This is a genomic window from Roseibium sp. SCP15, from assembly GCF_040329435.1.
Taxonomy (GTDB): Bacteria; Pseudomonadota; Alphaproteobacteria; order Rhizobiales; family Stappiaceae; genus Roseibium.
In genome coordinates, this window is record NZ_JBDZYI010000003.1 from 511,488 (window position 1) to 739,935 (window position 228,448).

The 228,448-nt window shown below is 56.3% G+C and carries 216 protein-coding genes, 1 tRNA gene, 2 other RNA genes, 1 pseudogene and 1 riboswitch (2 of these 221 only partly in view); of the genes and pseudogenes, 101 read left to right on the top strand and 119 right to left on the bottom strand.

Going from position 1 to position 228,448, the window contains the following annotated elements:
- Positions 1-676, bottom strand: partial view of a hydroxyethylthiazole kinase gene (locus tag ABLO27_RS16225; protein WP_353033976.1) — the 5' portion only. 98 nt of this gene lie to the left of the window's left edge; only the first 676 of its 774 coding nucleotides appear in the window; the start codon lies at positions 674-676; its stop codon lies off the left edge, out of view.
- A 68-nt stretch (positions 677-744) separates the two neighbouring features.
- Positions 745-855: riboswitch (TPP riboswitch) on the bottom strand.
- Between the two features lie 136 nt (positions 856-991).
- Between ABLO27_RS16225 and ABLO27_RS16230 the strand changes: the two genes are divergently transcribed.
- Both ABLO27_RS16230 and ABLO27_RS16235 read left to right on the top strand, forming a co-directional pair.
- A complete protein-coding gene (locus tag ABLO27_RS16230; protein ID WP_353033977.1) occupies positions 992-1,228 on the top strand; it encodes an Lrp/AsnC ligand binding domain-containing protein in 237 nt (78 codons plus the stop codon).
- A gap of 47 nt (positions 1,229-1,275) precedes the next feature.
- Positions 1,276-1,686: a hypothetical protein gene (locus ABLO27_RS16235; RefSeq protein ID WP_353033978.1), complete on the top strand. Its 411-nt coding sequence runs from the start codon at positions 1,276-1,278 to the stop codon at positions 1,684-1,686.
- Between the two features lie 65 nt (positions 1,687-1,751).
- Here the strand turns inward: ABLO27_RS16235 and ABLO27_RS16240 are convergent, their stop codons facing one another.
- Complete coding sequence (locus ABLO27_RS16240; RefSeq protein ID WP_353033979.1) at positions 1,752-2,753, bottom strand: DMT family transporter; 1,002 nt, start codon at positions 2,751-2,753, stop codon at positions 1,752-1,754.
- Between the two features lie 378 nt (positions 2,754-3,131).
- On the opposite strand from ABLO27_RS16240, the gene sbmA reads away from it, so the two are divergent.
- Complete coding sequence (gene sbmA, locus ABLO27_RS16245; protein ID WP_353033980.1) at positions 3,132-4,145, top strand: peptide antibiotic transporter SbmA; 1,014 nt, start codon at positions 3,132-3,134, stop codon at positions 4,143-4,145.
- 126 nt (positions 4,146-4,271) lie between these two features.
- Here the strand turns inward: sbmA and ABLO27_RS16250 are convergent, their stop codons facing one another.
- The gene (locus ABLO27_RS16250; protein WP_353033981.1) at positions 4,272-6,569 is read right to left on the bottom strand and encodes a xanthine dehydrogenase family protein molybdopterin-binding subunit; all 2,298 of its coding nucleotides are present in this window, start codon (positions 6,567-6,569) and stop codon (positions 4,272-4,274) included.
- Between the two features lie 314 nt (positions 6,570-6,883).
- On the opposite strand from ABLO27_RS16250, the gene ABLO27_RS16255 reads away from it, so the two are divergent.
- A complete protein-coding gene (locus tag ABLO27_RS16255; RefSeq protein WP_353033982.1) occupies positions 6,884-7,885 on the top strand; it encodes a DMT family transporter in 1,002 nt (333 codons plus the stop codon).
- Positions 7,886-7,936: 51 nt separating this feature from the next.
- Here the strand turns inward: ABLO27_RS16255 and ABLO27_RS16260 are convergent, their stop codons facing one another.
- Entirely contained in the window at positions 7,937-9,604 is a 1,668-nt protein-coding gene (locus ABLO27_RS16260) for a long-chain-fatty-acid--CoA ligase (RefSeq protein WP_353033983.1), read from the bottom strand.
- 305 nt (positions 9,605-9,909) lie between these two features.
- Positions 9,910-11,067, bottom strand: coding sequence for an AAA family ATPase (locus ABLO27_RS16265; RefSeq protein WP_353033984.1), 1,158 nt, complete (start codon positions 11,065-11,067; stop codon positions 9,910-9,912).
- Positions 11,068-11,087: 20 nt separating this feature from the next.
- On the opposite strand from ABLO27_RS16265, the gene ABLO27_RS16270 reads away from it, so the two are divergent.
- On the top strand, positions 11,088-11,696 hold the full coding sequence (locus tag ABLO27_RS16270; protein WP_353033985.1) for a hypothetical protein: 609 nt from the start codon (positions 11,088-11,090) through the stop codon (positions 11,694-11,696).
- 164 nt (positions 11,697-11,860) lie between these two features.
- Positions 11,861-12,406, top strand: coding sequence for a hypothetical protein (locus ABLO27_RS16275; RefSeq protein WP_353033986.1), 546 nt, complete (start codon positions 11,861-11,863; stop codon positions 12,404-12,406).
- Positions 12,407-12,469: 63 nt separating this feature from the next.
- Here the strand turns inward: ABLO27_RS16275 and ade are convergent, their stop codons facing one another.
- Positions 12,470-14,191, bottom strand: a complete 1,722-nt coding sequence (gene ade / locus ABLO27_RS16280; RefSeq protein WP_353033987.1) for an adenine deaminase — start codon at positions 14,189-14,191, stop codon at positions 12,470-12,472.
- A 356-nt stretch (positions 14,192-14,547) separates the two neighbouring features.
- On the opposite strand from ade, the gene ABLO27_RS16285 reads away from it, so the two are divergent.
- The 8 genes from ABLO27_RS16285 to ABLO27_RS16320 all read left to right on the top strand — a co-directional run bounded on the left by ABLO27_RS16285 (position 14,548) and on the right by ABLO27_RS16320 (position 24,056).
- On the top strand, positions 14,548-15,870 hold the full coding sequence (locus tag ABLO27_RS16285; RefSeq protein WP_353033988.1) for an ROK family transcriptional regulator: 1,323 nt from the start codon (positions 14,548-14,550) through the stop codon (positions 15,868-15,870).
- A gap of 25 nt (positions 15,871-15,895) precedes the next feature.
- Positions 15,896-16,912: a sugar ABC transporter substrate-binding protein gene (locus ABLO27_RS16290; RefSeq protein WP_353033989.1), complete on the top strand. Its 1,017-nt coding sequence runs from the start codon at positions 15,896-15,898 to the stop codon at positions 16,910-16,912.
- Positions 16,913-16,988: 76 nt separating this feature from the next.
- The gene (locus ABLO27_RS16295; RefSeq protein WP_353033990.1) at positions 16,989-18,071 is read left to right on the top strand and encodes an ABC transporter permease; all 1,083 of its coding nucleotides are present in this window, start codon (positions 16,989-16,991) and stop codon (positions 18,069-18,071) included.
- Positions 18,047-18,844 carry an ATP-binding cassette domain-containing protein gene (locus ABLO27_RS16300; protein ID WP_353033991.1) on the top strand — a complete coding sequence of 266 codons (798 nt, stop codon included), beginning with the start codon at positions 18,047-18,049 and terminating at the stop codon, positions 18,842-18,844. The genes ABLO27_RS16295 and ABLO27_RS16300 overlap by 25 nt, the downstream gene beginning before the upstream one ends.
- Positions 18,845-18,911: 67 nt before the next feature.
- Positions 18,912-19,859 (top strand): carbohydrate kinase family protein, encoded by a 948-nt coding sequence (locus ABLO27_RS16305; RefSeq protein ID WP_353033992.1) that lies wholly within the window; start codon positions 18,912-18,914, stop codon positions 19,857-19,859.
- 100 nt (positions 19,860-19,959) lie between these two features.
- Positions 19,960-21,435, top strand: coding sequence for a glucose-6-phosphate dehydrogenase (zwf, locus tag ABLO27_RS16310; RefSeq protein ID WP_353033993.1), 1,476 nt, complete (start codon positions 19,960-19,962; stop codon positions 21,433-21,435).
- A 133-nt stretch (positions 21,436-21,568) separates the two neighbouring features.
- Complete coding sequence (gene edd, locus ABLO27_RS16315) at positions 21,569-23,389, top strand: phosphogluconate dehydratase (protein WP_353033994.1); 1,821 nt, start codon at positions 21,569-21,571, stop codon at positions 23,387-23,389.
- A 28-nt stretch (positions 23,390-23,417) separates the two neighbouring features.
- Positions 23,418-24,056 (top strand): 2-dehydro-3-deoxy-phosphogluconate aldolase, encoded by a 639-nt coding sequence (locus tag ABLO27_RS16320; RefSeq protein WP_353033995.1) that lies wholly within the window; start codon positions 23,418-23,420, stop codon positions 24,054-24,056.
- Positions 24,057-24,156: 100 nt separating this feature from the next.
- Here the strand turns inward: ABLO27_RS16320 and ABLO27_RS16325 are convergent, their stop codons facing one another.
- The gene (locus tag ABLO27_RS16325; RefSeq protein WP_353033996.1) at positions 24,157-25,215 is read right to left on the bottom strand and encodes a malate dehydrogenase; all 1,059 of its coding nucleotides are present in this window, start codon (positions 25,213-25,215) and stop codon (positions 24,157-24,159) included.
- Positions 25,216-25,490: 275 nt separating this feature from the next.
- Positions 25,491-26,096, bottom strand: a complete 606-nt coding sequence (locus tag ABLO27_RS16330; RefSeq protein WP_353033997.1) for a PilZ domain-containing protein — start codon at positions 26,094-26,096, stop codon at positions 25,491-25,493.
- Between the two features lie 287 nt (positions 26,097-26,383).
- On the opposite strand from ABLO27_RS16330, the gene pgi reads away from it, so the two are divergent.
- From pgi to ABLO27_RS16350, 4 genes are all read left to right on the top strand, one after another.
- Positions 26,384-28,006 (top strand): glucose-6-phosphate isomerase, encoded by a 1,623-nt coding sequence (gene pgi / locus ABLO27_RS16335; RefSeq protein WP_353033998.1) that lies wholly within the window; start codon positions 26,384-26,386, stop codon positions 28,004-28,006.
- Between the two features lie 276 nt (positions 28,007-28,282).
- Positions 28,283-28,552, top strand: coding sequence for a glycine zipper domain-containing protein (locus ABLO27_RS16340; RefSeq protein ID WP_297581569.1), 270 nt, complete (start codon positions 28,283-28,285; stop codon positions 28,550-28,552).
- Positions 28,553-28,602: 50 nt separating this feature from the next.
- A complete protein-coding gene (locus ABLO27_RS16345) occupies positions 28,603-28,872 on the top strand; it encodes a lipoprotein (protein ID WP_353035052.1) in 270 nt (89 codons plus the stop codon).
- 94 nt (positions 28,873-28,966) lie between these two features.
- Positions 28,967-29,239, top strand: a complete 273-nt coding sequence (locus tag ABLO27_RS16350) for a hypothetical protein (protein ID WP_353033999.1) — start codon at positions 28,967-28,969, stop codon at positions 29,237-29,239.
- A gap of 19 nt (positions 29,240-29,258) precedes the next feature.
- Here ABLO27_RS16350 and ABLO27_RS16355 read toward each other — a convergent pair whose 3' ends face one another.
- The gene (locus ABLO27_RS16355) at positions 29,259-30,368 is read right to left on the bottom strand and encodes an ROK family transcriptional regulator (RefSeq protein ID WP_353034000.1); all 1,110 of its coding nucleotides are present in this window, start codon (positions 30,366-30,368) and stop codon (positions 29,259-29,261) included.
- 132 nt (positions 30,369-30,500) lie between these two features.
- On the opposite strand from ABLO27_RS16355, the gene ABLO27_RS16360 reads away from it, so the two are divergent.
- From ABLO27_RS16360 to ABLO27_RS16380, 5 genes are all read left to right on the top strand, one after another.
- Positions 30,501-31,490: an extracellular solute-binding protein gene (locus ABLO27_RS16360; RefSeq protein WP_353034001.1), complete on the top strand. Its 990-nt coding sequence runs from the start codon at positions 30,501-30,503 to the stop codon at positions 31,488-31,490.
- A gap of 64 nt (positions 31,491-31,554) precedes the next feature.
- The gene (locus tag ABLO27_RS16365) at positions 31,555-32,646 is read left to right on the top strand and encodes an ABC transporter ATP-binding protein (RefSeq protein WP_353034002.1); all 1,092 of its coding nucleotides are present in this window, start codon (positions 31,555-31,557) and stop codon (positions 32,644-32,646) included.
- Positions 32,643-34,337, top strand: coding sequence for an ABC transporter permease (locus ABLO27_RS16370; RefSeq protein WP_353034003.1), 1,695 nt, complete (start codon positions 32,643-32,645; stop codon positions 34,335-34,337). The genes ABLO27_RS16365 and ABLO27_RS16370 overlap by 4 nt, the downstream gene beginning before the upstream one ends.
- Before the next feature lie 28 nt (positions 34,338-34,365).
- The gene (locus tag ABLO27_RS16375; RefSeq protein ID WP_353034004.1) at positions 34,366-35,313 is read left to right on the top strand and encodes a hypothetical protein; all 948 of its coding nucleotides are present in this window, start codon (positions 34,366-34,368) and stop codon (positions 35,311-35,313) included.
- Positions 35,314-35,530: 217 nt separating this feature from the next.
- Entirely contained in the window at positions 35,531-35,968 is a 438-nt protein-coding gene (locus ABLO27_RS16380) for a hypothetical protein (RefSeq protein WP_353034005.1), read from the top strand.
- 53 nt (positions 35,969-36,021) lie between these two features.
- Here ABLO27_RS16380 and ald read toward each other — a convergent pair whose 3' ends face one another.
- The gene (ald, locus tag ABLO27_RS16385) at positions 36,022-37,161 is read right to left on the bottom strand and encodes an alanine dehydrogenase (RefSeq protein WP_353034006.1); all 1,140 of its coding nucleotides are present in this window, start codon (positions 37,159-37,161) and stop codon (positions 36,022-36,024) included.
- A 182-nt stretch (positions 37,162-37,343) separates the two neighbouring features.
- Between ald and ABLO27_RS16390 the strand changes: the two genes are divergently transcribed.
- Together ABLO27_RS16390 and ABLO27_RS16395 are read left to right on the top strand one after the other, a co-directional pair.
- Positions 37,344-37,814: an Lrp/AsnC family transcriptional regulator gene (locus ABLO27_RS16390; RefSeq protein WP_353034007.1), complete on the top strand. Its 471-nt coding sequence runs from the start codon at positions 37,344-37,346 to the stop codon at positions 37,812-37,814.
- A 160-nt stretch (positions 37,815-37,974) separates the two neighbouring features.
- The gene (locus ABLO27_RS16395) at positions 37,975-38,865 is read left to right on the top strand and encodes an SMP-30/gluconolactonase/LRE family protein (RefSeq protein WP_353034008.1); all 891 of its coding nucleotides are present in this window, start codon (positions 37,975-37,977) and stop codon (positions 38,863-38,865) included.
- Between the two features lie 21 nt (positions 38,866-38,886).
- Here ABLO27_RS16395 and ABLO27_RS16400 read toward each other — a convergent pair whose 3' ends face one another.
- Together ABLO27_RS16400 and ABLO27_RS16405 are read right to left on the bottom strand one after the other, a co-directional pair.
- Positions 38,887-39,855, bottom strand: coding sequence for a glutathione S-transferase family protein (locus ABLO27_RS16400; RefSeq protein WP_353034009.1), 969 nt, complete (start codon positions 39,853-39,855; stop codon positions 38,887-38,889).
- 53 nt (positions 39,856-39,908) lie between these two features.
- Entirely contained in the window at positions 39,909-40,328 is a 420-nt protein-coding gene (locus ABLO27_RS16405; RefSeq protein WP_353034010.1) for a DoxX family protein, read from the bottom strand.
- 106 nt (positions 40,329-40,434) lie between these two features.
- Between ABLO27_RS16405 and ABLO27_RS16410 the strand changes: the two genes are divergently transcribed.
- Entirely contained in the window at positions 40,435-41,334 is a 900-nt protein-coding gene (locus ABLO27_RS16410) for a LysR family transcriptional regulator (protein WP_353034011.1), read from the top strand.
- Positions 41,335-41,414: 80 nt separating this feature from the next.
- Here ABLO27_RS16410 and ABLO27_RS16415 read toward each other — a convergent pair whose 3' ends face one another.
- From ABLO27_RS16415 to ABLO27_RS16430, 4 genes are all read right to left on the bottom strand, one after another.
- Positions 41,415-41,930, bottom strand: a complete 516-nt coding sequence (locus tag ABLO27_RS16415) for a hypothetical protein (RefSeq protein ID WP_353034012.1) — start codon at positions 41,928-41,930, stop codon at positions 41,415-41,417.
- Between the two features lie 88 nt (positions 41,931-42,018).
- Entirely contained in the window at positions 42,019-42,606 is a 588-nt protein-coding gene (locus tag ABLO27_RS16420) for a hypothetical protein (protein WP_353034013.1), read from the bottom strand.
- 92 nt (positions 42,607-42,698) lie between these two features.
- Entirely contained in the window at positions 42,699-43,529 is an 831-nt protein-coding gene (locus tag ABLO27_RS16425; RefSeq protein WP_353034014.1) for a rhodanese-related sulfurtransferase, read from the bottom strand.
- Positions 43,530-43,672: 143 nt separating this feature from the next.
- Positions 43,673-44,437 carry an IclR family transcriptional regulator gene (locus ABLO27_RS16430; RefSeq protein WP_353034015.1) on the bottom strand — a complete coding sequence of 255 codons (765 nt, stop codon included), beginning with the start codon at positions 44,435-44,437 and terminating at the stop codon, positions 43,673-43,675.
- A 110-nt stretch (positions 44,438-44,547) separates the two neighbouring features.
- Between ABLO27_RS16430 and ABLO27_RS16435 the strand changes: the two genes are divergently transcribed.
- The 4 genes from ABLO27_RS16435 to ABLO27_RS16450 are packed head-to-tail and all read left to right on the top strand — an operon-like array spanning position 44,548 to position 47,734.
- Complete coding sequence (locus ABLO27_RS16435) at positions 44,548-45,249, top strand: SDR family NAD(P)-dependent oxidoreductase (protein ID WP_353034016.1); 702 nt, start codon at positions 44,548-44,550, stop codon at positions 45,247-45,249.
- 32 nt (positions 45,250-45,281) lie between these two features.
- A complete protein-coding gene (locus ABLO27_RS16440; RefSeq protein ID WP_353034017.1) occupies positions 45,282-45,812 on the top strand; it encodes a 2,4'-dihydroxyacetophenone dioxygenase family protein in 531 nt (176 codons plus the stop codon).
- Between the two features lie 5 nt (positions 45,813-45,817).
- Positions 45,818-46,552, top strand: a complete 735-nt coding sequence (locus tag ABLO27_RS16445; protein ID WP_353034018.1) for an SDR family NAD(P)-dependent oxidoreductase — start codon at positions 45,818-45,820, stop codon at positions 46,550-46,552.
- Positions 46,553-46,561: 9 nt separating this feature from the next.
- Positions 46,562-47,734: a pyridoxal phosphate-dependent aminotransferase gene (locus ABLO27_RS16450; RefSeq protein WP_353034019.1), complete on the top strand. Its 1,173-nt coding sequence runs from the start codon at positions 46,562-46,564 to the stop codon at positions 47,732-47,734.
- 55 nt (positions 47,735-47,789) lie between these two features.
- On the opposite strand, the gene ABLO27_RS16455 is transcribed toward ABLO27_RS16450, so the two are convergent.
- From ABLO27_RS16455 to ABLO27_RS16470, 4 genes are all read right to left on the bottom strand, one after another.
- Entirely contained in the window at positions 47,790-48,785 is a 996-nt protein-coding gene (locus ABLO27_RS16455; protein ID WP_417714809.1) for a zinc-binding alcohol dehydrogenase family protein, read from the bottom strand.
- 31 nt (positions 48,786-48,816) lie between these two features.
- Positions 48,817-49,614 carry an ATP-binding cassette domain-containing protein gene (locus ABLO27_RS16460; protein WP_353034021.1) on the bottom strand — a complete coding sequence of 266 codons (798 nt, stop codon included), beginning with the start codon at positions 49,612-49,614 and terminating at the stop codon, positions 48,817-48,819.
- A gap of 73 nt (positions 49,615-49,687) precedes the next feature.
- Positions 49,688-50,629, bottom strand: coding sequence for an ABC transporter substrate-binding protein (locus ABLO27_RS16465; RefSeq protein WP_353034022.1), 942 nt, complete (start codon positions 50,627-50,629; stop codon positions 49,688-49,690).
- Positions 50,630-50,675: 46 nt separating this feature from the next.
- The gene (locus ABLO27_RS16470) at positions 50,676-51,698 is read right to left on the bottom strand and encodes an ABC transporter permease (RefSeq protein WP_353034023.1); all 1,023 of its coding nucleotides are present in this window, start codon (positions 51,696-51,698) and stop codon (positions 50,676-50,678) included.
- A gap of 141 nt (positions 51,699-51,839) precedes the next feature.
- Here ABLO27_RS16470 and ABLO27_RS16475 point away from each other — a divergent pair, with 141 nt between their 5' ends.
- Positions 51,840-52,742, top strand: coding sequence for a GntR family transcriptional regulator (locus tag ABLO27_RS16475; protein WP_353034024.1), 903 nt, complete (start codon positions 51,840-51,842; stop codon positions 52,740-52,742).
- A 66-nt stretch (positions 52,743-52,808) separates the two neighbouring features.
- Here ABLO27_RS16475 and ABLO27_RS16480 read toward each other — a convergent pair whose 3' ends face one another.
- The 3 genes from ABLO27_RS16480 to ABLO27_RS16490 form a co-directional block, all read right to left on the bottom strand.
- Entirely contained in the window at positions 52,809-53,924 is a 1,116-nt protein-coding gene (locus ABLO27_RS16480) for a mannitol dehydrogenase family protein (RefSeq protein ID WP_353034025.1), read from the bottom strand.
- Positions 53,925-54,080: 156 nt separating this feature from the next.
- On the bottom strand, positions 54,081-54,464 hold the full coding sequence (locus tag ABLO27_RS16485) for a c-type cytochrome (RefSeq protein ID WP_353034026.1): 384 nt from the start codon (positions 54,462-54,464) through the stop codon (positions 54,081-54,083).
- 265 nt (positions 54,465-54,729) lie between these two features.
- A complete protein-coding gene (locus tag ABLO27_RS16490; RefSeq protein WP_353034027.1) occupies positions 54,730-55,950 on the bottom strand; it encodes an NnrS family protein in 1,221 nt (406 codons plus the stop codon).
- Between the two features lie 205 nt (positions 55,951-56,155).
- On the opposite strand from ABLO27_RS16490, the gene ABLO27_RS16495 reads away from it, so the two are divergent.
- Together ABLO27_RS16495 and ABLO27_RS16500 are read left to right on the top strand one after the other, a co-directional pair.
- Positions 56,156-56,830: an NnrU family protein gene (locus ABLO27_RS16495; RefSeq protein ID WP_353034028.1), complete on the top strand. Its 675-nt coding sequence runs from the start codon at positions 56,156-56,158 to the stop codon at positions 56,828-56,830.
- 151 nt (positions 56,831-56,981) lie between these two features.
- On the top strand, positions 56,982-57,662 hold the full coding sequence (locus tag ABLO27_RS16500) for a GntR family transcriptional regulator (protein WP_353034029.1): 681 nt from the start codon (positions 56,982-56,984) through the stop codon (positions 57,660-57,662).
- Between the two features lie 60 nt (positions 57,663-57,722).
- On the opposite strand, the gene ABLO27_RS16505 is transcribed toward ABLO27_RS16500, so the two are convergent.
- From ABLO27_RS16505 to ABLO27_RS16535, 7 genes are read right to left on the bottom strand one after another with little or no spacing between them, the layout of a single operon-like run.
- The gene (locus tag ABLO27_RS16505) at positions 57,723-58,598 is read right to left on the bottom strand and encodes a dioxygenase (RefSeq protein ID WP_353034030.1); all 876 of its coding nucleotides are present in this window, start codon (positions 58,596-58,598) and stop codon (positions 57,723-57,725) included.
- 18 nt (positions 58,599-58,616) lie between these two features.
- Entirely contained in the window at positions 58,617-59,924 is a 1,308-nt protein-coding gene (locus ABLO27_RS16510) for a TRAP transporter large permease (RefSeq protein ID WP_353034031.1), read from the bottom strand.
- Positions 59,921-60,481: a TRAP transporter small permease subunit gene (locus ABLO27_RS16515; protein WP_353034032.1), complete on the bottom strand. Its 561-nt coding sequence runs from the start codon at positions 60,479-60,481 to the stop codon at positions 59,921-59,923. Before ABLO27_RS16515 ends, ABLO27_RS16510 begins: the two co-directional genes overlap by 4 nt.
- Positions 60,482-60,510: 29 nt before the next feature.
- Positions 60,511-61,596, bottom strand: a complete 1,086-nt coding sequence (locus tag ABLO27_RS16520; RefSeq protein ID WP_353034033.1) for a C4-dicarboxylate TRAP transporter substrate-binding protein — start codon at positions 61,594-61,596, stop codon at positions 60,511-60,513.
- Positions 61,597-61,627: 31 nt separating this feature from the next.
- On the bottom strand, positions 61,628-62,086 hold the full coding sequence (locus ABLO27_RS16525) for an OsmC family protein (protein WP_353034034.1): 459 nt from the start codon (positions 62,084-62,086) through the stop codon (positions 61,628-61,630).
- A 6-nt stretch (positions 62,087-62,092) separates the two neighbouring features.
- Positions 62,093-62,773, bottom strand: coding sequence for a malonic semialdehyde reductase (locus tag ABLO27_RS16530; RefSeq protein ID WP_353034035.1), 681 nt, complete (start codon positions 62,771-62,773; stop codon positions 62,093-62,095).
- Complete coding sequence (locus tag ABLO27_RS16535) at positions 62,770-63,651, bottom strand: fumarylacetoacetate hydrolase family protein (protein WP_353034036.1); 882 nt, start codon at positions 63,649-63,651, stop codon at positions 62,770-62,772. The genes ABLO27_RS16530 and ABLO27_RS16535 overlap by 4 nt, the downstream gene beginning before the upstream one ends.
- 103 nt (positions 63,652-63,754) lie before the next feature.
- Between ABLO27_RS16535 and ABLO27_RS16540 the strand changes: the two genes are divergently transcribed.
- The 3 genes from ABLO27_RS16540 to ABLO27_RS16550 all read left to right on the top strand — a co-directional run bounded on the left by ABLO27_RS16540 (position 63,755) and on the right by ABLO27_RS16550 (position 67,061).
- Positions 63,755-64,141, top strand: coding sequence for a YciI family protein (locus tag ABLO27_RS16540; RefSeq protein ID WP_353034037.1), 387 nt, complete (start codon positions 63,755-63,757; stop codon positions 64,139-64,141).
- 108 nt (positions 64,142-64,249) lie between these two features.
- Complete coding sequence (locus ABLO27_RS16545) at positions 64,250-65,527, top strand: malonyl-CoA decarboxylase (protein WP_353034038.1); 1,278 nt, start codon at positions 64,250-64,252, stop codon at positions 65,525-65,527.
- A gap of 475 nt (positions 65,528-66,002) precedes the next feature.
- Positions 66,003-67,061, top strand: coding sequence for an MBL fold metallo-hydrolase (locus ABLO27_RS16550; RefSeq protein WP_353034039.1), 1,059 nt, complete (start codon positions 66,003-66,005; stop codon positions 67,059-67,061).
- An 83-nt stretch (positions 67,062-67,144) separates the two neighbouring features.
- On the opposite strand, the gene ABLO27_RS16555 is transcribed toward ABLO27_RS16550, so the two are convergent.
- The 4 genes from ABLO27_RS16555 to ubiT are packed head-to-tail and all read right to left on the bottom strand — an operon-like array spanning position 67,145 to position 69,986.
- Positions 67,145-67,531, bottom strand: coding sequence for a hypothetical protein (locus ABLO27_RS16555; protein ID WP_353034040.1), 387 nt, complete (start codon positions 67,529-67,531; stop codon positions 67,145-67,147).
- Positions 67,504-68,415 carry a ubiquinone anaerobic biosynthesis protein UbiV gene (gene ubiV, locus ABLO27_RS16560; protein ID WP_353034041.1) on the bottom strand — a complete coding sequence of 304 codons (912 nt, stop codon included), beginning with the start codon at positions 68,413-68,415 and terminating at the stop codon, positions 67,504-67,506. The genes ABLO27_RS16555 and ubiV overlap by 28 nt, the downstream gene beginning before the upstream one ends.
- Before the next feature lie 3 nt (positions 68,416-68,418).
- On the bottom strand, positions 68,419-69,405 hold the full coding sequence (ubiU, locus tag ABLO27_RS16565; RefSeq protein WP_353034042.1) for a ubiquinone anaerobic biosynthesis protein UbiU: 987 nt from the start codon (positions 69,403-69,405) through the stop codon (positions 68,419-68,421).
- A gap of 23 nt (positions 69,406-69,428) precedes the next feature.
- A complete protein-coding gene (gene ubiT, locus ABLO27_RS16570) occupies positions 69,429-69,986 on the bottom strand; it encodes a ubiquinone anaerobic biosynthesis accessory factor UbiT (RefSeq protein WP_353034043.1) in 558 nt (185 codons plus the stop codon).
- A 159-nt stretch (positions 69,987-70,145) separates the two neighbouring features.
- Here ubiT and ABLO27_RS16575 point away from each other — a divergent pair, with 159 nt between their 5' ends.
- The 3 genes from ABLO27_RS16575 (at position 70,146) to ABLO27_RS16585 (ending at position 74,081) form a co-directional block, all read left to right on the top strand.
- Positions 70,146-71,657 carry a UbiD family decarboxylase gene (locus ABLO27_RS16575; protein WP_353034044.1) on the top strand — a complete coding sequence of 504 codons (1,512 nt, stop codon included), beginning with the start codon at positions 70,146-70,148 and terminating at the stop codon, positions 71,655-71,657.
- Complete coding sequence (locus ABLO27_RS16580; RefSeq protein WP_353034045.1) at positions 71,654-72,241, top strand: UbiX family flavin prenyltransferase; 588 nt, start codon at positions 71,654-71,656, stop codon at positions 72,239-72,241. The genes ABLO27_RS16575 and ABLO27_RS16580 overlap by 4 nt, the downstream gene beginning before the upstream one ends.
- Before the next feature lie 151 nt (positions 72,242-72,392).
- A complete protein-coding gene (locus tag ABLO27_RS16585) occupies positions 72,393-74,081 on the top strand; it encodes an aspartate:alanine exchanger family transporter (RefSeq protein WP_353034046.1) in 1,689 nt (562 codons plus the stop codon).
- A 39-nt stretch (positions 74,082-74,120) separates the two neighbouring features.
- Here ABLO27_RS16585 and ABLO27_RS16590 read toward each other — a convergent pair whose 3' ends face one another.
- Positions 74,121-75,734, bottom strand: a complete 1,614-nt coding sequence (locus ABLO27_RS16590) for a hypothetical protein (RefSeq protein WP_353034047.1) — start codon at positions 75,732-75,734, stop codon at positions 74,121-74,123.
- 732 nt (positions 75,735-76,466) lie between these two features.
- Here ABLO27_RS16590 and ABLO27_RS16595 point away from each other — a divergent pair.
- The gene (locus ABLO27_RS16595) at positions 76,467-76,769 is read left to right on the top strand and encodes a hypothetical protein (protein ID WP_353034048.1); all 303 of its coding nucleotides are present in this window, start codon (positions 76,467-76,469) and stop codon (positions 76,767-76,769) included.
- A gap of 34 nt (positions 76,770-76,803) precedes the next feature.
- Here the strand turns inward: ABLO27_RS16595 and ABLO27_RS16600 are convergent, their stop codons facing one another.
- Entirely contained in the window at positions 76,804-77,628 is an 825-nt protein-coding gene (locus tag ABLO27_RS16600) for a sulfurtransferase (RefSeq protein ID WP_353034049.1), read from the bottom strand.
- A gap of 358 nt (positions 77,629-77,986) precedes the next feature.
- Between ABLO27_RS16600 and ABLO27_RS16605 the strand changes: the two genes are divergently transcribed.
- From ABLO27_RS16605 to ABLO27_RS16620, 4 genes are all read left to right on the top strand, one after another.
- Positions 77,987-79,411 (top strand): aldehyde dehydrogenase family protein, encoded by a 1,425-nt coding sequence (locus tag ABLO27_RS16605; protein WP_353034050.1) that lies wholly within the window; start codon positions 77,987-77,989, stop codon positions 79,409-79,411.
- 149 nt (positions 79,412-79,560) lie between these two features.
- On the top strand, positions 79,561-81,852 hold the full coding sequence (locus ABLO27_RS16610) for a glycoside hydrolase family 2 protein (RefSeq protein WP_353034051.1): 2,292 nt from the start codon (positions 79,561-79,563) through the stop codon (positions 81,850-81,852).
- 167 nt (positions 81,853-82,019) lie between these two features.
- Positions 82,020-83,270: an ABC transporter substrate-binding protein gene (locus ABLO27_RS16615; protein ID WP_353034052.1), complete on the top strand. Its 1,251-nt coding sequence runs from the start codon at positions 82,020-82,022 to the stop codon at positions 83,268-83,270.
- A 169-nt stretch (positions 83,271-83,439) separates the two neighbouring features.
- A complete protein-coding gene (locus tag ABLO27_RS16620; protein WP_353034053.1) occupies positions 83,440-84,465 on the top strand; it encodes a LacI family DNA-binding transcriptional regulator in 1,026 nt (341 codons plus the stop codon).
- Between the two features lie 54 nt (positions 84,466-84,519).
- Here the strand turns inward: ABLO27_RS16620 and ABLO27_RS16625 are convergent.
- A tRNA-Lys gene (locus ABLO27_RS16625) sits at positions 84,520-84,595 on the bottom strand.
- A 646-nt stretch (positions 84,596-85,241) separates the two neighbouring features.
- Here ABLO27_RS16625 and ABLO27_RS16630 point away from each other — a divergent pair.
- Together ABLO27_RS16630 and ilvN are read left to right on the top strand one after the other, a co-directional pair.
- Positions 85,242-87,017, top strand: coding sequence for an acetolactate synthase 3 large subunit (locus tag ABLO27_RS16630; protein ID WP_353034054.1), 1,776 nt, complete (start codon positions 85,242-85,244; stop codon positions 87,015-87,017).
- Between the two features lie 25 nt (positions 87,018-87,042).
- Positions 87,043-87,615, top strand: coding sequence for an acetolactate synthase small subunit (ilvN, locus tag ABLO27_RS16635; protein WP_352944708.1), 573 nt, complete (start codon positions 87,043-87,045; stop codon positions 87,613-87,615).
- A 125-nt stretch (positions 87,616-87,740) separates the two neighbouring features.
- Here ilvN and ABLO27_RS16640 read toward each other — a convergent pair whose 3' ends face one another.
- The 3 genes from ABLO27_RS16640 to ABLO27_RS16650 are packed head-to-tail and all read right to left on the bottom strand — an operon-like array spanning position 87,741 to position 89,005.
- Positions 87,741-88,172 carry an SRPBCC family protein gene (locus ABLO27_RS16640; protein WP_353034055.1) on the bottom strand — a complete coding sequence of 144 codons (432 nt, stop codon included), beginning with the start codon at positions 88,170-88,172 and terminating at the stop codon, positions 87,741-87,743.
- Entirely contained in the window at positions 88,169-88,531 is a 363-nt protein-coding gene (locus ABLO27_RS16645; protein ID WP_353034056.1) for an ArsR/SmtB family transcription factor, read from the bottom strand. The genes ABLO27_RS16640 and ABLO27_RS16645 overlap by 4 nt, the downstream gene beginning before the upstream one ends.
- A 15-nt stretch (positions 88,532-88,546) precedes the next feature.
- Positions 88,547-89,005 carry a hypothetical protein gene (locus tag ABLO27_RS16650; protein ID WP_353034057.1) on the bottom strand — a complete coding sequence of 153 codons (459 nt, stop codon included), beginning with the start codon at positions 89,003-89,005 and terminating at the stop codon, positions 88,547-88,549.
- Positions 89,006-89,225: 220 nt separating this feature from the next.
- Between ABLO27_RS16650 and ABLO27_RS16655 the strand changes: the two genes are divergently transcribed.
- Positions 89,226-90,071, top strand: a complete 846-nt coding sequence (locus ABLO27_RS16655) for an arylamine N-acetyltransferase family protein (protein WP_353034058.1) — start codon at positions 89,226-89,228, stop codon at positions 90,069-90,071.
- A gap of 75 nt (positions 90,072-90,146) precedes the next feature.
- Complete coding sequence (locus ABLO27_RS16660) at positions 90,147-90,713, top strand: hypothetical protein (protein ID WP_353034059.1); 567 nt, start codon at positions 90,147-90,149, stop codon at positions 90,711-90,713.
- Between the two features lie 55 nt (positions 90,714-90,768).
- On the opposite strand, the gene ABLO27_RS16665 is transcribed toward ABLO27_RS16660, so the two are convergent.
- Both ABLO27_RS16665 and ABLO27_RS16670 read right to left on the bottom strand, forming a co-directional pair.
- Positions 90,769-91,221, bottom strand: coding sequence for an SRPBCC family protein (locus tag ABLO27_RS16665; RefSeq protein ID WP_353035053.1), 453 nt, complete (start codon positions 91,219-91,221; stop codon positions 90,769-90,771).
- A gap of 18 nt (positions 91,222-91,239) precedes the next feature.
- Positions 91,240-91,659 (bottom strand): SRPBCC family protein, encoded by a 420-nt coding sequence (locus tag ABLO27_RS16670; RefSeq protein ID WP_353034060.1) that lies wholly within the window; start codon positions 91,657-91,659, stop codon positions 91,240-91,242.
- A 57-nt stretch (positions 91,660-91,716) separates the two neighbouring features.
- Between ABLO27_RS16670 and ABLO27_RS16675 the strand changes: the two genes are divergently transcribed.
- Together ABLO27_RS16675 and serA are read left to right on the top strand one after the other, a co-directional pair.
- Positions 91,717-92,049 (top strand): ArsR/SmtB family transcription factor, encoded by a 333-nt coding sequence (locus tag ABLO27_RS16675; protein WP_353034061.1) that lies wholly within the window; start codon positions 91,717-91,719, stop codon positions 92,047-92,049.
- A gap of 157 nt (positions 92,050-92,206) precedes the next feature.
- Complete coding sequence (gene serA, locus ABLO27_RS16680) at positions 92,207-93,451, top strand: phosphoglycerate dehydrogenase (RefSeq protein WP_353034062.1); 1,245 nt, start codon at positions 92,207-92,209, stop codon at positions 93,449-93,451.
- A gap of 59 nt (positions 93,452-93,510) precedes the next feature.
- Here serA and ABLO27_RS16685 read toward each other — a convergent pair whose 3' ends face one another.
- The 3 genes from ABLO27_RS16685 to ABLO27_RS16695 form a co-directional block, all read right to left on the bottom strand.
- Positions 93,511-94,770, bottom strand: a complete 1,260-nt coding sequence (locus ABLO27_RS16685) for a GGDEF domain-containing protein (RefSeq protein WP_353034063.1) — start codon at positions 94,768-94,770, stop codon at positions 93,511-93,513.
- 210 nt (positions 94,771-94,980) lie between these two features.
- A complete protein-coding gene (locus ABLO27_RS16690) occupies positions 94,981-95,610 on the bottom strand; it encodes a DUF1826 domain-containing protein (protein ID WP_353034064.1) in 630 nt (209 codons plus the stop codon).
- Positions 95,607-96,821: a GTP-binding protein gene (locus ABLO27_RS16695; protein WP_353034065.1), complete on the bottom strand. Its 1,215-nt coding sequence runs from the start codon at positions 96,819-96,821 to the stop codon at positions 95,607-95,609. Before ABLO27_RS16695 ends, ABLO27_RS16690 begins: the two co-directional genes overlap by 4 nt.
- A gap of 232 nt (positions 96,822-97,053) precedes the next feature.
- Here ABLO27_RS16695 and ABLO27_RS16700 point away from each other — a divergent pair, with 232 nt between their 5' ends.
- From ABLO27_RS16700 to ABLO27_RS16725, 6 genes are all read left to right on the top strand, one after another.
- Positions 97,054-97,503 carry a thiol-disulfide oxidoreductase DCC family protein gene (locus ABLO27_RS16700; protein ID WP_353034066.1) on the top strand — a complete coding sequence of 150 codons (450 nt, stop codon included), beginning with the start codon at positions 97,054-97,056 and terminating at the stop codon, positions 97,501-97,503.
- 44 nt (positions 97,504-97,547) lie between these two features.
- Positions 97,548-98,159 (top strand): DUF4166 domain-containing protein, encoded by a 612-nt coding sequence (locus ABLO27_RS16705; protein ID WP_353034067.1) that lies wholly within the window; start codon positions 97,548-97,550, stop codon positions 98,157-98,159.
- A gap of 293 nt (positions 98,160-98,452) precedes the next feature.
- Entirely contained in the window at positions 98,453-98,917 is a 465-nt protein-coding gene (locus ABLO27_RS16710) for a hypothetical protein (protein ID WP_353034068.1), read from the top strand.
- A gap of 102 nt (positions 98,918-99,019) precedes the next feature.
- Positions 99,020-99,769 (top strand): pyridoxine 5'-phosphate synthase, encoded by a 750-nt coding sequence (locus ABLO27_RS16715; RefSeq protein ID WP_353034069.1) that lies wholly within the window; start codon positions 99,020-99,022, stop codon positions 99,767-99,769.
- Positions 99,770-100,354 (top strand): HD domain-containing protein, encoded by a 585-nt coding sequence (locus ABLO27_RS16720; protein WP_353034070.1) that lies wholly within the window; start codon positions 99,770-99,772, stop codon positions 100,352-100,354.
- Positions 100,355-100,399: 45 nt separating this feature from the next.
- A complete protein-coding gene (locus ABLO27_RS16725; RefSeq protein WP_353034071.1) occupies positions 100,400-101,023 on the top strand; it encodes a LysE family translocator in 624 nt (207 codons plus the stop codon).
- A gap of 23 nt (positions 101,024-101,046) precedes the next feature.
- On the opposite strand, the gene ABLO27_RS16730 is transcribed toward ABLO27_RS16725, so the two are convergent.
- Positions 101,047-101,511: an Lrp/AsnC family transcriptional regulator gene (locus ABLO27_RS16730; protein ID WP_353034072.1), complete on the bottom strand. Its 465-nt coding sequence runs from the start codon at positions 101,509-101,511 to the stop codon at positions 101,047-101,049.
- Between the two features lie 156 nt (positions 101,512-101,667).
- Here ABLO27_RS16730 and ABLO27_RS16735 point away from each other — a divergent pair, with 156 nt between their 5' ends.
- Entirely contained in the window at positions 101,668-102,684 is a 1,017-nt protein-coding gene (locus ABLO27_RS16735) for a 1-aminocyclopropane-1-carboxylate deaminase (RefSeq protein WP_353034073.1), read from the top strand.
- 114 nt (positions 102,685-102,798) lie between these two features.
- Here the strand turns inward: ABLO27_RS16735 and ABLO27_RS16740 are convergent, their stop codons facing one another.
- The 3 genes from ABLO27_RS16740 to ABLO27_RS16750 form a co-directional block, all read right to left on the bottom strand.
- Positions 102,799-103,608 carry a siderophore-interacting protein gene (locus tag ABLO27_RS16740; RefSeq protein WP_353034074.1) on the bottom strand — a complete coding sequence of 270 codons (810 nt, stop codon included), beginning with the start codon at positions 103,606-103,608 and terminating at the stop codon, positions 102,799-102,801.
- 171 nt (positions 103,609-103,779) lie between these two features.
- The gene (locus ABLO27_RS16745; RefSeq protein WP_353034075.1) at positions 103,780-104,274 is read right to left on the bottom strand and encodes a YHS domain-containing (seleno)protein; all 495 of its coding nucleotides are present in this window, start codon (positions 104,272-104,274) and stop codon (positions 103,780-103,782) included.
- A gap of 153 nt (positions 104,275-104,427) precedes the next feature.
- On the bottom strand, positions 104,428-104,997 hold the full coding sequence (locus tag ABLO27_RS16750) for a TetR/AcrR family transcriptional regulator (protein WP_353034076.1): 570 nt from the start codon (positions 104,995-104,997) through the stop codon (positions 104,428-104,430).
- Between the two features lie 217 nt (positions 104,998-105,214).
- On the opposite strand from ABLO27_RS16750, the gene gatC reads away from it, so the two are divergent.
- From gatC to ABLO27_RS16765, 3 genes are all read left to right on the top strand, one after another.
- On the top strand, positions 105,215-105,502 hold the full coding sequence (gene gatC, locus ABLO27_RS16755; protein WP_353034077.1) for an Asp-tRNA(Asn)/Glu-tRNA(Gln) amidotransferase subunit GatC: 288 nt from the start codon (positions 105,215-105,217) through the stop codon (positions 105,500-105,502).
- 56 nt (positions 105,503-105,558) lie between these two features.
- Positions 105,559-107,043 carry an Asp-tRNA(Asn)/Glu-tRNA(Gln) amidotransferase subunit GatA gene (gatA, locus tag ABLO27_RS16760; RefSeq protein WP_353034078.1) on the top strand — a complete coding sequence of 495 codons (1,485 nt, stop codon included), beginning with the start codon at positions 105,559-105,561 and terminating at the stop codon, positions 107,041-107,043.
- A 141-nt stretch (positions 107,044-107,184) separates the two neighbouring features.
- On the top strand, positions 107,185-108,282 hold the full coding sequence (locus tag ABLO27_RS16765) for an NAD(P)/FAD-dependent oxidoreductase (RefSeq protein WP_353034079.1): 1,098 nt from the start codon (positions 107,185-107,187) through the stop codon (positions 108,280-108,282).
- 24 nt (positions 108,283-108,306) lie between these two features.
- On the opposite strand, the gene ABLO27_RS16770 is transcribed toward ABLO27_RS16765, so the two are convergent.
- The 6 genes from ABLO27_RS16770 to ABLO27_RS16795 form a co-directional block, all read right to left on the bottom strand.
- Positions 108,307-109,809: a hypothetical protein gene (locus tag ABLO27_RS16770; protein WP_353034080.1), complete on the bottom strand. Its 1,503-nt coding sequence runs from the start codon at positions 109,807-109,809 to the stop codon at positions 108,307-108,309.
- A 249-nt stretch (positions 109,810-110,058) separates the two neighbouring features.
- Positions 110,059-110,409: a ribbon-helix-helix domain-containing protein gene (locus tag ABLO27_RS16775; protein WP_353034081.1), complete on the bottom strand. Its 351-nt coding sequence runs from the start codon at positions 110,407-110,409 to the stop codon at positions 110,059-110,061.
- A 154-nt stretch (positions 110,410-110,563) separates the two neighbouring features.
- Positions 110,564-111,154, bottom strand: coding sequence for a DJ-1/PfpI family protein (locus tag ABLO27_RS16780; RefSeq protein WP_353034082.1), 591 nt, complete (start codon positions 111,152-111,154; stop codon positions 110,564-110,566).
- Positions 111,155-111,245: 91 nt separating this feature from the next.
- Positions 111,246-111,908, bottom strand: coding sequence for a DUF998 domain-containing protein (locus tag ABLO27_RS16785; protein ID WP_353034083.1), 663 nt, complete (start codon positions 111,906-111,908; stop codon positions 111,246-111,248).
- A gap of 74 nt (positions 111,909-111,982) precedes the next feature.
- Positions 111,983-112,732 carry a class II aldolase/adducin family protein gene (locus tag ABLO27_RS16790; protein WP_353034084.1) on the bottom strand — a complete coding sequence of 250 codons (750 nt, stop codon included), beginning with the start codon at positions 112,730-112,732 and terminating at the stop codon, positions 111,983-111,985.
- 14 nt (positions 112,733-112,746) lie between these two features.
- A complete protein-coding gene (locus tag ABLO27_RS16795; protein WP_353034085.1) occupies positions 112,747-113,877 on the bottom strand; it encodes a TauD/TfdA family dioxygenase in 1,131 nt (376 codons plus the stop codon).
- 167 nt (positions 113,878-114,044) lie between these two features.
- Between ABLO27_RS16795 and ABLO27_RS16800 the strand changes: the two genes are divergently transcribed.
- The 4 genes from ABLO27_RS16800 (at position 114,045) to ilvC (ending at position 117,500) form a co-directional block, all read left to right on the top strand.
- Positions 114,045-114,956 (top strand): LysR substrate-binding domain-containing protein, encoded by a 912-nt coding sequence (locus tag ABLO27_RS16800; RefSeq protein WP_353034086.1) that lies wholly within the window; start codon positions 114,045-114,047, stop codon positions 114,954-114,956.
- A 253-nt stretch (positions 114,957-115,209) separates the two neighbouring features.
- The gene (locus tag ABLO27_RS16805; RefSeq protein ID WP_353034087.1) at positions 115,210-115,473 is read left to right on the top strand and encodes a hypothetical protein; all 264 of its coding nucleotides are present in this window, start codon (positions 115,210-115,212) and stop codon (positions 115,471-115,473) included.
- 253 nt (positions 115,474-115,726) lie between these two features.
- Positions 115,727-116,377: a TetR/AcrR family transcriptional regulator gene (locus ABLO27_RS16810; RefSeq protein WP_353034088.1), complete on the top strand. Its 651-nt coding sequence runs from the start codon at positions 115,727-115,729 to the stop codon at positions 116,375-116,377.
- Between the two features lie 103 nt (positions 116,378-116,480).
- Positions 116,481-117,500, top strand: a complete 1,020-nt coding sequence (gene ilvC, locus ABLO27_RS16815) for a ketol-acid reductoisomerase (RefSeq protein ID WP_353034089.1) — start codon at positions 116,481-116,483, stop codon at positions 117,498-117,500.
- A gap of 81 nt (positions 117,501-117,581) precedes the next feature.
- Here the strand turns inward: ilvC and ABLO27_RS16820 are convergent, their stop codons facing one another.
- Positions 117,582-121,295 (bottom strand): tetratricopeptide repeat protein, encoded by a 3,714-nt coding sequence (locus tag ABLO27_RS16820; protein WP_353034090.1) that lies wholly within the window; start codon positions 121,293-121,295, stop codon positions 117,582-117,584.
- 568 nt (positions 121,296-121,863) lie between these two features.
- Between ABLO27_RS16820 and ABLO27_RS16825 the strand changes: the two genes are divergently transcribed.
- Positions 121,864-123,021, top strand: a complete 1,158-nt coding sequence (locus tag ABLO27_RS16825) for a GGDEF domain-containing protein (protein WP_353034091.1) — start codon at positions 121,864-121,866, stop codon at positions 123,019-123,021.
- A gap of 48 nt (positions 123,022-123,069) precedes the next feature.
- Here ABLO27_RS16825 and ABLO27_RS16830 read toward each other — a convergent pair whose 3' ends face one another.
- Genes ABLO27_RS16830 through ABLO27_RS16845 form a run of 4 tightly spaced genes read right to left on the bottom strand, consistent with a single transcriptional unit; the run spans position 123,070 to position 126,198 of the window.
- Positions 123,070-123,963 carry a D-alanyl-D-alanine carboxypeptidase family protein gene (locus tag ABLO27_RS16830; protein ID WP_353034092.1) on the bottom strand — a complete coding sequence of 298 codons (894 nt, stop codon included), beginning with the start codon at positions 123,961-123,963 and terminating at the stop codon, positions 123,070-123,072.
- A gap of 31 nt (positions 123,964-123,994) precedes the next feature.
- Complete coding sequence (locus ABLO27_RS16835; protein WP_353034093.1) at positions 123,995-124,756, bottom strand: ABC transporter permease; 762 nt, start codon at positions 124,754-124,756, stop codon at positions 123,995-123,997.
- Positions 124,757-125,266: a GNAT family N-acetyltransferase gene (locus tag ABLO27_RS16840; protein ID WP_353034094.1), complete on the bottom strand. Its 510-nt coding sequence runs from the start codon at positions 125,264-125,266 to the stop codon at positions 124,757-124,759. It abuts the gene before it with no gap.
- An 8-nt stretch (positions 125,267-125,274) separates the two neighbouring features.
- Positions 125,275-126,198 (bottom strand): ABC transporter ATP-binding protein, encoded by a 924-nt coding sequence (locus ABLO27_RS16845; protein ID WP_353034095.1) that lies wholly within the window; start codon positions 126,196-126,198, stop codon positions 125,275-125,277.
- A 250-nt stretch (positions 126,199-126,448) separates the two neighbouring features.
- Between ABLO27_RS16845 and ABLO27_RS16850 the strand changes: the two genes are divergently transcribed.
- The 3 genes from ABLO27_RS16850 (at position 126,449) to ABLO27_RS16860 (ending at position 129,687) form a co-directional block, all read left to right on the top strand.
- A complete protein-coding gene (locus ABLO27_RS16850; protein ID WP_353034096.1) occupies positions 126,449-127,351 on the top strand; it encodes a pirin family protein in 903 nt (300 codons plus the stop codon).
- Positions 127,352-127,484: 133 nt separating this feature from the next.
- Positions 127,485-128,636, top strand: a complete 1,152-nt coding sequence (locus ABLO27_RS16855) for a GNAT family N-acetyltransferase (protein WP_353034097.1) — start codon at positions 127,485-127,487, stop codon at positions 128,634-128,636.
- Positions 128,637-128,775: 139 nt separating this feature from the next.
- Positions 128,776-129,687, top strand: a complete 912-nt coding sequence (locus ABLO27_RS16860; RefSeq protein WP_353034098.1) for a PhzF family phenazine biosynthesis protein — start codon at positions 128,776-128,778, stop codon at positions 129,685-129,687.
- 23 nt (positions 129,688-129,710) lie between these two features.
- On the opposite strand, the gene ABLO27_RS16865 is transcribed toward ABLO27_RS16860, so the two are convergent.
- The 3 genes from ABLO27_RS16865 to ABLO27_RS16875 form a co-directional block, all read right to left on the bottom strand.
- Positions 129,711-130,616 (bottom strand): DMT family transporter, encoded by a 906-nt coding sequence (locus ABLO27_RS16865; protein ID WP_353034099.1) that lies wholly within the window; start codon positions 130,614-130,616, stop codon positions 129,711-129,713.
- Between the two features lie 153 nt (positions 130,617-130,769).
- Positions 130,770-131,672 carry a DMT family transporter gene (locus ABLO27_RS16870; protein ID WP_353034100.1) on the bottom strand — a complete coding sequence of 301 codons (903 nt, stop codon included), beginning with the start codon at positions 131,670-131,672 and terminating at the stop codon, positions 130,770-130,772.
- 125 nt (positions 131,673-131,797) lie between these two features.
- Positions 131,798-132,448 carry a glutathione S-transferase family protein gene (locus tag ABLO27_RS16875; RefSeq protein WP_353034101.1) on the bottom strand — a complete coding sequence of 217 codons (651 nt, stop codon included), beginning with the start codon at positions 132,446-132,448 and terminating at the stop codon, positions 131,798-131,800.
- Between the two features lie 156 nt (positions 132,449-132,604).
- Here ABLO27_RS16875 and ABLO27_RS16880 point away from each other — a divergent pair, with 156 nt between their 5' ends.
- From ABLO27_RS16880 to ABLO27_RS16905, 6 genes are all read left to right on the top strand, one after another.
- Positions 132,605-132,928: an ArsR/SmtB family transcription factor gene (locus ABLO27_RS16880; protein ID WP_417714810.1), complete on the top strand. Its 324-nt coding sequence runs from the start codon at positions 132,605-132,607 to the stop codon at positions 132,926-132,928.
- Complete coding sequence (locus ABLO27_RS16885; RefSeq protein WP_353034103.1) at positions 132,925-133,416, top strand: SRPBCC family protein; 492 nt, start codon at positions 132,925-132,927, stop codon at positions 133,414-133,416. The genes ABLO27_RS16880 and ABLO27_RS16885 overlap by 4 nt, the downstream gene beginning before the upstream one ends.
- 24 nt (positions 133,417-133,440) lie before the next feature.
- The gene (locus tag ABLO27_RS16890; protein WP_353034104.1) at positions 133,441-134,148 is read left to right on the top strand and encodes a DUF899 domain-containing protein; all 708 of its coding nucleotides are present in this window, start codon (positions 133,441-133,443) and stop codon (positions 134,146-134,148) included.
- Positions 134,149-134,265: 117 nt separating this feature from the next.
- A complete protein-coding gene (locus tag ABLO27_RS16895; protein WP_353034105.1) occupies positions 134,266-134,496 on the top strand; it encodes a hypothetical protein in 231 nt (76 codons plus the stop codon).
- Positions 134,497-134,644: 148 nt separating this feature from the next.
- A complete protein-coding gene (locus ABLO27_RS16900; RefSeq protein WP_353034106.1) occupies positions 134,645-136,570 on the top strand; it encodes a cellulose binding domain-containing protein in 1,926 nt (641 codons plus the stop codon).
- Between the two features lie 440 nt (positions 136,571-137,010).
- A complete protein-coding gene (locus ABLO27_RS16905) occupies positions 137,011-138,567 on the top strand; it encodes a 2-isopropylmalate synthase (protein WP_353034107.1) in 1,557 nt (518 codons plus the stop codon).
- Positions 138,568-138,637: 70 nt separating this feature from the next.
- Here the strand turns inward: ABLO27_RS16905 and ABLO27_RS16910 are convergent, their stop codons facing one another.
- Together ABLO27_RS16910 and ABLO27_RS16915 are read right to left on the bottom strand one after the other, a co-directional pair.
- A complete protein-coding gene (locus ABLO27_RS16910) occupies positions 138,638-139,114 on the bottom strand; it encodes a hypothetical protein (RefSeq protein ID WP_353034108.1) in 477 nt (158 codons plus the stop codon).
- Between the two features lie 27 nt (positions 139,115-139,141).
- Positions 139,142-139,558: a 4-oxalocrotonate tautomerase gene (locus ABLO27_RS16915; protein WP_353034109.1), complete on the bottom strand. Its 417-nt coding sequence runs from the start codon at positions 139,556-139,558 to the stop codon at positions 139,142-139,144.
- 119 nt (positions 139,559-139,677) lie between these two features.
- Between ABLO27_RS16915 and ABLO27_RS16920 the strand changes: the two genes are divergently transcribed.
- Positions 139,678-140,259, top strand: coding sequence for a TetR/AcrR family transcriptional regulator (locus ABLO27_RS16920; RefSeq protein ID WP_353034110.1), 582 nt, complete (start codon positions 139,678-139,680; stop codon positions 140,257-140,259).
- A 76-nt stretch (positions 140,260-140,335) separates the two neighbouring features.
- Here ABLO27_RS16920 and ABLO27_RS16925 read toward each other — a convergent pair whose 3' ends face one another.
- Positions 140,336-141,193, bottom strand: coding sequence for a LysR substrate-binding domain-containing protein (locus ABLO27_RS16925; protein WP_353034111.1), 858 nt, complete (start codon positions 141,191-141,193; stop codon positions 140,336-140,338).
- An 87-nt stretch (positions 141,194-141,280) separates the two neighbouring features.
- On the opposite strand from ABLO27_RS16925, the gene ABLO27_RS16930 reads away from it, so the two are divergent.
- Entirely contained in the window at positions 141,281-142,303 is a 1,023-nt protein-coding gene (locus ABLO27_RS16930) for a permease (RefSeq protein ID WP_353034112.1), read from the top strand.
- 61 nt (positions 142,304-142,364) lie between these two features.
- On the opposite strand, the gene ABLO27_RS16935 is transcribed toward ABLO27_RS16930, so the two are convergent.
- The 3 genes from ABLO27_RS16935 to miaA form a co-directional block, all read right to left on the bottom strand.
- Positions 142,365-142,952, bottom strand: coding sequence for a GNAT family N-acetyltransferase (locus ABLO27_RS16935; RefSeq protein WP_353034113.1), 588 nt, complete (start codon positions 142,950-142,952; stop codon positions 142,365-142,367).
- A 39-nt stretch (positions 142,953-142,991) separates the two neighbouring features.
- Positions 142,992-143,531, bottom strand: coding sequence for a GNAT family N-acetyltransferase (locus ABLO27_RS16940; protein ID WP_353034114.1), 540 nt, complete (start codon positions 143,529-143,531; stop codon positions 142,992-142,994).
- 223 nt (positions 143,532-143,754) lie between these two features.
- Positions 143,755-144,696, bottom strand: a complete 942-nt coding sequence (miaA, locus tag ABLO27_RS16945) for a tRNA (adenosine(37)-N6)-dimethylallyltransferase MiaA (RefSeq protein ID WP_353034115.1) — start codon at positions 144,694-144,696, stop codon at positions 143,755-143,757.
- On the opposite strand from miaA, the gene serB reads away from it, so the two are divergent.
- Positions 144,695-145,585, top strand: a complete 891-nt coding sequence (gene serB / locus ABLO27_RS16950) for a phosphoserine phosphatase SerB (protein WP_353034116.1) — start codon at positions 144,695-144,697, stop codon at positions 145,583-145,585. The two genes, miaA and serB, sit on opposite strands and share 2 nt — an antisense overlap.
- 60 nt (positions 145,586-145,645) lie before the next feature.
- Here the strand turns inward: serB and ABLO27_RS16955 are convergent, their stop codons facing one another.
- A complete protein-coding gene (locus ABLO27_RS16955) occupies positions 145,646-146,536 on the bottom strand; it encodes a permease (RefSeq protein WP_353034117.1) in 891 nt (296 codons plus the stop codon).
- Between the two features lie 152 nt (positions 146,537-146,688).
- Here ABLO27_RS16955 and ABLO27_RS16960 point away from each other — a divergent pair, with 152 nt between their 5' ends.
- Positions 146,689-147,009, top strand: coding sequence for an ArsR/SmtB family transcription factor (locus tag ABLO27_RS16960; RefSeq protein WP_353034118.1), 321 nt, complete (start codon positions 146,689-146,691; stop codon positions 147,007-147,009).
- 76 nt (positions 147,010-147,085) lie between these two features.
- Here the strand turns inward: ABLO27_RS16960 and ABLO27_RS16965 are convergent, their stop codons facing one another.
- From ABLO27_RS16965 to ABLO27_RS16990, 6 genes are all read right to left on the bottom strand, one after another.
- Positions 147,086-148,576 carry a DegQ family serine endoprotease gene (locus ABLO27_RS16965; protein ID WP_353034120.1) on the bottom strand — a complete coding sequence of 497 codons (1,491 nt, stop codon included), beginning with the start codon at positions 148,574-148,576 and terminating at the stop codon, positions 147,086-147,088.
- 143 nt (positions 148,577-148,719) lie between these two features.
- Entirely contained in the window at positions 148,720-148,905 is a 186-nt protein-coding gene (locus tag ABLO27_RS16970; RefSeq protein ID WP_353034122.1) for a DUF2065 domain-containing protein, read from the bottom strand.
- On the bottom strand, positions 148,902-149,837 hold the full coding sequence (gene hflC, locus ABLO27_RS16975) for a protease modulator HflC (protein ID WP_353034123.1): 936 nt from the start codon (positions 149,835-149,837) through the stop codon (positions 148,902-148,904). Before hflC ends, ABLO27_RS16970 begins: the two co-directional genes overlap by 4 nt.
- 2 nt (positions 149,838-149,839) lie before the next feature.
- Positions 149,840-151,030, bottom strand: coding sequence for an FtsH protease activity modulator HflK (hflK, locus tag ABLO27_RS16980; RefSeq protein ID WP_353034125.1), 1,191 nt, complete (start codon positions 151,028-151,030; stop codon positions 149,840-149,842).
- 220 nt (positions 151,031-151,250) lie between these two features.
- Positions 151,251-151,727 (bottom strand): GNAT family N-acetyltransferase, encoded by a 477-nt coding sequence (locus ABLO27_RS16985; RefSeq protein ID WP_353034126.1) that lies wholly within the window; start codon positions 151,725-151,727, stop codon positions 151,251-151,253.
- Positions 151,728-151,747: 20 nt separating this feature from the next.
- Positions 151,748-152,260: a dihydrofolate reductase gene (locus ABLO27_RS16990; RefSeq protein ID WP_353034128.1), complete on the bottom strand. Its 513-nt coding sequence runs from the start codon at positions 152,258-152,260 to the stop codon at positions 151,748-151,750.
- A 164-nt stretch (positions 152,261-152,424) separates the two neighbouring features.
- Here ABLO27_RS16990 and ABLO27_RS16995 point away from each other — a divergent pair, with 164 nt between their 5' ends.
- The 4 genes from ABLO27_RS16995 (at position 152,425) to ABLO27_RS17010 (ending at position 155,742) form a co-directional block, all read left to right on the top strand.
- Positions 152,425-152,799, top strand: coding sequence for a TfoX/Sxy family protein (locus tag ABLO27_RS16995; RefSeq protein ID WP_353034130.1), 375 nt, complete (start codon positions 152,425-152,427; stop codon positions 152,797-152,799).
- Positions 152,796-153,476, top strand: a complete 681-nt coding sequence (locus tag ABLO27_RS17000) for a DUF2461 domain-containing protein (protein ID WP_353034131.1) — start codon at positions 152,796-152,798, stop codon at positions 153,474-153,476. The genes ABLO27_RS16995 and ABLO27_RS17000 overlap by 4 nt, the downstream gene beginning before the upstream one ends.
- Positions 153,477-153,489: 13 nt before the next feature.
- On the top strand, positions 153,490-154,221 hold the full coding sequence (locus tag ABLO27_RS17005; RefSeq protein ID WP_353034133.1) for an alpha/beta fold hydrolase: 732 nt from the start codon (positions 153,490-153,492) through the stop codon (positions 154,219-154,221).
- 135 nt (positions 154,222-154,356) lie between these two features.
- Positions 154,357-155,742, top strand: a complete 1,386-nt coding sequence (locus tag ABLO27_RS17010; protein ID WP_353034135.1) for a multicopper oxidase family protein — start codon at positions 154,357-154,359, stop codon at positions 155,740-155,742.
- A 20-nt stretch (positions 155,743-155,762) separates the two neighbouring features.
- Here the strand turns inward: ABLO27_RS17010 and ABLO27_RS17015 are convergent, their stop codons facing one another.
- The 4 genes from ABLO27_RS17015 to ABLO27_RS17030 form a co-directional block, all read right to left on the bottom strand.
- Positions 155,763-156,557, bottom strand: a complete 795-nt coding sequence (locus ABLO27_RS17015; protein ID WP_353034136.1) for a thymidylate synthase — start codon at positions 156,555-156,557, stop codon at positions 155,763-155,765.
- Positions 156,558-156,694: 137 nt separating this feature from the next.
- The gene (locus tag ABLO27_RS17020) at positions 156,695-157,240 is read right to left on the bottom strand and encodes a class I SAM-dependent methyltransferase (protein WP_353034138.1); all 546 of its coding nucleotides are present in this window, start codon (positions 157,238-157,240) and stop codon (positions 156,695-156,697) included.
- Positions 157,230-157,640, bottom strand: a complete 411-nt coding sequence (locus tag ABLO27_RS17025; protein WP_353034139.1) for a hypothetical protein — start codon at positions 157,638-157,640, stop codon at positions 157,230-157,232. Before ABLO27_RS17025 ends, ABLO27_RS17020 begins: the two co-directional genes overlap by 11 nt.
- A gap of 126 nt (positions 157,641-157,766) precedes the next feature.
- Positions 157,767-158,186, bottom strand: a complete 420-nt coding sequence (locus ABLO27_RS17030; RefSeq protein WP_353035054.1) for a MarR family winged helix-turn-helix transcriptional regulator — start codon at positions 158,184-158,186, stop codon at positions 157,767-157,769.
- Between the two features lie 131 nt (positions 158,187-158,317).
- Here ABLO27_RS17030 and ssrA point away from each other — a divergent pair.
- The 4 genes from ssrA to ABLO27_RS17050 all read left to right on the top strand — a co-directional run bounded on the left by ssrA (position 158,318) and on the right by ABLO27_RS17050 (position 159,916).
- Positions 158,318-158,689: a transfer-messenger RNA gene (gene ssrA / locus ABLO27_RS17035) on the top strand.
- 177 nt (positions 158,690-158,866) lie between these two features.
- Positions 158,867-159,445, top strand: a complete 579-nt coding sequence (locus ABLO27_RS17040; RefSeq protein WP_353034141.1) for an SspB family protein — start codon at positions 158,867-158,869, stop codon at positions 159,443-159,445.
- A gap of 15 nt (positions 159,446-159,460) precedes the next feature.
- The gene (locus tag ABLO27_RS17045; RefSeq protein ID WP_353034143.1) at positions 159,461-159,670 is read left to right on the top strand and encodes a DUF4169 family protein; all 210 of its coding nucleotides are present in this window, start codon (positions 159,461-159,463) and stop codon (positions 159,668-159,670) included.
- Positions 159,671-159,676: 6 nt separating this feature from the next.
- Positions 159,677-159,916: a ribbon-helix-helix domain-containing protein gene (locus ABLO27_RS17050; RefSeq protein ID WP_353034145.1), complete on the top strand. Its 240-nt coding sequence runs from the start codon at positions 159,677-159,679 to the stop codon at positions 159,914-159,916.
- Between the two features lie 161 nt (positions 159,917-160,077).
- On the opposite strand, the gene ABLO27_RS17055 is transcribed toward ABLO27_RS17050, so the two are convergent.
- The gene (locus ABLO27_RS17055) at positions 160,078-162,747 is read right to left on the bottom strand and encodes a molybdopterin-dependent oxidoreductase (protein WP_353034147.1); all 2,670 of its coding nucleotides are present in this window, start codon (positions 162,745-162,747) and stop codon (positions 160,078-160,080) included.
- Positions 162,748-162,861: 114 nt separating this feature from the next.
- On the opposite strand from ABLO27_RS17055, the gene ABLO27_RS17060 reads away from it, so the two are divergent.
- Positions 162,862-163,566, top strand: a complete 705-nt coding sequence (locus tag ABLO27_RS17060) for a response regulator (RefSeq protein WP_353034148.1) — start codon at positions 162,862-162,864, stop codon at positions 163,564-163,566.
- Here ABLO27_RS17060 and ABLO27_RS17065 read toward each other — a convergent pair.
- Entirely contained in the window at positions 163,539-166,310 is a 2,772-nt protein-coding gene (locus tag ABLO27_RS17065; RefSeq protein WP_353034149.1) for an ATP-binding protein, read from the bottom strand. The genes ABLO27_RS17060 and ABLO27_RS17065 overlap by 28 nt on opposite strands.
- On the opposite strand from ABLO27_RS17065, the gene torT reads away from it, so the two are divergent.
- Positions 166,288-167,292 carry a TMAO reductase system periplasmic protein TorT gene (gene torT / locus ABLO27_RS17070; protein WP_353034151.1) on the top strand — a complete coding sequence of 335 codons (1,005 nt, stop codon included), beginning with the start codon at positions 166,288-166,290 and terminating at the stop codon, positions 167,290-167,292. The genes ABLO27_RS17065 and torT overlap by 23 nt on opposite strands.
- A gap of 75 nt (positions 167,293-167,367) precedes the next feature.
- Here the strand turns inward: torT and ABLO27_RS17075 are convergent, their stop codons facing one another.
- Both ABLO27_RS17075 and ABLO27_RS17080 read right to left on the bottom strand, forming a co-directional pair.
- The gene (locus ABLO27_RS17075; RefSeq protein WP_353034152.1) at positions 167,368-171,192 is read right to left on the bottom strand and encodes an AsmA-like C-terminal region-containing protein; all 3,825 of its coding nucleotides are present in this window, start codon (positions 171,190-171,192) and stop codon (positions 167,368-167,370) included.
- A 175-nt stretch (positions 171,193-171,367) separates the two neighbouring features.
- A complete protein-coding gene (locus ABLO27_RS17080; protein WP_353035056.1) occupies positions 171,368-172,771 on the bottom strand; it encodes an FAD-binding oxidoreductase in 1,404 nt (467 codons plus the stop codon).
- Between the two features lie 151 nt (positions 172,772-172,922).
- Between ABLO27_RS17080 and ABLO27_RS17085 the strand changes: the two genes are divergently transcribed.
- Entirely contained in the window at positions 172,923-173,423 is a 501-nt protein-coding gene (locus ABLO27_RS17085) for a thioesterase family protein (RefSeq protein WP_353034154.1), read from the top strand.
- Between the two features lie 121 nt (positions 173,424-173,544).
- The gene (locus tag ABLO27_RS17090; RefSeq protein ID WP_353034156.1) at positions 173,545-175,188 is read left to right on the top strand and encodes a chloride channel protein; all 1,644 of its coding nucleotides are present in this window, start codon (positions 173,545-173,547) and stop codon (positions 175,186-175,188) included.
- 11 nt (positions 175,189-175,199) lie between these two features.
- Here the strand turns inward: ABLO27_RS17090 and ABLO27_RS17095 are convergent, their stop codons facing one another.
- Together ABLO27_RS17095 and ABLO27_RS17100 are read right to left on the bottom strand one after the other, a co-directional pair.
- Positions 175,200-176,234 carry a phytanoyl-CoA dioxygenase family protein gene (locus ABLO27_RS17095; RefSeq protein WP_353034158.1) on the bottom strand — a complete coding sequence of 345 codons (1,035 nt, stop codon included), beginning with the start codon at positions 176,232-176,234 and terminating at the stop codon, positions 175,200-175,202.
- A gap of 79 nt (positions 176,235-176,313) precedes the next feature.
- The gene (locus ABLO27_RS17100) at positions 176,314-178,128 is read right to left on the bottom strand and encodes an aminopeptidase P family protein (RefSeq protein ID WP_353034159.1); all 1,815 of its coding nucleotides are present in this window, start codon (positions 178,126-178,128) and stop codon (positions 176,314-176,316) included.
- 245 nt (positions 178,129-178,373) lie between these two features.
- On the opposite strand from ABLO27_RS17100, the gene ABLO27_RS17105 reads away from it, so the two are divergent.
- On the top strand, positions 178,374-178,571 hold the full coding sequence (locus tag ABLO27_RS17105; protein ID WP_352944558.1) for a hypothetical protein: 198 nt from the start codon (positions 178,374-178,376) through the stop codon (positions 178,569-178,571).
- Between the two features lie 111 nt (positions 178,572-178,682).
- Here the strand turns inward: ABLO27_RS17105 and ABLO27_RS17110 are convergent, their stop codons facing one another.
- Entirely contained in the window at positions 178,683-179,573 is an 891-nt protein-coding gene (locus ABLO27_RS17110) for a 50S ribosomal protein L11 methyltransferase (RefSeq protein WP_353034161.1), read from the bottom strand.
- A 247-nt stretch (positions 179,574-179,820) separates the two neighbouring features.
- Here ABLO27_RS17110 and ABLO27_RS17115 point away from each other — a divergent pair, with 247 nt between their 5' ends.
- From ABLO27_RS17115 to ABLO27_RS17125, 3 genes are all read left to right on the top strand, one after another.
- Positions 179,821-180,141 carry a DMT family transporter gene (locus ABLO27_RS17115; RefSeq protein ID WP_353034162.1) on the top strand — a complete coding sequence of 107 codons (321 nt, stop codon included), beginning with the start codon at positions 179,821-179,823 and terminating at the stop codon, positions 180,139-180,141.
- 29 nt (positions 180,142-180,170) lie between these two features.
- A complete protein-coding gene (locus ABLO27_RS17120) occupies positions 180,171-180,803 on the top strand; it encodes a cysteine hydrolase (RefSeq protein WP_353034164.1) in 633 nt (210 codons plus the stop codon).
- A 110-nt stretch (positions 180,804-180,913) separates the two neighbouring features.
- Positions 180,914-181,501 (top strand): tetratricopeptide repeat protein, encoded by a 588-nt coding sequence (locus ABLO27_RS17125; RefSeq protein WP_353034166.1) that lies wholly within the window; start codon positions 180,914-180,916, stop codon positions 181,499-181,501.
- A gap of 47 nt (positions 181,502-181,548) precedes the next feature.
- Here the strand turns inward: ABLO27_RS17125 and ABLO27_RS17130 are convergent, their stop codons facing one another.
- Both ABLO27_RS17130 and ABLO27_RS17135 read right to left on the bottom strand, forming a co-directional pair.
- Positions 181,549-182,874, bottom strand: a complete 1,326-nt coding sequence (locus tag ABLO27_RS17130; RefSeq protein WP_353034168.1) for an ATP-binding protein — start codon at positions 182,872-182,874, stop codon at positions 181,549-181,551.
- Complete coding sequence (locus ABLO27_RS17135) at positions 182,867-183,595, bottom strand: response regulator (protein ID WP_353034170.1); 729 nt, start codon at positions 183,593-183,595, stop codon at positions 182,867-182,869. The genes ABLO27_RS17130 and ABLO27_RS17135 overlap by 8 nt, the downstream gene beginning before the upstream one ends.
- Positions 183,596-183,783: 188 nt before the next feature.
- Between ABLO27_RS17135 and ABLO27_RS17140 the strand changes: the two genes are divergently transcribed.
- Positions 183,784-184,284, top strand: a complete 501-nt coding sequence (locus tag ABLO27_RS17140; protein ID WP_353034171.1) for a hypothetical protein — start codon at positions 183,784-183,786, stop codon at positions 184,282-184,284.
- Positions 184,285-184,499: 215 nt separating this feature from the next.
- Here the strand turns inward: ABLO27_RS17140 and ABLO27_RS17145 are convergent, their stop codons facing one another.
- Both ABLO27_RS17145 and ABLO27_RS17150 read right to left on the bottom strand, forming a co-directional pair.
- On the bottom strand, positions 184,500-184,652 hold the full coding sequence (locus ABLO27_RS17145; protein WP_353035058.1) for a transposase: 153 nt from the start codon (positions 184,650-184,652) through the stop codon (positions 184,500-184,502).
- A 40-nt stretch (positions 184,653-184,692) separates the two neighbouring features.
- Positions 184,693-184,947 (bottom strand): annotated as a pseudogene (locus ABLO27_RS17150) (transposase); the annotation flags it as partial.
- Between the two features lie 300 nt (positions 184,948-185,247).
- Between ABLO27_RS17150 and ABLO27_RS17155 the strand changes: the two are divergent.
- Complete coding sequence (locus tag ABLO27_RS17155) at positions 185,248-185,661, top strand: SMI1/KNR4 family protein (RefSeq protein WP_353034173.1); 414 nt, start codon at positions 185,248-185,250, stop codon at positions 185,659-185,661.
- Positions 185,662-185,912: 251 nt separating this feature from the next.
- Here the strand turns inward: ABLO27_RS17155 and ABLO27_RS17160 are convergent, their stop codons facing one another.
- The 23 genes from ABLO27_RS17160 to ABLO27_RS17270 all read right to left on the bottom strand — a co-directional run bounded on the left by ABLO27_RS17160 (position 185,913) and on the right by ABLO27_RS17270 (position 217,561).
- Positions 185,913-188,348 carry an ATP-dependent helicase gene (locus tag ABLO27_RS17160; protein ID WP_353034175.1) on the bottom strand — a complete coding sequence of 812 codons (2,436 nt, stop codon included), beginning with the start codon at positions 188,346-188,348 and terminating at the stop codon, positions 185,913-185,915.
- 182 nt (positions 188,349-188,530) lie between these two features.
- Positions 188,531-190,588 (bottom strand): methyl-accepting chemotaxis protein, encoded by a 2,058-nt coding sequence (locus ABLO27_RS17165; protein ID WP_353034177.1) that lies wholly within the window; start codon positions 190,586-190,588, stop codon positions 188,531-188,533.
- A 269-nt stretch (positions 190,589-190,857) separates the two neighbouring features.
- Positions 190,858-192,453 carry an FAD-dependent monooxygenase gene (locus ABLO27_RS17170; RefSeq protein WP_353034178.1) on the bottom strand — a complete coding sequence of 532 codons (1,596 nt, stop codon included), beginning with the start codon at positions 192,451-192,453 and terminating at the stop codon, positions 190,858-190,860.
- Positions 192,454-192,572: 119 nt separating this feature from the next.
- The gene (gene ligA / locus ABLO27_RS17175) at positions 192,573-194,741 is read right to left on the bottom strand and encodes an NAD-dependent DNA ligase LigA (RefSeq protein WP_353034180.1); all 2,169 of its coding nucleotides are present in this window, start codon (positions 194,739-194,741) and stop codon (positions 192,573-192,575) included.
- A gap of 7 nt (positions 194,742-194,748) precedes the next feature.
- Positions 194,749-196,416 (bottom strand): DNA repair protein RecN, encoded by a 1,668-nt coding sequence (gene recN / locus ABLO27_RS17180; RefSeq protein ID WP_353034182.1) that lies wholly within the window; start codon positions 196,414-196,416, stop codon positions 194,749-194,751.
- A gap of 69 nt (positions 196,417-196,485) precedes the next feature.
- Positions 196,486-197,298: an outer membrane protein assembly factor BamD gene (locus ABLO27_RS17185; protein WP_353034184.1), complete on the bottom strand. Its 813-nt coding sequence runs from the start codon at positions 197,296-197,298 to the stop codon at positions 196,486-196,488.
- Positions 197,299-197,560: 262 nt separating this feature from the next.
- Complete coding sequence (lpxC, locus tag ABLO27_RS17190; protein WP_353034186.1) at positions 197,561-198,505, bottom strand: UDP-3-O-acyl-N-acetylglucosamine deacetylase; 945 nt, start codon at positions 198,503-198,505, stop codon at positions 197,561-197,563.
- 259 nt (positions 198,506-198,764) lie between these two features.
- Complete coding sequence (ftsZ, locus tag ABLO27_RS17195) at positions 198,765-200,546, bottom strand: cell division protein FtsZ (protein ID WP_353034187.1); 1,782 nt, start codon at positions 200,544-200,546, stop codon at positions 198,765-198,767.
- Positions 200,547-200,661: 115 nt separating this feature from the next.
- Positions 200,662-201,984 carry a cell division protein FtsA gene (gene ftsA / locus ABLO27_RS17200; protein ID WP_353034189.1) on the bottom strand — a complete coding sequence of 441 codons (1,323 nt, stop codon included), beginning with the start codon at positions 201,982-201,984 and terminating at the stop codon, positions 200,662-200,664.
- Positions 201,981-202,895 (bottom strand): cell division protein FtsQ/DivIB, encoded by a 915-nt coding sequence (locus tag ABLO27_RS17205; RefSeq protein ID WP_353034190.1) that lies wholly within the window; start codon positions 202,893-202,895, stop codon positions 201,981-201,983. The genes ftsA and ABLO27_RS17205 overlap by 4 nt, the downstream gene beginning before the upstream one ends.
- A complete protein-coding gene (locus tag ABLO27_RS17210) occupies positions 202,883-203,809 on the bottom strand; it encodes a D-alanine--D-alanine ligase (RefSeq protein WP_353034192.1) in 927 nt (308 codons plus the stop codon). The genes ABLO27_RS17205 and ABLO27_RS17210 overlap by 13 nt, the downstream gene beginning before the upstream one ends.
- Positions 203,810-204,781: a UDP-N-acetylmuramate dehydrogenase gene (gene murB / locus ABLO27_RS17215; protein WP_353034193.1), complete on the bottom strand. Its 972-nt coding sequence runs from the start codon at positions 204,779-204,781 to the stop codon at positions 203,810-203,812.
- A gap of 11 nt (positions 204,782-204,792) precedes the next feature.
- A complete protein-coding gene (gene murC, locus ABLO27_RS17220) occupies positions 204,793-206,193 on the bottom strand; it encodes a UDP-N-acetylmuramate--L-alanine ligase (protein WP_353034195.1) in 1,401 nt (466 codons plus the stop codon).
- Complete coding sequence (murG, locus tag ABLO27_RS17225; RefSeq protein ID WP_353034197.1) at positions 206,190-207,296, bottom strand: undecaprenyldiphospho-muramoylpentapeptide beta-N-acetylglucosaminyltransferase; 1,107 nt, start codon at positions 207,294-207,296, stop codon at positions 206,190-206,192. The genes murC and murG overlap by 4 nt, the downstream gene beginning before the upstream one ends.
- 18 nt (positions 207,297-207,314) lie before the next feature.
- Positions 207,315-208,472: an FtsW/RodA/SpoVE family cell cycle protein gene (locus ABLO27_RS17230; protein ID WP_353034198.1), complete on the bottom strand. Its 1,158-nt coding sequence runs from the start codon at positions 208,470-208,472 to the stop codon at positions 207,315-207,317.
- On the bottom strand, positions 208,473-209,873 hold the full coding sequence (gene murD / locus ABLO27_RS17235) for a UDP-N-acetylmuramoyl-L-alanine--D-glutamate ligase (protein ID WP_353034200.1): 1,401 nt from the start codon (positions 209,871-209,873) through the stop codon (positions 208,473-208,475).
- A 5-nt stretch (positions 209,874-209,878) separates the two neighbouring features.
- Positions 209,879-210,964: a phospho-N-acetylmuramoyl-pentapeptide-transferase gene (gene mraY / locus ABLO27_RS17240; RefSeq protein ID WP_353034202.1), complete on the bottom strand. Its 1,086-nt coding sequence runs from the start codon at positions 210,962-210,964 to the stop codon at positions 209,879-209,881.
- A gap of 10 nt (positions 210,965-210,974) precedes the next feature.
- Positions 210,975-212,405 (bottom strand): UDP-N-acetylmuramoylalanyl-D-glutamyl-2,6-diaminopimelate--D-alanyl-D-alanine ligase, encoded by a 1,431-nt coding sequence (locus ABLO27_RS17245; protein ID WP_353034204.1) that lies wholly within the window; start codon positions 212,403-212,405, stop codon positions 210,975-210,977.
- Complete coding sequence (locus ABLO27_RS17250) at positions 212,402-213,871, bottom strand: UDP-N-acetylmuramoyl-L-alanyl-D-glutamate--2,6-diaminopimelate ligase (RefSeq protein ID WP_353034206.1); 1,470 nt, start codon at positions 213,869-213,871, stop codon at positions 212,402-212,404. The genes ABLO27_RS17245 and ABLO27_RS17250 overlap by 4 nt, the downstream gene beginning before the upstream one ends.
- A gap of 102 nt (positions 213,872-213,973) precedes the next feature.
- Positions 213,974-215,686, bottom strand: coding sequence for a peptidoglycan D,D-transpeptidase FtsI family protein (locus ABLO27_RS17255; protein WP_353034207.1), 1,713 nt, complete (start codon positions 215,684-215,686; stop codon positions 213,974-213,976).
- A gap of 11 nt (positions 215,687-215,697) precedes the next feature.
- Positions 215,698-216,054, bottom strand: a complete 357-nt coding sequence (gene ftsL / locus ABLO27_RS17260) for a cell division protein FtsL (RefSeq protein WP_352944509.1) — start codon at positions 216,052-216,054, stop codon at positions 215,698-215,700.
- 2 nt (positions 216,055-216,056) lie between these two features.
- Positions 216,057-217,097, bottom strand: a complete 1,041-nt coding sequence (gene rsmH / locus ABLO27_RS17265) for a 16S rRNA (cytosine(1402)-N(4))-methyltransferase RsmH (protein ID WP_353034208.1) — start codon at positions 217,095-217,097, stop codon at positions 216,057-216,059.
- Positions 217,094-217,561 (bottom strand): division/cell wall cluster transcriptional repressor MraZ, encoded by a 468-nt coding sequence (locus tag ABLO27_RS17270; protein WP_353034209.1) that lies wholly within the window; start codon positions 217,559-217,561, stop codon positions 217,094-217,096. Before ABLO27_RS17270 ends, rsmH begins: the two co-directional genes overlap by 4 nt.
- Positions 217,562-218,085: 524 nt before the next feature.
- Here ABLO27_RS17270 and ABLO27_RS17275 point away from each other — a divergent pair.
- Positions 218,086-218,586: a GNAT family N-acetyltransferase gene (locus tag ABLO27_RS17275; RefSeq protein WP_353034211.1), complete on the top strand. Its 501-nt coding sequence runs from the start codon at positions 218,086-218,088 to the stop codon at positions 218,584-218,586.
- A gap of 73 nt (positions 218,587-218,659) precedes the next feature.
- Here the strand turns inward: ABLO27_RS17275 and ABLO27_RS17280 are convergent, their stop codons facing one another.
- On the bottom strand, positions 218,660-221,653 hold the full coding sequence (locus ABLO27_RS17280) for a hypothetical protein (protein ID WP_353034212.1): 2,994 nt from the start codon (positions 221,651-221,653) through the stop codon (positions 218,660-218,662).
- A 225-nt stretch (positions 221,654-221,878) separates the two neighbouring features.
- Entirely contained in the window at positions 221,879-222,874 is a 996-nt protein-coding gene (locus ABLO27_RS17285) for an AraC family transcriptional regulator (protein WP_353034213.1), read from the bottom strand.
- 174 nt (positions 222,875-223,048) lie between these two features.
- Between ABLO27_RS17285 and ABLO27_RS17290 the strand changes: the two genes are divergently transcribed.
- Together ABLO27_RS17290 and ABLO27_RS17295 are read left to right on the top strand one after the other, a co-directional pair.
- Positions 223,049-223,495 (top strand): cupin domain-containing protein, encoded by a 447-nt coding sequence (locus ABLO27_RS17290; protein WP_353034214.1) that lies wholly within the window; start codon positions 223,049-223,051, stop codon positions 223,493-223,495.
- Between the two features lie 31 nt (positions 223,496-223,526).
- A complete protein-coding gene (locus tag ABLO27_RS17295; RefSeq protein ID WP_353034216.1) occupies positions 223,527-225,014 on the top strand; it encodes a flavin-containing monooxygenase in 1,488 nt (495 codons plus the stop codon).
- A 4-nt stretch (positions 225,015-225,018) separates the two neighbouring features.
- On the opposite strand, the gene rnpB is transcribed toward ABLO27_RS17295, so the two are convergent.
- From rnpB to ABLO27_RS17310, 3 genes are all read right to left on the bottom strand, one after another.
- Positions 225,019-225,415, bottom strand: an RNA gene (rnpB, locus tag ABLO27_RS17300) — RNase P RNA component class A.
- Positions 225,416-225,489: 74 nt separating this feature from the next.
- The gene (locus ABLO27_RS17305; protein WP_353034218.1) at positions 225,490-226,221 is read right to left on the bottom strand and encodes an SDR family NAD(P)-dependent oxidoreductase; all 732 of its coding nucleotides are present in this window, start codon (positions 226,219-226,221) and stop codon (positions 225,490-225,492) included.
- A 69-nt stretch (positions 226,222-226,290) separates the two neighbouring features.
- Positions 226,291-226,911 carry a Crp/Fnr family transcriptional regulator gene (locus tag ABLO27_RS17310; protein WP_353034219.1) on the bottom strand — a complete coding sequence of 207 codons (621 nt, stop codon included), beginning with the start codon at positions 226,909-226,911 and terminating at the stop codon, positions 226,291-226,293.
- 299 nt (positions 226,912-227,210) lie between these two features.
- Between ABLO27_RS17310 and ABLO27_RS17315 the strand changes: the two genes are divergently transcribed.
- Positions 227,211-227,873, top strand: coding sequence for a CoA transferase subunit A (locus tag ABLO27_RS17315; RefSeq protein WP_353034221.1), 663 nt, complete (start codon positions 227,211-227,213; stop codon positions 227,871-227,873).
- On the top strand, positions 227,863-228,448 hold the 5' portion of the coding sequence (locus tag ABLO27_RS17320) for a 3-oxoacid CoA-transferase subunit B (RefSeq protein ID WP_353034223.1). 65 nt of this gene lie beyond the right edge of the window; only the first 586 of its 651 coding nucleotides appear in the window; the start codon lies at positions 227,863-227,865; its stop codon lies off the right edge, out of view. Before ABLO27_RS17315 ends, ABLO27_RS17320 begins: the two co-directional genes overlap by 11 nt.

The window sequence follows — 228,448 nt, forward strand, 5'->3', positions numbered from 1 at the left end:
TTGCGGCCAGTTCTCCGGCGATATTGAAGACCGACAGCCCGCACGCCGCGGCCAGGGCGGTGTCTGCCTCTACACAGGCAAAGGCAGCAAGCACGGCTCCACCGGCGCACCCTGTCGCCGTTACGCGCGCCATCAGAGGATGACCGTTGCGCAGGCGGAAATCTTCTCCCAGGCTCTCGATCTTGTCCTCAACTCCCGTCACCGCCAGCACGGTGCCAGCTGAAATCACGGCATCGGCTTCGGACCTTTGCGGAAAAAGGGCAACCATTTCCGCTTCGTTCAGGCGCAACAGGTCCGGCTGGAAGGCCATCAGCTCCCTTGCAAACGCGCAACGCACTCCAGACCGGTTCACGAACACCGGGTCGATACTGACAGGGCGCCCTGCTGCCTTCGCCGCCTTGATGGCGACCGGAATGGCTTCCCGACGGCTTTCATCCAGCGTACCGAGATTGATGAGCAGAGCATCCGCGCTTTCGGCGAAACCTGCGACTTCGTCCTTGGCGATGGTCATGGAAGGCACGGCGCCAAGCGCCAGCAAAGTGTTGGCCGTAAAGGTTTGTGCAACGGCATTGGTGATCGCGTGGATGCGCGGTGACTTCTGCCGCACCCTCATCAACAGGTCAAAGACAGTTTCCGGCGAAAGGTTCTGTGTGGAAGCTGCAACGGTCAGGTTCATGCGTCTCCTCCGAGTGGCTCCGGCTGCAAACCGGAAGTTTGATCAGGAGAGAGAGCTGTGAATGCCCTGGCAATCTGCATCTCAAATCCCTCCGCCGGCATCACCCGGATCAGGTTCAAGGAGTTGGCCGTACGCCTCTCAGCCCGATCCAGGATCGCCGGGCACCCCCATGAGATAACAGCACTGCTACCAAGGCGAACCCGTCATTGCAAGACCGTGCGATGGTCGCAGGCTGCATCAACGATTGACTGCGGACAACAGATAGGCGATGTCCTTGGGCACCATTCCGCAACGATTTCATTTCCGGAGCATCGCATGACCCCGTTTTTCGTTATGATCAAATGCCAGTTGGGCAAGACCTATCAGGTTGCCAACGCGATCGCCGACGCGGAAATTGCCTCGGAAGTCTATTCCACCAGTGGCGACTACGACCTTCTGGTGAAGTTCTACGTCGATAACGACGCCGATATCGGCCACTTCGTAAACGAGAAGGTTCACCCGATCGACGGCATTCAGGACACCAAGACGATCATTACCTTTAAGGCTTTCTGATTTTTCGCCTGACGCATTCTCCTGATCTGGAGACAATGGAGGCCATCATGCATTTTTTGAAAATTTCAGCCCTGGTCATGGGCTTGGGCACATTTTCCCTTGCCTCGGCTCCGCCGGCAAGCGCACAAGGCATGCCGCCCGAGCAGATCAAGCAGATACTGGATGTGACCAAGGCAAGCTGGGTTTCCTTTCGTGACTGGGAAGGCCAGCAGCTGATCTACTTCACCCATCTGGAAGCCTGGAAATGCGGGATCGACTATGTCTTTTACGGACTGAATGATGGCCCTCTGGACCAGATGTGGGAACTGGACGCATGCGATCCGGACAACCCCAACGCGGTTCTGAAGGAAAAGCCCTATATCGAACTGCCCGCAGGCTCGACGAATTCCATCAGCGTACAGCTGGTCTTTCCCGACGGCTCCAAGAGCGCCGTCGAGACATTCCACTACAAACCGTAGAAGAACCGCTGGGCTCCTCCCTGGCCTGTCCTAACTGAAGAAGCCGTTACGGATGTTCTCTACGGTCATGATTTCGATGGCGAAGACGCGCGGCGCGCCTTGGTGCGGTCGAGACCGAGCCGGTGTTCGCGGTAGATGACGAACACTCCCGCGGCGATCACGATCAGGGCTCCGATCACCACTTCCGGGACAGGAATTTCGGAAAACACCAGCCAGCCCACCAGGATCGCCCACAGCATGTTGACGTAGTCAAACGGGGCGATGGTGGAAGCGTCGGCAAACCGGTAGCTCTGTGTCAGAAGGATCTGGCCGACACCACCTGCAAGTCCGATCAGAACCAGCAGGCCTGCCGTTGAGAGATCCGGGACCACCCAGCTGTGTCCCGGAAGGACATATCCGAGCGGCAGGGTAAGCAGCGAAAGCACCGTGGAGGCGCCGGCAAACCAGGTCACGATCGTTGACGTGCGCTCGGTTTCGCACAATTTGCGAACGGTGATCATGGCAAGGGCAGCGAACCCGGCCCCCAACGCCCCCGCCAGTGCGCCGAGTGTTGCAGTGCTGTCCAGCTGGCCCTCACCCAAATGCGGCGACAGAACCACCAGAATGCCCAGGAACCCTACCCCAACGGCGCTCCAGCGATAAATTCTGACCTGTTCGCCAAGCAGAAAGAACGCCAGCACGACCACAATCAGCGGCGTCGCAAAGCCGATGGCCGTCGCGTCCGGTAGCGGCAGCAAATAAAGCGCGGTGAATGAGCAGACCATGGCTGAAAGACCGACGGTCGCCCGTGTCAGGTGTCCCTTTGGGTTGCGGGTCTTGAAGGCCAAACCGAGCTCTCCACGCAGAGCAACCATGAGAAGAACTGGAAACAGACCGAAGAAGTTACGTGCAAACACCAGCTGCCCGATCGGTACGGTCTCCGCGGCGATCTTGAGCGCAGTGGCCATGACGAAGAACGTGATCGTCGAGGCCAGCTTCAAGGAGATGCCGAGAAGTGGAGCCTGACGGGTCATGCCCGAAGGCACGGCGGGACCGGCAAAACGGGATTTGAGGCTGGTGAACGCCATGAATGTCATCCGGGGCCGGCGCAAAAACGTAACTCCCCTGACGCGCCGGTCCGAAGGATCGAGAGGAGCCACTGAAAGACCACCCGTAGCTGAAAATCACAGCTGAACAATGCGAGGTCCATACCGAAATAGGTGTGGAGTTGGGCGGGAATTTGATTGGTTGGAGCCGCCAGTATCATGCCAAGTGCAGAATATTGCAATTGATCGCGGCGCAGTTTTGCCGTTTTTTGCTTGCAATGCACCTCTGCGGGAAAGCATGAGTGAAGACGACAGGGTCCTAAAATCTCTTCACAACTGCCTCAATACCCCTCGGTATTCTCCCTCAAGTGCACTAGCTACTTAATACTTGGAAAACTCCGATTCGAGAGACTGCTTGCAATGTTCCGTTCATATTTTTTAAGCCGCCGCTGGTTCCTTTGGGCCTGGGTGGGTTCTGCGCTGATCCTGGGTGTGACCTGGTTCAAGGTTCAACAGACCGTAAGGATCAACGAATGGTACGGTGTCTTTTACGATCTGATCCAAAAAGCGCTTCAGACGCCCGGTAGTGTAGAAGCAACAGACTACTGGCGAGGCATTCTGGACTTTGCGGAAATCGCCACGGTCCTCATCACCGTTGCCGTTTTGCTGGAATTTTTTATCAAGCATTTCATCTTCCGTTGGCGCACCGCCATGAACAATTATTACATGTCGCACTGGCACGCCGTCCGCCACATCGAGGGTGCTTCCCAGCGTGTTCAGGAAGACACCATGCGTTTCGCTCGGATCATGGAAAGCCTGGGCGTGTCATTCATGCGTTCAATCATGACGCTTGTTGCCTTCCTTCCGATCCTCTGGCAGCTCTCTCAGCATGTCACCGAGCTTCCCTTGCTCGGCAAGGTCGACGGTTCACTGGTGTTTGCCGCTCTCATTTCGGCAGCTTTCGGAACGGTGCTCCTGGCAATGGTCGGCATCAAGCTGCCTGGGTTGGAGTTTCAGAACCAGAAGGTCGAGGCAGCGTACCGCAAAGAGCTTGTCTATGGTGAAGACCATCCTGAACGCGCCGATCCTCACTCTGCAAATGCTCTCTTTAACGACGTTAGACGCAATTACTTCCGGCTCTTTTTCCATTACCTCTACTTTGATGTTGCGCGCTGGGTCTACCTGCAAGGAGCCGTGCTTATCCCCCTGATCGTACTTGCACCAACCATCCTTAGCGGTGCAATCACCTACGGAATTCTGACCCGCATCAGCTCTGCATTCAGCCAGGTCGAGAACTCATTCCAGTTCCTGGTGAATTCATGGGGAACGATCATTGAGCTGATGTCGGTGTACAAGCGTCTTCGCGCCTTTGAGGAACATATCTGGGAATATGAGCGCAATGGCGGTGAACCACGCCCCATGCCTGCGGAATAGGGTCTTCCACTCCCCGGCCGGTGCGAGCGGTGGGAGGCCCGATTGGGTTTCTCAAAAGCTGAGACCAAAAAAGGCGCTTGATCAGGCGCCTTTTCCATATCGTAGCTACAGCAGTTGATCAGTCATCTACTTTGCTGACTGGATTGCCTCCCAAACCCGCAGAGGCGTTGCCGGCATATCGACTATTTCGGTTACGCCAGCCCCGTCCTTCAGTGCATGCTGGATAGCGTTCATCACCGAAGCACAGCCACCGATCGTACCGGCTTCTCCCGCACCCTTGATGCCCATGGCGTTTGTGGTGGACGGCACGTTCCGGGTCTCGAAATGGATATCCGGCAAATCGGCTGCCCGGATCATTCGGTAATCGAGCAGTGACGCGGTGAGCAACTGGCCGTCTTCATCATAGACAGTGTGCTCGCACAGAGCCTGACTGAGCGCTGAAGCCGTCCCGCCGTGAACCTGCCCAGCAAGCAGAAGCGGGTTCACGGTAACGCCGAAGTCGTCGACGATGACATAATTTTCGATCTCGACATCACCGGTTTCCGGATCGATTTCGACTTCGCAGATATGAGTTCCGTTCGGATATGTAGCTTCCGTCTGATTGACCTCTTCACGCGCCATCAGTGTTTCACCAGACCCTGCAGCGATCTCCGCAAGGGTGACCTGCTGATCGGTTCCAACCACGCGAACAACACCACTTTCCAGTTCCAGGTCTTCAACCCCTGCCTCCAGTCGGTCTGCAGCCAGTTCCTTGACCTTTTTCACCAGCGTGTTGCTGGCATCGCGTACCGAAGGCAGACCAAGCGGGATGGAGCGGGATCCTCCGGTTCCGCCACCCTTGCGAACCAGATCCGTGTCGCCCTGTATCACTTCGACGTCCTCAATGGAGACACCGAACTTTTCCGCAACCACCTGACTGTAGGCAGTCGCATGCCCCTGGCCATTGGTTTGCGTGCCGATCAGCAGCGTCAGGTTGCCTTCCGCAGACAGCTCCAGCGTTGCTTCCTCGCTGCCGGGAAATGCGCAGCACTCGATGTAGGAGCTGATGCCGATGCCGCGATACTTGCCGACCCGTGCACTTTCTTCCTTTCTTGCCTTGAACCCGGCCCAATCCGCGACTTCCATCGCCTTGTCCAGATGACCGGAAAAGTCACCGGTGTCATAGAGACGGCCGGTCTGTGTCGTGTAAGGCAACTGTTCCTTGGCGATGAAGTTGCGCTTGCGAATTTCAACGGGACCAAGCCCTGTCTCTTCCCCTGCCTTGTCGATCAGCCGCTCGATCAGATAGGCCGCCTCCGGACGACCGGCCCCCCGGAAGGCATCCGTTGGAACGGTGTGCATGTAGACCCCTTCGACCTTCGCGAATACGGCCGGGATGTCGTAAAGACCGGAGGACATGGACACTCCAACCCAAGGAATAAACGGTCCGAACTGGTGCAGATAGGCGCCCATTGCAGCCTTCACATGAACCTTCAGACCAAGGATTCTGCTGTCCGCATCCAGCGCCAGCTCTGCGTGAGTGAGATTGTCCCGGCCGTGGGCATCGGTGACGAAATGGTCCATGCGCTCGCCTGCCCAGCGCACCGGCTTGCCAAGGCTCCTGGCGGCAATCATGGCCAGCGGGTATTCGCGATAGCAGAATATTTTCGTGCCGAATCCACCACCGACTTCCGGAGTGATCACCTGGATCTTGTCTTCCTCCAGCTCCAGGATCTTGCACAAAACGTCCCGCATGCCGTGGCCGCCCTGTGTTCCAAGCGTAAGCTTGAAGCGCTCGTCGTCAGCATCGAACTCAGCCACGCACCCGCGCAGTTCCATGTAGTTGGCAACGATGCGATTGTTGACGACATCGATTGAAACCACTTTGTCCGCCGCTGCGAAGGCTTCTTCAGTCTTGGCATGAAGGCCCTGCCCGAATGTGAAGGCGACGTTGCTTTCAAATTCCGGCCAGACTTTCACCGCGTCCGGAGCCATCGCATTTTCGATGCCGATCACCACATCCAGAGGCTCATAGTCGACTTCGAGCATTTCGGCAGCATTTCTGGCGGTGTTGAGGTCGTCCGCAACGACGAAGGCAATAGCATCGCCGACAAAACGCACTTCGTCCGAGCACAACACCGGATGCGGCGGGATATCAAAATGTGTCCCGTCGATCTGCTTGAGCTTGGCCATCATCGGCATGGTCTTGCCGGCAAGTTCGGCCCCCGTCAGGACAAGGCGAACGCCGTCCATCTCCCGAATCTCGTCGGCGTTTTCCACCCGGATCTTCGCATGTGCCATTGCCGAGCGAACGACATAGCCGTGCAGACAACCTTCGGGCGCGTAGTCGGCAGTGTAAATACCCTGTCCCGTAATGAGCGGTTCATCTTCCTTGCGGCGCAAAGGCGCGCCAACACCGAATTTCGGAGTGACCATCTGGTTCATGAATTTGGACCTGTATATTTGGGAAGAACTTCCCGGAAATCAGAAGACCGAAGGCAACGGTTTAGCTCATACATAGCGTCCGAACACGGCCGTTTCCAGTACATGGGATCCGGCTTCTCTTTCGGGACGAGAGCGATATGAACTGCAATATACCGCTTTCACGCATCAAGGCAAACCTAATGGTTGCCACTTCCCTTCCATCGAAAAAACGCTAAGCTTGCACCGGATACCACCTACGTTCAGACCAAGCGCGCATTCTCGCTTCGGCCACCCGTGCCCCTGCTTTTTCGTTCCCGTCTGGTCCAGGAAACAACATGGATATGTCACCTAAAGAGCCAGCGCCCGACAAGGCGTCTGCTGCGACCGATTCCTCTTCCGGTTTCGGTTTCAGCAAGAAGCTGGCGGCAAGAACCGCCCACTTGCCCGCCAACACGATAGGGGCTCTCTGGATCCTGCTCGCTGCTTTCCTGTTCTCCATCATGGTGACGCTTATCAAGTTCCTGGGACAGGATCTCAGCGTGTTTCAGATTCTCGTGGTGCGTCAGGCGGTCATGCTGGTTATCGTTGCCCCGAATATCCTGAGCAGTCTTCCCCATTCATTGGCGACCAAACGGCCCGGCCTCCAGCTGACCCGAATTCTGTTCGCCACAACCGCAATGCTCTGCGGGTTTACGGCCGTCATCGAGCTGCCGCTTGCTGATGCGACCGCGATCAGCTTCTCAAAAACCTTTTTCATAACAATTTTTGCCATCTGGCTGCTGGGAGAAACAGTCGGCGTACATCGCTGGGGCGCGACAATTGTCGGCTTCCTGGGCGTCCTGCTCATGCTGCGCCCGGACGGTGAAGCGCTGATAGACCCTTACGCGCTGCTTGCGATTGCCAGTGCCGCCTGCGCCGGGATGGTGATGATTGTCGTGCGCATCCTGACCCGCACCGACCCGCCGGTCACGATCCTGACCTATCAGGCTTTCGGTGTCGGGTTGATCATGCTGATCCCGGCCATCCTCACCTGGCAAGCACCAACTCTGGAACAATGGGGATTATTGGTCCTGATCGGTATCATTTCCTGGGCCGGTCAGCTTTCGAACATCAAGGCCTTCAAATCAGGCGAGGCAACCGCAATTGCCTCGCTTGACTACACAAGACTGCTTTACGCCACGATCTTCGGCGCGCTGGTTTTCGGCCATTGGCCCAGGTTGGAGACGCTTGCAGGCGCCATCGTGGTGATAGCGGCCTCGCTCTACACCGTTCACCGCGAAGCCAAGCGTGGCCGTGAGCTGGCCCGCGCCGCAGACGGGCGCGGTTACTCAAATTGACGGAACCTGCCTTCGCAAGGACGACAAGCGCAGTTGTCTGAGGAACAGCTTCTAAGCGCTCTTGGCTTGCGCCGCCCGTTTCTGGGCCTCTTCCTCAACCAGTTCTTTCTTGGAAAGCTTGCCGACCATGGTCTTCGGCAGCTCATCCCGGAACTCGAATTCCCTCGGCATTTCAATGGTCGACAAGTGATCCTTCAAGAAGGTCTGCATGTCTTCCGCAGAGCTGGAATAGCCTTCCTTCAACTTGATGAAGGCTTTCGGCGACTGGCCGCGATACTCGTCCGGAATTGCAATGACGATCGTCTCGTCAACCGCCTCGTTCTGATAGATCGCCTCTTCGATCACGCGCGGATAGACGTTGTAGCCCGAACACAGGATCAGATCCTTGATCCGGTCAACGAGATAAATGAATCCGTCTTCGTCCTGATAACCGACGTCTCCGGTATGCAAATAGCCTTCGGGCGTGATTGAATCCGCGGTGGCATCATCACGTTTCCAGTACCCCTTCATCACCTGGGGACCATGCAGCAGCAGCTCGCCCTTCTCACCAGGTGCAACGTCAGTCTTTCTGTCTTCGATGCTGACGAAGCGGGATTTTGTTCCCGGAACGAGGCGGCCAATGGACCCGGCACGACGGTTTTCGTCCAGAGGATTGACGGCGGCGACCGGTGAAGACTCTGTCAGGCCATATCCTTCCACCAGAATGCACCCGGTCAGCTTCTCGAAGCTTTCCTTGACCTCGACCGGCAGCGGCGCACCGCCCGAAAGGCAAAGGTTGATGCTGGACAGGTCGTATTTCGCCGTCATCGGCGAATTGTTGATGGCGGTGTAGATGGTCGGCACACCGGGGAACAGCGTCACCTTCTTGCGGGTGATTGCATCCAGCAGAGCCTTGAGTTCGAAACGCGGCTGCAACACCATTTCAGCGCCCAGGATGATGGACAGGTTCTGCGCCACCGTCATCGCAAAGACATGGAAGAACGGCAGCACGCACAGCATTTTTTCTTCGCCCGCCCGCGCCTTTTCGAAGACGCAGCGCATCTGCTCGATGTTGGCGGAAAGGTTCTTGTGCGTCAGCATGGCGCCCTTGGGAACCCCGGTCGTTCCACCGGTGTATTGCAGAACGGCGATCGCGTTGTCCGGATCGATTTCAACCGGCTTCGGCCTGTCGCCACTCGTCAGCAGGCTGTCGAAGCGAATATGCGCATCATCATGCGGTATGTCCGCGATTTCCTTGCGCTTGAAGAGGCTGAACAGGACTTTCTTGATTGTCGGCAGACAGAAGGTCATCGGACAAACGATGATCTTGTCCAGGATCTTCTCTTTCCGGACATCCTCGACCTTGTCGTAGATGACCTTCAGGTCCATCGTGACCATGATGCGTACATCCGCATCGCGGGCCTGGAATGCGATCTCCCGTTCGACATACAGCGGATTGAAATTGGCCACCGTGCCGCCGATCTTCAGGATCGCGAAGTAGAAGACGGTATAAAACGGGGTGTTGGGCAGGCACAGCCCGACATGAACACCCGGACCGACACCCATTGCCTGAAGCCCCGCTGCGGTCTTGTCGACCAGCTCGCCCAACTCCGAATAGGTCCAGACTTTGCCCATGAAGTCGGCAGCCGGGCGGTCACCGAATTGTGCAACAGTGGTTTCGAGATACTCGTGTACGGGGCGGGGCTCAAAGGCCGCGCTCCACTCCTCCGCAGTCGTCATAACGTTCTCCAACGCATATTTATCGCTTCGAATACCCGGTCCGCCAAATTCCCGAATTGTCCGGAAGACCCAACGCAATCTCCTGACATTCTCCCCCTCCTGGCTCGGACTGCGATCAAAGCGTCACCTCTTTGGGTCTCTTCTGACATGACGCAACCTTCCGTTCACGTCAACTCGCGACGTAACGACACCTCTTCATTTTTTTGCAGATGCGAAACATAAGAAATAGATAAGTTTGCCGGCAAGCTTAGCAATACCCACGGTAAATCAAAAACTTAACCTGGCGCATCAATGCTCCGGGCCTGTTACCTTTTTGGCCATGCCCAGCGAGGAGGTTCTGCGCCGTCCACAACGGTTTCACCCAGTTCCTTTCGCAGTTCGAAGCGCAGACAGCCGGATTGCTCCGCCAGAAATGCAACCAGATCATCAGCATGGGACACAACAATCACTTGTGTCTTTTCCGCCGCCTTGCAGATCAACCTTGCAAGAGGTTCCAGCAACGCCGGGTGCAGGCTGGTCTCGGGCTCGTTCAGGACGATCAAAGGCGCAGGACGCGGCGACAGAAGCGCGGCAGTCAGCAGCAGAAATCGCAAGGTGCCATCGGAAAGTTCGCTAGCTCTCAGTGGCCGCAACAATCCTTTTTGCTGCATCAGAAGCTCGAAGTAACCGTCATTCACCGTGATCTCGATGCTCGCGCCCGGAAAGGCGTCATCGATGGTTTCGGCAAGTGCCGCTTCATCACCGATCTCGAGGATGGTCTGAAATGCGGCGGCCAGATCGCCACCATCCGCGCTCAAAACGGGAGTTCTTGTGCCGATTTTCGGATAGCGAGCAGGCGCGTCCCTGTCGGTCCTGAGATGGTCGTAGAACCGCCATGCCCTCATGCGCTCACGCATGACAAGCAGCTCAAGCCCGTCCTTGGGATCTGCCGCATGTGTCATCATGCTGTCGAAACGGGCGAGATTCTGAACCACTGGCATGCGCTGTCCCTGGCCGTTCAGAACTCTGACTGTCGGACCGTTACGCCCTGCAATTTCATTGGATCGCGACAAGGCCTCGCCTGCCCAAAGCGCTTCAACCTTGATCTCGGGATCCATGGAAAAGAACGATCGTCCGGCATCAGCAGGAAGTCCCAGATCGATCGCATAGCCATAGTCCTCGTCGGCAAAGCCAAGCTTCAGGCTGATCACGTTCTTGCGCACGGTTCCCTGAACAGGCACTTCGCCGCGTTTCATGGATCGTGAAAAGGCTTCAGGCCCGGCCCACAAGGTCGACAGCAATCCCCCTTCTGCTGCCAGCGATGCGATTGCCTGCCCTTGTGCAACCTCGGCAAGCAGTCGAATGGACCGGTAAAGGCTCGACTTACCGCTGCCATTGGCACCAGTCACCAGTGTAATCCGGTCGAGCGGCAGCACGATGTCGCGAAGGGACCGATAGCCGGAAACAGCCAGGGTGAGAATCATGAACTCAAACCATCCTGAAGTTGGAGCTTTTCGCGTTTATCGCGCATAATGATTTTCTTCGTCGAAACGAAGGAATTGGGCTCATGCTGAATCCAAGGGAAGCGGCAGAAGACAGTCACGCATTAAATCTTGCAATCCTCTTCATTGCATCCGTTGCCGTGCTCATTTCTGTATATTTTCACCACGATACTGCCTTGAAGTATTGGCTGCTGAATGGATTTGGAAAGACAGTTCCCGGAACCATTCTGAGCGTGGAGAGCAGTCGCGAAAGCTTCTCCGACATACAGAAGGTCACGCGCCAAAATCGCAGGAACTCACTCAAAAACCTTGATGCGCTCATCTCTGGAAGTACAGTTCTTGTTGAGTTCAAACCCGAGAAATCGCAGCTTCAGATCCTTTCCTTCAAAATGCCCATCGGCTTCTCGGGACGGCAGGACACAAATACGCTCGATATCACGTATCTCCCCGTTAACCCCCGCATAGCTTACCCCGCTGACCACCTGATCAATTTCGCCCTCGACAGCAAAATCATGTTCTGGTCACTCGTTGCAGGCCTGATCATCATTTGGCTTGGACTGGAGACGATCCAGAAGTGGATTGGATTTCGCAGGCGGATGAGAAGATATTAGCCTGCCTGCAACAACTCAATCCACAACCAAACGTAAAGCTTATACAATTCAAGATTGAAAATCGACATAAGTTCGAGAAGTACCGATAGCGCCATCATCAGGCTTGCGGAGCTGCTACTTTATCGTGCATAAGGTCGCCACATCTTCTTTTTGGCGAGAAAACAATGATTCACCCCAAGCAAGAGGCTGAAGACAGCCTTGCGCTAAATCTTGCGATACTTTTCTTCATCGCGTGCGCAGTGCTGATTTCCATCTACTTTCACCATGACAGCGGCTTTAAATATATCCTACTGAAAAACTTCGGAGAAACAGTACCCGGAACTGTGACAAGCGTGAAAGCGAACGGTCAAGATTGGACGGAAGACCACGAGAAGATCAAGGAGAGCCCACGCAACACGCTTAAGAATATTAGTGATTGGACTGGAGGCTTTCTGGTTGAGGTCAAGATCGTTCCTGCCAATTCTTCACAGCGTACTTTGTTGTTTCTCCTCCCATACGCCCCTGGAACGAGCGAGAGCAACGACCAGATTCCAGTCACATACCTTCCTCTCAATCCGAACATCGCATACCCAACGGATTATCTTCCAAACCTGTCGCTCGATGGAACAATCATGTACTGGACACTCGCGATCGGTCTTGTTGTGCTCCTGCTTGCTGCCCGCGGTATCCGCAAATGGGCAAGTTTCAGGGAGAAAATACGCCGGTACTGACGCGCTACAGAAGCCCGTCACTGACAGGTTGTCCTGACGATCTTTGCCACGTTCCGGAGGCTGTCAGGAACCCTGATCCACCAACTCGAACTTGTTGACATCGAAGACACCAAAATCGGTGATCTTCAGGTGAGGAATGACCGGCAGCGGCAAAAAGGCGACCTGAAGGAACGGCTCATCCAGTGTACAGCCAAGGTCCTTGGCCGATGCCCGCAAATCTTCCAGCTCTTCCTTCACGGTTTCGAACGGTTCCAGGCTCATCAGGCCAGCGAGCGGCAGAGCCAGCTCGGCCTTGACCCCGTTCTCGTCCGCGACGGCAAACCCTCCCTTCATGGCAATTACCCTGTTGACCGCGTGCGCCATGGCGTCTTCGTCAGCCCCGACCACACAAATGTTGTGGCTGTCGTGACCGACCGACGAAGCAATGGCGCCTCTTTTCATGCCGAAACCGTTGACGAAACCAAGACCGATATTGCCGGTGCCTTTGTGGCGCTCCACAACAGCCACCTTGAGGACGTCCTGATCCAGATCGACCAGCGTCTTTCCTCCTGCAACCGGCAGGGTTTTCTTCAGGTGCTCCGTAATGATTTTCCCTGGAACAACGCCAATGACATCCGCTTCGCTGTTGCGTGCCGGGATAGCAAACTTGTCAGCAGAAACCGGTGCGACTTTCACACTGTCCAGCCCGACCGGTTCAATGATGGTCCGTTGCGAATACGCCGCATCGTCGGCGACCACACCACCGGAGATGACTTGGCTGACACGGCAGTCGTCAAAATCGCTCAGCAAGGCAATGTCGGCCCGTTTGCCCGGGGCAATAACACCCCGGTCCTTCAATCCGAATGCATTGGCCGCCGACCAGCTGGCCGCGCGATAGGCGTCGAGCGGACGGATACCCTTTGCAATCAGGCGCCGGATCATACTGTCCAGATGCCCCTCTTCCGCAATGTCCAGCGGGTTCCGATCATCCGTACAAAGAGCGATGAACGCAGAAACATCAGGCGTCAGAATCGGCGCCAATGCTTCAAGGTCTTTCGAAACGGACCCCTCCCGCATCAGGATCGTCATGCCTTTGGAGAGTTTCTCCAGCGCTTCTTCGGCCGTCGTTGCTTCGTGGTCTGTGCGAATGCCAGCGGCAAGGTAACCGTTCAGACCAAGTCCGGACAGCAGCGGCGCGTGCCCGTCAATGTGCCCGTCCTGGAAGGCGGCCAGTTTGGCGAGCACATTTGCATCCCGCGCCAGCACGCCCGGGAAGTTCATGAACTCCGCCAATCCAATGACTTTCGGATGATCGCGGAAAGGCAGCAGGTCTTCGATCTCCAGACAGGCACCGGCAGTTTCAAAGGCCGTTGCCGGTACGCAGGAGGACAGATTGACCCTCAGATCCATCACCGTTTCCAGAGAACTGTCGAGAAAATACCGTATCCCTTGTGCGCCAAGGACGTTGGCAATTTCATGCGGATCACAAATGGCCGTCGTTACCCCGTGAGGCAGCACACAGCGGTCAAACTCGAATGGCGTCACCAGCGAGCTTTCGACATGCAGATGTGTGTCGATGAAACCGGGAACCGCCGTGAGACCTGCTCCGTCAATCGTCCTGTCGCCGGCGTAACTATCGAGAGTACCAACGATCCGGTCTCCCACGATCGCGATATCGGTTTCCACCGTCGATCCGTCGATGACGCTGAAAAGACGAACATTTTTTATCACGAGATCCGCAGGGATATCTCCGGCGCCAGCCGCGATTGCCCGCGCCAGAAAGGACTCATCATGTTTTACCGGCATTCGTCTTCTCTCCGATTCTTGTTTTGCCAACGACAATACGGAACTTGCCGCTGCTATCAAACCTTTCCCCGCCGGGGCCAGTCGAGTGCAAGGCCTGAAACGTTCTCGGCAGAAGAATGGGGCGCCAGTTGTTGCAGTTCGGTGAAGCACCTGCCTGAACGGCATCCTGCCTTGGAAATTTTCGTGCCGGTTATCGTTTTTTCCCAGCAACTTACCGCAGCACGATGCCGGATTTTCGCGCTGCAATAGCAATTTCCGATTGACAGAGAGAGCCTGCGAGCGAATAATTTCATCAAAATTAATTATTATGAAGCCGTCAGAGACAATGACGGACGAATCCCGGAGGAGCGAGGAAAGTGGAGGAGACTCGCAAAAGCGGACGCGGATCGAATTCCGCGCAACTGCGGCGTTATAACGAGCGCATTGTTCTGCAGATCCTGCGGCGGGCCGGCGAAGCTTCGAAGGCGGAACTGGCGCGGGCGGTACAGCTGACCAATGCCGCCATCGGCGCCATCATCCAGGACCTCATCGAAGGCGGTTTCATCTACGAGGCCGGTAAGCGTCACGACGGCAGCAGGGGACAACCGGCCACCATCCTGCGGCTCGCTCCGCGCGGAGCTTTTTCATTCGGCGTCAGGCTCGATCGGACGAATTTGGAAACGGTCCTTATGGACTTCTCCGGACAGATTATTGAACGGCGTCTTCACGACCTTATTCTTCCCCCACCTGAACGCGCTCTTGAAATTCTGGCCAACGATCTTGCGGAGTTGCGTGGAGAGCTGAAACCGGACGAGCAGGACCGCATCACGGGCATCGGTCTTGCCCAGCCGTTCAACCTGGGAGCCTGGTTGCACGAACTCGGCCTGCCGGAAGCCGACTTTGCAAAGTGGGAAGACTACGACCTTGCAAGCGCACTGCAGGAGGCAACAGGATTGCCGGTCTTCAGCGAAAACGATGGAACGGCAGCAGCGGTAGCCGAGCTCTTTTACGGGCTTGGACGTCAGAACGACAATTTCCTTTATCTCTTTCTTGGTCCGGCGATTGGTGGCGGCCTTGTCCTGAAAGGTGACGTGGTGCGCGGTGTTTCGGGCAATGCGGCCGATGTCGCCATGATGCCCGTTCCCCCAAGCAGTCTTTCAACTGCACCGGAGGCACGACACACATGGGATCTTCTGCTGACACGTGCTTCGCTGGTTGCCCTTGCCCGCCATATGGCACCGGATGGTTTCGAGAAACTGAAGCGGAAGGACCTCCAGGACGCGGCCGAGCGCGGCGACCGGCAGTTTCTTGAATGGATGACCGACTGCGCTGAGGCGCTCGCTCTCGCTCTTCGCTCCGCCTACGCGATGCTGGATATGCCTCTCGTGATCATCGACGGCGATCTGGCAAGCCCGTTTCCTGAAGAATTCCGCAAGGCTTTGATTTCAGCAGTGGAAGCAGCGGCTCCGGAAAAACGGCAATCACCGGATATCGACATAGGCAGTTTTGGCCAGGACGCCGGTGCAATCGGCGCGGCCAGCTTGCCTCAGTTTTTCAACTTCTCTCCGAGAGCAGTAATCCTCACGGGAGGAAAAGACGCGGGACCCGCTGGTGCCGGCAGGAATGAAGACAATGCCGGTTTTCCAGCACGTGCAGCACGGTTGGGGTCACATCTGGCCACACCCAACCGTCCCGATTGATATAGGCCAGGGAGGAACTACGATTATGATCCGCAAATTACTCGCGACAGCATCCGTACTCGCAGCCATGGCTGCCGCCCCTGCGGCTGCAGCTGATATTTCAGCCTGCCTGATCACCAAGACAGACACCAACCCGTTCTTCGTGAAAATGAAGGAAGGCGCGACCGCAAAGGCAAATGAGCTCGGCATCGAGCTGAAATCCTTTGCCGGCAAGATCGACGGCGACCACGAAACTCAGGTCGCTGCGATTGAAACCTGCATTGCCGATGGTGCCAAGGGCATCTTGCTGACGGCCTCCGACACGTCTTCCATTGTTCCCGCAGTCCAGCAAGCGCGTGATGCCGGTATTCTTGTCATCGCGCTTGATACGCCGCTGAACCCGATCGATGCAGCGGACGCGACGTTTGCGACCGATAACTTCAAGGCCGGAGAGCTGATCGGCCAATGGGCGGCGGCCAGCCTTGGTGATGCAGCCGGAGACGCCAAGATCGCCTTGCTTGACCTGGCAATCAGCCAGCCGACAGTTGGCGTCTTGCGTGACCAGGGCTTCCTGCAGGGCTTCGGCATCGAGCTCGGCGACCCGAACAAATGGGGCGACGAAACCGATCCGCGCATCGTTGGTCACGACGTGACCCAGGGCAACGAGGAAGGCGGCCGCCGCGCCATGGAAAACCTTCTTGCCAAGGACCCGATGGTCAATGTCGTCTACACGATCAACGAACCGTCCGCCGCTGGAGCCTATGAGGCGCTGAAGTCCATCGGCCGCGAAAACGATGTGCTCATCGTCTCCGTCGACGGTGGCTGCCCAGGCGTTCAGAACGTCAAGGATGGTGTGATCGGCGCGACGTCACAGCAATACCCGTTGCTGATGGCATCACTCGGCATCGAGGCGATCAAGACCTGGGCGGACAGCGGCGCGAAGCCGGAGCCGACCCCGGGCAAGGACTTCTTTGACACTGGTGTTGCACTTGTGACTGACAAGCCGGTGGACGGAGTTGAATCCATCGACACCGCCAAGGGCAAGGATCTCTGCTGGGGCTAATGCCCAAGCCAAAACGTTGTAAAAGGGGCATGGGCAACCTTGCCCCTTTTTGAAAGGCGCATAGAGGGATACGGGCATGAGCTCAGATACCAAGACGGCAGGCGGACCTGCGGATTACGAATCCGCGGCGGCATCAGGTCCGCAGGCTGTGGCTTCGTTCGATGAACATCATCACGGACTGGGGCACAAAATCCAGCACACACTTCACCAGACACCTTCACTGGTTCCTTTGATCGTCCTGGTGATGTCCATTATTGTCTTCGGCCTGCTGCTCGGTTCGAAGTTCTTCTCCCCCTTTGCACTGACCCTCATCCTGCAACAGGTGCAGATTGTCGGCATCGTTGCCGCCGCTCAAAGCGTCGTCATTCTGACAGCGGGAATTGACCTTTCGGTCGGCGCCATCATGGTGCTGTCCTCGGTGGTTATGGGGCAGTTCACATTCCGTTACGGTCTGCCGGTAGAAATATCGATCCTGTGCGGCCTGATCTGCGGAACGCTATGCGGATACGTCAACGGTTTTCTCGTCGCGGTCGTCAAACTTCCCCCCTTCATCGTCACGCTTGGCATGTGGCAGATCGTGCTTGCGACGAACTTTCTCTATTCGGCCAACGAAACCATTCGCTCCCAGGAAATCGCCAAGGCAGCGCCGCTGCTGCAGCTCTTCGGCAACAAGGTCAATATTGGCGGTGCCATCTTCACCTACGGCGTCATTTTCATGGTGCTGCTGGTTCTGGTGCTTGCGTATGCCCTGCGGCAGACCGCCTGGGGACGGCATGTCTATGCGGTGGGAGACGACCCGGAGGCAGCGCAGCTTTCCGGCGTTCAGGTCAAGAAAACGCTGATATCCGTCTACATGCTCTCAGGCCTGATCTGCGCCTTCGCCGGCTGGGCCATGATCGGTCGGATCGGTTCAGTGTCCCCGACCTCCGGCCAGCTCGCCAACATCGAATCCATCACCGCCGTGGTGATTGGCGGCATTTCGCTGTTCGGTGGCCGTGGCTCCATTCTCGGCAGTCTGTTCGGGGCACTGATCGTCGGTGTCTTCACTCTCGGGCTGCGTTTGCTGGGCGCCGATGCTCAATGGACCTACCTGCTCATCGGCCTTCTCATCATCGCGGCTGTTGCAGTCGATCAATGGATCAGAAAGGTATCAGTCTAATGGAACCTGTTCTGCAAGCACGCAACCTGGTCAAACGCTATGGCCGCGTTGTCGCCATGGACCATGCCCACTTCGAGCTCTATCCGGGTGAGATCCTGGCGGTGATCGGCGACAATGGCGCAGGAAAGTCGACCCTCATCAAAGCTCTCAGCGGAGCTGTTCAACCTGACGAGGGTGAAATTCTGCTGGATGGCAAGCCGGTGCATTTTTATTCGCCGATCGATGCCCGCGAAGCTGGTATCGAAACGGTATATCAGACACTGGCCATGTCCCCTGCCCTGTCGATCACCGACAACATGTTCATGGGTCGGGAACTGCGCAAGCCGGGTTTTCGCGGCAAGTGGTTGCGCCAGCTGGACCGCAAGAAGATGGAAGAGATCGCGCGCAACAAGCTGAGCGAACTCGGTCTTCTCACCATTCAGAACATCAACCAGGCAGTGGAAACGCTATCCGGTGGCCAACGCCAGGGCGTTGCCGTCGCACGGGCTGCGGCCTTCGGATCCAAGGTGGTGATCATGGATGAGCCGACCGCCGCGCTCGGGGTCAAGGAAAGCCGAAGGGTTCTGGACCTGATCAAGGACGTGAAGGCGCGCGGCCTGCCCATCGTGCTGATCAGCCACAACATGCCACATGTGTTTGAGGTCGCCGACCGGATCCACATTCACCGGCTGGGACGTCGGGCCTGCGTAATCAAGCCGTCGGACTTTTCCATGTCTGACGCTGTCGCAATCATGACGGGGGCAATGGAACCGCCCGAAAACCTCGCTGCCTGAGCGGTATGAATTCAAGGTTCGGCCAAGCCGGACCTTCCTGCGTCCAAATTGATATATCGGAGACCAGATGTTCCTGATCTGCGGAGAAGCTTTGTTTGACCTCTTCGGTGAAGCAAGCAACGGTGACAGCCTTTCCTTCGATGCCCGCATTGGTGGCTCTCCCCTCAACGTCGCGATGGGCCTTGCCCGCCTTGGTGAGGATGCCGGCTTTTTCGGCGGCATCTCAAAAGACATGCTGGGCGAAAAGCTTGTTCAAAAGTTTCGCAAGGAGGGCGTGTCCGAACGGTTCATCCTGAGAACCGATTACCTGACCACTCTCAGCCTCGTGCAAAAGGACGACCACGGCCACCCGGCCTACACGTTCTACGGAACCGAAGCTGCAGACAGGATGGTAACCGTTGAAGACCTGCCTGAATTTTCCGAACCGCCATTTTTTATCCATGTCGGTTCCTACACCGCGCTTGTCGACCCGATTGCAGCGGCCTTGAAAACACTTGTTGCGCGGGAGAAGAAACACACGCTGATTTCCTTCGACCCCAACATCCGCCCGACAGTCGTTCCCGACATGTCCTTGTGGCGAACCAACACCGAGGCGCTCGTTCCTCATACGGATGTCATCAAAGTGAGCGATGAAGACCTTGCCCTTATCGCACCTGGCGAACCTTTCCAGGACATAGCGCGAGACTGGCTGAAACTGGGCGCTGGTCTGGTCATCGTGACCAGGGGCGCAGACGGTGCATCCGCCTATGCACCAGGCATTGAGGTTCATGGCGAGGGTGTGAAAGTCGAGGTTGAAGATACGGTCGGTGCCGGCGACACTTTTCAGGCCGCGTTGCTGGCCGGTCTACGCCAGCTTGGCGTGACGGGCAGAAAAGAGCTTGATAGTCTTGACGAAAACCGAATGAGCCGTCTTCTTGAATTTGCCGTCAGGGCTGCGGCGATCACCTGTTCGCGTCGTGGCGCAGATCTGCCATACAGGCAGGAACTGGAAAAAGAATGGTCAGCATTGAAATGAGGGGCTGACAAAGGAATTAAATCGATTTAAAACGCCGTCGAAACCGATCAAGGCATCGGCGATCCGTTGGGCAGACATGCTGTTTGGAAGGGATTTGTTTATGGCGGTACGCGTCATTGAAGTTGAAGAATTCGATCTGGTTGTGTTCGGCGCATCCGGAGATCTCGCCCATCGCAAGCTTCTGCCGGCGCTATATCATCGGGCGGCTGATGGCCAAATGCCTGAAAGTGCACGCATCATCTGCAGTGCGCGACGGGATTATTCCGACGACGACTACCGCGACTACGCCCGCAAGGCACTCCAGGAACATGTCAAGGATCTGGAAGACGAAGCTCTCGACCAGTTTCTCAAACGCATTTGCTACGTGAAGATCGACATTGCCTCTGGTGCTGGTTTTGACTCACTCAAGTCCGTCCTCGAAGAGAGACCGGATGTCACCCGCGCTTTTTATCTGGCGGTCGGGCCGGATCTCTTCGGCACCATTTGCGAAAATCTCGGCAAGATCGGCGTCGTCAACGAACGCTCCCGCGTTGTCATGGAAAAGCCTATCGGCAAGGATGGCACGTCGGCGAGAGCTCTGAACGATACTGTTGGTGCGGTTTTCAGAGAAGATCAGATCTTCCGTATCGATCACTATCTCGGCAAGGAAACGGTGCAGAACCTCATGGCTCTGCGCTTCGCCAATGCCCTGTTTGAGCCGCTCTGGAACGCAGCTCACATCGACCATGTCCAGATTACCGTGGCTGAGTCTCTCGGTGTCGGTGGCCGCGCCGGCTATTACGACACCGCAGGCGCCCTTCGCGATATGGTTCAGAACCATATGCTGCAGCTGCTCTGCCTGGTCGCGATGGAACCGCCGGAGTCGATGAATGCCGACAGCGTGCGGGACGAAAAACTGAAAGTGTTGAAAGCGCTTTCCCCTATCGATGCACAAAACGCGGACAAACTGACCGTGCGCGGCCAATACCGGGCCGGCGCCTCTTCGGGTGGCGCGGTGCCGGGCTATCTGGAAGAGCTTGGCAACAACGAAAGTCGCACGGAGACGTTTGTTGCTCTCAAGGCGGAAATTGCCAACTGGCGTTGGGCCGGGGTTCCGTTCTACCTGCGCACAGGCAAGCGCCTTGCTCAGCGTGTCTCCGAAATCGTTGTTCAGTTCCGACCGATCCCGCACTCGATCTTCGATGTCGAGGCCGGAACCATCACGGCGAACCGCCTGATCATTCGTCTGCAGCCGGATGAAGGTGTGCAAATGCAGGTGATGATCAAGGATCCGGGTCCAGGTGGTATGCGCCTGCGTCAGGTTCCTCTCGACATGAGCTTTGCGGACGCCTTCAAGGTTCGAAATCCCGATGCGTATGAGCGGCTGATCATGGACGTGATCCGTGGCAACCAGACCCTTTTCATGCGCCGGGACGAGGTGGACGCTGCTTGGGCGTGGATCGATCCGATCCTGTCTGCCTGGGCAAACTCCAAGGACACTCCGAAGGGCTACACCGCTGGCACCTGGGGTCCTTCTGCGTCAATCGCTCTGGTAGAACGCGATGGCCGTACCTGGTCGGAAGACGACAGCGACTGAGAAACACTCACAGGGCAGGTCTCTGTGAGTTTTCTGTCATTTAAATCGATTAAATAGTGAAGTGGGGCGAGATCGCCCTATCTGCAAACACACAGCGACCCAGCCAGTTTTGGCGAGGAAAGGACATGAAGGTATGACCATCCAGGATCGTGTCGGCGAAGTCACCGAACGGATTGTCAAACGAAGCCATGACAGCCGTTCTACCTATCTGGAGCGGATCGGCAAAGCAGCGGAAAAGGGACCGCAACGCTCGCGTCTCTCCTGCGGCAACCTTGCCCATGGCTTTGCTGCCTGCGGCCTCTCCGACAAACAGGCTCTCTCTGGCGATGTCGTGCCCAATCTGGGTATCATCACCTCCTACAACGACATGCTTTCCGCTCACCAGCCCTATGAAACCTATCCGGCGCTGATCCGCGATGCTGCTCATGAAGTCGGTGCGGTGGCTCAGGTTGCGGGTGGAGTGCCGGCGATGTGTGACGGTGTCACACAGGGCCAGGAAGGCATGGAGCTGTCGCTCTTTTCCCGCGATGTGATCGCCATGGCTGCCGCCGTGGGTCTGTCGCATCAGATGTTCGACGCGGCAGTCTTTCTCGGAATTTGTGACAAGATCGTTCCGGGCCTTGCCATTGCAGCCCTTTCGTTCGGTCATCTGCCCGCCGTGTTCGTTCCGGCCGGTCCGATGACAACCGGCATTTCCAACGACGAGAAGGCCAAGATCCGTCAGCTCTATGCCGAAGGAAAAGTTGGCCGCGATGCGCTTCTGGAAAGCGAATCCAAGGCCTATCACTCTCCGGGCACCTGCACCTTCTACGGTACGGCCAATTCCAATCAGATGCTGATGGAGATCATGGGCCTGCACATGCCCGGTGCCTCCTTCATCAATCCGGGCACACCGCTGCGCGACGCACTTACCAAAGAGGCTGCAAAGCGCGCACTTGCGATTTCCGCGCTCGGAAATGAATTCACTCCCGCTGGTGAAATCATTGACGAAAAGGCAATCGTGAACGGAGTTGTCGGCCTTCACGCCACTGGTGGGTCCACAAATCACACGATGCACCTTGTCGCCATTGCTGCGGCCGCCGGGATCAAGTTGACCTGGGACGACATATCGGACCTTTCCGACGTGGTGCCGCTGCTTGCTCGCGTCTATCCGAACGGCAAGGCGGATGTGAACCATTTCCAGGCCGCAGGCGGCCTCGCCTTTCTCATTCGCGAACTTCTTGGCGATGGCTATCTCCACCAGGATGTCAAAACGGTCCATGGCACGGACCTTTCCGGCTACACCGTCGAGGCCAAGCTGGATGCGGATGGCAACATCCAGCGTGATGCGGCCCCTGAAATCTCTGGCGATGAAACGGTCCTGGCCCCTGTTTCCAAGGCTTTCCAGCCGACAGGCGGCCTGAAGATGCTGACCGGCAACATGGGCAAGGCAGTGATCAAGATCTCTGCGGTCGCCAAGGAACGTCATGTCATCGAAGCGCCTGCCCGGGTTTTCCACTCGCAGGACGACTTTCTGGCGGCCTTCAACAACAAGGAACTGACCGGCGACGTTGCTGCTGTGGTCCGCTTTCAGGGACCGAAGGCCATAGGCATGCCGGAGCTGCACAAGCTGACCCCCTGCCTTGGTATTTTGCAGGACCGTGGTCTCAAGGTTGCCCTTATAACCGATGGCCGGATGTCCGGCGCATCAGGAAAGGTGCCAGCAGCCATCCACGTTACTCCGGAAGCGGCCAATGGCGGGCCCATCGCCAGAATCAGAGACGGTGATATGATCCGCGTCGATGCGATTACCGGAGAGCTGCAGGTGTTGGTGGACGAGGCTGAATTCAGCGCGCGCCCGCTGGCCGAGGCGGACCTGAGCGAGCATCAGTTCGGCGTTGGCCGCGATCTGTTTGCAGCATTCCGGGCCAATGTCGGCACGCCTGACACCGGTGCACACGTTTTTGGTGCTTGAATTGAGAAAAAGGAATTAGGAGAGTTTCATGGCGCAAGACGTTGAAAAAATTGAAAAGGTGATGTGCGCCGCTCCGGTCATCCCGGTTCTGGTTGTTGAAGATCCGAAGAAGGCCGTACCCATGGCCGAAGCGTTGGTGCGCGGCGGCCTTCCGGCTATTGAGATCACTCTTCGAACCGCTCACGCGCTGGAAGCGATCGATGCCGTGAATGAGCATGTGGAAGGCGCGATTGTCGGCGCCGGCACGGTCTTGAACGGCAGGCAGTACGATGCGGCAGTCTCTGCCGGCGCCCGCTTCATTGTCTCTCCGGGCGCGACCAAAAACCTTCTGGATGCAGCTGACGAGCATGGTGTTCCGTTGTTGCCTGGCGCCGCCACAGCTTCGGAAGTCATGTTTCTTCTGGAACGCGGCTATGAAAGGCTGAAGTTCTTTCCAGCCGAACAGGCCGGTGGAGCCGCATATCTGAAATCCCTGTCTTCACCGCTTGCAGCAGCCAAGTTCTGCCCGACCGGCGGCGTGAGCCTGAACAACGCTGCCGACTATTTGAAACTGCCTAACGTCCTGTGCGTTGGCGGTTCCTGGATTGCAGACGCCAAGGCGATTGCCACTCAGGATTGGGCCGGTATCGAAGAACGTGCCCGTGCCGCAGCAGGCCTGAACGACTAGATATGATCTTGCCTTTGGAAGGCGGTTCGGTCCGGCTTCGCAGAAACTGATATTCAATCTGGAAAACCGGGCGCGGAGCCCGGTTTTTGTCCTCTGAAAATTAAGCGAGATCTTCTATGACGGTTGCGACACTCTCCGCCGCGTCGAGAACCGCCGCTTCTTCGTCTTCTGCCAGCGCAATCGGGTGAACCGTTTCCCAGCCGTCGAGACCGAGCAGCACGGGTGCGGCGACCACACCATGGATGTTCAACCACTCCCCTTCCAGAGCGACTTGAGCGGGATAGATCCGCTGCTCTCCTCTGATCAGATGTGAGGCGATATCGGCAACTGCATGAGCCGTCGCAACTTCTGTGGTGCGGCCGGATGTGTAGTGAATGAAGAAGGGCTTTACCGCCATTCTGAGGTCTGCCGGCAGCGAGCGGACAAATGTGTAGGCTTCCTTCACGTCGCCCTTGCGAACGAACTCGACCAATCGCTCCATCTCGGTCTGAAGTTCCCGGGGATAATCGGACATGGCGCGCTCCGACCGGATCCGCTCTACAAGAGCATCGACAAACTTGTCATCGACCCCCTTCACCTGCAAATGGCTCCAGGTCGGCACCATATGAAGACCGTGCTGTCCAAGCACGTAAGCATGCACCTGCCGACGGCCGATCCCGAGTTCCGATGCAATTTCCCCCCGGAACCGCAACGTGTCCGACCATGCCCCCGCTCCGAGAACACGATGACGGCCCAGCCGTTTTGCGAAGGCATATACGCCCACTTCAATCGGATTGGACTGGACAATGACGATGGGGGACGGTTCCGAGCGACGCGCCAGACTTTCGGCATAAACCGAAAAGAGCCGATAATTCTCCCTTGCAAGAGCTGCCCTGTCGAAAGTTTCGTCCGGATCGGTGGAAACGGTCGCCCCGGCAAGCATCACCACAACGTCCGCATCAATTTGATCCGGATCGGTGATCAGTTCAATGGCGGGAGCGTCATCGACAAAGGCATCCCGCAGATCGGCTCGAAAACCCCAGAGTTCGCTCTCACTGCGTCCTCCGTGGTGTCCGACCAGCTGCAGACGTGCAGAAGGTAACATCACTCGTTCGTCGAGAAGCTGGACAGCAAGTTGCCTGCCACAACTGCCTGTCGCGCCGATGATCGCAAGATCCATGAAGCCGCTCCCTGGTTTACAAGGGTTTGCCGGCCTGCGGTTCGGGGCCCTGCATGGTCGTCTTTCTCAGGCTCTGCCGAATGCCTTCGCAGGCTTTGTCGCTTTCACATCCAATGTCAAAGCATGAGTCCGACTGGCCTGCAGATCAAGCCTCTTTTGCTTCTGTGGGTTAATTGGATGGTCGCGGTTTGAAGCGGCAAAGCTTCTCTGCGACTTGCCAGACAGGATCAACCGGGATTTCCTGGTGTCAGGCTCTCGCGGATGGAAGTTCGAAATCAGACGCCTTCAACTTCCAGATCAATCTGATCGGCGGCATCGCCGTCATCGTCATCTGCACCTTCTTCCAGGGTCCTGTTCCACAAGAGCCGCATTCCGGCGGAAGTCTCGTTTCGCCAGGCAAATTCGGCAACGACGGGTTTGGAAAACTTCTTCATGGTCAGCAACACTTCCTCAGGAAGCGCTGTCAGCCCCTGTGCCTTGACCCTGCAGCCGTTGTTGGCGGCATCCACAATCGTTCCGCTGATTTCCGTGATGCCTTCCAGGTCCGCAATCTTGACCGGAATATTGACGCTGTTGCGTTTTTCACGGCGCTTGTCGGCGACCGTCTTTTCGTTCTTGGCAAACACCACGGCAGCGTCGTTGCCCTTTACCGAAGTGACATGAGCCTTGACCAGCTTGTTGGCGTCACGACCCTTGATGCCGATTGTCTTGTAAAGCGACTTGATGTCGTCGGATGTCAGACGGCAGCCCCACTCGCTCACGTTTGATAGAACCGCATCGATGGCAGAAAGATTGTCGAAATCGATCACCAGAACGTCTTCCTGAACATCCGGTTGATCCTGAAGATGTGAAAATGCGTGTTTTGTGTCTTCCGTGCCCATGACCAAGCTCATTCAAAGCAATATTTTGCCTGCCCAATAGATTGGCGAATTCCGTTCGAAATGCCGTATTTTTAAGCATTTTCTCACAAAACTCCTAATTTCTCCTCAACTCTTCCCTCAGTTGGCTGTCATTCCTCAAGTTAATTCGAATTGGACAAGAGGATGGACAGGCTCAAATGCATCCGGCGGGCAGATTTTTCTCCCCCTCGCAAATATGCTGTGCTATCTGAAGCCCGCGTCCGAAGGGGCGGAATCTGGTAAGTTAAATCGATTTAAGGGGACATTTCATGGCTCTTGAAGCAGCCTTTGTTTCTCTCAGCCAGAAGGCCGAGCAACTGAATTCCACAACGCTCCGAAACCTGTTTGCCGCGGACCCGAACCGGTTCGACAGGTTCACGGCGCGTACGGACGACCTGTTGCTCGATTATTCAAAATCCAGGATCGATGCAGAGGCTCTGGACCAATTGATTGAACTTGCCAAGGCAGCGGATGTCGAAGGCAAACGCGAAGCGATGTTCGCAGGCGAAAAGATCAACACGACCGAGAAGCGTGCCGTTCTTCACACGGCACTGCGCAACCGGTCCGGCGAGCCGGTCCTCGTTGACGGCAAGGATGTCATGCCGGACGTGCTGGCAGTGCTCGATGCCATGGCCGACTTTTCGGAAGCGATCCGGTCTGGAGAATTGACCTCGTCTTCCGGGGTTCCCTTTACGGATGTGGTCAACATCGGCATCGGCGGCTCGGACCTTGGCCCGGTCATGACCACACTTGCACTTGCTCCATATCATGACGGACCTGAGCTTCATTACGTATCCAACGTGGACGGCGCGCATATCGCTGATACTCTGGAAAAACTCGACCCCGAGACGACGCTTTTCATCGTCGCCTCAAAGACCTTCACCACCATCGAGACCATGACCAACGCGCAGACAGCGCGCAAATGGATCGCGGACGCTCTGGGTGAAGAGGCTGTCGGGGATCATTTCGCCGCTGTTTCCACCGCGCTTGATAAAGTAGCGGCCTTTGGCATCGACCAAAGCCGTGTCTTCGGTTTCTGGGATTGGGTTGGCGGTCGCTACTCGATCTGGTCGGCAATCGGCCTTCCCCTGATGATCGCGATTGGCCCAGATGCGTTCAACGATTTTCTGGAGGGAGCTCACGCGCTCGACAATCACTTCAGGATAGCGCCCCTGCAGGAAAATCTGCCGGTGCTGATGGCCCTGATCGGGGTCTGGAATCGTGACGTCTTGGGATACTCTGCCCGTGCCGTGCTGCCCTACGACCAGCGCCTTGCTCGGCTGCCCGCCTATTTGCAGCAGCTCGACATGGAGTCAAACGGCAAGCGCGTCAAACTCGACGGCAGCCAGGTCGATCAGGAAACCGGTCCGCTTGTCTGGGGAGAACCTGGCACAAATGGCCAGCATGCCTTTTACCAACTGCTACACCAGGGCACGACAGTGATACCCTGCGAATTTCTGATCGCAGCAAAGGGCCACGAGGACGATCTCGAGAATCACCATGACCTCCTGATCGCCAATTGCCTTGCACAATCTGAAGCCCTGATGCTCGGCAGGACGCTTGAAGAAGCAAAAGCACTGCTTGCGGCCTCCGGATTGGACCAAGCCGAGGTCGATCGCCTCGCCCCGCACAAGGTTTTCCCCGGTAATCGCCCCTCCCTGACGCTTGCCTATGATCAGTTAACCCCGTACTCCCTCGGCCGGCTGATCGCGCTTTACGAACACCGTGTTTTCGTGGAAGGCGTCATCTGGGGAATCAACTCGTTTGATCAATGGGGTGTTGAGCTTGGCAAGGAGCTGGCAACGGCTTTGCTGCCGATGGTCAAGGGTGAAGCCCCGACTGACGACAAGGACGCTTCCACCAGGGGTTTGCTGGTTGCGCTGACCGGCTGATACCCGCCCTGGCAGCAACACCGGCGGGAGCCTTGTCAAACTCGACGCTTCCGCCATATTTCTGCCCTACAGGCCGCTATCTGTTTCACATCGTTGAAGAACTCTGGACAGGTTTCTTGGTCGACACCGGATGGTTGCGACAATGAGAGATTGCCCCAAAGCGCAATCCGGCTTACCTTCGGTGAGATTTTCAATGTCCAAGAATCCCTATAACGGATTCTGGGTCGAATTATTTTAACGCGCCGTCTCAAACGGCCCGGAAGGGAGATAGCTTTGATGAAGAAGTTTGTATTGCTTGCAGCTGTTGGCATTGCTCTGGCGGGATGCCAGTCCGACAGTCAGCGTGACCGCGCCCTCGTGGGCGGCGGTCTGGGCGCAGCCACCGGCGCGGCAATTGGTGCAGCGGCCACTGGCGATGTTGGCGGCGCACTGGTCGGCGCGGCAATCGGTGGTGCCGGCGGCGCGATTGTCGGCGGAGCGACCACTCCAAAGAACTGTGTTGCCTATGACAGATACGGCAACCCGTACCGGGTCGCTTGCCCGTAAGGCAAATCTGACCGCATAGGCTCGGCACTGAGACCGCTTGGAAGGAAATGATGAAGAAAATTCTTTTGCTTGCCGCTGCAGCTGCTTTTCTGGCTGGCTGCCAATCTGACAGCCAGACTGACCGCGCGCTCGTCGGGGGTGGCCTTGGTGCTGCAACTGGTGCAATTATCGGTGCGGCAGCCGGTAACGGTGCTGGCCCTGCCCTTGCTGGCGCGGCCATTGGCGCAGCTGGTGGTGCGATCGTCGGCGCGGCCACAACACCGAAAAACTGCGTTGCCTATGACCGGTACGGCAACCCTTACCGGGTTGCCTGCCCGTAACATCTTGATCTTGGATAACCTTGCCTTGGTAAGGTTCTGTTAACCATAGATCCCCAACCTTGGCGGAAGGTTCACTTTCGCCAAGGAATTCCGGATGAAACCCATCCTTGCGGCAGCAGCTCTTGGCCTTCTACTCGCCGGCTGCGCCAATACTGAGAGTCAGCGTGACAGAATGCTGATCGGCGCCGGACTGGGTGCCGCAACGGGCGCCACGATTGGCGCGGTCGCAGGATCCACCGTGAACGCCTCAATAGCGGGCGCTGCCCTCGGCGCAATCGGCGGTGGCCTTGTCGGCGTGGTGACCACTCCTCGCAATTGCATTGCCCACGATGAATACGGCACACCCTACAAGGTCCGTTGCCCGTAAGGTGACGCCCCCTCCCCTTTTATCCAACGTTCGGATTTGTCGTCAGATAGAGTGGCAATGCTGCCGCTCCCAGGTGAGGTTTCTTGTCCGCTTCCGCGCGAATGAAGGTCGGGTGAGGGCCAAAGTGATCTTCTCCGAGAGACTTGCTTTCCGACAGTCTCCCGATCAACTCCGAGAAAATCGCATCCGGCAGCCGGCCGCCAAGCACAATCGCATCTGGTGACATTGTCCGGGTAATGACGAGGCTCAGCCATCTGAGCTGTTCTTCAACCCGATCCATCCAGTCCAGGACACACTCGTGCCGAAGATCGTCTTCACCGATCTGCTCAAGATGATCAGCGCCAAGTCCCGCCGCTTTCATGGTCGCCAACAGGTCCGAACCAGAAGGCCGTGGCTTGGACTTGGGAAACAGACCACCGAACTCAGCGGCTGACGCACTCTTTCCCAGGTACAGCGACTGATCGATCACCGCTGCCCCGCCGATACCGTGCGACAGCCAGACGTAGCTGAAATTTCGAATAGTACGGCAACTTCCAAACAAGAGCTCGGCAAGACAGGCACACTTTGCGTCATTCAGCTGATGAACCGGCATATCAAAATACGGTGCAAAGTCCTTGCTGGCATCAATCTCGGGCCACTCGGAAAAGTATTGTGTCTGCCGAACGACACCAGGCTTGCTGGTATGCTGTCCCGGATAGCTTATTCCGCAACCGATGAAGCGGTCCGACTGTAATCCCAGCTGCCTGATCTGCCGGTCAACCGATGCACCTATCCGCTCCATGAGCTGAGAAAAGCCACGGTCGGTAATCGCTGATGTTTCTTCAGAAACAACCTCGCCCAACGCGTTGACGATACAGGTGTAGTACCGCTCCGGATCGATGAACACCCCGACCGACAACAACCCCATGGGGCGCAGCTGAAGGAGTTTGGACGGAAAGCCACGACGACCGGCACGGTTCGGGTCAACCTCTTCAATCACAAGACCGTCATCGAGAAGCTGATTGACGATCCGGGTCACGGTTGATGGCTGTACGTCCAGCAGATCCGCCAACTTCAATCTGGAAACCGGCCCTTGGGAACGAAGCAGCTGGATAAGGCGCCGCGCGCTCGGTTTCTGCAGTGTGTTCAATTCAAGCTCCTGATCTGCTCGCACCCTAATAAATTGCATCCTGCAAATAAACCTTGATTTTTTAATTTGCGCAGCGCAATTTAATAATTACCCAGCGTCTCCGCCGGGCACGACCTTGTGAGGGAGGAACAGATGAACCCGAAAAAAACTTTGCTGAAACTCAGTGTTGCCCTGACTGCATCGCTGTCGGCCACGTTGGCCTTCGCCGAAGGCACAGTGACTGTCTACACCGCTGCACCACAGAATTTTGTCGATGAACTCGTGCCGATGTTTGAGGAGGCATCCGGCACGAAGGTAGAAATCATCAAGGCCGGCTCCGGAGAACTCCTGAACCGCCTGACTGCCGAATCCACCTCCCCTATCGCCGATGTGCTATGGAGCGTCGACGGCACCGTGGTGGACTTCAACCCGGACCTGTTTACGGCCTATGAGTCTCCCGAGCAGGCGTCCGTCAATCCGGACCTGGTGAAAAGCGGACTTTGGTCGCCCTTCACCGCCGTTGTCATGGCATTTGCCGTAAACAAGGACGCTCTGGGCGATACGCCCGTGCCGTCAAGCTGGGCGGATCTGGCCAAACCGGAATATGACGACCTGGTATCATCGGCACGTGCGGACAAGTCCGGTTCGGCCTATATCCAGTTCGCTACGGTTCTGCAGGCCTTCGGTGACGAGAAGGCTGGTTGGGATGTCTACAATGGCATGCTTTCAAACTTCGTCCTGTCCGATAGCTCCGGCGCCGTGCCCCGGTTCGTGAATGATGGCGAGCTGCCAATCGGTATCACGCTCGAGGATGCCGCCCTTCGTTACAAGGAAGGCGGAGGTCCGGTCGAGATCGTCTACCCTGCAGAAGGAACCGCTATTTCACCGGATGCAATTGCACTGGTTGCGGGCGCTCCGAATGCTGACGCGGGCAAGGAGTTCATTGACTTCATCCTGTCGGCTGAAGCGCAAAAAGTCGTTGCCGATCAAGGCCGCCGTCCGGTTCGCACCGATGTCGCCTCCAATGAAAGCCTTGTTCCGTTAAGCGATATCAATGCTGTCGACTACGACTTCCAGTGGGCGGCCAAGGAGCGCAAACGCCTGGTGGAAGCCTGGGGTGAAGCGGTTCTCGACCACCAGTAAGCAAGCGATACGGCCGGGTATCCCGGCCGTTCAACCGACAGCCAATTTGGGAGGGGTAACGGAAATGGCATCCGTTGATATCAACAATATCAGAAAATCTTACGGACCGGTCCTGGCTCTGTCAGACATCGATATTCAGATTGAATCGGGAGCGTTTTTTACGTTGCTCGGCCCAAGTGGCTGCGGAAAGACCACGCTGTTGCGGACAATTGCGGGATTTCACTTTCAGGACTCCGGCACAATCCTGATCAACGGCCGTGAAATTCAAAACATGCCCGCTCACAAGCGTGGCGTGGGAATGGTGTTTCAGGACTATGCGGTCTTCCCGCATCTGAGCGTCAGCGACAACGTCGCGTTCGGCCTAAAGCGGAAGAAATTTCCGTCTTCGCAAATCAAGCCGAAAGTGTCCGAGGCCCTCAGGATCGTGCAACTGGAGGAGTTCGCGCACCGCATGCCGCACGAGTTGAGCGGCGGGCAGCAGCAACGTGTCGGCCTGGCCAGAGCCATCGCGGTGGACCCTACCGTTCTCCTGATGGATGAGCCCCTTTCAAACCTTGATGCCAAACTTCGCGTGGATCTCAGGGGAGAATTGCGCCGCATTCAAAAAGACATGGGCATGACGACGATCTATGTGACCCATGATCAGGAAGAGGCCCTCGCCATGTCTGACGTTGTCTGCGTCATGTATGGCGGCATCATTCAACAAGCAGCCTCGCCTTTTGAGATCTATCGCAATCCGGCAAACCGTTTCGTCGCCAACTTTGTCGGTGCAAACAATTTTCTCGCCGGAAGCATCGACCCTGCAGGCGATGCGATCCTGACCACGTCCGGTCTCAAGGTTCGGTCGATAGCCGACAGCGCGTCCGACACCGATATTGCGGTCTCCGTTCGTCCCGAAGCGGTGAATGTCTCCCTGAATGGCGATGCTGGCGGCGAAGACATGCTCACCTTTGACGGAAACATTCGCCAAATCAGCTTCATAGGGCGTGAACTTGAAGTGCACGGCAAGACTGAACTTGGTGACGATGTTCGCGCCATCTTGCGTCCGACCTCCGATCTCCTTGGCCTGTCCGAAGGCGATCCGGTCACCTTCGCCTTCAGCCGCGATCAGGCGATCCTGTTTGAAAACGGAGAAACCGGTCGGAGGTTGTCATGACGATCACCTCCTCAAACCCGCCCCTGAAACCTGTTTCCGTATTCAGTCCGATACGTTTCGATTTCTGGACCGTAATGACGCTGCTCGTCGTTACTGTGCTGGTGGTTCTTCTGATATTGCCGATTGCCAGCGTGTTTCTCGTCAGTTTCATCGATGAGGACACGGGCGCCTTTACGCTTGCCAACTACGCAGAGGTTTTCACCCGGAACTACTACGTGAAGGGTTTGCGGAACACACTTACCGTGGGCCTTTTGGGTACCCTCGGCGCCTGCCTGATCGGCGTTCCCCTCGCCTTCTTCACCGCCAGGTTCCGGATCCGCGGCAAGGCTCTGATATCGACGCTCGCAATTCTCGTGCTGGTCGCGCCTCCGTTTATCGGGGCGTATGCCTGGATCATGATGCTCGGCGCCAACGGCTTCGTGACAAATTTCTTCAAGGGCCTTGGCATCAATCTGCCCACCATCTATGGCGCACACGGGATCATCCTGGTCTTTACGCTCAAGTTCTTCCCCTTTGTGTTCCTGATGACGAAAACCGCGCTCGGGTCGGTCAACAAGTCATTTGAGGATGCCGCCGAGAACCTTGGCTGCAACGCCCTGCAACGGTTCTTTTACGTGACGCTCCCACTGGTTTTCCCCGCTGTCAGCACCGGTGCAATCATCTGCTTCGTCCTGTCGATTGCCGACTTTGGCACCCCCGCAATCCTTGGCCGGGGTTTCCGCACCCTGTCGACGATTGCGTATTCCGCCTACACGTCCGAGCTTGGTGGCAAGCCCACGATGGCCGTCACGGTTTCGCTGGTCATGATGGCAATCTCCATTCTGGCTCTCTTCGTTCAGCGCCGTTTCCTCGCAAAACGGCGCTATGCTTCCGCACTGACGAACCGCCCCGTCATTCATCAGCTGACCGGTTTGCGCAATCTGGGTGCCCACACCTTCTGTTATGCCGTTGTAATCATCGCGATGCTGCCGACATTCGTGGTCATCTACACGTCGTTCCTTGAGACCAATGGACCGGTCTTTACAGGCGAATACGGCCTTTCCAGCTACAAGAGAGTTTTGCTGGATGCGCCTGAAGCGATCTATAACAGCTTCAGGTTCTCCCTGACTGCGGTTGCCGTGATCGCCATTTTCTCAGGTTTGATCTCTTACCTGATTGTCCGGCGGGAAAACGCTGTATCCGGCGCAATCGATGTTCTCATGATGGTGCCGTATCTTGTGCCGGGTGTCGTCATGGCAATCGGCTTCGTCACGACATTCCGTTCCGGCTGGTACGACCTGACCGGCACCGGATTGATCATCGTCATGATCCTGTTCATCCGGCGGCTGCCCTATGGCGTGCGTTCAACGACGACAAACCTTCGGCAAATCAAACCGTCTCTGGAGGAAGCGGCCATCAACCTTGGAGCCTCCCCTTTGCGGGCGTTCCTGTCGGTAACTGTGCCGCTCATCCTGCCAGGACTGATCGTCGGCTCCCTGATGAGTTTTATCACCGCGATCAACGAACTTTCGTCCACCCTGATCCTCTACAACTCCAAGACAGTGACAATGCCGGTGAAGATCTACATCTCCGTGCTGGACGGCGAATTCGGGTTGGCCGCAGCCTTGTCCACGATCCTGCTCGTTTGCTCCGGGTTGTGTGTCTACGCGGTCTTCCTGCTCGCGGACGACCGGGAATCGTCATTTGTCTAACCAACATCAGCTTAGTACCGGCGCACCAATGCAAATATCATCGCTCACATTCCCCAAAGACCGCACCAGCCGTCAGGCCGGAGACGACAGTCTGTTGATCTTGCCAGGTATCTGCGGCGTGTTTGACGGGGCGTCGAGCGGCGCAACCGGGTCCGGCATCTCCCCGGGGCAGGCTGCCTCCCGTTCAGCCGCGTCCGTCCTGGGGGAATTTGCCGCGACAAGATCAATGACGGACATTCCTGCGACGGAAATTTTTTCGGCAATCAGAGAAAAGATCAGCCAAACGGAAAAGCTGCTCGGCAATACCTTCCGGGCCTCGACCACCATGGCAGTGGCATTTTTCGATGCTGATACGATCCGGCTTCTTGTTGTTGGAGACAGCGGAATACGCATAAATGGCAACCAGGTCTACCGGACACTGAAACCTGTCGATGATCTTTCAACGACGGCGCGGATCGAGGTGTTCAACCTGCTGAAAGAAGGCGACCGGTCTGCAGACGAAGTCGAGGCTCAAACGCGTAGAATATCGTTTCAGGGTTTGGACTGTGGTGTCAGCGAGGGGATCTTGGGCGAAACCGACGCAACCCGGATCTGTTCCCTCGTTTCAGAGAGATATGCCGACATCGTTGCGCCTCAGCAGACCGAAGCCTTTCTGCGCACGGGCATAAGATGCCAATACATGTACGCCAATCGGCCGGACCATCCTTTGGGATACTCGTCCATCAACTGTGATCCGATCCTGATGGACGACGTCATCGATGTCATCAGACCAACGGTAGAGGTCGAAACGCTGGAGTTTTTTACCGACGGCTACTTTGACATTCCGAACGAGGTGTCTGTTTCCGCCTGGGAAAAAGCATTCGACGCCTCCGAGTCAATCGACTTTCACAAGACCAAGAGCTTTCCAAGCGTCAAAGGGTCGACCTCGAAGGAATTTGCGGACGACCGTTCCGTGATCGTTGTCCGAAATTCCTGACCGAGCATGAAGCTGCCACAGACACAAAAAAGCCAGCGCCCGGTGGCTGGCTTTGATGCTTAAGGCGGTCTCACCTCATCACTCAACACAGAAATACGTAGAAAACTTCTAAACGGACCCACTGGGACCCAAGTCTAAGACCTGTAAAAAATTCTCAAAAGTTGCTAAAGCCCCTTTCAACCACTGATGGCAAACATATCTCGGGGGCGGACGATAAATGATCACAAAAAAACTCATTCTCGCGTTGGGCTTGGCCGCGTTTGTCAGCTCCTGCCAGACAGCGAGTGAGATTCCGACAGATCTCAGCGGAAGCACAATCCTTTTTTACAACCAGGCGCACGGCGTCCAGGTCGAATACTTCTCCCAAAATGGCCGTACTCATTTGTGGTATCCGGGAAATTCGAGAAGTTTGCCTGGCAAGTGGAAAACAGAATTGGATGGCAAACTGATTTGCTTCGGCTATCCGTCAAATTCCTACAACCCGGTAACAAAGGAACGCGGCGGTGGCTGGAAATGTCGGCCAATGCGCGATTTCCAGCGCAATGTAAGACAAACATGCAAGGGCGATGTTTTCAAACTGGCGTCCGGCAAGATTCCATATGTTCTGAACAAGAATCGCTCTCAACTGAACGACCTCAAAAAGACTTGTTCCTGAATCAAAAAAAGCCGGTCCCATGGACCGGCTTTCTCATTTGAAGCGAGACCTTATCAGGCTGCCTGGCTGGCGTCTGCCTGTTCCAGAGCAGTCGCCGGATCGACATAGTCGTAGCCAAGTGCTTCGGCAACAGCTTCACAGGTCACCTGCCCGCTGATCACGTTCAGGCCCGGCAGGAAGTTTGCGTCATCCAGAAGGGCTTTCTTGGCACCCTTGTTGGCAAGAGCCAGCGCGAACGGCAAGGTAGCGTTGTTCAGCGCATAGGTGGATGTCTTCGGCACGGCGCCCGGCATGTTGGCAACGCAGTAGTGTACGACATCATCGATAATGTAAGTCGGGTCGGAGTGCGTTGTGGCCTTGGAAGTCTCAAAGCAGCCACCCTGGTCGATTGCAACATCCACCAGTACGGAACCCGGCTTCATCCGGCTCACGAGCTCAGCGGAAACGAGCTTCGGTGCTGCTGCGCCGGCAACAAGGACCGCACCCACGACCATGTCTGCTTCAAGGACATGCTTTTCCAGAGCAGACTTTGTCGAATAAACGGTCTTCAGCGCCGGGCCGAAGGCCTGGGAGAGTTGGCCGAGAACCGCCGTGTTGCGGTCCAGAACGGTGACGTCGGCACCAAGGCCGATTGCCATGGTGATGGCGTGAGAGCCGACAACACCGCCGCCGATGACGACAACCTTTGCAGGCTCAACACCCGGGACGCCACCAACCAGGGTACCGGAACCGCCATGTGCTTTTTCCAGAGCTTTAGCACCGGCAATAACGGACAAACGGCCCGCAACCTGGGACATCGGCACCAGAAGCGGAAGACCACCCTTGTCATCAACAACGGTTTCGTAGGCAATGCAGGTCGCGCCGGACTTCACCAGGTCGGCAGTCTGTTCTGCATCCGGAGCCAGGTGGAGATACGTGAACAGAATGTGATCCGGACGCAGCATTGCGCGTTCGACAGCCTGCGGCTCTTTCACTTTCACGATCATCTGAGCTGCATCGAACACGTCTTTTGCAGTCGGCAGGATTTTTGCTCCGGCTGCTTCATAGTCTGCATCGCTGGCACCAATGCCAACGCCTGCATTTGTCTCGACAACCACTTCATGTCCGTGGGCGATCATCTCGTGAACACTGTCCGGTGTCAGTCCGACCCGGTACTCATGGTTCTTGATTTCCTTCGGCACACCAATGCGCATAACGACTACTCCTCCAGAAGCGATTAGATTGACCTGATTGTACGCCTCATTTTGTCGAATGTGCTTGCGTTCCGTCGTTGCAAACCCACTCCCAAAACAATACTATTGCGTGAAATCTGGAATTTTTCGAATATACTGCGAACACAACATTACAAACCTGCAATATATGCGGTGCAGCAAAAATGAAACTGGATCGACTGGATCGTAAAATTCTAGACGTCCTGCAAAAGGACGGTCGAATTGCCAACGCGGATCTGGCCGAAGTGGTCGGGCTATCGGCCTCCGCGTGCCTGCGCCGTGTGCGCTCTCTGGAAGAGGCAGGCATCATCGAAAACTATGTGGCCCTGCTGGATCAGCGCAAGCTCGGCAGACGCATGGATGTCTTTGTCGAAATCTCTCTCACAGGCCAGTCCAAGGAAACACTGGAGAACTTTGAGCGGGCCGTCGCTCGCTCCGAGGAAATCATGGAGTGCTTTCTCATGGCCGGGGATGCCGACTATATCCTGCGGTTGACGGCGGAAGATCCTGTCGACTTCGAACGCATCCACCGGGATCACCTTGCACAACTACCGGGTGTCCTGCGCATGAAGTCGTCTTTTGCGATCCGGCCGATCGTGAAAAGAACGGCCATTCCACTGGACGGAGATCATTGAATCCCGGCAAAATTCGCGGTCGATCGTGTGGTTTCCCTTCGTCAGGAGCGATTGAAAGCCAAAGTTTTATTGTCGGCAATGTGCACTCTCGACGGCGAATGCCGCGACCGCTATAGTCCGCTTCCATTCGCTTAATTGGCCTTTCAAGGAACCCGCCACGGTGTCCCACACGATAACCCGTTTTCTCGACACAACTTACCAACTCGCGGAATGCCCGACCTGGGATGACAGACACAACCGCCTGCTTTGGACGGATATCCAGGGCCGCTCCATCCAGTCAATGGATTGGGAAAGCCGGGACATCAAGACTTTTCACTTCGACAATGAAGTCGGCTCATTCGGCCTGACCGACGACGACCGGTTGATCGTCGGCGTCTGGGACAAAATCCTGTTGTTCGATCCCAAGAGCGAAACCAGCGAAGTTCTGGCGGAAGTTCAAACCGACGTTTCAAGCACACGTCTGAATGACGGCAAGGTCGGACCGGACGGCGCTTTCTGGGTCGGCACCATGGATACCAATTCTCCCCGTGAACCGATTGCAGGTCTCTACCGGGTGGATGCAAAGGGGCGTGTTGAGGAGATCCGGGACGAACTGCAATGTTCCAACGGTCTTGCCTGGTCTGCGGACGGTACCTTCATGTATCACTCCGACTCCTCCCCGGGCTGGATCGAAGGCTACGCCTTTGATCCCTCCACAGGTGCCCTTGGTTCAAAAATGTTGTTTGCCCAGCAAACCAATGAGAAAGGCCGTCCCGACGGCGCCACTGTGGACGCCAACGGGAATTACTGGAGCGCCGGTGTTTCCGCAGGTTTGCTGAACTGCTTCGCTCCGGACGGCAACTTGCTGCATGCCATCAAGATGCCGGTCGACAAACCCACCATGCCGTGCTTCTGCGGCCCGGATCTCGACCACCTGATCGTCACCAGCATCAAGCAGCCGACCGACCCGACAGCCATTGAACCGGACACTTTGTCGGGTGGCCTGTTCCTAGTGGAAGGTCATGGCCAGACAGGTTTGAAGAGCAACCGGTTCAGGATTTCAGACCGCTAGAACTTCAAGCGGTCTGAAGCTCTAATCACGAGCTTGAAGGTAAGACAGGTCGGGTCCGGCAGGCACGATCCCCGAAGGGTTGAGGGCCTTCACCGAATAGTACCCGGCCTTGATGTGATCGATCCGGGTCACATCCGAGAACGCGGGCATCTGGAACAAGCGTTTCAGATACGAGCTCAGCATCGGGTATTCACGGATCGTTTTCAGATTGCATTTGAAGAGGCCCTCGTAGGCCGGATCGAAACGCACAAGCGTGACAAACAGGCGAATGTCGCTTTCAACGACGCTGTCGCCAGTCAAAAAAGATCTGCCATCAGAAAGCCTGTCTTCCAATTCGTCGAGCATGGCGAACACATCTGCAACGGCTTCCTCATACGCTTTCTGGCTCTGGGCAAAACCAGCCCGGTAGACACCGTTGTTGAGCCGATCATAGAGCGATTGGTTCAGGGCCTGGATATCCGCATCCTTTGAACTTGGCCTGAGGCTTGGGGCTTCTCCGGTTATCGCTTCAAAGGCCGTGTCGAAGATCCGAAGAATATCGGCTGACTCGTTGTTGACGATGGTTCGCTGGTGCCGGTCCCAAAGAACCGGAACAGATGCCCTGCCCGTGAAGACAGGATCGGCTGCCGTATAGATCTGATGCATGTAGGATGCACCGATTTCCGGATCCGCGCCTGAGCAGCCGGGAAAATTTCCAAATCGCCAGCCCTCCCCACTCATGACCGGCTCCAGGATGGATACCGAGACAATGTCGTCGAGCTTCTTGAGTTTGCGTGCAATCAGCGTTCGCCCGGCCCAAGGGCAAATATAGTTGACATAAAGATGGAAACGCCCCGCCTCCGCCTGAAGCGCATCCTGTCCCTCCGGCCCTGCGCTGCCATCGGGAGTGATCCACTTTCGGAAACTGGAGACCTGCCTCACAAATCGACCGGATTTGTCGCTTTTCTGATAGGGGTGCCATTCGCCACTCCACTTGCCGTTCTGCAGCATCTTATCGCCCTCGCAATCTGAAAAAATGTCTCGAAATCAATTGCACCGGCGTACTAGCGCCCCAGACCATGCTCACTGACCTTCGGGAAAAGCGCAGCTGTCCCGCTTCCAAGCAAGGCCTGCACCAGAAGTGCCATTGCCCAGAATGCAGGGAATTCCCAACCGCCATTCTCGTTGGAAAACAGCCAGCCATTTGGTCCGTGAACGAAGACGATGGCTCCCAGAAGTATGGGAATGAGAGCAAGGCTGACAATGCGGACATACAGTCCCGAGATCAGCAACAATGCCCCGATGACTTCCAGAGCGATTGTGACATAGGCAAGCGCCCCGGGCAGCCCGAGCGACTGGAAGAACCCTGCAGTGCCCGTTGGTGTGAAGACGAACAGCTTCAGGCCCGCATGCGCCAGGAAAAGCACTCCAAGAGACACACGCAGAAGAAGGGCTGCGTAAGGGGCAGTCTTTGAATCGATCATGTCATTCTCCCTGGATCAAATTCGAGTTGCCCAGCAGAGTTAATTGACGACAATAGCTATATAAATTAGCCAGAATTATACAGTTTGTATCCAATTTGGGGACAATATGAATCTTGTTGAGTGCATGAAAGCCTTCACTGCCGTTGTCGAAACCGGATCCTTTACGAAGGCCGGAGAAAGGCTGGACACGTCCAAGACCCTTGCGAGCAAGAAAGTCCAGGCTTTGGAGAACCACCTGGGAACCCGGTTGCTTCATCGCACGACACGAAGCGTGAGCCTGACCGAGCCCGGCCGGATCTATCATGACAGGTGCGTGCAGCTTCTTGATGATCTGGAAGAGTTGGAAGGCCTTATGCAAAACCAGGTGGCAACGCCACGCGGCCGGCTTTCCGTCACCGCCCCGACGACTTTCGGCGAAATGTACCTGGCGCCATGCATGCCTGAATTCAGACGACGATATCCGGAGGTTTCCGTCGACCTGAGCCTGACCGACCGTCACGTCGACCTTGTTGAAGAGGGATTTGACGTTGCCGTTCGCATTGCGGACCTGCCGAACTCTTCCCTGATCGCGCGAAAACTGGCTCCGACTTCAGTTCATATCTGTGCAACACCGGACTACCTTGCGCTGAGCGGTGTCCCGGAGCATCCCAGAGATCTGACAAGTCACCAGTGCATTGTCGACACCAATTTCAAGAGCGGCACATCCTGGCCGTTTCGTGAGAACGGGGAGAAGTTCTCAGTGCCCATAATCGGTGCGCTTTCGGTCAACAGCGCAAGAGCCGTCAAGGAATTCGTTATGGCGAACGCAGGTCTCGCTCTTTGTCCGGGCTACACGGTTCATGAGGAAATCCGGTCAGGTGCGCTGGTGCCTGTGCTGACCGAGTTCAACGCCTTCGAGATTGGTGTCCATGCCGTATTCAACTCAAAACGCAATCTGGCACCGAAAGTCAGAGCATTTGTCGACTTCCTGGCAGTTGAGATGGCGAGCGTAAGCGATGGATGGTGACACGAAGGCATATCCCACACCGACTTCAGCTGGCAAATCCTCGCGGAGGAAGTTCTGAAGCCCCACGAACGAAGCTCCGCCTACCTGGCCGAAGGCAACGTATCGCATCGTTGAATTTTCGGCTCTTCAATCGAGATGCGCGTAGCAGACCACCTGCAGCTTTCGACCACCAAAGCGCCTTCCGACCCCGGCAGACTGTCGCTGATGAATACGGTACTGGCGGAAAAGCCGAATTTCTCTGTCTGCGTACCGGCAGGGAAAATGCGGATCAGTTCCTTGTAGGGAAAGCGTGATTTGCAGGATTCGATGAAGCCGCTCGTGAAGTCACCAGCCGGACTGGACATGACCAACCCGTGATAGAGCGATGTGCCCGTGCCGATGGTCGGGTCATCAATACCCGTCGCAATGTGAAGGACATCTCCTTCCTGCACGAAGTGAAGTTCCAATGCGCGGCCGAAGGTTGAAGGCACACCATCCTTCACATGGTCACAAACAACGAAACCATCATAACTGCCTGTCCAGGAAAATGGGTCTTGTGCGAAGGCGGTTGCGGTTGACAACGCAGCGACGACGCCGGCAGCAAGAATTCTGTTCATGTCCGCCCTCTCCCATTGGTCGGCCCAACCTCAATTGACACCCGCCTCCCGGCGTTTGTGCGTGGCGTCAGGCTGCACTGTCAGGCGCTTAGTACTTACAGCCGCGTATCTTTACGGGTTGCCAGATTGTGCGTGCCGGCTGAACAAGAACCTTGCGGCTGACCGTCTTGTAGACGGCCGGATTTTTCACCACGTAGCTGCTTGCAGGCTGCACGACCACCTTTTCCTTCACGGTGCTATATACAGCCGGTTGCCGCACGGCGACCCTTGAAGCCGGTTGGATCATAACTTGCCGGCTGACTGACTTGTAAACCGCAGGATGCTTGACCTTGCAGAGGGTCTTCACCCCTTTGATCATCCGGTATTCCCAGCCGATGCTGGCGGGCTGCACCTGAACCCGGCTTTGTCTTGTCTGGAAAACCGCAGGCGTTGTCCGATACGACACGCTCTCTGGCTGGACCAGAACCTTTCGCTTCTGATAGCCGTAGACCGCCGGTTTCTTGACGACGCGGGATGTGGCCGGTTGCACAAGAACCTGTTGTTGCACCGTCTTGTAAACGGCCGGAACAGTCGCCTGCTGATAACATGAAATGGCCTTGCCTCCAGCGAAAGCGGATGTGGCAAGAATTGGGCCTAAAATCAGCGCCAGAGGCGCACTCCAGAAACTGCGACGCATAATACTTCCCCCCAGTCTGGTGTGGAAAAATCACCCACAACCTAACCTTAGGGAAGTTTTTCAATGAGTTAAAGCGAAAAAGTTAACGCCCGTTAAGAAACAGGATCCTGCTTTTCGCCACCTTCAGGCGCCTGCATCGGTCCCTTTTCATAGTCCGTATCGGCGTTGATGATGTGTCTCGCCTCTTCGGGGACCCACTCTCCCCAGCGAGGTTGCAGTTGATGATCAACCGAAACCCGGTCATCGAAAACGAAGCATTCGCCTTTCCAGAGACTGTCTTTTTCCGGAACCTTCTCCAGATAGTTCAAAATACCGCCTTCAAGGTGATAAACTTCTTCAAAACCGTTCTTGAGCATCCACGCGGTTGCCTTCTCACAGCGAATTCCGCCGGTGCAGAACATGGCCACCTTCGGCTTTTTCTGAAGATCTTCGCGCCCTTCAACCCAATCGGGAAACTCACGGAAGGACTGAGTTTCGGGATTGAGAGCATGCTCGAAGGTACCAAAGGCAAATTCGTAATCGTTGCGCGTGTCGATCACGACCACATCGGGATCAGAAATGAGCGCATTCCAGTCTTCCGGCCTGACATATTCGCCAACGACTTCGTTCGGATCGATATTGTCGACCGCCAGGCGCACGATTTCCTGTTTCAGACGCACTTTCATCCGCTTGAAGATATGACGATGTGTCCACGCTTCCTTGTGGGTCAGATCTTTCATTCGCTGGTCTGAGCGCAAATGAGCAAGGACTTCTCTAACACCGGCTTCAGGGCCACAAATCGTGCCGTTGATGCCCTCTGATGCCAGAAGAATGCTTCCCCGCACATCCCGTTCCTTGCAATAGGATTTCAGCGGATCGCGCATCGCTTCAAAGTCGTTCAGCGGCGTGAACATATAAAGGGCGGCAACAAGAAAATCATTCATCGGATTTGTTCTGCTTCTTCAGGAAACGCCGATCTCGAAAGCGGGCGTTCAGGGTCGGTCTTCGACCTTTTGCGCCCTCTATACAGTTACTGTCTCATTTCCGAAAGGCTGACAGTTCCCTCAATTACCTCTGCCTTGTGCTCTCAACCGGCGTTTCCGAGATGCATGGATATGATTTTGACGCAATTCAACAGCGGCTTCGAATAGCTGTTGCGGTCATCGCGCAGCCGAAAGAGAGGAACCGAAACGCTGACTGCGGCCGCCGGCCCGTTGTTCTCGTCCAGGATTGCAGCTCCAAAGCAAACAATGCCGGCCTCGTTTTCCTGATCATCGAAAATGAAACCCTGGACCCGACAGTCCGCGATCTGACTGGCCAGGACTTTCGGGTCCGTTGTGGTGAAAGATGTGATTGCTTCCAACTTCAAGGACTTGAGCAGACTTGCACACTCAGCTCCCGGCAATGCCGCCAGATACGCCTTGCCCACGCCGCTGGAATGAAACGGGACGGGCGTTCCGATCGTCGAACTCATTCGCACGGTTTCATGGCTTTCTATCTTGTCGATGTACACCAGTCCCGCACCGCTGGGGATCGCCAGATGAACCGTTTCACCCGTCTGGTCACGCAGGTTCTCCAATGGCGTGTGTGCCAGATCACGGATGTCATTTCGGGCCAGTGCCCTTCGGGCAAGGGAAACCAATCTCAAGCCGGGGAGATAACGGCGGTCTGGCGTCTGAACAATCAGCCCTTCTGCCTCCAGACCGGCAAGCAGTCGATAGAGTGTCGGACGAGTAAATTCGCACTCGGCAAGAAGATCCTGAAGACGCGGTGGTTCGGAACGCGCCCCGATATGCTCCAAGAGTCCTATGCTTCGCGAGAGACTTTGAGTTCCTTGCACGTGTTTCGTCATGTCAATTCCGTCAGCCGCCCTTTCCGTTGATTGACAACCACAGCAGTCGCCGCGATACTGTCCACATATAGAACGAATGTCCACTATATGGACAATTCACAAGAGACGCAATGACCAAATCGAAGCAAGACGTTCTGGTGACCGGAGGCACGAGCGGGCTGGGCCAATCCATTGCCCAGGGCTTTTCAAGCGCGGGCTACAACGTGATAGCCGCAGGACTCGGGCCTCTGCCCGAGAGCCAACCTGGTCTGACATACCGGCATCTCGACGTGACGGTGCCACAATCCATCGAAGGCGTCCTGTCGGAATGCCCATCACTCCAGGTGGTTGTGAATGCCGCCGGTGTCATCCGGCGCGGTGAGGAACTCAATCCGGATGTCTTTGCCCAGGTCATCGACATCAATCTCACGGGAACCATGCGGGTCTGTTCCGCTGCGCGCCCTTCTCTGACGGCAACCAACGGCTCGATCATTAACATAGCGTCGATGCTCAGTTACTTTGGCGGCGGTCTTGTTCCCGGATACGCCTCCTCCAAGGGCGGCATTGCGCAACTGACGAAGTCACTGGCGATTGCCTACGCACCGGACGGCATCCGGGTCAATGCACTTGCTCCCGGCTGGATCGCGACCCCTTTGACCCGCAATCTTCAGGAAGATCCGGAACGCAGCGAGGCAATCCTGTCGCGCACCCCTATGGCCCGTTGGGGCAAGCCTGAAGATCTTGTCGGCCCGGCGCTGTTTCTGGCCTCTGACGCCGCCGGTTTCGTGACGGGCACCATTCTCAACGTTGACGGCGGCTATGCCGCAGTCTGAAAATTTCAAGCAATCAACCAAGCAGGAAGCCGATGCCTCTTGTCAGTGAAGATGAAAATCCGCGTGTTCCGTACAAACATCCGATGCCGCCTGACGCTCTGCCGGAGATCGTGATCCCGAATGCGCTGTCCGAAGACGATCCGCGCATGTGGGTGCAACAGGCTGAGCATGTGTTCTTCCGTCCCCTGTGCCTCAATGTCAGCCAGGGCTATTGGATGAACCTTCTGAAGGTTACCAAATCGGGCGTTCTGTCACGCCACCGGCATCCGAACGCCGTGCACGGGTTCGTGCTGAAGGGTCGCTGGCACTACCTGGAGCATGAGTGGGAAGCGCGCGAAGGCGGTTATGTCTTCGAACCTCCGGGGGAAACCCACACCCTTGTCGTGCCGGACGATGTCGAAGAGATGATCACCTATTTCCAGGTATACGGCGTCATGTATTACGTCGACCCTGACGGAAATCACCTGGGCTACGAGGATGTTTTTACAAAGATCGAGATGTGCCGGGCACATTTTGAGAAGGTCGGCCTAGGTGCGGACTATGTGAAGACCTTCATCCGGTAAGCATCATGACCAATGTTAGCTACGATTTCTCCGGCAAAACCGCCATTGTCACAGGTGGCGCGGCCGGGATCGGTGCGGAGATTGCGCGCCACTATGCGGCTGCCGGCGCCGGGGTAATGATCTGGGACATGAACGTGCCGGCCTCCCCGCCGGGAGGGGCTGAATACTGCAAGGTGGATATCAGTCAGCCGGACCAGATCCAGCAGGGGCTGGCAACAACGCTCGATATGTTCGGCGATGTGGATTTCCTGTCGCACAACGCCGGCTTTGCCGGTCCCACCCTGCCCGTAATCGATTTCGACCCGCCCACCTGGACACGTGTCATCGAGGTGAACCTGACAGGCACCTTTCATCTGGCCCATGCAATCGTACCGGTGATGTTGAAAAGAGGTAGCGGCAGGATCATCAACATGGCTTCACTGGCAGGCAAGGAAGGCACGCCCAATGCGTCGGCCTATTCCGCTGCCAAGGCAGGCGTCATCGGTTTCACCAAGTCACTGGCAAAGGAACTGGCACAGACCGACATTCGGGTAAACTGCGTTGCTCCTGCCGCGATCCAGACCGCCATCCTGGATCAGATGACCCCTGAATTCGTGCAGGTCATGATCGACAAGTCTCCCATGAAACGCCTTGGGTCAATCGAAGAAGCAGCTCGCATGGTGATGTGGCTGTCCTCCGAGGACTGCTCTTTCAACTCCGGAGCCGTTTTCGACCTTTCCGGCGGACGTGCCACCTATTGAGAACGGTAAATGACACAAGCTATTGACGGACTGACAAGCCGCGCGATGGACGCCGCTCCTTCGATCACGCGCGAACTGGCCAATGCAGCGATGGGAACCGAAGGACTGATCCCCCTCTGGTTTGGCGAACCCAACGAACCGACACCGAAATTCATTTGCGACGCCGCCACACAGGCGCTTGCGGCTGGCGAAACATTCTATGCCGAAGGATTGGGCCGCCCCTTCCTGAGGCACGCTCTGTCCGACTACATGACCAACCTCTACGGCCGGCAAATCGGGCCGGATCGGATCGCCGTCACGGTGTCCGGCGGCAATGCTCTCAACCTGGCTTTCCAATCGGTGCTGGAAGAAGGGGATGCAGTCGCCACACTCACACCTGCCTTTCCAAATCTTCTGGCCATTCCCCGCCTGCAGGGCGCGCGCCTGATCACCCATCCGATGGAAATCCGTGATGGACGCTGGCACCTTGATGTGGAAGCATTTCTGGAGGCAGCCAAGCCCGCCAAGGCGGTGCTTTTGAACTCACCGTCAAACCCGACGGGCTTCATGCTCGAGCATGACGAAATGCACCATATCATGCAGGTCCTGCGCCAACGGGGCACATGGCTGATTTCTGACGAAGTCTACGCCCGCATCGTGTTCGAGAGAACCGTTGCCCCTTCTTTCCTTGACGTGTCCGAACCGGAAGACCGCCTGATCGTAGTCAACTCTTTTTCAAAGTCCTGGGCGATGACCGGCTGGCGCCTCGGTTGGCTGACGCTTCCCCCTTCCTTGACACCGGTCGTCGAGAAAATCGCCGAGTTTTCAGTCGCCTGCGCCCCTCCTTTCGCGCAACGAGCTGCGGTAACAGCTCTGGCTGACGGAGAACCCTTTATCGCCGAGACTATTGCCAAGTATCGGCTGGCGCTCGACATGATCGAGGAAAATTTTGCGTGCCACACTCAAGTGACCTTTCCCGTTCCCAACAGCGCATTTTATGCCTTTTTCAGACTGACTGGCGTTGAGGATTCCGTGTCTCTTGCACGCGATCTGATCGCAAACGCCAAAGTCGGATTGGCCCCGGGTGAAGCGTTTCTGATGAAAGAACCCGGCTGGTTCCGGCTCTGCTTCGCCCAAACTCCAGCGCAGCTTGGCGAGGCGCTGGAACGGCTTCAACCATGGCTGAAACAAACACACGACTAGGTAGATATCAGAAAGCGAAGCAGCCGCATTCGCTTTCCGACTGATCTGAGGGTCCTTAGAGGGTGACCACTGCCTTGATCAGGGTTTCCCGATCATTCGCCAATTCACCGAATGTGTCCTGAAAATTTGCAAAAGGAATTTTTCTTGAGCAAAGCGCGTCCGTGTCGACCGATCCATCCTTGATCGCCTTCATCACGGTCTCGAAGTCCTGCCGCGTTGCGTTGCGACTGCCGATGATCTGGGTCTCCCGCTTATGGAATTCGGGATCTTCAAAGCTGATCTGCTCCTTGACCACGCTTACCAGCACATATCGACTGCCATGAGCAAGCAACGGGAATCCTGCTTCGATTGCGCGAACATTTCCCGTCGCGTCAAAAACCACATCGAATCCGTCGGATAGCGGACCGGAAAGCAGGTCGGACCCAGCGAGATGGACATCCTCAAAACCGAACTTCTCTTTTGCCTGGGCAAGTCTGGCTTCGCTCAGGTCGAGAAGATGCACTTCCGCACCTTCAAGCCTTGCGAAGAGGGCAACGCCCAGGCCGATTGGGCCAGCGCCGGTCACAAGAACACGTTCGCCCCTGACGGAACCGGCTCTGCGCACCGCATGAGCCCCAATCGCCAAAAACTCGACCATTGCAGCCTGAATTTCGCTCAAACCCGTTGCCCGGTAGAGGTTTTGAGCCGGAACCGCGATCCTTGAACACAATCCGCCGTCGCGATGCACACCCAGAACTTCGATATTGCTGCAGCAGTTCGGTTTGCCTTTTCTGCACGCCCGGCATTCACCACAGGAAAAATACGGATTGATGACCACAAGCTCTCCAGCTGACCAGTCCTGCGAGCTCAACGCAATCCGTCCACTGAGCTCGTGCCCGATAACTCTCGGATATTCGAGAAACGGGTGCTTGCCTTCAAATATGTGATAGTCGGTTCCGCAAATGCCGACGGCCTCGATATCGACCAGGACCCAACCGTCCGGTGCCCCGACCGGCAACTCACGCGTCTCCAGTCTGAAGACACCCGGCTCGACCACGACACCGCATGGCATGACCGCAGTGGATGAAGTGCGCTTCGACTGTTCAATGTTCATTGGAGTTTTCCTGACTGCGCGGCACCCAGTCGTGCGGCAACTCACCCTTGATGATCAGACTGAGAACGTCGTCCTTGGTCACATCCTCGATCTTGTGCGATCCCACGTTCTTTCCCTTGTTCATCACCACGACCCGGTCGCAGAGTTCAAAAACATCATGCATGTCATGACTTACCAGAAAAATGCCAATACCTTCAGACCGCAGTCTCTTGATCAGCTCGCCGACCATCGCCGTTTCTGACGGTCCGAGGGCCGCCGTCGGCTCATCCATGATCAGGATCTTCACATCGAAATAGATTGCCCTGGCGATCGCGATAACCTGCCGCTGGCCACCGGAAAGGCTTGCAACCGGATCGTTCAGGTTCTTGAAATTCGGATTGAGTTTTTTCAAAACACGGACGGTTTCGGCCATCATCCTGGTGTCGTCCAGGTTGCCGAAACGGGTTTTCAGTTCCCGGCCGAGAAACAGATTGGACGGCGCATTGAGGTGATCGGCAAGCGCCAGTGTCTGATAGATGGTCTCGATTCCGAGGTCACGTGCATCATGCGGATTATGAATGGTTGCGGCTTTGCCATTGACCTTGATCGTGCCTTCGTTGGGAATCATCGCTCCTGACAGAATGCGCATCAGGCAGGACTTGCCGGCACCATTATGTCCCAGAACGCCAACCACTTCGCCTGGATGAAGGTCCAGTGAGACGCCGTTGACGGCACGAATTCCGCCGAAGTGCTTTTCTATGTCTGTCATCTGCACAAGTGGAGGAGCAGACTGGGTTTGCGGGGTCATGTTCGGGCCCTATGAAGGATCAAAAAGGACCGGAAGCCCGAGGTGGAGAGGCTTCCGGTCAAGTTGCAACGGGTTAGTAAAGGACGTTCTGAACAGCCGGATGGTCAATGTTGTCCTTGGTTGCCAGAACCACGCCTGTGTCGATGAAGTTCGGAACTTCCTCACCGCTCAAAAGCTTCATGATTGCCTTCACGCCGAGCTCGCCCATCTGGAAAGACCCCTGAACGGCAGTTCCTGCAAGCGTTCCATCACGCACGAAATCCTGAAGGTCGGTGTTGCCGTCGAAGCCGAGAGCCGTAAGACTGCCTGCCTTGCCGGCCTGAACGATGGCACGGCCCATGCCGATCGCGGTCGGCTCGTTCGCGCCAAAGATGCCTACAAGGTCGTCATTTGCAGCCAGAATATCCGTGGTCTGGTTCAGCGCAGTCGCCATCTGCGACTGTGAGTAGAACGGTCCAACGATCTCGATGTCGGATTTTGCATTGATGCGCTCAACAAAGCAGCCAACCCGGCCTACTTCGGATCCGACACCGGCCACATAGGACATGACCGCCACTTTACCCTTGGTTCCGACTTCGGACATCATCTTGTCCGCAACGAGCTGACCGGCCGCGCAGTTATCGGTTGAAAGGAAGGATTGGTAATATTGCTTGCCGTTGTCGGCCAATCCGGAGTCGATGATCACAACCGGGATCTGCGCTTCGAAGGCTTTCTTGACCGCAGGTACAAGAGCTTCGGGATCGGAAGGTGCGAGCACAATTCCGGAGACACCACGGTTCACCGCATTCTCAACCAGGCTGACCTGATCCGCGATTGCGGATTCAGATGCCGGGCCGTTAAAGGTCATCGTATGCCCTTCCTGGCCTTCGATTGCGGCACTCGCCCCCTTGTTGACGTTCTGCCAGAAATTCGAGTTCGTCGTCTTGACGATGACCGCGATTTCCCCTGCCTGCGAGGCCGTTGCCGAAATCGCAAGCGCACTCACCATTACTGCGGTCGTAATCAGCTTCTTCATTGTGTTCTCCTCCGATTGAAGATGCGTAGTCGATTGATCCGGCTTGTCAGCGCCGGTTTCGGATCTGATCGACATAGACCGCCAGGATGACGATGATGCCGATCACGATTTGCTGGATGAAAGCCGAAACGCCTGCCATGTTGAGGCCGTTCCGAAGCACGCCGATGATGAACGCGCCGATCATTGTTCCGGAGATGTTGCCCACACCGCCCATCAGGGAAGCACCTCCAATGACGGCTGCCGCAATGGCGTCAAGCTCGTACATGACGCCTTCATTCGGCTGTACGGTCACAAGGCGGGACATCAGGACATTGCCGGCAAGTCCCGCCAGAGCACCGGACAGCGTGTAGGCGAAGATCTTGGTCCGGTCCACGAGAACTCCCGAAAGCCGAGCAGCCTCTTCATTGGAGCCGGTCGCATAGATGTGACGCCCCGCCTGACGACGGTTCAGCAGATAAGCCGCCAGCAACGCAATGATCGCCAGCAGGATCACCGGATAAGGAATTCCTGGAAAAACGACTTTCGGAAAGATGCCGCCCGTCTGTTCGACAATCCGGAACAAGGAGCCGTTGCCGAGCCACCCAAAGGCTTCTCCGAGACGCGAAATAGGCGCTGCACCGGTCAACTGAAGCGCCAGGCCACGCGCGATCAGCATCATGCCCAAAGTGGCGACAAACGGAGTGATGCGCATCTTGGTGATGACAAACCCGTTGACCAGGCCACAGGCAGCCCCAGCAAGAATTCCGGTTGCCATCGCCGGGGCGATGGGCAGTCCTGCCTTGACGCTCAGTCCTGTCACGACGCCCGACAGGGCAAGAACGGAGCCGACACTCAGATCAATACCACCGGTGATGATGACAAGCGTCATGCCGATGCCGAGCAGCCCGATAACGGAAGTCTGCAACAGAACGGTCAGACCGTTGTTGACCGTGAAGAACGCATCGTTGCCGAAGGAAAAGGCGAATACGAGGACAGCAAGCGTCAGCAGCGCGGAAAGTTTGTGAAACGAACCGGCTGAAAGTCTGAACGTCCAGGATGCCGGAGCCACTGCCCTGTCAAAATCAGCCATATCACCTCCCAGGCTGGATTTTTGAATTTAATTATTAAATACAATATGACTCTCTCGCAGGATTTCCGTCAATTGTTTTTTATTTAAAAATACAAAAACAATTAGAATTGTCCTGCCAAACGGATGTGTTAGGATTCTTGCATGGCACGAACTGATGATCGATTCCGAAGCGCTTACAACACCTTGCTCGATATCTGCGGCAACATGGAAGTTGGAGAGCAATTGCCCGCTGAAACAGTTCTGGCGAACCGGATGGAGGTAAGCAGAACCATTGTTCGCGGTGCCTTGCAGAAACTTGATTCAGAGAACCTCGTTGAATGGGAAGGCCGGCGGAAGACCCTCATCCGCAAACCCGAGCCGAGCCATCGCCTGACACTTGCCGACAATCCACCTTCCACGGAAGAACTGGAGCAACAGTTCCTGGATTGGATCCTGCGGTTCGACATTCCTGCAGGAACTTCACTCAACGTTGCACAGCTTTCGCGCCAGTTCGGAGTTCCTGCACATAGCTTGCAGGAGTTTCTCTCTGGGCTCAGCCGTTTCGGCCTTGTCGAGCGCCGCCCCAAAGGCGGTTGGATCCTGTCCGGTTTTACCGCGGGTTTTGCAATCGAGTTGTCCGAATTCCGGCTTGTGCTGGAAATGAACGCTGTCAGGCACCTCCTCGCCTTGCCGGACGACCATGAGATCTGGAGCAAGTTGCGGGATCTGAAGCAAGAACACGAGGAACTCAAAACTGACCTCGCAAGCCGGTATCACGATTTTTCCATGCTGGACGGCAAGTTCCACGCCACGGTCAATGGCATCGTCAAAAACCGGTTCGTTGTTGAAGCCCAGAAGCTCATCTCGCTGATATTTCACTATCACTACATGTGGGACAAGCGGGACGAGCTGGAGCGCAACGCCGCGGCAATCGAGGAACATCTCGACTGGATCAACGCCATGTTGGACAGGGACGTCGAAAGATCCGAGGCCGCTGCCCTCAAACACTTGCGCCGGTCGAAGGAGACGTTGCTGAACTCCCTCAAGGGACATCAATTGGTCTAGCGATGTCCGCGAGGCAGGAACCGGTCCGTCGGGGTAGTCCTCACGAACCCGCCCCGCCTCTATCAGTCAGCCTGAAATCGTAGAACCCACAACCGCCTCAAGGCGTGGCATTTGCATGTCTGGATCACTCGCCCTGGCCCATTTCAGAAAGCTGTCGATACGCCTGTCGACTTTTTCCGCATGATTCTGCGCAATGTCCGAAAACCTGTGGTCAAGAAAGGGATTTCGGAACCGGTCGATGGTCGTTTTCACATAGGCTTCAGCTTCCTCACCCCTGCCCTGGGCAGCAAAGGCGGGGACGACTTCACGCATGTACATGTCCTTCAAGTCCGCCAGTTCCACGTCATCTTCGATGACTTCCCTGACAAATTGCCGGGACGCGGTGTCTGCCGTCAACCAGCGGGACACCATGTAGGTATGTCCGAGATTGAGGATGTAGAGCTTAAGCGTTTCGACCTGCTCCAGATCGTCCACAACACGCACGTCCCGGTGTTCACACGGCACGATGAGGCCGGGTTGGTTCTCAATCGCCCAAAGCGCATAAGGTTCGGCAACCGCACCGGCCGGTTCCAGCGGCTCGGACACGATCCGGTCCACCAGCGAATTTACCCACAGGACTTCCGACTGAAGCCAGGCGCGGAATTCTTCCGGGTATATCTGTGCAATGGACAGAACAAGATCCCGCAGGACGGCGCCATTTTGTGGGATGAGTTCCGCAGGCATGACCTGTATCGGATTTCCCCCGGCTGTGAAACGCTGGAACAGGAACCAGGCGAGTTTGGCCGGATAGGACATGTGCTGGGAGAATTCTGCGACCGCATCGGCTTGCTGCGGCCGAAAGCCGGCATCGGCAGTGTTGGAGATAATGATCCTGGCTTGCGCCTTGATGAGATCGGTAACCTCGGCAAGGTCGGAAGGAAGAGACAACCCTCGGGCAATGCTCCCGACAGTCTTTGAAGTATCCACCAACTCCCCCTCATCCACTCCCTTGACCTGGACACTGTATCCGGCGGGATCCGCCAACGCTTGCAACCGGCTCGCGCGGGAAGCGTCACCGCTGCTCTGAACAACGGCAATCCGCCCCAGTGCCCGTCCCTCCTGCAGGGCTTCAGATATGAAAAGGTCTGCGTGGGCTTGCAGAAAGCGGCTGGTCCCGAATTGGACAATCGGCGTTGTCGGCATGGTGTCTCCTTTAACTGATTTGTTTTTTATTATTTTAGACAAAAATGGTCAACCGAGTTTCCCGACCAGACAATTTCCGACCAAACGAAAACGGGCGCAATTCTTTCGAATTGCGCCCGTCACGGATTTCCCGCAATCAGATCTAGTGCTTTTCAATCACTGAAAAGACTGCAGATATGCAATGACGTTGTCGATGTCTGCTTCCTTACGAAGACCGGCGAAGGACATCTTGGTTTTCGGAACAACTTTCTTCGGCTTTGTCAGGAAGGCGGTCAGTGTTTCCTCATCCCAGACAAGTCCACCACCAGCAACTTCAACCATGCTCTTGGAGTATTTGAAGCCTTCAACCTGAGCGGCGGGTGCACCAACGATGCCATTCAAGGAAGGCCCAACCTTGTTTTTTGCACCATCGCCAACCGCGTGGCAGGCCTTGCACTTCTTGAAGACCTTTTCACCGGCGGCAGCATCGCCATCGGCCAGCGCTGGAGAAGCCAGCGCAAGGCCAACTGCCGCCACAAGGCATGAGATTGCGTATTTCATATCCAATCCTTTCCGTGTACGCCGAATTCGAAACAGGCTTTTTCGGAACAACCCGGTCGAAGGACGCTTCTGAGATTCATCGCCACAAGAAACGGGGTTTGGCCCGTTTTCTCTTTGATTTTCATCAAGCGGCCATCGCTAAATTCCGCTGCTGCAAGGCGTGTGGAGCCGCTTTATCCAAACTTTCTTTCTTTGCTGACAACCATTTCCCGATGGCGTTGGCAGGTTAGCCGCATGCAGGTCAGGCGAGCGCGGTCACCAGCATTCAGGCGCGCGACCTCGGCCTCGTCAAAATCGGGAAATACACCCAGGTAAACAGCGCGAATGAAGTGATCCAGAGCGCCCCCGATGACAGCATGACGGGGAAATAGTCCCAGAACTGCGTGCCGAATGTTCGTAAAAGCGCAGCTGCAATGACCGCCAGATAAGCCAGCATGATGGGCGTGGAGACAATCAACGGGCGCCCACTGTGACCAAGCGAAGCCCTGGTCATCATGGCAAGTGTCATCCCACCAACAGCACCGGCTGCAAGAAGATGGAGTGCTGCCGTTTCGCTGAACACGTTGAAAGTCAGACTGAAGCCATAGACAAGATAGCCGATGGAAAGCAGCAGGAAAGCGGCATGAAGGATCCAGAGGATCGGACTGTCCAGCGTGACCCAACCTCTCCAACCGGACACCCGGCAGAGATTGGCAGCCCCTGCCCCCAGACACAAAATCCCGAAGACCGTTTCAGGAACCGGCAGGACACTTGCCACAGCCGACAGGACCGCGAGCAGGATACCCGCCCTGTCGAGCCAGGCTCGCGATACCGGCATTGTCCCGGCATAACCAACCCGGTTAAGCGCATTGCGCGTGAACGCGGGAACGACGCGACCACCGATGATGACGATCATCGCGGCACTGACAAAAAGACCCAGTCGAACACCGGATTCCGCCGTTGCTTCCGTCCATCCCATCCACTCGAGGTGCATCAGCAGATTGCCTGTAAAGAGCGCACTCAGCAGGAACAGGAACACGATGTTTCGGACCTGGGACTTCTTGGCCAACCGTCCGATTATGCTGGTTGCGAGGATCGGTACAAACGCCAGATCCACAACCGCAACCAGAACCGGATCGAGCAATCCGGAGAACCAGACCGCTAACCGTCCCAACAGCCAGACCGCACCGCTGCAGGTTACAAACAACGCACCGGATTCCTTGGACCCCGTCCAGTTTGGTACGGCTGTGATGAAGAACCCGGCCATGACCGCGACCGTGTAGCCGAAGACCATTTCATGGGCATGCCACAGATGCGGTGCCATGCTCATCGGCAGGGAGACAAATGCTCCACCCGCAGCATGGACGCCAAGCCAGATGTTCCATGCAAGCATCGCAATGACCGAAAAAATGCCGGCTGCAAGAAAATAAAAGCGGAACCCGGCGGACAGAACCGTCGGGAATCGGTTAGCCATCCTGGACGAGTGCGGAGGGGATGTTGCGGCCATATGTCTGCCCTTAACGGGATTTCCGGTGTGGATTGAAATCGGGACTTGCTATTCAACAAGGTGGAGTTTGGTGATGGTCGCAGCACTGGCGACAAAAAGACTTGACCATCGTCAAGTCATAAAAAAATCCTGAGTATAAACCTCATATATACACTCCCGATTGGGAGGTTTCGAAAGATGGTTCGACGAGGAATTTGGAGCTTCTATGCTTGAAAACGGATGGATGAATTTCACGGCGGCGTTTGCAGTGTTCTTTGCATCACACATGGTCCTGGTCCGCCCCCCTGTTCGCCCGGTGCTGGTGCGGCTACTCGGTCAACGAGGGTTTTCGATCGCCTACTCTGCCCTCTCTGTTCTGATCCTCTGGTGGATGATCGACGCAGCGCAGACAGCCCCTTATGTAGAACTTTGGTCCTGGGAGCCTTGGCAGAATTGGGTACCGATCCTGGCAATGTTGCCGGTCTGCCTGATTGTGGCCTTCGGCGTGGCTGTACCAAATCCATTTTCGTTTGGCGGACTTCACAATGACCGGTTCGACCCAGATCACCCGGGACTTGTTCGCTGGATGCGCCACCCGGTCCTCGTTGCACTTTTCCTGTGGTCGACCGCGCATCTGATACCCAACGGAAATCTCGCGCATGTCATCCTCTTTGGCGCGTTTTCGCTGTTTTCGCTGCTCGGTATGAAGATCATCGACAAACGGCGGCAAAGGGAAATGGGAGACGACTGGCATAAACTGCAGCAAGCAACACGCAACGCCGGATTGCCGAGCGCTTTGCCGACGATGAATGCGCTTGTCCGGCTTGTGCTCGCAGTCATCGTCTATATGGCACTCGCCCATTCCCACGTCTATTTTGCGGGCGTGAATCCCTTTGCCTGACCTGATATCCGCCGCCCGGAATTACGTTCCTGACGAAGTGTTGATCAGCTTATTCGCCACATCGCCCGGTATATGCTGAAAAACACTTGACCTGACACTCAAATTTCTAGTTAAAACTGGATATCTGGGCAGAAAATCGATATTATTGGATATGTCAATTCAAACTCAAACTGATCCGGCGCAGGAACCTTCGGCGACACAACGTGCATATCTTGCGATCCGGCGCATGATCCTGATTGGCGAATTGCCACCGGGTGAAAAGCTCAAGATCGAAAAGCTTCGCGCCATTCTGGATATGGGCGGTTCGCCCATACGCGAGGCTCTCACGCTGTTGGTGTCCGACCTGCTGGTGGAACGCCTGGATCAAAGAGGGTTCCGAACGGCCGAAATCAGTCCGCAGAACTTCACTGAAATCCTGAAGCTCCGCTGTCAGCTTGAAGAGATGGCCCTGCGCGAAAGTCTGGCCAATGCAGATCATGCCTGGGAAGACCGGCTTGTGCTCGCTCATCATCGAATGATGCGTGAACCGCGAACCAACGTGGAACGGTTTGAAGAATTGCACAAAACCTTCCATCTGAACCTGTTGAGTGCCTGCCAGTCACCGGTTCTCCTGAAGTTCTGCAATCAGCTTTATGATCTCAACATCCGCTACCGCTACCTTGCCGGAAAGGCGCTGAACTATTCCAAGCGTGATATCAGCAAGGAACACACGGACATCATGAATGCGGCGGTTGACCGGGATGCGGACAAAGCCTGCCATCTGCTGCTCGACCATTACCGCACGACCGGCGCATTTCTGGAAAAGCACTTCACCTCGGTCGCGGCAGAATAGAAGATTTTGCGGTATGGCAAGACAGGGGGCCGGACTTCGGGATTCGGCCCCCCGCCCTGTTCAGGTGCCCTCAGGCACCAGAACCAGATCGAACGAAGCGAGTTGGTACGGTCCGTCAACCTTCCCCGATAACTCAAATCCTTCTGCCGGAAACGACCCGGCCGGTTTTTCCTCGTAGGTCATGACCAGGTCTTCGCGCACGCCGAACACGGTATCCTCATCGAGATAGGGATCGTCATCTGGAAAGATCTCGGTCACCAGTGGCCGGAAACCAGAAGCCTTGACGATGTAGTGCAGATGCGACGGCCGCCACGGGTGCCGTCCGCTCGCGCGCAGGATGTCGCCTACAGGACCGTCTCCGGGAACCGTGTAACTCACCGGTTTTACCGTGGTGAAGGCATAGCGTCCGTCTTTCCCGGTCGTCTGTATGCCGTGAAAGGAATAGGTGTCCTGATCCGGATCCTGACTTGAGTACATGCCGTTTGGAGCTGTCTGCCAGATATCCAGTTCGGCACCTTCGATCGGATTGCCTTGCGCATCCCGGATGGTTCCCTCAGCCAACAGCACCTGTTCCTTGAAGTCCTTTCTCAAGTCTCCACCGAACGGTAAGGGTGGCGCACCGGTAATGTGAAAAGGACCGAGAACACTTGAAGAAGTACCCGTTGGACTGGAATGCAACATGTCGACTAGGGAAGAAAGCCCCAGAACGTCGGACAGGAGAACGAACTCATGCCGTTCGTGGTCCGAGATCCTTCCGGCCCATTCCAGAAACTCGATCCCCTTGCGCCACTCATCGTGGGTCAGGTTGGTTTCGCGGGCGAAGGCGTGCAGATGCGACACCAGACTCTGCAGGATCTCCTTCAATCTCGGGTCCGTATCCGGCCCGAAATACCCCATGAAAACGTCCGTTATGTTGTCTTTGGTGACGTGACGCATAGAATTCCTCTCCAGGACCTAATTCAGAATTGCCAGGCTGAGCGACGGCCAGCGGATCAGCGCGATCAGGACGATCAACATCACCAGGGCAAACGGGAACGCTCCGACAAAAACATCCTTCAGTGATATCCGCGGGTCATTCAATGTGGCCTTGATGACGAAACACGAAATGCCGAGTGGTGGTGTCAGAAGGCCGATTTCCGCTCCGACGACCGTGACGATCCCGAACCAGATGAGTGAAAGTCCCATTGGCTCGACCAGCGGCAGGAACAGCGGCACAACGATCAGGATGATCGACGCAGTGTCCAACAGCGTTCCGAGGAAGATCATCATCAGGACATAGATGAACATGATCCAGAAGAAGCTCATCTGGGTCTCAGTCAACAGGTCCCCAAGCTCGTTCGGCAATCCGGCCAGTCCAAGCATTCGGCTGTAGATGGAAGCCGCAGTAATCAGGAACAGGATGGACGCGGTGATATGCCCGGTCTCCAGAAGCGCGTTCCATAGGGACTTGAGCGTCAGCTTTTTCCTGACGGCAGCGATCAGCAGTCCGAGCAGGGAACCGGCTGCCCCTGCTTCCACCGGCGTCAGCCACCCGGTGTAGATCCCCCCGAGCACCGCTGTTATCAGCAGCAGGGTTGGAACGGTCTTGTCCGCGATCTCCAGAGCAGACATCCACTCCGTGTCCTTGGCAGCGCGTCCTCCAATGTAGGAAGGTGTCAACCGCCCCATGAGGAAGATGGCAACCACATAGGCAATCGCAAGCAGGATGCCTGGAACGACACCAGCCAGGAACATGTCGCCGACGCTCTGCTCGGCAACAAAGGAATAGATGATCAGCATCGCGGAAGGCGGAATGATCATGCCTAGAACGGACGATCCTGCAACCACACCCACGGCGAAACGCGGATTGTAGTCAAAGGCCAGCATCTGCGGCACGGAAACCTTGGAGAAGACCGAAGCCGAGGCGATAGAGGAACCGGTCACGGCCGCGAAGACCGCATTGGCGCCGACTGTGGCCATACCGATGCCGCCCTTGACCTTCCGAAATCCGGAATTCATCACCGTGTAGATATCCGCGCCGAGCCCGGCTTTCGACACGATCAACCCCATGAAGGTGAAGAGCGGCACAGTCGCAAACGTGTACTCCATCACGCTGTCGCCGATCGCGATTTTCAGGAGGTTGATCGCCAGATCGAAGTTGTCCCTCATCAGGATGATCGAGACGAAGGAGACAAGGCCGAGCGCTATCGGAATATAGACGCCGAGATAGACCAGAACGACGATCGCGACGACAGACAGCATACCAATTTCGATAGGTGTCACGACTTATCCTCTGGTTGTTCATTCAGGCGAACCGGATCGATTTGCTTGTCCGGGCTCAGCACTTTCATCACAAACAGGACCGTGCAGAGCGTTGCACTCAGATAGATGGCGAGTTTCACCGGCCACCAGGGCGCCGTGAACACACCCGGCACTCCGAAAAAGTCCTGTGTTTCATACATTTCGACAAATTCCGGCCAGATGGCATAGGCGACAAGCGCCATGAAAACCGCCGAAGCAAAGTTGATCGCGCGCCGAAGCGTTTCCGCCAGCTTTGGCTTTGTTGTCTGCAGGATGGTCAAGAACCCGTCCGATCGGGTCAGTCTGTTTGTCCGCACGACATCCGGCAACTGCAGGAATACGATCAGAACCATTGAGAACTGGACAACTTCCACCGCACCGCGAAAAGGCGCGTTGAAGAACCCGCGCGCTACGACGTCATAATTCACGATCATGACCAGTGCGAGCACGATAAGGGTGCCAACTGCGTTGGCGGCAATGGCAACCCAGTTGGCAAGTTGTGATAAGGCGCGAACGCCATTTTCAAGTGGACGCAGCATCCCGGCGCTCCCGCTTATTCTCGCTGCGATTACTGTGTCAGTTCAGCTGACCAGTCACGGACAGGTGTAAAGCCGGCCTCTTGCAGCTTGGCCATATACGCCTTGAGCATGTCACTGCCGGGTTCGCCCTTGGCATCCAGGTCCGCAGCCCATTCGACAGCGATATTCGGCATGTTTTCAGCCCATTGCGCCCGTTCTGCCGGGTCCATTTCGACAACTGTTCCACCAGACTCCACATAGGCCGCCCGGCTTGCATCGGCGCGGTCCATTGCAATGGCGGCAACGTGGTCGCGATACTCCACGGCGACATCCTGCAGCACTTGCTTGACTTCGTCGGGAAGCTTGTCCCAGTAGTCCTTGTTGACCGTGATGGTCTTTGAATTTACCGCTCCGAGATCTGCCTTGAGCATGTAGGGCGCGACTTCCGCGATCTTGAAGGTCTTGGCAGCTTCCGGCCACAGCATCGCATTGTCCACCAGCCCGGTTTGCAGCATGTTGTAGAAATCCGTCAGACCGCCGCGAACACCGGCAGCTCCTTCAATCCCCTCCAGATAGCGCAGGTTCATACCGGCTCCGGCAACCTTGCTCCCCTCGACATCGGACACAGACGCGATCGGCTCCTTGGAGAACACCTGATAGGTGTCCAGCACCACACCTGTCGCCAGGTAGACCTGGTTCTGGGCTTCGAATTCCTTCTGCATGGTCGGGAATTCCTTGGCGATCTCATCGACGGCCTTTGCCACCGCTCTGGAGTCCGGGGCAATGAATGGCGTAACCGCGGCAATCGCCTGGCTTGGAAGCTTGGAGGAATGGAAGATCGTCGTGACGATGCCGATGTCTCCAAGCCCCAGCTTCACCCCTTCCAGGACCCCTTTCGGCTTGACGATGGACCCGCCATAACTTTCCTGCCAGTCCATCTTGTAGTTGCCGGTTTCAGCCAGACGCTTGTCGACTTCAGGAATGAAAAAGTTGGTGAATTCCTTGACCCAGAGTGCTCTGGACGGATAACCGTCGATCACGACCGCCTTGATCGTTTCAGTCGCAAAGCCTGGCATCGCAGTCGCGCTCAAGAGCGCCATTGCCAGCGCGCTCCGCCTTGTCATTTTTCCAATCATGGCATTCTCCTCCCAAAGAAAGCGAGACCGGTCAGGCTTTCTGCCAGATCGTCTCCATTGCGGTCCCCGATTGCTCGAACAGTTTTGAAAGGGGACAATATTTGGCAACTTCATCTGCAACGGACTGAAGTTCTTCCTCGTTCAGGGATCCGTCACAGGTCACCACCTGACGCAACTCGACAAAGGGGACATCGACCTCTTCTTCAAGGGTCACGCCCCTGCGATCGAACGCGCAGGAAATTTCGATGGACAGGCGCCCGATATCGACACCCATCTTGCCGGCACATTTGTGCCCGATCACATTGGTGCAGCCGGCCAGGGCTGCCAGCGCCGCTTCTGTCGGAGCCGGTCCCAGATTGGTCCCGCCGCGTGCCTCCGGTTCATCAATCGCAAAATTCAGATCCCGGATGCCGATATCCGTTCTGGAATGGGAAATTCCCTGTCCCTTTGCGCGAAGCTTGACGACTGTTTTTTCTCTCAAGGCCGGCATGTGACCTCACAAGAACTGGCACGCCGTGTCGAACGGAAGGCGCGGAAGCTTCTGAAAAAGCGCCGTTTCGTCGGCATAGCCCAAATTGCAGAGAAAATTGGATTTCAGTGTCGTTCCGGCGAAGAACTCCTCATCGACGATCTTGTTGGAAAAGCCGGACATGGCTCCAACGTCGAGCCCGAGCGCACGCGCGGCGATCATGAAGTAGGCGCCTTGCAATGTCCCGTTCCGGAAAGCCGTTTCTTCAGAGTGTTCAAGCTTGCCTTCAAAGAAGTGCCGCCGGTCCTCATGAGGGAAAAGAAAGGGAAGCTCCTTCCAGAACTCAACGTCATGAGCAACGATCACCGTTGCCGGTGCGGACATCATCTTGTCGACATTCTTGTCCTTGAGCGCCTTGGCCAACCGCTGCTTGGCCTCCGCCGTTTCAATGAAGAAGAACCTTGCCGGACAGGAATTCATGCTCGTCGGCCCGGCCGCAGTAATGTCGTAGATCTTCTTGAGAAGTTCCCGCGGCACGGGCTTGTCCTGCCACGCATAGTGTGAACGCGCTCCACGAAGGATCAGATCAATGCCGTCATCTTCCAGCTTGCCGATCTTTTGACGGAGCTTTCGAATGGCGTCATGGGCTTCCGAACGAAGCTTTTCCAATGCCTCGCCTGAAGGCACCTTGGGCGCACGCATACTCATTCAGCAGCCTCCGTAGTCGCAATGTCTTCTTCTGCGACGATCGGGTTGGCGCAAATACCGATACCCTCGATCTCCACTTCAACGGTCTCACCAGGCCGCAACCAGCGCTGCGGTGTCTTTGCATGGCCGACCCCCGGAGGCGTCCCCATGGCCAGCAGGTCTCCAGCCTCCAGGGTTGTGAATTCCGAGATGGTGGAGATCGTGCGGGCAACGCTCCAAAGCATGTCCGAAGTCGTTGCGCTCTGCAGAATTTCCGAGCCCACACGGGATTCGATTTTGAGCCCCTCCGCTCCTTCCGGCAACTCGTCCGGTGTCACGACAACCGGACCGATGGGTCCTGTCGCATCGAAGTTCTTGCCCGGCGTCCATTGATGGGTTTTGCGCTGATATTCGCGTACCGAACCATCGTTGAAGAGCGTATAGCCGAAGACGTGCCCCAACGCGTCGCCCTCGCTGATGTGCTTGCCCCCTTTGCCGATGATGACCATCAGCTCCGCTTCGTAGTCCAGCTGTTCAGAGCAGGACGGCCTCACCATGGGTGCCCCGGCCGGGATCATCGACGTCGAACACCGCATGAAAAGCGCAGGATAGGTGGGAACGTCATAACCACCTTCCTTGATGTGATCGACGTAGTTCAATCCGAGGCAGACGATCTTGCCCGGCCGCGCAACCGGCAGGCCCGGCGTTATCGAAGCGACCGGCTCCGCGTCCACCTGGTCCTTTCCGGCAATCAGGCCCTGAAGATCCACTGTCTCATCGATCAGGGCCTTCAGATCCACGCCAACCTTGCCGTCGATCGCCGTCAGGTTCCAGGCCCACTCGCCTTCAACGAGATAGACACCCTGCCCTGACACACCCGTTCCCACTAAGAATCGCATACTAGCCTCGGTGTTTCCCTGTTTTTTGTTACTTTGACGACTATTTTTATAATTGTCAAATAATATCGATTTTTTTAGAATAGCGAAAAATAGGAGATGAAACATGCCGAAATGGGCCGACTACAAACGCATCGCCAAGGAACGCGGTGCCCTTGCTCTGGAACTTTATGTGGTGAACTCGGTTCCAGCCGGGCCGGATGTGGACCTGCCGGGCACATTGCCGGATCACCTTGCCTACCAGGCCAGACTGGAACAGGAGGGCAAGCTTGTCTTTGCCGGTCCCGTTTCCGATTTCTCGGGAGAAGACATGAACGGTGAAGGGATGATCGTTTACCGCGCGGCCTCTCTTGAAGAGGCCCGGGCTCTTGCCGCGGAAGACCCGATGCACAAGAAGGGCGTCAGGAGTTTCACTATCAGACGCTGGATGATCAACGAAGGCAGCTTCACGCTCAACATCGGACTGTCGACGGGAAAGGTGGATCTCTCCTGAGACGTGCCTTGCCCGCATTCACTCTTTTGGGGAATTGGGCGACGAGGCACGACTTAATATCTTCATGGGAGCGACTGTCTGATCCAATCTGACGCCCTGGAGAAAAACATGACGATTCTAGGTGATCTGCTTTCGACCATTTTTGAGCGCCGCTACCTCACCCTGGCGCCGGACCGGCACGACTCCCGGTCAATGGAAGAATTGATCACCGCGCTCGTCAGCGCCACTGGAGAGATCTCCGGAAGGTCAATTGCCAAGCATATTCTGAAGCGTTTCCAGGACATGGATGATGAAGGCAAGCTCGCCTTTTTCCATCACCTAGCCGGTGACATGAACATCGACCCGGAAAAGGTACGCGCGACATTGGACGCCTACGAGGCCGATCCCAGCAAGCAGACCTACCGTGCGTTCATGGCAGCCGTTGAACCGGACCGGCAGGAGCTGATCCGGCGTTTGAACCAGATACCAGGCGCAACACAGACGCTGGTTCGCATGCGCTCCGACCTGCTGCGCCTGGGTGGCCCCGACCATGAGCTGCAGGCCTTGGATCAGGACTTCCGCCACCTCTTTGTCTCCTGGTTCAACAGGGGATTTCTTGTCCTGCGCCCGATCAACTGGGAGAGCCCTGCCCACATTCTTGAAAAGATCATTGCCTATGAAGCCGTGCATGAAATCGCGAACTGGGACGATCTTCGACGCAGGCTTGTCCCTGATGATCGCCGCTGTTTCGCGTTTTTCCACCCGGCGATGCCGGACGAACCCCTGATCTTCGTGGAGGTGGCGTTGACCGCTGCCATTCCGGGGTCCGTACAGGACCTCTTGGCCGAAGACCGTGAGCCGATCACGGCGGAAGAGGCCAAAACTGCGGTATTCTATTCAATTTCCAACTGCCAATCCGGACTGGCGGGGATTTCGTTCGGCAATTCGCTCATCAAGCAGGTCGCGGCCGACCTGTCGACCGAGTTGCCGGGACTGAAGACCTTCGTGACACTGTCTCCCATCCCGGGTCTGACCAAATGGCTGAACTCGGAACACATTCCATACGAAGATGCTGACGCCAAGCAGATCAGAACGCTGGCAGCTCATTATCTCATGTCCGCCAAACGCAAGGATGGGCAGCCGCTGGATCCGGTCGCGCGTTTCCACCTCGGAAACGGTGCTCAGGTTCATGCAGTCCACGCGGAGGCGGACCTTTCCGACAAAGGACGCGACCAAGCCGCCGGCACGATGGTCAACTACCTCTACGACCTGAACAAGGTCTCGCAAAACCACGAACGGTTCGCGACAACAAAGGAAATAACAGCTTCCTCGGAGATCCGGTCTCTGGACGCCGCAGCACAAAAACAAGACCTCAGGAGACAGGAGACCGAGCAACCGTCTTCGTGACGCTCTTTTCGGACAGCACGGGCGCAACTCCGGGAGTTTCCTGTCTCTGCCTGCACACCAAAGGCTCACTTATCAGAGATTTCCGGAACCGTTCGGCTGGTACCTGGTATCCTTCGGCCTGATGCGTAGTGACCATCTTGCCGCGCAAGTGGAAAAGTTCTTTAAAGCTCTGGCTCCCAACGCTGTTCACGCGCGGGCAGACTTCGTCTTGCTGTTGCTCAATACCACCATGCGCAGAGGACCTGAGCCCCTCAGTGAATACAACGGAGTAGCTGGCTGAGCATACGCTTGCCTTTCCCCTCTGCCGCCAATGGCTCTCATCAATCGAGTTCGATGCGGACACCGGTTCGTCATGAACACAACCGGCATCCCTTGACCCGCCTCTTCTCACTTACTTCCCGTCGATGAATTATTGCAAACCAAATAAAAATCGATATTATTAAAAGAAAAAAATTTAAATCGATGGAGGGAGCAAATGTCACGAAATCTGGTTTCTGCAATTCTCTTCGGAGCAGGTGTTTTCGCGGGCGGTGGCGCAATGGCGGAAAACTGTCTGAAAGTCACGCTGACCGGCACCCAGGGCGGGCCGCCTGTCTTTCAGGGACAGGCGGGTGCCGGCACGCTGGTTCAGTACGGAACGGTTGAAAACAAATGCAATGATGTCCGGCTGCAATTCGATACCGGACGTGGCACAACACAGCGCCTCAGCCAGGCAGGCGTTCCCGTCGGGAGGCTCGACGCTGTCTTCCTGACGCATCTTCACTCCGACCACACCGAAGGCCTTGCCGACATGATGCAGCTTCGCTGGCACTTCAACTCCGGCGGCCCCAAGGTAGATCTGGTCTGCAGCGAAGAAACGAAATCGCCTCTCGGTTTCTCCTTGAGCTGCGAGCGTTTTGCCAGACACATCGGAGATGCTCTCATCAAGTCAGGTGAAATTTCACAGCGACTTGCCGAAAACAAAAAACGCCTTCCAGGAGGTCCCGCCGACCTGATCGAGGTGAAGGATTTCAAGCCGGAGGAGGAAGCACAGGAGGTCTGGTCCAAGGGAGATGTCAAGGTGAGCGCGATCCGCTCAACCCACATTGCCGGTCACGCTTCGTATCGCGTGGATACACCTGCCGGAAGCGTCGTCATCGGCGGTGATGCAGGCAACGATACGCGCAAACCTCCTCGGAAAACATCAACCTCCGATCAGGTGGAGAAGTTGGCAAAGGGGGCAGACATTGTTGTGCATTCCACCATACATCCGGTCATGGGACCCGATGGAGGAACCGGCTTCCCACCGCCGATCTATTTCCGGCAGAGCAATGCCACCGATCTTGGCGGGTTGGCAAAACGGGCCGGTGTCAGCCATCTGATGCTGACACACCTCATCCCCCCCGTGGGTGCGCCGCGCCAGGGCCCGTACAAACTGCCAGATGGTGCCCTGACCGAGGACGACTATCGCTCGTCAGTCGTGGACAGCGGATTTGAAGGAGAAATCACCGTCGGATCGGATCTGGCGTCGGTAACCCTCACCCAGGAAAACTGACATCGCCTGATGCATACCGGAACAGACAGGCTGGCTTTCGCCTTCGCAAAGCCAGCCTTTGTCTTGAATGGCCGTGAAATTCTTTAATCCGATACCGTGATGGTCGCCAGCTCGTTCAGCCGTCTTGCACAGCGGTCCGCCAGATCAGCGAGAAACTTCAGGCTCTCCGCATGATCACGCATATCCTGATCGGAAAGCTTCCGCTGACCGATGTTCTCCAGGTCAGTCAGGAAGGACACGCCGGAGACAAGATGCTGGTAGTCCTCCTGAACGATCCTGATCAGCTCCTTGCGCCGCTTGAGCATCTGCCAGGCTTCAATGGCGACGATCGTCCGGTCGAGTTCTTCCTTGCAGTCGCAAGGCATGTCCAGTCTCGCAAGTTCACGGTGGATCTGTTCAATGAGATCCCGGTCTGCCCGGCTGAGCAGACCACCTTCAGTTTTTAAGCCGGTATTGCTGTTTTCTTCCATCCCGCTTCACCCGACAAGTAAGCGTTGCAGAGCGGTCCGGGCAGTTTCAACTCGCCCAACCGCGCCTCGAATTCCTCCAGACCGATCTCACTATCGAGGTACCGGCGAAACACCCGGCTTACCTCAACCATGTCCAATGTGTGAGGTGACAAGCGCAACCGTTTGATCCCGAGGGCACTCAGATGCCCGCTGGTCAAGCCGGAAAAGTGGCAGGCATCCGACATTGTCTGAATGCCATTTGCGGCCAGAAAACGCTGACCATCCAGTGTCGCCACATCCATGCCGTCCGGATCCTGGTCGCACACAAACTGGCAGGAATCCTTTCGCAGGCCATGCGCCCTGGCGTGATAACACCGCGATGACAGTGCCAACGGCAAGCGTCCGAACGCAAACAACTCCACTTCGACATCCGGCACCAGGGCGGACATCTTGCTGATCGCCGACAGCGGCAGCTCGACCGGCGGACACCAGGTTACTGCGCCACGCCCGGCCAGAAACGCCAGGCTGGATTCGTTATAGACATTCAAAAACGGCCCAACGGCAAAGTCCTCGCCTCCCCGTGCCGGTACCATGGACATGTCGTTGATTTCGATCGCCATGTCATATGCGGCCTGTTGGCTCAGGATATCCCGTTCCCGCTTGTTGACCGGCTGAGCGAGGGTTGACAGCACGACATCCTTGCCGGCCGCTGTCAGAACCTCAATTGCCTCCGGCCACACCTTGTCGGTAAAGGGCATGCGTTTGCCACACACGACTTCGCCCAGGTAAACTCGCTCGACCTCCGCTTCGTCGGCAATCCGCTTGTAGAAATCGAGAAGTTGTTCTGCAGACCAGTTGAACAGGCACGGGCCAAGCGCAAGTTCGATTTGAGACGAGTTCGCCATCGTTTACCGCCAGGTCTTCTTGTACGAACCGGCCGTCTGCTGGCCACCTTCGGAGAATGATTTGAGTGTTGCGATTGCCGCGCTGGCATCCATGCCGCTGCTCAATCCGTCAACAGCCTGACGGAACGCGCTGACAACACCCGCGATATAGGCCTTGCCGCGTTGACGCCCTTCAATCTTGAGCGCGGTCACACCAGCTTTCGACAACTCCTCAAGCAGTTCGAATGCGTTGAGACTGACGGGATCCTCAAACAGATAACCGCTTTTGCCCAGCGCGGAAAACTGTCCTTTGCAAAGCGTGGGATATCCGGCCGGCTGGCCGGCCTCGAAACTGTCGATGGTGAAACCGCCGAGTCTGGCTTGAAGACGCCCGGTTGCATCTTCCTTGTAGTCAACATGATCAGGCGGCGAACACACCCCCGTCAGGTTGGGAGACTTGCCGGTCGCATAAGAAGACAGCGAACACCGCCCTTCGGTCATCACGCAAAGCCCGCCGAAGACAAATACCTCGGTTTCGACGTTGATTTCCTTGTTCAGTGCAGCGATTTCCGGAACGGAAAACACCCGCGGCAGCACGACCCGCTTCACACCAAAAGTTTCTGCATAAAATCGGATGGCTTCGGGAGAGTTCGCAGCAGCCTGAACCGACAGATGAAGCCGCACGTCCGGGTGCTTGTCTGCGGCATGTTCCAGAACGGCGATGTCGGCAGCAATCACTGCATCCGCGCCGCTTCCCGCTGCGTCATCGACAGCCCTTTGCCAGATGTCGACATTGCCTGCTCTGGCAAATGTGTTGATTGCGACCAGAACCTTTGCCCCGCGCTGATGCGCATAGACCACACCTTCGGCGAGCTCCTCCGGTGAGAAATTCAGACCGGGAAAGTTGCGTGCATTGGTTTCGTTGGCAAAGCCGCAATAGATCGCGTCCGCACCAGCATCGGCAGCGGCCCTCAGTGCCGCCGGTGTTCCGGCCGGACAGACAAGTTCCATCCGATTTCTTTCCTCAACCGACATCAGTGCCTGGGCTCCAAAGAACCCGTTACACCGGAGGATCGCGCCGCCAGCCACCTCGCCTTATCGAGTATCTGGACGCTGACCTTGTTCACCCAGTCGGCGGATTGACCGGTCAGTCCGAAGAATTCGCCCGGGCTCAGCTCTGCATCTTCAAGCGTGTTTCGAAGAGCCAGGACATATTCCGTCTTGCCTTCGATCCTCAGATCTCTCGTGAAAAACAGAGCGTCGCCGTCATACGTCCCGTCCAGCAGACCCAGCAAAACGAGAAAGGGTGCCCGCACCACCGCCTCGGCGTTGGAGATCTTGTTCTTGTCGCAGATCGTTACGCTCGATTTGGTGTTGTCCAGAGAAAGCAGAAACGCATGTGGCATGTCGTCCGGCACGATAGCAATCGGAACCTTGACCACTTCGCCCAGGCGCCGCAGCAGTTCCGGACGCCGCGCCACCAGCTGCTTGGTCAACCTGGAAAGCAGCATTTCCATCGGCGTTCGCGGCAACGGTGCAATAAGGGTCGAAACAAGGGGCGGGAGACTAAGGGCAGAAGAAGGTCTGGGCATATGAATCTCACTTTCGGTGCCAGACCGTAATTCAGGTGTCTCTTCGCGAGACTTGACAATTATCAAGGTGGATCCGGAAAGTTTCGCTGATACCGGCGCACGACAAAGGCAAAGACAGCCCTGCCGAGGCTGCCCGATCTGAAAGTGCTCCGGAGTTCCATGAGCGGCCGCGACCTTCCCCCTTTCCGCAACTTGCGAGAATTTCAGGCTTTCCTGGAGGCTGAAAACGATTATCAACGGCTGCATGTTCCGGTGGATGTGCATCTGGAAGCAACCGCCTTGCATCGGAAAGTGATCGCCCAGGGCGGCCCGACGCTTCAATTGACCGCACCCAGATCCAGCACACAGTCCGGCTTCGCGGCATCACTGCTGGTAAACCTGTTCGGAACCCGCAAACGGGTCGCCAACGGTCTGGGTCTCAAACCTGACAGCTTACCTGAGCTCGGTGATTTCCTGGCCTTCCTGCGCTCCCCTCAACCACCTGCATCTCTGCGCGAAGCCTACAAGCTGTTCCCCGTCGCAAAGGCAGGGCTAAACACACGGCCGAAGAAAGTCAGTTCGAACAAGTGCCTGCAAAGCGTTGAACCCGATCTTTCGCAGTTACCAGTCCAGACATGCTGGCCCGGAGATGCCGGACCGCTGATCACCTGGGGCATTGTTGTCACCAGGACACCCGGCGCCGACGATCCGAGAACCTACAACCTTGGCATTTACCGCATTCAGGTTCTTGGCCCGGATGAGGCAATCATTCGCTGGCTTCCCTTTCGTGGTGGTGCGCAGCACTATCGTCAGTGGCAGCACAGGCGCGAAGCAATGCCTGTGGCAGTCGTCATAGGCTGTGATCCTGCAACGCTCCTGTCCGCCGTCATCCCTGCCCCGGGCGACCTCAGTGAATTGGCTCTGGCCGGCATATTCAATGAAGCGTCCTCGCGGCTGGCACCCTGCCGGACAATTGCAATGCACGTCCCGACAAGTTCGGAAATTGTGTTGGAAGGCGAAATTCAGCCGGGTGAAACCGCACTTGAAGGGCCGTTCGGTGACCACACCGGCTATTACAACGACGCCGCTCCCTATCCCGTCTTCCGCCTGAGCGCCATGAGCATGCGCAAGGACCCGGTTTATCTCTCTACCTTTACCGGTCGCGCTCCCGACGAACCTTCGGTGATCGGCGAGGCCATGACCGATATCTTTCGACCGATCCTGCGTCAGGCGATTCCCGAAATTGTCGATGTGTATTTGCCGCCGGCAACTTGCTCCTACCGCTTTGCGGTTCTGCAGATCGACAAGTCTTATCCGGGTCAGGCCCGGAGGGCGATGATGGGGTTCTGGTCCCTGCTGCCGCAGTTTTCCATGACCAAGTATGTCATTGTCGTCGACAGGGACATCGACATCCGCAACTGGGATGACGTGATGTGGGCAGTCGCCACACGGTCCGACCCTGAACGGGACCTTCTGATCCTTGAACGAACGCCTGTCGACCAACTGGACTTCGCCAGTCCGCTGGAGGGGTTGGGAGGCAAACTCGGCATCGACGCGACGGTTAAGTTTGGAACGGAAACCTCGCGTGCCTTCGCGGAAAAACTGACGATGCCATCCGATGTCGAAGCCCGTGCGGAACAGCTGTTTGCTCAACTGACGAACGCCAGACCATTGGAGACCGCAGCACAATGAAACCGGCCAAACGCGTCGTAGTCGGCATTTCGGGAGCCTCGGGAGCAGCCCTTGCCCTTGAAACCCTGCGTCTTCTGACAAAGCTTGAGATCGAGCGATATGTCACGGTCACGGCGGGAGCGGAACAGACCATTCGACATGAACTCGGTCCCAAGGCGAGAGACGAAATCACCGCGCTTGCTACACGCGATCTGCCCCCGACCGATCTTGCCGCACCGATTGCAAGTGGATCGTTTCCAGTGGATGCGATGCTCGTTGCCCCCTGTTCCATGCGCAGTCTTGCCGCCATTGCCTATGGCACCGGAGAAGGCTTGCTGGCCCGGGCGGCGGACGTCACCTTGAAAGAACGCCGTCCCCTTGTGCTGCTTGCCCGCGAGGCACCGTTGCATGAAGGACATCTGGAAGCGATGCTGAAGGTCACCCGCATGGGTGCTGTCGTCTCTCCCCCCGTTCCTCCGTTTTATTCCGGTCTTGAAGGTCTGGAGGACATGACTCACCAGATCGCTGCCCGTGCATTGTCAACGGCAGGTATCGATCCGGGTGGTGCTCTTCGCCGATGGCAAGGCCATTTCGGCAGCCAGTGAAGCTATCCGGAACGTCGTTTCTATTTGAAAAAGAATAGCATTCGGCCACCAAATCGGCGCATTCGCAGCCCATCCAGTGCCCTTGAGACGGAGCAGGTGCGCGCGCGACCGCCCGGCCACTGATAATATTACCAATGAGTTTTTAGCTGCGATGACAATCGATTTTGCGCAGATTTTCCATCAGGATTCCGTTCTGGTGATTTTCACGATTATTGCGATCGGGTACCTGCTCGGCAATATCAAGATCGCACGGTTTGAAATTGGCGTAACCGGAGGCGTCCTTCTGTGCGCGCTGCTGTTTGGTCACTACGGTTATAAGATTGACCCGATCGTGCAATCGATTGGCTTCACACTGTTTATCTATTCTGTCGGTTGGCAGGCCGGTCCGCAAATCCTGAATGTTCTTCGCCAGGACGGACCGCGATACCTGGTCCTGACGGTGTTCATGGCAGCCGGCTCGTTCCTGCTGGTTCTCGCACTGGCCGGACTGGTTGACCTGCCCAATACGTTTGCCGCCGGGCTGATGGCCGGAAGTCTGACCAGCACGCCAACGCTTGTCGGTGCGCAAAATGCCGTGTCGTCCGGCCTTGTTACGCCGCCCCAGGGCTCATCTGCCGACAGCCTCATTGAGAGCATCAGCGTCGCCTACGCCATCACATATATTTTCGGCACCGTGGGCCTGTTGCTGGTCGTGAAAATGCTGCCGAACCTGCTTCGGGTCGACCTGGTCGCAGCCGCTGAAGCCTTCGCGAAAGAACGCGGCTTCAGCACCAAGTCCAACGAAAAACATGTGGCCCGACCGATCCTGCGGGCTTATCTGGTCAGCAACGAAGCCCATCAGGGCAAGACCATTTCTGAAATTCTGGAAGCAACGGCAGGCCCCCATGTCAGTCTGAAATCGATCTACCGCATCAAACGCGGCAACGAGATCATCACCCCTCAATTCGAAACAGTGATCGAGCTGGGCGACAAGATTGCAGTCTTTGCAACGCCGGAAGAACACGCCAAGGCAAGAGAACTTTACGGATTGAGTGGAGAAGTTCTGGACAGGGATCTGACGGATGCCGTTGTCGATGTTGCCGAGGTTGTGGTGACCAACCCGGAAGTGGTCGGCAAGCCCCTCAGTGAGGTCGGCCTCTACACCAAATTCGGCTGCTACCTGACAGAAATGACCCGTTCGCAGATCGCAATGCCGCTCAGCCCGGGCACGGTCGTTCAGCGCGGTGACGTCATGGTGGTCGCCGGAGAGAGAAACGCGCTTGATCGCATGGTGGCTGCGGTGGGAGCCGAAGACCGCAAGGCGGTTGAAACCGACTTGCTGACCTTTGCCGCCGGTATCGTCTTCGGTCTGATCATCGGCCAGATCACCGTCAAGCTTGGCAATGTCGATGTCGGCATGGGAACAGCCGGCGGTCTGCTGATCTCCGGAATTTGCGTCGGCTTCCTGCGAGCCAACCGCCCGACTTTCGGCAGAATGCCCGCAGCTGCCCGCTTCATCCTGATGGAACTGGGGCTGCTTCTGTTCATGGTCGGTGTTGGTCTCAACGCCGGCGGAGGTATTGTCGAAGCCGTCGGCTCTGTCGGACCGGTCCTGTTTCTGTGCGGCGTGGTCGTTACCTGCCTGCCACTGCTGGCCGGATACGGCTTCGGGCGTCTGGCGCTGAAGATGAACCCGGCCTTGCTGCTTGGCGCCTTGACCGGAGCCATGACCAGTACCCCGGCACTCGGCATTGTGCAGCAGGCGGCCAAGAGCACAGTCCCTGCCCTCGGATACGCGGGCACTTATGCGCTGGCCAATGTCCTGCTGACGCTCGCCGGGACACTGATCATGATCATGTAGTCATGATGTTTGCTTCACGATACGCAACTGTCGCCCGGCTCAGGGCTTCGGTCGTCCCGACAACGCTGCCGTCAGTCTTGCATCTTCCAGGTACGGGTCGTTTCCAAAGCGGATAATTCCTTGCCGCTGGACCCAGACCGACTGGTGCGAGACAACCGCCATCAAGCCGCCGCGGGCGGGAAAGGTGATCGTGTCCCGACGCGAGATCCTGTTGGACAACCCTTCTTCGGGAAAAACTCTCGGCTCGATGATGTGTTCCAGGATGTCCAATCCGTCGACAATGCCGAATGCCGTCTTGGGAAGATAGGGATTGCAATAGGTGTCGCCCTCGGGTGCTTCTGCCAGATCGAACAGGGACAACCGCTGCTCCTGCCTCAGGCGATAGGCATAATCGCCTAGCGGGTTCTCTTCAGACGACGGGAGAAAAAGCGCGTATTGCTCCCGATTGGGAGCCCTTCGCAAATCCTTGAGGGTTGCCTGGTTCCACGGCAAGGCGTCCAGCGGCACTTCTGCACCGCTGCGCCTGAGGTAATACCCAGCTTCCTCGACTTCCTTGGGGTCCTTCTGAAGGCGTGGAAGCAACTCCTTTCCGAAAAACTCCCACGAAACCCGCCAGGTGGGGTGGAATGTAACCGCCTCGATGGTTGTTGCCGTCGTCGCGTAATTCCGGTCAGGACAATTGGCATACGCCGCCCCTTCCTGGATGACGCGCCCGTCTTCCAGAAAGACAAACCGGTTCTCGCCCTTGTTGATGAAAAGCTGCAGCCGGGCATATTCATTGGGGATCCAGCGGATACGCTCCATTGCGTTGGAAACCTGCTCAATTCGCCTATCGACAGGGATATTCAACGCCTTGATCAAGGCGGCATCGACTTCTGCGGACAAAGGCAATCCGTATCTGTGCTGCGCCTGGGCGACTGCAAAGGCCAGTCGCTTGTCAAAGGTTTCATCTGTCGTCGCCTCGGCCAATAACCCGCCTTCATGAAGACGTCGCCGCAATGCCGGTATCCGGGTGTCTGACTGTCCGGCGATCAGATTCTCGCCAGGCTCCAGGTAGGTAAAGCCGTCACTTTCCCTGATGTTCTGCAGGTGCTGCAGATGGCCTTTGAGGCGCTGATATGTATCGTCTTGCGGCTGCCAGCTTGCGACGAAGCCATCAAGGTCCTCGGACGTTGCAAGACGCTGCAAAGCGTCATGACCGTCGATCGAGTTGTAAGGCATGTAGGCATCGGGATAGAGCACTCGCGGCGACACCCTGCCCGCTCGCAGATCATTGGCGAAGTCCAGAAAATGCCCGGTATAGAGAAGCTCGACCCATGCGGCTTCAGACGGCGTTAGCTCACCTGACAGGGAGCCGGATGCCTCAACAAGCACTTCATGCGGATAGTCTTCCGGTCGCAAACCTTCCTGTCCGGCTGCTTTCATCAGCTGCGTGAGCTCCTCGCCGCGCGCCTGATCCAGCCACAGGAGTTCGGCTTCCTCCGATCCGTAGTATTCCGATATCGCCTTCCGGCGCTTTTCGACGATCAGAGGAAGCCGTTCCGGATCGTTTAGAATTCGGCGAACGTCTTCCAGCGAAGTGTTCGCTGCCACTTCCGCAGGGTGCAGCACTAAGCCGATGGCCAGAAAACCGAAGGTCAAGATTGTCCGCATGGACCGACCGGAGCTTGGCCGTGCGCTATCCCCCCCTGACGAAAAGCACCCCGCTTCCCCTGCATGATCGGTTCGCCGGTGCAGCTTCATCACTGCATTTGTCCCGTGCCCTGCATTCATCCCAGATCCTCGCTTTTGAAAACTTCGGATTGACTGACGCAATTTGTACGCGCAGGTCGTGCAATCGGATGCTAGCGGGGAAACGCGCCAAGTGCCAAGCACAGAGTTTTCATTGTTGCCGGCGTAGGCAGCATTCCTGCAGACTTGTCACACAGCGATGCCGCCGCGCCGACATGCGCTAACCAACGGATACTGCTTAAGTCGCTTCCAAACGCACTCAATGTTGAATGGATGGCAGATACTGAGAAGTTGGCGCATCCCACCTTCAGATCCGGCCGTCATCTTCAAAAATGAAAAACTCTGGACCCTGCCAGCAATTGAACCTACGCTCGGTTGCACACAATTCCTAGCTGCCATTTAAAGAAGCTCCTTCAGCCTGCTCCGATGTCCAAAACGATCACGACGTTCCGGGCATGGATGTGCTGACGAAGAGATCAATGATTGGCGGCAGAATTCGATTTTTCGAAAGGGATGGACGAACGATTTCGAGATCAGTGATTTTCATTTTCACAGGAGAAATCCATCGCTGCCGCTTGAGAACCCAGTTGGAGGAGGCCAGCAAACTGGCGCCGAAATCCACGTCCATTTTGACATTGAAAGGGAAAAATTCAGATGACTGAGCAGACACATATGGACTGTTCGTCCGCAAATCCACCTGCAGACTTCACGCCCCCGATGAAAGCCTTGTGGTGGCTCAAAAAAGGCGACTGGCAGCTTGGGCCGGAATGGGAAAAGGCACACGCCATCTGCCAAGGTGCTGAAGGCGAGAAGTCTCACGACTGGGTCCATGCGCTTTGCCACCTGATCGAAGGCGATCAGGAAAACGCGGCTTACTGGTTCACCCGGGCAGGCAAACTGTTTGACAACCATGATCCTGTGGCGGTCTGGGAAGAGATCGTGGCGTCGCTCCGGTAGCCACCGGCCTTTTCGCGACCAGCGGAGTGCCAGGTTAGCGCTCGATAGGCATCCCGACCATGCTGCCCCATTCCGTCCACGACCCGTCATAGACCCTGACATTTTCAAAACCGAGCAGCTCGGTCATTGCAAAACTGGCCAGGGTCGCCCGGTGTGCGAGCCGGCAATATGAGATGACCTTCTGACGCGGGGACGTGACGAATTTGGAGACAATCTCCCGGATCTCTTCGGGAGACTTGAACGTCGTATCATCGTTGAGAAGACTGTCGAAAGGCACGTGCCGGGCTCCTGGCACCCGCCCATAACGTTCCGCCCCGACATCGGGCTTTCCGGGAAGCCCCACCCGTTCACCGCAATATTCTTCGAGAGATCTGTGATCGAGAATGACCGTGCCAGTTTCTGAATTCGCTTTTCTGACCTCTTCCCGCCCCGCTCTGATATGCCCGGCTCCCAGCCCAATGGTGTAGCTTGTCGCCTCAACTCTAGGAATGTCCCGCGTTACGGCACGGCCCTCCCGCTGCCACCTGACCTTGCCGCCATCAAGCATCCTGACATCGGCATGCCCGAACAGCTTGAAGACCCACCACGCATAGGTCCCGAATTGCACCGGCGCACCGTAGAACACCACCGTCGTGTCAGCCGATATACCTGCGTCCCCAAGACGGGCTGCAAAGTCGTGCTCGGTCGGAAAGTTGCGCTCCAGCGGGTCCCATAGCGCCTCCTTCCAGTTCCAGCCCAGCGCACCGGGAACATGTGCGGCTTCATAGTCGTCAAGGCCGTCCCAGTTGATCTCTATCAGCCGGACTTTCGGATCGGATGCGTGTCTGGCAACCCAATCGCAATTAACCAGGGACGTCATGGGCTCAGCTCCGTGCAAAAATTTACGATCAAAAAAACGGTCTTCTGAACTATGCCACACCTGTGTATGCCAGTGTCCAGCCTGGTTGCGTCTGTGGCATTCCTGAATGTTTTGCGAATTGGCGACCATGAGCTCCAGCCGCTGCAATGCTTTCCCAAACAGCTGGCATCGTCTGCTCAATGCCCGAGGACCGCCAGTATGCAATCGAGTTGGTCTGCTGTCTTCATGCGCACAGCGGGAGCCCGCTCGACCTTGATTATTGCCAAAAAAGCAACTGATCTTTAGTAAAATTCAGTGTTGAAAAAGGTGTCATCTTTCCCTATCGCCTTCAAATCACCTTCAGAAGGGAAAGAAACGCATGATCGTCCAACATCCGGAAAGCTTCTATATCGACAGGAAATGGGTAGTGCCCTCGGGGTCGAAGCGGCTCGCAGTTGAAAATCCGGCAACGGAAGAAATGCTGGGTTCAATCGCACTGGGCGGAGCAGAGGATGTCGAACGCGCTGTAAAGGCCGCGCGTGCGGCATTTCCAACGTGGTCGTCTTCTGACATCAGCGAGCGCAAACGCCTTCTGGAGAATGTCCGGGACGTCTACATCCGCCGCCGCCGGGATCTTGCCGACGCGGTAACCCTCGAGCTTGGATGTCCGACGGATCTTTCTTACGGGGTTCAGGCAGGAAGCGGCGCTGCGCAGATAGACGCTTTCCTGAAGGCCATGGACGATATCCAATGGATTGAAAGACTGGCAAACGGCGACGAGCTCCACCGCGAAAGCAAGGGCGTTGCCGGATTGATCACGCCCTGGAACTGGCCACTCAACCAGATTGGACTGAAGGTGTTTGCAGCGCTGGCGGCCGGCAGCACCATGGTCCTGAAGCCAAGTGAAATCACACCTTTCAATGCCATGCTCTTTGCCGAAATCCTGGACGAGGCTGGATGCCCGAAAGGTGTGTTCAACCTGGTCAACGGACTTGGTAACGACGTTGGCGCAGCTCTCGTTTCGCACCCGGATGTCGACTGCGTCTCCTTTACCGGATCAACCAAGGCTGGCCGTCTTATCTATGCCGCTAGCGCTGAACGTATCAAGCCTATCTCACTGGAACTGGGTGGAAAATCACCCTGCATCCTCTTTGCCGACTGCGATGTGGCAACGCGTATCAAGCAGACATTAAAAGGGCTTTTTTCCAACTCCGGCCAGAACTGCAACGGGCCGACACGACTGCTTGTAGAGCGCTCTGCCTATGAGACCGCGAAGTTGGCTGCCACTGAAGTGACCGCCAGGACTGCTGTGGGAGATCCGCGCGCGGCCGGAGATCACATCGGCCCAGTTGCCAACAGAAGACAGTTTGACCACATTCAGAGGCTGCTTCAGTCTGCCCTAGACGACGGCGCCGAGCTGCTGACCGGAGGCCTTGGAAAGCCGGACGGTATTGAACGAGGTCACTATGTGCGACCAACGGTCTTTGCCGGCGTCGACAACAGCATGGCCATTGCCCGGGAAGAGGTTTTTGGCCCAGTCGCAGTGCTCATTCCCTTCGACACGGAAGAAGATGCAATCGCCATAGCTAATGACAGCGACTTCGGCCTGGCGGCATATGTTCACACCGATGACGCGGAGAAACTTGCCCGCGTGGTCCGACGTATGCAGGCGGGCATGGTATTCAAGAACGGGAACTACCTGTCAGCGGGCAGTCCGTTCGGGGGTGTCAAAATGTCGGGGATCGGCAAGGAAGGCGGCGTGATGGGGATTGAAGAGTTCCTCGATGCAAAACTCGTCGCCTGACGGAGCACTCCTTGCAATGCATTAAACAAGAAGCCCGGCCGGATTGGTCGGGCTTTTTCATTTAGTAAAATTTAGTAAATAATTTGACTCTCAATAGTAACGTTACTAATGTCAACGCTCAACAGGTTTCAACGGCACTTGAGTGAGTTATGCGGCGCATTACAGGTTTGAATGAAGGGTGGCTCTTTCGCGACCCGCTTGCCCAGGCAAAAGACAACACCGGAAGCGGTGAGATAGAGATCTCGATCCCGCACTCCGCGGTTGAGCTTCCCTTCAACTATTTTGACGAAACGACCTACCAGCGCGCCTTTGAATATGAGCGCCAAATCCCCTGGCAGGAAGACTTCGCCGACAGAGAAGTCTACCTGCACTTTGAAGGCGTGATGGCTGACACCCGTGTTTCACTCAACGGAACCGAGCTGATCCATCACGCCGATGGCTACACCCCGTTCAGTGTCCGGCTCAGCGAGCACCTGACGCGAGGGACAAACCGTCTGACCGTTTCCATCGACGGTTCGGAAAATCCTGATATCCCCCCCTTCGGCGGCAGGATTGATTATCTGACTTACGCGGGAATTTATCGGGATGTCTGGCTGATGTCATTCGCCCGCGTGTTCGTGAAATCCGTCAAGATTGAAACGCCGAACGTTCTGGCAGACAGGAAATCGATAACCGTCACTGGCCGCATCGAAAATCCGCAAGACCTCCCCTATGAAGGCAAAGTCAGCGTCGTTCTGCTTGACGCGGAGGGTCATGAAATTGCCGAAAGCAGTCAGGCTATTCAAGACGGAAACAGCTTCCTGTTCCGTCTGACCGACCTGGAGAATATCACGCTGTGGGACATCGAAACTCCCACCCTCCACACACTCAAAGTCACCCTGGAAACGGACCACGGCACTGATACATACGAGGAGCGCTTCGGCTTCCGCGACGCCCGGTTCACACCAGATGGCTTCAGGCTGAATGGCAGACCTCTCAAGATTTTGGGCCTCAATCGGCATCAGTCCTTCCCGTACACCGGATATGCGCAGGGCCGCGCGTCTCAGGAGAAGGACGCGGAAATCCTGAAGTATGAACTGGGCTGCAATCTGGTTCGGACGTCGCACTATCCGCAATCGAAATGGTTCCTGGATCACTGTGACCGCATCGGCCTCCTTGTGCTGGAAGAAATTCCCGGTTGGCAGCACATCGGCGGCAAGGTCTGGAAAGAAGAAGCCGTTCGCAATGTTGCCCGAATGATCGAACGCGACTGGAACCATCCATCAATTGTTTCCTGGGGCGTGAGGATTAACGAGTCGGAGGACGATCACGCGTTTTATGCCGCGACCAACTCTCTCGCACGCGAGCTTGATCCAACGCGCCAGACATGCGGCATCCGCAAGCATGCGGGCAGCGAGTTGCTCGAAGATATCTACACCATGAACGACTTCTCCTTGTGCAGCGATCTCCTGCCGGAACGCACGCCTTTGCTGCCGCCGAGAGCGATTACCGGGTTGGAGAAGGATGTTCCTTATCTGGTGACCGAATTCAACGGTCATATGTTCCCCACCAAGGCAGGCGACAACGAACTTCGGCAGGTAGAACATGTCACCCGTCACCTGGAAATCATTGATGCAGCCTTCGCCAATCAGAACATTGCCGGTTGCATCGGCTGGTGCATGTTCGACTACAACACGCACAAGGACTTCGGCTCCGGCGACAGGGTGTGCCATCACGGTGTTCTGACGATGTTCCGCGAACCCAAATTCGCCGCCTACGCCTATGCCAGCCAGACATCTGCGGAGAAACGTACGGTCATGAAGCCGGTGACCTACTGGTCGCGCGGCGAAAGAGATATTGGCGGCGTGCTGCCGCTGATGATCCTGACCAATTGCGATGAGGTTGAACTGCAGTTTTCCGATGGCACAAGACTGCGCAAAGGCGGTGACCGCGAGCGCTTCCCGCATCTGCCGCACCCGCCGGTGATCTTCAGCAAAGCAGATGTCCCCGATGACGCACTGGGGAAATGGGGGCTGAAATGGCAGGGCGTGACCATCAACGGATATATTGCAGGGACAGTGGTCGAAACCGTTGAATTCGTTGCAGAACCCGTGGCGTCCCGGCTCGAGATTGCTCCGGATTTGACGGTGCTCCAGGCAGACGAGCGTGAGGAAGTCCGCATCATTGTCCGCGCGCTGGATCAGGCAGGCCAGGTTCTGCCGTTTCTTTCCGACCAGATTTCCATCTCGGTGGACGGGCCGGCCGAGTGTCTTGGGCCACCACATTCGCCGCTATCAGGTGGCACAACCGGCTTCTGGGTTCGGGCAACCGGAGAAAGCGGCAACATTCGGGTAAGCGTATCCTCGAGCCGTTTTGAAACGGAGCAAGTTGTTCTTGAGGCGAAACGCGGTGAAAGGCCGCCAGCACGCAAGGGCAATCACCATATCCGGGCACTCGCTTAGCAACGCCCGTCACATCTGACTTCAGCACCAGGGAAAGGCCGTGACCCTCCCTGCCCAGCAGGCTCGCCCTGCCGGGAACGGATTGTGCTGTCCGGCGGAATGGTCGCCAAAGCCGCCTCGGCGGATGCGACCGGGTTTCAACCCGTTCATTCAAGGGAGGAAAGAGAATGAACATATTGCATAGACTAAGCACTACCATTTCGGCCGTCGGCCTGCTGCTTGCCGGCAGCTTTGGCGCCCTGGCCGCAGACAGGCTGACCGGAGACCTGAAGATCTTCCTCGATACGTCCAACCCCGCGCCACGGGCGGCCATGGAAGGTATGATCGATCGCTTTCAGGAGATGCACCCGGATCTGAACATCTCGACCACCATCATCGACAGCGAAGCCTACAAGACGCAGATCCGGAACTTCCTGAGCGCCAATCCGCCTGACGTGACGACCTGGTTTGCGGGCAACCGCATGCTGCCCTATGTCGAAACCGGCCTGTTTGAGGATGTGTCGGATATATGGACCGGAGAGCTCGCAGAAGACCTTGCCTCGACGAAAAAATCCATGACCATCGACGGCAAGCAATGGGGCGTCCCCTACACCTATTATCAGTGGGGTGTTTACTACCGGGAGGACATCTACTCCGAACTTGGATTGGAACCACCGAGCAACTGGCAGGAGTTCAAGGACAATTGTCAGAAGATCCTCGATTCCGGCCGGAAATGTTTCTCCATAGGCACCAAGTTCCTGTGGACCGCCGCCGGCTGGTTCGACTACCTGAACCTGCGCCAGAATGGCTACGAGTTTCACATGGACGTCACGGCCGGAAAGGTCAGCTGGGAAGATCCCAGGATCCGGGACGTATTTGCGCGGTGGCGCGAGTTGATCGACATGGGCGCCTTTATCGACAATCACACATCCTACAGCTGGCAGGAGGCGTTGCCCTTTCTGGTCCAGGGAGAAGCAGCCGGATACCTGCTTGGCAATTTCATCGTCCCGCCCTTGCGGGACGCGGGTCTGACGGATGAACAGCTCGGCTTCTACCAGTTTCCGGCCATCGTCGACGGCATACCGCTGGCCGAAGACGCGCCCGCAAACACATTTCACATTCCGGCAAATGCAGCGAACAAGGAGAACGCGCGCGCTTTCCTGAAATACGTTGCCGATGTCGAAAACCAGTCGATCATCAGCAAGCAGCTCGGCCAGCTTGCGGTGAATTCCAGAAGCGAAGTGCCCGATGACAAGTTCATGCGTCAGGGTTTCGAAATGCTGAGCAACGCCTACGCGCTGGCCCAGTTCTTCGACCGCGACGCCCCGGCCCAGATGGCAAAGGTGGGCATGGAAGGATTTCAGGAGTTCATGGCAAAACCAGACAACCTTGATGCCATCCTGAAGCGCCTGGAGCGCACCCGTAAGCGTGCCTACTGATCGCGCAACACTCGTGAGGGGCACAGAGGCGTGCCCCTCCTTCCCTGCCGCCACAAACCACATGACTGTGCGCACAAGTCAGCTGCTGGCATTTGACTGAAGAACCCGGATGCGCCATCAAGCATCAGGTAGAGCAAAGAAGAAGCAGAACAGGAATCGGACAAGCTACGTGGCGACGATCAAGGACATTGCGGAAAAGGTTGGCGTTTCACCGACAACGGTTTCCAGGGTACTGAACGCAGATCCGACACTGTCCGTATCAAAAAAGGTCCGAACCCAGGTTACCGAAACGGCGGCTGAACTGAATTACGAGATCCGCGGCGTCAAACACAGGACAGCCGGAAAATCGGAAGCCACTTACTCCCACCTTGATGAAATCGTCATTCTGCAAGGCCTGACCGACGAACAGGAACTGGCCGACCCTTATTATGTCGGCTTGCGCCTCGGAATAGAGAGAGCCTGCCGGGCCGTTGGGCTTTCCGTCCATGTTCATTATTCCAATGAGGACAGAGGTCTGAAGCCAAGCGCGAAAACCGGCTTCGTGGTGGTTGGCCATCACGACGAAGCTACGCTGCAACCGATCTTGAAGCAGGCGTCCAGTCTGGTTTTCGTTGGTGCCGAGTATGAAAAGTATGACCTGGATGTCGTTTGCCATGACCTTTCAAACTCCATGCGGAAGCTTTTGACCGGCCTGGCAGATGCCGGATACGAGAAATTCGGCTTTATCGGCGGCCGATACGATGCCAGTGACCCGGAGGCGATTGAGACAGGGGAACGCCTCAGCGCTTTCAAGGAGTGGCTGGTCGCTCATGACCTTTTCGACAAGGAGTTGGTGCGCCAGGAAGGCAAGACACCACAAAACGGCTACCAGCTGACCTGCGATCTTCTCGATCAGGACAAGCGACCGGACGTCATCGTTGCTGCAACCGACAGCCTCGCCATTGGCGCCTATATGGCCCTCAAGGAGGCAGGCAAACAGATTTCAGACGACATCGCCGTTGCAGCCTTCAACGACATTCCCGCAGCACGCCACCTCGTCCCGCCCCTGACCACCGTCAAGCTTCCGGCCGAACTCATCGGCAAAACGGCTGTCGAGCTGCTTCAGGAGCGCGCCGAAGGGCGTATCACGACCAAAAGGGTCATTCTCGGCTCGGAAATCATCTGGCGCGAAAGCTGCCGGAAACCCGGCGAATAGCCACAAGCCGGGCATTTGCCCAATAAACAGAAGTCTGAGAATAATTTGAGAGAATGGTGGGTGAGTAGGGACTCGAACCCTAGACCCGCTGATTAAGAGTCAGCTGCTCTACCATCTGAGCTACACACCCATCCAATGCAGGCCGCGATGTGAAGCGGCGCGCCGGAGTGAGGGTGTATATAGCGCAGCTTTTTAGGACGCAATGGTTTCATGACATTTTTTTGTCAATTCTGCTGTGCAAAAACCGACCACCTCCTCCTTCACAGTCTTTGCGGAATGATTGCAACAGGATCACCGCCACAAGGAAACTTTTAAAAACATTGAGCAACTTTCGCGCAATAATCGAAATTTGGGGTTGACCCGCCATAGCGCTCTCACTAGTGTGCACCGCGTCAAGACCGGGCGGACATGACCGGCTTGGACCAGATAACTCAATAAGTCATTGAAATGGCGCAGGTGTTCTGGCGGAACTTTCCGACAATCCATGTCCAGCCAGGGTCTTCACGACCTGCAGTATCGAAGGACCGGGACGACATGATGATGTCGCTCATTCTAGTAGTGGTAGGAAAGCGCGCCTCCTAGCGGGAAGACCCCGTTTGGACAGGATGGCGCGCGACCAAGGCTCCCGAAGGGGCCTTTTTTTGTACCCGCCTCCTGAAAGTGCTTTTTCCTTTTGCCGCCCGAGTCTTCGACACCGACAGGTTTGAAGCGTTAAAGTAAGTAATTGAGAGCCAAAGCCTGAACTTCAGGCCCTGAAATGCAAGGACGATAAGAGAATGACACGGGAAATGACCGGCGCCGAAATGGTCATCCAGGCGCTGAAAGACCAGGGAGTTGATACCATCTTCGGCTACCCGGGCGGTGCTGTGCTTCCCATTTACGACGAGATCATTCAGCAGGAAGGTCTGGAGCACATTCTCGTGCGTCACGAACAGGGCGCTGGCCACGCAGCGGAAGGCTATGCCCGTTCGACCGGCAAGCCAGGCGTTGCGCTGGTCACCTCCGGTCCCGGCGCGACCAACATGGTCACTGCACTGACCGACGCAATGCTCGATTCCATTCCGCTGGTCTGCATTTCCGGCCAGGTTCCGACACACCTGATCGGCAACGATGCCTTCCAGGAATGTGACACGGTCGGCATCACCCGTCCCTGCACCAAGCACAATTGGCTGGTGCGCAATGTCGAAGACCTGCCGCGCATTCTTCACGAGGCATTCTATGTTGCCACATCCGGCCGCCCGGGCCCGGTTGTCGTCGACATTCCGAAGGACGTCCAGTTCGCCACCGGCACCTATGAAGGCCCGACACCGAACCCCGCAGCAGCACACAAGAGCTACCGCCCGCAGGTCAAGGGCGATGCCTCCGGCATTCGTACAGCCGTCGAGCTGATGGCTAAGGCCAAGAAGCCGATTCTTTATACCGGCGGCGGCGTCATCAACTCCGGCACGCAGGCCTGCCAGCTGCTGCGTGAACTGGTCTCCCTCACCGGTTTCCCGATTACCTCAACGCTGATGGGCCTCGGCGCCTACCCGGCCTCCGGCGACAATTGGTTGGGCATGCTGGGCATGCATGGCACCTACGAAGCCAACATGACCATGCACGACTGTGACCTGATGGTCTGCATCGGCGCGCGCTTCGACGACCGCATCACCGGCCGCACGGACGCGTTCTCACCGAATTCGATCAAGATCCACATCGACATCGATCCGTCTTCCATCAACAAGACCGTCAATGTCGATCTGCCGATCATCGGTGATGTTGGCCATGTCCTGGAAGACATGGTCCGGATCTGGCGTTCATCGTCGCTGAAGGCCGACCCCAAGGCAATGAAGTCGTGGTGGTCCCAGATCGATGCATGGCGCGGACGCAATTCGCTCGCCTACCGCCCGAATGAAGATGTCATCATGCCGCAATACGCGATCCAGCGGCTGTATGAGCTGACGAAGGACCGCAAGACCTTCATCTCCACCGAAGTTGGCCAGCACCAGATGTGGGCGGCGCAGTTCTACGGATTTGAAGAGCCGAACCGCTGGCTCACGTCCGGCGGCCTGGGCACCATGGGCTATGGCCTGCCTGCAGCCATCGGTGCGCAGGTGGCCCATCGCGATGCGCTGTGTGTCGACATCGCCGGCGATGCTTCGATCCTCATGAACATTCAGGAAATGTCGACGGCGGTTCAGTTCGGCCTGCCGGTCAAAGTGTTCATTCTGAACAACCAGTACATGGGTATGGTGCGTCAGTGGCAGCAGCTGCTGCACGGCAACCGCCTGTCCCACTCCTATACCGAAAGCCTGCCTGACTTCGTCAAACTGGCCGAAGCCTATGGCGGTGTCGGCTTCCGGGTGGAAAAACCGGGAGACCTTGATGGCGCGATCGAGGAAATGATCGCAGTCGACAAGCCGGTGCTGTTTGATTGCCGCGTGGCCAATCTCGCCAACTGTTTCCCGATGATCCCGTCGGGCAAAGCCCACAACGAAATGCTGCTGCCGGATGAAGCCAATGACGAAGCGGTTGCCAACGCGATCGGCGCCGAAGGCAAATCCCTCGTTTAATGGTCAGGCACAAGGATTTTAGAAAATGAACGCACAGAATGTAGATGCGCCTTCGGCCTACTTCCTGGCTGAAGTCAGCGACGAGATCGAGACCCACACCCTATCGCTACTCGTCGACAACGAGCCGGGCGTTCTCGCCCGTGTGATCGGCCTGTTCTCCGGCCGCGGCTACAACATCGACAGCCTGACCGTGTCGGAAACCGAACACGAAAAACACCTGTCCCGCATCACGATCGTGACGACAGGGACCCCGATGATCATCGAGCAGATCCGTCATCAGCTCGACCGTCTGGTTCCGGTGCATCGCGTGACCGACCTCACAGTCCGCGCGCGTCGTGCCAATCAGGACAAGCCGCTGGAGCGTGAACTTGCCCTTGTCAAGGTCAAGGGTGATGGCGACAAGCGCCTGGAGGCCCTGCGCCTTGGAGATGCTTTCCGGGCCACGGTTATCGATGCAACGACCGAGCATTTCGTTTTCGAGATTACCGGCCGCACATCCAAGATCGAGCAGTTCATCGCGATCATGAAGCCGCTCGGCCTTGTCGAAGTGTCTCGCACCGGTGTCGCCGCCGTCCAGCGGGGGCCGGAAGGGCTGTAAGGAACAGGCTTTTGCCGCATCGGACCCATCGCCTCCAGGTGATGGGTCTTTGCCTAACAGATTGAGCAACACTCACAGGCCGAAGATAAGCCTACCGCCTCGTGGCACTGAAGCGCTCGGAGACGTCAATCCAGTTTGGTGACCGCCTGCCACATGCATTGCAGGTGGCTTTCCCAACCTTTTTCCAGAAATTCCAGCATCTCCATAGCTGAATCTCCCGAGGCTTCGGCAATACCTTCGTGGGTCAAGGTAAGACGCGACCCACCCGCGACTTCTTGCAATAACCACGTAACAACCGTTTCGGCGCCGTTGAATGGAGCGATGTTGAAGGTTGTGACCAAACGTTCGGGCGGCTTCATTTCCAGAACGCGCCCCCAGATTACGCACTTCTCAAGTGTCCCGCCCTTCTCCACCAGGGCATAATCTTCACCAAGGGTCAGATCCCGCTTGGCCGGGTGATACCAATCGCCCAATCTGTCCTTGTCTACGAGAAATGTCCAAACGGTTTCTCGTGAAGCCTTGATGAAGATCGTCTTGGAAACGATGGCATTGGTCATGGGTCTTTTGACCGGGTTTTCGCGCGTTCTTCATTCTCAGCAACAGTTTGCAACTTGCTGAGTTTTTGGTCCCAGAACTGATGAAAATGTGAGAGCCAGTCATCAACACTCTTGAGACCCATCGGCTCAAGAGTGTTGATCCGCTCACGTCCGCGCTGCTGTACAGAGATGAGCCCTCCCCGCTCCAGCATCACGAGATGCTTCTTGATTGCCGCTCGTGTCACACTGAACCTGTCCACGATCTCGCCAATGGTCATGTCCTGCTCCGACAGCATCGATAGAATCGACCTGCGGGTCGGATCGGCTATCGCTTGAAAAACGGATTGCAACTGTGTTGGGGACGGACTGTCTACTTGCATGTTTCCATTCTCTGGTTAGGCCGCCTTTGTTGACGAGAACGGCTGTCCCTTACCAGATACAATGTAGTCTTTCAGACTGCTGAGAAAAAAGTGGTCCCAACCTCCCACGCAAATATTGTGACATTCAAGATCGGAATTTAGTCCCTCGTGCGTCAACGTAATGTCAGCACCGCTGTTATTGGGATGAATTTGCCAGACAATTCTGGTTCCAACCCATTCGTCGGGAGTTGTCACATCAGGATGAAGCAGGTTTGCGGAAGTACAAATCCAAACAATTTCAAAACCGTTTTCTGAGGCCGCCTGCACGATCATCTTAAAGGTCTTTTTCGTTTCGCCAAATCCAACTGTGAACTGATTGCCACCAATAGTCAGGTCTTCACTCCACCAATCTCGAATTTCAGCAGTCAATGCTTGATGTACTGCAGTCAGTGAGGCGGCAACACTGATCGTTTTGGAATAATCCTGCTTGCTCATGACAAACCTTCCTTGGCGTTAAAATCGATTCACACACAATATGATACCTTTAGGTATCGCATAATTATGATACCCAAAGGTACTATGTCAAGAAAAGAATAGACGTGACTGCTTAAACTCTGCTGGAAGCTACTCGACCGGTTAGCGAGACAACCAGGGCTTCCCAAAACCCGAAAGACATCCTACATCGACCAAACGTCAAATCGAGATGAGGTAACCCGTGGCCTTTGACCTCGCTGTCTATCTGGAACGGATTGGACTTCAATCATGTTCACATGACCCCACCGGCCTGAAACAATTGCAGTCGGCACAGATCACCGCCATTCCGTTCGAGAACGTCCTGCCCTTCCTCGGACAGGTTCCCAGGCTGGACGAGACCAGCCTTTGGCAGAAGCTGGTGCTCGATCGTTGCGGCGGATACTGCTTTGAGCTGAACACTCTTCTGGAGATGGCTCTCAAGGCGCTCGGCTTTTCCAGCAGGAAAGTCATGGCCCGCGTGCGCATGGGAGCACCTGAAGGAGGCGTCAGATCCCATCTGGCCCACATAGTGACGATTGAAGGGAGTGAATGGCTGGTGGACACCGGCTTCGGAGGACAGGCCCCTGCCCATCCGGTGAACCTGTCGACGGCAGGCGAGCAGCAAATACGCGATCAGGTCTACCGTATCCGTTTCGATGACGCAGAAAACGAGGAGGTTCTGGAGCGCAAGTCGGAAGATGACTGGATACCATTATACGGTTTCGACCGCATGCCACCCAAGTGGATGGACATTGAAGCTGCCAACTATCTCTGCGCCACCTGGTCGGAAATTTCCTTCTCATCCAGCATGAAATTCTACCGGCTGACGGATAACGGCTGGATCAGTTTTCAAAACGGCCTAGCCGGCTTCACCGTGGATGGCGGCAAAACCACTCGCACCATTGTGGAGCAAAGCGACCTCACACAATTCATGCGCAACGATCTGGGCCTCGGCTATGACGATGCGGATATCGACGCGATTGCCAAGCGTCTTGCGTCGATGCAACCAACAAGCTCCCAAAACTTGTCGGTGCAATCGACAGGCTAACATCTTTGGTTGGAAATTGACATTTACACAACCCCTTTATGAGCCTTTTCCGGCCCTTGAAATTTAGGCAGACGAATGCGTGAAAATTTAGAACAGGCAAATGATTTCAATGAGTTCTTGGACGACGCACATTTGTGTTCAATTACGGCGCGCTTTGGGTTGGCAATGTGCTTCGTAAACGAGTTCGCCAATCGACACCAAATAACCGGAAACGTGCTCGATGAGTTTCGCAAAAACATGTGGGAAAGCCCGATTTTCTCGGTTGCTTTTGGTGATGCTGTTACTTGGTATGAGAATCTGAAACCTTTTGAGGACTGTAAGCTTAGTTCCGAAGAAGCGCTTGGTCTCAAGGACTCAATATCTTCAAATGATTTCGGCAGATTTGTGAAGGCTACAAAACTTTCATACGATCTTTTGCTTATGAGTTTTTACTTTGACGCGGACAATGAGGGCACTCTGGAGAACCTCAAAAGAGTCGCTGAAATTTGCCGACCTTCCGAGCTACCGCCAACAACACCGTTCAAGTTTTCGACTTTCAGCCAGGGCAATGGTTGGGGTCCAAAACTACCTCTTGCAGATTTGCGGTTTTGGCGAAAATTCAGTGAGACTTGGTATCTGGAATTGCAGCCTTCTCAAAGTTGACGAGGCGCCAATTCTTAAGCTTTGAGACTTGCCCAGAATTGCGAAAGGCGCCCACCTATTTGTAGTAGCCCTCGCGCAGATTGATGCCGTGCTCGACAAAGGCTTTCAGGCAACACAGCATCTGCGTCCAGCCTTCGCAGTTGCCATAGGATGCCTTGCTGCCCTTGGCCGTCTCGCGCCACCCTTCCTCGCTGATGGTCACCAGCGTTCTGCCATCCTCGAGTGCCTCGAACTCCATTGTGACCATGGTTTCGGCATCCTCGTCGGTCTGTTCGTCCGATTCCCAGTGCAGGACTATTTTCCGATCCTTGACGACTTCCCTCACCTTGACCGGAAAACGACCTGGAAAATCTGCGAAACTCCAGAAAACGGTCGCTCCGTTTTCCATCCGGCCTTCCGCACCGCCTGTGGTGAAATAGCCCGACAATCGATCCGGATTGACCACAGCTTCAAAAACTTCGGAAACCGGTTTGGCAATTCGTCCTGACACGCTGAATGACAACATGATTTTCTCCTACCCTTCGTTTCACCGTCCCTGTCCGGCGCAGGTCACGAGGTTGTCGAGGTGATAGCTCCAGCCTTGAGAATGAGCGTCAATCAGTTCGCGCTGCAATTCTTTGGGTGCCGCCTCCCAGCCTTTGTGGGTGAGACTGATCCGGCTGTGATCTCTCACGCTCTTCACTTGAAACGTGACTTCTGTCTTGAACGACCAATCGTCGTCCCACCAGCTCATCACAAGCAACCGCGGCGGTTCAATCGCGGTGACCTTGCCGTGGGTGTGATGTGCTCCGTTTGCGTCCTGCCAGGGCTCGTAAAAAATGCCTCCAGGAGCAGGGTCCAACTTCACGCCCCGGCCCCACCACAGCGGCGGCTGAAGCAAGACATCCCAAAGATTTTGCGCTGACACGCTGCATTCTCTTTCCAGGTCGATTTGTACTGCGCACATTTCATCGTCCCCAAGGTAATCCTTGCCTGCACATCAATCATGTTATAAAATTATAACATGTCAAGCAGCGATGATTCAGACAAGATTTTCAAAGCTCTGGCGGATGGCCGCAGGAGGCGAATGCTTGATCTTTTGAAAGATGGCCCCAAGACAACCGGCGCGCTATGTGACGCGTTTCCGGAAATAGATCGCTGTACCGTCATGCAACACATGCGGGTTCTGGAAGCCGCCAATCTTCTCATCGCACAGCGGAAGGGCCGTGAACGCTGGAACCATCTCAACGCACTGCCGATCAAGGACATCTACGATAGGTGGATCGGTGACTATGCCACCGAAGCCATCAACATGCTGGCGCATCTCAGAGACGATCTCGAAACGCCGACCAACTGACACCTTGTGGCTTTGCCGCGAAGCATCGCACCATTTGACGCTTTCCAGCCTAGACGCGACGCGGATCAGCGCGTATACGACACCGGCAGTCAGTATCATTGCTGACACGCTCTTCCCGTTTCAGACGACTAAACGCTCAAGAAAAGGCTTCAAGCCCATGATCCACGGTCTGTCCCGGCCGAAAAATCAGATTCGCTGGCTGCTGCTGGAAGGCATTTCGCCGACCGCGCGCGCGGTTCTGGAAAAGAACGGTTACACCAATGTGGAAGTCCTGCCAGGCGCTCTGGACAAGGATGCCCTGATCGAGAAGCTGCAGGGAGTTCAGGTCCTTGGCATCCGGTCCCGGACCCAGGTGACCGAAGAGGTTCTGGAGGCTGCCAAGAGCCTGGTCGCCGTCGGCTGTTTTTCGGTGGGAACCAACCAGGTGGATCTGAGCGGTGCATTGACCCGTGGCATCCCGGTCTTCAACGCTCCTTTCTCCAACACACGCTCTGTTGCGGAGTTGACCATCGCTGAAATCGTCATGCTGATGCGCGGTGTCTTCACCAAGTCTTCCGCCGCCCACGAGGGACGCTGGTTGAAGAGCGCCGTTGGCTCTCACGAGGTACGCGGCAAGACGCTTGGCATTGTCGGCTACGGCAATATCGGCACGCAGTTGTCGAACCTTGCTGAGGCAATGGGCATGCGCGTGATCTATTTCGACCTGGTCGACAAGCTTCAGCATGGCAACGTCCTGCCGGCTGACAGCCTGGATGCATTGCTTGCTGCTTCAGACGTTGTTTCCCTGCACGTGCCTGATACGGCCGGAACCCGCGACATGTTCGGCGCCGACCAGATTTCGAAGATGAAAAAGGGCGCGTTCCTCATCAACAACGCCCGCGGCAAGGTTGTCGACATCGAAGCCCTCGCCGAAGCTCTGAAATCGGAGCATCTGGCGGGCGCGGCCATTGATGTGTTTCCCGTCGAACCCAAGTCCAACAAGGACGAATTCCTCTCTCCGCTGCGCGGTCTGGACAATGTCATCCTGACACCGCATGTCGGTGGCTCGACTGAAGAAGCCCAGGACCGGATCGGCGAAGAGGTTTCCAAGCGTCTGGTTGAATACTCTGATGTCGGCTCCACGGTTGGCGCGGTTTCCTTTCCGCAGGTCCAATTGCCAAAGGGAACCGAAATGACAAGGTTCATTCAGGTTCACCACAACGCTCCAGGCGCCATGCGCACATTGAACGACCTCTTCACCAGACACGATCTCAACATCCACGCTCAGTTCATGCAATCGCATCAGGATATCGGCTACGTGGTTCTGGACGTGGACAGCCTGGTTCAAGACCCGGTGGACATTCTTGAAGAGATCCGCAGCCTTCCGAACACGATAAGGGCGCGCCTGCTCAACCGGGTCTGACGCCCCCCGACAGTATCGGCTCAATGGAAAATGCGTCGCCGGCCTTCAGCGGGAAGAAACTATTCCTGAACGGCCGGCCCGCAAACCCGATTGCGTCCTGCCCTCTTGGCCTCGTAAAGACGCATATCGGCGGCCTGAAACAGTGTCTCCAACACAGTGCCATCTTCCGGCGCCGTCGCGACACCGATGCTCACGGTGATCTTCTCCGGAAAATAGATCGCGCTAAACCGTTCAATTGCCTTGCGCAGTCTGGATGCTAGCGACATGGCAGCTTCTGCCGGCAGCTTTTCGCAAATGAGCACGAACTCCTCACCTCCGAAGCGGTAGAGATGATCGTCTGATCTAAGGTTTTCGCTCAACATCCGGGCAATCTTTGCCAGCACCTGATCCCCGGCCTGATGGCCATGACGATCATTTACCGCCTTGAAGTGATCGATATCGATCACCAGCAGAGAAAGCGGCTTGCTTTCGCTCAGGCTCTTCTCAAGGATCTTTGGTGCATTGTGATCATATTGCCGCCGGTGCAGGGTTCCGGTCAGGTGATCTCTCGTCGTGGCCTCCAGAAGCTGATGATATCGCTCCCGGTAGGTGAGCACCTGAAACACATCCTTGAAGGACCTGTTGGTCAACCATGCCGCCTCGTCGTCAAAGTACTTCAGATAGGCGATGAACAGCGCCGTATAGACCACCGTCGCGACAAGCTTGGCAACAAGACCGCCAAAAAACACATGCCACGGAGCCCCGGAGACATAGTGAAGCGCGAGAAAGAACCCCGCCTGATCGAATGTCAGCACGGCAGCACCGCATACCAGAAACCTCAGCCCCAGATGCCGGCCAAACCAATCCCCAATACGTTCATAGAGAACGATGATCGCAATGGCGTCGACAAAGAGCAGCAATGTGCCCCAGACCATGAGACTGCCTATTTCATCAATGAAGGCAATGTCAGGCAATCTGCCTTCGGTGATGACGATCGTTTCGTGGTTTCTGAGGATCATGACCAGCGCAACGATCAGGAAGTTTCCGATCAGAAGTCCGTAAATCGCCTGTCGCACGACAAGCGCATCTTCCCGGATGTAGAGCAGCAGGATCATCAAGAGCTTGCCGGAAAAAAGCACGGTCGAGCCGGGCGAAATGATCCCGAATGGCAACTCGATATAGAAGACGCTGGCCAGGTAGGTTTCCAAAAAATGCATCACACCAAGCGCGCACATGAAGACGCCGACGCCGATAACCTTGCGGGCGCGCAGCAGGCCCATCATGACGGTGAAGTAAACCGCTGCCTGGGCAAACAGAAGGAATGCGTTGAACGTGGTCATTTCCCGGTCATCGCTGGATATCAGTTGCAACGCCCATCTATGCAACGATTCCCGGATTCTGCGAAATCAGGTAAATGTCCGCAGGTTCATTGACGGCTCGCCGGAGAACCTGTTGCGCTTGTTCTGAAAGCAAGGAACGTGCACCGGAAGAGGAAAGGTGGCGAGAGCAGCCACCGTTCCCGTATGTTCCATTCCTTCGAAGTTCGGGACTTAGTCGTCAACCGGATCGATCACCAGCAGCAGCCGGGTTGCATCGCTGCCACGCACTGCAGGTGAGCGGTGCAAGAGCGCCGTTCTTTCCTTCGAGGGCCAATTCGCTCCCCGGAACAGCGCAGCGGAGCCGGTTCTGACCGTCCGGATGCCCCGGCTGTCCGAAGTCTGTCCCTCGAGACAATACTCGGTTCCCGCTCCCCGATATGTGCACAGCAGTCTTGCCGGCACTGCGTCGAGGTGAAATTTCGGACACATGGTGTTTGATGCAACATCGAGGCGAACGCGCAAACTGCTGCAAGCGAGGACGTTTCCGGCCATGAAAGCAAGAGCGGCAATGTCATCAATCAGCATGTTCCGCTCTTCACAATCTGGCATCTTCGCCTGCTCGCATGCACTCGTTGCCAGAGATTGGACATGCTCCAACGGCGTTACAACTCTCATCGTTGGCAGGTGTCTTGCCGGAAGGTTGTCCAGCCACGCTTGAAAAGAGGGCTCGGGCCTTCGCTGCCAGACGGCGGCAGCCACGCCCTGCAGGCCAATGTCTTCAAAGACATCCGGCTCTGCCGCCAGCAAAACGTCCTCTGCCCTGCGTTCTTGTTGTCGCGGTACGGTCGACTCCAGGATCATGCTGCCTGCTCCGTCCTGCGCCAACTCGGAAAGGGATCGGGCATGCCCTGGAACGCTTTCAAATCGTTGCCTGCGGCTTCTTCAACAAGACATGCGTCCAGACGGGCCTTAAGCTGTGGCCAGTCAATTCCCGAACCAATGAAGACAATTTCCTGACGGCGGTCCCCAAAGGGCTCCATCCAATGAGATTTCGCGTAGGCTTGAGCTCGGGGATCTTCCGGCCATCGGTTCCTAGGTACGGAGGCCCACCAGATGCCGATCGGAGCAACGCTTGAAAGTGCGCCTGCCAGGGAAAATTCAGCTACCCATTCAGGTCGGGTCGCGACCCAGAAATGTCCCTTGGCCCGGATCACTCCCGGCAACGCACCATTTAAAACGGAATGGATATTCCGTGGCACAAATGGCCGCCGCGCCCGATATACGAAGGAAGCAACCCCATATTCATCCGTCTCCGGAACGTGATCGGCAAAACCATAAAGCTCTTTCGCCCAGAGCGGGTGTTCGTGGGCCTTTTGAAAATCGAAGAGACCGGTGTTCAAGACTTCGGTCGCAGGAATGTCAGAATAATCAGTCTCCAGGATCTTCGCGTCCGCATTGAGACTGCGAATGATCTTTCGTGCCGCGTCCACCTGACCATCCTGTGCGACGCTGACCTTGTTCAGCACAATGACATCGGCAAACTCTATCTGGTCGGTCAGCAAATGCACCAGCGTACGTTCGTCATCTTCACCGAGCGTCTCTCCGCGGTCCTGCAGAAAATCATGGCTGGAATAGTCCTTCAGGAGATTGACCGCATCCACGACAGTCACCATCGTGTCGAGCCGTGCCACGTCCGACAGACTTTCTCCCGCCTCATCCCGAAATTCGAACGTGGCTGCAACAGGCAGAGGTTCGGCGATGCCCGTGGATTCAATCAGGAGATAGTCAAATCGCTTTTCCTGCGAGAGGCGTCGGACTTCCTGCAGGAGGTCATCGCGCAATGTGCAGCAAATGCAGCCGTTGGACATTTCCACCAGCGTCTCATCAGTCTGGCTGAGCTCTCCCCCGCCCGCCCGAACCAGATCGGCATCAATGTTGACTTCCGACATGTCGTTGACGATGACGGCCACCTTCAGGCCGTCTCGATTGTTCAGGATGCGGTTCAGCAACGTCGTCTTTCCCGCACCGAGAAATCCAGACAACACCGTAACCGGCAGTCGCGTATCAGGCATTTTTGCGTCCATTGATCGTAATGTTATTACATTACATAAACACTAACACCCCACCTACGCAACCGGAAATTCCTTGCATGTTCCGGCAATGAAAAAGTCGCTCGCATCTAATGACGTCAGATAAAATCTATTTCCCGCTGCGACCATGTGGTGGATCGCACAATTTTGAAACTCGTGTTTGACTACACCTACAATGTGCCTGCTTCTTTTTTGCCATTGGAAAGAGCGGAAAATGACCAAGGCTTTGAATACTCAATCCGCCTCCGCAGCTGGATCGGAAATCTCATTCGAAACACGAAACCTGATCGTGTTCGATGCGGATTGCATCATTTGCTCCGGCTTTGCACGTTTCATGGCAAGGCACGACAGGCGAGCGCAGTACAAATTCGTCAATGCGCATTCCCCGATAGGTCGTGATCTCTATCTTCGCTTTGGCCTCGACGCGGACCGGATGGAAACCAACATCGTCATCTACAACGAGCAGGCGTTTACCAGGATGGCGTCTTTCACCACCGCCATGAAAAGTCTGGGTTGGCCCTGGAAGGCATTTGCAGTGCTGGATCTTCTGCCCAGGCAATTCGCCGATTGGCTGTATGACCGAATTGCCCAAAACAGATACAGGTTCGGCAGACGCAGCTGCCCACTTCCCACAGACAACCTGCGAGGACGACTTCTCGATTGACCTGTGCTCCCCGATCCCGGCACGCTCGCCCTGGAGACCTCTCGTTGGACGACATCGCAGACGCAGCGACAATGGTTTCAGTGCGCCCTCACGACCGCGAAACGCCACCCACCAGCCTTTTTCAGCTGGCGCTCGGAGGAGACTTTGATGCCTTGCCGGCTCCCGTACAGTCCTTGCACACGGTACAGGATCGCCATTCCTGGACCGGCCGGGCAAAAGTTACCCGCGGCAGCTCGGCATTCGCAAACCTGCTGTGTCGGTTGATCGGATTTCCGTCGGAAAGAGACGAAACGCCCCTGACCGTGACGATCGAGCGTCGCGACAACAAGGAATCCTGGACGAGGTGCTTTGGCTCCAGCGAATTCAGATCTGTCCTATCCTTGAGGGACAGCGAAGGTGCTGGTCATATTCACGAGCGTTTCGGTTTGATGGGGTTTGATATCAACCTGCAACGCGCACAAGACCAGCTTCATTTTCCGGTAGCAAGAGGAACCCTTCTCGGAATTCCGTTGCCCAACTGGCTCCTGCCCCGAAGCGAGGCCATGGAAACGGCCGAGGGCGGCAGGTTTCAATTTGACATAACAATCTCCCTCCCGGGCATCGGATTGCTCGTTCGGTATCATGGCTGGTTGGAACCTGTCCGCAACGACGACTGAACTGCAGCCGCACACCAGGTGCTTTCCAGCGGATCTGCAGAGAATTTGCAAACCCGTTGCGCAATTCCCTTGAAACTGCCGTCTACGCTTCAGCATCACGCATTCAGAGGCAGGAGCACCCCATCCCGGTGCCGTGCCGCAAAGGGTTGCTGGGGGTGATTTTGAAACAATTGGGCCGGACAGATTTCATTCCAAACAATTCAACCCAACTGAGATTGCCTCAACCAGGCAAACACGACCGCTCCCTCCTCTGAAGTCAACAAATCCAAACTTTCAATGGCAGGAGGAACAAGTTGAACGATCGAACATCGTCCGCACTGGAGTGGCTGCGGTATGACAAATTGAGATTTCCGGTCACCATACAGTCAGCCTTGGCCGGAGCTCTGGTCAGCACTGCCCTCATATTTGCAATGAACAATTACAGGCCAAACCCGGAGCAGGACATCTTTACTGGAATCGGACTGGCATCCGGTGTGATCGGAGGGTTGATATTCTCCGGCTGGTACGGTCGCCCCGGCAGAAGAGGACTGTTCTTCGCCTGTTTGGCCTCCATTTTATCCCCGATGCTGGGCGGCGCTGCTGTTGGGTCATTCATCGAACCGGGAATAGGTACCCTGCTTGGAGCCTTCATGCCCTTGCTGCTTTTCATAACGCCGGTTGCCTTGCTTGTCTGGTGTATCTGTCTTTGCATCATTCATCTTGCCACACTTCAAATGCGCTCGAAGTTCAAGGCCCCGCCGCCAAAACATTGTCCCTAGTGACAATTTCCCGTTTGACTTCAAGGGTTTTTGCAACAATCTTTCAACGGCTATCAAACTTCTTGAATCAAACTGTCAACCGCCTCAACCGGAATGCAAACCATGCCTGCCGTCTCGCGCCTGTCCGTCAACGTCAACGCTATCGCCATGTTGCGCAATCGCCGAGACCTGCCCTGGCCTAGCGTCACCGGCCTGGCCGCGATTGCCATGGACGCCGGCGCCAAGGGGATCACGGTTCATCCCCGCCCTGACGAGCGTCATATTCGCAAGACAGATGTCTTTGAACTTGCAGAACTGATCGAGGATCGTTTTCCCAACAAGGAACTGTGCCTTGAAGGCTACCCTTCTCCGGATTTCCTGAAACTCGTTGAAGAGGCCCGGCCGGAACAAGTGCTGTTCGTTCCCGACGATCCGGACCAAACAACTTCCGACCATGGCTGGGATTTTTCCAAGGACACAGGCGCACTGGAAACAGCCATCGCGGCTGCCAAGGAATGGGCTATTACAGTCTCCCTTTTCTGCGATCCAAACCCTGTCGATCCGGAACACGCGGCGCGATTGGGCGCGGAAAGGATCGAGATCTATACCGGCCCTTACGGCGCCTGTTACGACAATCCTGAAAAAGCGGCGAAGGAACTGGATCTGATCGCGGAAACCGCCGAAACCGCACAGAAGAATGGCCTCGGCGTCAATGCCGGCCATGACCTGACAGTAGAAAACATTCCGGCACTGATCGCCAAGGCCCCGTTCATTCGCGAAATGTCCATCGGCCATGGCTTCACCGCAGATGCACTGATTTACGGGTTCAAGGAAAGCGTCATCCGGTTCCGCAATGCAATGGGTGAGCTCTGAATGCAGCCCACGCTACAAAAGCAGGTCAGTTTCCTTCTGGAAACGGACAAACTCAAAGAGGTCTTCCGCCTGAACCAGCTCTCCAGCGGTGCGCGTACTGAAAGCACAGCGGAACATTGCTGGCACGTGGTTCTTCAAACGCTGACGCTGGCACACCATGCTCGCGAGGGCACCAATATTGATCACGTCGTGCGGCTTCTGGTCATGCATGACCTTGTAGAAATCGACGCGGGCGATCATTGGGTGACTGCGGAAAACGCTGCGGAGGTGTCCAACAAGGAACACGCGGCGGCCGAACGCCTGTTTTCGCTCTTGCCAGCTGACCAGGCTGCGGAGTTCAAGAACCTTTGGCTGGAGTTTGAAGCAAACAAAACTCCCGAAGCCCAGTTTGCCAACGCCATGGATGCGCTTCATCCGATGTTGCTGGTCTTCGCGTCTGGAATGGAAACCCCTACCCACGAACCGCTTTCCGCCGCAGACATGCGTCTTGCGAAGGAAGCGCGTCTTTCTCCCTTTCCCGGTCTTTGGTCCTACGCACAGGAACTGCTTGAGCAAGCCGTCAAAGACCAAAAACTATTACCCTGATCCCCTCAGAAGTCTCCGATCATCGGCCGACAGGAAAATTTGAATATGTCATTTGATCTCTGGCTCGTCTTCGTGGCCGTTTCCCTTCTGCCTGCCATCAGCCCGGGTCCCGGTATCATGCTGGCGATTTCCAACACACTCCGTTTCGGCCGCAATGCCACCCTCGCCTCGGCAACCGGCAATGCAGTCGGCCTCATCGTCATTGGATATGCCGTAGCCTTCGGCTTCGGGGCCTTGATGGCCACTTCCGCGCTTGCCTTCACGGTGCTGAAATTTGTTGGTGCCGCCTACCTGATTTATCTCGGCCTGAAGGTCTGGCGTGACAAGTCGAGTTTTCAGGTTACGTCCTCTGCTCTCTCGGACCGCAAGAGCAGCTTGAAACTGTTCCTCGAAGCCTTTTTCGTCTCAGTCACAAATCCGAAGGCAATCCTTGTCATCACGGCTTTGTTTCCACAATTCATGCGCGCTGAAGGCATCGACATGCTCGAAATTTCGATCCTTTCCGTGACCTACGCCGCGCTTTGTTTCGCCAATCACGCCATGATCGCCTTTGCGGGCAATCACCTGCGCAAGTTCCTGACATCGGCAAGGCGAATGCGCTGGGTCAGGCGTGTCACTGGCGGGTTGTTCGTCGGTTTCGGCACTGCTCTGGCAACCGCGACCCGATAGAGGTCACAAACACAGGGCGACCCCTAAAACTGAAGTGGCGCATTGTCCGTCACTTCTTTCATCACAAAGAAGGTTCTTGTCTGGCGCACGCCTGGAAGCGCGATAAGCTCCTTGCCGTGAAGCCTGTTGAAGTCTGCCATGTCTCTGGTTCGGATTTTCAGGAAATAATCGAAGTCTCCAGCAACCAGATGGCAGTCAAGAATGTAGTCTGCCTTGCGCACCACGTCTTCGAATTCGGCAAAGCTCTCCGGTGTCGACCGATCCAGAACCACTCCGACAATCACAAGCGCTGACCGGTCGACACGTTCAGGATCGATCTGGGCCCGTACGCCGCTGACAAACCCTTCCTCAAACAATCGCTGTGTCCGCCGGTGGCAGGTGGCTGGACTCACGTTCACCTTGCCCGCAAGCTCGGCATTGGTGAGCCGTCCATCTACCTGCAAGAACTTGAGAATCCTGCGATCGACTTTGTCCAGCTCTTCTACCATGAAAGATTCTTCCGATATTTTCCCTAATATTTTCTATTTTGCCAGTTGGTTCTAGGAAATTGAAGAAATTATGAGCATGAAATCAGGCAATTTAGAGAGCACCTTTCATTGAAATTCTGAGACGCTTCAGGGGTCTTTCGAACAAAGGTGATCTTCATGAACCTTCAGAAATTTGAACGCTATCCGCTCACATTCGGGACGACACCGATTGAACATCTGCCACGTCTTTCCGACGCACTTGGCGGAAAGGTGGAAATCTACGCTAAACGGGAAGATTGCAATTCCGGTCTTGCCCTTGGAGGAAACAAGCTGCGCAAGCTTGAATACATTGTCCCTGACGCTATCGCCTCGGGAGCCGATACACTGGTTTCCATAGGGGGTGTACAGTCCAACCATACCCGCATGGTTGCGGCGACCGCTGCCAAGATCGGCATGAAATGCGTGGTGGTGCAGGAAAAATGGGTTCCGCACTACGATGCGGTTTACGACCGGGTCGGCAACATCCTGTTGACGCGCCTGATGGGGGCCGACTCCCGTCTTGTCGAAGACGGGTTTGATATCGGTATTCGACAAAGCTGGGAAGACGCCATGCAGTCCGTCCGCGACAACGGCGGCGTGCCTTATGGGATCCCGGCGGGTGCATCCGTGCACAAATACGGAGGGCTTGGATATGTCCGATTTGCCGAGGAAGTTCGCTCCCAGGAAGAGGAGCTTGGTTTCAGCTTCGACTACATCGTTGTGTGTGTCGTGACCGGTTCCACACAGGCGGGAATGATCGTCGGGTTTGCCGCTCAGAACCGGGCGGGCCGGGTTATCGGCATTGATGCCTCCGGAACGCTAGATCAAACCCGCGGGCAGGTTCGCCAGATTGTCGATACGACTGCCGAGCTGGTAGAGCTTGGACGAGCCGTTCGTGAAGATGAGATCATTATCAATCCGGACTACGCTTATCCGGCCTATGGCGTTCCTTCAGAAGAAACGAACGCCGCCATTCGACTTGCGGCCCAAACTGAGGCGATGATCACGGATCCGGTCTATGAAGGCAAATCCATGCAAGGCATGATCGACCTCATCCGGACTGGCCAGATACTCGAAGGCTCCAGGGTTCTTTATGCCCACCTCGGCGGGACGCCCGCAATCAACGGCTACAGCTACTATTACAAGGACGGCTAGTCTCGTTCGCCTTGCCAGCCCTTCACCAGCGGGGCATCCACATCAAAAGCGCCCCGCTGGACAAGCGAAGTCGCTTCCGCAGAGCCACTTGCTGTGACTGGCAATCGCGCCGCGTCAGGCCGCCTCTGCCCGCTTCATTTTTTGGTGCTCGTCTTCAACAAGGCCGATTTTCCAGTAGCCTGAAATGTAAGTGTCTTTCTTCGGCAGCTTCCGTTCGTTGTGAAGATAACCGCGCAATGCCTTGATCACCGAGCTTTCCCCGGCGATGCAGGTCTGGACGACGCCGATCGGCCAATTCATGGACGTGACAAAATCGAATTGAGCAACGGATGGCTGATAGACATTTTCATGAACAAGCCAGTGCAGCTCGATACCTGCAGGCGCTTTGATCTCCCGAATATCTTCTTTTGACGGCACTTCAAAAACAGCAACCCCTCTTGCCTCAGCGGGCATGGCTTCAAGCGTCGCTTCAGCCACCGGCATCGCGGAAAGGTCGGCGGCAACCAGATACCATTCTGCATAGAACTCGGTGATTTTCGGTTGGCTCGGCCCAAAGAGCCCCAGGAAGCTGCCTTCCCTTGCCTGCTGCGCCCATCGTGTTGCCGGGCCTTCATCACCATGGGCAACAAAGTCAATATCAAGCTCAAGCTCAACCGGGCGATAGGAACGAATGGTATAGGTGCGAACCGGATGGATCTTTTCCTCAGGTGCATCGGGAGCAAAATAGGCTTCGAACGCTTCCCGGCTTTCGCCGTCGCGAGGCAGGACCAGTTTGCAGTTGGCCCCTTCGTGGCCGAGCGGAAACCCTTCCAGCTCCGGGCCGGCAAATGTGACGCGGATCATGTGAGGACTGAGATACCTGACTCGACGGACAGTCAGAAATCTTGGGCGGCGTTTGAGTTTGCTGGCCACGAGGCACCTCATAAAAGTTGAGAAATTATCTCAAGATTTAACAGTGACGGTACCGTTTTTGAAGACCCGGACTGACCATTTTTCGGAAACAGTCTGTCTTCGAGTGCGTTCGCTTCCCACAAACGCTCAAAAAAAAGCCCGCCAAATGGCGGGCTGTGTCAGTTGGGAGGAGAAGTCTGTTCATCAGTTACGGATGATCGGCTCTTTCAGATCTTCAGGCCGCTTGTCTTTGATGATTTCCCAATTCAGCGTCGCGTTGTTGATGTGACCTGGAACGTCCTGCTCGAAGCGTTCCTGAACTTTCAGCGAATTGTTGAGATAGAGCTTGCCATCGACGATCGACCATGCTTCCGGGACGACCGGAACCTTGAAGCCCATTGCTGCGCCGAATGCGCAGAAGCCACCATATTGCGGGGCATATTTGGCCGGATCAGCCACGAACTTGTCTCTGTTTTCCGCAGAAGAGAACTGCCAGGTGACATCGTCATATTGAGCGGTGTAATCCGCGTTCCCTTCCACCGGCTTGCCTTCGGTGAAATATGCAACCGGGTCAGTACCACCAATGGCCACGCCGGACTTGGTGAATGTGGTGATTTCATCTGCAGAAGCAGTAAAGGCGGCGACGGAGAAAAGGGCCGTCAGACCCAGAAGAACGGACTTGGACGTATAAAGCGGCATGGACGTCTCCATTGAGGATAAGAGAAGGCGTTTCCTGAGCGGCGCATAAATGCATCGCACTGGTTGGAAAATGTCTTCTGACGCCAGGAATATCCAATCACCCTTGATCACAGAGCCGCCAGCAGACCGACAGAAAACGTGATGGGCTTCTATTCACAGCCCCGGCAGAACGGTTTCGTCGCTTGAAACGGGGGCTGGATCGCGTGGTGCGACCAGTCCGAGCACCAGATATATTGCCGCTTCGATCTCCAGGTCGGTCACGGTCTCATTGCGGAACAGCAGCCGGAAATAAACGAGGCCAAGCAGCAGGTCGATGCGGGTTTCCATGTTGGTTTCAAAAGGCGTTGCAATGAAGATCTGGCGCAGGACGAGCCGCTGGTTTTCTTCAATTCCTTCAAGAACCCGCCGATACGGCAAAACATCAGGACATGAGATCAAGGATTGCACAGCATTGCCGAGTTCAGTGGCCTGGAAGGCTTCGACCAAACCGCTCAGGCACCGCCTGAGATCCAACGCAACGTTTCCACGTTGCGGCGCAACTGGGTCTAATGCGGCACTCGCATTCTCGACAGCTGAGGCGATCAGGTCCGTCTTGTCCTTGAAACGGCGGTAGACGGCCTGCTTGCTGGTTCTGGCACGTGTCGCAACGGCTGACACGGTTGTTCTTTCAAGACCATGCGCAGAAAGCTCCGCGAGCGTCGCTGCGTATAGGGCTTTTGTCACTCTGTCGTCTCTTGGACGACCTGCATTTGGCTTCACCGCGCCCATATTGTCGCAAACACCCAACTGAATTACGGTACCAATTAGTTCCGTAATACTGAGTTTAAGGTCTGAAATCAAACTGCCTTTCTTGTTTTTCCGGCGACCAGGGAGCACACAGATGCTGACCTGCCCTCGGGCTGATGCCTGACATTGGCAGACCGAATTGACGAGGAAAAAAATGTCTGTTGATACCGAAACGGTAAAACGCGTTGCCCGGCTTGCCCGCATCAAGGTGAGCGAAGACGATGCCACCCGAATGACTGGAGAGCTCAACGCCATTCTCGGCTTTGTCGAGCAACTCGATGAAGTCAACATTGATGGCGTCGAACCGCTCACATCTGTCGTTGAACAGACGATGAAAAAGCGCGTCGACGGCGTTTCCGATGGCAACAAGGCCAATGACATCACACTCAACGCCCCGGCCTCTGAAGACAACTTCTTCATGGTTCCGAAAGTGGTCGAATAACCCGATCACCCTTTGCAGATTTTCCGGTCCCATGAGGCCGCTTGAGAGACAAAGTCATGACTGACCTCACAAAACTCACCATCGCCGAGGCCCGTGAGGGCCTGAAGAACAGGGATTACACCTCGCTTGAATTGACCGAGGCATTCCTGAAAAACATCGAAGCCGCCAACAGCTCACTGAACGCCTACGTTGCGGTCACCTCCGATCAGGCCCGTGACATGGCCAAGGCGTCCGATGAAAAACTCGGAACGGGCGACGCCGGTGCGCTTGAGGGTATTCCCCTCGGCATCAAGGACCTGTTCGCCACCAAAGGCGTGCACACCCAGGCATGCAGCCACATTCTGGACGGTTTCAAACCGGCTTACGAATCCACCGTCACGTCCAATCTGTGGGCTGACGGAGCTGTCATGCTCGGCAAGCTGAACATGGACGAGTTCGCGATGGGCTCCTCCAATGAGACGTCCTACTACGGCGACGTCATCAACCCGTGGCGCAAGAAGGGCTCCAACCAGGATCTGGTTCCGGGTGGTTCTTCCGGTGGTTCGGCGGCAGCGGTTGCGGCCCGCATGTGTATGGGCGCCACGGCGACCGACACGGGCGGCTCCATTCGCCAGCCTGCTGCCTTCACGGGCACGGTCGGCATCAAGCCGACCTATGGCCGCTGCTCCCGCTGGGGCGTCGTTGCCTTTGCCTCTTCGCTCGATCAGGCAGGCCCAATCGCCCACACGGTGCGCGACAGTGCCATTCTGCTGAAATCCATGGCCTCCGTTGATCCGAAGGACACCACCTCGGTCGACATCGAAGTGCCGGACTACGAAGCCGCGATCGGCAAATCCGTCAAAGGTCTGAAGATCGGCATTCCAGCGGAATATCGCATGGATGGCATGCCGGGCGAGATCGAGGAACTGTGGCAGCAGGGAATCGAGTGGCTGAAAGATGCGGGCGCGGAAATCGTCGATATCTCCATGCCGCATACCAAATACGCCCTGCCCGCATATTACATCGTTGCTCCGGCCGAAGCCTCGTCCAACCTGGCCCGCTATGACGGCGTCCGCTACGGATTGCGCGTTCCGGGCAAGGACATTGTGGAGATGTACGAAAACACCCGTGCCGAAGGTTTCGGCGAAGAGGTCAAGCGCCGCGTTCTGATCGGCACCTACGTGCTGTCTGCCGGCTACTATGACGCCTACTACCTGAAGGCACAGAAAGTTCGCACCCTGATCAAGCGTGACTTCGATCTGGCTTGGGCGAACGGTGTCGACGCAATCCTGACCCCGGCAACTCCGTCGGCTGCTTTCGGCGTTGCCGATCAGGACCTGCATTCCGATCCGGTCAAGATGTACCTGAACGACATCTTCACGGTCACGGTGAACATGGCCGGTCTTCCGGGCATCTCCGTTCCGGCCGGTCTCGACAAGTCCGGCCTGCCGCTTGGTTTGCAGTTGATCGGGAAACCGTTCGATGAAAGCACGCTTTTCCAGGTTGGCCAGGTGATCGAGGACGCTGCCGGGTCCTTCGAACCGGAAAACTGGTGGGGTTGACGCCCCCTTGCCGGGCCCCCGCACCAACAGGGGCCCGGCGCTCTTCCCTGCCTGTCTGCTTCTCTGAAGTCCCCCCAAGAACCAGACGCAGCTCAAGGCAACAGCCAGAGCGATCCCTCCCTTCCCGGCCGGAGACCTGCAATGCATGACATCGAAACCCTCGTCATCGGCGCCGGTGTCGTTGGACTGGCGTGCGCTCGTGCCCTGGCTCTTTCCGGCCGCGAGGTCATGGTCCTGGAGCAGCATGATCTGATCGGCTCAGAGACCAGCGCCCGCAATTCCGAGGTCATTCATGCCGGCATCTATTACCCGACAGGTAGCCTGAAAGCGCGTCTTTGCGTCGATGGAAAGCAACAGCTTTACACGTTCTGCGCCGAAAACGGTGTTGGTCACGACCGTATCGGCAAACTGATCGTCGCCGCGCACGATGCACAGCTCGACGAGCTTCAGAAGATCAAACGAAAGGCAGCGGAAAACGGCGTAACGGACCTAGTCTTTGTCGACCGCAACGAACTGTGCGAGCGGGAACCGGCACTGAACTGCTCAGGTGCACTCTGGTCGCCTTCCACCGGTATCATTGACAGTCACGGCTTCATGCTGGCCCTCCAAGGCGGGCTCGAGGCACATGGTGGTCAGGTTGTATTGAACACCAGGGTTGAGTGCATTGAAGCCCTGCCTGAAGAAGGCTACCGCGTTCAGGTTGAAACTGATGGAGCGGAAAGCTATGCCATCACCTGCCGGGAGCTGATCGTTTCGGCCGGTCACGGAGCCCCGGCCCTGATGTCGGCGTTTCCTCAGGCACACCCGCCAAAGGCATATCTGGCCAAGGGCAACTATTTCAAGCTGCAGGGCAAAGCTCCCTTTTCCACCTTGATCTATCCGGTTCCCGAACCAGGTGGGCTTGGCGTTCACCTGACCCTGGACCTTCAACATCAGGCCCGCTTCGGGCCTGACGTGGAATGGGTGGAAAATTTCGACTACGAGGTGGATCCGGCACGCGGTGACAAGTTCTATGCTGCAATCCGGAACTACTGGCCCGATCTGCCGGACGCTTCCCTCGTTCCCGATTATTCCGGCATCCGCCCCAAGATCGTTGGCCCTGGCGAACCTGCAGCCGACTTCCGCATAGACGGCCCCGAAGCCCACGGCCTCACCGGATTGGTCGCGCTCTATGGCATGGAGTCACCAGCCCTGACATCAGCTCTGGCGATTGGAGACGAGGTGAGAGATCGTTTGTAAGATCTCAATCGCAACCTTCAGCAATCAAAATGCCCGATAGTTGTTCAATCCCAGCGCGGCGTTAGCCGAAGTCTTGATTTCGGGGTCGGCTTCGGACAACTCGCGTTCAAGCTGTTCAATCTCCTTTCTGCTCGGGAAGAACGCTCTTAGTTGCCTTTTCTTGCCAACCAGTCGCCAGAGGTTCTCAAGATCGAAGGTTAGCTCATGAATGGAAAGTTGGACGATTGTCCGAACGATATCCAACGTATTGCACTTATCGATCAATCGTCGTAAGCCGCGTGCCTCGAATTCACCTTTCCCGCGCTTAATAATTGCAGAGATCGCCTCGAACTCAGGTTGAAATGCGTTACCGGTCAGCGCCGTTGCGGCTCTTTGAGCGAAGTGAAGATCATCGTGCTCCAACGCAATTCGAAGCAAATCTTCGATGGCCGTCCGATCCTCAAGCAGCGCCATTAGTTCAAGCCAGGCAAGATCGGGCTGTACGGACAGCCTCTCATAGGCTGTTCGAATTTCTCCTCTCCCCAGCGCATCTCCGTATCTGGCGACAAGGCGAGCAACCCAGAACGGAGGCCCTTCATCATTCCGCAGTTGCTCAATGAGATTTAGTAAGAAATTATCTGCGCCAATGACCTTCTTCAGTCCGAAAGCTGCATTGTCTGCCAAACTGATATGACTTGACGACATGAAGGGCAGGAAAACTTCCTTCCGATGCAAGCGGCTGTCCGGATGGTTCAAGACGTATTGAAGGGCAACCCGCTGAACGTCGACGGACCTGTCTGACAGACCAACTTCGGCGAAGTCGTCCTTTTTCAAGCCAAGATCGTAGTTGGTCCGACGGATGTGTCTGTCTGCCTTCCAGGCGAAGCCACTATCGAGGATCGTTTTCAATGCCAATCTTCGAACGGCGTGGTGCTTCCCTTCTTTGACTAATTTTGAGAGCAGATCTGAAATCATTCCGCGCTTGAGCGCGAGCTTCAGCAACACACTCGCCCGATCCATGGGACTTTGCAGAATCGTCTTCTTCAGTTCTTCCAAGCCGCCGGTTTCGAGTATCATTCTGTCAACGAGGATCAGCTCTTCGGTTTGCAATCGTCCCATTTCCCCGGAACTTAACAGTGCCTCAAGACATCCAGATACAACACGTGCCAAGTTTCGGTCAGGAACAGATGTCTGCCATACGCACCGTTCGATTGCTCTGACGGCTGCCCGCCGGACTTCAGGAACCCAATCGTTCAGTCGGCGTACTAACAGAGCAAGGGAAAACGAACCTGATATGGAGTGAATTTGATCAAGCGCAGCTTCACGCACATAACCAGAGTGATGCGTGGTGAGTGCTAATGCCGCTCCCTGATCAACACGAGCAAGAGCAATGGCTCTCACCCGCATTCTGCGAGAGCTTAACTTTGAGTGCATCGAGCCAAAAAACGAAGACCACATATCCGGCTCGAAAGACCAGGGCAAATCATTCAGGATTGCTCGGATTTGGGTTTCTATCAGGATGACACAAACCGGGTCGTGTTCGTCCAACAACGTTTGCAAGGGAGAAGCGGAAGTACACTTCCTGCCCCAGCTTTGGGTCACGAGTTGCAGGGCAGTATCAGGTCCCTTCATCTGCCGGAGAGCTTTCGAAGCAGAGTGAGACAGCTGTCGCAATTTCATAGTCAGTTCAATCGAAGTGCCGTTGAATTCGGGGTGGTTGTCACAAACTCCTTGCACACATCACGGGAAAGTGCACGCTAAACAACCAGAATTTTCAGCGACTTCGCATTTCAGACCTTAGTGCACCCGACCACTCTCAGCCTCAAGGATCCCATCCGCGTCCAGACCCGCAATCGGCAGCCTTTTATCGGTTGGCACATCACCGGAAAGCTGCAATGCGAGGTAGCGGCCACAGCATACTCTCAGGAAGCTGGTGAAATTGCCGAGGTCATGGCCTGCATCAATGCTCTCGTGGTGCAGTCGGGTGATCAGCTGCACGACGTTCATTCCGTCTCGTGCGGCGATTTCTTCCAGAGCGTTCCAGAAAAACGCCTCCAGCCGAACCGATGTGACCATGCCATCGATACGCAGGGATTTCGTCGAGCTTTCCCAAAGCTTGGGATCCGCTTCGATGAAGAGTTTGCACATGAATTCCCCTCCCGATTGCCTGAATAATCCACGGCATGGATTGCCGGATCAAGCCCGGCCATGACAGGCAAGGAGTGTCTCCTGCCTGCCATCGCCGACCCTTCCGGTCTTTTTTGGACCAGATGTTCTTGCCCGGACCAATGATTGCGTCCCGTCAGGCAGCCAGTGCACCGGCATCCCTGCCCTTGAGCACAGCGTCGAACTGCGCCAGCCAGGCAGGATGAGCGGGCCAGGCGGGAGCCGTCACCAGATTGCCGTCAGTCACGGCAGCGTCTATGGCAATCTCTGCATAGGTCGCACCAGCCAGTTCCACTTCCGGACGGCAAGCCGGATAGGCTGACACGACGCGACCTTCGATCACCTGCGCCGCGGTCAGGATCTGAGCTCCATGGCAGATCGCCGCCACAGGTTTGCCCTCATCCATGAAATGTTTCACGGCAGCCAGAACTTCGGCCTCCAGACGCAGATATTCAGGTGCCCGGCCACCCGGGATCAGCAGCGCGTCGTAGGACTCAACATCAATGTCTGCGAAACTCGCATTCAGAGTAAAATTGTGGCCACGCTTTTCAGTGTAGGTCTGGTCGCCTTCGAAGTCATGAATGCAGGTCGCAACGGTCTCGCCGCTTTTCTTGCCCGGGCAAACCGCATCAACCTCATGTCCCATGGCAAGCAATGCCTGGAACGGAACCATGGTTTCATAGTCTTCGGTGAAGTCACCTGTGATCATCAGGATCTTTGCGCTCATGCCATTTCCTCCCATCAGAATGTCGCGATGAGAGGACGCTAGCAGGCGAAGCCTTTGAGTGGGTATTAGGCGAGTACTACAGCGTAATAATTCAGGATTTCGAGCCGTGCCAGGTTTGAGGCTGCCTCATCAGCAGCCGGTCGTTCGCCTGAACATGTGACAGGGCGATACCCGCCAGAACCATCCAAACATAGAGCAGAATTTCCAGGAGACGTTGAAAGAGACCGCCAAAATCCTGAGACAGAACGATCCCGCTCAAAAGCCCCGCTCCCGCAACGAACAGCGCGGCGGCGAGACGCACCTGAACCTTAACACTGTCCGCGCGCCTCAACCCGAGTGACACCAGATACAGTCCGCACAGACCAGAGAGATAGGCCAGAAACCCGGCGGCGGCATGGACTAGATGCGACAGCGACGGTGCCTCGGGGCGGCACTCGAAATCACAGGGAAACAATGCAGCGATCATCAGCAATACCGCATAAAGCCCGAGCAGAATAAGGCCCGCCATCACTAACGGTCTGCCGGAGACGGCCCGCAGGGCAAAAACCACAAACAGAATTACCCAGATTTCGGCCCCGGCAAACACAATGAGGTTCACCCACGCCCCGTGCTCGGTCCCAGTGGCACCGAGTACGCTCATGAACTGAGCCAGATGGCTGTATCCCGGATACAGGAAACCGGCGGTAAAAACACCGCTGACCAGCCAGAAAAAGCTCAACAAAGGCAACAAGATAAAAAGGTTTGGCCTGTTCATGGCCAAACCCTAACACACCGCTGGACGGCAATCACCTCGACAACGGTTCGGCGCGATGCGTGCGTGAAAGCCGATCAATCCCGGTAATCAGGCTGAGTTCTGTCCAGTTCGCGCTTCAAGTGAGCGAAATGCGCATAGCCCATTCCGACATAGGGTTCCCATTCCGCCGCTGTCTTGGCAGCGAGATTGTCCGACATGACGGCAAGCGGCTGCCCTGTTGAATAGGCTTTCAGAAGCGTCTCGGCGGCACGCTCGAAGAAATACAGATGCTCAAACGCTTCAGCAACCGTTGCTGCGGCGACAGAGACCCCGTGATTGCCCATGATCAGGATCGGCTTGTTGCCGAGGGTCTCGGCGATCCGCCGCCCCTCTTCGGCTTCATCAGCCATTCCGCCGAAACCGAGATCGATGGCAACTTTGCCGTAAAACCGCGCCGTGTTGAGGTCGATCGGCTTCAAGGTCGGGTCCTGCAGGGTCGCAAGCGCGGTCGCGTTCGGCGCATGACAGTGGAACAGAACACGCGCTGCCGGATTGCTCCGGTGAACCGTGCCATGAATGCACCATGCGGACGGGTCCGGGGCATCCTCGCGCTCCATCACTGCATCATCCGTCGCGTCGAGCAGAAGAAGATCACTGGCCTTGATATCGGAAAAGTGCCGCCACTTCGGATTCATCAGAAACTTGGAACCGTCGTCCGACACGGCAACGCTGAAGTGATTGCCGACCGATTCATGCCAGCCGAATTTCACCGCAAGGCGAAAAGCAGCCGCAAGATCTTCGCGCAGCTCCTGTTCATCGCTGGTTTGCGCTTGTGCAAGGGTCATGCCCGTCTCTCCTCCTACTTGAAGCGCCCTTCCCCGGACAGGACCCGGAAGGTTGAACGCATTTCCCCTCTGTCGATATAGCAGCCGCGCAGATGCCGGTCACCGCTGGTGGCGGAATAGGCCGCGCGTCCATGTACGATCCGGTGATTGTCGAAAACGATACATTCTCCTGCATTGAGCCGGAACTGCATCAGGTACTTGTCGTCCTGCATCAGGCGCCCGAAGCGACAGAAAGCCGGATAGTAGCGATCAAGATCCCTTTGCGGCAGATCGAAAATGTCAGCCTGATGCTGGCTGATGGTCACGCCGGAGATGTTGCCGTATTCATCGAGCTCGATCACCCGCTGGCGGGCACGCATATCAAACGTGTCGTGCTCGCAATAATAGGGAACATCCGTATTGACCAGCAGTTCGAACTCATCAGGATAAAGTTTGCGGAAGTCTTCGGCCACCGCCAACCCGTCGACAAAGAGGCTGTCGCCGCCATCAACCGAGTTTGCCCGGCAATGCAGGAACTGAACGCCGGGAGCCGCGTCCTCAGAAGGCAGGTCGGTGTGCAGCTCCAGCGCTTTGGAGGTGAACGCCAGGTTTGTCGGCTTGATATGGGTTTTGACTTCGAATACCCGGCCGAAATAACTGGGGCGTACGTGGCCGATCATGTTGGCAACGTCCAGAAGGGCCTCATCGGTGTCCGGCAATCCGGTCAGCAAGGCGACACCATCTGTCAGCATGGTTTTGACCCAGTTCCTGATATGGGTCTTGTCTGTCGTCAGATCCGCGTAGGAAAACCGTCCGATCTCTTCGTAATGGTCGGAATACCAGGGTTTGCGCGGAAAATTGGCACTGTCGAAACGTTTGGCCCCGTTGGCATAACCGGTCAGGGTTTCCATGGGCATGCGCGTCACGTGTTCAGAGCCGGCCCAGGTTACTTCCAGATGTCCTGCTGAAATCGACGCGGACGCAGCCCTGGGTGCAACCTCTTCCGCAAAGATGTCGTAAACGCGCTCGCGGGTTGCCGTATCGAAGGACGACGGACAATTGTCCCGCAGCCAGTAATAGTTGAAATAGGCCGTTTCGCCGTTGCTCAGCGGTACATCCAGGCCATTTTCACCCAACAACACACCGGCTTCACCAGTTCCGAGCATCACTCCCTCCAAATAACTTAACCTGCTCGAATTCTGCAGACGAAGGGCACAAATTCGCCAACCCTTTCGATCTGCGGTCAGTTTCGGGAAAATGCGCTTGTGTGAACGATTTGAAAAGGTGATAAAAACAGAAGTTAACTTAATCAGAGACTAAACTTAAACGTCACATGAACCGACTTCCGCCACTCAGATTGCTTCATGTCTTCGAAACCGTGCACAGCGCAGGTAGCGCCAAGAGGGCAGCCGGCGAGCTCAATGTCTCTCTATCCGCAGTCAGCCAGGCACTTCGGCAGCTGGAAGAGCATATCGGCACATCTCTGTTCGACCGCAGCACACGCCCGGCAGGATTGAACGAGGCCGGAGAAATACTGCTGAAGGCAGTCATCGAAAACCGGGAACGCCTGGCCGAAGCCTTGAGTGAGATTCAGGCGCTGACCACGCAATCGGGGACCTCAGTGACCGTCGCCTGCACGGTCGGCTTTGCCACCTATTGGCTGATGCCGAGGCTCGAGGCCTTTTATCTCGATCATCCGGACATTGCCGTGAACGTGCAGACAACTCCGCAGGAAGTACCGCATATGCCTCCCGGCACAGACATCGCCATGCGTTTTGGTGACGGGCGCTGGAACGACGGCGACATGCAGCATCTCTTTGATGAGATCATTGAACCGGTCTGCGCTCCTGTGCTGGCAGAACGTCTTCGCAAGGAAGATCGGAATCTCGCCTCGGCTCAGCTCATCCATGTGGAATTTCCGGACCCCAACTGGGTGACATGGTCCGACTATTTCGTGCAGACCGGTCAGAAACCCGCGGGCACTTCAAAGGGCCTCAAGTTCTCCAACTACGTCCAGGCCGCACAGGCGGCTCTGTCCGGTCACGGCATCATGCTTGGCTGGCGTTCAACCAACGGTGACCATGTCCAGAAGGGCCTGCTCGTACCGATCGGCCTCCCTGTCATGAGACCCAAAAGCCGGTTCTACATAACCCTGTCGCACCGCAGCCGTAACGTGGAAACGGCGCAGGTGGTAATCGACTGGATGAGGATGACGGCAGATACCGAAACGCCTGAACCGGTATGAATTCAAGACCGAGGGCCTTAGAAAGGAATTAACCTATGGTCGATATCAGGAAACTTAAAATCCAGACGTGTTTCCGTGGAAGGAATTCGAGTTGGCTGACAAAAGCTTTGGAAGACGTGGAGCACAGCACAACTCCGCTCAAAATTCAGCAAGACTTCAAGGCAGCATGCAAAATCCGGCTCAGTTCAGAAGCCAATTCCAGCAGATGTCGGCGAAAAACACAAAATCTGATCCGAGCAGAATTCAGGGACCCGTGCCTGGTCTGGCCGGGTGGCTTGCAGGTGCAGGCACCCAGTTTTGCCTTCTTTTCGCAGACGGCAACTTTGACCGCGCCGTAGCAGAAGGCGGAAGCGCAACGCTGGTCATATTGGCTCTGGCCGCCGTCGGACTCATTTCACTGCTGATTTTCATCGGCTTTGCAGGCTTTACGCTTTTCACGTTCTCCCGGCGCTCGAGATCCAAATGGTTCCTCGGAGGCTTCCTGCTTGGTATGGCATCCGTTTCGATAGCTATGTAAAATTTGTCGAGCATCCGCATTTAAATACTCTCTATCCAGGCCTCTTCGAACTGATGGTCAAACTCGGGGCTTCACGCGACGTTTCGGAACATTGGATCGGTGCGAACAGTTGTCGGAAGGCAAACCTGTTTCCACTTGTCAATTTCCTCTTGACCTCCCCGTTTGCCAATGTCATAACCGCACCCGAACCGTACGGTACGGTTCACCCGAAAAGACATTCGTCTCCACAGCACTCTGACCGACACCTGAAGACATGCCAGCAGCCGCTTTTGACATTGCCACTTCCCGCCCGGACGCAGCGCCCGAGTTTTCGCCGCGCCAGCAGGTGGTGTTGCAGCATGCGCTGAAATTGCTGGTGGAAGGAGGCGAAAAGGCACTGACGACGGCAGGACTTGCCAGGACGGCCAGCTGCTCCAAGGAAAGCCTCTATAAATGGTTCGGTGACCGGGATGGCCTTTTGGCTGCGGTTGTTGCCTACCAGGCCAGCCAGGTTCAGTTTCCCTCCGAGGCAGGTGCAACAGCAGACGCGGAAACGTTCCGCGCGCATGTCGCTGCTTTCGTCGAAGCCCTGCTGGGGGTTCTCTTTTCCGAGACATCACTGGCGCTAAACCGGCTATCCATCGGTCAGTCCAACACAAATTCCAACCGGCTCGGCCAGCTCCTGCTGATGCGCGGCAAGCACATGATTTCGTCACGTGCGCGTACCATGCTGGAGAGCGGCCGTCGGCATGGGCTTTTGAAATTCGACCATGCCGAGGATGCCTATCAGGTGCTCTATGGCCTGGCGATCCGCGACGTTCACGTTCGGCTACTTCTCGGTGAAGCTGCCAGCCCCGCCGAACAGGATCTGAAATCACAGGCCGAAATGGCCGTCGACCGCTTTTACCAGTTGTTCGGGGCATAGGAACCGGCGCTGGACCAACTGGGAACCACCAGAAACAACAAAGACCGGCAATGAAGACCGGCTTTTTGAAGAACAACGGAATGCAAACGGGAGAAAGGAACCCATGCGCGTTTATTATGATCGTGATGCTGATCTCAACCTGATCAAATCCAAAAAAGTCGCCGTCATCGGCTACGGCTCGCAGGGCCGTGCCCATGCCATGAACCTGAAAGACAGCGGCTGCACCGAGCTTGCCGTTGCTCTGCGCGAAGGTTCCACCACTGCCCTGAAGGCCGAAGCTGACGGCTTCAAGGTCATGACCGTGGCCGAAGCTGCGGCCTGGGCCGACCTGATGATGATGGCAACGCCGGACGAACTGCAGGCCGACATCTACAAAGACCACATTGCAGGCAACATCCGTGACGGTGCTGCAATCGCATTCGCTCACGGCCTCAACGTTCATTTCGGCCTGATCGAGCCGAAGTCCACCGTTGACGTTCTGATGGTCGCGCCGAAGGGCCCGGGCCACACCGTGCGCGGCGAATACCAGAAGGGCGGCGGTGTGCCGTGCCTGATCGCCGTTCACCAGGACGCTTCCGGCAACGCGCACGACCTCGGCCTGTCCTACGCATGTGGCGTTGGCGGTGGCCGCTCCGGCATCATCGAAACCACCTTCAAGGAAGAGTGTGAAACCGACCTCTTCGGCGAACAGGCTGTTCTTTGTGGTGGCCTTGTCGAGCTGATCCGCGCTGGTTTCGAGACCCTGGTGGAAGCCGGTTACGCTCCGGAAATGGCTTATTTCGAGTGCTTGCACGAAGTTAAGCTGATCGTGGACCTGATCTACGAAGGCGGCATCGCCAACATGAACTACTCCATCTCCAACACTGCCGAGTGGGGCGAGTACGTCACCGGCCCGCGCATCGTGACGCCGGAAACCAAGGCTGAAATGAAGCGCGTCCTGACCGACATCCAGAACGGCAAGTTCACTTCCGACTGGATGCAGGAATACCGTGCAGGCGCAGCCAAGTTCAAGGCAACCCGTCGCCTGAACGACGCTCACCAGATCGAAGAAGTCGGCGAAAAGCTGCGCGGCATGATGCCGTGGATCAAGTCCAACGCTCTGGTCGACAAGACCAAGAACTAAGACTGATCAGTCATTCTGGAAACAGAGAAAGCCGGGCAGCGATGCCCGGCTTTTGCTTTTTTGAAACACCTGTGTGGAACGTTATTTCTGCAGTCGTTCGAGAGCTGCCAATGCGTTGAAATCGCCGTCTTCTGCGGCAAACTTGTAAAGTTCAATTGCCCTGTCGCGATCTCTTTGCACGACTTCTCCACTCTCCAAAAGAACGGCCAGATAGTAGGCCCCGTAGTGATCGTCCTCTAATGCGGCTTGCTCGATCATCGCCAGCCCGCCTTCGACATCTTTTGGTACGCCATATCCATGCAGCATCATCCAGCCCAGATTGGCATTGCTCCCTTCCAGTCCGCGTTCCGCCGCCTCTCTGAACAAGGTCTCCGCCCTGGCTTCATCTTTTGGGACGCCCAGCCCTTCCAGGTAAAGCACACCCAGGCTGACGGTCGCATCATGGATGCCATGCTCTATTGCGACCCTATAAAGTCGATCGGCTTCCCGGTAGTCCTGTTCCGTCCCAAGTCCATTTTGATGCATCCAGCCAAGGTTTGCGGACGCCCTGGCGTTTCCGAGAACCGCTGCTTCGGAAAAATTCTTGAACGCCAGATCGTAGTCGACAGCGCCTCCATATCCGAGAAAATGGAACTCGCCGATCGCTCTCCGCGCTCGAGCCGGCTCTATGCGCTTGGCTTCCTCGAAAATGTCCAAACCTTTCGCAGGATTTTTTTCGACACCAGAACCTTCGACATACGCATACCCCAGCGCGACCAATGCCTGCGCATGTCCCCGATCCGCGTACATCTTAAGCGTCTGGATGGCCTGCTCTTTCTTTTCCCGGTCAAACTCATCTTCACCGATATAAAGATACGCAAGTGCCAGATCCGCGCGCTGCGCACCCATTTCAACGGCCTTCAGGAACCACTCTTCAGCAAGGTCCATGTTCTCTTCCACACCGCGCCCCTTGCGGTAGCGCCAGCCGACGAGCCTCGCGGCCTCTGCATTTCCGGCCTCAGCGCTCGCAAGGTAGTATTTGAAAGCAGTCGCCTGTGAATGCCCTGCGACGGCACCCTGATCATGAAGAATGGCCAGGTTCAGCATCGCCAGAGCGTCACCGAACCGTGCCGCTTTTTCGTACCATCTGGCGGCCAGATCGGGTTGGTAACCTGGGTCGTCCGGTGTTTCCGAATAATGTTTGCCTAGCTGAAAAGCGGCAAATTCGTCTCCGGCGACCGCAAGATCTTCCAGCATTCTGAGGCCTTCGGAAGGATCGACAGTTTGATCCCACCCTTCAGAAGTTCCCCATGCGAGGAGAAAGTGCGAATTCGCGTGACTTTTTGCGGCAAGCCGGAACCACATCATCGCCTTGGATTGGTTTTGTTCTGTGAGCTGCCGGCCTTCAAACGATCCATTCAGATAGATCTGACCAAGAGCATATTGCGCATTGGAATGCCCCCGATTGGCCGCAAATGTCAGGAGTTGCAAGATTTCCGCGTTGACGGTTTCGTTGTCCGGTTTCGTTTCCAGAAGAAAATTCGCCAACGCAAACTGACCTGGCACGAATGGATAGTCTGAAACCGAAAGGCTCTGACGCAGATGCTCTTCGGCATTCTCAAGTCTTTGCGGGAAGATGATCCCATTGGCATAGGCCAGTCCCAGGAACAGCTCTTTTTCCTGTGCGCGGCGATACTGGTCGCGGCCCTTTTCTCCGTCCTTGACCAACTGAGAAAGCGGCGCCAGTGCGGAAAGGGCTTTGGTCTGTGACACATGCCTTAGTTCGTCAATTCCAGCAAAGAAATCCGCTTCCCTCACCTCGCCCAGAACCTGCATTCGGGCCCATTTGACCGAGGCTTCAACATTACCGCCATCAGCAGCCACCCGGTAGAGACGGGAAGCCTTCTCACGGTCTTCGTGTCGCGGATCCTTGTAGAGAACCTCTGCTGCCTGAAACGCAGCACCGGCATCGCCGAGTTCGCCTGCGCGAATTTGCCACCTCAGCGCTTTTTTCCGGCTCTGCGTGACAGGGCCGCCCTTGGTGAAGAGGTCCGCGAGACGCAAAGCGGCATAAAGATTGTCGCCTTCGGCCGCGATTTCATAATGGCGGATGGCTTCAAATATTTCCTTCAGCCCGCCCAGGCCTTCCTCTTCCATATACCCCAGATAGGCAGCAGCGACCGAATTTCCGTTTTCCGTCGCCCTTTGAAGATAGCTGCGCGCAAGCTCGAGATCCTCGGCAAGCCATTCTCCCTCAAAATAGCTGATGCCGAGCACTGCGGCCGCACCGTCTATTTCGGCCTCCTCCGCCTTGTTCAGGTAGTCCAGGGCCTTGGAAAAATCGTGCCCCTTCCAGGCTTTCGTCGAAAACAAGACGCCCAGATCCAGCAGTGCGGTCTGGTCCCCCTCCTCCAGGGCCTGATTATAAAGTTCGCTCGCCCGATCAAGGTCCTGCTCGGCACCGGAGCCTTCCTCATAGAACGTGCCCAAAGCGATGAGCGCTGTGGTGCTGCCCAAATCCTTTGCCCTGCCATACCAGGACAATGCTTCAACAGGGTCCTGAGCCACGCCGATCCCGTGTTCATACATTTTCGCCAGGGACAGAATTGCGGAGAGGTCGTCCTTCTCCGCCATTTGAAGCAACAACCGTCGTCCGCGGTTTACGTCCTGGTCTGTGACAGGCGTACCGTCCAAGAGCAGAAGCCCAAGCTCTGTTGTCGCGAACTCATCACCGGCACCGACAGCTTCTTCATAAAGTTCATGTGCCTTGCGATAGTCCTGCTCGACCCCGAAACCTTGCGCGTGCAGCCATCCCAGATAGCCCAGCGCGCGCGGCGAGCCGGTGGTTTCTATTGCCTGCTGGTAGTGGAAGGCAGCCTGGGCGTAATCCTGATCAATTCCTTTTCCCTGTTCAAAGGCGAGACCGAGCGAAACGTGTGAGTAGTCGTAGCCAAGGTCGAGGCTGCGGCGAAAAAGCGAAATGCTCTTTGCCTGATCCTGCTCCACCCCCAGGCCCCAATGATACATGGTCCCAAGATGATGGATGCCTCTCGGGTAATCCATGTCGGAGGCTTTCCGATAGAATTCAACGGCGCGTTCTTCGTTTCGCTTCCCCAGAAGACCATGCTCATACATGAGCCCGAGATTTACCCAGCCGTTCGGGTACCCTGCTTCCGCAGACTTCCGGTATAGCTCAGCCGCCTTTTCCAGATTGACCTCGGTTCCCCGGCCGTTTTCGTAAAGCCATCCAAGTGCAGACGTTGCCTCCAGCAACCCGCCCCGACTTGCCCACTGGATCCAGAAGAATGCCTGGGTGTCTGTTTGCCGAATGCCCTGACCTTCCAGGTACAGGTAACCGAGGCGCAAACCACTCCAATTGTCGCCGAAATCCGCACCCTGCTGATAGTAGGAAACCGCCTTTTTGTAATCCTTGGGTCCGGCCAGCCCCGTTTCGTAATAGTAACCGAGCTGGGCCTTTGCCCAGGGAAACCCCAAGGCCTCAGAACGCTTGAAATAGGAAAATGCCTTGTCGTAATCGGGCTCCCAGAGATCCGGGTTCTCATAAGCAAGACCAAGCCTGAACAGATCTTCCGGATCTCCCGCCGCCTCGCGGGCAAGAAGTTTTTCAAGTTCCTGAGCGTCTGGCAGGCTCGCCTCGTAGCTCTTTTCCGATTGCCCGGACAAGGGAGCGGACTGGTTCACCCCCTCCAACCGCCAATCCTGGGCCTTGTCGAAGTCTCCGCTCTTGCCAACCGCAGAACCTGCAACACCAAAGGCCAGGCCGGAAGCCAGAACAACAATTCCCAAAACTCTCATTGACACCCCTGGAACAACTCCAACTACCGCCCGCTCATTTCCCCTCGCGCCGCTGCCGCCAGCCCCCACAGGGCCTCGGTACATAGTTTTTGCGCGCCGCCAAGACGGTTTTCCGGACTCATATCGCGCGGGCACTTCACGTACAACTCCGTTGCACTCTCTGCACTCATTCCACCAAGACTTGCAGATTTCTGAAAACCTGGCGACGTGCAGGATCGTCGCAACAGACAATCCGACGCACGCCTCAGTACCGGCGCCCCTTGCATCGCCAGCTGGAAAAACGCCAAAAGAGGAACCAACCGTTACAGATGAAAATGAAAAACACTCATGAAAACAAGAACTTGTTCACGACAAAATAGAAGCAAAACAGGATATGAAAATCCGCAAGTTCGGCAAAAAATATTGACGCGCCAAAGCGGTTTCAGGTGCAGCAAACTGCAAGAAATAAACAAAGATAAAATTTTATGAAAACCTGTTTTTATTCTCTAACTGGATCGCAAGACCTGTTTTTATATTGTTGTGACGTTCACTTCGTCCGCTGACGAGCCTACCCGTGGAGTCCGCGAAAATGGATCTGACGACACTGTTTTCGGCAAACATTCTTGTCCTGTCGGTGTTCGCTATTTCCTTTCTGGCAATGTCGTTTCGTGTCAATCCACATGGGCACTGGCGTAGTTGGGGCGCAGCCAACATTCTGTTGGCCGCAGCGCTTCTATTCTTTGCTGTTGAAGCCTGGCTTCCGGTGCTTGTCGCCTATCTGGTTCCAAACACACTCCTGCTGCTGGCATTCGGGTGCCACTTGCACGCGGCGAGACAGCTCGCCCATCTGCCAACCAAGGTGAGCAACATCCTGGCACCGGCCTCGGCCTACCTCCTGGTGGCCGTTGTCGCTTTCTCGATTTCGAAATTCGCCCTCGCCTATGCGGCAGCCAATGTCATATTCACCTTGCTTTGCATCGCGACCATCAGTGCCTACACGTCTCCGGTGTTCAGAGGACTGATTTCTGCAATCGGTCTGATCCTGGCCTTTTTCCTGCTGGCCGCCGAAGGCGCACTTCGCACCGTTCACGGGCTGGCTCTCGGAGGACCTGCCGGACCGGGCATGATGAATGACATGATTCAGGACATCCACCTGATGAGCGCGCTCATCTTCGTCAGTCTGACAGGTGCATTTTCATTGGCGGTATCCTTCGAACAGGTCGCCGACAGGCACCGCGAAGCCGCGCGCAGAGATCCGTTGACCGGAGCTTTCAACCGCCGGGAGTTTCAATCACGGCTGGAAGAGCTGCTTCAGGGCACCTCGAAAGACAATTTCGGGCTTGTCCATTTCGATCTGGATCACTTCAAGCAGGTGAACGACGAATATGGTCATCCGGCGGGTGACGAAGCTCTGGTGAAAGTCAGCAAAACCGTCTCGTCTCATCTCAGACAGGGCGATTGCTTCGCCCGGCTCGGCGGTGAGGAGTTTGCCGTCCTGTTGCCGGGTATTTCCAGGGACAATGCCTTCAAGGTGGCAGACCGGTTGCGCGAAAAGATTTCCGAGCTCCGCTTTGAGTTTGCACCCGAAGAATTCCGGATAACCGCGTCCGCCGGAATTTATCATGGCAACGGCAGCCAGTTGCTGACGACCGACCTGTTGCAGGCCGTCGACAAGAGTCTCTACGAATCCAAGAACAACGGCCGCAACCGCATCACATTCGCCGAACCAATTCTCGCTAATGCCTGATCAGAACCGCGACCGGGCAGGAAGTGCACTGGCAGCCCTGTCCCGGCATCAGAAGTGAGCTTCGATCAGGCGCGTGACCTCCTGGTCGCGCGCAGCTTCGCTCTTGCCCCCCATGACAACGACAATCAGCTGCTTTCCACCTCGCCGTGCAGTGGCAACCAGATTGTAGCCCGCCATGCGGATGTAACCGGTCTTCAGGCCATCGACGCCGGATACTTTGCCAAGCAGATTGTTTGTCGCTCGGAACGTGCGGCCGTTGTAATTGAAGGATTTTGCACGGTAATAGCTGGCGTATTGCGGAAACCGCCGTTTCAGCGCCAGACCCAGCTTGGCCATGTCCCGGGCGGTGGTCACCTGCGCCGGATCGGGCAGTCCGGTTGCGTTGACGAAACGCGTCTTGGTCAGCCCGAGTGCCCTGGCCTGCCGGGTCATCTGCCGTGCGAATGCAGCTTCGCTTCCGGCAATGTTTTCAGCAACGACGATGCCGACATCGTTCGCCGATTTCACCGCCAGGGCCCGTGCCGCCTGTTCCACCGTGATCGTTGTCCCGGCCTTCAGACCAAGTTTCGCCGGAGGCTGCGCGGCTGCATTTGCCGAAACCTTCAGGGGCGATGACAACGAGTACCGTCCGCTGGAGACTTCATCGAACAACAGATACAGCGTCATCATCTTGGTGAGCGAAGCCGGAAACCGTGGTGAGTCCGCATCCACAGCGTAGAGCTCTTGGCCTGTCGATGCATTGAGAACAAGCGCTGAAAACCCGCGTTCAACAGCCGTTTCCGGTGCATAGCTGATAACCGGAAGCGACGCTGTTTGAACCGACGCAGCAGCCGTTGAAGCCGTGGGCGCCGTCGTCTTGGGGGCCTGCGCGGTTTGGCAGGCTGCCAGGAACAGAGCCAGAAGAAGGGCAGAAACCTTTGTTGAAACGGCGTTCGAACGCATTACAAATCTCGCGCTTTTTACCGGCGCCGCCTCAGGGTTTCAAACGGTAACCGGTCTTGAATATCCAATGCACAATCGCGAGCGATCCCCCGAGAAAGAGCATCGTCGCAAACAGAGACAGCCACAAACTGACGTCTGCCTGACCATAAAAACTCCAGCGGAACCCCGAGATGAGGTACACGACCGGATTGATCAGCGTCACAGTCTGCCAGAACTCCGGCAGCATGTTGATGGAATAAAAGCTACCGCCCAGAAAAGCCAGTGGTGTGACGATCAGAAGCGGAACGAACTGCAGTTTTTCAAAGTTGTCCGCCCAGATGCCGATGATGAACCCCAGAAGCGCAAACGTGATTGCCGTCAGCATGAAAAACGCCGCCATCCAAAACGGGTGCTGAATCTGGATATCGACGAAGAAGTTTGCCGTGATCAGGATGATCAAGCCGACCAGAACGGATTTGGTTGCCGCGGCCCCCACATAGGCGACTGTAATTTCCAGGAAGGACACCGGAGCCGACAGGACCTCGAAAATCGTGCCGGTGAAGCGCGGAAAATAGATCCCGAAGGAAGCGTTCGACAGGCTCTGGGTCATGAGCGACAGCATGATCAGTCCAGGCACGATAAACGCTCCGTAGCTGACACCGTCCACTTCCGTGATGCGCGAGCCGATCGCGGCTCCGAAAACCACGAAATAGAGCACCGTTGAAATGACCGGCGAAATCACGCTCTGCATGATTGTGCGTCTGGTACGGGCCATTTCGGAAATATAGATGGATTTGACCGCCTCGAAGTTCATTTATGCCCCTGCCCCATTCGACTTTTCTATCGGTGAGTTGTTCAGCACCAGCTGCATTCTCGGCAAGGTTCTGCCGGGGATCGAACCCGAAGGCGACCGGCCAATCGTCTGAAAGCCCATCCGGGCATAGAAGGGTTCAGCTTCCGGATCGGAATCCACCCCGATCCGCTTCAGTCCACTCGACTTCGCCTTGGCAAAGAGCTTGTCGAACAGCTTTCGGCCAATGCTCCGACCCTGCCAATCCGGATCCACAAAGCAGACTTCCAGTTCTCCTTCGCCGTTCGCCGGCTCCATCGACAGCCGGATGCAGCCTACCAGCCGTCCGTCCGTTGCTTCAGCAACCCAGAAGTCATCATTTTCAATCCAGCTGTCCCGGACCCTCAACTCCTCGACGCACGCTTCCATGAACGCATCGTCGTACCCGTTGGATTGCTTGGAGCGCATGCAAAGATCCGTGAGCTCGTCCTTCTCACCCAATTGCGCCCTGCGTATCGTGAAATCCTCTGCCATGTTGGAAACTATCCCTGTTTGACCAAATCCACGAAGATGTCTTCGAGCGATGACTGATCTGTCTGTAGGTCCTGAAACCGCACACCGGCCTTGGCAAGATCCGTCAGAAGCGAAGTGATGCCGGTGCGTTCGGCATGAGTGTCATAGGTATAAGTGAGGCTGGTCCCGTCGTCTTCGAGTATCAGATGGTACTGAGACAGGCCGTCAGGTATGCGCGCGAGTGGGACCGTCAGGCTAAGGGTCAGCAACTTGCGGCCAAGCTTGCGCATCAGTTCGGCCTTTTCCTCGACAAGAATGATCTCGCCCTTGTTGATGACACCGACCCTATCGGCCATTTCCTCGGCTTCTTCGATGTAGTGGGTGGTCAGAATGATCGTGACCCCCTGGTCCCTCAATTCTCCAACGATGCGCCACATGTCGTGGCGCAGCTCCACATCAACGCCCGCGGTCGGCTCATCCAGAAACAGGATCTTCGGCTCATGAGCAAGCGCCTTGGCGACCAGCAATCTGCGCTTCATGCCACCGGACAGCGCCATGATCGGGTTGCTGCGTTTCTCCCAAAGCGTCAGATCCTTCAGGATGCGTTCGACCAGTGCAGGATCAGGCTTCAGACCGAACAGGCCCCGGCTGAGAGCAACCGTGTCACCGACAATTTCAAAGGGAGCTGTCGGCATTTCCTGCGGCACGAGGCCAATCAATTGACGTGCCGCCCTGTATTCCTTCAGGGCGTCATGACCACCGACAGAGATACTGCCCGATGTCGGGCGCACCAATCCGCATATGGTGCTGATCAGGGTCGTCTTGCCGGCGCCGTTCGGGCCAAGCAGTGCAAAGACTTCACCTTCCTGAATATCCAGCGACACAGACTTGAGTGCCTGGAAGCCACCTTCATAGGTTTTTTCCAGGTTCCTGACGGACAATATCGGAGCCATGAAGTTCCAACCGGTTCAAAGAATGAAGTGATTTGACCAGACGGCCAAATAAGCGAGCCACAGTCGCATGTGGGCAGACAACCCGCAAGATGCAAGCCCGGTGGATTGTTGACATCCCATGTCAGGAACCTTCGGCTCAAAGCCAATTGTTTCATCACAAGAAACACTGCGTCTGCGGCCTGCGATATAGGTTTTCAGCGAAACGCCGCTATTTTTCGGACAACGACACGTTCGATGAAGGGAAATCCAAATGTCTATTCGCCCGGTTACGCATATCGGCAAGACACAGCCGACGCTGGAAGGCGCAGGCGTCAAGCTGGAAAGAGTTTTCGGCTTTCAGGATCCGGAAATGCTGGACCCTTTCCTGCTGCTCGACGACTTTCGCAACGAACGTCCTGAAGACTATCTTTCCGGCTTCCCCTGGCATCCGCACCGGGGCATTGAAACCATCACATATGTCCTTGCCGGCACCGTCGAGCATGGCGACAGCCTCGGCAACTCGGGCAACCTGGGTGCGGGAGACGTGCAATGGATGACTGCCGGCCGCGGCATCATGCACCAGGAGATGCCAAAGGGCGACGAAAACGGACGCATGCATGGTTTTCAGCTCTGGGCCAATCTTCCCTCCTCCCTGAAGATGACCGAGCCGCGCTACCAGGACGTAGGATCGAGCGATATCCCGGTTGTCGTAGACGATGATGGTGCATCTGCTCGGATTATCTGCGGGGAGTTCTGGGGCGAGCGCGGCCCGGTCGACGGTATTGCTGCGGATCCCCAATATCTCGACATCCATGTACCGGCGGGAAAGAGAAAGCGTTTCAAGGTAGATACCTACAAGCAGACCTTCGCCTACATCTTCGAAGGTTCCGGCACATTCGAGGGCGCTTCAGACCCCTTCGGCGTTCTGACGGAAAAGGAGTTCGGCGGCGAAGAGCTGAAGATCCGGGATCAGACCGGCAACCGGTCTCTGGTCATATTCGGATCCGGCGACGAGATCGTCGTACAGGCCGGTGAAAACGGCATCCGCTTTCTCCTGGTCTCCGGTGCACCGATCAAGGAACCGGTCGCCTGGCATGGCCCGATTGTCATGAACAGCCGAGAGGAACTCGTTCAGGCTTTCAACGAGCTACAAAAGGGAACCTTCATTCGCTGATCCTTGAAGCTGTCTCGAGCTCGCACTGGTCACGGCAGCCCTGCCGTGACCTTGTCAATCTTATGCAACCTCTGCCTTGTAACTTTCACAATGACTGGCTAGGGCTGTCTGGAACTCAAGCAACTGGACAGCCATGCCTCTCAAACTCCGCCCGGCCACAATCAAAGACGTCCCCATTCTCACCGACATACTCCACCGGGCCAAAGCGTCCTGGGGCTATCCGGACGACAAGATGGCGGAGTTTCGCGAACATTGGCGCATCTCCGAAGCAACCCTCAACTCTCTTCACATGACGGTTGCCGAGATTGACGGCGTGCCGGTCGGGTTTTCCGGCCTGACACCTGAAGGCACCGACACGCTACTAGTCGACTTTCTGTTCGTCGCCCCGGAGGCGCAAGGACAGGGCGTTGGCGACTTGTTGCTGGTGCGCGCCGAAGATCATGCACGCGAGAACAATCTGTCCCGGCTCTATCTGGAATCGGACGCCAACGCCGGTCCCTTTTACGAGAAACGCGGCTTTCGGACATTGACGACACGGCCGAGCGAGATGTCGCCAGGCAAGGATATTCCGATGATGGAAAAGGTCCTGCCACCTTCGGTCCACAAGATCTCTTCCATCGACGTTTCGCTGTCCGGCGCTCCCTGGACCTTTGAAGTGGAAAACGCAGCAGCGATTGAGGACCATTTCGAGGAAGCCAAAAAACGCATTGCGTTGCTATGGAACGGACGCACGTTGAAGCTGACAGGTTATGCGTTCGAAAACGGTGTCTTCAAGGGCACCTGCAAGGAATGCGCTTTCGCCGCTTTCCTCGCCTGGCGGGATTGGGGAGCTCCGGACAGCTCGGCCTTCAATCTGTTTGGCTCCGCAGTCATTCGCTCCGCTGAAGGTGCACTCCTGTATGGTGTGATGTCCGAACGCACGGCAACGGCTGGTCTCATCTACCCACCGGGCGGCAACCTGGATCCGACTGACAGAACCGAGGATGGCAAGGTGGACGTTGTCGGCGCAATTTGCCGTGAACTTGAGGAAGAAACCGGATTGACTGCGGATGACTGTAACCCCGGCGACTTTCTGGTTGCCTTTGACGGACCGAGAATTTCGATCTCGAGGATCTTCGACATAAACGAGCAAGCGGAAGGGCTGCGCGAAAGGATCATTCAGTTTTCACTGGCCAGCGAAGAGCAGGAGCTTTCCGACATTCGTGTCATTCGATCTGTCGAAGACTTGGAAGACCCGGCGATTGTTCCCTACGCCCGTGCGATCGGAAAATACCTTTTGTCGTGAGTTGCTATTCACTCCATGACGATGCCAACTTTTTGTTCACCATGAAAGAACACTAATCACTGGCAGGAGCTGACTTAAAATGCAAAAGTCCGCTCACTCTGGAAATCGCCTCCGAATGAATCGCCTGGGAGAGAATAATATGAGCCGCCGCTACGCGATCTTGGACGTCTTCACGAATAAATCCCTCGCCGGTAATCCACTGGCCGTGGTGCTGGACTCCGAGGGGCTGAGTGACGAGCAAATGCAGAAGATTGCGGGCGAATTCAATCTTTCAGAAACGGTGTTCGTTTTCCCTCCCGAAAATCCTGGCCAGTCTGCCAGCATGCGCATTTTCACGCCGAAACTGGAACTCCCGTTTGCGGGTCATCCGACCGTGGGCACCGCCATTTTGATGGCGACGGAACGCTTTGGAGAAATTTCCGGTGAACAGGATGCCGTGGTGGTTCTCAAACAGCAGATCGGAACCGTGCGCTGTGCGGTCATCCTGCGTGAAAACGCTGCTGCCTTTGCCGAATTCGATGTGCCCAGCCTGCCGCAGCCAGCCGGTCCGACGCACAATGTCGAGCTGATTGCTGCCGCCCTTGACCTTGAACCATCCGACATCGGCTTTGAAAACCATGCCCCGTCGCGGTTTCAGGTTGGACCTCCCTTCAATTTCGTACCCGTGCGTGACCTGGATGCACTCGCCCGGGCAAAGCCGGTCGCAGCCATGTGGAAGGCCGGTTTTGGCAAGGACGAACACAACGATGCCTATGTCTATTGCCGCGAAACCCGCTCCCACGACAGCGCCTTCCACGCGCGCCTGTTCGCTCCGGAAATGGGTATTCCTGAGGACCCGGCAACCGGGTCGGCAGCAGCAGCGTTTGCCGGTGTCGTGCATTTTTACGACGGCCTGACCGCCGGCACCCATCACATTCGTATCGAACAGGGATTTGAAATGGGACGCCCTTCCCTGATCGACCTGGAAATCGACATCGAAAACGGCGGCATGCATGCTGTGCGGATCGGCGGACAGGCAACGATCGTCGCCCGTGGTGAGCTCTACGTCTGATAAGGCAAAGACTGTGATCACCCTCAGGCGGTCTCATCTTCCTGCTTTTCCGCATCGCTACCACCAAAGAGTGACGGCGTAATCACGGAGGCGATGACCAGCACGCCACCGATGATCATTCCGGGCGTCAGTTCTTCACCCAGGAAAATGGCAGCGTTGATGAAGGTGAAGACCACCGACAACACGAACAACAACGCTGCGGTCACAGTCGAAACGCCAGCCATCGCCTCGTACCAGAGATAATAGCCAATTGCGGTCGGAAACACTGCCAGGAACACCAACCACATCATGTCGGCGGCGGTTGGCTCGAATGGGAACAGGAAAAAACCGGGTGTCAGAACAACGGCACTCACCAGCAGGATCTGAAACAAGAGCTGCAGACGCTCCATCGGATTGCTGGTGTTCTGGACCGATTGCGTGCTGCCGATGATGAAAATCGCCCAGGTGAAGCCCGCGACGACCATCATGATATCGCCGAACAACCCTGTCGATCCTGGGTCGAAATCGTGCCTGACAGTCAGGATCACGCCCGCCATCACCAGGATGGTTGCGATCACGTCTATTCTGCGTACGCGTTCGATACCGGCGCTTGCCAGCATGAGCAACACGAAGAACGGTGCGGTGTTTTCAAGCACCATCCCGTTTGTCGCGCTGGTCTGCTCAAGGCCCACGTGGAAGAAGATGTAGTTGAAGACAAATCCGGCAATCGCCAGAAGCTTGTACTTGTCAAAGCGGATGGGAAAAACCGGCTGCCCCTGCACCTTCAGGATCAGGAACAATATGGCGCTTGCGATCCACAGACGAACGACTGCTATCTGCAGGCCGTGAAGATCGCTCGTCAGAAAACGGGCAATGACACTGTGGGTCCCGAACAGCAGAGCCGCCATAACCCCGAACCCAAGCGCTCTTTTTGTAGATGCAGCTTCCATTGTTGGATGCTAGCGGACGAAACGCGTTCCGACAACGTAAACGATCAGAATTCAAGGATTGCCACCGGCCAGCCAAGGTTCGATCAACGAGATGTAGGCAATCCAGAGCCTACCACTGCAACTCCCCGAAGAAGCAACAACGCCAAATGACTGTCACTCGGTGTGGTCGACGGCTTCGTTTGACGACCTGGTTTCCACGAGACCAGGCAGGATCACGGCAAAAACAATCAAGCTGGCACCGATCAGCATGTCCCGTGTCACCTGCTCGTCCAGGGCGAAGTGAGCGACAACAAACGTGAACACGACGGACAGCACAACCAAAAGCGATGCCGTGACCGTGGAAACGCCCGCCATTGCTTCGTACCACGCATAATACCCGAAGGCCGTTGAAAAGACGCCCAGCGCCAGCAGCACGGAAATGTCCGTTGCATCCACCGAGAGCGGATAAAACGCCAGAGACGGCGTCAGGACGACCCCACATGGCAGCAGTATCTTCAGCAGAACCGCCATTCGGTCCATGGTCGATCTGGTTTGTTTTACCGAGGCTGTGCTGCCGATCGTAAACATGGCCCAGCTGAGCCCGGCTCCGATTTCCCACAAGTCGCCAATCTGACCCGTCGTGCCGAACTCGAAATCGTGGCGAACGGTGAAATAGACCCCGGTCAGAGCCATAACGGTCGCCACACCATCCGACCATCGGACCTTTTCAATGCGGGCCACGACCAGCAACAGCAGGACAAAAAAGGGCGCCGTGTTTTCCAGCACCATTGCATTCGTCGCACTGGCCTTTTCCAGACCGATATGAAACGTGATGTAATTCAGGGTGAAGCCTGCAATGGCAAGAAACTGATACCGGCCATAAGGAAAGAAGCTGAACTTGTGGCCAGCCAGTTTCAGGAGCAGGTAGATTACGCCGCACGCAATCCAAAGTCTGAACACGGCGATCTGCAGACCATGCATGTCTGCCGTCAGATACCTTACGAAGACGGCATTCAATCCCATCAGAAATGCGGCAATGAAGCCAAAGCAAAGAGAAATGAAATAAAGGCGTCTCATGACAGGACCCAGCCTAACGGCCAGTCCTGTCATCAGCAATCATTGCCTCCAGACCATAGCGGAACCAAGTGACGGAGCAGGTGTTCGCTGCTCCGTGCCGTGGCGGCGTTCCTCAGGTCTGATACTTATTCGGCAGCGTCAGCGGGTGCTTGCGGCGCTGTCTTCGCCCAGGCGGGCAGCCCTTCGAGCCTGTGCAGCCAGCTCTGCACGTTAGGGAAGTCCGGCAGCGGCACTTGAGATTGTGGGTGAAGCGCCAGGGCGGAATGACTGCCGACGGCAAAATCGGCGACCGTCACGTTGTTGCCCAGAACATAGTCCCGCCCATTCAGATGATCATCAAGCACAGCAGCAAAGCGACGGAAATTCTGCTGGCCCGTTTCGATCTTTTCAGGATCGGGAGCTCCCATTCCGAATGCCGGCTTTGCCACGGTTTCCCAAACGATATCACCGAGAGCTCGGTTGAAATGCTGAACTTCCCATGATTGCCATCGCAGGACCTCGATCCGGTCTCGCTGGCCGGAAGGACAGAAGCTCTCTGCACCCTGACGGTCGCTCAGATAGATCATGATCGGGTTGGCCTCCCACAGACGGAAATCGCCATCAACAAGAACCGGGACCTTAACATTTGGATTGATTGCCCGAAATGCGTCGGTCTGGTGCTCCCCCGTCATGATGTCGAATTTCCGGATATCGGTCTCCCCTTCCAGTCCAAGGTGATGAATGACAGCAAGAACCCGGCGGCTGTTGGGGGACAAGTCGGTTACATAAAGTTCCATCGCTACCTCTCCTGTTTCAGGCGCACGCCCGGACGTTCCACGCGAGGCCATTGTCGAGTTCCACCTCTTGGGAGACTCTTTACTCAACCATTTAGTTGACTATAATGAAACGAGATGATAGTCAACCAAAAGGTTCACTTTATGAATGTGCAGCAAATGCCCCAACTCGATGCCACATTTTCCGCTCTGAGCGATGGAACTCGCCGGGCCATCGTCTCCCGGCTGGCGAATGGTGAAACCACGCTTTCGGACCTGGCGGAACCTTTTGACATGTCGTTGACGGCAGTATCGAAGCACTTGCGTGTCCTCTCTGATGCCGGGCTCGTTGAAATCGAGAAACGTGGGCGCACACGCCATTGCCGTTTGCGCGGCGCCCCCATCAAGGAAGCAGTCGACTGGCTCAGCAAATACGAAACATTTTGGATAGACAGATTCGACGCCCTCGCCCGCCATTTAGCAAAGGATGATTCAAAAAAATGACTGCACAGCAACCCGCCAGGGAATTTCTGAAGTCCAGTCCCGGCCAGGAGCCGGTCATCGTCGAAGGCCTCTTCAGGGCTGAAGCCGCACGCGTTTTCAAGGCCTTCACCGAGCCCGACGAAGTCAGTTGCTGGTTTATTCCCAAGGCGGGAGGCCTCGTTTCCGTCGACATTGATCTGAAGGTCGGTGGCAAATGGTGCTTCGTCATTGAAAGGACGCAGGAAAAACAAATTCATTTTGAAGGCGAGTATCTGGTGATCGATGCCCCGAACCGGCTCGAGTTCAGCTGGCGCCACGTTCAGGAATTTGCTGACGGGACGCGCGAAGCCACGGACTCTTCAAAGGTTGCCGTCACCTTCACACAGTTGGGCAAGGCGACAGAGGTCAAGCTTTGCCATGAAGCCATCAAGTCCGAGGACGCACGCCGGGGCGTCGGTGGTGGCTGGGATGGATGCTTTGGCCGGCTTGCAGCCTACGTTACGGATTAATTCCAATTCGACAGGAGGAACATCATGTCATCTCCCAAATTCGTCAGCCGCGAAGAATGGCTCGATGCCCGCAAAGCACTGCTCACACGTGAAAAGGCGTTCACGAAGGAACGGGACGAGCTGTCTGCCGCGCGGCGCGAACTGCCGATGGTTCTGGTTGAAAAGGACTATGTCTTCGACACGGAGAACGGCACGAAATCGCTATCCGATCTCTTCGGACCTCATCCGCAACTGGTTGTCTATCACTTCATGTTTGGAGAAACATGGGAGGAAGGATGCCCGAGCTGTTCTTTCTGGGCAGACAACTACGAGCGTCTTGATGCCCATCTGGCTGCACGTGACACAGCGCTTCTGGCAATCTCCAATGCGCCACTCGAAAGGCTGCTGGCCTACAAAAAGCGCCTGGGTTGGACCTTCAACTGGGTCTCCACCAACGGCAACGGCTTCAACGTTGACTATGGCGTCACCTTCCCGGGCAAAGAAGACCCGACAGGACACGGCTACAATTACTCCGGAAGGGTCTTCAGCGAGGAACTGCCCGGTGTCAGCACGTTCCTGAAGCTCGAAGATGGCCGCATCGGACACAGCTACTCCACCTATGGGCGGGGACTCGACATCCTCAACATGGCCTACAATCTGCTCGACCTGACCCCCATGGGGCGGCATGAAGAAGGTCTGTCTTATCCGATGGCATGGGTCAGACGCCGAGACATGTACGGGGTTGATACCTGACCGGCGACCCTCGCCTTGAATTTCAGGGTAGACTGAAAGTTGAAAGACCGTACCGGTCTTGAAACGCCGAATGGACTGCGCGCTTACGCTCCTTCGGTCGGCGCAAGGAGGGAATGAATGCCAGCCAAATCCAAACGACTGCCGCTGCCGAAACGGTTCAGTGCCGCTCTTACCGAAGACGCTTACGCGAAGTTGCGAAGCCTCAACGACGAATGGCACTACGGCAACAACTACCTCCTGACAATCATCCTCGAAAACTTCGACCGGATCGTCGACGGCAAGGAATTTGAGAAAGTCATGCAAGAGTTTGTTGAAATCTACGGACAACCGGACAAAGGCAAAATGTAGTTCCATCCCGCCTAACCGTCCGAACGCTGTTCTCTTTTCGTGTTGTTCCAAAACGCATTTTCATTACAGATCTTTAACTGTCGGCGACACCAATTCGCCTCGTTCCTTCCCGCCTATGTCCCGGTTTGCAAGTAGGAAGGAACAATCCATGTCGGGCATTTACGACCTTTTTGACTGGGACACTTCATTGTCCGTCGATATCGACACAGTGATCCTCAGCGAGTGGGACGGGGGCGCTTCGATTTCGGTCATAGTCAGGAACCTGGGCTCCGAGACACTGGAAGACTGGGCCCTTGCTTTCGAAACACCTGGCAGTCTGGAGTTTTTCTGGAACGCTGAGATCAACCCATCCGGCACCTTTGCCGTGGCCACACCCGATCTGGACCACGAGGAAATTGCGCCCGGAGAGGCAACGTCGTTCGGCTTCAACATCGCCCTTGGCCCCGAGGGATGGCAGGAGCCGTTGTTTCAGTTCGGCAAATTGCTGGAAGCCGGCGAGCCGACCTCGCCCGCACCGACCCCACCAGCAGATGAGGAAACGCCACCAACCGATGAAACGGATACCCCGGCAACCAGCGATCAGACCGGCATCTCTCAAGATGTCGAAATTTCGGTATTGCGCTCATCCAGTTGGGACACCGGGTTCTCTGCCAATGTTCTTCTGGCCAACCCAACCACGGAAGCTATTACGATAAGCAAGATAACCTGGGTGCTACCGGACGGCCTTTCGATCGGCACAACCTGGAATGCCGAGGTTACCATTGAAGACGGCGTCGCTACCTTTGTGCCTCATGAAGGATATTTGGTCATCGCAGCCGGAGAAGCTGTCAGCTTCGGCTTCAATGCCGCGCATCCGAGTGGAGAGGAAATAAATGTCGATCCTCTCGCCTATGTGCCGGGCGAACCTTCGGACCCGACACCTGAAGAACCGGACACCGCTCCGTCGCCGGACGGCCCCTCTCAGTGGGATGGGACGCCACCGCTCAACCCTATAATCGGAACCCAGTCCATCGGACCTGGTTACACCTTTACCGGCGAAAACGGGCTCGTCGAAACAGCCAAGGCCATCCAGGACTCTGGATCGAACATTTTGAAGATTGCACTCGATCCGACGCTTTATGGAATGTCGAGCCTCTATCAGTGGCAGCCGGTGGATTTGCTGACCAAGAACGAAGCATTCCAGGAAGTCCTTGAAATGGACTTCGACCACTACTTCTTCTGGCTGGAACGGTCTGGCCCCTGGGCAGACAATCTCGGTATCAGTCCGCAAGAGTACGAGCAGGAATACACGGTCACCTACAATCTGGCACGGTATCTCCTGGAAACCTTCCAGGGAACAGGCAAGACTTTCTACATCGGCAACTGGGAGACAGACTGGAATCTTCTGGAATGGAACCCCACGATAGAGGACGTCAATGACACCCGGATCGATGGTCTTGTCGACTGGATCAACCTGCGTCAGGACGCGATTGACCAGGCAAAAGAAGATGTCGGTGAAAACGGCGTTTCAATCTTCCACTATATCGAGATCAATCGTGTGGACGACGCGAGAGAAAATGACTTTGAACGTGTTGCCAATGAGGTCCTTCCCCGGATCAACGTCGATCTTGTGTCTTATTCCGCCTATGACGCATTGCTGAAGGAAGAAAACGTCGGCAACTTCGGCGAAGTGCTTGCCCGCAATCTGGACTACATCGCCTCCCTCATGCCGGAAAAGGACGGGTTGCCCTTCGACAAACGTGTGTTCATCGGAGAGTTTGGCTTCTACCTGAAGTACGTGACCCCGGAGCAGCAATACGATCTCACACTGGAGGTCTTCAAAGCGGCGCTCGAATGGGGAACTCCCTTCGCCCTCATCTGGCAGATCTACGATACCGCCGCCAACGAGGGTCTTTACCTGATAGGACCGGATGGAGAACCGACTGCAACGGCTCTTCTCATGGAAGACTACAACACTCAAATAACCGCGTGGTTCGAGACCTTCAGGCAGGACCATGGCAGGCCGCCAACAAGCGAGGAAACCCGTATTCAGGCACTCACTATCCTGAATCAGTTTCCAAGCAGTTCAGCCTAACCTCAGGCATTCAAACAGGTATTTTCCGGGAACGAGGTGGTCTCCATTCCCGGGAAATATCTCTCGTACTTGAAATGCCTATTGCATCAAACGCATTCCTGCCGTAAGAACAGCATCCGTTAACCCTCGGGTCATGCATTTGCGTCACCCTGGAAGGGTTTCAGGATACGACGACCAAAGGCCAAAGACAGACCCATGATCGCGGCACGCGGCATTACTGGTTCTTCTCTCGACGCGCAGACGAAGCGCGGCGGCCTCATCCTACTTGGCGATCTCCTCCTTCTTAGATGCCCCTGAGCGTCGGCTGATCCGCGTTGTGACTGGCGGAACGGGCACTTAGGGGAGATACTTCAAAAAACGCATCACGAAAATCGGATCGCGCGTCGCCTCTATTGCACCTCCATCAGGCCGTCGATCCAAGCCAGGGACGAAACAAAAAAATGACTGCCACTTCCGAGAAGGACCAGATCCGCATCTTCGACACCACGTTGCGCGACGGTGAGCAATCACCCGGCGCGTCCATGACGCTGGAAGAGAAGCTGCAAATTGCAGAAATCCTGGACGACATGGGCGTCGACATCATCGAAGCCGGATTTCCGATCGCCTCCAACGGCGACTTTGAGGCGGTCAGTGAAATCGCCAAACGTTCGCGAAACTCTGTAATCGCAGGATTGGCCCGCGCGATCCATGCCGATATCGACCGCTGCGGCGAAGCTGTGAAACACGCTGAAAAAGGCCGCATCCATACCTTCGTTTCCACCTCCCCGATCCACCTGAAGTTCCAGATGAACAAGACGGAAGAACAGGTTCTGGATATCATCACCGATACCGTGGCACGTTCACGCAATCTGATCGATGATGTCGAATGGTCCGCGATGGACGCGACCCGCACCCCGATCGAATATCTGTGTCGTTGCGTGGAAGCTGCCATCAAATGCGGGGCAACAACGATCAACCTGCCGGACACTGTCGGCTATGCAACGCCGGACGAGTACAAGTCCATGTTCGAGCAAATTCGTGAGCGGGTACCTAACAGCGATCAGGCGATCTTCTCCGTTCACTGTCACGACGATCTGGGCCTGGCCGTTGCCAATTCCCTGGCCGGTATCGACGGCGGCGCCCGTCAGATCGAATGCACGATCAACGGCCTCGGCGAACGCGCTGGCAACGCCTCCCTGGAAGAAATCGTCATGGCAATCCGCACACGCGGTGACGTTCTGCCCTACGAAACCCAGATCGACCCGAAATACCTGGTTCGCGCCTCCAAGATGGTCGCTGGAGCTTCCGGCTTCGCGGTTCAGTTCAACAAGGCCATCGTCGGCAAGAACGCCTTCGCTCACGAGAGCGGAATTCACCAGGACGGCATGCTGAAAAACGCCGAGACCTACGAGATCATGCGTCCGGAAGACGTCGGCGTGAAAGCCACTTCGCTGGTCATGGGCAAGCACTCCGGCCGCCACGCCTTCCGCGACAAGCTGCGCGAGTTGGGTTTCGAGCTGGGCGACAATGCCTTGCAGGATGCCTTCCGCCGGTTCAAGGACCTGGCCGACCGCAAGAAGCACGTCTATGACGAAGACATCGAAGCGTTGGTCGAGGACGAGATCAACATCCTGGGCGAAAGCACCAAGGTTATCGCGCTGACCGTCATAGCCGGCACGGGCGGGCCGCAGAAGGCGATCCTGACGATGGACGTAAACGGTCAGCACATCACCAAGGAAGCAACCGGCGACGGCCCTGTAGACGCAACGTTCAACGCCATCAAGTCCATCGTTCCTCATGAAGCGACACTCTCGCTGTATCAGGTTCACGCTGTGACCGAAGGCACTGATGCGCAGGCGGAGGTGTCCGTGCGCCTGGAGGCTGAGGGCCGCATCGCAACCGGCAAGGGTGCTGATACCGATACCCTGGTCGCATCGGCTCGGGCTTATGTCTCGGCCATGAACAAGCTGGCCTTGCGCCAGCAGACCAGCAACCCGGGCGCGCTGCAGGCGGTTTGAACCAAACCCGCATTTCCCGGCATAGTAAAATTGAAGGGCCGCACTAAGCGGCCCTTTTCTTTAATCGCCTTTATTTGCACAGTTCGCCAGAATACCGGACGAGCCCCTGCAGATCCTCAGGGTCGCGCAGATCCATCAAGCCATAGCTGCTGAAGGTTCCGCCGAAGTCTTCAAGGGTTCCCCTGCCCCGGCCTTCCTGAACATCGTAGGTGATTTCGATCATGTAGCGTCCCGGCCGGTCCGGCACTTCCGTCAGAACACCGACATCCTTGGTGTAAATCGCACCACCATCGGCCCGGCCGAAATAGTGCTCCATGTCCATTTCCAGTCCGGTGTCCGTTATCCGCTGTGCCAGGATCTTGCCGCTGGCATTGGTCACCGACCCCATCAGGGTCGCCGAGATGATCACCGGCTCCCCTTTGCCTTCCGAAAAGAAGTTTGGAATGGCAACACCGCCGATTTCCAGACATTCCGCTGCCTGGGCAGAACACGCCGATACGGCAAGGCCGGTCATGAGAAACAGTTTGCAGGCCAATGTCTTCATCATCTTGTCCTTTCTCAGGTTCGCGAAAGCTCAGCCTTGTGCGATACGGTCTGCAAGTTGCTGGTTGGTACAAACTTCACCATCGAGGTTCCAGGTACCGTCCACCGTGTGAACGGCGTTCGAGTAGATGCGTGCTCGGGGAAGCCTGCTTTCGGCCGCCTCAAAAATGATGTCGGTGGCCTCCTTGAAGAACCCGACCTGAATATCCCTGCTCGCGAGTGCGAAGGTTGGGGTCTTGCATTCAAGCCACACACCTTCCACCGGTTCACCACCGGACAAGGCACCGTTCTTCGGAAGAGCCTGTATCTGCATTGTGACATTCGGGGTCATCACTGAATTCCCGGTAAGTCCATGCCATTTCAAGAATGCGTCTGTGATCTTTCGTCCTGCCCTGAGCCCGGCTTCCGGGGTCATGACACCTTCTGTGTAGTTCAATGCTAGCGGCATTTCATATTCCTTCGACTAGATATATAACGTTCGTTATATTTTTTGACACACCATATGTATGTAACGGTCGTTATTTTTCAAGAATTATATGACGATCGTTATTTAAGGTGAGAAAACACGTGGCAAAACAACAACTTCGAAAGGCAGAAACGCACAAGGCGCTCGTATCTGCATCCAGTCAGGCTTTCAGAAAGCAGGGCTTCGCCGGTGTCGGTGTCGATGCAATCGCAAAGGCTGCCGGTGCGACTTCGGGTGCCTTCTATGCCCATTTGGGTTCCAAAGACGGAGCCTTTCATGCCGCGCTTGAGCTCGGACTGAACGAAGTCATTGAAACCATTCCGGAATACCAGAAACGGTATGACAAGGACTGGCCGGAAGCCTTTGCCCGCTACTATCTGGGCGCGGCGCACCGTAAAGATCTTGCCTGCGGCTGCGCGATGACCGCGATGTCACCCGACGTGGTGCGGGCTCCTGAAGAAACACGTGCTCTATATGACCGGAAAATGAGCCAGATCGCCGACTTGATCGCTGATGGCCTGAACGGCAAGAACGAACAAGTTCGTATTGCCAAGGCATGGGCCTTCCTGAGCATCCTGATCGGTGCCCTGACAACGGCGCGCGCCATGGCAAGCGAAAGTCAGGCAGAGGAGGTTACCAGAGCAGCGTCTTCAGCCGCCCTGCATCTGTTGTCCCAAAACTGACGGAAATACCGTCAGCGCTACGACCCAATGGCATACGGATGCAGGTATGCAGGTATGCAGGCAATCGTGCATCAGATCACTTCAGTCTGCGGAATTCCGCCCGGATTGCAGACATCATCGCCTCTACGCTTTCAGATCTGGCATTTTCCGATACTCCCAGAACCAGTTTTGAAACCGGTGCCAGGCAAAACCCGTCCGCTTCTCCCAGGACCCTTACCCTGTCATTCAGAGAGGAACGTCCGAGCAATCCGACCCCCACGCCTGCTTCCACCGCTGCAATGACACCAGCAACGCTCTGGCTGGAATAGACAACCCGGTAGGGCCTGCTCGATTGCTCCAGCGAACGAAGAGCAGCGTCCCGCCACCAGCAGGCCTGGTCAAAGAGAGCAACCGGGAGAGGCTCCACCGGACTGAAGTCGCGAACTGCGGAGGCCGCCCAGCAAGTCGGGTCTTCGAAAAGAAGTTCCTCGTTCGCTGAAGGGACCTCGACTTCATAAACGGCCAGGTCAAGCTGTCCCCTTGCCAATGCATCTGGAAAGCCTGCACTCAGCGAGCAGGTCACTTCAAGTTCGACCAGCGGGTGGGACTGTGTGAAGGCTCCGACAATCCGTGCAAGCCTGTCGCGGCCATGATCGTCGGGCAGGCCCAGTCGCAGCTTTCCACACAAACCGTCAGATGCAATTTCGCGCAACGCGCTATCCAGCCGGTCGGTAACAGAGCGAGCAACCGGCAGCAGCCGCTGGCCCGTCTCGGTCAGGACCACACCTCGGCCATGTCGCTCAAAGACCTTGCGACCCAGCACCTCTTCCAGGCGCTTGATCTGAATGCTCGCTGCCGACTGTGATCGGAAAATCCGTTCCGCGCCATCTGTGACACTGCCGGCTTCGGCCACCGCAATGAACGTTCTCAGAAGATCACTATCAAGATTTTCCATTCGATTTTCTAATTTCTATTATTCATACTATTCGTTTCATTTATACCACGGCATCTCCTACCCTTCAATCAAGGACAGGAGACCAGAATGACCGATCACTCCGGCGCAGAAACCGCAAAATCAAGATATCCGCTCATTGCCGTCCTGGCAGGCCTCACAGTGCTGGCTCTCGTGTGGACCTGGCCGGCGCATTCATTCCAGGCAATCTCTTTTGCCATGTGGGGCCTGGTGGAGGTCTCGCCTCTGGTGATCCCCGGTATCTTTCTCGCGGCCTGGATCGTTGCCAGTGGAGCGGATTCCCGCATTGCCGGTGCATTCAGACGGCGGACGTTTCACGCAGTGCTGGCCGCTTCAGCCATTGGCGCTGTCACACCGGTTTGCGGTGTAACGGTTTTGCCGCTGCTGGCCGGCCTTCTGGCGGCCGGAGTACCCCTGGCTCCCATCATGGCGTTCTGGCTGTCTTCCCCTGTTACGGATCCCGCGATGCTCGCAACGACAGCCGCAACCCTTGGAACCTCGTTTGCACTCGGCAAAACATTGGCCGCATTCGCAATGGGATTGTTGGGAGGACTGACGACGGCAGCTTTTTCCAGTCGCGACTGGTCCTTGAATGCACTCCGGGACAATCGCCTGGCCACGCAGCTGAGCAAGGCCCAGTGCGGCTGTTCGGCGACCTTCAAAGGGCGTATCTGGCAAGATCAGGGTCGACTTGATCGATTTCGCAAGCAATTGATTGCAACAACGCGGCTCATTGTCATTTGCCTGCTTCCGGCTTTCACAATGGAATACGTCCTGAATGCAACGCTGACGCCGGGATCTCTTACCGGTTTCATGGGGGAAGACAATTGGTGGTCGATTCCCGCAGCTGTCCTGGTTGGCGCACCGGCCTATATCGACGGCTACGCGGCTTTGCCTCTGACACGCGGATTGATCGATCAAGGCTTGTCCCAGGGAGCTGCACTGGCCTTTCTCGTCTCAGGCGGCGTTGTCAGCATCTGGGGTGCGCTTGCGATATTTCCGGTCCTGAAGCTAAAGCCGTTTTTGCTCTTCCTGTTGCTGGCGCTCACAGGATCTCTGCTGACGGGATATGTGTTCGAATGGGTGATGTAGTTGCCGGAAACGGGTTTCAGCCAGCACAGGCTTTTAAGTTCCTATGACACCACCATGAACATCACACCCGTTGCTGATTGGAGAGATTTTCAAACTCGGTTCGATCAACACGGTAAAATGTACAAGGAAGATCGTGCTTTTCCATCTCCAACCAAAGGCGCATACCCGCCTTCTGCATCACGCGCAGCGAGGCAAGGTTTTCCGAAACTGCATACGCCAGAAGATGGTCGTGATCGGTTTCTTCAAAGAACCACCGGACAAGTTCTCTGGCAATTTCGGTGGCATAGCCCCTGCCCCAAGCTGAGCGCTTCAAACTGTAGCCAAGCTCATATCCCGCTGGCTCCTGTTGCCAGGAAAACCCTGCGCGCCCGACAAATTCCCCGTCAAGCGTTTCCAGCTTCCATTTGCTGACCCCTGACTGCCGATGCATCTGTACATAGTTGTTCAGCCGCCGCCGAGCTTCCTCTTTCGCCATCGGAACGGGTCCGGGTGAATGGTACCGATTGACCTCGGGATCGGAATGAAGATCGAGAAGCAATGGAAAGTCTGCGTCTTCAAACGGCAGGACCTGCAGCCGGGCTGTCTTCAACAGGATTTCAGGCAATTCGGTTTCATCCAAAAAAGCGGGCCGTGCGATCACACGGCCCATAGAAAGGTCTCTGGTATGCTGTCACTCCAGAGTAATTGTCTAAGCACTCATCAGGTAAGACTGCATCGAGGGGCTGAGCAGCTGAAACACATCAGCTTGCATGCCCTCGATCACCTTGCTCTCCCGATGATAGAAACCCGTTTCCTGAACGACATCGCGCATATCCCGATTATCGGTGCGAACAACGGCAACAAGATGGGAGAAATAGGTGTTCTTGAAGAACCATTCCGCCAGAGCCGAGCACAGGTTCCTTGCAAGGCTCTGTTCCTGCTCCAGCACTTCCTTCAAGAGGCAATAATTCAGGCTGATTTCAGAGGTTTCGCTCACCGGCGTAAAACCGGCCCAGCCGAGAAACCGGCCATCTTCGGACACCGCTTTCCATTTGGCGAAACCAAGATCCGCCTGATTCTGCAATGCAGACCTCACCAGCTCGGTCGCATCGGCGATGGTACAGTCTGTAGAATATTCAGTGCATTGGTTGCCGTAGGGATCTGCGTGAAGGTCTTTAACGAGATTAATATCGGTTGGAGAAAAAGGGACAAGTTGAACTGAGTCGCATTCGAGAAATATCGTCTGCACCGTGATCCTCCCATTCAATTGGATTTGGTCCGGCTGCGGAAAGAAGCTTTAAACTCCTTTCTTTTCACGCGCCAGACCTAAAACCCAGAATTGTGCCAACCCGAAGGCAGGCGCGAGTATAAGAATAAAAGTGGCGAAAATATATTCGTATTACCAACAAGTTATGGTGATATTATGCGTTGCACCGCACATCCCATAGGTTGACGTGTTGTTGATTGCTCAGTCAATAAATCTCCTTGAGATTGATTTCAGCTGACGGATCAACCCGTTGCCAGTTAGCCATCTGATTACGGAACCAGGTCTCCTGCCGTTTGGCATATTGCCGCGTTGCAACAGTCAGCCTGTGGATGGTTTGTTCCAAATCACATTCGCCACTTAGATAGGCACCGATTTCAGCAACGCCAATAGCCCTCATCGCCGGCAATTTGGGGGACAGCTTCCTGGCGAGAAGAGCCTTTACTTCCTGTTGCCCCTCTTCAGCCAGCATGAGCCTTGCGCGCAAGCCAATCCGCTCATGCAGCCACGGTCGCGGCGGTGCCAGGACAATTCGCGTGCAATCATCAGCGACCAGCAAGGGAGCGGACTGCTGCTCGCGCTGCCAGTGTGAGAGTGGTTTGCCCGTCGCGAGAACAACTTCAAGCGCGCGGGCAAGGCGCTGCGGATCGTTCAAATCTTCGGCTGCCTCTTCATCGCCCGCGTCTGCCAAAGCCGTCTTGAGACCGCTTGTCCCTTCCCGATCGCCGAGCGATCTCGCCCGTGTCCTTACCTCATCAGGTATCTCCGGCAATTCGGCAAAACCCTCGGTCAACCCTTTGAAATAGAGCCCGGTTCCACCGACGAGGATCGGCAATTGCCCTTGCCCCCAAGCCGTTTCCAGCTCCTCAGTCACCAGACGGAGCCAGGCGCCTGTCGAAAAGGCCCTCGAAGACGGCAGAACACCATAGAGGCGATGAGGAACTTCCACTTCCTCTTCAGCGCTTGGACGGGCGCTCACCAGACGCAGGTCTTCATAAAGCTGCATGGAATCGGCATTAATGATCACACCGTTGTGTGCTTTGGCCAGTTGCAGCGCCAAAGCGGACTTGCCGCTTGCCGTTGGGCCCGCTATCAGGATGGCTCGATTACCTTCCGTTCGCTCCTTCACGCTTTGCAGGGAATCATTCATGTCTCTTGTCGCCACTCTGGTATCTACCCCGACTGCACCTGCTGTCGACGCGGAATTGGTACGCCGGGCTGAAGATGCTCTCGGTGTCGCAGGAACAACAAGAATACTCAATCCCGGCGTTGCAGCCGATATCCGCTTTGAGGGCCCCAATGCAAGCGCTGCGGACACGCTTTTGCGGGAAATCATCGGTCAGGCACCCGCAGATGTTTTCGTTCAGCCGTCAGAAGGCCGCCGCAAGCGTCTGCTGATAGCCGATATGGATTCCACCATGATCCGGCAGGAATGTATCGATGAGCTTGCGGCCGAACTGGGTTTGAAGGATCGAATTTCGGACATAACCGAACGGGCGATGCAGGGCGAAATCGAGTTTGAACCGGCTTTGCGGGAGCGCGTCGCTCTTCTGGCCGGTTTACCGGTCTCTTCGATCGACGTTGTTCTGAGCAACCGAATCTCGCTGATGCCGGGTGGTCGCACACTGGTGCAGACCATGAAGGCGAACGGAGCCTATTGCGCGCTTGTCTCCGGCGGCTTCACTCATTTCACCAGCGCCGTTGCCGACATGATCGGTTTTGATGAGAATCAGGCCAATACACTTCTTGAAGCCGACGGCAAACTATCCGGCAAGGTGGGCGAACCGATCCTCGGTCGAGAGGCCAAGCGTGAGCGCCTGGAAGCGCTTGTTGCCGAAATAGGCCTTTCCTTTGACGAAACGCTTGCCGTTGGCGACGGTGCCAACGATCTCGCGATGATTGAACGTTCGGGCGCGGGTGTTGCCTATCGTGCCAAACCAGCTGTGGCCGCAGCTGCCAATTTCCGTGTTGACCACGGCGACCTGACAGCTCTGCTGTATCTCCAGGGTTATGCGGAAGAAGACTTTGTTCTCAGCTAAGGTGTGACCTGCCTCGATCGAACAGGTCACACGCCATACAGTTAAGCCTCAAGACTTCGCTTAGACAGCACTTCCCAGTGGGGTCAGCGCATAGAGGAAACCTGCGCCGACAGCCATCGTCAGAATGACGGCCAGAAAGGCCACGATCATCGGAAGCCGGAAGATGGAGCGCAGCAGGATGACTTCTGTAAGGCTCGCACCAGCGCTGCCGATGATCAGCGCCATGACCGCTCCAAGAGACATACCCTTTGCCGCCAAAGCGGCGGACAGCGGAATGACGGCTTCGGCACGGATATAGAGCGGAATCCCGATAATTGCCGCCACTGGAATGGCGGTCAGATTGTCACTGCCGGCGTACCTGGTGATCAGATCGGTCGGCAGGAAACCGTAGATGAAGGACCCGATCGCAATTCCCCCGAGAAGGTAGGGCAAAACGGATCGAAAATCTTTCCAGGTCGCTTTCCAGATGCGCAGCCACCGGTTTTCGGGTTGGATTGCGCCGCTGCAGGTACTTCCACAGTTGCTTGAGCTCGGGACCTCATAGGCGGAGGCCTCAACGTGGCGCTCAAAGCCGAGTGCCTCCAGCAATGCTCCTGCAACCACTGAAACCACCATGGCAATCAGGAAGTAGACGACGGCAACCTTTATGCCGAACGTCACGGCGAACAGACCGATGATCACCGGGTTCAGAAGTGGACTGGAAAAGAGGAAAACCATCATCGGTCCAAATCCGGCGCGTGCGCGCAACAACCCTTTCAGGAAGGGGATTGTTGAGCAGGAGCAGAATGGAGTGATCGCCCCCATCAATGCGGCGACGACGTAACCACGCCCGTTTCTGGAACTGAGAACAGCCTGAATTCGTTCAGGAGAAACGTATTCCTGCAACACGCCGACCCCATAGCTGATCAGCAGGAACAAGGCCGTCAGTTCCACAGCAAGAAACACGAACATTCCCCCCGCCTCCATAAGAGCGGACGACATCTCGGCAGACATAGGAAACCCTTTCAAATCTATATTACCGGTTTTTTCGAAATATTGATTCTGGAAGCCGATGTCAATATATTACCGGTAATATCGAAATAATATTTGAAGGTGACACGATCATGGACGTTGAAGACGTTGCCAGGGTCCTCAAGGACCTCGGACATCCTCTCAGGCTCAAAATCTTCAAAAGGCTGGTCAAAGCAGGCTTTGATGGCTTGCCTGTCGGCGTCCTGCGGGAGGACCTGGACATTCCGCATTCATCGATGACCCACCACGTTGCGGCCCTGGTCGACGCCGGTCTAATTCATCAACAGCGCGAGGGTCGTATCCTGCGATGCGTGCCGCAATATGGTCGCCTGTGGGACGTGATCGCCTTCCTGCAAAGTGAATGCTGTCTGGACGAGCGACAGAGGCAGTCAAACGGCGCGGCGTCGAGTTAGGAAGCCTAATTCCCGAAAAAGAAAAAGGCGCCCGTGAAGGGCGCCTTCTCAATCAACATCGCAAGTTGGCCGAGGATTATTCGTCCTCGATCCGTACTGGAACGAAACGCACATCGCCGGTCGGATTGGCAAGCAGCAGAAGTGCCGAACGACGACCGTCTTCCTTGAGCTTCTTGATTTCCGCTTCGACATCGGCCGGAGTCTCCACCGGCTCCTGAGCGACTTCCTTGATTACATCGCCAACGGTGACCCGCTTTTCTTCCGCCGAAGAACCGGGCATCACCTCTGTGACAACAACGCCTGTCACGTCTTCATCAATGGAGAACTGCTCACGCAGGGCATCATCGAGTTCCGCAAGCATCATGCCGAGCACTTCACTCTTTTCCGCAGGCTCTTCTTCGGGCTCGCCTTCGGTCGTTGCACTGGCTTCAGTTGCAGCATTTTCCTCAAGGCGCTCGAGGGTCACGCTGATGGTGACTTCCTCGCCCTTGCGCAGAACGATAACTTCAACTTCCTTGCCGATGGCCGTTTCAGCGACCATGCGCGGCAGTTCGCGCATTTCTTCTACATCACGTCCATCGAACTTGATGATGACATCGCCTGCCTCGATCTTGGCCTTCGCAGCAGGTCCGTCTTCGGTGACGCCGGCAACAAGCGCGCCCATGGCTTCATCCATGGCCAGACTTTCGGCAATCTCGTCGGTCACTTCCTGAATGCGCACACCGAGCCAGCCACGACGCGTTTCACCAAATTCACGCAACTGATCGATGACCCGCATTGCGGTCTTCGCCGGAATGGCGAACCCGATACCGATCGAGCCGCCGGACGGGGAAATGATCGCGGTGTTGATGCCGATCACATTGCCCTGCATGTCGAACAACGGCCCCCCGGAGTTCCCCCGGTTGATGGAAGCGTCCGTCTGGATGAAATTGTCATAAGGGCCGGAATTGATATCCCGGTTCCGCGCAGAAACGATGCCGACAGTTACCGTTCCACCAAGGCCGAACGGGTTACCGATCGCCATCACCCAGTCGCCGACCCGGATTGAATCGGAGTTACCGAAATTGACATCCTTGAGAGGCGTTGCCGGCTCTACTTTCAGAACCGCAAGGTCGGTCTTTTCATCGGTACCGATGATTTCCGCCTTGAGCTTGGTACCATCATTGAAATTGGCCGTGATCTCGTCCGCACCTTCAATCACGTGATTGTTGGTGATGATGATGCCTTCCTTGCCGTCAATGACGAAGCCGGAACCCAGGGACTGAACCCGGCGGGGTGCCTGTTCGTTGTCGCGATTTTGGCGATTGAAGAATTCTTCGAAAAATTCCTGAAACGGTGAACCGTCCGGCACCTGCGGCATGGGAACGGAACGCCGGCCCTGAACAGTCTGGGCAGTCGAAATGTTTACAACGGCATCAGCAAGATTTTCCGCCAGGTCGGCAACGGACACGGGTCCTTGCGCTTGAGCGGTCTGAACAGGCTGAAAAGCTACCATTCCGCCAAGTACGATGCCCGCTGCCGCAAATGCGATACGGGACATTCGACGGCGAACAAAATTTGGAGCCATAGGGCTTTCTCCTCATCCCAGCCGGTTGGACTGTCGTTCGGGACTTGAGCCCAAATTCAAACAGTCGATGGGGTTCATAAGTCTTGTAGTCAGAATATAGAACGGGCGGGAGATTTTTGCGCCTCCCGCCCGAAAACTTTTCGTTATCCGCGTATGATCCACACAAGAAACAGTCCGATTGCAGCAACAACCAGACCGGTGGTGCGCAAGGTCTGATCCGGAGTTTCAAGGGCGCTGCGCATGATGGACTTCATGCCACCGGGCACCAGTGCGTAAAGCACGCCCTCAAGAACCAGAACCAGACCGAACGCGGTCACCAGATCATTCATTGAGCGGCAAGCGAAGGTGCGCCGGTCGAAATTCCGGATCCACCATTGTCATTGCCATTCGCCGGAGGTGTCAGCCCTGCCGGATCCTTGAAGAAACGGAAGAAGCTGGAATCCGGAGACAGAACCAGGCTGGTGTCGCCTGACTGCAACCCGGCTTCATAAGCCTGCATGGAACGGTAGAAAGCAAAGAACTCAGGGTCTTCACCGAAAGCTTCGGCGAAGATCTTGTTCCGCTCCGCATCACCGTCACCGCGGATGATTTCAGCGTCACGCTTTGCTTCAGCTTCGATAACCGTTGCATCACGATCCGCGCGGGAACGGATACGGCGGGACTGTTCTTCACCCTGCGCCCGGATCTCGGTCGCTTCACGCTGACGTTCTGTCTGCATGCGGGCGTAAATCGCCTGGGAGTTGGCATCGGGAAGGTCCGCGCGGCGGATCTTCACGTCAACCACCTCAATGCCGAGTTCCTTGGCGTTGGCGCTGACGTCGTTACGGATCGCGTCCATGACGCCGGAACGGTCATCACGTACGAGTGCAACGAAGCTCGTCCGGCCAAGCTCTGACCGCAGCGAGGATTGCAGCAACGTCGACAGGCGGCGGTTGGCCGTCTGAACGTTCTGAACACGCTGGTAGAAAAGAACCGGATCGGAGATCTTGTAACGGGCAAAGGCGTCCACGACCAGTCGCTTCTTGTCCGAAGAAATCGGCTCCAGAGGCGGCATGTTCAGATTGAGAACACGCTTGTCCAGGTAAACGACATTCTGGACGAACGGGATCTTGAAGTAGAAGCCCGACTCGGTTTTTGGCTGTTCGATGATCTTACCGAACTGCAGCACGAGAGCCTGTTGTGTCGGGTGCACGACATAGACCGAAAGGTAGCCGACAACCGCGATCGCAACGAGGACAATAGCAAGAAAACCGCTACGCATGATCAGTTTCCTCCTGTCCGTGCAGCAGGCGCAGTGCCGCGTCCGCCAAAGTCATTCAGCGGCAGGAACGGCAGAACGCCGGAGCCTGATGTATCGCTGTCGATGATGATCTTGTTGTTGGAGCCCAAAACTTTTTCCAGGGTTTCGAGATACAGACGCTCACGGGTCACATCCGGAGCGTTTTTGTATTGTTCATAGATCTTGGTAAAACGCTGGGACTGACCGGTTGCTTCCGCGACGGTCTGGTCCTTGTAACCGTTTGCCGCTTCCAGAACGCGAGCAGCCTGACCGCGTGCTTCCGGAACAATCCGGTTGGCATAGGCCTGCGCTTCGTTGCGGATACGTTCCTGGTCGGCACGCGCTGCCTGCACATCCCGGAACGCGTCGATGACCTGTGCCGGCGGGTCAACCCGCTGCATCTGGACTTCGGCGATTTCGATACCTGCATTGTAGGAATCGAGTGTCTTCTGCATCAGCGAAGCAACGTCGTTCTGAATGGAGACGCGGTTTTCGGTCAGGATCGCGTCGATGTTCGATCCACCGACCACTTCACGCATCGCGCTTTCGGCAACGGCCTTAACGGTCGCGTCGGGATCCTGGATGTTGAACAGGTAATCCGTGATGCCATCCGTGGTGTTCTGGACACGCCAAAGAACCTTGAAGCCGACGTCAACGATGTTTTCATCACCGGTCAGCATCAGGCTTTCTTCTGGAATGTCGCGCGCACGTACTGCGCCGGACGTGGAGTAGCTCTCTTCAACACCAACGGTGGTTTCGCGTTGCAGCTCAACCTTCGGCTTGTGAACCTCACCAATCGGATAAGGGAGGTTGTAGTTGAAACCCGGAGACGTCAGACCGACAACCTTGCCGAGCACGAGCTCAACGCCGCGTTCACCCTCGTCAACGGTGTAAACACCGGTGAAAAGCCAGCCGACAACACCGATACAGATGATGATGAGGATGCCGACCAGACCGAGACCGCCGCCGCCACCGCCGGGAAGCACGGTTTTCATGCGATCCTGTGTCCGCTTCAAAAGCTCCTCGAGATCCGGCGGGTTGCCGCCACCGCCCCGGTTGGGGCCACCGCCCCAGGGGCCGTTGTTATTTCCGCCGCCACCGCCGCCCCATGGGCCGCCATTGTTTCCGCCACCCTTCCAGGGACCACCGCCACCTGACTGATTGCTCCAAGGCATCAAAACTTCCTTCTTTGATATCCGGCACCTGCCGGACCAGGGCATTTCACATATTCAACGCCCGTTCTGACTCACCGTTGGTTATAGGGAGGTTACCGATCGCTTTCAACGAAAAGACCTGCGCACAACCCTTGTAAAACCTGTATTTTTTCCCGTGCCGCAGGTGGGGTTTAATTGCGGCAGAGTCAAGGCACTACCGTTACGGCCTGATTACATATGGTTAATGGGCTTCAGAACCGGCGCGAACCATATCGATATGAGGAATGCCATCCTCGACGTAAACTTCAGAAACAGTTGTAAACTCTAGTGATTTATAGAATTTTTCAAGATAGGCCTGTGCACCGAGATGAATGGCGCACCCCGGCAGGAGTTCCTCGGCCTTGTCGATGCCCGCTTGCATCAGGATCCGGCCCAATCCGGAACCGCGTGCGGATCGCGCAATCACCACCCTGCCGATACGCGCAATGCCTTGATCGGGCGCGACGAAGAGTCTAATCGCGCCGATCAGGTCGCCCGATGCCGTCTCCCTGATAAAAAGGTGGCGTGCGACAGGGTCCTTGCCGTCAATATCCGGGTAAAGGGCGGCCTGCTCCAGAACGAAAACGTCCTGACGAAGTTTCAGGAGATCATGCACGTCATGCGGCGTCAGCTGATTGAAATCGGAACAGGATACGGATGGCGTGTCGGGGCGTGTCATGAAGCGTCGGCTCGATTGTGTCAGGCAATTCTGCGGTAGGTCACGAACGTGAAGTCCGCGCTGTCCTTGTCCGATCTGGTTCCGGCTTCCCGGTTTACCTCCTGCCAGACTTTCGGATCAATGTCGGGAAAGCGGGTATCCCCTTCAGGTTCCGCGTCAACTTCCGTGAGCTCCAGCCGATCGGCTTTCTGCATCGCTTGAGCGTAGATTTGCCCACCACCCATGCAGATGATCTCATCGGTCTTCAATTCCACTGCCAACTCCTTGCCGCGTTCAAAGGCAGCTTCCAATGAAGTCACGGCTTCAGCGCCCTCAGGAGCATAATCCGGATCACGCGAAATAATGACATGAGGCCGCCCTGGCAAGGGACGTCCGCCGAAAGACAGGAAGGTCTTGCGGCCCATGATGACAGGTTTGCCGAGGGTCAACTTCTTGAAACGCTTAAGATCGGTCGAAAGCTTCCAGGGCATATCGTTTTCCGCCCCGATAATTCCGTTCCGCGCGACCGCGGCGATCACGACAATTTCCGGCAAGTTTCTCTCCGAATCCGGTTTTCATTTTCCAGATCGCCTCCTAGCATGGATTTCAGGCTGGAGGAAAATCCGCCGGGAACATCTTTTTCATTCACCTGTCGGTTTCGAGCATTCCACGTCGTCCTTGCAGACAGAACCGTTGCATTCAGGAGATTGTCAAACCCATGTCCGACTTAATGGAAACCGTACTGATCGAGCGAACGCGCTCCCTGATTCCGGACGAGAACGTCGAACAGAAGCGCATGTTCGGCTCCACATGTTTCATGGTCAACGGCAACATGCTGGTCTGTGCGTCGAAACGCGGACTGATGACCAGGGTCGGCGCGAAACAGGAAAGTGAAGCTCTCTCTAGACCCCATGCCTCGCCATGTGAACCGGCCGGCCGGCCGATGCCCGGTTTTATCAGGATTGAGCCGGAAGGCATTGAAACCGACGAGGATCTCAAGAGCTGGGTCGATATGGCAAGAACCTATGTCTGTGCGCTCCCCCCGAAACAGGCCAAGCCGAAAAAAGCAAAAACCGGAAAGGCAACCAGATGACATCCGCCGGTTTCCCGCCAGAGACTTTCGAGTTCCTCAAGAACCTTTCCAACAACAACACGAGAGAGTGGTTTGAAACCAGCAAGTCCATCTATCAGCAGGCCGTCAAGAAACCCGCTGACTTGTTCAGACCGGAACTGGAACGGGCACTTTCGACACTGACCGATCACGATATTGCGTCCAAGCAGTTCCGCATCAATCGTGACCTGCGCTTTTCAAAGGACAAGACGCCCTACAACACTCACATCCGCATGGCCTTCTGGCCAAAGGGAAATGCATTTGAAGGAAGGGACGCGCAACCACCGAGTTTCTTTTTATCGGTGGAACCGGACCACATCCGCTTCGGCACCGGGTGCATGGCATTTTCAAAACCGGTTCTGGGTGCATATTTGCGAGCCCTTGAGGCCGGAAAAGGCAAAGAGATAGACGATTTGCTGAACGACCTGACAAATCAGGATTTCGAACGGTCAGCGCCCGACCTCGCGAAAGCACCGCGAGGCTTTCCGAAGGACCACCCTCAGGCAGACCTTGCACGGCATAAGGGCCTCGCAGTCTGGAAAACAATCGATGATACCGGCTTGTTAACACGCGAAGGCGCAGCAAGTGCTCTCGTGGACGCCTGGAGACCGACACTGCCATTCTGGTCATCGCTGGTCACGCTCTGTTCAAACACCTGACGGGGTCCCTTTAGTGTCGCCCTCCAATTCCATCGCCTTGCTCTATCTGCACGCTCTGCCTCTGGACGGAACGATGTGGAGACATCAGCAGGACCTGTTTTCCATTCCGTCTTACACTCCAACACTCTACGAAACTGGCAACAGCATCGAAGCTTGGGCAAAGGCAGCCCTGGATACCGTTGCCGAAGATCGACTGATACTTGTCGGTTGCTCGGTTGGCGGTTCCTGCGCGCTGGAAATCGCAGCTCTTTGCCCCGAAAGAGTGGAAGCGATGGTCCTTATCGGAACCAAGGTGGCACGCACCCCGAACCCTGCTTTCCTGTCGGCTGCTCTGACCCTGATCGAAACCCGAGGACCGCAAATTGCCTGGAACACCTACTGGCGACCTCTGTTCTCTCAGCAAGCGCCTCAATCCGCCCTTGCAATCGCTGATGACATCTACAATCGTCGTACGGTTGCGGAGCTGACAACCGGAGCAAAAGTGTTCCATTCGCGCCCGAGCCGCGACACCGTTCTGCAGACCTTTCCGCGAGAGGTTGCCGTCATCTCTGGCGTTGATGACATCGCCCCGGGTCTGGAGACCAGTGAAAGACAGGCGAGTATGGCAACACGGGGAACATTTCACGTCATCCCGGATTGCGGACACTATGCGCCGCTCGAAGCACCGGATCAGGTAAACGATATCCTCGGGCAGGTAATTCTGCCGATCCTGACCCCCAATGGTGACAGCTTGAATGCCAGGTAAACCGGGTCACCAATGCCCCCTCTGTCGGCCGAACAGCGACTGATTGCCATAGTTCCACTCTTGACCTTCCAGCCGCTGGAGACACCATAGAACTGGCAAGCGATTTCACCCCAGTCGAACAACAGGAGCGAAACGTTGGATCGCCGGTCTTTTCTGAAAGTCTCCGCAGGCACATTCGCCGCAACCCTGGTTCCCAGCCTTTCATTGGCACGGGCGGATGACGGTTTTTTTGAGCTTGAAGCCAGGAAAGGCAATGCGCGGCTCTATGGAGATGATGGCGCGTTCTCAAATCTCTGGCTTTACAACGGCCAGTTGCCAGGACCTGAGATCCGGGTGCGACGCGGCGAGCGGGTCAAGGTCCGGTTCACCAACAACCTCGACGAACCGACCTCCGTTCACTGGCACGGCATACGCATCGACAATGCGATGGACGGTGTTGCCGGTCTGACCCAACCTGCTGTGCAGCCAGGCGAAAGCTTCGACTATGACTTCGTCGCCCCGGACGCTGGAACCTTCTGGTATCACGCCCACAATATGAGCTGGAACCAGGTTCCTCGCGGGCTTTCCGGTCCGCTGATTGTCGAGGAAGACGAGCCGCTCTTCGCGGAAGGCACTGACATCACGATGGTGCTGAACGACTGGCGGCTGGACGAAGACGGCGCGCTGGAAACGGCAAGTTTCGGTGCCCGCATGGACTTCTCCCATGCCGGACGCCTCGGCAACTGGCTGACCATCAATGGACAGTCGATGCCCGACATTCCACTCAAGAAGGATCACTGGCACCGGCTGCGCCTGATCAATACCTCTGCTTCGCGGATCCTGGACCTTGCGCCTTCCCGCTTCGGCGCACAATTGATCGCGTTGGATGGTCAGGCATTTTCCGCCCCACGACAGATTGACGGCACACTGCAACTGTCCCCCGCACAGCGGATGGACCTGATCCTTCGCCCGGAACAAACCGGACCGGTTCCCTTTGAAACGATGACCGGCAAACCCTTCACCTTTGCCAATTTCCTGGTGACTGAAGCTGAGGAAGCTCCCCTTCCCCTTTTGATGCCCAGAGCGAATGCGCTGCCGGAGCCTGACCTTGCCTCTGCCCGTACGCTCCCCCTTGTCATGGAAGGTGGTGCCATGGGCGGCATGCGCTCTCTGATGAAAGACGGCAAGGAGATGGACATGCGCCAGATGATGGAAGCTGGCTTGTTCTGGGCCTTTAACGGCGTTGTCGGCGTGGAAGGAAAACCGATGTTTTCAGCCAAACGCAGCGAGACCATCGTTCTTGACAGCCGCAACGACACGGCCTTCGCCCATGCCATGCATATCCACGGTCACCATTTCCGGGTTCTGGAGCGCAACGGCGCAAAACTGGAGCACCCGGACTGGCGCGACACGTTCACGACCGTGCCGCGCGAAACCGTCAAGATCGCCTTCGTTGCCGACAATCCGGGAAAGTGGTTGATCCACTGCCACATGCTGGGCCACGCGGCATCTGGAATGATGACGTGGTTTGAGGTCAGTTAGTATCAGGTCAGGACCTCGGCTTACACTGCAATCGGCGCCGCGATGTGCGGGTGCGGATCGTAACCGATCAGCTCGAAATCCTCGTATTTGAATGCAAAGAGATCTGTCACGTCCGGATTGATCTTCATTTGCGGCAACGGGCGCGGAGTACGTGCCAGCTGCTCGCGGCTCTGGTCGAAATGGTTCGAATAAAGGTGCGCATCGCCGAGCGTGTGGACGAAATCTCCAGGCTTGAGACCGGTTACCTGCGCCACCATCATCGTCAACAGCGCGTAGGAGGCGATGTTGAAGGGAACACCCAGGAAAACATCCGCAGAGCGCTGGTAAAGCTGGCAGGAGAGCTTGCCGTCGGCAACATAGAACTGGAACAGTGAGTGGCATGGCGGCAGGGCCATTTCGTCGACCAGCGCCGGGTTCCAGGCCGATACGATCAGTCGGCGGCTTTCCGGACTGGTACGGATCATCTCCAGCAGATTGGCGATCTGGTCGATGGACCGCCCGTCGGGAGCCGGCCAAGACCGCCACTGATAGCCGTAAACCGGACCAAGCTCGCCGTTTTCGTCTGCCCAGTCGTCCCAGATCTTGACCCCGTTTTCCTTCAGGTAGGCGATGTTGGTGTCACCCGCGAGGAACCAGAGCAGCTCATGAATGATCGACCTCAGGTGCAGTTTCTTGGTGGTCACCACGGGAAAGCCCTCGGATAGGTCGAACCGCATCTGATGACCAAAGATGGAGCGCGTGCCGGTTCCGGTGCGATCGCCACGATCAACGCCCTCTTCGAGGATTTTTGCCAAGAGATCGAGATATTGCTGCATGGCGCGGACCTTCCGGTGGGGAATCTGGAGGAGACTGCTAACTTCGCAGATTTTCAGGAAAACGCAGCCCCTCCAGCCGGACTTTCCCCAGATCGAAGCGCGGTCCATCCGGATGTAGGGCCTGGCCGCATCATGACCTAGTCCTTGTTCTGCTGTCTTTGCACGAACAACATGCCCTTGGCTTCCCTACATATGCGCCAGGCGTCTGGACTGGTGTGAAGCAGGTCACGGAAATCCGGCAAGTTCGAGGGTTCATCTGCAATCAGCAGAAAACCCTCGTGGCTCAGGTGCCCAATCAGTTTGCGGAGCACATCCAGTCTTGGCTCGCGATCCAACATGTGAAGTGTACGATCGATGACAATCACATCGAACAGGCCGACGGGATCATAATCGGTGATGTCCGCGACGTGGCCCTCGACCGCAAGTCCTTCGCGTGCTGCCTCTTCCAGCAAGTCGGAGATTCCGGCCGGAGCCAAATCCACGCCCGTAACCAGGTGACCCAATCTGGCGATGAAGAGTGCGTCCCGCCCCTGCCCGCACCCGACATCAAGGATGCGCGCGCCCTTTCTCCGGTACGTCTTGAAAAAATCACAGAAGGCTTTCGTCGGTTCACCAAGCGCATGCGGTGTCTGGCGAAACAGGGAATTGTAGTCGTAAGCCATCAATCCACCCCTACTTCGCATCGTTTGGCGCCTGGTCCTTGAACGCCGTTTTCATGAAATCTTCTTTCAACATATGAGCCCGCATGGCTGGCAGGCCGATGGCCTTGACGGTCAAAACAGTTGCGTAGATCAGAGTGGCGGTCGCCAATGCGTCAAGAAGCCAGGCAACAGGTTCGCGAAGCACTCCCAAATATGCCGGCAACTCAGCAAGCGCTGGAATGGTCCACAAGCCGGTGAGTGCATGCAGCACCAGCGCGATCCAGAAACCTGCACAGTAAGGGCACCGCCATTGCTCGTAGAGCGTTTGCAACGGTTGCGGCAACAGCCGAAGGAGGGACTGGAACCATGTTCCCCATTCAGGAAGTTTTTCCCACACGAGTATGTGGATCGCCGTCCCCATCAACATCAATTCAAAGGTCATAAATCCTCACAGATCAGGTTGGTTTGTTGTTTCGTTTCCTCGCCACCTCGGGACACTCAGGCGAGGTAAACTTTCTTTAGTTAGTTAGTTTAACTTACTTTTATAGTGAAATTTTTTGATGCCTGCTTAAGGCGTCATATCTTTCGCAAAGACAGCGCCAAGTGCGCGCCGCTCTGCCTCACTCAGTTCTGACAGAACCACGTTCAGCACGGATGCATAGATGGTTCTTCCTTTCTGGAGTCTGGCCTCGCCTTCCCCGGTCAGAAGAATGTGCTGTGCTCGGGCATCATACTGACAAGGAACCCGGTGCACCCAGCCACGTTCCTCCAGTTTGACAACCATGACGCTTGCAGACGCCTTGCGCACACCCATCGCCTCAACAACATCCTGCAGATGCTGGCCGTGATTGTCCTTGTCGGTTTTTCGGCACTCCTGGTCCTTGATGGCGCTCAGATACTCAAATTCGCTGTATGACACCCCCGCGTCCGCGGCCATTGCACTCCACCGCCGGTGCGCATGCCGGTGTACCAGCTCGACAAATTCCACGAGATCCAAGGCAATTTCCCTTTAGTTAGTCTCTCTAACTAATCTCATTTCCCACTGCCGTCAAGTCATGCGACCTCGCAGATTCAAAGCGCGGAAATTTCCCTTTATGTTTTCGTGTCAAATCGATGCTTCCCCTTTCCTTTCAGCATCAAAGCGCTTATATCGAGGGTGCTGGTTCGCCAGCTATGGCAATAAATTGTCAGTGCAATAAACCTATCGGACCCGGGGGCGGTACCCGGCGCCTCCACCCAAGCCCATGGGCTTCGACACTGAAATTCTCATGGGTTTCGGCGGGGGCGAAATAGGATCGACGAGGGCGTAAAGACTGTGCTTTTGCTCGGCATTGTACCACCGTTATCGGGCTGTTTTAATAGTTGCAAACGACAACTATGCTATGGACAACGCTGTCGCTGCGTAATGCAGTGCCGGTAGTCCTTTAAAGCCCTGCCGGATTAGCACCGGCAGGCGGGGTTCGGAGGCACCTGGCAACAGAAGCCTCCACCTAAGTTTCCGATTGCCCAATCCTGAAATCCAGCAAACCGCGCAGGTCAATTGACGAGACTTCACCCGGAATGGTGCATTATTCGGGTATCAGACGGAAAAGGTCCTTTCCTTTTTTGCCTCGGACCGTCAAATTGGTTCTGATAGACAAGATTCCCAGCGAGATTCGACGAAAACTGATGTCTGAAGACCTTCTGCGATACGACATTCTGATCCAGGACGCGCTACGCGGCGCGGTTAAGAAAATACTTGCCGAGGTCGGACGTACCGGCCTGCCCGGAGACCACCATTTTTATATCGCCTTCGACACCAACGCGCCTGGGGTTCGTGTGTCCCAGCGCCTCAAGGAACGATATCCGCAGGAAATGACGATCGTGCTTCAGCACCAGTTCTGGGATCTTGCGATTGGCGAGCACGCGTTTGAAGTTGGCCTGTCCTTTGGCGGTGTGCCGGAGAAGCTGCTTGTGCCCTATTCCGCCATCAAGGGCTTCTTCGATCCCTCCGTCCAGTTCGCATTGGAATTTGACCCGGGCAAGACCGCAGAAGAACTGCCTGAAGAACTGCTTGAGGCCGTTGAAGAGCTTGCCAAGGTGGAACAGGAACACGCCGAAAGCGAAGCCAAATCGGATGAGAAAGCCAAGCCTCTTGAGGTGACGGCCAAGGAAGAAGATGGCAAGGACAAACCGGCAACGCCGTCATCCGACGGCGACGGCGGTGGCGAAGTCGTTTCTCTGGACGCCTTCCGCAAGAAAACCTGACAACCGGAGTGTCTCGTGAGCGCGGAGATCATCAATCTGCGCCAGGTGCGCAAGCAGAAAAAACGACAGGACAAGGACAAGGCGGCGGAAGACAACCGCCGCAAGTTCGGCCGCACCAAGGCCGAGCGTGAAGCAGCGCGTCGCCGCCGTGACGAGTTGGAAAGTCACGTGGACGGTCACAGGCGCGAGCCTCATGATCGTCCAGATGACAAAAAGCCGGATTGACGGGCGATGGCACTAGTCAAACGATCCCTTTCGTTGCACGGCCACCGTACAAGCCTTGCCCTGGAACCAGAATTCTGGGAAGTCGTGGACGGGTATATCAGTGCCGAAAAGCGCTCACTTGCCAGTCTCATCGCAGAAGTCGACGACAACCGCGATCCGGATGACCCGCTTTCTTCTGCCGTCCGGGTCTGGGCTCTTCAGCAGGCACAATCGGCCGGAAACCACAGCATTTCGAGAAAAGACTGAACCACCTGTCACTGCCTGAAATCAAGAATTTCAACGCGATAGGTAATGCTCTTCGGTTCCGGACTTTCACGAAACGCAGTGATCCCCTGGATCAAATACTAACTCCGAGCGCCTGAATAGATCCGGGAAGCCGCTCTGAACGGCCTCCCGGTGTGCCTACGTTACATGGCGTCGGAGGCGTTTTTCATCAGGAAGTCCGTGACAAGCGCGGCTTCCTGTTCATCCAGTCCTGCACGAGGGAACATGGATGGCGTGATGCCTTTCCACTGCTGCCTGGTGAAGTGAGAGACTTCGCGCGGCCCGTGGCAAACCGTACACCGCTCGTAGAAAATCTTTTCACCCGGCTCCATGTCCGCATAGAGACTTTCCGTTATGTCATAGAGACGATCGAGCCCAAGCTTGTCCTCATCGATCGCTGTCAGTTCCATGTTATCGATAATGTCGGGCTTGTCGTAGGCAAGGTTCGGCCCTTCCGGATCCTCACATTTGCGCATGGATGCCAACACTGTGTTGACGGAGGTCGCTTCGCTTAGGCCCGAGCTGCGCTGTGTCGAAGTCAGGAAATTCACCAAACCCGAATTGCAACGACCTTTGCTGTCCAGTTGCGGCCAGCAGCCTTCATAAATCGATATGACGCCAGGCATGATGTCATCGCTCACCACCGCTCCGGCAATGACTGTTCCGCGATCGTTATAGAGTTCCACAAGGTCTCCATCCTCGATGCCTCGCGAAGCAGCGTCCTCGGTGTTTATCCGCACTGGCTCTCGGCCCTGAACCTTGTACAGGCCGCGCAAAGTCGCCGATTGGTCCATTTGGCTATGCAGGCGGAACCAGGGGTGCGGCGAGACCACGTGCAGTTGCCCTTCTCCTGCATTCCCAAGATATTCGTGCTTTTCCATCCACATCGGCATGCCCGGGCAGTCGTCGATCTCCATATTCGCGATGGTCTCGCAGAACATTTCGATCTTGCCGGAACTGGTATGCAACGGGTTCGCTTCCGGGTCTTCGTAGAAGGCGCCGTGACGGGTCCACTTACGTGCTTCTTCAGGTGTCCCCATCAACGCGTACCCTTTTTCCCAGAACTCCTCGAAAGGGGTGTGTTTCGCGGCCGTCGACCTTTCGTAGGCTCGCTGGACGTGCGTCAAGTATTCTTCGCTGTCGGTGAACTGTGCCCACAGGCCGAGCTTGTCTGCCAGGCCTTCAAAGATCTCGTAGTCGGATTTGCTTTCACCCAACGGTTCGATCACTTTCTTCATCGCGTAAACGCGATTGTTGGAATAAGTGCCGCCGGAGGTGATGTCATCACGCTCCAGTGTCGACGAAGCCGGCAGAACGATGTCCGCCCAGCGGGTGGCGGCGGTCCACCAGACATCAACACTGACAATGGTCTCCACCTTCTCAAGAGCACGGATCAACCTGTTCGTGTCCTGCTGGTGAGACATGAAATTGTTGCCCGCATTGAAGATCAGCTTCACGTCGGGATAGGTGTAGGTATTGCCGTTATAGAAGACGTCCTTGCCAGGATTTTCCAGCATTTCAGTGATACGGCTCGCGGGACAGACCCCCTTGACCCAGTTTCGTCCCTGGCTGAGGCCGGATGGCGTTGCATTGCCACCTTGAGGCATGCCGCCATTGCCATAGTGCCAGCTAAAACCAACTCCCTGGCCAGGCTTGCCGATCTTGCCGGTAAGAGCCGCGAAATTGATGATCGCCCAGTGCGTCATCTCGCCGTGCTGTGCGCGTTGCAACGACCAGGCTCCGGCGATTTCGGTTTTCGAATTGACGAGAAGTTCGGCTAGCTCGACAATTTGGGTTTCTTCGATGCCTGTTATCGCAGAAGCCCAGGCAGGCGTTTTCTTCACCCCGTCGGTCTCGCCCTTCACATAGGCGATCCACTTGTCCGCCCCGACTGTGTATTTTTCCAGATAGGCTTTGTCCTCAAGCCCCTTCTCAAGCACGTGATAGGCCATCGCCAGGAACAGGGCGACATCGGTATTCGGGATGATCCTGACCCAGTCCGCGTTCAGATATTCGTCTGACGCCGTACGCTGCGGGTTGATCGAAATGAACTTCACGCCGGCGTCCCGGATTTCCTCCCAATGGGCATACATTCCGTGGTCGGCCACGCGATATTCCACCCGGTTGTTCTTGACCGGGTCGCAGCCGACAAGAACGAAGACTTCCGTATTGTCGCGAATGGTCTCCCACGCCGACTGAGCCGAATACACTTCCATGTCGCCGATGATGTGCGGCAACGAAATCTGGCTGGCACCGGCAGACCAGTCGCCCTGCGTGTTCGTGCAGCCACCCATCAGGTTCAACAGGCGTCCCTGGAGTACATTCGGACGGAAGACACCAGCGTTTGACCAGCCACCATAGGACGAGCTGAAGATCGACTCATTGCCGTGGTTGACAGCAGTGTCCAGCAGAGCCTTTGCGGTGAGGCTCCATGCGGTGTCCCAATCGACGCGAACATACGGCTCCTTGCCGCGCAGCTCCGATTTGATATCGCCGTTCTCCCATCCCTTCAGATAGGACTTTCGCACCATGGGATAGTTGATGCGGGTTTTGTCATAGGTGCGATCCAGGATGCCATGGCTCAACATCTCGGTCGGCCGCGCATCAAGCTCCATCATGTTGTTGATGCCGATGAGCTTGCCATCGCGAACAACACCTTCGAACGGACCAAAATGCGTCGCGTGGAACGCACGGCCGGCAAAGGAATTCGGGTCGATCGCAGCCAGCGCGGTTGAATTCATCAGCGCAGTTGTACCGAATACGGCAGCGCCACCTTGCAGGAATGCGCGGCGGCTCGGAGAGGTGAAAGACATGATTGCCTCCTGAAGAAGATTACGCTTCGCACCGTAGGTCCCCGAGGCCTATTCCGAACTTGACCGGCCGCAATCCGGCTTGTTCGAAAATGTAAAGAATTGTAAAGAAGCGATATGAGTCACCACATCCTCATCGTTGAAGATGACCGGACAACGCGTATGCGCCTTTCAGCTTACCTGAAAGGCCTGGGTTATCGCGTTAGCGAGGCGGAAGATGCCGAAGAGATGGAACACATAATCAGCTCCGACCCGGCTGAACTTCTGCTGGTCGACATCAATCTGGATGGCAAGGATGGCCTGACCATAACCCGGGAACAACGATCCAGGTCAAAAGTCGGCATCATTCTTCTTACTGCCCGGGACGATCAGGTCGACAAGATTGTCGGGCTCGAAATGGGTGCTGACGATTATGTCACCAAACCATTCGACAAGCGCGAACTGGCTGCCCGGGTGAAGAACCTCTTGTCAAGAATTTCCGATATTGGCCAGGCTCCCGAGGGTGCTTCTGCGGTCGACACTTTCGGCCCCTGGCGTTTCGATCGCATTCGTAGAAGGCTGGTCTCGTCCGCACGCGTTGAAATGCTGACACCACAGGAATTTGAAGTGATGTCCGCATTGGCGTCGCATCCCGGCCAAACCGTGAGCCGGGTTCGCCTGTCCGAAATGCTCGGTCGCGGTTCGCATCGTTCCAACGACCGGATGATTGATGTCGTTGTCGGCCGTCTGCGCAAGAAACTGGAAAAAGATCCGGCCAATCCGGAGTGGATTTTGACGGAACACGGTCAGGGCTATCACTTTGTCGATCCGAGTTCGTCCTGAAGCCCGGCCTTCACGGCCGCATCCGTGAGCCTTTCTGCCGCGACCCTTGCTTCCTCTACCAGTTTGAGTATCAGGTCTGTACCAATCTCGTCTTGCAGTTTCTCAACCTCTGCCAGCGTGTTGCAGAATTCATCGAGCCGGAAATTGGAGGCTGCCCCCTTGAGCCGGTGGGCTGCTTTGGATCGCAAGTCGTTCGGCGATGTCCGGATGGCTTCAACGGCTTGTGGCAAATCCCCAAGAAATTCACGGATGAGTTTTGCCGTCGTTTCCAGTCCTAGGTCACAAATGTCTTCGCGAAGGCTTTCAAGCACAGCGTCGTTCGGCGCTTTCGAGCAGCCTGTTTGAGACAGCAGCTCCGCAAGATCCCGCGGAGATACCGGCTTCGGCAATATACGCGCCACATTCAGCCGGGTCCTGTTTTCGGCCGTGTCTTCAATCAAATGAGCCGTTAGGGCAACCAGCAAGGGAGTATCATTTTCTTCCCCGATCCGCCTTGCGACTTCCTCGCCTTGCATATCAGGCAAATCCAGATCGATAAGAACCAGATCAAAAGGCGTTTTGGTGCTGGCGGTGATACCAGCTTTTCCTGTCTCCGCCTCGCTGACGTTGCAGCCAAGCCGTTCCAGGTAGCCGCGCGCGACCATCCGGTTCACAGCATGGTCGTCAATCACCAGGACAGTTCGCTCAATTGGGATATGGTCTGGAGGCACCTCATCTTTGGCAACTTGCTCCATATTGCCCGGCATCAACGGAACGGTAAGGGTAAATCGACTCCCAACACCCGGTTCGCTGTCAACGCTCAGGGCGCCACCCAACGCTTCGGTCAGATTCCAGGCGATGGCCAATCCCAGACCCGCCCCTTCAATTCCTGCACGTTTCACTTCATCCGCGCGCATATAAGGATCGAAAGCGTTGTCGATCGCCTCACGTGTCATCCCAAGCCCCGAATCGATGACAGAGAAACTCACCGCAATCAGGTCGCCTGTTTCCGAGAACCCATGCTCCACCGAAAGGGTTACAGCTCCACGATTGGTGTATTTCACGGCATTGGATATCAGGTTGCTTACGACCTGCCGGATTTTCACGACATCTCCCAGAAGCACCAGTGGTTCGACTTCCACCAAATCTACAACGGGCTCGATCCCCTTTTCGGCTGCAAGAGACTGCAGCTGCTGCCCCATCTGTCCGACAAGTTCACGCAACATGAAATGGACCGGGTTGCCTCGGTTGGCCTGATCCTCGCTGCCGGCGTAATTCAGAATGTCATTGGTTATGTCCAGCAATTCACGCGCCGAACGACGCGCGATACGTACCCTTTCCAGTTTGTCTTTCTCAAGTGTTTCGCCCTCCAGAAGTCCTAGCATTCCAATGATGCCATTGAGAGGAGTGCGAATTTCGTGGCTCATTCTGGCGAGAAATTCGGTCTTGCTCCGATTTGCAGCTTCGGCATCGGCGCGTGCGGCGTCTGATTCCTTCATCTGCGCCACAACATCTCCTGTCCTGGCAATCACTGCCTGTTCCAGATGCTCCCGCAGACGGACGGCGTCCCGCGCCCTGTGACGCAAGACATTCAATGCCTTTTCCATGCGTCCGATTTCGTCATGCCCGCTGATAGGCAACGGTTGGCCGTATTCACCTTCAGCCACCGACACAATGCGCCGCGACAGGTTTCCGAGACGGGCAACAAACTGCCTGCGCGCGTAGACCCAGAGCAGTCCGCCTGCAACCAACGAAATTGCCACAACAACGAGAAGAACAAGGTTCAAGAGCGAAAAACGTTGCTTTGCGTCGCTGATCCTTGCGACGCTCCGAGTCTGAACCGCATCGCGGGTCTGCCAGGCCCCTTCTGTGAGTTGCGAAACGACCTGCTTCAGTCGATTGCTGGCTTCAGTAATCTCGCCCTGCAATGCGATTCTGAACTTCTGACGTTCGATGAGCCCTTTCGCGAAGGTTGCTTCTTCGTAGCGTCGCAACAGCGCTCGAACTTCTTCTTGCGCTGACGGAGACGGCAGATAACCGACTCGTCGCTCTGCCAAGGCGATTTGATCGGAGATCTCCGCCCGGACCTCATCGATTTCTTCCGAAGTCGTAATTCCGGGTAATTGTTGCAGTCTCAACTGTACAGCTTCAATCAGACGTGTCAGTTCCGCCAACCGTTCAAAGGAAAAGAAATGTCTGTCGGCAAGTTCATCGAGCGCCGGTTGCGGGTTTTCGTCAGGCTTGGCGTAAATGCCGGTGATCCCTGCAGTTATCTTCAACCTTGAGAGGTCTGTTTCCACCTCGATCAACGCGCTCAAACGCGTTCCGAGCTTCGCAAATTCCGCTTTTTCCCGCTCGATCCACTCCCTTTGCCTGAGCACTTCCTGAGCACTGACGGTCATTCGGTTGACGATTTCACTCGCTTGGGTTTCCTGAAAGGAAACGTTTCCGCCCGTCATTTCCCGCAGCGATCGGGCTCCGTTTTCGATGCTTTCTACCGTGGATCTCAGGGCTGAAGCGATTTCTTCGAGATCCTTTCTACTGTCCACCTGCACGAACGTTCCGGCGAGTGAGCCGACAACCTCTGCCGACGCACCGATGCGGCTTGCCAGTTCCATTGCCGGCAAGTCCGTCTCTATGAGTTCAGTATGGATTCTCACGAAGTATCGATTGACGCCGATGGCAGCTATACCAACAAGGATAGCAAGCGCCCCCATGGCAGAAATGATCTGGACCAACCGCGTGTCAAATTTCGTACGTCGCATGGCGAGATATTACGAAACGTCTCCAACCCGGACAATTGCGGCTATTGGTCTGGGGGTGGCACTTTGCTTGACGCCGGCAACGGCAGGCACCGGCCGGTCCGTTTGCGTTTTGGTTCCTCACTTCAAGGACGAGTACTGGCTAAGTGTCGGTTATGGACTGGAGCAGGAAGCTGCACGCCAGAAACTGGAGCTGTTGTTCTTTCAGGCAGGAGGCTACCGCGCACGTGCTCAGCAAATCGAGCAGATCGAGACGTGCGTCAAACACGGAGTAGACGCAATCCTGATCGGAGCGGTCACCTCCGATCACCCTGATCTGATAAATGCAGTGGCCGAGGCGTCCAGTTTCCAACCGGTGATCGGCCTGGTCAATGAGTTGCATGCCGAAACACTCAACGCCCGCATTGGCGTCGATTGGCGCGACATGGGGGCTGCCGTCGGCCTTCATCTGTCCGAAAGACACCCTGAAGGTTCATCGCCGGCAACGGCAGTCCTTATCTCTGGCCCGAAAGAGGCGGGATGGACAGCTCCACTAGAGGAAGGATTGCGGGCAGCCTTGAATTCAAGCTCAGTTGAAATTCTGGAGGTGATGGGAGCGGATACCGGTCTGCGCCAACAGCTGGAACTGGTCGAGACGGCGTTAGAAACCTACCCGGATGTCGATTACGTGATAGGCAGCGCTCCCGCTGTGGAAGCTGCCATGGGACTGTTCGAAACCAAGGCACGCTCAAATCCTCCGCAACTTTTCTCTACCTATATCAGTCATACGGTCCTGCGCGGTCTGATTAAGGGCAGTGTGGCGGCGGCACCATTCGACGACCCGGCCATGCAAGGCGTAATGGCTCTCAGGCAGGCGGCTCTAGCAGGGGCTCCAGACCAGCGCGAAAAGCAGACGGGTCCGGGTATTCGGCTCCTGACGAGCTCCAGTTCAAAACTCAATACCGTTCAGGTTTCACCTGCCGGTTACTTTCCTGATATCCGCTAGGCTGCATGATTGCGGTTGAAACACGCAAACATCGCACCCTCGATCGTGCAGCGTCCGGGATAGGAATGCGCAGCTTTACTGGCGTGCAGATCCAGGAAGAACCAGTGGCCCTCCACCGACTTCCCTGGTGAGCAGATCCTCAATGGAGACCGGAGGGTCGAGCGGCGGCAAGTCACCGGAGGGTTTGGCCGCAGGTGCCGTTTCGGTGACGGCCGGGTTCTGCCCTTCAGCATCAGCCCCCAGAACGGCGCGGATACGTTCCGCAAATGGCTGGTCATTATCTTGTGTCTGCCCTGCGCTGCTCTGCTGCTGAGGACTTGTATCCGCGTCTTGTGGCAGTTCAATAATGTTTTGCGGTGTAGCATCCGGTTGAAGAGGCTCAGTTTGGCTCTGTTCAAGACGGAGCCGTTCTTCTTCAGCTGCAAGAGCCGCAGCCTGTGCTGCTCGTTCTCTGCGTCCCTTCGCTTCCTTCTGCCTCTTCAGCTCCCGTGCGAGACGATCCCTTTCAAGAATTTCAGCCTGCAGTTTTTCCACACGCTCAACTTCCTGTTCAAAGGCCCGAAGCGTCAAGTATGCCGTGAAGGGCGTTATGTCGACACGGCGGTCAGGCGCTTCCATCGGCCCTTCAAACAGGAGTCCGACCTGTGGTTCGGCACCGGTAACCGCGTCTTCGCCGGGATCGACTTTCAGCGAAAAGTCCGCATCTAGATGGTAGGTTCCCAGGTTGACTTCCGCAGACCCGAAAATTTCGGCCTTTTCGGAATCAACCACGACATTGCGTGCGCTCAACCGGCCTCCGACAAGCGTAAGCGTACCGTCCACCCGTTCAAACGGTAGATTTCCGGCTGCCATATGGCTTACGAAAACCTCGCGGATCTTTTCATCACGCAAATCCAGGCCTGCATCCACCGCTCTGGTAACGAGCGGAAAGGCCTGCGGGTTCAGACCACGAAAGTCGCCCTTTTCCATAGAGAAAGTGCCACCGCCACTCAGGCCTGTGACAATAGCCGAAATGGAACGCCCTGCTCCCTCAAACTCCAGAAACAGATCAAGCGCACCGGCTGCGACAGCTCTGGATTCCGGCCGCCACGCAACCTGGCGCAGATCAGCGTCATCCAGCTTGAACCGGCCGGAAATCGCCGCCTCAGCATCTGAACGGCGCAGCGATAGACTGCCGCTGAAGCGACCACCGGCAAAGGCGCCATTCAAACCGTCAAGTCGTAGCAACGTCGGCGTCAGGCGGATCTCGGCTTTCGGGTTTAAAATGGCCGTTGTTTCATCTACGAGCAGACGGTCGGCATGGAACTGAAGCGTCAGGTCAATGCCATCCAGAAGTGGCGCGCCAAAGGTTGCAGTGGGCCAGATGCTGGAGCCATCCCCGGCTGAGAACCATTGATCAGGACCGAGCACGAGCTCCGATAGTCCCCTGAGATCAGACTGGTTGAGAGTGATTTCTCCGGAGAAACGTCTGTTTCGCTCTCCCGGAGCCGGTGTCAGATCACCTTCAAGGCGACCATCGAACCGGGTTTCGCCAAGCGTCCCGGACGCACTGGAGACCGCAACCGAGGTTCCAACGCCTTCCAGGTTGAGTGTCAGGTCTGCGGGAATGGTACCCGTCATGACCGGCAACACCCGTCCAGCCATCAGCGCTAGTGGTGCAAGATCCTGCGTGCTTGCATTCACCGACATCCGGTATTCCGGTTCGCTGTCCTTCTTCAAGGTGAGCGACCCAAGCGCCAAGATTTCCGAGTCGCCAACTGCGCCATTCATTTCGATGGAAAGGCCGATTTCCGGAATGCCCTTGGCGGTCAGTGCCAGCTGACCTCCGCCAACTGCTTCAACCGGAATGACATTGAACCCGAGTTGCTGCAGGAGCTTGCCGCCATCAGGTCCCTTCAAATCAACGGAAAGGTCAATACCCGCCTGATGCCATGCATCGACCCGCCCCTGCAGCGCCGCACCGATCCTGGTCTGCAATCCGCCCGCCGTGCCCTCAAGTTTAAGGGTCATATCGGTGTCGTCGCCAACGGCTGCCGCTTTGAGTTCTGCATCAAACTTGGCCGGAACGAGGCTCGCGGCTGCATTTTCCAGGCGGCTTGTGATTTCACTGTCCGGAAAAAGTCCTCCGGTCAGCGCAACGAGCCCTGACAGATCGCGCGCATCCAGTGTTCCCGAAAGCCCGCCTTCAGGCGCCGAATAGAGGTTCTCGATCTGCCCGCTAACATCAAGCCTCGCCCCGGCCAGATCCTCTGCAAACAGTCGATCAATCCGAACACCACCATTCGAGTACTCAGCTTCCAGGGTGAGTCCCTTGCCATCTACTCCGCGCGCCACGACCTGTTTGGCCCGCACGCGGACGGACACGTCCAGACCTGATGGATCAGCGGCCTGATTGCCGTTGCCATCTTGTGGCTGAACGAGTGCGGCAAGACCTTCTATCTGGTCCAGATCGAGCTGATCCGCATCCAGATTGAGCGAAAATTCCGCGTTTCCGGAACGCGGTTTTCTGTAGGCCAGTGCCCCTCTGGCTTCCGAGCCGGACAGGGTCAAACGCATATTGTCGAGCGCTGCCCCTTCAGGCACCAAGGTGAGGCGGCCATCAAGGGAGACCGGGTCAATGGTCTTGACGCCCGTGTCCTTCTTTTGCCACCAGCTTAGGAACGACCCCGGCTGGTCGGAACTGACCGAGATTGCGCCACGATAAGTCAACGCGGGTTCAAGACCGAGATCGCCCTGGGTTGCCACCAGCGTACGGCCCGGCAACCGGCCCGCAAGGCGGGCAACACGCCATCCTCCGAGCATGGTTTCCAGATCAAGCCGGACATTTTGAACAATGCCGCCCCCGGCGACGACTGCGGGCACATCAAGTGAGATCGCTCCCTCAACCGGTGGAAGCGGCACAGCGCGAAGCGCAGTAATCAGTTGATTGCTTGCCGCATTGAGTCCGACAGGGTTCTGCGGTCCTCCGCCAAGCAATCTGTCCAGATCGACCTGCTTGGATTGCGCGCGCATTTCAAAGCGCTTGTTTCCGGCATAAACCAGATCCGCGCTCCCGGTCAGGCTGAGGCGCTTGTCTTCAGGGCCATAACGGAACTCGAACTCAGGTACGGCCACTTCCGCGATATCCGCAGCAAACACCCCCTGAGCGGCCCAACTGTTTTCATCGCTATCGTCGAGAGCCACCGATGCAATATTGAAACTGCCTTCAAAGGCAGGTGCTGCATCGGACTGGTTCAGCATTCCGTCAAAGCCGAAATTGACCGGCCAGTCGGTTGGGGTCAGCTCTCCCTTGATCCGTAGGCCAATGTCTTTCTGGGCGCGGCCCGTTGCCAGGCTAACGTTGTACGGAGCGTCGTCAATTGTAAGGCTGCCGGTCGCCTTGAACGGGCCTTCAAGTGTCCGGGCGCTGACAGACAGATTGCTGTTGTCAATCCTGTGCGTTTCACCCGAACGGGCATCCACGATCGAAAGTGCGCCATCGCGGATCCGCACGTTTTCAAATGCGACATCCTCAGGAGCCAACTTGGCAATTGCACCGTCGGAGGTACGTGCGGTCAGCCAGTCGAGTCTGCCCTCCTCATCCAGCGACAAGGCGAGATGCGGGCGGTCAAGTTCCATGTCGATGACACGAATCTCGCCCTTGAGAAGAGGCGGCAATTCAATCCTGATCTTGAACTGGGAGACGACCAGGAGCGGATCTTCAGCTTCTCCCACCCGAACATCGGAAAAACTGATGGACGGCGCCGGCAAAAGGCGCAAATCGGCTTCACCAAGCACGGTTACCTTGTGCCCGAGAGCTCTTTCCGCATAGGTTTCAAATGTGGAACGATAAACCGTCCAGTCGATAAAAAACGGCCCGACCAGCGCTGCCACCAGCACCAGAATGACGGAAATTCCCAAAGTGATATAGACGGAGTTCAGGCCTCTTCTCCTTGTTCACCGGAAATCCTACGAAGTAGGTTTAGCCCATCCTTGCTGCACTGCAAACACAGTTCCCGCCTCCCTCGCAGATTGTTGTTGCTGAAATCCGCAGCGTCCGTAGAGAACAGGCTTGTTGAACTGATTCGATACAATATCATGACTGCGGCAGGATCTTGCCTGGATTCATCACATTGTCAGGATCAAGAGCCGCCTTGATCGCCTTCATTACATCAAGCCCTTCACCGTGCTCCCGGCGCAGATATTTCTGCTTGCCCTGACCGACACCATGCTCTCCCGTGCAGGTTCCGCCCATCTCGATTGCCCGGATCGCCAGGCGCTCGACAAAAGCTTCGGTTTTCTGTTTTTCCTCCGGATCGTCGAGATTGACCAGGATCTGGACATGAAAATTGCCGTCGCCGACATGGCCAACGATCGGAGCAAGCAATCCATTGGACCGGATATCCTTTTCGGTCTCGCTGACGCACTCGGCAAGGCGGGAAATCGGCACGCAAACATCCGTCACCATGATGTCCGCCTCAGGTTTCAGGGTCTTGCCGGCCCAATAGGCATCGTGGCGGGCTGCCCAAAGCTTCGTGCGTTCCTCCGCAATCGTTGCCCATTCGAACGGACCACCGCCAAACTCATCGGCAATTGCCGAGAACATTTCGGACTGCTCGCGCACTCCGGCATCCGAACCGTGAAACTCAAGAAACAAGGTGGGCGTCTCGACCAGTTCCAGTTTCGAATAGGTGTTGCAGGCCTTTACCTGCAGACTGTCGAGGAGCTCGATGCGAGCCACGGGAATTCCCATCTGGATGGTCGAAATGACAGCATTGCACGCGGAGTGGACATCGGGGAAAGGACACACCCCACCCGAGATAGCTTCTGGCTGCCCGTAAAGACGCAAGGTGATCTCGGTAATGACCCCGAGCGTGCCTTCGGATCCGACAAACAGTCTGGTCAGGTCATACCCGGCGGATGATTTCCTCGCGCGACCGCCTGTTGTCACGATACGCCCGTCCGCCGTCACAACCGTCAGTCCCAGAACGACATCCTTCATTGTGCCGTAGCGCACGGCGTTGGTTCCGGAAGCCCGGGTTGCCACCATGCCGCCGATGCTGGCATCCGCTCCCGGATCGATCGGAAAAAACAGGCCCGTATCCCGCAGAAAACTGTTGAGCTGTTTTCGTGTGACACCGGCCTCAACGCGGCAATCAAGATCTTCCGAATTGACCTCAAGAACACGGTTCATCCGACTGAGATCAATCGAAACACCTCCGTGAGGGGCGTTCACATGCCCTTCAAGAGATGAACCTGTTCCGAAAGGAATAACCGGAATTTTGCGATCGGCGCACAGGCGCACGATGTCTGCCACTTCCTGCGTTGTCTCTGCAAAAACAACAACATCGGGAGGTTGGTTCTCAAGCCACGTGGTGGTGTGTGCATGCTGTTCACGAAGCGCCAGCGACGTCGAGCACCGATCTCCGAAGCGTTCTTTCAATGTCGCTTCAAGATCTGAAAGGTCACCACGTTCGCCAGTGGTTCGCTTCGCTTCCATTTGGCCAGCCAGGTCCGGCATGTATCTTTCCTCCAGGCGCGCGGCTGTGCCCCGCAGTCAAAACTGAATATGTTAGCCCAACCCCAAAAGGTCAAAGCCAAATCCGGCTTAGGCGGCAACACTTTGCAGGAATATACTCAAAGGACGGACGATGACTGAAATATGGGCGGAAAAACCCGTTGAAAGCGAAGTCATGACGGTCAACGGGGACTGGATCGACTACAACGGCCATCTGAACATGGCCTACTACAACGTTCTCTTCGATACGGCCGTCGATCAGGTGTTTGAGCGACTCGGACTTGGACCTGACTACGTTACAAACAGAAATGCTTCCTTTTTCACCGGTGAGGTACACGTCTGTTATCTGAGAGAGCTCAGTGCCGGAATGCCGGTAATCGTCACCTTGCAGTTGGTGGACTTCGACTCGAAGCGAGCGCACTTTTACCAGGAACTGCGTCACGCCGAAGAAGGCTGGCTATCGGCAACCTCGGAGCAAATGAGCCTCCACGTGGACATGAATGTCCGCAAAGTGGGTCCATGGCCGCAAGACATTCTGTCCAACATCGAATCTCTGTTCAACGCGCAGGCAAGTCTGCCTCGTCCCGAGCGGGCCGGCCGGCACATTGAAATACCCAAAAAGAACACTTCTTGAGCCTTGTCGGGACAAATGGGAGTGATTTAAGCTTTGGAGTGACATCGCAGGCCTGTTCTTTCGCTGCGACTCGGGCAAAATGAACTCCAAAGACAATGCCTGCTCAAAATCGGCCCGCTTGATGCGCAAAATAATAGAAACCGCCGGTCAACTTCCAGAAATCCTCATCAGCTGGATAACGCCGAACGTGCGCCAGTTCCGGGCCAACCGGCTTCACCTGGTTTGGTTTGTCGCTATCTTTGTCGGTGCACTCGTTGCCTTGGCGGCGATTGCTTTCCGCACGGCGATCGGGCTGTTCCAATGGCCCTGGCTTCGTACGACCACCGAACTCACAATGCAGGCCGCGGCCGAACAACCCTGGTGGGTTATTCTGCTGGCCCCGGCGATTGCCGGGCTGATCGTCGGCTGGATCCTGCATCGCTTTCACCCCTATCAACGCGCAGGCGGCGTTGCCGATGTGATCGAAGCGCGCGCCTATGGTGGTCGCGGTCTCCCACTGAAAGCCGGCCTCTGGTCAGCTCTTGTCACTGCGATCTCACTTGGAGGCGGGGCGAGTGCTGGACGTGAAGGGCCGGTTGTTCATCTGGGAGCAACACTCGGGGCTGCCGTTTGCCGGTACTTCCATCTTCCCGACGCAGCACGGCGCATGCTGCTGGCATGCGCGGTCGCCAGTGGTGTTTCGGCATCATTCAATGCACCCATCGCAGGTGTCTTGTTTGCGCATGAGGTGGTACTTGGGCACTATGCGGTATCTGCCTTTGTTCCGATTGTTCTGGCCTCGGTCGTGGGTACGCTGCTGTCGCGTTTGTGGTTTGGCAATGTGGCGGCCTTTGAAATTCCGCAATACGAAATCACGTCTTACCTTGAAATCCCGGCTTTCGCGCTGCTTGGCCTGACATGTGCGGCTGTGGCCATCATCTTCCAATTCGCTCTGATCGGAACAGACTGGACTGCGCGTAACATCACAATGCCACTCTGGTTTCGGCCCGTCATAGGTGGCCTTGCGGTCGGCGCACTGGGCATCTTCTTTCCAGGCATCCTCGGCGTTGGATATGAAGCCACCGATCTGGCGTTGAAGCACGCGCTGCCGATCAGCACCATGCTGACACTGCTGGTGGTCAAGACAGCCGCGACAGCGATAACGCTGGCATCGCGTTTCGGGGGAGGTATTTTCTCACCTACCCTCTATCTAGGCGCGATGACGGGCGGCGCCTTCGGCCTGATCGCCGCTTCTGTCTTTCCGGAAATGGCCTCCAGTCACGGTCTATATGCGATCCTTGGAATGGGGGCAGTCGCTGCGGCTGTTCTTGGTGCGCCGTTCTCAACCACCGTGATCGTGTTTGAGCTTACCGGGGGTTACGCGCTTTCCATTGCCTTGCTTCTGTCTGTATCCATCGCCACGGGCCTGACGCAGGCGGTTCACGGCAAATCCTATTTCCACTGGCAGCTCGGCATGCGTGGCTGCTTTGTGAACGAAGGGGTTCACCAGTTCCTGAGTGAGACCGTCAAGGTCCGTGATTTCATGGACCCGCCCCCGGAAAACGACGAGGAACGGATCTTCAATCCGGGGGAAGACGGACCATATCTGCATGACACCGACACGCTGGAAAGTGCCTTGAAAAGCTTTGACTCCTGCGGAAAGGCGACCCTACCCGTTGTTCAAAAGGGTGACGCGACCAGGATTGTCGGGCTAGCCCGGCACGTTCGAGGTCTGCGTTACTTCAATGCCGCCCTGATCAAGGCAACAAAGGAAGAGCACCACTAGGCCGGAGACAGTCAGAATTTCGACGGCTCAGTCGCCAGTACTCTTCCCGCATACCTGTGCGATGCTTTGCCTTTCCGGCGAAACTCCCGGTCTTTCAATGCAACGAACAAGCGCGCTTGCCTCCCCTTAAGGCCAGGCAGATTGTAAGGGTCCATCCCGGTCCATGGCAGGAACGGATTTCGTCGCAAGGACCCGTAGATTCCCACTCGGACGGAGGGCTTTTCACTGACCGCGCGCGCATGAAACCCGTGTGTATCCGCAACCACAAGCGTGTTTCCAGGGACCGCAAATCTGACAGGTTCAGGATAATTCAATCGGCCGAGTTGATTTGCCGGAAGACGGAACGAACCACGCGCATGCAAGCGGTTCCTGTCCTCAGAGGCCGTCACGCTCTGTTCGTGTTCCCACGCCAATCTTTCCTCGGTCAGACGATGCGAACCCGGAATGTAGGTAAAAGGCCCTTCCGCATCATCGATGTCATAGAGAAAGAACCAGGACTTGGCTGTCTGATGAAACGTATCGGAGTGGAAGGCCGTCTGCGGATCATCCTTTCGCTTGTCCCCGGGGGTGGTCATAACGATGTGCAGATAGACCAGAGGGTCTCCATCCGTCGACGCGATGTATCTGAGCCCGTTCTGAAACGGTTTTCCCCATACGAGAGCACGCAAGTGCGGTAGGTCCTTCAAGACTTTCGGCGGCAGTGGGATAAAGCGTGTGACTGCATTTCCCTGCCGCATGTCCCAGGCGTCAAACCGAGTTGTTTCGATTTCGTGCCGAAGTCCGGCAAGGTCTTCTTCGGAAAGCAGGTTCCGTTTGGCTATGAAGCCATCTCGTTCGTAAGCCGCCCGCTCGTCCTCACCAACAAGATGTTTCAACCTGCGGCGGCGGGAGTCCGCCATCTTTTCCGCCAGCTTGATGCGCTTTACATGCAGCCCGGACTCATTCAACTGCCGGCTGCCGATTATCGGATTGTCACAGAACGATTTTGCGCCGGTCGCAAGTTCGGCAGCAAAAAGGGGCATCTTCAGGATATCCGCCGCGCGCATCTCCAAGCCTCGCAATCAAAAAATCTTCAAAAACATTTCGCAAGCAACAGGGCCGGTCAAGACCGGCCCTGGACAGCTTTTAGATGGCTTTGGTTGCTTGTTCCAGCCAGATTCGCTCTTTTGCCCCCACGAGCGGCCCGATCTCCTCGCGCACTTTCTCATGGTAGCGGTTCAGCCAATCTCGTTCGTTCGATGTCAGCAGGGACAAATCGACGAGCCTGAGGTCCATCGGCACCAACGTAATGGTTTCAAATCCGAGCACTGGTCTGTCGCCACCCGGAATATCCCTGGCCTCAGTGACAATTTCGAGGTTTTCCAACCGGATCCCATATTCGCCTGCGGGATAGTATCCTGGCTCATTGGAAAGGATCATGCCCGCCTTCAACGGCGTGGTCCCCGTCTTGGCCAGCCTCTGAGGTCCTTCATGAACACCGAGATATGCGCCGACCCCATGACCCGTGCCGTGATCGAAATCCAGCCCGGCCTTCCACAGGTCGATACGGGCGAGCGTGTCGAGCTGTGCACCTGTCGTTCCTTGAGGAAACTTTGCCGTTGATATGGCGATATGACCTTTCAGAACGAGCGTGAAATGCTTCTTCATTTCAGCACTCACCTCACCGACCGCAAGCGTCCTGGTGATGTCCGTTGTCCCGTCTTCATACTGGGCGCCGGAATCAATCAGGAACGGCTTGCCCATCGGGATCTTGAGATTGCTGGCCCGGCTCACACGATAATGGCAGATGGCGCCATTCGGTCCGGCTCCGGAAATCGTGTCGAACGAGATATCCTTCAGCTCGCCGGTCTCGCGGCGAAACTCTTCCAGCTTCTCAGCAACACTGATTTCGTCCAGCTCGCCCTTCGGCGCCTCTTCGTCGAACCAGCACAGGAAGCGTATATAGGCAGCTGCATCACGAATATGCGCGACCCGTGCCCCCTTCAGCTCCGTTTCGTTTTTGACTGCTTTCGGCAGCAAGACAGGATCCTGCGCTTCAACCAGCGAACCACCGGCATCCGTAATGGCATCCGCTATCCCGATACCCGCCAGAGCCGGATCGATCATCACCTTTGACCCCGCTTCGCCGAAAGCTTCGAGACCAGCCTTGAAATCACCTGGTTCTGCAAGATCGGTCAGGTCGGCAAGCACGTCACGAACAGAGTTGGAAAGTTTACGGCCATCGATAAAAAGCGAAGGCTTTCCTTCCGCTGGAACCGTTGCGAAGGACAGCGGCAGCGGCGTGTGGCTCACATCCGAGCCGCGAATGTTGAACAGCCAGGCAATGGAATCAGGTTGGGTCAGAACACAGGCATCGGCTTTTTTGTCCGAGATTGCCGCCTGGATTTCCTCGATCTTTTCCTTCGCAGCCTTGCCAGCAAGCTCAACGGGATAAAGAGACACCTGTCCGACCGGAGGTTCAGGCCGATCTAACCAGACACTGTCGACCGGGTTGTCATCCAGACAAATCAGCTCCGCCCCTGCCTCTTCACAAATTTCCTTGAGCCGGCGGACTTCTCGCACCGTGTGCAGCATGGCGTCGATGCCAAGCTTCTGCCCCGGTTTCAACCGATCCGACAACCATTCGCTCAAGGGTTCGTTGATCAGATGCTGCGCCGGAAAGACATCCATGTCGACTTGCTCACGCACCTGAATGGTGTAGCGCCCGTCCACAAAAATGGCCGCTTCGCTACCCAGAACCGCGGCAGCACCGGCAGAACCGGTGAAGCCGGTGAGCCATTGCAGCCTGCAATCATGCGGCGGAACATATTCTCCCTGATGCGCATCCGCACGCGGGACAAGAAAGCCGTCGAGGCCGCGGCGGGACAATTCGGCCCTGAGAAGCGCTGCATGCGGCGCTCCGCAGGAAGGATCACTTAGATCATCGAAGGACTGAAACATGGCCGAACGGTAGTTTGACCGCCTCCGAGGATCAACCCGGATAATTTTTCCGGAGTTTGCCCTCATACAGGAACAACTTAGTCAAAAATCGCACCGCAGCATTTATCTCGCATATGCGAAGAGTGCAGGGCTGTCATGCGTTTGCAGGCCTACCGAAACAGACGGTTTGGCTGCATATAAGGAGCAACAAAGAACAAGACGTTTCTCCCTAGGGAAGTCTTAATCTTCAAACGGGAATGACTACGATGACTATCGCAACAAGCACTTCTACTCGCTCCGGTTTCATGCGCCGCGCACTCGATCGCATGATCGAAGCACGCTCCGTTCAGGCACGCCGTTACGTCAACGGTTACCTGCTTTCTCTGGATGATGCGACGCTGGCAGCACACGGTTACAACCGCGAGCAGCTGGAGCGTGAAGGCGCAAGCACGAGCGCGTTTTAAGGGGCTCAGGTACTAAAAATACAAATAAAGTACTGTGCACGGAAAAAGAGCTTGTCAGTTGATCTGACAGGCTCTTTTCTTGTTTGAGGCATGATACGTTGGGAAACGTCCTCAGGCGTTCTTGCGTCCCCTGACCAGCGTCAGAGTCAGCCAGCCGTCTTTTTCCCGTCGCCGGTCTAGTACAAAGCCCTGGCAACGATATGCAAACAGGATGCGGGGACCATCCTCAACGCGCAGGCCCGAAAGAACCAGCGTGGCCGTCTGAGTCATATGCTCGCCGATTGATTTCGACATCTTCATCAGCGGTCTGGCCAGGATGTTGGCTATCACCAGATCAAACGGACCGTAGAGCCTGAAGCGTCGATCCTCCATGCCGTTGGCTGTAAAGCCTCGCACGAGATGACGTGCACCATTCAGGCTCGCGTTTTCCAATGCGGTTCTGGTGGCAACCGGATCGATATCTGTCGCCAGAACCCCTTGCCGGGCCTTGAGGGCCGCGGCGATTGCCAGAACGCCGGTTCCTGTTCCCAAGTCCAGAATGCTGTCGTATTCGCGTAGCGACAGAAGCCGGTCGATTTCCTCCAGACATCCGGCTGTCGTACCGTGATGTCCGGTTCCAAATGCAAGTGCGGCTTCAATTTCAAGACCGATGGCACCGGGAGGAACCTTGTCTCGGTCATGCCCTCCGTGAACCATGAACCGACCCGCCTGAACCGGCTTCAGACCTTCAAGGCTCTTCTCTACCCAGTTGATATCCGGAAGTTCTTCAGCTTCCAGCGGTGCAGCGAATGCATCTGCACCTACCCGGTCACGAACGGCCGCAGCAGCGTCTTCGGGCTCCATGTCGAACAACAGGATTTCCGCAGACCAGATGCTCCCGTCCGGTGAGGCTTCGTAGATTGTAACAGGGTTGCCGTCATCCTCGAACGCACGTTCCAGAACTTCCGATATCCGCTTGGCTTCCAGTTCTTCGGCAGTAATCCGCACCCGAATGGTTTTCATGACCCTGTGTGCCTTTGATAATTGTCTCAAGGCGAGCGGTATAGCTTCACCTACCAGGAAGAGCCAGCGCTTTTCCCGAGGTTGAGCATCATCCAGGACCCAATTTGCCCGACCTCTCCATTGTTTCGGACCTTGACCGAAAGAAATACGGACATTATCTGTGGCCTCAGGAGGACGACTTCCGGCGCCGTTCCAAAAGGATCGCAGCGCAACTTATCCCGGGACGACCCGGGCTGAGGTAACGGAAATGTCCTGGATATTCCTGCTCATTGCCAGTGTGTTCGAAGTTGTCTGGGCCTTCTCGCTGAAGGCTTCCGATGGTTTTTCGCGTCTGACCCCTTCCCTGATCACCGTCTCCACGATGATTGCAAGCTTCTGGTTCCTGGCTCTGGCAATGCGTAGCCTGCCACTGGGCACCGCGTATGCCATGTGGACCGGACTGGGTGCAGTCGGCGCCTTCACGGCAGGGGTCGTGTTCTTGAACGAAGCGCTTACTCTGGAACGGTTGATGGCGATCTCGTTGATTGTCGCGGGCCTCGTTCTGCTGAAACTCTCTGCAACTGCATAACACTCTCAAACCGGCACCCGAGGAAGCAAATGGCCAACACAAACCGCACGAACAGAAACCTGATCGAAGGCAATCCCGCTCTCGTTGTTATCGATATCCAGGCCAGCACGTTCATTGACGACAGCCAGCACCGGTCAATCGACAACATGCCCGGCTACAAACAGCGAATGCTGAATTCCCGGCAAGCGATCGACACAGCACGCAGCCGCAACATTCCAGTCATTTTCGTTCAAGAGGTTCATCGGCCGGATCTCACAGACTTCGGCCGTGAACTGGACGGACAGGAGGACGTCCATTGCCTGGAGGGCCAACCTGGAACAGAGCTTGCGGTCCGGGAAATGGATTTTCGTCCGGAGGACTTCCATGTCCGCAAGCGACGCTATTCCGCATTCTTCGGCACTGATTTCGAAATCCTTCTTAAAGGATTGAAAATAGACACGCTTTTGCTGTGCGGCGGCCTGACCGACGTTTGTGTTCACTACACATTTGTCGACGGGCATCAACATGACTATTTCTGCCGCGTAATCGAGGACTGCGTCGCTGGCTCCTCCACAGAGGCACATGACGCTGCCCTGAATGCAATGGAGTATCTGCAGACAGGAGCAAGATGTTCTTTGGAGGATACAAAGGCCGCAATGCTGTCTTTCAGGAACGAGACATGACCTGCATGTTCACCTTGATCTGATCTTCCAGGCAGGAGAAAAACTGGCCTTTTTCCGCGAGCGCTCCACATAATCCGGGAAGAGACCCGTTAACTTGGGCAAGGTGTTCCATGACGGATGTTCGAGAGTTCAGCCAGACAACAGGTGTTGCGGGTTTTCTCGCAGCGCTGGTCTTCTGCGTATTCGCAGCCTTCGGCAATGTCTCGTCTACGGCGCATGCCGCCTCCCCTCCCAAGGACCGGGATGCCCTTTTCGAAGCCCTGAAAAACGCCCCCAATGAGGCTGAAGCGCAACTGATTGAAAACGACATCTGGATGTCCTGGCTCGATGCTGCACCTTCCGAGGAGATCAGATCCAAGCTGGACACAGCCATGCAGCGACGCGATGTATTCGACCTGCAGGGCGCTCGGGATCTGCTCGACGACATCGTGGAACAAGCACCCGGCTATTCCGAGGGCTGGAACCAACGGGCGTTCGTCTATTTTCTACAAGGCAATTACGAGGCCAGCCTGGAGGATATCGAGCGTGCGCTGGCGCTTGAACCGCGCCACTTCGGTGCCTTGTCCGGAAAGGCAATCATCTTCATGACGATGGGACGGGTGCAAATGGGACAGAAGGTCCTTCGAAAGGCAATCAAGATTCATCCCTATCTCAAAGAGCGCAACTTGCTGATCGAGCCAAAGGGCATGGACCTCTGACGAACCGTCAGTCTGTCGATCGTCCAACTCACGAGTGCACCTGTCCCTTACACGACAGGCAACAACAGACGCACGGTCAGTCCACCGCCTGGTGTGTCACGCAGCTCCAGTTTGCCTGACGCCGCCTCCACAATCGCCTTACTCGTTGCGAGACCCAAACCGAACCCGGTGCCTTTGCGGATCTGACGTGCTGCGTCTCCACGCTCGAACGGCTCAAGCAGGCGCTCGCGTTCCGACGCCTGAATTCCAGACCCATGATCTATGATGTCGATGCACGCAGCGTCTTGCTCGCCCGCGAAGTCGATCTCAACGCCCGAGGCATACTGGATGGCATTGTCGACAAGATTTGACAACGCGCGGGTGATCTCACTGCTACAAGCTTCGATCGTGGCGCTCCCCCGACTGCGCAGTCTGACGGAAAATCCGAGATCTGAATACTGATCGGCCAGGGATTGCAGCAGACTGGCAACATCGATCCGTTGCACCGGACCGGAACTCGAACCGTCACGCAAGAACATGAGTGCCGTGTCGATCTGTTCCTCCATGACATTCAGATCTTCAAGGCTCCTGTTCCGGATGTCGCCGTCATCAAGAAGGTCGAGGCGAAGCCGCAGACGTGTGAGCGGCGTTCGAAGATCATGGCTGATGGCAGCCAGCATCCGCGTGCGTTTTTCGATGAAATCATTGATCCGGTGTTGCATGCGGTTAAACGCCTGGGCTGCAACGCGCACCTCTCTCGGTCCCTGTTCCTTGATGGGAATTGGGTTTACCGAACTTTCCCCGAATGTCTTTGCCGAAGCCGCCAGCTCCGACAAGGGCCGCACAAGCCCTTTCGCTGCCCAGATCATCAGTCCCAGGAAGGTCAGGGCCAGAAATCCGAAGAACAGATAAAATGGCAGGCCGATAATTGAAGCTGGTGGCGGGCGAAGTCCCCATTCTGCTGCGACAAGGCTATCGTCGCTCAAACGCATGTAGACGAGCGGTGGTTTGAAACCTCGCTCCAACGGACCGATCACATGCTCGATACGCATTCCAAGCACCGTTTCCCCCAAAGTAAACGGACCCGACCGCTTGCCTTCAGTGGTCGATTTCGCGGTGGTCAAAGCCTCTTCATCGACGAGCTCAATCTTGAGCTGCGGCAGTTCCTGCGAAAGTTCGCTGAGCACCGTTTGCCGCTCAGTCGCCGGGGTTTCGTTCAGCTTCGTGACCGCAACGCTCACGAAATGACTGTTCATGATCGTTGGGTTGCCTTCAAACGCCTGCTTGACGAAGTAGAGCGTGATGACACCGACGAGGATCATAAAGAGGCTTGCACAGATCATCAGAACGAGGATCTGGTTGCGCATTGTCTCCGGCCAAAACCGCCTAATCATTGGGGACATCCCGTTCCACCGGCGCAACGAATTCATAGCCTCCGGAGCGAACCGTTCTGATAAACCTGTAAGCCGCTCCTCCGACTTCAAGCTTGGATCGCAATCGGCTGACAAGAATATCGATGTTGCGTCCGTTGGAAGCACCAAACTGTCCGAGGGTGAGGTCAATCAGCTGATCCCTGCTGAGAACATGCCCTTCGCGTTCGACCATGACCTTGAGCAGGTCAAATTCTGCAGGCGTCAGCGAGATCAAGACGTCATCAGCGTTGAAAAGCTGACGGGTCCGGCAATCCATGAGCCAGCCTTCAAAACGCAACCGGGCACTCTCCACGGGAGACACCGCCCCATCAAGCTCCACTCGTCTGAAGAGGGCGCGGACCCGAGCGACAAGCTCCCGCGAGTTGAACGGCTTGGTAACGTAGTCGTCGGCACCAACCTCCAGGCCAACCACCCGATCGATGTCTTCCCCCTTGGCCGAGACGATGATGATCGGAACGTTACCTGCCGCACGAAGACGGCGGCAGATGCTGATACCGTCCTCGCCCGGCAACATGACATCCAGCACAATCAGATCGATGCGGTCTCTGGCGAGCTGACGGTCCATCTCGGCCGCATCGCGGGCGAGAGTGACCTTGAACTCATTGGCGATGAGGTGCCGTTTGATCAGCAGGCCGATCTCGGGATCGTCCTCGACAACCAGGATGTGATGCGGTCTTTGCATGCGGCAGTTATGCCTGAATACGCGAGTTTTTCATCCGGTTTTTCAGCTTTCTTGTATCCGAATGTTTCTGATATCGAGCGTGGAAACACCCCGAAATCAAGCGCCGCAGCCGGTTAAGCATTCGCGAACCAATCCGGACCAACGGTCATGGAAGTACCGGCGTAAGACTCAATTTGGGAGCAAAATCAATGATGTCCATCGGCTCAATGCCCATGGTTCCACCCGGGGGATCGCCGCGGGATCAGGTGGTGAATAACTTGAGCGCGCAGGTCGAGGCAGGTGAAATCTCCTCCGAAGACCAGGAGGCGATGCTTGATGCCCTCGACGCAATCCACGCGCATCGCCAAGCAACTGAGAAACCGGATTTCAGTTCCGGACCACCTGCAAAAGAAGAGGTGTTGGCGAAATTCCAAACCATGCTGTCCGACCAGGTCGACGCCGGCACAATCAGCCAGGAGCAGGCTGATCATCTCTCGGAGATTTTCGAAGAAGGCGGCTTGGGCAATCCGCGACACGCCGGGCCTCTTGGCCAGGCACCTGGTGCCCAGTCGGACGTGCAATCCGGCGCCATGATGGAAGAGCTTATGAAGGTGGTGCTGGAGCAGCTGCATGGCAGCTCAAACTACGACGGCAACGGCGATCGGGCATCATCAAGCGTTTCTTCCCTGCTCGCTGACTTCAAGGTCTGACGGCAAAGTCAGAAGGGCCTGCCCCATCCGCCATGCTGTTCAGATCAGGTTTCTCAAATATCCGGATGAGGAGCGCGAAAGCACGTCGTGAAATGACTGGATCACCACTCGTTGCCTGAAACCGAAGATTTCAACCCGATAGACAATGCAGTTTGGTTCAAGTATTTCACGAAACGCCATTGCTTGCCGCAGGTGGAAGCTAGGGTCAGGTCTCATTAGTCCAGCCAGAAGATAACCGTAGCGGCGATTGTGGTCTTGCAATTGGATTTTGGAAGGATGCAGGCGTCAATTCCCTTGGCTTTGAGGGCGGCGCGCCATTTGTCACTGTCGTAACCCTTGTCGCCGATCAGAGTGCTCGCCCGCGGCAGGGCTGGTTATGTCCCGAGCCGACCTGCAGCGTGTCTGGTTCCCCGTCTTCCCCGGCCAGGCTACAGAATATTCGGTCAAAAACACCCAATCGGCTCCATCTTACGAAGCGATCATTGAGCGTCTTGTGCGGTCCATAGACATGCGGTGGGTCTCGCCATCTCAACCCGTTTCGAATGACACGGATTATCCGCTGATAACACGCATGTCATCTACTCGTGGTTTGCCTTGGGCTTTCGGGAAGTAGGGCTTGATGCGCTCAAGTTGGAGTTCGGTCAGCCAATAGCAATCAGACATGTGCAAGACCTCCTGCTCACTTGAAACACCCCTTACAGGAGAACTGAATCCCTGGAGCTACAAATGACCGCTGTGCGGAGTTAGCCGCCGTTGGTGACAGCGTTACCAACGACTGCTTCGCCGAAACATCATGGTCAAGCAGCTGGTGCATTGCGTTGCTTGCTTTTTTAATGCAAGAAGCCATCCGGGACTAAGTTTCTATTTTCTGATTGCAGGCGGTCATTGAAGATCTCGTTAAAGAGTTTTGCAGAAAAGTGGTGCAGTCCGGACTACCCGCCTGAGGTGGTCCTGGGCAGTGAATTGGATTCCGTTGAAGCCTATTTCGGTATCTTTCTACCAGTGGAATACCGGGAGCAAGTTCTTGCCGTGGGTCTGCCAAAGCCTACCGGTGCGCTTCTGTCTGCAATCTCCGATGGAGAGCTTGATCTTCATGATCTTTCCCAGCTGTGCAACCCTACTGAAGTCAAGGAAGAAACTATAGGCTGGCGAGAAGCAGGCTTGCCTGACAATCTTTTGGTGATTGGTAACGACTGTATGGGCAACAAGTTTTGCTTTGACTTATCCAATTTAGAGAAACAAACCTCGGGCAGTGTGCCAGTCTATTTCTGGGATCATGAGTTCTTTGAAACAGACCAAATTGCACCTTCATTTTCCGATTGGATCGATGCGTACCAGGGGAAGTGGAGTGATGGCATCTCACACACCGACATTTAATTCGGTAAGTAAGTTTCGAACACATCCTTTGCCAGGAATTGCCTCGCGTCAGGCCATTCCGCTATCAGCCTGACATCCTGGGTTTCAGGCGTTTATTCGCCATGCAACCTCTGCCCGAATGGGCACTATGCCGCCATTCGTTAGTGCCGGAATTAATGGCTCCAGACCCTAGCGGGAAACCGTCGGCCACCTCCCCTGCGGCCGGTTCTTACCCGAGGGACCCCAACAACAGATCGACCTAAACTCTGTCTTCAGTGCCGTTCGACAAAGCTGTCGATGACTTTCTTGACGCCGGCCTTTTCAAAATCGATCGTCAGCTTGTTGCCCTCGATGGACTTGATTGCGCCGTAGCCAAACTTGATGTGGAAGACACGTTCGCCAAGGGAAAAGTCTGAAGGCGTTTCGCTGACCGACTTCGCCACCAGTTCCCCTTCAATTGTCAACGGCCCCTGACGTTTCATCCGTGCGGATTTATAACCGCGGCCACCTTCTGAAAAGCCATCCGAGGATTGACGGGCGCGCTGCGCACGTTTCCATCCCGGCGTCGAGTAACTTCCTCCCTCGAACGGATCGGCATTGTCGAAACGTGAGGGAGCATACCCGCCTCCAGCATACCCGCCATAATTGGAAGAAGGTTCACCGATCTCGACATGATCGGGCGGCAGTTCGTCGAGGAACCTGGAGGGCACGGTGGATTGCCACAACCCATGTATCCGGCGGTTGGAAGCGAAATAGAGCTTGGCCCGCTTTTTGGCGCGCGTGATGCCGACATAGGCAAGCCGGCGCTCTTCTTCCAGTCCCGCCCGTCCGCTTTCATCCAGCGACCGCTGGTGCGGAAACAGCCCCTCTTCCCATCCGGGAAGAAAGACAGTGTCGAACTCGAGACCCTTGGCCGAGTGCAGCGTCATGATGGACACCGCGTCCGTGGCGTCCGCATTGTCCCGGTCCATTACCAGTGCGATGTGTTCCAGGAAGCCGGGCAGCGACTCGAACTCGTCCATGGAGCGAACAAGTTCCTTGAGGTTGTCGAGGCGTCCCGGAGCTTCCGCCGAGCGGTCCTGCCGCCACATCTCGGTGTAACCGCTCTCATCCAGAATGATTTCCGCAAGCTCGGTGTGCTTGAGCTGGTCAAGCTGCCGCCGCCAGCGCTCGAAATTGTCGAGCACGGTCTTCAGGGCGTTGCGCGGTTTCGGCTTCAGTTCTTCGGTATCGATCAGCTGACTGGCCGCCTGCATCAAAGGAATGCGTTCAGCGCGGGCAAGACCATGCACAAGCTTCAACGTGGCATCGCCAAGTCCACGCTTGGGCGTGTTGACGATCCGCTCGAACGCCAGATCATCCGAAGGCTGAACGACACAGCGGAAATAAGCCATGGCATCGCGGATCTCCATGCGCTCGTAGAAGCGTGGGCCGCCGATGACACGATAGTTGAGGCCGAGCGTGACGAACCGGTCTTCAAACTCGCGCATCTGGAAGGAAGCACGGACCAGTACCGCCATTTCGTTGAGGCTGTGCCCCTTGTTCTGAAGGGCTTCGATTTCATCGCCGATAGTACGGGCCTCTTCCTCCGAGTCCCAGACGGAAGCCACGGAAACGAGATCGTGGTCCGGCTCCTCAAAGTCGGTGAAGAGCGTCTTGCCCAACCGTCCTTCATTGAAGGAGATCAGATGAGAGGCTGCTGCCAGAATATGGCTGGTGGAACGGTAATTGCGCTCCAGCCGAATGACGACCGCGCCTTTGAAGTCATGTTCAAAACGCAGGATATTGTCGACTTCCGCGCCGCGCCAGCCGTAGATCGACTGATCATCATCTCCGACGCAGCAGACATTCGGATTGCCCTGCGCAAGCAGACGCAGCCAGAGATACTGCGCAATATTGGTGTCCTGATACTCGTCCACCAGCATGTAGCGGAAACGCTGCTGATACTCTTTCAGAACGTCCGGCCGCGTCTTGAACAGCGTGATGACATGCAGCAGCAGATCACCGAAGTCGGCCGCGTTGAGGATCGACAGCCGCTCCTGATATTCTTCATAGAGCCTACGTCCCTTGCCATTGGCAAAAGCTCTCACTTCACCTTCGGGAACCATGTCCGGTGTCAGGGCGCGGTTCTTCCAGCCATCCAGAATTCCGGCAAACGCCTTGGCGGTCCAACGCTTGTCATCAAGGCCTTCAGCCTGAATGATCTGCTTGATCAGTCGGATCTGGTCGTCCGTATCCAGGATCGAAAAACTGGATTTCAACCCGACCAGTTCCGCATGCTTGCGCAGGATCTTGACGCAGATCGAATGGAATGTTCCGAGCCATGCCATGCCTTCAACATTGCCACCGACGAACCCGGCAATGCGTTCCTTCATTTCGCGGGCTGCCTTGTTGGTAAAGGTCACCGCAAGGATTTCAGACGGTCGGGCAAGACCGGTCGCAAGAATATGGGCAATGCGTGTCGTCAACACCCGGGTCTTGCCGGTTCCGGCACCGGCAAGCACCAGCACCGGTCCCTCGGTTGTCTCCACCGCCAGTCGCTGTTCCGGGTTTAGACCGGTCAGATAATCCGGAGCCTTGCGCGCGGCCATGGCGCGCGCCGCGATCCCACCCTGAGGTCGTTGTGGAACGGGAGCAGGATCGGCGCGGGTGCCGATCGGCTGAAAGGGATCATCAAAAGGATCGTCGTACCCGTCCGGGTCTGCCATGATTTACTGGTCCGAATGTCAAAAGATCTTTCGGAGAACAATATAGCAACAAAATGTTCTTGGCGAGACGGATTTCCCGGAAATGGTGGGGACAAGAACCTTGCAGACCATACGAAAAGGCCGGGGTTGCGGGACCCCGGCCTCTAGGACAGCCAAAGAACAATAACTCGGAACTCTGTTCCCTAGGCTGCCTCGTCTTCGCGAACCTCGCTCAGGAACTGGCTGACCGATACCGAGAGGTTGGTTGCAACCTGACCCAGCTGTTCTGCGGACGTGCTCATGGTTTCCGACTGCTGCCGCGTCTGGTCGATCGATCCCGACACGCCGGCAACGTTGGAAGCGGCTGAGGAAGCACCGTCTGAGGCAAGCGTGATGCTTTGCGTGATCTCGCTCGTAGCAGCGTTTTGCTCATCAACAGAGGTGGAAATCGTTTCGCTGACCGAGCGAACTTCCTCGATCTTCTCAACGATGGAGCGGATCGCGGTCACGGATTTCTGAGTGGAACTTTGGACACCGGAAATCTGGCTGGCGATTTCATCCGTCGCCCGTGCCGTCTGCGTCGAAAGTTCCTTCACTTCTGCCGCCACGACCGCAAATCCCTTTCCGGCTTCACCGGCCCTGGCTGCTTCGATGGTCGCGTTCAGCGCCAACAGATTGGTCTGCTCTGCGATTGCCCGGATGATTTCGACCACTTCGCCGATCTTGTCGGCGGTTTCGGCCAGGATCGAGATATCGCGATCTGCGGCCACTGCGGTCTCCGCCGCGGTGGAGGAAATCTGGGTCGCCGTTGCTGCCTGACGCGAGATCTCTCCGATGGAAGCCGACAATTCAGCCGCGGCCGAAGCCACCGTTTGAACGTTTGTTGTCGCTTCTTCAGTGGCGGCGTTGGCGGCACGCGCACTTTCATCGGCATGCATGGCGATCTTCACCATTTCGCCAGCACTGGAACGCATGCCTTCCGTTTCGCCGTTCAGCTGTTCCTGGATGGAGGTTACAGACATCTGGAAGTGCTCGATCGCCCGCTCCAGTTTCTCAGCGCGCTGACGACGCAGGACGCGGCCGCGCTCGGCTTCTTCCTCAAGATCCTTCTGCCGGATCAGCTTGTCACGGAACACTTCCGAAGCACGTGCGATGTCGCCGATTTCATCCGGACGGTCGGTGTCTGAAACATCGACGTCCAGGTTACCTTCAGCCAGGCTCGAAATGGTGTCCCGCTGACGACCAAGCGTTCTTGTGATCGACAGGACCTGGTAGGCGACCATCGCAAGCGTGATGGCGGTAAAGACAACAGCCACAATCGACAGCCAAAGAATTTGCGTGTCGAAACGGGCAACATCGTGATCAGCGGCGGCCTCTGCCCTATGAATAAATTCCTCCGCAGCCTTTTTGACGAGGCCCAGGCGATTGGTTGCAGTTTCAAACCAGGCTGCCTCGCTCAGACCTGCTGAGTCGCCGGTTTCAGGCAGGTTCTGAATGATCAGGCGCATCTCCTGCGCCTGCTTGACGGCCGGGCCCTTGAGCGTTGCTTTCCAAAGCGCCTTCTGCTCACGGGTGGCAATGGATTCGAACTCTTTTTCGAAAGCCGATTCCGCGCCGTAGTTGGCAATCGTCTTGACATAGAGCTTTTGATTGACCTTGCCTGTCTCGTTGAACTCCTTCAGCAATGCGGCACCGTTTGCCCGTTCAAGGCTGCCGGTTGCCATTGCTTCAACCAGGGTCAGATAGGGAAGCAGTTCGGAAGTGATTTCCTTCGAGGGGCTTGCCTCCGTCGTTACTCCGACAACGTGAATGAGTTCTTCGATTTCCTTCGAATAGTTGGAAATGGCCTCGTCGGCAGACATGTTCTGCCCGTCAATCGCCTGACGGAACTTGTCGATCTTGTGAACCTCCTCAGCCACATGCTGCAGGTCCTCAAGAAGTTCCTGATCGTCCAGGCTCAAAGATGCGAGATGTTCGTCGAAAACTTTCAGCTTGGCGTCTGTCCTCGGCCGCTGTGCATTGAGCACCGAGCGAGCGTCTGCGGAATAATCCGAGTTGATGAACACAACCGTTTTGTCACGCTCTCTCTGGATTTCGTGAATCAGGTTGCCCGAGTCCTCGGCAATGCGGGTCATCGGTATCATGAAGGCGTGGTGAGAACGTTCCACGACCTTTTCATAGACGCTGAGTGCAGCAAACCCGACCACGGCGAGCATGGGAACTGCAGCGAGCAATCCTATTTGTAACTTAACACGCTTCATAGCGGTTGCCCCTCCAGAATAACAATCATTCTCCTGAAACTGGGGCGTACGTATTACTGGTTACTTAACGTTAGTTTCAAACTTGGCAATTTACGACACTATTACCGACCAATGCCAAATGAATCAATTTCAGGTGGTGAAGTTTTCCCTGACGTGATCGGTAATTTTCCCCATATCTGAGGTGTGTTTGATCCATATGCACTACGAAATTGTGCGTGAGTATCCTTTGATTCTAATACCTTAGCGTGTGCTCCGGCAAAACGAGCCCGCTATCGGAACAGTCCCGGCAATGCACCTCTCAGGTCCCCTGTCAGCGCTTCCACGTCTCCAGCGTCATCGCGTCGCGACCCGATCCAGCCATCCGGCCGAACCCACATTGCGCAGCGTTCAACGACACCAAGCAGATTGTGCGCCGTCATTTCCTGATCGATCAGAAGTGTAACGTGCTGCGCATCTAGGGCAGTTCGCGCCGCTGCCCCTTCTATGCTTCTCGCAACCACGGTAAGCGTCGTTTCTTCTGCGTGAGCTGAACACAGATCGATCGCACTTTCGACAAGCTGCCCGGCTTCTACGCCGCCGTCTGCGATGAAGACCACAATGTTATGGGTACCTTCTCCCAGCTCAGCCGTGAGGTAGCAAAGCTCTCCATTGGTCCGGGCAACTTGAAGATCTGAGGGAAAGTGGACACCAGGCCCTGGACCAAAGTCAGGCTCGGTACCGGTCGCAGCGACATTTTTTTCGTAAGGCCCCATGACAGCTTCATAACCGGTTCCTCCACTGCGCAGGTAGTGAACCATCTTGACCCCGAACTTGCGGAACGACCGTGCACGTTCGGCGGGATCGGCCACCGAGAAGAGATCGTCGTTTCCCTGACTGACTGTCAGGGCCGCTTGTGCTGCTGCGCGCCGTTCCAGATCGTAGGTGTCCAGCAGGGTTTCTTCTGCCTGTTCCTTGAGAACCGCCGACAGTTTCCAGCCGACATTCAGTGCATCCTGAACGCCGCTGTTCAGGCCAATGCCTCCACTGGGAGACATTGCATGCGCCGCATCACCGGCCAGGACAATTCTGCCGGAGCGGAAACAGGCGCTTAACTTGGACTTGCTGTGAAAGGCCGTGTCGTTGATTGCCGGACCCAGCTTGGCTGTAGGAACGTGTTTCTTGAGAAAGTCCCGCACCCTGGACCAGCTTTCCTTGCTTGGTTCGAAGGAGGCGGAATAGACCCTGAAAACTTGCTTTGTGCGATAGACGCTGACGATGAGAGATTCAAAGAACAGCACACCTTGGCTGTCCTTATAGGGCCAGCCTTCGATTTGCGCATCGAGAACGTGCCAGTGCAGCGATCGCTCGTGTCCCTCAAAGGCAATTCCTGCCTTTTCCCTTATCGAGCTGTGTATGCCGTCACATCCGGCAAGCCAGCCCGTCTTCAGTTCCTCGGTCCGCCCCGCCCTGTTCGTAAGCTCAATCCGAACCCCATCCGGCATTTCCTCAAAACCCGTCAGCTCGATGCCGCGCTCGATCACAACACCAAGGCTTTCCAGCCGAGCGGTCAGAATCGGAATGAGCCTGTCTTCGCCGAGATTGAGATGCCAGGGCCAGCGCTCACTTGGTGAAGTTGCCGTTGCGATGACACGTCCTTCGAAGAAAAAGGACATGGCATCCACACGAACCCCTTCTTCAAGCAGTTGGTCCAGAAAGCCCATTCTTTCAGCTGCAATCAGCGTGGACGGTTTCAGCACGAAGGCGCGAGGGTTGGTCGGCGGCGTGAGTTCTCTCTCGACCACGCGGACTGCTATGTTGCGTCGAGCCAGTTCAATGGCAAGCACAAGGCCGGTCGGTCCGGCCCCGCAGATAAGAACATCAGTCAAAACAGCACTCCGACTCGATACGTCTTATCGAAGCCTATGACATAAAATCTTTCAACAGAACCTTGCTGCCAGCCGATGATCAAACCGGCTTACGGCGAAACATCTTCGGAGAAGCGTCGTCAGGCGCCCACCAGATCGAACCAGCCGTCCTCGGAAATGACCTCGATCTTCAGTTCCTGGGCTTTCTTCAGCTTGGACCCCGCTCCAGGTCCGGCAACGACCAGATCCGTTTTTTTGGAAACGGAACCGGACACCTTGGCACCGAACCGTTCAGCCATGGCCTTGGCCTCGTCGCGGGTCATGCGTTCCAGCGAGCCGGTAAAGACCACAGTCTTGCCGGCGACCGGCGACCCGGACGCATCGATTTTCTCCGCATCTTTCGGGCGCACCTGCTCAAGCAGGGCATCCAGCTGGCCGCGATTGTGTTCCTCGGCAATGAACTCCACCAGAGCTTCGGCAACGATGTGACCGATCCCATCGATGTCGTTCAGTTCGGCCCAGGCTTCCCCGGCCTCGTCGGAGGCCGCTTTCATCGCTTCATAAAATGAGGCCCAGGACCCATAGGCGCGTGCGAGAAGTTTGGCATTGCCCTCCCCTACGTGGCGGATGCCAAGAGCAAAAATGAAGCGGTGAAGATCGATATCCCGCCTGGCGTTGATCGCCTCGAACAGGTTTCTGGCTGAAACGGCTCCCCACCCTTCGCGGTTTCGAAGCTCGGTCAGCGCGCGCTTGTCCCGCTCCTCCAGGGTGAATATGTCGGCCGGCGACATGACCAGCCCATCCTGGTAAAAGGCGTCGACTTGCTTCTCGCCAAATCCTTCAATGTCAAAGGCATTGCGGGAAACGAAATGCTTGAGCTTCTCTGTTGCCTGCGCGGGGCAGATAAGGCCGCCTGTGCAACGCCTTACCGCATCGACCCGCCCGGTCTTTTCATTTTCCTCGCGAACAGCATGACTGCCGCATGCCGGACAGACAGTCGGAAACTCGAACGCTTCGGCATCGGCCGGACGCTTTTCCAGGTCGATATCGACAATCTGCGGGATAACGTCCCCCGCACGCTGGATCTTGACCGTATCGCCGATGCGCAGATCCTTGCCGTCACGTATCGGTTCACCATCCTGCCCGATGCCCTTGATGTAGTCCTCATTGTGCAGTGTCGCGTTGGACACAACAACACCGCCGACCGTGATGGGCTCAAGTTTGGCAACCGGTGTCAGAGCGCCAGTCCGGCCCACCTGGATCTCAACATCATTGAGAACGGTAAAAGCCTGCTCGGCGGGAAACTTGTGCGCAATCGCCCAGCGGGGCGATCTTGAAACGAAGCCCAAACGCTCCTGCAGATCCAGCCTGTCGACCTTGTAAACAACGCCGTCGATATCATAGTCGAGCTGGGACCGGTTCTCCTCAATCCCGTGATAGACGCCAAGCAGCTCCTCAACCGTTTCACACCGCTTCATGAGCGGATTGGTCTTGAAGCCCCAGGTTTCAAAGGTCTCGACCATTCCGGACTGGGTGTCCGACGGCATCTCGCTCATCTCTCCCCAGGCGTAGGCGAAGAACCTCAGCGGGCGAGACGCCGTTATTTCAGACTTCAATTGACGCAGGGAACCGGCGGCGGCATTGCGCGGATTAGCGAACACCTTGCCGCCATTGGCTTCCATTCGCTCATTGAGCGCCTTGAAATCCTTATGCGCCATGTAGACTTCACCGCGCACTTCCACCACAGCGGGCACATTTCCGCTCAACCGCTCGGGAATGTCCTTGATGGTGCGGGCATTCGCGGTGACATTTTCGCCGGTCGTGCCATCTCCGCGCGTGGCGGCATAGACCAGCTCACCATCTTCATAGCGAAGAGACAGCGAAAGACCGTCAATCTTCGGCTCTGCCGTAACCGCCAGGACGCCCATCAGCGGGTCGAATTTCAGAAATCGGCGGACACGACCGACAAAATCGCGAACATCCTCATCGCTGAAAGCATTGTCCAGCGAGAGCATAGGAACCCGGTGGGTGATCTTGCCAAACCCGGACGCAGGTGCCGCGCCAACGTGAGCTGAAGGTCCATCCGCAAGAACCAGGTCTGGATACCGTGTCTCGATCGCGGAATTACGGCGACGAAGCGCATCGTATTCCGCATCCGAGATCGTTGGCGCGTCTTCCTGGTGGTAGAGCTTGTCGTTTTCTGCAATTTCCGCGGCAAGACGTTTCAGTTCCGACGAAGCCTGCTCAGGTGTCAGGTCTTCAACGCTCACCGTCTGAAAGGAGGATACGTCCGAATTGCTCTCGCTCATGCCACCCTCATTCGGCCGCTGTCAGAAGTCTGCGAGCGGCTGCCCGCGCTTCCTCGGTAATGACACTGCCCGCCAGCATGCGTGCAATTTCCTCGCTCCGGTGGTCCTGATCGATCTGTTGCACACGCGTTGCAACACGATCCGGCTTCATCGCCTCCTTGGCGATCAGAAAGTGTCCCTCTGCCCGCGCGGCGACCTGCGGCGCATGCGTGACCGTCAGCACCTGAACACTGCTGGCAAGCCGTGCAAGGCGCAGACCGATCGCTTCTGCGACCGCACCACCAACCCCTGTATCGATTTCATCGAACACAAGCGTCGGCGCAGAGCCCTTGTCCGCCAGGGACACTTTGAGAGCCAGAAGAAAGCGGGACAATTCACCGCCCGAGGCAACCTTCATCATGGGACCCGGCCGCGTTCCCGGATTGGTTTGAACGTGAAACTCAATCTGGTCGATGCCGGAGCGGGTCCGATTGTCCGGATCACTCGTCAACTCGACGATGAAACGAGCACGTTCAAGCTTCAGATCAGGCAGTTCGCGTTCAACGGCCTTTTCCAGCAAGCGGGCGGTCTTTTTGCGTTTTTCCGAAAGCGAAGCTGCCTTCTTGTCGTAATCCGCTCCCGCCTTGGCCGCAGCATCGACGAGGGCAGCGAGCTTGTCCTCACCAGCATCCAGATCGGCAAGTTCGCCTGCCATACGTGAGCAAAGCGCCGACAGCTCATCCACAGGAACAGAATATTTGCGCGATGCGGCGCGCAGGGCAAACAGACGCTCTTCAACGGCTTCCAGTTCGCGCGGGTCGTATTCGGTCTCGCGCAGAGCACTTTCCAGGCCGCTTCGCGTTTCCTCCAGATGATCCAGCGCCTCTGAAAGCGTGCGAACGGGCTGTGCCAAGAGATGCGGTACCTGATCGGACTTGCGCTCAAGTCGGCGCAACAGGCTGGCCAGTTCCGGGATTGGTGATGCCGAGCCGTTCAGAGTTTCAAAGGCTTCGTTCAGGTCGCCTGCAATCTTCTCGACCTGCATCATGTCGGTCCGACGCAGGGCAAGCTCTTCCTCTTCACCGGGTTCAGGCTTCAACTGTGAAAGTTCATCAACAGAAGAACGGAAAAAGTCAGCTTCGTTGCGGGCCGCCTCGATGCGGCGCTCATGGTCAATGACGGCCTTTTCTGCTGCGCGGAAGCCTGAATAGGACTTTGCGACACCTGCCGCCAGCTCCGTCAGGCTTCCAAAAACATCAATCAGTGCACGATGGCTTTCCGGGTCCACCAGGGCCCGGTCATCATGCTGACCATGAATCTCCACCAGCAGGACGCCGGCCTGTCGCAACAAACCTGCGCTGACCGGCTGATCGTTGATGAAAGCACGGGTTCGGCCATCAGAGGTCTGAATGCGCCGGAGGATTACGTCGCCGTCATCATCAATGTCGTTTTCCCTGAGGAACGCACGCACCGGGTGATTTCCCGGAACATCGAAAACGGCCGTCACCTGTCCTTGAGATTCGCCATGACGCACGAGATCGGCGTCACCCCTGGCGCCAAGTGCCAGCGACAGGGAATCCAGAAGAATGGACTTGCCGGCACCGGTCTCACCGGTAAGCACCGACATTCCAGCTGCGAAATCAAGGTCAAGTCGGTCAATCAGAACGATGTCTCGGATAGACAGCGTGACCAGCATGAAGGCGAGCTCCCTAGACTAAATTTCCGACCACCATATAGGAGGGTCGAGTCGTCTTTCCAGAACTCGTTAGATACTCCTGAACGCGCGGCTAATCCAGCTGCCAGAGTCTTCTGAAGGCTCATATCCGCCTTTATTCAGCAGCGAATAGGCATCCTTGTACCACTGAGTGTCAGGATAGTTGTGACCAAGCACCGCTGCAGCGGTCTGCGCCTCGTTGACAACACCGAGCGCGTAATAGGCTTCCGTCAAACGGAACAGCGCCTCTTCCACGTGCCGGGTGGTCTGATAGTCGACGACAACCGTCTTGAAACGGTTGATGGCAGCAACATAGTTGCGCTTCTGCAGATAGTAGCGGCCAACCTGCATTTCCTTGCCGCCGAGCTGATCCTTGATGATCCGCAACTTCTGTTCCGCATCCGGAGTGTATTCAGATTCCGGGAAACGCTGGATCAGTTCGGAAAAAGCGGCACCGGCCTTGCGTGTCACGGCCTGGTCGCGGGTGATATCCGGCATCTGGCGGAAATAGCTCTGTCCGGCAAGGTAGAGCATATAAGCCGAATCCTCATCACCCGGATAAAGCGTGACGAAGCGTTTCGCCGCGGTCACGGTTTCCGTGTACTTACCGCGCGAATAGTTCAGGAACGCGAGGTTGACGAGAGATTTCTTGGAATATTCAGAATAGGGATAAAGCTTGTCGAGTTCCTCGAACTTTTCGGTGGAATCACGCAGCTTGCCCTGGGCACGAAGCGCCAAGCCTTCGTTGTAAAGCACTTCAGGCGGTGTATCGTTGAGTGCAAGTTCGTCCAGGTCGTCCTTGCCGCTGCAGGCGACAAGCGCAAGCGGTGCGGCCAGAACGGCCATCTTGAGGAAAAATTTCATACCCTTGGTTCCGCTCACTTCAGAACCAGTGTCAATTCCGTTCACACCCATACTCCCGAGCCGCTCCGACCCAAACAGCCCTGTATAATCAAGGCTCATGTATTTCATCGACAGGAGTGTTTAGCGGAAATCACCTGTCCCCGTCACGCCTTCATCGGCCATCTGACGGTTTTTTTGAGCAATTTTGTGGCAACAGCCCCAAATTGTGGTGAAATCAGCAGAAACAAAAAGGCCGCTTCAAGGAAGCGGCCTGCAATCAACTTCAGGAAACGTCCGGTCCGAACGCTGCGGAAGCAGCCAAACCGCCCTTGTCGACCTGCCCAACCTGGCGGAAGGCCGGCGCTTCAACAATCTCGAAAGCGCTCGGATCTTCAAAAAGCTTGACCAGAATGGAGTGGTTCATCTTGTGACCCCCCTTATAGGAGCGGTAGAGCCCCAGGATCGGCAGACCTGCCAGCGCAAGATCACCAACGGCATCAAGCGCCTTGTGGCGCGCGAACTCATCCGGCCAGCGGGTGCCTTCCGGATTCAGAACCTTGTCTTCGGAAATTGCGACGGAGTTCTCCAGAGAGGAACCGAGAGCGAACCCCATTTTCCAGAGTTGTTCGACGTCCTTCACGTTACCGAAAGTTCTGGCGCGAGACAGGTCATCGCGGAAGACTTCCGGTGTCATGTCCGATTCGAACTGCTGGCGTCCGATGACTGGCGTATCGAAATCGATGGTGATGTCGAACCGCGTACCATCGTGCGGATGCAGTTCGCACCAGGCGCTGCCATTGTCGACGCGTACGGTTTTCTTGACCTTCAGGTAACGGCGTCCACGATCCAGTTTCTTCAGGCCGACCTGTTCGATGGCTTCCACGAAGACCGTGCTACTGCCATCCATGATCGGCATTTCCGGGCCGTCGATTTCGACAATAACGTTGTCGACCCCCATGCCGAACAGTGCCGCCATCAGGTGTTCAACCGTGGCAACGCCGTTTTTGGTCGGATCTCCCAGAACCGTGCAGAGTGCAGTCGCGGAAACCTTGTCCCACATTGCGGGAATTTCCGGTGCATCTTCCTGATCGGTGCGCGTGAACACAACCCCCACGCAAGCTTCGGCAGGCACCAAGGTGATCGACGCAGGTTTGCCCGAGTGGACGCCAATCCCGGTCAGGGTTACCTGATCGGCGAGTGTAGTCTGTCGGTCAACATATGTGGTCATTCGGCCTAGCCTTTCCGGTTCGCAATCGGAAAACGTCCTCAATTGCCCCTAAAAAGGTTACGGACTTTTTACGATTGCCAGTCGGTGGGGAACATAGTCCCGAACCCTGTTTCAACGAAATAAAGCTTTATTACGGTTTGTAACGATTCACAGGCCTGCAAGATACTGAATTGAAAAGCAAATTCGCTTCCCTTACGGAAACGGCCCGAAGCGTGAGCTCCGGGCCGTTGCGATCAGGGAAGAAGATCGCGAAAACGAATCAGTTGGCCTGGCGTCGCAGGAACGCCGGAATCTCCAATTGCTCGTCTTCTGAAGCACTTACAGGCTTAGGTGCCGCCCGTCCGGTGCCGTCCAGCTGACCGGTAGCCCCCTGCGCGGATGCCCGCTGCTGCGGAGCGCGCGGAGCGGCTGCAGGTGCCGGCTGCATCTGTGGGGCACGCGCGACAGGTGCTTCCATTTCCTGCTCTTCTTCGTCTTCACGGCGGCCAAGTCCACTCGCGAGCCGGCGCAACAGTCCCATCGGACGACGGTCATCTTCACCATGCTCTTCCAGAGAGGCAGCCGGAGCTGAAGGCTGAGCAGGCGCCGGTGCTGGAGCTGGCTGGGGAGCCGCCGCCTGGGCCGGCGCTGGCGCAGCGGTTTGCTGTGCACGGATTTCACGCTGAGCGATCGGCGGGAAATCTTCTACACGCGGCATGCGCGGCGCCGGGCTGTGCTCTTCAGCGACCGGAGGAATGTACGGCTGGCTGACAGGCGCTTCTTCAACGACTGGAGCCCGCGCTTCTTCTTCAAGGTCGATCATCGGCGACTTGCCGGTCAAAGCACTGCTGGCCGGTTGAACGCGCTTGATTTCAACAGCCGGATCACTGGCAACGGCAACCGGCTGAGGCTCCGGAATGGCAAGTTCTTTTTCAAGGCTTGCAACAGCCTTGGCGGCTGCATCCTGAGCGATCGCTTTTTCGGCAACGGCTGCCGGTTTCGTGGTGTTCAGCTCCGGAGTACGCGGTATTGCCGGCTTGTCAGCCTTCAGGGCCTGAGCTGCTGGTGAGGGAAACGGGTTGGCGTCTACGCCTTCCTCCTTGTCAATGCCGGTCGCAACGACGGAAACGCGGATGATGCCATCAAGCGTTTCGTCAAAGGTTGCCCCCAGAATGATGTTGGCGTCAGCGTCGACTTCTTCACGAATGCGGGTCGCAGCCTCGTCCACCTCAAACAGGGTCAGGTCGTTGCCCCCCGTGATGGAAATCAGCAGCCCTCTCGCACCCTTCATCGACGATTCGTCGAGGAGCGGGTTGGCAATCGCCGCTTCCGCAGCCTGCTGAGCGCGTTTTTCACCGCTGGCTTCGCCAGTGCCCATCATCGCCTTGCCCATGCCGCGCATGACCGAGCGTACGTCGGCGAAGTCGAGGTTGATGAGACCTTCCTTGACCATCAGGTCGGTGATGCAGGCAACACCGGAATAGAGCACCTGGTCGGCCATCGCGAAAGCATCGGCGAAGGTGGTCTGTGCATTGGCAATCCGGAACAGGTTCTGGTTCGGAATGACAATCAGCGTGTCGACGTTGCGCTGCAGCTCTTCAATACCGCTGTCGGCAATGCGCATACGGCGCGCACCTTCGAATTGGAACGGCTTGGTGACAACACCAACTGTCAGGATGCCCTGTTCGCGTGCCGCCCGGGCAATTACCGGAGCTGCGCCGGTGCCGGTTCCACCGCCCATACCGGCAGTGATGAACACCATGTGCGATCCGGACAAGTGGTCGTTGATTTCGTCGATCACTTCTTCAGCCGCGGCAGAGCCGACTTCGGGCTGAGAACCTGCGCCAAGACCTTCCGTTACTGCCACGCCCATCTGGACGAGACGATCGGACTGGTTCATGGCCAGTGCCTGGGCATCCGTATTGGCGCAGACGAAGTCGCACCCCTGGAGGCCAGCTGTGATCATGTTATTGACGGCGTTTCCGCCCGCGCCGCCGACGCCGAAGACCGTAATGCGTGGCTTCAGCTCCTGAATGTCGGGCATCTTCAGGTTGATGGTCATATTATCCTCGCGACCCACTGGCGCTCCCTTATCGGGAGAACCCTCTTCTTCCCTAATTTCCTCTGCCACTCCTGGCAGCTCCAATTCCTGGTTTTCGTCTTCATGGCTCATGTCGTCAGAAGCTTTCCCTGATCCACTGCCCCACACGGGCCAGGTAACCAGATTGCCCGCCCCACCCTGACCGACGGTTCTTGTGTTCGAACTGTTCGATCTGAGCGACCTGCGGATAAATCAAGAGACCAACAGCGGCGGCGAATGCCGGACCTTTTGCAGCCTCGGGAAGACCGGCAACGCCTAATGGCCGGCCAAGACGAACGTTGCGCCCCAGAATGTGACGCGCAACTTCTCCAAGTCCCGTGAGCTGACTGGCGCCCCCCGTCAACACGATCTGTTTACCTACGCGACCGGCAAAGCCGGACGCCGTCAGGCGATCTCTCACGAGTTCAAGGATTTCCTCCACACGCGGGCGAATGACACGTGTCAGCGCCGAGCGAGGGATCTGGTTCGGCAAATCGCTGTCGCTTTCCAGCGGCGGAACCGTGAGCATGTCACGGTCGTCCGAGCTGGAAGCCAGCGGTGAGCCATAAAGGGTTTTCAAGCGCTCCGCGTCCTGCAGACGGGTCGCGAAAGCGCGCGCAATATCGGTTGTGACGTGATTGCCGCCAACGGCAATCGCATCCAGATGCACCATGTGTCCATCGACAAAGACCGACAGTGTCGTGGTGCCACCCCCCATATCGATGCAGGCAACGCCGAGTTCGGCTTCGTCATCAACAATCGTGGACAGGCCGCTGGCAAACGGTGTTGCCACCATCGTCTCCACATGCAGGTGACCCCGATTGATGCAGAGCTCCAGATTGCGAACAGGCGGCACTTCCGCCGTCACGACCTGCATGTCGACGCCAAGCTTGTGCCCCATCATGCCACGCGGATCGCGAATGCCACGGCTGCCGTCGAGGGAATATGAAATCGGCAGCGCATGCGTAACGGCCCGGCCGTCGGTAACCGAATGGCTCGACCCGGCAGACAGCACGCGCTGGATGTCTGCCTCGGACACGCTTTCACCTGCCAGCGATACGTTGGCACTGTAGATTTCGCTTTGCAGCCGGCCGCAGCTGATATTCGCAATCAACGATTCGACCGTCACACCGGCCATGCGCTCGGCACTATCAACAGCAAGACGGATCGCCTGCTCAGCCGCATCCATGTCGACGACGACGCCGGACTTGATACCGCGTGAACGCTGATAGCCGTATCCAAGCACTTCCACTTTGTGCGAGCGGCTGGAAAGAATTGTGGTCTCGTCTTGCGGGATCAACTTGGCAATCAGGCAGCAGACCTTGGTCGATCCCACGTCCAGAACCGACATGATGACCGAACGGCGGCTCGGTAGAGGCCGCATCTTGGGCAGATACAGATGGCTTCCGGAGCGGCTCATGTATCGCGCTCCTTCTTGCCCGACCTGTTGCGTCCACCGGTCATGATCTTGCGCTGCTCCGCCGCATCGTCGGAAAGACGAACCGTCACCCTGTCTCCAAGTCTCATATCGATTGCGACAATGTCCCGGGACAGCAAACCGCTTTCCTCGTCCATCTGAACAAGATCCGCCAACGCATCATCAATGTTTTCCGCAGGCAGTCGGATCGAGATCCCGTTTTCCAGCTGAAGGTCCCAGCGACGATCGCTGATCAAAAACGCTGCGCGAACACGCGGACGCAGTTCCGGCACTTTTTCCAATGCAGTGTTGATTTCACCGGCCCGGCGCTGAGCACCGTGATTCACGACGAGCAGAAGATTCGCATAGCGGCCATCGACTTCGTCGGTGATGATATCACCTGATTCGTTTACGATCGAAACAACGTCACCGCGCTGCCAGAGTGCGTAAGGCACCCTCTCCTCGACCTTCACCTGAAGCGTGCTTGGATAGAGCTTCATCACGGATGCATTCTTCACCCAGGCCATCTGGTTCAAACGTTCCCGAGCGCCTTCCGCGTCAAACAGTGCCAGCGAGGAGCCTTCGTGAATTTCCAGGGCTTCCAGGATCTGAAATTCGTTGATTTCGCGTTGGCCGGAGAGCTTCACCGCTTCGATGCCAAAGCCAGCTGCAGACAGCAAGGCATCAGAAACGATACGTCCGTGCCCACCTATGACTATTGCGTAACCAATTGTTAAGGTTAAGAAACCGAGTGCAGCGGCAGAACCGGTCCAGCGCGGCAGATCCGTCAATCGACCCGCGGCCCGCCAAACCGGTTGGCGGTGCAAACGCGAAACACCACGCCCGCGCGGAGCCAGCTCGGCTTCCAGCGGCGTTAGCGTTTCCCGGTTATGTTTGCGCCCTAGCGACAGCAACTTGCGTCCTCAACCATCCAACTGACCAGGTCTTTGAAACTCATCCCCTTATGGGCCGCCATTTCCGGCACAAGAGAGGTAGGCGTCATGCCTGGTTGCGTATTCACTTCAAGGCAAATCAGTTCGCCGGTTCCGTCTTCGCGCTCGTCGAAACGGAAATCAGCCCGGGAAACACCTCGGCATCCCAAAGCCTGATGCGCCTTGACTGCTAGTGTCTCTATGGTTTGGTAAACAATCGGTGAAATTTTTGCAGGAAGAATGTGTTTTGAACCGCCTTCTACATATTTTGCATCATAATCGTAGAAGCTGTGCCCCTGGGGAACGATATCTATGACGCCAAGAGCCTGATCGTGCATGACGGCACAGGTCAGTTCCCGGCCGTAGATGAATTTTTCGCACATCAGAACGTCGGGGTAAGGCCAGTCCGTCCGGCTAAGCTCTTGTGGCGGAAACTCTTGATCTTCCTTGACAATTAGCACTCCGAAGCTCGAACCCTCATTAATCGGCTTGAGCACATAGGGGGGCTTCATCGGATGTTCGCGCTGAATGTCGTAACGGTTCACAACCTTGTGTTCCGTCACTGGAATTCCAGCGGCTTGCATCACGGCTTTTGCCTTCACCTTGTTCATCGCAAGGCCCGATGCCATCACACCGGAGTGGGTGTAGGGAATGTTAAGAAACTCTAAAATTCCCTGAATGCAGCCGTCTTCACCGAAGGGGCCATGCAGCGCATTAAAGGCCACGTCCGGCTGCAATTTCTTCAAGACAGACGAAACATCGCGGTCAACGTCGATGCGGGTAACCTTGTATCCGGCTTCTTCCAGGGCATCCGCACAGTCTTTTCCGCTGCTCAGGCTGACCGGGCGTTCGTTAACCCAACCGCCCATAAGAACGGCAACATGTTTCTTGGCCATTTACGCGGCCTCCCCTTCCTGTCCCAAAAACGGTTCGATTGAGCCGGTGTCCCCAAACCGGCCCAGTCGTTTGATTTCCCACTCAAGCCTGATGCCGCTGTGCTCCAGCACCCGTGCCCGCACAGTCTCACCCAGCAGCTCAAGGTCGTGGCCCGTGGCTTCTCCCGTGTTGATCATGAAGTTGCAGTGCATCTCGGACATCTGGGCACCGCCAATCGTCAGGCCACGACATCCGGCCGCGTCGACTTCCTTCCACGCGGATGTTCCCGGCGGGTTCTTGAATGTCGAGCCCCCGGTCTTTTCACGGATTGGCTGCGCGCGCTCGCGGTGAGCGACAACGTCCGCCATTTCCTGGCGAATTGCGGCTTCATCCTGCGGCACACCTTCAAACACCGCGGAAGTGAAAATCAGATCCTTAGAAGCGACGGAATGCCGGTAGGCGTATCCCATTTCGGCATTCGTCAGAACGTGACGATTGCCGTCTCGGTCGACGGCGGTAAGTTCGACCATGCGCTCACAGGTCTCGGTACCGTGCGCACCCGCGTTCATTCGAAGCGCACCACCAAGTCCGCCCGGAATGCCCGTGTAAAATGCAAAACCTCCGAGTCCGACCTTGGCCGCAGCTTCCGCAAGACGCTTGTCCGGCACCGCAGCACCGGCTTTCACGCGGTTGCTGCCGATCTCCTCTATGGAACCGAAGCCTTTTGCGCTGAGCCGAATGACAACGCCTTCAAGCCCGCCATCACGGATCAAAAGATTCGACCCGAGACCAACCGGAAGCACGGGCACTTCTTTCGGCAATTTGCCCATGAACGTTGCGAGATCATCCTCATCCGCAGGCTGGAACATCAACTGAGCCGGGCCACCGGTGCGAAACCAGGTGACCGCCGACAGCGGTTGGTTGGCCGTCAACCTGCCCCGGATGCCTTCGCTCAGCTGCGGATACTTTTCCAAGAGATCGGGAAAACTCATCAAAGTCCTCCTCAGAGATCTTCAAGCTGCTTGGGAAGCGCGTAGGCCCACTGGGTGATATTGCCGGCACCGAGGCAAACGACGAAGTCACCTGGTTCTGCAACGTCCTTAATCAGTGCCGGCAGTTCCTCCGGCGCTTCGATTGCCTGAACATGGCGATGGCCGCGCGTTTTCAACCCTGAAACCAGATCCGTATGCAACGCCCCTTCGATCGGCTGCTCTCCCGCGGCGTAAACGGGGGAGATGATGACCGTGTCGGCGTCGTTAAAGCAGTTCGAAAAATCATCGAACAGGCTGTGCAGACGCGTGTACCTGTGAGGCTGCATCACCGCGATGACCTTGCCTTTCGTGGACTCCCGCGCGGCATGCAGAACTGCCCTGATCTCCACCGGATGGTGAGCGTAGTCGTCGAAAATCTGAACGCCGTCGACGGTGCCTGTGTGGGTGAAGCGGCGCTTTACGCCACCAAAGGCAGAAATGCCCTTCGTCAGGTCTTCAGCACCGACGCCAAGCTGGGACGCGACCGCAATCGCTGCCGTGGCATTGGAAACGTTGTGCAGCCCGGGCATCGGCAGTTCCAGATCTTTCAATTCAATGATCTGATCGGTGCGGCGGTCCCGGATCGCGACAGAAAAGATCGACTTGCCACCATCCATGGAAACATCGGTGTAGCGCACGTCGGCTTGCGGATTGGTTCCGTAAGTTACGACCCGCCTGTCTTCAATGGTTCCGATCATCGTCTGGACTTCCGGATGATCAAGACACATCACAGCAAAGCCATAAAAGGGAACGTTCTCGACAAATTGCCGGAAGGCGTCTTTCACCCCGTCGAAATCACCGTAATGGTCAAGGTGCTCGGGGTCGATGTTGGTCACAACCGCAACATCCGCCGGAAGCTTGACGAAAGTGCCGTCGCTTTCGTCCGCTTCGACAACCATCCAATCTCCCTCACCCATCCGGGCGTTGGTTCCGTAGGCGTTGATGATGCCGCCGTTGATGACCGTGGGATCGAGATTTCCGGCATCGAGCAGCGCAGCAACCATGGAGGTCGTCGTCGTCTTGCCGTGCGTTCCACCGATTGCGATCGACTGTTTGAACCGCATCAGCTCGGCCAGCATTTCCGCACGGCGGACCACAGGAATGAGTTTCTCGCGTGCCGCGACGAGTTCCGGGTTGTCTTTCTTGATGGCAGAAGAAACCACCAGAACTTCGGCCTCGCCAAGATTTTCAGCGGCATGTCCGACCATCACCTTGATGCCATGTGAGCGAAGTCGCTGCACATTGGCATTTTCCGCCATGTCGGAGCCCTGAACCTGATAGCCAAGCGTCTTCAGTACTTCGGCAATGCCGCTCATGCCGATGCCTCCGATCCCGACGAAATGGACCGGACCGATATCCTGCGGCATTTTCATGGCCGTTCTCCTTGCTTGTTTGCGACCTGCTCGACCAGGTCCGCGAGACGTTTGACCGCATCAGGCTTGGCAACGCTGAGCGCGTTCGCCGCGGCATCTTTCAGCATTTCCGGCGAAGTCATGAAGCGATTGATTTCCTTTGTCAGGCGTTCCGGGTGAAGGTCCACCTGGCGGATTGGCCACGCACCACCGGCTTTTTCCAGCACCTTCGCGTTTGCCGCCTGGTCCTGATCGATAGCACCGGGCAGCGGCACCAAGATGGCCGGCCGGCCGAGAACGCTGAGCTCGCTGACGGAGGATGCACCCGACCGGCAAAGCACCAGATGCGCCTGCGCAATTCGTTGCGGCATATCCTGAAAGAAAGGGGCACATTCGGCGTCAACGCCCAAAGACCGATAAGCTTCCTGCACACGCTCCACATCTTCCGGGCGGCACTGCTGCACGATATTCAGACGTGCTCGGACTTCGTCGGGAAGTTTTTCGACGGCTGGTGGCACGAGGTCAGAAAAGAACCGAGCTCCCTGAGACCCTCCAAAAACAAGAAGCTTGAAGTCCCCTCCCGGTCGAGGTGCGTCATAGGGAAGTTCGGCCGCATCAAGAACCGCATCACGGACCGGGTTCCCGGTCTCCGCAAGCTTGCCAGCCAGTTCCACCGGTAAATCTTCGATCGGGACACTTGTTGCGATCGCCGTTACCCCCTTGGCAAGCATCTTGTTGGCCCGACCCATGACCCCGTTGGCCTCATGCAAGATGGACGGCGTGCCGGTCATCCGGGCAGCAAACATCGGCGGAAAGGTAGGATATCCGCCGAACCCTGCAACGACGTCCGGTTTCAGCGACTTTATGACCGACCGTGCCTGAAAGGTGCCCCGCAGGAGATTGAATGCCGTTTTTGCAAGCGTTATCGGATTTCGTCCGCGGATGGTTTCCGAGGCGATTATGTGGACATTTCGAGCCGGAAAAGCCGTGCCGTATTTGTCCGCCCGCTCATCGGTCGCAAGTTCCACGACCCAACCGCGCCGGTTGAGTTCGCTGGCAAGTGCCTGCGCGGGAAACAAATGGCCACCGGTACCGCCGGCCGTCAATAGAACTGTTTTGCTCATAAGATCTGGCGTTCAGCCTTACATCAAAGAAGAGGGTGAAAGCCGGCTCACGGTAACGACATCGCCGCGCGACGGCTGCGGCCGTCTGCGGGTCAGCGCCAGAATGGCACCGGCTGTCATGGCGGACGACAGAAGCGACGAGCCGCCATAGGAAATGAATGGCAAGGTCATGCCCTTGGATGGCATCAGGTTAAGGTTCACGGCAAGATTGATGGTTGCCTGGAGGCCGAAAAGAACAACCAGCCCGGCAGTTGCCAGACGGCTGAAGGCGTCCTGATCGCGGCTTGCGTGGTTGAGACCACGCAGCACGATGAACGCAAATACCGAAACGACCAGCAGGCACACCACGACACCGAACTCTTCTCCGACAACGGCAAAGATAAAGTCCGTGTGACTGTCGGGAAGAATGCGCTTGACCGTACCCTCACCCGGTCCCCGGCCGAACCAACCGCCGGCAAGAAAGGAATCCATTGCCGTATCGACCTGAAAAGTATCCCCGGAACTTGGGTCCAGAAAACGGTCCACACGGCCGGTCACGTGCGGCAGGAAGGCATAGGCGGCAAACAGACCGACAATCCCGATAAGCCCGAGCGCCATGATGATCAGCCAGGAAATACCGTTCAGGAAGAACAGGCCGGCCCACACCAGGCCAAGCAGCATCGTCTGACCGAAATCCGGTTGCGCGATCAAAAGGGCAGCACAGACCGCGAAGAGCACGAATGCGAAAAGAACGCCAGGCACTTCCCGGCGGCGTCCGCTTTCCGACAACAGGAAGGCAATCAAGATAACAAAAGCGGGTTTCAGGAATTCCGAAGGCTGCAGGGAAAATCCTGCAATATAGATCCAGCGCCTTGCGCCTTTTGCCTCAAACCCGAGAAACAGCGTCGCGACAAGGAGTACCAGCGAGACAACGAACACAACAAGAGCCGCGCGCCTGACCATACGCGGTGTCATCAGTGACCCTGCCAGCATGATGACCAGTGCCGGAACAAGGAACACCGCCTGCCGCTTCACAAAGAAAAATGTCTCAACCCCAAGCCGCTCGGCAACAGGTGGACTTGCGGCGAAGGAAAGAACAACACCACCGACAAGCAGCAACCCGAACGCTGCAAGAAGGTAGTGATCCACTGTCCAGAGCCATTCGGCAAATCGGCTCCGATCGGCGCGAGAAACCATTTATGCGACCTCCTGAGTGTTTCCATCACCAGGCAAGGCACGCACCGCATCTACAAAAGCAGCGCCCCGCAGTTCAAAATTCGGATATTGGTCAAAGCTGGCGCAGGCGGGCGATAGCAGAATGGCAATCTCTTCCGCTTCGTCCTCGGCAGCCTCTTCGGCAGCGTCGATAACGGCCTGTGAAAGCGTACCACTGATCTTGTAGGGAACGCGCCCATCCAGCGTCTTGGCAAAGTCCTCTGCAGCTTCACCGATCAAGAAGGTCTTCACGATTTTCGGAAAGTACTCATCCAGGGAGGAAATTCCTCCGGCCTTCGCACGACCGCCCGCGATCCAATAGATCCGGTCAAAGCTGGACAATGCCCGCGCCGCAGCATCGGCATTTGTCGCCTTGGAATCATTGACGAACAGGACACGGCCCTGCTTGGTGACGATTTCCATGCGGTGATGAAGTCCGGGAAAAGATTTCATTGCCGCTGCAATCTTGGCCGCCGGCAATTCCAGTGCACGCAAGGCAGCAAACGCCGCTGCAGCATTTTGACCGTTGTGATCGCCGCGCAAGCTATCGATCCCGCCGAGCAGAGCAACTTCGCTCTGGGTTCCATCATGGGCTTCAAACAAGCGACCGTGACGGGCGTAGATGCCACTGGTGAGTTCCTTTTCACCGGCGATCCGGCAAACCGGCTTGCGCGCCAGTTCCAAACGATCTGCAATCGCAGATGACAGGAGATCATCCACCCCGACCACGGCAACCTTGGCTCCGGCAACCAGCCGTTCCTTGATGGCAGCGTAATTTTCCATGGTGCCGTGCCGATCAAGATGGTCCGGCGACAAGTTCATGTGAATGCCGACGGTGGGATCGAGGGTCGGTGCCAGGTCAATCTGATAGGAAGAGCACTCGACAACATAGTGACGACCCGGCTGCGGCGGTTGCAGCTCAAGCACCGGTGTTCCGATATTGCCTCCAATCTGAACGTCCAGACCGAGCTCCCTGAGCAGATGGGCAACAAGCGCTGTGGTGGTGGATTTGCCGTTCGTTCCGGTGATCGCGATCAGTGGCGCAGACGGGCAGAGCTTTCTGCGCTCGCGGCAAAACAGTTCGACGTCCCCAACGATCTCCACGCCGGCGCCGCGGGCAAGATCAACGGACCAGTGCGGCACGGGATGCGTCAACGGAACGCCTGGTGCCAGCACCAGAGCCACGACATCGGACCAGTCCATCTCGCGAAGGTCCTGCGTATGCAAGCCTTCGGCAGCGGCCTGCTCGACACGCGAACTGTTATCATCAAAGCACACCACATCCGCGCCGCCGTCCTTCAAGGCATGCGCAGTTACCAACCCCGACCCGCCAAGTCCGAAAAGGGCGACTTTTCTGTTTTCGAATGTGGTGACTGGGATCATCCGGCTTACCTCAGCTTCAGTGTGGCAAGACCGATCAGGGCAAGCACGACCGAAATGATCCAGAAGCGGATCACGACCTGACTTTCAGTCCATCCCATGATCTCGAAGTGGTGATGTATTGGCGCCATCCTGAAGACGCGTTTGCCCGTGAGCTTGAAGGAAATGACCTGAACGATGACCGACACAGCCTCCAGCACGAACAGGCCGCCGATGATGGCCAGAACGATTTCGTGTTTGGTGGCCACGGCAATAGCGCCGATCATGCCGCCAAGCGCGAGCGAACCGGTGTCACCCATGAAAATTGCCGCCGGGGGAGCATTGAACCACAGAAAACCGAGGCCGGCGCCGATCACGGCACCGCAGATGACAGCCAGCTCACCGGTACCGGCAACGTGATGGATCTGAAGGTAGTTGGCGAATACCGCGTTACCGGAGAGGTATGCGATCAGGCCAAAGGACGCACAGGCAATCATCACCGGAACGATTGCGAGCCCATCCAGACCATCAGTCAGGTTTACCGCGTTGCCCGCACCAACCATGACAAAGGCAGCAAACGGAATGAAGATTATGCCCAGATTGAGAGTAAAATCCTTCAGAAACGGGAATGTAATTGCCTCGGAAAACTGGGAAGTATCAAGAAGCGTGACCGCGAAAGCAGCACAGGCAGCGATCAGGAACTCCAGTCCGAGCCGTGCCTTGCCGCCGAACCCCTTGTGCGATGACTTCGTCACCTTCAGATAATCATCGTAAAAGCCGATACCGCCGAACCCTAGGGTGACCCCAATCACCACCCAGACGTAGGGATTGGAAAGATCCGACCATAAAAGCGCTGCGACCAGAGCACCCGAGAGGATCATCAATCCTCCCATCGTCGGGGTACCCTTTTTGGTCAGCAAATGACTCTCCGGACCGTCGGCCCGGATCGGCTGGCCGTGGCCCTGACGGATACGCAAGCTGGCAATGATTTTCGGTCCGAACAGGAAAACAAAAAACAGCGCCGTCATGATCGCGCCGCCTGTTCTGAACGTGATGTACCTGAACACGTTCAAGGCCGAGACCTGATCAGCAAATTGCCCCAAAAAATAAAACATCAGCTATCCCTTATGCCGCCGCAGTATCGTCCGCAGGCGGATATTCCTTCTTCAGCGCTTCGACAAGCGGCCCCATGCGAGTTCCAAGCGAACCCTTGATCATTAGGACATCGCCTGGCCTGACATCCCGCAGCAGCGCTTCTTCCAGATCCTTCGCTTCTTCGCCATAATGGGCGCGAAGCTCGTGCGGCAGCAGTTCCCAAAGCGCATGCATATGCGGCCCGGCGCAATAGACCGCGTCCGTTCCGGCGTCAACAATCGGCTTTAGCAGCTCTGCGTGCAGGCGATTTGCGCCGGATCCCAGTTCCCTCATATCGCCGATCACCGCGACGCGACGCCCGGGCCGAACAACCGGCGCTTCACCGAGAACCGCAAGTGCTGCCCGCATGGATGCCGGATTGGCGTTGTAGCTTTCGTCGATGACGTAAAATTCGCCTTCATTCACTGAAAGACGTGTGACCTGCCCGCGGCCTTTGGGTGCGTGCATCGTATCGAGAACAAGTCCGGCCTTGGCCAGGTCCGCCCCCAGGTCGCATACTGCCGTCAGCACCGCGAGACTGTTTTTGACGTGGTGCTTTCCGGGAGCGCCGATCTTATAGGTGATTTCCTGACCCAGGATGGATGCATCAACACTGGAGCCAGACGGGAAACTGACCACCTTTTCCAGATGGCTGTCAGCCGTTGGGTCCTCGCCGAACGTATGGATGCTGGGAACACCCGCAGTGACCGCCAGGAACTTGAGGAGATCGAACTGGCGATTGTCCTTGTTGAGAATGACAACGCCGCCGGGTTCAAGCCCGTCGAAAATCTCAGCCTTCGCCTGGGCGATCTTCTCGACACTGTCAAAGAACTCCAGGTGCACAGGCTGCACGGTGGTGATGATGGCGACATGCGGACGAACCATCTTGACCAGCGGCGTGATTTCGCCCGCATGGTTCATGCCGATTTCGAAAACCCCGAAATCAACGTCCGCCGGCATGCGCGCAAGCGTCAGCGGAACGCCCCAGTGATTGTTGAAGGACGCCACAGAGGCGTGAACCTTGCCGGATTCCCCGAGGGTCAATCGCAGCGCTTCCTTGGTTCCTGTCTTACCGACCGACCCTGTAACAGCCACGATCCTGGCCTTGCTTCTGGCACGCGCTGCAATGCCAAGCTTGCGCATCGCATCCAGTGGATCCTCGACCAGAACATACCTTCCGTCTTCCGGAAGCTCGGAAAGTCTGTCTTCCGCGACAAGAGCGACCGAGGCCCCTGCCTCAAGCGCAGCAGCCACATAGTCGTGCCCGTCCAGACGATCGCCCTTGATGGCAATGAAAGCGTCTCCGGGTTCAAGCGTCCGGCTGTCGATGGAAATTCCGGTAATGTCTTCGCTGACATCGCCCCATTTGCCGCCGCCCGCAGCTTCAACAAAAGCGTCTAATGTCCAAAGAGGTTCGCTCATTTGTTTCCTTCGAGGCTGATGGCGCGCGCAACGGCTTCGTGGTCAGAAAAGGGAATCACTGTGTCGCCAACAATCTGGCCCGTTTCGTGGCCTTTTCCGGCAACGCACAAGATATCACCCGTCTTGAGCCGGCGAACCCCCTCCGCGATCGCTTCATAACGATCTCCGATCTCCAATGCGCCCGGCGCTCCCTTGAGGACGGCCTTTCGGATCGAAGCAGGATCTTCGGAGCGTGGATTGTCATCTGTAATAATCACAAGGTCCGCATGGCGGGCAGCAGCTTCACCCATCAACTCGCGCTTACCTGGGTCCCTATCGCCACCAGCGCCAACGATCACGGACAGTTTTCCAACGGCAAACGGCTTCAGCGCAGCCAGTGCATTATCAAGCGCGTCTGGCTTGTGGGCATAATCAACAAACACAAGACCGCCTTCCCTGGTCTTGCCGGCAAGTTCCAGACGCCCGGGTGCCCCTTTCAGATTTTCCAGAGATCGCAAGACCGCACCCGTGTCGATGCCGGCCGCAATGGCGAGGCCTGCAGCGATCAGTGCATTGGAGACCTGAAAGCGACCGATGAGGGGCAGCGTCACCTTGTATTCACCGCGCTCGGTTTCTAGCGTCAGGTCCTGTCCGGCACCGGATGGCTTCAGGCCGGTCAGCTTGAGATCCTTACCCGACTCTCCAACTGTAAAGATCCGTTGCCTTCGCCGGTCTGCAACCTCGATCACCCGGTCTGCATATTTCTCGCCAGGGTCTACAACCACGGTACCGCCTTCCGGAAGTAACTCACCAAAAAGACGAAGCTTCGCTTTCAGGTAGTCCTCGATGGTCGGATGATAGTCCATGTGGTCGCGGCCGAGATTGGTAAAGGCCGCAGCCGTCAGATGCACACCATCAAGGCGGTGCTGATCCAGGCCGTGAGACGAGGCTTCCATGGCAGCGTGGTTGATGTTTTCTGCCCGAAGCTCGGCAAGTTCCTTGTGAAGCGCTACTGGATCCGGTGTTGTGAGGCCGCCGTAGCTTTCGCCTCCGGGCTTGATCGTGCCGAGTGTTCCCAGGCTTGCTGCCGGATGGCCGGCTGCCTGAAAGATCTGGCGAACGAAATGCGCAACGGACGTTTTTCCTGCTGTGCCTGTGACAGCGACAATCGTATCAGGCTGCAAACCGCAAAAACGTGCTGCCATTTTTGCAAATACCTGCCGAGGCTCCGCAACACCGATGACGATCACATCTTTTCCGGCTGTCGAGCGAATGGCGTCAGCAGCATCATTTGCGCACACAATAGCAACAGCCCCGGCCGCAACTGCGTTCGGGGCAAATTTTGTTCCATCTACCGTGGAGCCTTTGAAGGCAGCAAACAGATAGCCGGGCTTCACGTTCCGGCTATCCGCCGTCAACCCAGTTATTGTCAGCCCCTTTGCCGTTTCCGGCAGGTTCAGGCCGGCGGCCAAGTATTCAAGATCCATCTCACCTGATCATCCGGTTTGTGCGTCGTCTTTCTGAAGCTATGTTGAAGACCGGATTTCGGCTGCGACCCCGCCGGTGTTCAAAGCTTCCTGCTTGTCTCCTTAATAGGAAATCTCGATTGGTTCATCCCCCTTACCGAAGCGTGGCATCACACCGAGCATTGGAGCGGACCGACGTATGATCGCACCTGCAGTCGGCGCTGCGTTGAGACCGGCGGTCGCGCCAATGCCTTCGCGTTCCGGCTTCGGCTCATCGATAACAACCAGAACCACGTAACGCGGATCATCCATCGGGAAGGCCGACAGGAACGAATTTCGGCGTTTGTTGTTGACGTAACGCCCGTTCTCGATCTTTTCCGCCGTCCCGGTTTTTCCGCCAACCGTATAACCTGGAACATCGGAACGGCGTCCGGAACCGGAAAGCACATTGAGGCGGAACAGGTAGCGCATCATCCGGCTGACTTCGGGCGAAATAACCTGTTTGCCAAGGGCTTGGACATCTTCCGGACTACGCGGCAGGAAGGTCGGCGGAAGCAGAGTTCCGCCATTGACGACGGCAGCCGCCGCGACGGCTGTCTGCATCGGCGTGACGGAAAGGCCATGGCCAAAGGAAATCGTCATGGCCGCAAGATCGCTCCACTTGCGCGGCAGCAGCGGTTTTGCGTTTTCAGGCAGCTCGGTGTTCAGCCGCTTGGTCAGATGCAACCTTTCCAGGAACTCTTTCTGGCGTGCGACACCCGTCGCCAGCATCATCTTCGCGGTGCCGATATTGGACGAATAAATGAAGATTTCCGGTACGGACAGGATGCGGTTTTTCCCGTGGAAATCCGATATTGTACGACCTGCGGCACGGATCGGACGCGTGGCATCGAAACTGTCGTTGATGGAAACCGTTCCAGAATCAAGCGCCATTGCGGTCGTGAATGCCTTGAAGACCGAACCCATTTCAAAGACCCCGCCCGTTGCACGGTTCAGACGATCCTTCTGAAGAGCCTGTGAACGGTCATTGGGGTCGTAGTCAGGCAGGGACGACATGGCGACCACTTCGCCCGTCTTGGCGTCCAGCACGATGCCCGCTGCCGCAATTGCCCGGTAGCGCTCCATGGCCTTGACCAGCTCATCGCGCACGACATGCTGGACACGCAAGTCAACCGAAAGCCGAACTGGCTCCATCGTGCGGTCAGATGCGAAGCCAAGCGACTGAAGGTCCGCAAGCCACTCGTTGTCGATGTATTTCTCGATCCCGGTAAGTCCCTGGTTGTCGACATTCACCGAGCCGACAATGTGCCCTGCTGTTGGGCCACCGGGATAAAAACGTTGATTTTCAGAAAGGAACCCAACGCCCGGAAGGCCTAGATTGTGAACCTGGGCGGCTTTTTGAGGCGTCATTTCCCGCTTCAGCCAGACGAAACCAGCTCCGCTTTCAAGGCGACGGCGCACCAGTTTCTCGTCCAGCTCCGGCAGGACCCGGGTCAGCCCTTCGACAGCTTCCTCCACGTCGATAATGCGACGCGGCTCGGCGTACAGCGATGCTGTCTTGATATCGGTCGCCAGGATTTCACCGTTCCGGTCAATCAGGTCCGGTCTGGAAGCGGAAATGGAATCCTGCGCGGAGATCCAGGCGCTGGAAGGCGCCTCCTCCATCTGGGCCAACAGGACGAGACGGCCCGCGATTGCGACATATACGCATGCGAAGGCAAGCATCGCCACGTAAACACGCGATTTGACCGCGCTCGATGAAACAGACCCTCGCGCCGCCCTGGGCTGCGCACGCCTTACCTGAAGAAAACTTGCCGGTTCGCTTACCATCGTCATCGTTCAGCCCCTCACCGGATCACTGCCGATGAGCCGGCATAACCGCCCATCTGGTTGGAGCCGCCAATTGGTTCCAGCATGACCGGACGGGCCGGAAGATCTTCCGGGGTCACGATCTGCTTCACATCCAGCGAGTCCAGTTGAAGATATTCGTTGTAGCGCTCGACCAGAGCCTGCAGACGGTCTGGCTTGTTCAGAAGGCTCCATTCAGCCTTCAGATGCCGGATCGTATTCCGCTCCTCATCAATCTGACGCTTGAGCTCGGCCACCTTTTCCGCCGATTTCGTTGCCGCCAGCTTCATGTCGTAGACAGTCGCTGCGCCGATCACGACCGCCAGTATGAACAGGATGTTCAGCGTTCGAACCATTGTCAGCCCCCTAACCCATGAAATTCCGCCAGACGCGGCACGCCCGCCGCATGTACGTCCAGCTCTCGCGGCGGTGCCTCAGTGCGCCGCCCCGCCCTGAGCTTTGCCGAACGGGCACGCGGATTTTGATCCGTCTCTTCAGCAGCCGCCTCAACTGCCTTGCGCATCAGCAATTCAAATGTCGCCGGCGGCACTTCTTCCTCCGGCATATGCCTGGACCCTCCGCCCCGGGTCCGCGTCCGGTCCTGAAAGAACCGCTTCACGATCCGATCTTCCAGGGAATGAAAACTTACCAGCACAAGCCGGCCTCCCGGCTTCAAGATACGCTCTGCCGCGCCCAGCGCCTCAGCCGCCTGGTGAAGTTCGCCATTCACATAAATTCTCAAAGCCTGGAAGGTCCGGGTTGCCGGATGGATCTGCGCTTTCTTGGGAGATCGGCCAAGCACCTTCTCGATCAGGTTTGCCAGTTCGAGCGTGCGACTGAAGGGGTTTTCCTTCCGCGCTTTATCGATCGCATGCGCAACAGTTGTCGCTCGCTTCTCTTCACCGAGCAGACCAATGATGCGGATCAAGTCTTTGACGGGCAGCTCGTTTACGACATCGGCAGCCGACGGCCCCGCCTGTTCCATTCGCATGTCCAGCGGCCCATCGCGCAGGAACGAGAACCCGCGATCAGCCTCATCGAGCTGCATTGAGGAAACACCGAGATCAAGCACAACACCATCAACGCCGTCAAAACCCTGCGCCTTTGCATGCACCTCCAAGCCGGCAAACTGTCCCGGCACCAGGATCAACTGCCCTGCAGACTGGTTGACCAACTCCTGACCACCAGCAATCGCGTCTGGATCCCGATCGATACCGACAACCCTTGCACCACGTTCCAGGATCGCACGGGAGTAGCCACCAGCACCAAAGGTGCCGTCAATGACCACCTCACCTTCTTGCGGATCGAGCCATTCCAGAACCTCATTAAGGAGAACCGGCACATGACGCTCAGGTCCGCCAGCGTCAGAATCAGCATCTCTGCCGCTATGCGCCATCATGCCGGCTCTCCTTGTGAAGGTACGGGGACTTGCCCCGACAGCATCGCGAGCGCGCGCCTTTGGGCCTCTGCGCGGTACTCGCGGAACTTTTCCGGCTCCCAGATCTGGAACTTGTAGTTCATGCCAACGAAAGTGACCTGGTCGGTGATACCGGTGTGGTCACGGATCATATCGGAAATGACCATCCGGCCATCACCATCGATTTTCGGATTCTCGCTTGCGCCGAACAAGGCGATTGCCAGGGCATCGTGATCCGGTGAGAGTTTGGCAAAGGCCTCTGAGCGCTTGTTTATCTCGGCAAGCAGTTCATTGCCACCAGCATCGACTGCCTCGCAGTGGGATGAGGTGATGCAATAGAGGCCCTCAAATCCGTCTCTCGCCAATACCGCTCGGAAAGGCGCCGGGATCGACACGCGACCCTTGGCGTCCAGCCGGTTGGTAAAGTGAGAAACAAAGCCGGACATAAATCCCCTCGAAGCGGGTCCTACCCCGCTGAAATCCCCTAAATCACCCATGAGAAGAAACGGCCAGCTACCTGCCAAGGACATGCAAAATGCAAAAATTGACTCTTTCCGAGCCGTTAAAGCGATGTCCTAAGCCCTACTGAAAATGGGCCCGCACTCCCCTTCCTGGGTTCTTATGGGATACCATGGGAAATCATGGGCGGTCAATGGAACCACATGGATTCCGACTCGATTTGATCGCACACGACACCGTCAAACCACCTTATTTGAATCATGCTTAATGAAGCCTTGACAGAAAAGAAGAATCGGATTCGCAGGTTTACGGAGGTTTTGGATTTCAACGCCCCATAAACCGGCAAATATTGCCTAGTTTGAAAGACTTGTGGAGAACGAAACCTATTGAAACGGATTGAACTGCCGCGAAGCGGACAAACCCGTCATTTGCAATTGCAGGAGCATGAAGTGATCAAAAACCCCGTTATTCACCTATACCGACTATATGCAGCCCGAAGGAAGTATCAGCAGTGTCCGTAGACCTGAAGCCGATGAGTTCAACTGACAGAAACTGCGTGACGAACATGTTTCAGCTCTACCTGCACGACATGTCCGAGTTTACGAAGTTAGGCGTTGCCGGCGACGGCAAGTACGAGTTTGATCAGGAAATCATAGAAGCGTATTTCCGCGAAGCTCAGCACTTTCCGTATTTCATTCTGCATGAAAACGACATTGCCGGCTTTGCTCTCGTCAGAAAGTACCCGTACGACAAATCCGTGTTGGACATGGGACAGTTCTTTGTTCTCAGAAAACATGCCCGCAAAGGTCTCGGGCAAAGAGCATTTGAACTCTGCCTGCAAAAACATCCCGGAGAGTGGCAGGTCCGCATCCTTCCGCAAAATCTTCCGGCTCAGTCTTTCTGGAAAGCGACCATTTCGAAGTTGACCGGAAACGAGTTCAGCAGCCAGACAGCAGACTATCAGGGCCACAAAATGAACTTCCTGAGTTTTAGCTACCCGGGCATGACTTGATTGCCTTGTCACAAAAACAGACGCCGCGCAGATGCGCGGCGCCGTACGAACCAAGTTGAAATCACTGCCCGACTTAGAGCAGAAGATCGGCATTCCCCAGAGCCTGCAACTGTTCGGCGATGCCCCCGTTATCCATGATAACGGTGTTCCAGTCAGCGGCCATCAGATTGGAAATCGACAGATCTTCCGCCTGCAGGTTTTCGAACAGATATCCATGTCCGCCGTTGTCCTGCACCGTGATCAGTAGATCGGCACCGACTTCCTCGATGAGAACGTCCGACACGGAAAGGCTGCCAAAATCCAGAATGTCTTCCGACGGGTCGAAGTTCTGAATGGCGAACATCCGACCCCAGTCCCATCTGACTTCAACCGTGTCCGCTCCTGCCTGCAGAACGATGTCTTCGGTTCCATCCAGCGGGATCCCGGGCGTGTCCGGCGTTCCCGGGTCTTCGGGAGTTACCGGCTGATCGGGATCGGTACCCGGCAGCACCCCAAGGCCGTCGCGAACCTGATATCCGTCGGTGGTTTCGCCTGACGGTGCCTCCGGCGTCAGAAGTCCGACCCTTGAAACGAGCGACACATCTTCCTGGTCGAAACCGAAGGGTACTTCCAGATTGTCCTCCATGACCTGATCATGATGGAACTCCAGGTTGCCGGGAACAAGATCTGACTTGCTGACACCCGTAAACGTGAAGCTCTGCCCGCTTGGCAGAGAACTGATCACCAGCCCCTCTGAAGTGTCCTCGACACTCAGCCGCTCGCGCGTTCCGAAATAGAGGAAGCTTATTTTCTGCGTCGCCGGGTCAAAGTCGTCGATGATCTGGCTCTGACCGTATTCATGCGAACGGATATACACCGTATCGGCGTCGCGTGGCCCGATCCCGGTCTCCCAGGACAGAATACCGCCAAGATCCTGCCGCAGATGCTCGTTGCCGACGATGCCGAAATTCTCGATCGACAATTCCGACACTTCCACGCCTTGCAGGATCAGCATGTCAGGGCCCCATGGATTGTCGATAATCGGCTCACCATCGGGTGTCATCGTCAGAATGAGGCCATGAACGGAAGCATTGCCGAAGTCGATTTCGTCAGTTGCCGGATTGAAACCCACAATGTCATCGACGCCGAAATCTGCGGACCAGACCACTCCCCCCCTGTCGCTTGCACCTGCCGGTACAGGCGGGTTTGACCCATCCGTATCATAGACGACATCAAAGCCATCCGTCCCCGGTGTCACAACAGTTTGCCCGAGAAGACCGGCGACCTCGTTCAAGGCACTTTCTTCAGCGACCATGAAGTTGTGCATCGTGAGATCGCCCAAGGAAATCCCGGTCAATACCGTCTCGCTGATCACTTCTCCGGAAGACGCCGTCACAGTGATGGTAAGCCCCCCTGAAGTGTCGGAAATTTCCAGACGATCAGCAGTCAGGCCATCTTCCAGATGCACCATATCCGTTGCCGGATTGAAGTCGTCCACCACACGAGACGGACTGTCCGGATAGATCATGATCATTTGCGACCCGACCGGTGTCCCCGGATCCTCCGGCTCCACGGGATCGGTTCCGCCATCATCGGAAGAACCGACCTGCGACAGAATTTCCTGCCCGGTGTCAGCATTCATGATGGTGAAATTTGCTGCCGAAAGATCGTCCAGTGAAACACTTTCCAAAGTAACGGTCTGGTTGTTCGATGCCATGGTAAAGACAACAGATCCGTCCACTTCAGAAACATCAATCGCTTCCGGTCCAAACCAGTCGACGAATATCGTGTCATTTTGCGGATCAAAGTCGGCGAAGGAACGGGTTGTTCCCCAGGCCCATGTGATCACGACTGTTGCGGTTGCAGCAGAGACCCCGGCAGTCCCGTGCCAACTGTCAGGGTTGGGTTGCGGCACCGGAGTATCCGGGACGCCGGGTGTATCCGGTTCATCGGGCGTGTCGGGTTCGTCAGGCGTATCCGGCTCTTCGGGAGTATCAGGCTCGTCAGGAACTGTCGCCCCGTCACCGATCAGGGCAAAAACCTCTGCAGCTGCCCCCGCATCCAGAATGGTGAAATTCGCTTTGCCGAGATCGGCGAGCTGAACACCGGCCAGCGTCGTTGTCTGGCTGTTGGACGGAACTGCGAACACCACGCCTGCAGCCGTTTGTGTGACTTCAAGGTCCGCTGCTCCAATCCAGTCAATGAATATCGTATCAGTAGCCGGATCAAAACCTTCTACGACGTCGTCTTCCCCCCAGGCCCAGGTGATCGCAACGTCCGCGGTCGTTTCGTCGACACCGGCAGTCCCGTTGCCATCATCAGGCCCAGGCGTGCCACCCGGATCAGGTGTGTCCCCGCCGGGTGTCCCCAGCCCTTCATCTCCAGTCAGACGATCTTCAAAATAGCCGATCATTTCCGCAATTGACGGAGAATCATAACCTCCAAACTGATCAATGTACTGAAGGATCGAGGTACCATATTCATCCGTACTGACGGCTCCACTTTGAAGCAGCGAAGCCGTGCCCCAGGCACCGCGCAAATGGGCGGCGGCAAGGATCCCGGTCAGCGTCAGCTCAACCGTGACGGTCTGTCCATTTTGAACATAACTTGCTTCCTGACCAATAAAGTCGCTGAGCGACTTCCCGCTGCCTGCGAGTTGCGTTTCCAGAACCTGAAGATTGTATCCGAACGCCTCCTGGATCGCGACGGTCTGGGCCTCCTTGGTCATGAACTCTTCCAGCGAGTTTACGCCGTTCTTACCGGTCCATGTGCCGTCCCAGGTGTTAGTCGACGCCCCATTTCCGTAAAAGACGTCATCGTCGTAGTAGCCGAGGTCAATGAGAAGAGCCTCACCGAACTGAAATCCGACGAAGCCAAGGGAGTTCATTGACCGATAGGCCATGGCCTCCCACTCGGTGTCGCTCAACTCCGACCAGCTGGAGTAACTCGGAAAGTGGTCTTCAACCGAACCACCCGCCCATTGGTCAAGCTGCCAGTCCTGAATAATGCCCGCATCGTAACGCTCGCGATCCCAGCCGGATTCAAAGGCCAGAAGCGCTCCCAAAAAGTCTTCAAATGTTCCTGTCATGATTATCCCACCTAACTTGAACAGAATCACTCAAGGCTAGGAAGGAACAACGACTGCAAAATGGAAGGAAAGTTAAATATTAGAGACAATATTGTGGCAGGAAACACATTTTAATCAAAATTTCTACTTCACATGCAACACACTTATACAAAACACTCGAAATATAAATTTCTTCCCGCGTCGAGTGAAAATATTCGTAAAAAATGACAAGGGACCATCCGGATTTTAACCGAATATGCGGTGGCGCATCGTGTCCCGTGGTGTTTCCCCGAATTGCTTCTTGTAGGCAACGGAGAACCTGCCAAAATGCCGGTGACCGGATCTGTCTGCTATTTCCGCAATTGAATGATTGCCGGCGTCCGACAGCAACAGGTGCCTGGCAAACTTCATTCTGGCGCTCTGGAGATACTGGATCGGACTGCATCCGAGTTCCTTCTTGAAGACAAGCTGAAGATTGCGTGGGGTCGTTCCCGCATGGCCACAAATCTCGAACAGGCCTATGTCTTCGTCGAGCCGCTCATGTATCAGCGATAAGGCGCGCTTCAGGATGGCAGGAGCAGCCCCACCATCGCATCGTTCAAGCATCGGCGAGATCGTGTTCGGTTGACTGTTCAAAAGCGACATAACCAGACCTTCTTCAAGATACTGTTGCCGCTGGTCGAGGGTCCTGAAGGAACTGCCCTCTTCAGCCGCGCGGAAGACCCCTCTCAGCGCCTGCGTCCAGCCTTCACCTTCGGATTTTTCCAGATTGAAATCCGGCCTGAATCGAACCTTTCCAATCGGCCGGCCAGCCATTCTGGCGGCAATCTCCTGCATGTAGGATTGTTCAATCTGCAACAGCATCTGTTCACAGCCTGCATGCCAGCGCATGGAGGTGTGACGATCCGGATTCAGGATCGCGCCCATCTTCGGCGTTGAAAAGACAGACCGGCACCCGTTCTCGATCTGAGCGGAGCCTACAATCGGGATCTGGACCAGGAAAAATTCGGAAAGCTCTCCCGGGTCAATGGTTACATCAGCACCGTATCGGATGTAGTTGAGCGAAACGCGGCAGCCATCAACCCTGTTCTGACGCGCATCGAACCGGTCACTTGAGGACATGCGCTCCAGCCGGTGGCTGCAGAAATGCCGCGCAACGATCTCCCTCGCTTCGTCAACATCGGCCGTTTCGAAGCGACTGAACTGATTGAGAGGAGATCTGCTTGCTGCGTGAACCACCATCCAGGAAGGATGCCGTCCAAGTAATATGCAATCAAGCCGCAACGGTCTCGGAATGCGTCATTTTACTGCACTTGGCCAATAAATTTCGCTTTCTGGATAAAACAATTCGTCCGGTCCGGCTTAGCCTTTTTCCTCATAAACGCAATCAACGCGATCCATGAGGAGGGGAAAGCAATGCAAAACGGAGCCGGCATAACCACGGCACAGGCAGGTCTCGACAACGTCAGCTGGAATGTTGTCGGCCACACCTACACACCCAAGGTCCACAGCACCAACGCCTTCATCTGGCACGCAGTCGTCCCGGCTGAAACGTTCGTGCCGCCACACATTCACCCGACACAGGACGAGTGGATCGTTATGCTGGAAGGAGAACTCGAAGTGGAAATGGGAGGTCAGGTCCACAAAGCGAAGGCGGGTGACACAGTCCGTATGCCGATGGGTGAAGCGCATGGCATTTTCAACCGCTCCGGAAAGACCGCCACCTGTGTCTTCGGGGTTGCTCCCGCGCGCAAGCTGTTCGACCTCTTCGGCGCACTGGACGGCGTGACCGATCCGGCTGAACTGGTCAGGCTGTCCGCACTCCATGAAGTCGATTTCCTCCCGCCTCCCGATCAGGCCTGATCGAGCGGTTCATTAAGGAGGAAACAGGACTATGACGAAACGGAAGACTGTCGCCGTAATCGGCGGCGGCGTGAGCGGTCTTGCGGCGGCGAAAGCCTTCGACGAGCGTGGCCATCGTGTCTTTGGATTTGAAAGAAGCCATGATTTCGGCGGCGTTTGGGAGCTTTCCCGATCCTATCCGGATGTACAGACCCAATCGCCAAAGGACCTTTACAGATATACCGACCTGCCTATGCCGGACGATTATCCGGAATGGCCGAAGGGGCCTCAGGTTCATGCCTACCTTCACGCATACGCTGCAAAGCACAAACTGGCGCGGCTGTTTCAGCTGAACACGAATGTGGTTTCAATGGACCGCAGGTCGGATGGCAAACCAGGCTGGACCTTGAAACTGGAGGCAGCCGGCAAGAGTTGGGCCCAGGACTTTGACTTTGTTGCGATCTGCACGGGCCAGTTTTCGGATAAGAACATCATCTCCCATCCCGGGCAAGAAGAGTTCGAAGCAGCCGGCGGTGCCGTCATGCACAGTTCCGAATACACCGACAGCACGACCGCAAAAGGCAAGAATATCCTTGTCCTGGGTGGCTCCAAATCGGCAACCGATATCGTCGTCAATGCTGCAAAGAATGGTGCCAAATCCGTAACGCTTGTCTACCGGGAGCCGGTCTGGCGAGTGCCTTACTTTGTCGGCGGCATCAACTTCAAGCGTCTGCTCTACATGCGCGCGCAGGAACAGCAATTCAACGGCTGGAATCCCTCGCCGCTGGCAAAGCTTGCCCAAGCTGCTTTCAAACCGTTGATCTGGGCCAACTTCCGCGGCCTTGAGACGTTGCTCAAGTTTCAGCTCAAGTTGAAGAAGTGGGACATGGTGCCTGATGTCCCAATCGAAAAAGATGCTTCATGTTCGTTGCCGATTGTGACGCCCGGGCTTTTCGAAGGCTTTGAAAACGGCTCCATCAAACCGATCAGGGGAACGATCGATCACTACGATAACGGTCACGCGGTGCTGACGACCGGTGAGCGCGTTCCATGCGATCTTTCCATTCTGGCGGTCGGCTGGAAACTGGGCGTGCCGTATCTGGCGCAGGAATATCTCGACAAGCTGATCGAATCCGATGGTCAATATCGTGTCTATCGTCTGGCAGTGAACCCCGATCTGCCGGACATGGGATTTGTCGGCTTCAACTCCAGCTTCTGCACCATCTTGTCCGCTGAAATGATCGCCAACTGGCTGGTCCGTTACGCAGACGGACAACTGGCCAATCAGCCAAGTGACAAGGAGATGCGCGCAAACATCGACACAATGCTGGAGTGGCGTCGAAAGGAACGTCCAGCAGCCAAGGTCTATGGCGGCTTGTGTTCAGCGCCGTTCCATTTCCGGCATTTTGACGAGCTGCTTTCCGACATGGGGGCGAAGAAGCAAAAACGCTCCAACCCGCTGGCGGAACAGTTTTCTTATCCCAACGCAGATGCATTCGGAGAATTCCTCGCCAGTACGCCCCAATACGCGGCGGGATAGGGAAAAAGCCAGTCGGCCTGTAAGCCGGGTTCTGTATGGCCCGCTTGCACGGACGTGACAGCCATTCATCTGGGGCGCCTGTTGCCAGACGCCTCACGCAACCAACCCGGACAGCTGGCCCGGAAACCGGCCTGGACCAGGATTGCTCCTTGCCCGCGCTGTCCCTATTCGGTCTTGCTCCCGGTGGGGTTTACCGTGCCGCCGCTGTTACCAGCAGCGCGGTGGGCTTTTACCCCACCCTTTCACCCTTACCCCAGCAAGCTGGGGCGGTTTGCTTTCTGTGGCACTTTCCCTAAGGTCGCCCTCGCCGGGTGTTACCCGGCACCGTGTTTCCAAGGAGCCCGGACTTTCCTCCCCCGCGGCCTTTCGGCACTTGCGGCAGCGGCTGTCCAGCCGACTGGCGCTAGCGGACTTAAGAGGCTTTGCTCTTGAGGTCAAGCGACTGTGGTCCTCAAGCTCCTGTTTCCATAGGTTCTTATGCCGCTTTCAGAATTCGATATGCGAGACCGGGCACAACCCGGTGCAAAGCAAAAAGAAGAGGAACACGCCCCAACCGGATTTCATCCTGATGCTTTTCAAGACCGGCAGCGATTTTCTGAGCCGCTTCAAACGCCGACAAGGCCTTGTCTCCCCGGCCTGCAGCCATACGCGTCACGATGAGATCGGGAACAACTTCAGTAACACCGACCGTCGTGTCTTCCAGCTGATATCGAAGGGCTCTGGCAAAATTGGAGAGACCGGCTTTCGAAGCGCAATAGACAGGAGCCGATTTCTTCGGGACCCGTGCAAGCGCTGACGAGATCACGACCACACGGGCTTCAGCGGCTTGCCTGAGCAAGGGCAAAAGCTCAACGGTCAGTTCAATCGGCGCCATCAGGTTGACCAGCAACTCCGTTTCAATACGCTCGACCGGAGTGCAGGCATTGGCAAATTCATAGGCGAACTGAAGTGCTGCATTGTGAACAAGAAGATCAACCGGCTGCTCCAGCTCGTGAACCTCATTCAGAAATCGCCGCCGCCCTTCCGGTGAAGCAAGATCAGCACAGACCGTGACAACATCCGGGTGGCATTCCCGAACCTCATCGAGCGCGCTTTTTGTTCGCCCACAGATAATAAGCCGATGTCCCTGCCCGCAGAACAGCCGCGTGAGTTCCCGCCCAAGACCGATCGCACCGCCCGTCAGAACGATTGTCTTCTTATCCTGCATCCAATGTACCTCCTAAACTGAATTTGAAGGCATCATCAGGACAGGAGCAGAGACTTGCATTAACCCGGGTTAAGAAGCGTCTCGCCCAGCGCGTCTGCTGCGAATTCTGGAAAGCGCAACCGGCGTGATGCCGAGATAAGAGGCAATATGGTACTGCGGCAGGCGCGGAGTTACCTCGGCAAATTCCTTCAAAAACGCCTCATAGCGGTGGGCTGCGTCATCAAGCAAAAAGGACGCTTCTCTCCGTTCCTTCTGCAGTGCCAGACTGACAATAAACCGGTTGATGATACGCTCCCACCGGAAGCCATCGGCCCTCAGTTTTCGAACCAGGTCCATTGGCAGGCAGACAAGCACAGTCTCTTCCAGGCTTTGGGTAAAGAAAGGAGATGGTTCGGCTTCAAGAAAGGATGAAAGACAGGTCACGACGCCTCCGTTCGAGACAAAGTTCTTGTTGAACTCCCGTCCATCCGGCGTCAGGTAAAAGTAGCGCACCAAACCGGAACCGATGAAATAAAGATCCTCCAACCTGTCTCCCGCAGCGAAGAGAATTTCGCCCGGGCCAGCACGCCTCACCCGAGCTTGGTCAAGAACGGGCCGCATATCGAGCCCTTCGCCGCCGCTCAACTCCTGAAGCCGATTGCAGAACGCCAACAGTGTCTGGCTCTTTTCCTCAGGATCACAGTCGAACACACTCGCCTCGCCGCCGGTTTGAAGTTTCGCTCCCGGATAATCCTTTCCGGCAGATTTTGCGAACCTATCCGGACCGAAGGCACCTCAGCAAGTTGATGCCTGACCGCGCCGCCAATCCAGGCTTCCCGGCTTGGCACAGTCGCTGATCCAGGAAAAAGTCTGGAACCTGAGAGACGATCATCCGCGCTCGAGGCATTCCACCTTTGCTGGCAATCGCCGCATCGCACAAACTTCATTTTCCTTGAAGCCGATAACGCATTATCGTCATCCACGAAGCATGAGATTCGGGGGAGGCGCTCATGAAACAGGCGATCAAGGCGGAAGAAGCTGCGGAGCTTATTCCCGACGGCGCAACACTTCTCATCGGCGGGTTCATGGGGGTTGGAACACCCCAACGCATCATTGATGCGATTGTCGCCAAGGGGACTCGAAATCTGACCGTCGTTGCGAATGACACCGCGATGCCGGACCGCGGTATCGGCAAGCTGATTTCCGCGGACTGCATCTCGAAAGTCGTTGCCTCTCATATCGGCCTCAATCCGGAAACACAGCAGAAGATGATCTCCGGTGAGATCGAAGTTGACCTCGTGCCCCAGGGAACCCTGGTGGAACGCATCAGAGCTGCCGGCGTGGGGCTCGGCGGCATCCTGACCCCAACGGGTATCGGGACTCTGATTGAAGACGGTAAGGAGCGGATCACCGTTGACGGCCAGGACTTTCTACTGGAAACGCCAATTCACGGCGACTTTGCACTGATTGCATCTTATCGCGCCGACTACGTCGGAAACTTGGAATACTCCCTGACCGCGCACAACTTCAATCCGGTCATGGCACTTGCCGGAAAGACCGTAATAGCCGAACCGCATTCAATCGTGCCCGTTGGCGTCATTTCGCCCGACAGCGTGAAGACGCCTGGGATCCTGGTGGATCATCTTCTGGAGAGGCAGCCCGATGGAAGCTAAGGAAATCATTGCACGACGCGTAGCCCAGGAAATCGAACCGAGCACGCTGGTCAATCTCGGCATCGGCCTGCCCTCTATGGTCGCCAATTATCTGCCCAAGGAAGTACACGTCTTCTTCCAGGCTGAAAACGGCGTCATTGGCCTGGGAGCTCGCCCGCCAGAAGGCATGGAAGATCCGGATCTGACCGATGCAGGTGGTGGTTTCATCACGGCCGTGCCGGGTGCAGCCTCCATCGACAGCGCCATGAGCTTCGGCCTTATTCGCGGTGGGCACCTGGACATGACGGTGCTTGGCGGTCTTCAAGTCGACGAACGCGGCTACCTCGCCAACTGGATGATCCCTGGCAAGATGGTTCCCGGAATGGGAGGTGCCATGGATCTTGTCGCGGGCGCCAAGCACGTTATCGTGGCCATGGTTCATACAGCCAAGGGCAAACCGAAAATCCTGCGCGAATGCGAATTGCCACTCACTGCACAGCGCAGAGTCAGCCTGATCGTGACTGAAATGGCGGTGATTGAACCAATCGACGACGGACTGCTGTTGCGCGAAATCGGGCCTGACGTGACGATTGACG

Coding starts and splice junctions, on each gene's coding strand:
- ABLO27_RS16230 (WP_353033977.1), top strand. CDS start 992: ATGACCCCGTTTTTCGTTATGATCAAATGCCAGTTGGGCAAGACCTAT.
- ABLO27_RS16235 (WP_353033978.1), top strand. CDS start 1,276: ATGCATTTTTTGAAAATTTCAGCCCTGGTCATGGGCTTGGGCACATTT.
- ABLO27_RS16240 (WP_353033979.1), bottom strand. CDS start 2,753: ATGGCGTTCACCAGCCTCAAATCCCGTTTTGCCGGTCCCGCCGTGCCT.
- sbmA (WP_353033980.1), top strand. CDS start 3,132: ATGTTCCGTTCATATTTTTTAAGCCGCCGCTGGTTCCTTTGGGCCTGG.
- ABLO27_RS16250 (WP_353033981.1), bottom strand. CDS start 6,569: ATGAACCAGATGGTCACTCCGAAATTCGGTGTTGGCGCGCCTTTGCGC.
- ABLO27_RS16255 (WP_353033982.1), top strand. CDS start 6,884: ATGGATATGTCACCTAAAGAGCCAGCGCCCGACAAGGCGTCTGCTGCG.
- ABLO27_RS16260 (WP_353033983.1), bottom strand. CDS start 9,604: ATGACGACTGCGGAGGAGTGGAGCGCGGCCTTTGAGCCCCGCCCCGTA.
- ABLO27_RS16265 (WP_353033984.1), bottom strand. CDS start 11,067: ATGATTCTCACCCTGGCTGTTTCCGGCTATCGGTCCCTTCGCGACATC.
- ABLO27_RS16275 (WP_353033986.1), top strand. CDS start 11,861: ATGATTCACCCCAAGCAAGAGGCTGAAGACAGCCTTGCGCTAAATCTT.
- ade (WP_353033987.1), bottom strand. CDS start 14,191: ATGCCGGTAAAACATGATGAGTCCTTTCTGGCGCGGGCAATCGCGGCT.
- ABLO27_RS16290 (WP_353033989.1), top strand. CDS start 15,896: ATGATCCGCAAATTACTCGCGACAGCATCCGTACTCGCAGCCATGGCT.
- ABLO27_RS16295 (WP_353033990.1), top strand. CDS start 16,989: ATGAGCTCAGATACCAAGACGGCAGGCGGACCTGCGGATTACGAATCC.
- ABLO27_RS16300 (WP_353033991.1), top strand. CDS start 18,047: ATGGATCAGAAAGGTATCAGTCTAATGGAACCTGTTCTGCAAGCACGC.
- ABLO27_RS16305 (WP_353033992.1), top strand. CDS start 18,912: ATGTTCCTGATCTGCGGAGAAGCTTTGTTTGACCTCTTCGGTGAAGCA.
- zwf (WP_353033993.1), top strand. CDS start 19,960: ATGGCGGTACGCGTCATTGAAGTTGAAGAATTCGATCTGGTTGTGTTC.
- edd (WP_353033994.1), top strand. CDS start 21,569: ATGACCATCCAGGATCGTGTCGGCGAAGTCACCGAACGGATTGTCAAA.
- ABLO27_RS16320 (WP_353033995.1), top strand. CDS start 23,418: ATGGCGCAAGACGTTGAAAAAATTGAAAAGGTGATGTGCGCCGCTCCG.
- ABLO27_RS16325 (WP_353033996.1), bottom strand. CDS start 25,215: ATGGATCTTGCGATCATCGGCGCGACAGGCAGTTGTGGCAGGCAACTT.
- ABLO27_RS16330 (WP_353033997.1), bottom strand. CDS start 26,096: ATGGGCACGGAAGACACAAAACACGCATTTTCACATCTTCAGGATCAA.
- pgi (WP_353033998.1), top strand. CDS start 26,384: ATGGCTCTTGAAGCAGCCTTTGTTTCTCTCAGCCAGAAGGCCGAGCAA.
- ABLO27_RS16340 (WP_297581569.1), top strand. CDS start 28,283: ATGAAGAAGTTTGTATTGCTTGCAGCTGTTGGCATTGCTCTGGCGGGA.
- ABLO27_RS16345 (WP_353035052.1), top strand. CDS start 28,603: ATGAAGAAAATTCTTTTGCTTGCCGCTGCAGCTGCTTTTCTGGCTGGC.
- ABLO27_RS16350 (WP_353033999.1), top strand. CDS start 28,967: ATGAAACCCATCCTTGCGGCAGCAGCTCTTGGCCTTCTACTCGCCGGC.
- ABLO27_RS16360 (WP_353034001.1), top strand. CDS start 30,501: ATGAACCCGAAAAAAACTTTGCTGAAACTCAGTGTTGCCCTGACTGCA.
- ABLO27_RS16365 (WP_353034002.1), top strand. CDS start 31,555: ATGGCATCCGTTGATATCAACAATATCAGAAAATCTTACGGACCGGTC.
- ABLO27_RS16370 (WP_353034003.1), top strand. CDS start 32,643: ATGACGATCACCTCCTCAAACCCGCCCCTGAAACCTGTTTCCGTATTC.
- ABLO27_RS16375 (WP_353034004.1), top strand. CDS start 34,366: ATGCAAATATCATCGCTCACATTCCCCAAAGACCGCACCAGCCGTCAG.
- ABLO27_RS16380 (WP_353034005.1), top strand. CDS start 35,531: ATGATCACAAAAAAACTCATTCTCGCGTTGGGCTTGGCCGCGTTTGTC.
- ald (WP_353034006.1), bottom strand. CDS start 37,161: ATGCGCATTGGTGTGCCGAAGGAAATCAAGAACCATGAGTACCGGGTC.
- ABLO27_RS16390 (WP_353034007.1), top strand. CDS start 37,344: ATGAAACTGGATCGACTGGATCGTAAAATTCTAGACGTCCTGCAAAAG.
- ABLO27_RS16400 (WP_353034009.1), bottom strand. CDS start 39,855: ATGCTGCAGAACGGCAAGTGGAGTGGCGAATGGCACCCCTATCAGAAA.
- ABLO27_RS16405 (WP_353034010.1), bottom strand. CDS start 40,328: ATGATCGATTCAAAGACTGCCCCTTACGCAGCCCTTCTTCTGCGTGTG.
- ABLO27_RS16410 (WP_353034011.1), top strand. CDS start 40,435: ATGAATCTTGTTGAGTGCATGAAAGCCTTCACTGCCGTTGTCGAAACC.
- ABLO27_RS16415 (WP_353034012.1), bottom strand. CDS start 41,930: ATGAACAGAATTCTTGCTGCCGGCGTCGTCGCTGCGTTGTCAACCGCA.
- ABLO27_RS16420 (WP_353034013.1), bottom strand. CDS start 42,606: ATGCGTCGCAGTTTCTGGAGTGCGCCTCTGGCGCTGATTTTAGGCCCA.
- ABLO27_RS16425 (WP_353034014.1), bottom strand. CDS start 43,529: ATGAATGATTTTCTTGTTGCCGCCCTTTATATGTTCACGCCGCTGAAC.
- ABLO27_RS16430 (WP_353034015.1), bottom strand. CDS start 44,437: ATGACGAAACACGTGCAAGGAACTCAAAGTCTCTCGCGAAGCATAGGA.
- ABLO27_RS16435 (WP_353034016.1), top strand. CDS start 44,548: ATGACCAAATCGAAGCAAGACGTTCTGGTGACCGGAGGCACGAGCGGG.
- ABLO27_RS16440 (WP_353034017.1), top strand. CDS start 45,282: ATGCCTCTTGTCAGTGAAGATGAAAATCCGCGTGTTCCGTACAAACAT.
- ABLO27_RS16445 (WP_353034018.1), top strand. CDS start 45,818: ATGACCAATGTTAGCTACGATTTCTCCGGCAAAACCGCCATTGTCACA.
- ABLO27_RS16450 (WP_353034019.1), top strand. CDS start 46,562: ATGACACAAGCTATTGACGGACTGACAAGCCGCGCGATGGACGCCGCT.
- ABLO27_RS16455 (WP_417714809.1), bottom strand. CDS start 48,785: ATGCCATGCGGTGTCGTGGTCGAGCCGGGTGTCTTCAGACTGGAGACG.
- ABLO27_RS16460 (WP_353034021.1), bottom strand. CDS start 49,614: ATGACCCCGCAAACCCAGTCTGCTCCTCCACTTGTGCAGATGACAGAC.
- ABLO27_RS16465 (WP_353034022.1), bottom strand. CDS start 50,629: ATGAAGAAGCTGATTACGACCGCAGTAATGGTGAGTGCGCTTGCGATT.
- ABLO27_RS16470 (WP_353034023.1), bottom strand. CDS start 51,698: ATGGCTGATTTTGACAGGGCAGTGGCTCCGGCATCCTGGACGTTCAGA.
- ABLO27_RS16475 (WP_353034024.1), top strand. CDS start 51,840: ATGGCACGAACTGATGATCGATTCCGAAGCGCTTACAACACCTTGCTC.
- ABLO27_RS16480 (WP_353034025.1), bottom strand. CDS start 53,924: ATGCCGACAACGCCGATTGTCCAATTCGGGACCAGCCGCTTTCTGCAA.
- ABLO27_RS16485 (WP_353034026.1), bottom strand. CDS start 54,464: ATGAAATACGCAATCTCATGCCTTGTGGCGGCAGTTGGCCTTGCGCTG.
- ABLO27_RS16490 (WP_353034027.1), bottom strand. CDS start 55,950: ATGGCCGCAACATCCCCTCCGCACTCGTCCAGGATGGCTAACCGATTC.
- ABLO27_RS16495 (WP_353034028.1), top strand. CDS start 56,156: ATGCTTGAAAACGGATGGATGAATTTCACGGCGGCGTTTGCAGTGTTC.
- ABLO27_RS16500 (WP_353034029.1), top strand. CDS start 56,982: ATGTCAATTCAAACTCAAACTGATCCGGCGCAGGAACCTTCGGCGACA.
- ABLO27_RS16505 (WP_353034030.1), bottom strand. CDS start 58,598: ATGCGTCACGTCACCAAAGACAACATAACGGACGTTTTCATGGGGTAT.
- ABLO27_RS16515 (WP_353034032.1), bottom strand. CDS start 60,481: ATGCTGCGTCCACTTGAAAATGGCGTTCGCGCCTTATCACAACTTGCC.
- ABLO27_RS16520 (WP_353034033.1), bottom strand. CDS start 61,596: ATGATTGGAAAAATGACAAGGCGGAGCGCGCTGGCAATGGCGCTCTTG.
- ABLO27_RS16525 (WP_353034034.1), bottom strand. CDS start 62,086: ATGCCGGCCTTGAGAGAAAAAACAGTCGTCAAGCTTCGCGCAAAGGGA.
- ABLO27_RS16530 (WP_353034035.1), bottom strand. CDS start 62,773: ATGAGTATGCGTGCGCCCAAGGTGCCTTCAGGCGAGGCATTGGAAAAG.
- ABLO27_RS16535 (WP_353034036.1), bottom strand. CDS start 63,651: ATGCGATTCTTAGTGGGAACGGGTGTGTCAGGGCAGGGTGTCTATCTC.
- ABLO27_RS16540 (WP_353034037.1), top strand. CDS start 63,755: ATGCCGAAATGGGCCGACTACAAACGCATCGCCAAGGAACGCGGTGCC.
- ABLO27_RS16545 (WP_353034038.1), top strand. CDS start 64,250: ATGACGATTCTAGGTGATCTGCTTTCGACCATTTTTGAGCGCCGCTAC.
- ABLO27_RS16550 (WP_353034039.1), top strand. CDS start 66,003: ATGTCACGAAATCTGGTTTCTGCAATTCTCTTCGGAGCAGGTGTTTTC.
- ABLO27_RS16555 (WP_353034040.1), bottom strand. CDS start 67,531: ATGGAAGAAAACAGCAATACCGGCTTAAAAACTGAAGGTGGTCTGCTC.
- ubiV (WP_353034041.1), bottom strand. CDS start 68,415: ATGGCGAACTCGTCTCAAATCGAACTTGCGCTTGGCCCGTGCCTGTTC.
- ubiU (WP_353034042.1), bottom strand. CDS start 69,405: ATGGAACTTGTCTGTCCGGCCGGAACACCGGCGGCACTGAGGGCCGCT.
- ubiT (WP_353034043.1), bottom strand. CDS start 69,986: ATGCCCAGACCTTCTTCTGCCCTTAGTCTCCCGCCCCTTGTTTCGACC.
- ABLO27_RS16575 (WP_353034044.1), top strand. CDS start 70,146: ATGAGCGGCCGCGACCTTCCCCCTTTCCGCAACTTGCGAGAATTTCAG.
- ABLO27_RS16580 (WP_353034045.1), top strand. CDS start 71,654: ATGAAACCGGCCAAACGCGTCGTAGTCGGCATTTCGGGAGCCTCGGGA.
- ABLO27_RS16585 (WP_353034046.1), top strand. CDS start 72,393: ATGACAATCGATTTTGCGCAGATTTTCCATCAGGATTCCGTTCTGGTG.
- ABLO27_RS16590 (WP_353034047.1), bottom strand. CDS start 75,734: ATGCGGACAATCTTGACCTTCGGTTTTCTGGCCATCGGCTTAGTGCTG.
- ABLO27_RS16595 (WP_353034048.1), top strand. CDS start 76,467: ATGACTGAGCAGACACATATGGACTGTTCGTCCGCAAATCCACCTGCA.
- ABLO27_RS16600 (WP_353034049.1), bottom strand. CDS start 77,628: ATGACGTCCCTGGTTAATTGCGATTGGGTTGCCAGACACGCATCCGAT.
- ABLO27_RS16605 (WP_353034050.1), top strand. CDS start 77,987: ATGATCGTCCAACATCCGGAAAGCTTCTATATCGACAGGAAATGGGTA.
- ABLO27_RS16610 (WP_353034051.1), top strand. CDS start 79,561: ATGCGGCGCATTACAGGTTTGAATGAAGGGTGGCTCTTTCGCGACCCG.
- ABLO27_RS16615 (WP_353034052.1), top strand. CDS start 82,020: ATGAACATATTGCATAGACTAAGCACTACCATTTCGGCCGTCGGCCTG.
- ABLO27_RS16630 (WP_353034054.1), top strand. CDS start 85,242: ATGACACGGGAAATGACCGGCGCCGAAATGGTCATCCAGGCGCTGAAA.
- ilvN (WP_352944708.1), top strand. CDS start 87,043: ATGAACGCACAGAATGTAGATGCGCCTTCGGCCTACTTCCTGGCTGAA.
- ABLO27_RS16640 (WP_353034055.1), bottom strand. CDS start 88,172: ATGACCAATGCCATCGTTTCCAAGACGATCTTCATCAAGGCTTCACGA.
- ABLO27_RS16645 (WP_353034056.1), bottom strand. CDS start 88,531: ATGCAAGTAGACAGTCCGTCCCCAACACAGTTGCAATCCGTTTTTCAA.
- ABLO27_RS16650 (WP_353034057.1), bottom strand. CDS start 89,005: ATGAGCAAGCAGGATTATTCCAAAACGATCAGTGTTGCCGCCTCACTG.
- ABLO27_RS16660 (WP_353034059.1), top strand. CDS start 90,147: ATGCGTGAAAATTTAGAACAGGCAAATGATTTCAATGAGTTCTTGGAC.
- ABLO27_RS16670 (WP_353034060.1), bottom strand. CDS start 91,659: ATGTGCGCAGTACAAATCGACCTGGAAAGAGAATGCAGCGTGTCAGCG.
- ABLO27_RS16675 (WP_353034061.1), top strand. CDS start 91,717: ATGTCAAGCAGCGATGATTCAGACAAGATTTTCAAAGCTCTGGCGGAT.
- serA (WP_353034062.1), top strand. CDS start 92,207: ATGATCCACGGTCTGTCCCGGCCGAAAAATCAGATTCGCTGGCTGCTG.
- ABLO27_RS16685 (WP_353034063.1), bottom strand. CDS start 94,770: ATGACCACGTTCAACGCATTCCTTCTGTTTGCCCAGGCAGCGGTTTAC.
- ABLO27_RS16690 (WP_353034064.1), bottom strand. CDS start 95,610: ATGATCCTGGAGTCGACCGTACCGCGACAACAAGAACGCAGGGCAGAG.
- ABLO27_RS16695 (WP_353034065.1), bottom strand. CDS start 96,821: ATGCCTGATACGCGACTGCCGGTTACGGTGTTGTCTGGATTTCTCGGT.
- ABLO27_RS16700 (WP_353034066.1), top strand. CDS start 97,054: ATGACCAAGGCTTTGAATACTCAATCCGCCTCCGCAGCTGGATCGGAA.
- ABLO27_RS16715 (WP_353034069.1), top strand. CDS start 99,020: ATGCCTGCCGTCTCGCGCCTGTCCGTCAACGTCAACGCTATCGCCATG.
- ABLO27_RS16720 (WP_353034070.1), top strand. CDS start 99,770: ATGCAGCCCACGCTACAAAAGCAGGTCAGTTTCCTTCTGGAAACGGAC.
- ABLO27_RS16725 (WP_353034071.1), top strand. CDS start 100,400: ATGTCATTTGATCTCTGGCTCGTCTTCGTGGCCGTTTCCCTTCTGCCT.
- ABLO27_RS16730 (WP_353034072.1), bottom strand. CDS start 101,511: ATGGTAGAAGAGCTGGACAAAGTCGATCGCAGGATTCTCAAGTTCTTG.
- ABLO27_RS16735 (WP_353034073.1), top strand. CDS start 101,668: ATGAACCTTCAGAAATTTGAACGCTATCCGCTCACATTCGGGACGACA.
- ABLO27_RS16740 (WP_353034074.1), bottom strand. CDS start 103,608: ATGAGGTGCCTCGTGGCCAGCAAACTCAAACGCCGCCCAAGATTTCTG.
- ABLO27_RS16745 (WP_353034075.1), bottom strand. CDS start 104,274: ATGCCGCTTTATACGTCCAAGTCCGTTCTTCTGGGTCTGACGGCCCTT.
- gatC (WP_353034077.1), top strand. CDS start 105,215: ATGTCTGTTGATACCGAAACGGTAAAACGCGTTGCCCGGCTTGCCCGC.
- gatA (WP_353034078.1), top strand. CDS start 105,559: ATGACTGACCTCACAAAACTCACCATCGCCGAGGCCCGTGAGGGCCTG.
- ABLO27_RS16765 (WP_353034079.1), top strand. CDS start 107,185: ATGCATGACATCGAAACCCTCGTCATCGGCGCCGGTGTCGTTGGACTG.
- ABLO27_RS16775 (WP_353034081.1), bottom strand. CDS start 110,409: ATGTGCAAACTCTTCATCGAAGCGGATCCCAAGCTTTGGGAAAGCTCG.
- ABLO27_RS16780 (WP_353034082.1), bottom strand. CDS start 111,154: ATGAGCGCAAAGATCCTGATGATCACAGGTGACTTCACCGAAGACTAT.
- ABLO27_RS16785 (WP_353034083.1), bottom strand. CDS start 111,908: ATGAACAGGCCAAACCTTTTTATCTTGTTGCCTTTGTTGAGCTTTTTC.
- ABLO27_RS16790 (WP_353034084.1), bottom strand. CDS start 112,732: ATGACCCTTGCACAAGCGCAAACCAGCGATGAACAGGAGCTGCGCGAA.
- ABLO27_RS16795 (WP_353034085.1), bottom strand. CDS start 113,877: ATGCTCGGAACTGGTGAAGCCGGTGTGTTGTTGGGTGAAAATGGCCTG.
- ABLO27_RS16800 (WP_353034086.1), top strand. CDS start 114,045: ATGAACCGACTTCCGCCACTCAGATTGCTTCATGTCTTCGAAACCGTG.
- ABLO27_RS16810 (WP_353034088.1), top strand. CDS start 115,727: ATGCCAGCAGCCGCTTTTGACATTGCCACTTCCCGCCCGGACGCAGCG.
- ilvC (WP_353034089.1), top strand. CDS start 116,481: ATGCGCGTTTATTATGATCGTGATGCTGATCTCAACCTGATCAAATCC.
- ABLO27_RS16820 (WP_353034090.1), bottom strand. CDS start 121,295: ATGAGAGTTTTGGGAATTGTTGTTCTGGCTTCCGGCCTGGCCTTTGGT.
- ABLO27_RS16825 (WP_353034091.1), top strand. CDS start 121,864: ATGGATCTGACGACACTGTTTTCGGCAAACATTCTTGTCCTGTCGGTG.
- ABLO27_RS16830 (WP_353034092.1), bottom strand. CDS start 123,963: ATGCGTTCGAACGCCGTTTCAACAAAGGTTTCTGCCCTTCTTCTGGCT.
- ABLO27_RS16835 (WP_353034093.1), bottom strand. CDS start 124,756: ATGAACTTCGAGGCGGTCAAATCCATCTATATTTCCGAAATGGCCCGT.
- ABLO27_RS16840 (WP_353034094.1), bottom strand. CDS start 125,266: ATGGCAGAGGATTTCACGATACGCAGGGCGCAATTGGGTGAGAAGGAC.
- ABLO27_RS16845 (WP_353034095.1), bottom strand. CDS start 126,198: ATGGCTCCGATATTGTCCGTCAGGAACCTGGAAAAAACCTATGAAGGT.
- ABLO27_RS16850 (WP_353034096.1), top strand. CDS start 126,449: ATGTCTATTCGCCCGGTTACGCATATCGGCAAGACACAGCCGACGCTG.
- ABLO27_RS16855 (WP_353034097.1), top strand. CDS start 127,485: ATGCCTCTCAAACTCCGCCCGGCCACAATCAAAGACGTCCCCATTCTC.
- ABLO27_RS16860 (WP_353034098.1), top strand. CDS start 128,776: ATGAGCCGCCGCTACGCGATCTTGGACGTCTTCACGAATAAATCCCTC.
- ABLO27_RS16865 (WP_353034099.1), bottom strand. CDS start 130,616: ATGGAAGCTGCATCTACAAAAAGAGCGCTTGGGTTCGGGGTTATGGCG.
- ABLO27_RS16870 (WP_353034100.1), bottom strand. CDS start 131,672: ATGAGACGCCTTTATTTCATTTCTCTTTGCTTTGGCTTCATTGCCGCA.
- ABLO27_RS16875 (WP_353034101.1), bottom strand. CDS start 132,448: ATGGAACTTTATGTAACCGACTTGTCCCCCAACAGCCGCCGGGTTCTT.
- ABLO27_RS16880 (WP_417714810.1), top strand. CDS start 132,605: ATGCCCCAACTCGATGCCACATTTTCCGCTCTGAGCGATGGAACTCGC.
- ABLO27_RS16885 (WP_353034103.1), top strand. CDS start 132,925: ATGACTGCACAGCAACCCGCCAGGGAATTTCTGAAGTCCAGTCCCGGC.
- ABLO27_RS16890 (WP_353034104.1), top strand. CDS start 133,441: ATGTCATCTCCCAAATTCGTCAGCCGCGAAGAATGGCTCGATGCCCGC.
- ABLO27_RS16895 (WP_353034105.1), top strand. CDS start 134,266: ATGCCAGCCAAATCCAAACGACTGCCGCTGCCGAAACGGTTCAGTGCC.
- ABLO27_RS16900 (WP_353034106.1), top strand. CDS start 134,645: ATGTCGGGCATTTACGACCTTTTTGACTGGGACACTTCATTGTCCGTC.
- ABLO27_RS16905 (WP_353034107.1), top strand. CDS start 137,011: ATGACTGCCACTTCCGAGAAGGACCAGATCCGCATCTTCGACACCACG.
- ABLO27_RS16910 (WP_353034108.1), bottom strand. CDS start 139,114: ATGATGAAGACATTGGCCTGCAAACTGTTTCTCATGACCGGCCTTGCC.
- ABLO27_RS16915 (WP_353034109.1), bottom strand. CDS start 139,558: ATGCCGCTAGCATTGAACTACACAGAAGGTGTCATGACCCCGGAAGCC.
- ABLO27_RS16925 (WP_353034111.1), bottom strand. CDS start 141,193: ATGGAAAATCTTGATAGTGATCTTCTGAGAACGTTCATTGCGGTGGCC.
- ABLO27_RS16930 (WP_353034112.1), top strand. CDS start 141,281: ATGACCGATCACTCCGGCGCAGAAACCGCAAAATCAAGATATCCGCTC.
- ABLO27_RS16935 (WP_353034113.1), bottom strand. CDS start 142,952: ATGGGCCGTGTGATCGCACGGCCCGCTTTTTTGGATGAAACCGAATTG.
- serB (WP_353034116.1), top strand. CDS start 144,695: ATGTCTCTTGTCGCCACTCTGGTATCTACCCCGACTGCACCTGCTGTC.
- miaA (WP_353034115.1), bottom strand. CDS start 144,696: ATGAATGATTCCCTGCAAAGCGTGAAGGAGCGAACGGAAGGTAATCGA.
- ABLO27_RS16955 (WP_353034117.1), bottom strand. CDS start 146,536: ATGTTCGTGTTTCTTGCTGTGGAACTGACGGCCTTGTTCCTGCTGATC.
- ABLO27_RS16960 (WP_353034118.1), top strand. CDS start 146,689: ATGGACGTTGAAGACGTTGCCAGGGTCCTCAAGGACCTCGGACATCCT.
- ABLO27_RS16965 (WP_353034120.1), bottom strand. CDS start 148,576: ATGGCTCCAAATTTTGTTCGCCGTCGAATGTCCCGTATCGCATTTGCG.
- ABLO27_RS16970 (WP_353034122.1), bottom strand. CDS start 148,905: ATGAATGATCTGGTGACCGCGTTCGGTCTGGTTCTGGTTCTTGAGGGC.
- hflC (WP_353034123.1), bottom strand. CDS start 149,837: ATGCGTAGCGGTTTTCTTGCTATTGTCCTCGTTGCGATCGCGGTTGTC.
- hflK (WP_353034125.1), bottom strand. CDS start 151,030: ATGCCTTGGAGCAATCAGTCAGGTGGCGGTGGTCCCTGGAAGGGTGGC.
- ABLO27_RS16985 (WP_353034126.1), bottom strand. CDS start 151,727: ATGACACGCCCCGACACGCCATCCGTATCCTGTTCCGATTTCAATCAG.
- ABLO27_RS16995 (WP_353034130.1), top strand. CDS start 152,425: ATGTCCGACTTAATGGAAACCGTACTGATCGAGCGAACGCGCTCCCTG.
- ABLO27_RS17000 (WP_353034131.1), top strand. CDS start 152,796: ATGACATCCGCCGGTTTCCCGCCAGAGACTTTCGAGTTCCTCAAGAAC.
- ABLO27_RS17015 (WP_353034136.1), bottom strand. CDS start 156,557: ATGCAGCAATATCTCGATCTCTTGGCAAAAATCCTCGAAGAGGGCGTT.
- ABLO27_RS17020 (WP_353034138.1), bottom strand. CDS start 157,240: ATGCGAAGTAGGGGTGGATTGATGGCTTACGACTACAATTCCCTGTTT.
- ABLO27_RS17025 (WP_353034139.1), bottom strand. CDS start 157,640: ATGACCTTTGAATTGATGTTGATGGGGACGGCGATCCACATACTCGTG.
- ABLO27_RS17040 (WP_353034141.1), top strand. CDS start 158,867: ATGTCTGAAGACCTTCTGCGATACGACATTCTGATCCAGGACGCGCTA.
- ABLO27_RS17050 (WP_353034145.1), top strand. CDS start 159,677: ATGGCACTAGTCAAACGATCCCTTTCGTTGCACGGCCACCGTACAAGC.
- ABLO27_RS17055 (WP_353034147.1), bottom strand. CDS start 162,747: ATGTCTTTCACCTCTCCGAGCCGCCGCGCATTCCTGCAAGGTGGCGCT.
- ABLO27_RS17060 (WP_353034148.1), top strand. CDS start 162,862: ATGAGTCACCACATCCTCATCGTTGAAGATGACCGGACAACGCGTATG.
- ABLO27_RS17065 (WP_353034149.1), bottom strand. CDS start 166,310: ATGCGACGTACGAAATTTGACACGCGGTTGGTCCAGATCATTTCTGCC.
- ABLO27_RS17080 (WP_353035056.1), bottom strand. CDS start 172,771: ATGGAAGCGAAGCGAACCACTGGCGAACGTGGTGACCTTTCAGATCTT.
- ABLO27_RS17085 (WP_353034154.1), top strand. CDS start 172,923: ATGACTGAAATATGGGCGGAAAAACCCGTTGAAAGCGAAGTCATGACG.
- ABLO27_RS17090 (WP_353034156.1), top strand. CDS start 173,545: ATGCGCAAAATAATAGAAACCGCCGGTCAACTTCCAGAAATCCTCATC.
- ABLO27_RS17095 (WP_353034158.1), bottom strand. CDS start 176,234: ATGCGCGCGGCGGATATCCTGAAGATGCCCCTTTTTGCTGCCGAACTT.
- ABLO27_RS17100 (WP_353034159.1), bottom strand. CDS start 178,128: ATGTTTCAGTCCTTCGATGATCTAAGTGATCCTTCCTGCGGAGCGCCG.
- ABLO27_RS17105 (WP_352944558.1), top strand. CDS start 178,374: ATGACTATCGCAACAAGCACTTCTACTCGCTCCGGTTTCATGCGCCGC.
- ABLO27_RS17110 (WP_353034161.1), bottom strand. CDS start 179,573: ATGAAAACCATTCGGGTGCGGATTACTGCCGAAGAACTGGAAGCCAAG.
- ABLO27_RS17115 (WP_353034162.1), top strand. CDS start 179,821: ATGTCCTGGATATTCCTGCTCATTGCCAGTGTGTTCGAAGTTGTCTGG.
- ABLO27_RS17120 (WP_353034164.1), top strand. CDS start 180,171: ATGGCCAACACAAACCGCACGAACAGAAACCTGATCGAAGGCAATCCC.
- ABLO27_RS17125 (WP_353034166.1), top strand. CDS start 180,914: ATGACGGATGTTCGAGAGTTCAGCCAGACAACAGGTGTTGCGGGTTTT.
- ABLO27_RS17130 (WP_353034168.1), bottom strand. CDS start 182,874: ATGATTAGGCGGTTTTGGCCGGAGACAATGCGCAACCAGATCCTCGTT.
- ABLO27_RS17135 (WP_353034170.1), bottom strand. CDS start 183,595: ATGCAAAGACCGCATCACATCCTGGTTGTCGAGGACGATCCCGAGATC.
- ABLO27_RS17140 (WP_353034171.1), top strand. CDS start 183,784: ATGATGTCCATCGGCTCAATGCCCATGGTTCCACCCGGGGGATCGCCG.
- ABLO27_RS17160 (WP_353034175.1), bottom strand. CDS start 188,348: ATGGCAGACCCGGACGGGTACGACGATCCTTTTGATGATCCCTTTCAG.
- ABLO27_RS17165 (WP_353034177.1), bottom strand. CDS start 190,588: ATGAAGCGTGTTAAGTTACAAATAGGATTGCTCGCTGCAGTTCCCATG.
- ligA (WP_353034180.1), bottom strand. CDS start 194,741: ATGAGCGAGAGCAATTCGGACGTATCCTCCTTTCAGACGGTGAGCGTT.
- recN (WP_353034182.1), bottom strand. CDS start 196,416: ATGCTGGTCACGCTGTCTATCCGAGACATCGTTCTGATTGACCGACTT.
- ABLO27_RS17185 (WP_353034184.1), bottom strand. CDS start 197,298: ATGAAATTTTTCCTCAAGATGGCCGTTCTGGCCGCACCGCTTGCGCTT.
- lpxC (WP_353034186.1), bottom strand. CDS start 198,505: ATGACCACATATGTTGACCGACAGACTACACTCGCCGATCAGGTAACC.
- ftsZ (WP_353034187.1), bottom strand. CDS start 200,546: ATGACCATCAACCTGAAGATGCCCGACATTCAGGAGCTGAAGCCACGC.
- ftsA (WP_353034189.1), bottom strand. CDS start 201,984: ATGAGCCGCTCCGGAAGCCATCTGTATCTGCCCAAGATGCGGCCTCTA.
- ABLO27_RS17210 (WP_353034192.1), bottom strand. CDS start 203,809: ATGGCCAAGAAACATGTTGCCGTTCTTATGGGCGGTTGGGTTAACGAA.
- murB (WP_353034193.1), bottom strand. CDS start 204,781: ATGAGTTTTCCCGATCTCTTGGAAAAGTATCCGCAGCTGAGCGAAGGC.
- murC (WP_353034195.1), bottom strand. CDS start 206,193: ATGAAAATGCCGCAGGATATCGGTCCGGTCCATTTCGTCGGGATCGGA.
- murG (WP_353034197.1), bottom strand. CDS start 207,296: ATGAGCAAAACAGTTCTATTGACGGCCGGCGGTACCGGTGGCCATTTG.
- ABLO27_RS17230 (WP_353034198.1), bottom strand. CDS start 208,472: ATGGTTTCTCGCGCCGATCGGAGCCGATTTGCCGAATGGCTCTGGACA.
- murD (WP_353034200.1), bottom strand. CDS start 209,873: ATGATCCCAGTCACCACATTCGAAAACAGAAAAGTCGCCCTTTTCGGA.
- mraY (WP_353034202.1), bottom strand. CDS start 210,964: ATGTTTTATTTTTTGGGGCAATTTGCTGATCAGGTCTCGGCCTTGAAC.
- ABLO27_RS17245 (WP_353034204.1), bottom strand. CDS start 212,405: ATGAGCGAACCTCTTTGGACATTAGACGCTTTTGTTGAAGCTGCGGGC.
- ABLO27_RS17250 (WP_353034206.1), bottom strand. CDS start 213,871: ATGGATCTTGAATACTTGGCCGCCGGCCTGAACCTGCCGGAAACGGCA.
- ABLO27_RS17255 (WP_353034207.1), bottom strand. CDS start 215,686: ATGACGATGGTAAGCGAACCGGCAAGTTTTCTTCAGGTAAGGCGTGCG.
- ftsL (WP_352944509.1), bottom strand. CDS start 216,054: ATGGTTCGAACGCTGAACATCCTGTTCATACTGGCGGTCGTGATCGGC.
- rsmH (WP_353034208.1), bottom strand. CDS start 217,097: ATGATGGCGCATAGCGGCAGAGATGCTGATTCTGACGCTGGCGGACCT.
- ABLO27_RS17270 (WP_353034209.1), bottom strand. CDS start 217,561: ATGTCCGGCTTTGTTTCTCACTTTACCAACCGGCTGGACGCCAAGGGT.
- ABLO27_RS17280 (WP_353034212.1), bottom strand. CDS start 221,653: ATGACAGGAACATTTGAAGACTTTTTGGGAGCGCTTCTGGCCTTTGAA.
- ABLO27_RS17285 (WP_353034213.1), bottom strand. CDS start 222,874: ATGGTGGTTCACGCAGCAAGCAGATCTCCTCTCAATCAGTTCAGTCGC.
- ABLO27_RS17290 (WP_353034214.1), top strand. CDS start 223,049: ATGCAAAACGGAGCCGGCATAACCACGGCACAGGCAGGTCTCGACAAC.
- ABLO27_RS17295 (WP_353034216.1), top strand. CDS start 223,527: ATGACGAAACGGAAGACTGTCGCCGTAATCGGCGGCGGCGTGAGCGGT.
- ABLO27_RS17305 (WP_353034218.1), bottom strand. CDS start 226,221: ATGCAGGATAAGAAGACAATCGTTCTGACGGGCGGTGCGATCGGTCTT.
- ABLO27_RS17315 (WP_353034221.1), top strand. CDS start 227,211: ATGAAACAGGCGATCAAGGCGGAAGAAGCTGCGGAGCTTATTCCCGAC.